This is a genomic window from Verruconatronum alginivorum (assembly GCF_056590205.1).
On sequence record NZ_JBWPVQ010000001.1, the window covers coordinates 5,135,172 to 5,365,857 of the forward strand.

General features: G+C 59.3%; 161 protein-coding genes and 2 pseudogenes (2 of these 163 only partly in view). 107 read left to right on the top strand and 56 right to left on the bottom strand.

Features of this window, described 5'->3' with window-relative positions; translation table 11 throughout:
* Positions 1-60, top strand: the final stretch of a protein-coding gene (locus tag ACWUI2_RS18805; protein WP_486984382.1) for a M24 family metallopeptidase. Its footprint begins 1,083 nt before the window's first position; only the last 60 of its 1,143 coding nucleotides appear in the window; its start codon lies beyond the left edge, outside the window; its stop codon occupies positions 58-60.
* Positions 61-86: 26 nt separating this feature from the next.
* Here the strand turns inward: ACWUI2_RS18805 and ACWUI2_RS18810 are convergent, their stop codons facing one another.
* The 3 genes from ACWUI2_RS18810 to ACWUI2_RS18820 all read right to left on the bottom strand — a co-directional run bounded on the left by ACWUI2_RS18810 (position 87) and on the right by ACWUI2_RS18820 (position 1,624).
* Positions 87-740, bottom strand: coding sequence for a cytochrome P450 (locus ACWUI2_RS18810; RefSeq protein WP_486984383.1), 654 nt, complete (start codon positions 738-740; stop codon positions 87-89).
* 104 nt (positions 741-844) lie between these two features.
* A complete protein-coding gene (locus ACWUI2_RS18815; RefSeq protein ID WP_486984384.1) occupies positions 845-1,267 on the bottom strand; it encodes a hypothetical protein in 423 nt (140 codons plus the stop codon).
* A gap of 42 nt (positions 1,268-1,309) precedes the next feature.
* Positions 1,310-1,624 carry a 2Fe-2S iron-sulfur cluster-binding protein gene (locus tag ACWUI2_RS18820; RefSeq protein ID WP_486984385.1) on the bottom strand — a complete coding sequence of 105 codons (315 nt, stop codon included), beginning with the start codon at positions 1,622-1,624 and terminating at the stop codon, positions 1,310-1,312.
* A 166-nt stretch (positions 1,625-1,790) separates the two neighbouring features.
* On the opposite strand from ACWUI2_RS18820, the gene ACWUI2_RS18825 reads away from it, so the two are divergent.
* The 9 genes from ACWUI2_RS18825 (at position 1,791) to ACWUI2_RS18865 (ending at position 11,104) form a co-directional block, all read left to right on the top strand.
* A complete protein-coding gene (locus ACWUI2_RS18825; RefSeq protein WP_486984386.1) occupies positions 1,791-2,675 on the top strand; it encodes an AraC family transcriptional regulator in 885 nt (294 codons plus the stop codon).
* A gap of 61 nt (positions 2,676-2,736) precedes the next feature.
* A complete protein-coding gene (leuC, locus tag ACWUI2_RS18830) occupies positions 2,737-4,161 on the top strand; it encodes a 3-isopropylmalate dehydratase large subunit (RefSeq protein WP_486984387.1) in 1,425 nt (474 codons plus the stop codon).
* An 18-nt stretch (positions 4,162-4,179) separates the two neighbouring features.
* Positions 4,180-4,776: a 3-isopropylmalate dehydratase small subunit gene (leuD, locus tag ACWUI2_RS18835; RefSeq protein WP_486984388.1), complete on the top strand. Its 597-nt coding sequence runs from the start codon at positions 4,180-4,182 to the stop codon at positions 4,774-4,776.
* 88 nt (positions 4,777-4,864) lie between these two features.
* Positions 4,865-5,422, top strand: coding sequence for a MotA/TolQ/ExbB proton channel family protein (locus ACWUI2_RS18840; protein ID WP_486984389.1), 558 nt, complete (start codon positions 4,865-4,867; stop codon positions 5,420-5,422).
* Positions 5,419-5,814, top strand: coding sequence for an ExbD/TolR family protein (locus ACWUI2_RS18845; protein WP_486984390.1), 396 nt, complete (start codon positions 5,419-5,421; stop codon positions 5,812-5,814). Before ACWUI2_RS18840 ends, ACWUI2_RS18845 begins: the two co-directional genes overlap by 4 nt.
* A complete protein-coding gene (locus ACWUI2_RS18850; RefSeq protein WP_486984391.1) occupies positions 5,814-7,124 on the top strand; it encodes a DEAD/DEAH box helicase in 1,311 nt (436 codons plus the stop codon). Before ACWUI2_RS18845 ends, ACWUI2_RS18850 begins: the two co-directional genes overlap by 1 nt.
* A gap of 194 nt (positions 7,125-7,318) precedes the next feature.
* Positions 7,319-8,077 carry a hypothetical protein gene (locus ACWUI2_RS18855; protein ID WP_486984392.1) on the top strand — a complete coding sequence of 253 codons (759 nt, stop codon included), beginning with the start codon at positions 7,319-7,321 and terminating at the stop codon, positions 8,075-8,077.
* A gap of 19 nt (positions 8,078-8,096) precedes the next feature.
* Entirely contained in the window at positions 8,097-9,260 is a 1,164-nt protein-coding gene (locus ACWUI2_RS18860; RefSeq protein ID WP_486984393.1) for a cytochrome c biogenesis ResB family protein, read from the top strand.
* Positions 9,257-11,104: a cytochrome c biogenesis protein gene (locus ACWUI2_RS18865; RefSeq protein ID WP_486984394.1), complete on the top strand. Its 1,848-nt coding sequence runs from the start codon at positions 9,257-9,259 to the stop codon at positions 11,102-11,104. Before ACWUI2_RS18860 ends, ACWUI2_RS18865 begins: the two co-directional genes overlap by 4 nt.
* A 48-nt stretch (positions 11,105-11,152) precedes the next feature.
* Here ACWUI2_RS18865 and ACWUI2_RS18870 read toward each other — a convergent pair whose 3' ends face one another.
* A complete protein-coding gene (locus ACWUI2_RS18870) occupies positions 11,153-11,983 on the bottom strand; it encodes a polysaccharide lyase (RefSeq protein WP_486984395.1) in 831 nt (276 codons plus the stop codon).
* 329 nt (positions 11,984-12,312) lie between these two features.
* Here ACWUI2_RS18870 and ACWUI2_RS18875 point away from each other — a divergent pair, with 329 nt between their 5' ends.
* Genes ACWUI2_RS18875 through ACWUI2_RS18885 form a run of 3 tightly spaced genes read left to right on the top strand, consistent with a single transcriptional unit; the run spans position 12,313 to position 20,049 of the window.
* Positions 12,313-16,032, top strand: coding sequence for a translocation/assembly module TamB domain-containing protein (locus tag ACWUI2_RS18875; RefSeq protein WP_486984396.1), 3,720 nt, complete (start codon positions 12,313-12,315; stop codon positions 16,030-16,032).
* 20 nt (positions 16,033-16,052) lie between these two features.
* On the top strand, positions 16,053-18,203 hold the full coding sequence (locus ACWUI2_RS18880) for a BamA/OMP85 family outer membrane protein (protein ID WP_486984397.1): 2,151 nt from the start codon (positions 16,053-16,055) through the stop codon (positions 18,201-18,203).
* Positions 18,204-18,216: 13 nt separating this feature from the next.
* Entirely contained in the window at positions 18,217-20,049 is a 1,833-nt protein-coding gene (locus tag ACWUI2_RS18885; RefSeq protein WP_486984398.1) for a DUF2264 domain-containing protein, read from the top strand.
* Positions 20,050-20,076: 27 nt separating this feature from the next.
* Here ACWUI2_RS18885 and ACWUI2_RS18890 read toward each other — a convergent pair whose 3' ends face one another.
* From ACWUI2_RS18890 to ACWUI2_RS18905, 4 genes are all read right to left on the bottom strand, one after another.
* The gene (locus ACWUI2_RS18890) at positions 20,077-22,611 is read right to left on the bottom strand and encodes a hypothetical protein (protein WP_486984399.1); all 2,535 of its coding nucleotides are present in this window, start codon (positions 22,609-22,611) and stop codon (positions 20,077-20,079) included.
* Positions 22,612-22,698: 87 nt separating this feature from the next.
* Positions 22,699-23,823 carry an alanine racemase gene (alr, locus tag ACWUI2_RS18895; protein ID WP_486984400.1) on the bottom strand — a complete coding sequence of 375 codons (1,125 nt, stop codon included), beginning with the start codon at positions 23,821-23,823 and terminating at the stop codon, positions 22,699-22,701.
* A gap of 5 nt (positions 23,824-23,828) precedes the next feature.
* Positions 23,829-24,518: a hypothetical protein gene (locus ACWUI2_RS18900; protein ID WP_486984401.1), complete on the bottom strand. Its 690-nt coding sequence runs from the start codon at positions 24,516-24,518 to the stop codon at positions 23,829-23,831.
* Between the two features lie 8 nt (positions 24,519-24,526).
* A complete protein-coding gene (locus ACWUI2_RS18905) occupies positions 24,527-26,038 on the bottom strand; it encodes a glycoside hydrolase family 10-like protein (RefSeq protein ID WP_486984402.1) in 1,512 nt (503 codons plus the stop codon).
* Between the two features lie 213 nt (positions 26,039-26,251).
* Between ACWUI2_RS18905 and thiH the strand changes: the two genes are divergently transcribed.
* The 8 genes from thiH to ACWUI2_RS18945 all read left to right on the top strand — a co-directional run bounded on the left by thiH (position 26,252) and on the right by ACWUI2_RS18945 (position 37,542).
* On the top strand, positions 26,252-27,397 hold the full coding sequence (thiH, locus tag ACWUI2_RS18910) for a 2-iminoacetate synthase ThiH (protein WP_486984403.1): 1,146 nt from the start codon (positions 26,252-26,254) through the stop codon (positions 27,395-27,397).
* Positions 27,398-27,481: 84 nt separating this feature from the next.
* A complete protein-coding gene (gene thiS, locus ACWUI2_RS18915) occupies positions 27,482-27,700 on the top strand; it encodes a sulfur carrier protein ThiS (protein ID WP_486984404.1) in 219 nt (72 codons plus the stop codon).
* Positions 27,701-27,726: 26 nt separating this feature from the next.
* Entirely contained in the window at positions 27,727-28,113 is a 387-nt protein-coding gene (locus tag ACWUI2_RS18920) for an ApaG domain-containing protein (protein WP_486984405.1), read from the top strand.
* The gene (locus tag ACWUI2_RS18925; RefSeq protein WP_486984406.1) at positions 28,110-29,468 is read left to right on the top strand and encodes an MBL fold metallo-hydrolase; all 1,359 of its coding nucleotides are present in this window, start codon (positions 28,110-28,112) and stop codon (positions 29,466-29,468) included. Before ACWUI2_RS18920 ends, ACWUI2_RS18925 begins: the two co-directional genes overlap by 4 nt.
* 111 nt (positions 29,469-29,579) lie before the next feature.
* Positions 29,580-30,893 (top strand): TolC family protein, encoded by a 1,314-nt coding sequence (locus ACWUI2_RS18930; protein WP_486984407.1) that lies wholly within the window; start codon positions 29,580-29,582, stop codon positions 30,891-30,893.
* A complete protein-coding gene (locus ACWUI2_RS18935) occupies positions 30,868-32,751 on the top strand; it encodes an efflux RND transporter periplasmic adaptor subunit (RefSeq protein WP_486984408.1) in 1,884 nt (627 codons plus the stop codon). Before ACWUI2_RS18930 ends, ACWUI2_RS18935 begins: the two co-directional genes overlap by 26 nt.
* Positions 32,744-36,775, top strand: coding sequence for an efflux RND transporter permease subunit (locus ACWUI2_RS18940; protein WP_486984409.1), 4,032 nt, complete (start codon positions 32,744-32,746; stop codon positions 36,773-36,775). Before ACWUI2_RS18935 ends, ACWUI2_RS18940 begins: the two co-directional genes overlap by 8 nt.
* Before the next feature lie 98 nt (positions 36,776-36,873).
* Positions 36,874-37,542: a hypothetical protein gene (locus tag ACWUI2_RS18945; protein WP_486984410.1), complete on the top strand. Its 669-nt coding sequence runs from the start codon at positions 36,874-36,876 to the stop codon at positions 37,540-37,542.
* Positions 37,543-37,585: 43 nt separating this feature from the next.
* On the opposite strand, the gene ACWUI2_RS18950 is transcribed toward ACWUI2_RS18945, so the two are convergent.
* Genes ACWUI2_RS18950 through ACWUI2_RS18965 form a run of 4 tightly spaced genes read right to left on the bottom strand, consistent with a single transcriptional unit; the run spans position 37,586 to position 40,838 of the window.
* On the bottom strand, positions 37,586-38,464 hold the full coding sequence (locus ACWUI2_RS18950) for a tetratricopeptide repeat protein (RefSeq protein WP_486984411.1): 879 nt from the start codon (positions 38,462-38,464) through the stop codon (positions 37,586-37,588).
* Positions 38,465-39,238 (bottom strand): hypothetical protein, encoded by a 774-nt coding sequence (locus tag ACWUI2_RS18955; RefSeq protein ID WP_486984412.1) that lies wholly within the window; start codon positions 39,236-39,238, stop codon positions 38,465-38,467.
* Between the two features lie 8 nt (positions 39,239-39,246).
* Positions 39,247-40,047: an ABC transporter permease gene (locus ACWUI2_RS18960; protein ID WP_486984413.1), complete on the bottom strand. Its 801-nt coding sequence runs from the start codon at positions 40,045-40,047 to the stop codon at positions 39,247-39,249.
* Entirely contained in the window at positions 40,044-40,838 is a 795-nt protein-coding gene (locus ACWUI2_RS18965) for an ABC transporter ATP-binding protein (protein ID WP_486984414.1), read from the bottom strand. The genes ACWUI2_RS18960 and ACWUI2_RS18965 overlap by 4 nt, the downstream gene beginning before the upstream one ends.
* A gap of 145 nt (positions 40,839-40,983) precedes the next feature.
* Here ACWUI2_RS18965 and tdh point away from each other — a divergent pair, with 145 nt between their 5' ends.
* The 7 genes from tdh (at position 40,984) to ACWUI2_RS19000 (ending at position 52,760) form a co-directional block, all read left to right on the top strand.
* On the top strand, positions 40,984-42,018 hold the full coding sequence (gene tdh / locus ACWUI2_RS18970; RefSeq protein WP_486984415.1) for an L-threonine 3-dehydrogenase: 1,035 nt from the start codon (positions 40,984-40,986) through the stop codon (positions 42,016-42,018).
* A gap of 7 nt (positions 42,019-42,025) precedes the next feature.
* Positions 42,026-43,213 carry a glycine C-acetyltransferase gene (locus ACWUI2_RS18975; protein ID WP_486984416.1) on the top strand — a complete coding sequence of 396 codons (1,188 nt, stop codon included), beginning with the start codon at positions 42,026-42,028 and terminating at the stop codon, positions 43,211-43,213.
* A 109-nt stretch (positions 43,214-43,322) separates the two neighbouring features.
* Positions 43,323-43,934, top strand: coding sequence for a riboflavin synthase (locus ACWUI2_RS18980; RefSeq protein WP_486984417.1), 612 nt, complete (start codon positions 43,323-43,325; stop codon positions 43,932-43,934).
* Positions 43,931-44,866, top strand: a complete 936-nt coding sequence (locus ACWUI2_RS18985) for a uracil-DNA glycosylase (RefSeq protein ID WP_486984418.1) — start codon at positions 43,931-43,933, stop codon at positions 44,864-44,866. Before ACWUI2_RS18980 ends, ACWUI2_RS18985 begins: the two co-directional genes overlap by 4 nt.
* A gap of 311 nt (positions 44,867-45,177) precedes the next feature.
* Entirely contained in the window at positions 45,178-45,870 is a 693-nt protein-coding gene (locus ACWUI2_RS18990) for a prepilin-type N-terminal cleavage/methylation domain-containing protein (RefSeq protein ID WP_486984419.1), read from the top strand.
* A 45-nt stretch (positions 45,871-45,915) separates the two neighbouring features.
* On the top strand, positions 45,916-47,487 hold the full coding sequence (locus ACWUI2_RS18995; RefSeq protein WP_486984420.1) for a hypothetical protein: 1,572 nt from the start codon (positions 45,916-45,918) through the stop codon (positions 47,485-47,487).
* A 119-nt stretch (positions 47,488-47,606) separates the two neighbouring features.
* Entirely contained in the window at positions 47,607-52,760 is a 5,154-nt protein-coding gene (locus tag ACWUI2_RS19000) for an alginate lyase family protein (RefSeq protein WP_486984421.1), read from the top strand.
* A 20-nt stretch (positions 52,761-52,780) separates the two neighbouring features.
* Here ACWUI2_RS19000 and ACWUI2_RS19005 read toward each other — a convergent pair whose 3' ends face one another.
* From ACWUI2_RS19005 to ACWUI2_RS19075, 15 genes are all read right to left on the bottom strand, one after another.
* Positions 52,781-53,662, bottom strand: a complete 882-nt coding sequence (locus ACWUI2_RS19005) for a DUF72 domain-containing protein (protein WP_486984422.1) — start codon at positions 53,660-53,662, stop codon at positions 52,781-52,783.
* 63 nt (positions 53,663-53,725) lie between these two features.
* The gene (locus ACWUI2_RS19010) at positions 53,726-55,213 is read right to left on the bottom strand and encodes an NADH-quinone oxidoreductase subunit N (RefSeq protein WP_486984423.1); all 1,488 of its coding nucleotides are present in this window, start codon (positions 55,211-55,213) and stop codon (positions 53,726-53,728) included.
* Entirely contained in the window at positions 55,210-56,688 is a 1,479-nt protein-coding gene (locus ACWUI2_RS19015) for a complex I subunit 4 family protein (RefSeq protein ID WP_486984424.1), read from the bottom strand. The genes ACWUI2_RS19010 and ACWUI2_RS19015 overlap by 4 nt, the downstream gene beginning before the upstream one ends.
* Positions 56,685-58,229: a complex I subunit 4 family protein gene (locus ACWUI2_RS19020; RefSeq protein WP_486984425.1), complete on the bottom strand. Its 1,545-nt coding sequence runs from the start codon at positions 58,227-58,229 to the stop codon at positions 56,685-56,687. Before ACWUI2_RS19020 ends, ACWUI2_RS19015 begins: the two co-directional genes overlap by 4 nt.
* Entirely contained in the window at positions 58,229-60,271 is a 2,043-nt protein-coding gene (nuoL, locus tag ACWUI2_RS19025; RefSeq protein ID WP_486984426.1) for an NADH-quinone oxidoreductase subunit L, read from the bottom strand. The genes ACWUI2_RS19020 and nuoL overlap by 1 nt, the downstream gene beginning before the upstream one ends.
* A complete protein-coding gene (gene nuoK, locus ACWUI2_RS19030) occupies positions 60,264-60,575 on the bottom strand; it encodes an NADH-quinone oxidoreductase subunit NuoK (RefSeq protein ID WP_486984427.1) in 312 nt (103 codons plus the stop codon). Before nuoK ends, nuoL begins: the two co-directional genes overlap by 8 nt.
* Positions 60,572-61,090 carry an NADH-quinone oxidoreductase subunit J family protein gene (locus ACWUI2_RS19035; protein ID WP_486984428.1) on the bottom strand — a complete coding sequence of 173 codons (519 nt, stop codon included), beginning with the start codon at positions 61,088-61,090 and terminating at the stop codon, positions 60,572-60,574. Before ACWUI2_RS19035 ends, nuoK begins: the two co-directional genes overlap by 4 nt.
* Positions 61,087-62,433 (bottom strand): NADH-quinone oxidoreductase subunit NuoH, encoded by a 1,347-nt coding sequence (gene nuoH, locus ACWUI2_RS19040; RefSeq protein WP_486984429.1) that lies wholly within the window; start codon positions 62,431-62,433, stop codon positions 61,087-61,089. Before nuoH ends, ACWUI2_RS19035 begins: the two co-directional genes overlap by 4 nt.
* On the bottom strand, positions 62,430-63,020 hold the full coding sequence (locus ACWUI2_RS19045; RefSeq protein WP_486984430.1) for a 4Fe-4S binding protein: 591 nt from the start codon (positions 63,018-63,020) through the stop codon (positions 62,430-62,432). The genes nuoH and ACWUI2_RS19045 overlap by 4 nt, the downstream gene beginning before the upstream one ends.
* On the bottom strand, positions 63,017-64,147 hold the full coding sequence (locus ACWUI2_RS19050; RefSeq protein ID WP_486984431.1) for an NADH-quinone oxidoreductase subunit D: 1,131 nt from the start codon (positions 64,145-64,147) through the stop codon (positions 63,017-63,019). Before ACWUI2_RS19050 ends, ACWUI2_RS19045 begins: the two co-directional genes overlap by 4 nt.
* Positions 64,148-64,264: 117 nt before the next feature.
* The gene (locus tag ACWUI2_RS19055) at positions 64,265-64,876 is read right to left on the bottom strand and encodes an NADH-quinone oxidoreductase subunit C (protein ID WP_486984432.1); all 612 of its coding nucleotides are present in this window, start codon (positions 64,874-64,876) and stop codon (positions 64,265-64,267) included.
* The gene (locus tag ACWUI2_RS19060; RefSeq protein WP_486984433.1) at positions 64,873-65,562 is read right to left on the bottom strand and encodes an NADH-quinone oxidoreductase subunit B; all 690 of its coding nucleotides are present in this window, start codon (positions 65,560-65,562) and stop codon (positions 64,873-64,875) included. Before ACWUI2_RS19060 ends, ACWUI2_RS19055 begins: the two co-directional genes overlap by 4 nt.
* On the bottom strand, positions 65,553-65,927 hold the full coding sequence (locus tag ACWUI2_RS19065; RefSeq protein WP_486984434.1) for an NADH-quinone oxidoreductase subunit A: 375 nt from the start codon (positions 65,925-65,927) through the stop codon (positions 65,553-65,555). Before ACWUI2_RS19065 ends, ACWUI2_RS19060 begins: the two co-directional genes overlap by 10 nt.
* 201 nt (positions 65,928-66,128) lie before the next feature.
* Positions 66,129-67,508 carry a radical SAM protein gene (locus ACWUI2_RS19070; protein WP_486984435.1) on the bottom strand — a complete coding sequence of 460 codons (1,380 nt, stop codon included), beginning with the start codon at positions 67,506-67,508 and terminating at the stop codon, positions 66,129-66,131.
* 287 nt (positions 67,509-67,795) lie between these two features.
* Positions 67,796-68,884: a hypothetical protein gene (locus ACWUI2_RS19075; RefSeq protein ID WP_486984436.1), complete on the bottom strand. Its 1,089-nt coding sequence runs from the start codon at positions 68,882-68,884 to the stop codon at positions 67,796-67,798.
* Between the two features lie 171 nt (positions 68,885-69,055).
* Here ACWUI2_RS19075 and ACWUI2_RS19080 point away from each other — a divergent pair, with 171 nt between their 5' ends.
* From ACWUI2_RS19080 to ACWUI2_RS19110, 7 genes are all read left to right on the top strand, one after another.
* Positions 69,056-70,075: an adenosine kinase gene (locus tag ACWUI2_RS19080; RefSeq protein WP_486984437.1), complete on the top strand. Its 1,020-nt coding sequence runs from the start codon at positions 69,056-69,058 to the stop codon at positions 70,073-70,075.
* Positions 70,076-70,137: 62 nt separating this feature from the next.
* Positions 70,138-70,797 carry a hypothetical protein gene (locus ACWUI2_RS19085; protein WP_486984438.1) on the top strand — a complete coding sequence of 220 codons (660 nt, stop codon included), beginning with the start codon at positions 70,138-70,140 and terminating at the stop codon, positions 70,795-70,797.
* A gap of 265 nt (positions 70,798-71,062) precedes the next feature.
* Positions 71,063-71,719: a nucleotide exchange factor GrpE gene (grpE, locus tag ACWUI2_RS19090; protein WP_486984439.1), complete on the top strand. Its 657-nt coding sequence runs from the start codon at positions 71,063-71,065 to the stop codon at positions 71,717-71,719.
* 17 nt (positions 71,720-71,736) lie between these two features.
* Complete coding sequence (gene dnaJ, locus ACWUI2_RS19095; RefSeq protein WP_486984440.1) at positions 71,737-72,885, top strand: molecular chaperone DnaJ; 1,149 nt, start codon at positions 71,737-71,739, stop codon at positions 72,883-72,885.
* Positions 72,886-72,940: 55 nt separating this feature from the next.
* Positions 72,941-73,525, top strand: coding sequence for a phosphoribosylglycinamide formyltransferase (gene purN, locus ACWUI2_RS19100; protein ID WP_486984441.1), 585 nt, complete (start codon positions 72,941-72,943; stop codon positions 73,523-73,525).
* An 18-nt stretch (positions 73,526-73,543) separates the two neighbouring features.
* The gene (locus ACWUI2_RS19105) at positions 73,544-74,425 is read left to right on the top strand and encodes a 50S ribosomal protein L11 methyltransferase (protein ID WP_486984442.1); all 882 of its coding nucleotides are present in this window, start codon (positions 73,544-73,546) and stop codon (positions 74,423-74,425) included.
* A 159-nt stretch (positions 74,426-74,584) separates the two neighbouring features.
* Positions 74,585-74,791 (top strand): reverse transcriptase domain-containing protein, encoded by a 207-nt coding sequence (locus ACWUI2_RS19110; protein ID WP_486985080.1) that lies wholly within the window; start codon positions 74,585-74,587, stop codon positions 74,789-74,791.
* A gap of 84 nt (positions 74,792-74,875) precedes the next feature.
* Here the strand turns inward: ACWUI2_RS19110 and ACWUI2_RS19115 are convergent, their stop codons facing one another.
* The 8 genes and pseudogenes from ACWUI2_RS19115 to ACWUI2_RS19150 all read right to left on the bottom strand — a co-directional run bounded on the left by ACWUI2_RS19115 (position 74,876) and on the right by ACWUI2_RS19150 (position 80,128).
* On the bottom strand, positions 74,876-75,130 hold the full coding sequence (locus tag ACWUI2_RS19115) for a Txe/YoeB family addiction module toxin (RefSeq protein WP_486984443.1): 255 nt from the start codon (positions 75,128-75,130) through the stop codon (positions 74,876-74,878).
* Positions 75,127-75,378 carry a type II toxin-antitoxin system prevent-host-death family antitoxin gene (locus tag ACWUI2_RS19120; RefSeq protein WP_486984444.1) on the bottom strand — a complete coding sequence of 84 codons (252 nt, stop codon included), beginning with the start codon at positions 75,376-75,378 and terminating at the stop codon, positions 75,127-75,129. Before ACWUI2_RS19120 ends, ACWUI2_RS19115 begins: the two co-directional genes overlap by 4 nt.
* An 845-nt stretch (positions 75,379-76,223) precedes the next feature.
* The gene (locus ACWUI2_RS19125; protein ID WP_486984445.1) at positions 76,224-76,424 is read right to left on the bottom strand and encodes a DUF2283 domain-containing protein; all 201 of its coding nucleotides are present in this window, start codon (positions 76,422-76,424) and stop codon (positions 76,224-76,226) included.
* Between the two features lie 8 nt (positions 76,425-76,432).
* Positions 76,433-76,643: pseudogene (locus ACWUI2_RS19130) on the bottom strand (hypothetical protein).
* A gap of 854 nt (positions 76,644-77,497) precedes the next feature.
* Positions 77,498-77,833: a hypothetical protein gene (locus ACWUI2_RS19135; RefSeq protein ID WP_486984446.1), complete on the bottom strand. Its 336-nt coding sequence runs from the start codon at positions 77,831-77,833 to the stop codon at positions 77,498-77,500.
* A gap of 76 nt (positions 77,834-77,909) precedes the next feature.
* Positions 77,910-78,173 carry a type II toxin-antitoxin system RelE family toxin gene (locus ACWUI2_RS19140; RefSeq protein WP_486984447.1) on the bottom strand — a complete coding sequence of 88 codons (264 nt, stop codon included), beginning with the start codon at positions 78,171-78,173 and terminating at the stop codon, positions 77,910-77,912.
* Positions 78,154-78,348, bottom strand: a complete 195-nt coding sequence (locus ACWUI2_RS19145; protein WP_486984448.1) for a hypothetical protein — start codon at positions 78,346-78,348, stop codon at positions 78,154-78,156. Before ACWUI2_RS19145 ends, ACWUI2_RS19140 begins: the two co-directional genes overlap by 20 nt.
* Before the next feature lie 841 nt (positions 78,349-79,189).
* Positions 79,190-80,128 (bottom strand): toll/interleukin-1 receptor domain-containing protein, encoded by a 939-nt coding sequence (locus tag ACWUI2_RS19150; RefSeq protein ID WP_486984449.1) that lies wholly within the window; start codon positions 80,126-80,128, stop codon positions 79,190-79,192.
* Between the two features lie 498 nt (positions 80,129-80,626).
* On the opposite strand from ACWUI2_RS19150, the gene ltrA (ACWUI2_RS19155) reads away from it, so the two are divergent.
* The gene (ltrA, locus tag ACWUI2_RS19155) at positions 80,627-82,078 is read left to right on the top strand and encodes a group II intron reverse transcriptase/maturase (RefSeq protein WP_486984450.1); all 1,452 of its coding nucleotides are present in this window, start codon (positions 80,627-80,629) and stop codon (positions 82,076-82,078) included.
* A gap of 385 nt (positions 82,079-82,463) precedes the next feature.
* Here the strand turns inward: ltrA (ACWUI2_RS19155) and ACWUI2_RS19160 are convergent, their stop codons facing one another.
* Positions 82,464-83,006 (bottom strand): restriction endonuclease, encoded by a 543-nt coding sequence (locus ACWUI2_RS19160; RefSeq protein ID WP_486984451.1) that lies wholly within the window; start codon positions 83,004-83,006, stop codon positions 82,464-82,466.
* 15 nt (positions 83,007-83,021) lie between these two features.
* The gene (locus ACWUI2_RS19165) at positions 83,022-83,282 is read right to left on the bottom strand and encodes a sigma factor-like helix-turn-helix DNA-binding protein (protein WP_486984452.1); all 261 of its coding nucleotides are present in this window, start codon (positions 83,280-83,282) and stop codon (positions 83,022-83,024) included.
* Positions 83,283-83,330: 48 nt separating this feature from the next.
* Between ACWUI2_RS19165 and ACWUI2_RS19170 the strand changes: the two genes are divergently transcribed.
* Together ACWUI2_RS19170 and ltrA (ACWUI2_RS19175) are read left to right on the top strand one after the other, a co-directional pair.
* Entirely contained in the window at positions 83,331-83,786 is a 456-nt protein-coding gene (locus tag ACWUI2_RS19170) for a hypothetical protein (protein WP_486984453.1), read from the top strand.
* Positions 83,787-84,248: 462 nt separating this feature from the next.
* Entirely contained in the window at positions 84,249-85,565 is a 1,317-nt protein-coding gene (gene ltrA / locus ACWUI2_RS19175) for a group II intron reverse transcriptase/maturase (protein WP_486984454.1), read from the top strand.
* Between the two features lie 106 nt (positions 85,566-85,671).
* On the opposite strand, the gene ACWUI2_RS19180 is transcribed toward ltrA (ACWUI2_RS19175), so the two are convergent.
* Together ACWUI2_RS19180 and ACWUI2_RS19185 are read right to left on the bottom strand one after the other, a co-directional pair.
* The gene (locus ACWUI2_RS19180; RefSeq protein WP_486984455.1) at positions 85,672-86,364 is read right to left on the bottom strand and encodes a hypothetical protein; all 693 of its coding nucleotides are present in this window, start codon (positions 86,362-86,364) and stop codon (positions 85,672-85,674) included.
* A gap of 81 nt (positions 86,365-86,445) precedes the next feature.
* Complete coding sequence (locus tag ACWUI2_RS19185; protein ID WP_486985081.1) at positions 86,446-86,787, bottom strand: Imm27 family immunity protein; 342 nt, start codon at positions 86,785-86,787, stop codon at positions 86,446-86,448.
* A 471-nt stretch (positions 86,788-87,258) separates the two neighbouring features.
* Between ACWUI2_RS19185 and ltrA (ACWUI2_RS19190) the strand changes: the two genes are divergently transcribed.
* Positions 87,259-88,653 (top strand): group II intron reverse transcriptase/maturase, encoded by a 1,395-nt coding sequence (ltrA, locus tag ACWUI2_RS19190; protein WP_486984456.1) that lies wholly within the window; start codon positions 87,259-87,261, stop codon positions 88,651-88,653.
* A gap of 103 nt (positions 88,654-88,756) precedes the next feature.
* On the opposite strand, the gene ACWUI2_RS19195 is transcribed toward ltrA (ACWUI2_RS19190), so the two are convergent.
* The 3 genes and pseudogenes from ACWUI2_RS19195 to ACWUI2_RS19205 form a co-directional block, all read right to left on the bottom strand.
* Positions 88,757-89,299 (bottom strand): rhomboid family intramembrane serine protease, encoded by a 543-nt coding sequence (locus tag ACWUI2_RS19195; RefSeq protein WP_486985082.1) that lies wholly within the window; start codon positions 89,297-89,299, stop codon positions 88,757-88,759.
* An 87-nt stretch (positions 89,300-89,386) separates the two neighbouring features.
* Positions 89,387-89,461, bottom strand: a pseudogene (locus tag ACWUI2_RS19200) (zinc ribbon domain-containing protein); the annotation flags it as partial.
* A gap of 236 nt (positions 89,462-89,697) precedes the next feature.
* Positions 89,698-90,792, bottom strand: a complete 1,095-nt coding sequence (locus tag ACWUI2_RS19205; RefSeq protein WP_486984457.1) for a transposase — start codon at positions 90,790-90,792, stop codon at positions 89,698-89,700.
* Between the two features lie 42 nt (positions 90,793-90,834).
* On the opposite strand from ACWUI2_RS19205, the gene ACWUI2_RS19210 reads away from it, so the two are divergent.
* Both ACWUI2_RS19210 and ACWUI2_RS19215 read left to right on the top strand, forming a co-directional pair.
* Positions 90,835-91,053, top strand: coding sequence for a GIY-YIG nuclease family protein (locus tag ACWUI2_RS19210; RefSeq protein WP_486985083.1), 219 nt, complete (start codon positions 90,835-90,837; stop codon positions 91,051-91,053).
* A complete protein-coding gene (locus ACWUI2_RS19215) occupies positions 91,002-91,583 on the top strand; it encodes a tyrosine-type recombinase/integrase (RefSeq protein ID WP_486984458.1) in 582 nt (193 codons plus the stop codon). The genes ACWUI2_RS19210 and ACWUI2_RS19215 overlap by 52 nt, the downstream gene beginning before the upstream one ends.
* A gap of 368 nt (positions 91,584-91,951) precedes the next feature.
* Here ACWUI2_RS19215 and ACWUI2_RS19220 read toward each other — a convergent pair whose 3' ends face one another.
* The 3 genes from ACWUI2_RS19220 to ACWUI2_RS19230 form a co-directional block, all read right to left on the bottom strand.
* On the bottom strand, positions 91,952-95,203 hold the full coding sequence (locus ACWUI2_RS19220) for an RCC1 domain-containing protein (RefSeq protein WP_486984459.1): 3,252 nt from the start codon (positions 95,201-95,203) through the stop codon (positions 91,952-91,954).
* Positions 95,204-95,417: 214 nt separating this feature from the next.
* The gene (locus ACWUI2_RS19225; RefSeq protein ID WP_486984460.1) at positions 95,418-95,873 is read right to left on the bottom strand and encodes an acetolactate synthase; all 456 of its coding nucleotides are present in this window, start codon (positions 95,871-95,873) and stop codon (positions 95,418-95,420) included.
* A 166-nt stretch (positions 95,874-96,039) separates the two neighbouring features.
* The gene (locus tag ACWUI2_RS19230; RefSeq protein ID WP_486984461.1) at positions 96,040-97,452 is read right to left on the bottom strand and encodes an IS4 family transposase; all 1,413 of its coding nucleotides are present in this window, start codon (positions 97,450-97,452) and stop codon (positions 96,040-96,042) included.
* Between the two features lie 424 nt (positions 97,453-97,876).
* Between ACWUI2_RS19230 and ACWUI2_RS19235 the strand changes: the two genes are divergently transcribed.
* From ACWUI2_RS19235 to ACWUI2_RS19310, 16 genes are all read left to right on the top strand, one after another.
* Entirely contained in the window at positions 97,877-99,979 is a 2,103-nt protein-coding gene (locus tag ACWUI2_RS19235; RefSeq protein WP_486984462.1) for an FG-GAP repeat domain-containing protein, read from the top strand.
* Between the two features lie 14 nt (positions 99,980-99,993).
* Positions 99,994-102,138, top strand: a complete 2,145-nt coding sequence (locus tag ACWUI2_RS19240) for an FG-GAP repeat domain-containing protein (protein WP_486984463.1) — start codon at positions 99,994-99,996, stop codon at positions 102,136-102,138.
* A 4-nt stretch (positions 102,139-102,142) separates the two neighbouring features.
* Positions 102,143-104,173, top strand: a complete 2,031-nt coding sequence (locus ACWUI2_RS19245; protein ID WP_486984464.1) for a hypothetical protein — start codon at positions 102,143-102,145, stop codon at positions 104,171-104,173.
* The gene (locus ACWUI2_RS19250; RefSeq protein ID WP_486984465.1) at positions 104,161-106,926 is read left to right on the top strand and encodes a hypothetical protein; all 2,766 of its coding nucleotides are present in this window, start codon (positions 104,161-104,163) and stop codon (positions 106,924-106,926) included. The genes ACWUI2_RS19245 and ACWUI2_RS19250 overlap by 13 nt, the downstream gene beginning before the upstream one ends.
* A gap of 625 nt (positions 106,927-107,551) precedes the next feature.
* Positions 107,552-110,695 (top strand): hypothetical protein, encoded by a 3,144-nt coding sequence (locus ACWUI2_RS19255; protein WP_486984466.1) that lies wholly within the window; start codon positions 107,552-107,554, stop codon positions 110,693-110,695.
* Between the two features lie 286 nt (positions 110,696-110,981).
* On the top strand, positions 110,982-112,535 hold the full coding sequence (locus tag ACWUI2_RS19260; RefSeq protein ID WP_486984467.1) for a sodium:solute symporter family transporter: 1,554 nt from the start codon (positions 110,982-110,984) through the stop codon (positions 112,533-112,535).
* A gap of 421 nt (positions 112,536-112,956) precedes the next feature.
* Positions 112,957-115,509: a hypothetical protein gene (locus tag ACWUI2_RS19265; RefSeq protein WP_486984468.1), complete on the top strand. Its 2,553-nt coding sequence runs from the start codon at positions 112,957-112,959 to the stop codon at positions 115,507-115,509.
* Between the two features lie 26 nt (positions 115,510-115,535).
* Positions 115,536-116,165: a type II secretion system protein gene (locus ACWUI2_RS19270; protein ID WP_486984469.1), complete on the top strand. Its 630-nt coding sequence runs from the start codon at positions 115,536-115,538 to the stop codon at positions 116,163-116,165.
* An 83-nt stretch (positions 116,166-116,248) separates the two neighbouring features.
* On the top strand, positions 116,249-117,856 hold the full coding sequence (locus tag ACWUI2_RS19275) for an FAD-dependent oxidoreductase (RefSeq protein ID WP_486984470.1): 1,608 nt from the start codon (positions 116,249-116,251) through the stop codon (positions 117,854-117,856).
* Positions 117,857-118,092: 236 nt separating this feature from the next.
* Positions 118,093-119,577: an exo-alpha-sialidase gene (locus tag ACWUI2_RS19280; protein ID WP_486984471.1), complete on the top strand. Its 1,485-nt coding sequence runs from the start codon at positions 118,093-118,095 to the stop codon at positions 119,575-119,577.
* Positions 119,578-119,677: 100 nt separating this feature from the next.
* Positions 119,678-120,772 carry a LacI family DNA-binding transcriptional regulator gene (locus ACWUI2_RS19285; protein ID WP_486984472.1) on the top strand — a complete coding sequence of 365 codons (1,095 nt, stop codon included), beginning with the start codon at positions 119,678-119,680 and terminating at the stop codon, positions 120,770-120,772.
* A gap of 376 nt (positions 120,773-121,148) precedes the next feature.
* On the top strand, positions 121,149-121,904 hold the full coding sequence (locus ACWUI2_RS19290; protein ID WP_486984473.1) for a prepilin-type N-terminal cleavage/methylation domain-containing protein: 756 nt from the start codon (positions 121,149-121,151) through the stop codon (positions 121,902-121,904).
* 60 nt (positions 121,905-121,964) lie between these two features.
* On the top strand, positions 121,965-124,016 hold the full coding sequence (locus ACWUI2_RS19295; protein WP_486984474.1) for a hypothetical protein: 2,052 nt from the start codon (positions 121,965-121,967) through the stop codon (positions 124,014-124,016).
* Positions 124,017-124,099: 83 nt separating this feature from the next.
* Complete coding sequence (locus tag ACWUI2_RS19300) at positions 124,100-126,193, top strand: VCBS repeat-containing protein (RefSeq protein WP_486984475.1); 2,094 nt, start codon at positions 124,100-124,102, stop codon at positions 126,191-126,193.
* A 49-nt stretch (positions 126,194-126,242) separates the two neighbouring features.
* On the top strand, positions 126,243-128,192 hold the full coding sequence (locus ACWUI2_RS19305; RefSeq protein ID WP_486984476.1) for a hypothetical protein: 1,950 nt from the start codon (positions 126,243-126,245) through the stop codon (positions 128,190-128,192).
* Between the two features lie 36 nt (positions 128,193-128,228).
* The gene (locus tag ACWUI2_RS19310) at positions 128,229-130,229 is read left to right on the top strand and encodes a hypothetical protein (RefSeq protein WP_486984477.1); all 2,001 of its coding nucleotides are present in this window, start codon (positions 128,229-128,231) and stop codon (positions 130,227-130,229) included.
* A gap of 561 nt (positions 130,230-130,790) precedes the next feature.
* Here the strand turns inward: ACWUI2_RS19310 and glpQ are convergent.
* The gene (gene glpQ / locus ACWUI2_RS19315) at positions 130,791-131,792 is read right to left on the bottom strand and encodes a glycerophosphodiester phosphodiesterase (RefSeq protein WP_486984478.1); all 1,002 of its coding nucleotides are present in this window, start codon (positions 131,790-131,792) and stop codon (positions 130,791-130,793) included.
* Positions 131,793-131,997: 205 nt separating this feature from the next.
* On the opposite strand from glpQ, the gene ACWUI2_RS19320 reads away from it, so the two are divergent.
* The 24 genes from ACWUI2_RS19320 to ACWUI2_RS19435 all read left to right on the top strand — a co-directional run bounded on the left by ACWUI2_RS19320 (position 131,998) and on the right by ACWUI2_RS19435 (position 178,347).
* A complete protein-coding gene (locus tag ACWUI2_RS19320; RefSeq protein ID WP_486984479.1) occupies positions 131,998-133,986 on the top strand; it encodes an FG-GAP repeat domain-containing protein in 1,989 nt (662 codons plus the stop codon).
* Between the two features lie 194 nt (positions 133,987-134,180).
* Positions 134,181-138,977 (top strand): LamG-like jellyroll fold domain-containing protein, encoded by a 4,797-nt coding sequence (locus ACWUI2_RS19325; RefSeq protein ID WP_486984480.1) that lies wholly within the window; start codon positions 134,181-134,183, stop codon positions 138,975-138,977.
* A 19-nt stretch (positions 138,978-138,996) separates the two neighbouring features.
* The gene (locus ACWUI2_RS19330) at positions 138,997-139,734 is read left to right on the top strand and encodes a prepilin-type N-terminal cleavage/methylation domain-containing protein (RefSeq protein WP_486984481.1); all 738 of its coding nucleotides are present in this window, start codon (positions 138,997-138,999) and stop codon (positions 139,732-139,734) included.
* Positions 139,735-139,830: 96 nt separating this feature from the next.
* Positions 139,831-142,197: an FG-GAP repeat domain-containing protein gene (locus ACWUI2_RS19335; RefSeq protein ID WP_486984482.1), complete on the top strand. Its 2,367-nt coding sequence runs from the start codon at positions 139,831-139,833 to the stop codon at positions 142,195-142,197.
* 29 nt (positions 142,198-142,226) lie between these two features.
* Positions 142,227-143,669, top strand: a complete 1,443-nt coding sequence (locus ACWUI2_RS19340; RefSeq protein ID WP_486984483.1) for an alkaline phosphatase family protein — start codon at positions 142,227-142,229, stop codon at positions 143,667-143,669.
* A gap of 23 nt (positions 143,670-143,692) precedes the next feature.
* The gene (locus tag ACWUI2_RS19345) at positions 143,693-147,910 is read left to right on the top strand and encodes a LamG-like jellyroll fold domain-containing protein (RefSeq protein WP_486984484.1); all 4,218 of its coding nucleotides are present in this window, start codon (positions 143,693-143,695) and stop codon (positions 147,908-147,910) included.
* Entirely contained in the window at positions 147,907-149,946 is a 2,040-nt protein-coding gene (locus ACWUI2_RS19350) for an FG-GAP repeat domain-containing protein (RefSeq protein WP_486984485.1), read from the top strand. The genes ACWUI2_RS19345 and ACWUI2_RS19350 overlap by 4 nt, the downstream gene beginning before the upstream one ends.
* A gap of 17 nt (positions 149,947-149,963) precedes the next feature.
* The gene (locus ACWUI2_RS19355; RefSeq protein ID WP_486984486.1) at positions 149,964-151,403 is read left to right on the top strand and encodes a YidR family protein; all 1,440 of its coding nucleotides are present in this window, start codon (positions 149,964-149,966) and stop codon (positions 151,401-151,403) included.
* A gap of 253 nt (positions 151,404-151,656) precedes the next feature.
* Positions 151,657-152,376 (top strand): DUF1559 family PulG-like putative transporter, encoded by a 720-nt coding sequence (locus tag ACWUI2_RS19360; protein WP_486984487.1) that lies wholly within the window; start codon positions 151,657-151,659, stop codon positions 152,374-152,376.
* Between the two features lie 74 nt (positions 152,377-152,450).
* A complete protein-coding gene (locus tag ACWUI2_RS19365) occupies positions 152,451-153,680 on the top strand; it encodes a sialidase family protein (protein ID WP_486984488.1) in 1,230 nt (409 codons plus the stop codon).
* Positions 153,681-153,774: 94 nt separating this feature from the next.
* Positions 153,775-156,450, top strand: a complete 2,676-nt coding sequence (locus tag ACWUI2_RS19370) for a LamG-like jellyroll fold domain-containing protein (protein WP_486984489.1) — start codon at positions 153,775-153,777, stop codon at positions 156,448-156,450.
* Positions 156,451-156,558: 108 nt separating this feature from the next.
* Complete coding sequence (locus ACWUI2_RS19375; protein WP_486984490.1) at positions 156,559-157,614, top strand: LacI family DNA-binding transcriptional regulator; 1,056 nt, start codon at positions 156,559-156,561, stop codon at positions 157,612-157,614.
* A gap of 194 nt (positions 157,615-157,808) precedes the next feature.
* The gene (locus ACWUI2_RS19380; RefSeq protein ID WP_486984491.1) at positions 157,809-159,362 is read left to right on the top strand and encodes a sodium:solute symporter family protein; all 1,554 of its coding nucleotides are present in this window, start codon (positions 157,809-157,811) and stop codon (positions 159,360-159,362) included.
* Positions 159,359-160,312, top strand: coding sequence for a dihydrodipicolinate synthase family protein (locus ACWUI2_RS19385; RefSeq protein ID WP_486984492.1), 954 nt, complete (start codon positions 159,359-159,361; stop codon positions 160,310-160,312). Before ACWUI2_RS19380 ends, ACWUI2_RS19385 begins: the two co-directional genes overlap by 4 nt.
* Before the next feature lie 62 nt (positions 160,313-160,374).
* Positions 160,375-162,084: an FGGY-family carbohydrate kinase gene (locus tag ACWUI2_RS19390; RefSeq protein ID WP_486984493.1), complete on the top strand. Its 1,710-nt coding sequence runs from the start codon at positions 160,375-160,377 to the stop codon at positions 162,082-162,084.
* A gap of 225 nt (positions 162,085-162,309) precedes the next feature.
* Complete coding sequence (locus tag ACWUI2_RS19395) at positions 162,310-163,989, top strand: sialidase family protein (protein ID WP_486984494.1); 1,680 nt, start codon at positions 162,310-162,312, stop codon at positions 163,987-163,989.
* 409 nt (positions 163,990-164,398) lie between these two features.
* On the top strand, positions 164,399-165,769 hold the full coding sequence (locus ACWUI2_RS19400) for a YidR family protein (protein WP_486985084.1): 1,371 nt from the start codon (positions 164,399-164,401) through the stop codon (positions 165,767-165,769).
* Positions 165,770-165,876: 107 nt separating this feature from the next.
* Positions 165,877-167,052, top strand: coding sequence for an exo-alpha-sialidase (locus tag ACWUI2_RS19405; protein WP_486984495.1), 1,176 nt, complete (start codon positions 165,877-165,879; stop codon positions 167,050-167,052).
* A 60-nt stretch (positions 167,053-167,112) separates the two neighbouring features.
* Positions 167,113-169,146: a hypothetical protein gene (locus ACWUI2_RS19410; protein ID WP_486984496.1), complete on the top strand. Its 2,034-nt coding sequence runs from the start codon at positions 167,113-167,115 to the stop codon at positions 169,144-169,146.
* 22 nt (positions 169,147-169,168) lie between these two features.
* Complete coding sequence (locus ACWUI2_RS19415) at positions 169,169-170,083, top strand: PEP-CTERM sorting domain-containing protein (RefSeq protein ID WP_486984497.1); 915 nt, start codon at positions 169,169-169,171, stop codon at positions 170,081-170,083.
* 4 nt (positions 170,084-170,087) lie between these two features.
* On the top strand, positions 170,088-170,765 hold the full coding sequence (locus ACWUI2_RS19420) for a DUF1559 family PulG-like putative transporter (RefSeq protein WP_486984498.1): 678 nt from the start codon (positions 170,088-170,090) through the stop codon (positions 170,763-170,765).
* On the top strand, positions 170,749-172,599 hold the full coding sequence (locus ACWUI2_RS19425) for a sialidase family protein (protein ID WP_486984499.1): 1,851 nt from the start codon (positions 170,749-170,751) through the stop codon (positions 172,597-172,599). Before ACWUI2_RS19420 ends, ACWUI2_RS19425 begins: the two co-directional genes overlap by 17 nt.
* Positions 172,596-175,841, top strand: coding sequence for an SUMF1/EgtB/PvdO family nonheme iron enzyme (locus ACWUI2_RS19430; protein ID WP_486984500.1), 3,246 nt, complete (start codon positions 172,596-172,598; stop codon positions 175,839-175,841). The genes ACWUI2_RS19425 and ACWUI2_RS19430 overlap by 4 nt, the downstream gene beginning before the upstream one ends.
* A gap of 202 nt (positions 175,842-176,043) precedes the next feature.
* Positions 176,044-178,347: a phosphodiester glycosidase family protein gene (locus ACWUI2_RS19435; protein WP_486984501.1), complete on the top strand. Its 2,304-nt coding sequence runs from the start codon at positions 176,044-176,046 to the stop codon at positions 178,345-178,347.
* A 4-nt stretch (positions 178,348-178,351) separates the two neighbouring features.
* Here the strand turns inward: ACWUI2_RS19435 and ACWUI2_RS19440 are convergent, their stop codons facing one another.
* Complete coding sequence (locus tag ACWUI2_RS19440) at positions 178,352-179,851, bottom strand: extracellular solute-binding protein (protein ID WP_486984502.1); 1,500 nt, start codon at positions 179,849-179,851, stop codon at positions 178,352-178,354.
* A gap of 226 nt (positions 179,852-180,077) precedes the next feature.
* Here ACWUI2_RS19440 and ACWUI2_RS19445 point away from each other — a divergent pair, with 226 nt between their 5' ends.
* From ACWUI2_RS19445 to ACWUI2_RS19480, 8 genes are read left to right on the top strand one after another with little or no spacing between them, the layout of a single operon-like run.
* Entirely contained in the window at positions 180,078-182,102 is a 2,025-nt protein-coding gene (locus ACWUI2_RS19445) for a hypothetical protein (RefSeq protein ID WP_486984503.1), read from the top strand.
* Positions 182,103-182,142: 40 nt separating this feature from the next.
* Positions 182,143-182,925, top strand: a complete 783-nt coding sequence (locus tag ACWUI2_RS19450) for an amidohydrolase family protein (protein ID WP_486984504.1) — start codon at positions 182,143-182,145, stop codon at positions 182,923-182,925.
* Positions 182,915-183,682: an amidohydrolase family protein gene (locus tag ACWUI2_RS19455; protein WP_486984505.1), complete on the top strand. Its 768-nt coding sequence runs from the start codon at positions 182,915-182,917 to the stop codon at positions 183,680-183,682. The genes ACWUI2_RS19450 and ACWUI2_RS19455 overlap by 11 nt, the downstream gene beginning before the upstream one ends.
* A 26-nt stretch (positions 183,683-183,708) precedes the next feature.
* A complete protein-coding gene (locus ACWUI2_RS19460) occupies positions 183,709-184,386 on the top strand; it encodes a type II secretion system protein (RefSeq protein WP_486984506.1) in 678 nt (225 codons plus the stop codon).
* Positions 184,383-186,347, top strand: a complete 1,965-nt coding sequence (locus ACWUI2_RS19465) for a hypothetical protein (RefSeq protein ID WP_486984507.1) — start codon at positions 184,383-184,385, stop codon at positions 186,345-186,347. The genes ACWUI2_RS19460 and ACWUI2_RS19465 overlap by 4 nt, the downstream gene beginning before the upstream one ends.
* A 4-nt stretch (positions 186,348-186,351) precedes the next feature.
* A complete protein-coding gene (locus ACWUI2_RS19470; RefSeq protein WP_486984508.1) occupies positions 186,352-190,224 on the top strand; it encodes a hypothetical protein in 3,873 nt (1,290 codons plus the stop codon).
* Positions 190,221-191,249 carry a dienelactone hydrolase family protein gene (locus ACWUI2_RS19475; RefSeq protein WP_486984509.1) on the top strand — a complete coding sequence of 343 codons (1,029 nt, stop codon included), beginning with the start codon at positions 190,221-190,223 and terminating at the stop codon, positions 191,247-191,249. The genes ACWUI2_RS19470 and ACWUI2_RS19475 overlap by 4 nt, the downstream gene beginning before the upstream one ends.
* A gap of 25 nt (positions 191,250-191,274) precedes the next feature.
* Positions 191,275-192,534 (top strand): DegT/DnrJ/EryC1/StrS family aminotransferase, encoded by a 1,260-nt coding sequence (locus ACWUI2_RS19480; RefSeq protein WP_486984510.1) that lies wholly within the window; start codon positions 191,275-191,277, stop codon positions 192,532-192,534.
* Here the strand turns inward: ACWUI2_RS19480 and ACWUI2_RS19485 are convergent.
* Positions 192,518-195,193: an MGH1-like glycoside hydrolase domain-containing protein gene (locus tag ACWUI2_RS19485; protein ID WP_486984511.1), complete on the bottom strand. Its 2,676-nt coding sequence runs from the start codon at positions 195,191-195,193 to the stop codon at positions 192,518-192,520. The genes ACWUI2_RS19480 and ACWUI2_RS19485 overlap by 17 nt on opposite strands.
* A 122-nt stretch (positions 195,194-195,315) precedes the next feature.
* Here ACWUI2_RS19485 and ACWUI2_RS19490 point away from each other — a divergent pair, with 122 nt between their 5' ends.
* The 8 genes from ACWUI2_RS19490 (at position 195,316) to ACWUI2_RS19525 (ending at position 207,353) form a co-directional block, all read left to right on the top strand.
* Positions 195,316-196,236, top strand: a complete 921-nt coding sequence (locus ACWUI2_RS19490; protein WP_486984512.1) for an amidohydrolase family protein — start codon at positions 195,316-195,318, stop codon at positions 196,234-196,236.
* 246 nt (positions 196,237-196,482) lie between these two features.
* On the top strand, positions 196,483-198,417 hold the full coding sequence (locus tag ACWUI2_RS19495; RefSeq protein ID WP_486984513.1) for a hypothetical protein: 1,935 nt from the start codon (positions 196,483-196,485) through the stop codon (positions 198,415-198,417).
* A 45-nt stretch (positions 198,418-198,462) separates the two neighbouring features.
* Positions 198,463-199,137 (top strand): type II secretion system protein, encoded by a 675-nt coding sequence (locus ACWUI2_RS19500; RefSeq protein ID WP_486984514.1) that lies wholly within the window; start codon positions 198,463-198,465, stop codon positions 199,135-199,137.
* Positions 199,121-200,245, top strand: a complete 1,125-nt coding sequence (locus tag ACWUI2_RS19505; RefSeq protein ID WP_486984515.1) for a sialidase family protein — start codon at positions 199,121-199,123, stop codon at positions 200,243-200,245. The genes ACWUI2_RS19500 and ACWUI2_RS19505 overlap by 17 nt, the downstream gene beginning before the upstream one ends.
* 28 nt (positions 200,246-200,273) lie before the next feature.
* Positions 200,274-203,795, top strand: a complete 3,522-nt coding sequence (locus ACWUI2_RS19510; RefSeq protein ID WP_486984516.1) for a sialidase family protein — start codon at positions 200,274-200,276, stop codon at positions 203,793-203,795.
* Positions 203,796-203,919: 124 nt separating this feature from the next.
* On the top strand, positions 203,920-205,035 hold the full coding sequence (locus ACWUI2_RS19515) for a sialidase family protein (protein WP_486984517.1): 1,116 nt from the start codon (positions 203,920-203,922) through the stop codon (positions 205,033-205,035).
* Between the two features lie 5 nt (positions 205,036-205,040).
* Positions 205,041-206,351, top strand: a complete 1,311-nt coding sequence (locus ACWUI2_RS19520) for a sialidase family protein (protein ID WP_486984518.1) — start codon at positions 205,041-205,043, stop codon at positions 206,349-206,351.
* A 105-nt stretch (positions 206,352-206,456) separates the two neighbouring features.
* Positions 206,457-207,353 carry a LamG domain-containing protein gene (locus ACWUI2_RS19525; protein ID WP_486984519.1) on the top strand — a complete coding sequence of 299 codons (897 nt, stop codon included), beginning with the start codon at positions 206,457-206,459 and terminating at the stop codon, positions 207,351-207,353.
* Positions 207,354-207,432: 79 nt separating this feature from the next.
* On the opposite strand, the gene ACWUI2_RS19530 is transcribed toward ACWUI2_RS19525, so the two are convergent.
* Both ACWUI2_RS19530 and ACWUI2_RS19535 read right to left on the bottom strand, forming a co-directional pair.
* Positions 207,433-208,554 (bottom strand): dienelactone hydrolase family protein, encoded by a 1,122-nt coding sequence (locus tag ACWUI2_RS19530; RefSeq protein WP_486984520.1) that lies wholly within the window; start codon positions 208,552-208,554, stop codon positions 207,433-207,435.
* Positions 208,555-208,619: 65 nt separating this feature from the next.
* Positions 208,620-209,678 (bottom strand): LacI family DNA-binding transcriptional regulator, encoded by a 1,059-nt coding sequence (locus tag ACWUI2_RS19535; protein WP_486984521.1) that lies wholly within the window; start codon positions 209,676-209,678, stop codon positions 208,620-208,622.
* A 163-nt stretch (positions 209,679-209,841) separates the two neighbouring features.
* On the opposite strand from ACWUI2_RS19535, the gene ACWUI2_RS19540 reads away from it, so the two are divergent.
* The 7 genes from ACWUI2_RS19540 to ACWUI2_RS19570 all read left to right on the top strand — a co-directional run bounded on the left by ACWUI2_RS19540 (position 209,842) and on the right by ACWUI2_RS19570 (position 220,162).
* Complete coding sequence (locus ACWUI2_RS19540) at positions 209,842-210,594, top strand: prepilin-type N-terminal cleavage/methylation domain-containing protein (RefSeq protein WP_486984522.1); 753 nt, start codon at positions 209,842-209,844, stop codon at positions 210,592-210,594.
* A gap of 55 nt (positions 210,595-210,649) precedes the next feature.
* On the top strand, positions 210,650-214,084 hold the full coding sequence (locus ACWUI2_RS19545) for a LamG domain-containing protein (RefSeq protein WP_486984523.1): 3,435 nt from the start codon (positions 210,650-210,652) through the stop codon (positions 214,082-214,084).
* Between the two features lie 21 nt (positions 214,085-214,105).
* Complete coding sequence (locus tag ACWUI2_RS19550) at positions 214,106-215,686, top strand: N-acyl-D-amino-acid deacylase family protein (protein WP_486984524.1); 1,581 nt, start codon at positions 214,106-214,108, stop codon at positions 215,684-215,686.
* 96 nt (positions 215,687-215,782) lie between these two features.
* Positions 215,783-216,610 carry a polysaccharide lyase gene (locus tag ACWUI2_RS19555; protein WP_486984525.1) on the top strand — a complete coding sequence of 276 codons (828 nt, stop codon included), beginning with the start codon at positions 215,783-215,785 and terminating at the stop codon, positions 216,608-216,610.
* Positions 216,611-216,865: 255 nt separating this feature from the next.
* Complete coding sequence (locus tag ACWUI2_RS19560; protein ID WP_486984526.1) at positions 216,866-218,503, top strand: Ig-like domain-containing protein; 1,638 nt, start codon at positions 216,866-216,868, stop codon at positions 218,501-218,503.
* Positions 218,504-219,619, top strand: coding sequence for an ADP-ribosylglycohydrolase family protein (locus ACWUI2_RS19565; RefSeq protein WP_486984527.1), 1,116 nt, complete (start codon positions 218,504-218,506; stop codon positions 219,617-219,619).
* Positions 219,620-219,700: 81 nt separating this feature from the next.
* On the top strand, positions 219,701-220,162 hold the full coding sequence (locus tag ACWUI2_RS19570; RefSeq protein ID WP_486984528.1) for a CBS domain-containing protein: 462 nt from the start codon (positions 219,701-219,703) through the stop codon (positions 220,160-220,162).
* An 80-nt stretch (positions 220,163-220,242) separates the two neighbouring features.
* On the opposite strand, the gene ACWUI2_RS19575 is transcribed toward ACWUI2_RS19570, so the two are convergent.
* The 3 genes from ACWUI2_RS19575 to ACWUI2_RS19585 are packed head-to-tail and all read right to left on the bottom strand — an operon-like array spanning position 220,243 to position 222,646.
* Positions 220,243-220,995, bottom strand: a complete 753-nt coding sequence (locus tag ACWUI2_RS19575) for a zinc metalloprotease (RefSeq protein WP_486984529.1) — start codon at positions 220,993-220,995, stop codon at positions 220,243-220,245.
* Between the two features lie 44 nt (positions 220,996-221,039).
* Complete coding sequence (locus ACWUI2_RS19580; RefSeq protein ID WP_486984530.1) at positions 221,040-221,966, bottom strand: alpha/beta fold hydrolase; 927 nt, start codon at positions 221,964-221,966, stop codon at positions 221,040-221,042.
* A 2-nt stretch (positions 221,967-221,968) separates the two neighbouring features.
* Positions 221,969-222,646, bottom strand: a complete 678-nt coding sequence (locus ACWUI2_RS19585) for a hypothetical protein (RefSeq protein ID WP_486984531.1) — start codon at positions 222,644-222,646, stop codon at positions 221,969-221,971.
* A gap of 156 nt (positions 222,647-222,802) precedes the next feature.
* Here ACWUI2_RS19585 and ACWUI2_RS19590 point away from each other — a divergent pair, with 156 nt between their 5' ends.
* The gene (locus tag ACWUI2_RS19590) at positions 222,803-224,914 is read left to right on the top strand and encodes a M3 family metallopeptidase (RefSeq protein WP_486984532.1); all 2,112 of its coding nucleotides are present in this window, start codon (positions 222,803-222,805) and stop codon (positions 224,912-224,914) included.
* A gap of 388 nt (positions 224,915-225,302) precedes the next feature.
* Here the strand turns inward: ACWUI2_RS19590 and proB are convergent, their stop codons facing one another.
* From proB to pyrH, 3 genes are read right to left on the bottom strand one after another with little or no spacing between them, the layout of a single operon-like run.
* Positions 225,303-226,421, bottom strand: coding sequence for a glutamate 5-kinase (gene proB / locus ACWUI2_RS19595; protein WP_486984533.1), 1,119 nt, complete (start codon positions 226,419-226,421; stop codon positions 225,303-225,305).
* Positions 226,422-226,451: 30 nt separating this feature from the next.
* On the bottom strand, positions 226,452-227,012 hold the full coding sequence (gene frr, locus ACWUI2_RS19600; RefSeq protein ID WP_486984534.1) for a ribosome recycling factor: 561 nt from the start codon (positions 227,010-227,012) through the stop codon (positions 226,452-226,454).
* A gap of 54 nt (positions 227,013-227,066) precedes the next feature.
* Positions 227,067-227,816 carry a UMP kinase gene (gene pyrH / locus ACWUI2_RS19605; protein ID WP_486984535.1) on the bottom strand — a complete coding sequence of 250 codons (750 nt, stop codon included), beginning with the start codon at positions 227,814-227,816 and terminating at the stop codon, positions 227,067-227,069.
* Between the two features lie 185 nt (positions 227,817-228,001).
* On the opposite strand from pyrH, the gene ACWUI2_RS19610 reads away from it, so the two are divergent.
* Entirely contained in the window at positions 228,002-230,422 is a 2,421-nt protein-coding gene (locus ACWUI2_RS19610; RefSeq protein ID WP_486984536.1) for a hybrid sensor histidine kinase/response regulator, read from the top strand.
* Between the two features lie 112 nt (positions 230,423-230,534).
* On the top strand, positions 230,535-230,686 hold the 5' end (the start) of the coding sequence (locus tag ACWUI2_RS19615) for an AAA family ATPase (RefSeq protein ID WP_486984537.1). Its footprint extends 820 nt past the window's final position; the window shows 152 of its 972 coding nt (coding positions 1-152); the start codon lies at positions 230,535-230,537; its stop codon lies beyond the right edge, outside the window.

A 230,686-nucleotide genomic window follows, 5' to 3' on the forward strand; every position in this document is an offset into this window, starting at 1 on the left:
TGGGTGAAAGGCGGCGGGGGCGAGACCTTGTCGAACTACCATTACCGCTGGCAGTTGTGAGAAACGGGCGCTCCCCGTCGTATTATTCAAGCATCGGCGGGAGTGGAAGTAACTCGGATAGGCTCAACTGACACCACCAATTTATTGAAACCAATTTGGCGGGTATAGTTTTTTTCCACTTCCATGCAAGGGACTGCCTCAATGACCTTTAAACTGGAGACCAGCTGGGGGAATTGCTTCAAGAAACCGCGTATGATGGCCCGGGCGTGATGCGCTCCCAGGCAGTTGTGGTGACCAAAGCCAAAGGCGACGTGGGGATTGGGTTTGCGTTCAAGATCGACTTCGTTCGGATTCTCGAAAACTTCCGGGTCCCGGTTGGCTGCCGCCCAGGTGAGTGAGATCCGTCCCCCTGGCTCGACCTGATGGCCATGAACATCGGTTTTCATGGGACAGACGCGACCAATATGGGTTAGAGGGATGGCCAACCGAAAGAATTCCTCCGCTGCCGTGTTGATCGCTTCGGGATAGGCCCGCAGGTGGGCCATCGCCTCCGGGTTTTTGGCGAAATACGCGATAATTCCGGTCATGGTATGGATGATCGTATCGCGGCCACCGGCAAAGGCGAGGTTGGCGAAACCTTCCTTTTCCTCGTCGGTGAGCGGTCGTCCATCGATCTCAGCGGCATTCAGAGCGCTGTAGAAATCGTCGCCCGGATGCTCCTTGGCTTTTTGAAACATCATTCGGTTGTAGGCGTCCATTTGGGAGCCCTTGGCCTTGCCGTCACCTGATCGAATGACGTGCACCCCCCATGAGATCCATTGGTCCCCCTCCGATTCCGGGACGTTCAGCAGGTGGCTAACGCATAAGACTGGATAGGAATTGCCAAATCGTGGACCGCATCGAATGTGCCTCGCTCGACCATTCTTTGCAGTATGCGGCCGATCAATCCGTCAATCCTCGCTTTGACCTCCGGTTGCTTGGGGCGGAGGAAGAAAGGTTCGACGAGTTTGCGGTAGTCGCCGTGTTTCGGGGGATCGAGTTCGATCGGGTATTGACGCACGTCCCGTAGCGCTTCTTCGGAGGGAATTGGAACCCGGCGGGGGGCGTCCGAGCTAAAAGTCTGCCAGTCTTTGGCTGCCTTGCGGACCTCTTTCAACTGCAGCAGCATGGGGATTTTTTCCCCGTGTTGAAATTCGCCCAGCATCATCGGGCAACGCGTCCGGGCTTCCTCAAACGGATCGCCGGTGATGTAAGTGTTCGTCGGCATATGAGATTTTTGGAACTTTAATGAAAATCGGGGGGCGGCGATTTACTCCTTTGGCGGGATTGTAACTTCCAGGCCGTCCAACTCATCGGTCAGCACGATCTGACAACTCAACCGGCTGTTCTCCTTGGTCCGGTCGTCGAACTCGAGGGTATCGGCTTCCATCGTCCCGGCAGGCTCGATTTTGCCCTGCCAGTCCTTTGCGACGTAGACGTGACAGGTGGAGCAGGAGCAAACCCCTCCGCAATCGCCATCGATACCTTCGATTTCGTGGAATTGGGCGATTTCCATCAGGCTGCCCTCCACATTTTCAAGGGTCACAATTTTTCCGGAAGGGGTGATGAAGGTTACTGTCGGCATAAAGAGGTGCACGAGGTCTGTAAATGGGTCAAAGAGTGAAAATTAAATCGTTGTTCAGGTCCCATTTGTGATCAGCAGCGTAACAAATCAGACCGATTTTGACTTCTCGGTTTGTTTCATTTCACTATATTTTTCGCTCGTTTTTTGCCAGAACCACGCCTCATTTATGCAAGTTAGTTACGAATCGGTCCCCTATCGTCCCGGCGAATCCATTGCCTGTTTCGAATTCAACGGCCCCCGGATTCTCTGCCCGTATCACCAACATCCTGAGTTTGAAATCGCGTGGATCGTCCGCAGTGAGGGGCGGGTGCTTGCCGGCGATTCCCTTACCCGGTTTCAAGCGGGGGATCTCTTTTTGTTGGGAGCCCATCTTCCCCATGCTTTTTGGAACGACGACGATTCCGGGAATGCGCGAACCGTAGTGGTGCAGTTCAAGCGTGATGCCTTCGGTGAAAAGCTTTTTGCCGTCCCGGAAACGCTGGAAATCGCCCGGCTCCTGGTTGCATCGGAGCGCGGCCTGCGCTGGAACATCGCGGGGCATCCGCGTTTGGCCCGCGTGCTTCACGGCCTTGGCGCCCGGCGGGAGACCGGCCGAATCATTCAGTTTTTGGAAGTGCTGCGGCAGCTTGCCCAGATGGCTCCGGCAGCGGAGCTTTCATCGATCGCCTGCGGACAGGCCTTGAAAGGGCGTGATTCTTCCCGGATGGAGACCGTGACCCAATATGTGCGCGGACATCTTACGGAAACCATCAGCCAAACCGAGGCGGCTCGTCTGACAGGGATGTCGGTGTCGAGTTTTCGGAGGTTTTTCCAACGCACGGCTCGCCGGACATTTCCTTGTTTCGTCAACGAACTGCGGATCAGCGAAGCTTGCCGATTGCTTCTGACGACCGATTTGACCGTCACTGAAATTCTCTATCGGTGCGGTTATAGCAACCCGGCCAATTTTTACCGTCGCTTTCGCCAAGTCCTGGGGACCACTCCGAAAGGCTACCGGCGGCGCGAACGTGCGACCGCGTGGAGAGTCCCCTCCGGGGCGGCGGCGACTTGATGTTTCATGTTGCAGTGAGGGGAGAGGCTGGCATATTGCCCTCTTCACTGAAAAAATCGTTATGGGAAAAAGCTTGTTTGAAAAGGTGTGGGACGCGCATGCGGTGCGGGAGCTGTCGAACGGACAGACCCAACTGTTTATCGGCACCCACCTGATCCACGAAGTCACGAGTCCGCAGGCGTTTGGGATGTTGCGGGATCTCGGCTTGAAAGTCGCTTATCCGAACCGCACGTTTGCGACGGTCGATCACATCGTGCCGACCGATCAGCGCGAGGAACCGTTCGCCGACGCCCTGGCCGACGCCATGATCAAGGAACTGCGCCGCAATTGCGAGGAGTTCGGGGTCACTTATTTCGACATCGCTTCCGGGAAACAGGGGATCGTCCACGTCGTCGGACCGGAGCAGGGGATCACCCAACCGGGCACCACCATCGCCTGCGGCGATTCGCACACCTCCACCCACGGGGCGTTCGGCGCGATCGCGTTCGGGATCGGCACCAGCCAGGTGCGCGATTTGCTCGCCACCCAGACCATGGCCCTCGGCAAGCTGAAGGTCCGGCGGATCAACGTCAACGGCGAGCTCCGTCCGGGGGTTTACGCCAAGGATGTCATTTTGCACATCATCCGGACCCTCGGGGTGAACGGCGGCACCGGTTTCGCCTACGAATACGGCGGCGACGTTTTCGACCGTTTCTCCATGGAAGAGCGGATGACGGTTTGCAACATGTCGATCGAGGGCGGCGCCCGCGTCGGTTATGTGAATCCCGACGAAACCACCTTCGCTTACTTGAAGGGACGTCCCTACGCCCCGAAGGCGGAGGAGTGGGAGAAGGCCGTGGCCCGCTGGAAGGCCGTGGCCTCCGATCCGGATTGCGAATACGACGATGTCGTCGACATCCGGGCCGAGGACATTCCTCCGACCGTCACCTGGGGGATCAACCCCGGGCAGGCGATCGCCATCGACGAGGATGTGCCGTCGCCGGAGAGCGTGTCGGCCGCCGAAAAGGAGTCGGTGGAAGAGGCGCTCGCCTATATGAAATTGACTCCCGGAGCCCCGATCAAGGGGACTCCGGTGGATGTCGCCTTTTTCGGCAGCTGCACCAACGGCCGTCTCTCCGACTTCGTCGAGGCCGCCCGTTATCTCAAGGGAAAGACGGTCAATCCGTCGGTGAAGGCGATCGCGGTGCCCGGTTCGCAGGCGGTCGGCCTGTTGTGCGAAGAGATGGGAGTCGCCCAGACCTTCCGCGACGCCGGTTTCGAATGGCGCGGGGCCGGGTGTTCGATGTGTCTGGCGATGAATCCCGACAAGCTGGTCGGCGACCAACTCTGCGCCAGCAGCAGCAACCGCAACTTTAAAGGCCGCCAAGGGAGTCCGACCGGCCGGACCATTTTGATGAGTCCGGTGATGGTGGCGGCGGCGGCGGTCACCGGTCGGATCAGCGACGCCCGCGAGGTTTTCGGGGTGAAGGAATTGGTGGAAGCATAATCGGGAGGTAGAATCGATATGGCACTGGATAAGATTACTGAAGTGAAAGGGCGCGGCGTTTACGTGCCGGGCGACGACATCGACACCGACCGGATCATTCCGGCCCGTTTCATGAAGTGCATCACCTTCGACGGATTGGGGGAGTTTCTCTTCTATGACGTCCGCAAGGACGAAAACGGTCAGGACCGGAAGCATCCGCTCAACGATCCGAAACACGCCGGGGCGACGATTCTGTTGTCCGGCTCGAATTTCGGTTGCGGCAGTTCCCGCGAACACGCTCCCCAAGCGCTTTACCGCTACGGATTCCGGGCGGTGATCGCGGAGAATTTCGCGGAAATTTTCTTTGGCAACTCGACCACCCTCGGTATGCCGTGCGTCAGTCTGGCCGGGGCCGACATCCGGGAAATCGCGGCGGCGATCCAGGCGAATCCGGAGTTGGAGATTTCGATCGACGTGGCGAACTCGAAAGTGACCGCCGGTGACAAGGTTTACCAGGCGTCGCTGCGGGAGAGCGCCCGCCATGCGCTGATCGGTGGCCATTGGGATCCGATCGCGGAGTTGCTCGAAGGAAAGCCCGAAATCGAAAAGGTGGCCGAGCGCCTGTCCTACGTCTGATTTTGTCCGGGATGGGCGGGACCGGATTTGACCGGACCGCCCGTCCCGGCACCCGTTGCCTGTTCCTCTTTCTCTCTCGTCGTCCGTTATGCAGGAAATCATTACCGGAGCGGGGATCTTCATTTACCCGCTGGCCCTGTGTTCCCTGGTCGGGGTCTTCGTGATCATCGAACGGGCGATCGCCTTGCGCCGCGGCCGGATCCTGCCGCGCGGCGAGCTGGCCTCGGTCGAGGCCGGGAAGTTGCCGGTCGGCGATTCGGTGTTGGCGCGGTTGGCCCGGATTGCCGGGAGTTCTCCGGCGGACGACGAAAACCTGCATGCGGTGGCCCGGTTGGAGGTCAACCGGATGGAGCGCGGCTTCGTTTTCCTGGAAATCATCATCAGCGCGGCTCCCTTGCTCGGGTTGCTCGGCACGGTGACAGGGTTGATCCAGGTCTTTTCCAGCATTACTCCTGAAACCGGTCTGCCTGAGCCGGCGGCCTTCGTGCAAGGGGTCGCCTTGGCGCTCACCACCACGGTGGTCGGATTGGCGATCGCCATTCCCTGTCTGGTGGCCAACAGCTATTTTCAGCGGAAGGTGGAAACCTTCACCGTGCAGCTCGGGGCGGTGGTCGAGCAAATTCAAGGACAACGGCGACGCCCATGAGCTGGATCGTGCGCAAGCGGCGGCGGCCGGAGATCAACATCATCCCGCTGATCGACGTCCTGACCATTCTCATTTTCTTCTTTCTGTTGACCATGCAATACCGGGAGGTTGTCACCTTGAACCTGGTGTTGCCGAAGATCGAAACGGCCGGAAGGAGCGAAATAAGCCGGTCGTTGACGATCGGGATCGATTCGGGCGGAAACTTTTCGCTCGACGGCAAAGCAATAAAACGCGAAGAACTTAGCGGGTTGCTTCAGCCTCTCAGGCCTTGGGGCCGTGATATTTCCGTATTGATCATGGCGGACGAGGAGACTCCATTGAAGGATGTCACCTTCGCGATGGATCAATGTCGGCAGAGCGGCCTCGAACGAATCCGTCTTCAATCGCGGTGATGATTGAGCAGCAAAACATGGAAAGCTTCAGCGAGTTAAAATTACACGAGAGACTGCAATACGCGGTCAAGGAACTCGGTTTCTCGACCCCGACGCCGATTCAGGCGCAGGCCATCCCCGAAATCATGGCCGGCAAAGACGTGATCGGCCTGGCCAAGACCGGCACCGGCAAAACCGCCGCCTTCACGCTTCCGACGCTGGAACGGTTTCTGGAAAACCGTTACGACGAGGAATACGAAGGACCGAGCGTTTTGATTCTCAGTCCGACCCGCGAACTCGCCTTCCAGGTGGAGCGAAACGTCCGGGAACTCGCCCGATATCTCGACATCAACGTCTGTCTCCTCCTCGGCGGGATGCCCTACAACAAGCAGATCCGTGACTTGGAAAACTGGCCCGACATCGTCGTCGCCACGCCGGGCCGACTCCTCGACCACCTTCAGCAGCGGCGACTGACCCTGCGGACGGTCGAAACCTTCATCCTCGACGAAGCCGACCGGATGCTCGACATGGGTTTTCTTCCGGACATCCGCCGTCTGATCGGATTCCTCGGCGACCGCGAACGGCAAACTCTGATGTTTTCCGCCACGTTCCCGGACGCCATCGAACGTTTGGCGGCCCGCCTGATGAAGGACCCGGTCCGGGTCGACGTCACCACGGCTATTCGCACGCCGGAGAACATCGTCCTCGCCGCGTATTACGTGGAGAAAGTCCGCAAGCCGCGTTTGCTGCGGGAGTTGTTGGCCCAGCCGGAAATGACTTCGGTGATGGTCTTCTGCGGAATGAAGATCGAGGCCGATTTCATTTACGAAGTGTTGAAGGAAGATGGCCGGAGCGTCGGGGTGCTTCACAGCGACCGCGACCAGAAAGAGCGGACCCGGGCCCTGGAGGATTTCCGGGTGGGGAACGTTGCGATCCTGGTGGCGACCGATATCGCGGCCCGCGGGCTCGACATCAAGGACGTGACCCACGTCATCAACTACGACCTGCCGAACAATTTCGAGGACTACGTCCATCGCGTCGGGCGGACTGCCCGGGCGGAAGCGCACGGCGAGGCGATCAGTTTCGTGACCCCCGGGGACCGTCTCACGTTTTCTCAAATCGAGCGGAAGCTCGGTCGGGCGATCGACCGACGTTCGTTCTCGGATTTGACCATCGATGGTGAATGGTTGACCGAGAAGCCGAATTTCAGTCTTCCGGCTGCCGGAGAACCTTCGGCGCAAGGACTTGATGCCGAAGCGGGCGGCGAAACCGAAGGGGGAGCGACTCCTGTCGAGGCGAAGCCGCCGGTGCGCCGCCGTCGGCGCCAATAAGGGGGCGGTAGAGGTTTAACGCCTCGGACCGTCATGGTTCATGGAGGAGCGGTGCGCTTCAGCCGCCGTGGTGGACATGCGGGTTCGTCGAGCCGAGACTCCATTGGCCGACTGTCTTCGGCTAAAGCACGAAGCTCCTAGCGGGTTGGGGCTTGCCCCGGCGGAGGCGCTCTGGTAAACCCTTTGCCTCTCCGATGAAGAAGTTTTTCCGTGCTATTTCCGTCGCGCTGGTCGCGACTGTTTTTTTGTCGACCGGCTGTCAGCGTGACGAAGTGGTCGAATATACCGTGCCGAAGGAGGCTCTTCCCGAGGAGTCGAGCATTCGGCGGCAACTGCGGGAGGCGAGGGCCGAAATGGGATTTCCCCATTCTCACGACCATGCTGGACATGACCATGGGCATCATCACGCCGGACACGACCACGCCGGTCACGACCATGGGCATCATCACCATCATCACCATCATCACCATGAGCCTGCGCCGCAACCGGCGAGTCGGGGGATCGTTTACCAAGCTCCGGCCGAATGGCGGGAACAGCCTCTAGGGGCGATGCGGCGGGCCAGTTTTCTAGTGGCCGACGAAGAGGGGCATTTCGTCGATATTTCGGTGACCAGTTTTCCGGGCGACACCGGGGGACTCCATGCCAACCTGAACCGGTGGCGGGAACAACTCGCATTGGCGCCGTTGTCGCCGGAGGAACTCGACGCCGGTATCGGCGAGCATCTGGCGGGGGATAACCGCTTTTTGATGGTCGACATCGGGGGCGAAAGGGCCGGTCCGGATGGGCGGCGCCAACGGATCCTCGGGGCGATCCATTCCCGGGAGGGACAAACTTGGTTCTTCAAGTTGATGGGAGACGACGAGTTGACGGCCGCCCAACAGGAGCCGTTGATCGCTTTTTTGAATACGGTTCAATTCGAAGCCCAGGAAGCGGCCCCGGTGACCGGTTATTAACCCCGTTTGTTCAAATCGTATGAAGCGTAATATTCCGCCGATCTTTCGTGCGCTCGGTTCCTTGCGGCTGACGGTCGTTTTGTTGTCCCTTTCGATGATGCTGGTCTTTTTGTCGACCATGGCGCAGACCCGCATCGGGATTTGGGAGGTGATGAGTACCTACATCCGGACCTTCTGGGTCTGGATCGAACTGCCGGGGTCGGGAAGGCACTTGCCGATCTTTCCGGGGGGTTGGTTGCTCGGGGCGTTGTTGTTGGTCAACTTGGCGGCGGCTCATATCGTTCGGTTCAGTTTTTCGGCCAGCAAGATTCCGATGATGTTGATCCATGGCGGAATCGCGCTTCTCTTGATCAGCGAATTGGTGACCGGCTTGTTCGCCCGGGAGAGCGACATGGTTCTCGATGTCGGGAGTTCGCGGACCTATACGGAAGCGCCGCGGCTGGCGGAATTGGTGGTGGTCGACGCCTCCGATCCGGACCATGACCGGGTGTGGAGCGTTTCGGAAAGTATCATGGCGTCCGGAGAGCCGATCGGGGCGGAGAACCTGCCGGTGCGGATCGAAGTGCTGCAATTTTATCAGAACTCGCGGATCTTCGTGCGCGGGCCGTTCGCGCCGCGCGATCCCGATATGGCGACGGAGGGCATCGGGATGGAGTTGTCGGTGGCGGAGGAGCCGAGAGTGGTCACCACCGACGGCCGAAATTCGGTCACGGCCTTGGTTCAGGTCGTCGGCGAGGAAGGTCCGCTCGGACGCTGGTTGCTCTCCACCGTGATCGACGAACCGCAGTTTTTCGAGTATGACGGCCGGGAATATTGGATGGCGATCCGGCCGAAGCGCTTCAACAAGCCGTATCGGATTCATTTGCTCGAATTCGTCCATGACCGATATCCGGGGACGGAGATTCCCCGGGCGTTCGCGAGTCGTATCCGCTTGTTGGATATGGACAGCAATGAAGACCGGGAAATTTTGATCTCGATGAACAGTCCGCTCCGCTACCGGGGCGAAACCTTTTATCAGGCGAGTTACGCCAACGACGACCAGACTTCGATCCTGCAAGTCGTGCGTAATCCCGGTTGGCTGTTGCCGTATATCGGGTGCGTCGTAGTGTCGGGCGGATTGATCTGGCAGTTCGTCCTGGGCATTCTCCGGGCGGGGAAGCGTAGAGCGGGAGGAATGGTATGATGCAAGGAAGCGGTAAAAATTGGCTCCGGGAGAACATTCTCCCGATGGTGGCGGTGGCGATCGCTTTCGCTTGGATCATGACCGGCTTTTTGCCGTCGTCGGCCGGTGAGGACGAGTGGGACTTTGACGCGTTTGGCCGCCTGCCGGCGTTGTCGGAAGGTCGAGTGAAAAACATCGATTCGCTCGCCCGCGATTCGTTGTTGGCCCTCCAGGGACGCTCGACGGTCCGGTTGCCGGACGGCGGGCGGATGGGGGCGACGGAGTGGCTCTTGCACTTGATCGCCCGTCCTGATGTGACGGATACATTGCCGGTTTTTCTGGTGCATCACCCGGATTTGCTGGCGATGCTCGGAAAGGAAGGGGAGTCGCGTTATGTGTTCACTTTCAATGAAATCCGTCCCCATGGCGGAGAGTTGCAACGCCAGGCGGAGATGGCCCGGGAGTTACGCCGGGAGGAACGGAGCATTTACCAGGAAGCCTTGTTGAAACTCGATTACACCCTGGCGCTCTATTGGCGACTGCGTCACAGCCTGCACTTCGGGGATCCGGATACGTTGGGGACGACGTTGACCCGGCACGGCGAAGTGCTGGGGCCGATTTTGGTGCGGATGCGGGAACAGCCGACCGGGAGTTTGTCGGACTCCGATATCGCCGAGGTGCAGCAGGCGGTGTTCCTGTATTCGTCGTTCGCGGACCTGGCCCAATTCTTTCCGATCGCCTATCCGCATCCGGAGAAACCGCGGGGCGAGTGGATCTCGATCGGCGAGAGCATGGCCCGGGCGTTGGACGACGTGACGGTGCCGCCGCATGTGGTCGGCTACAAGAACATCATTGAAAGTTTCGCCCGGGGGGAGGCGGCGGAGTTCAACGCCCATGTTTACGCGCTCCTTGGTTGGATGCGTAACCATTTTCCGGATGCGACCAACCGGGCCCGCCACGAGTCGATCTTCAATCAGTTGGATTTGTTTTTGAAAAGTTCGGTGCTTTATCTGGCGGCCTTTTTATTGCTCACCGGGGCGTGGACGGGAAGTCGGTTGCCCTTTGCCCGGACCTCGGCGGCGTTGATCCTGGTGGCGTTGGCAGCCCATACGGCGGGCCTGCTTTTCCGGATGTATCTGCAGGAGCGTCCGCCGGTGACCAATCTCTATGCGTCGGCGATCTTCGTCGGCTGGGGGGCGGTGATTCTGGCGATGATTCAGGAGCGGATTTACCGCAATACTATGGGGTCGGCGGTGGCGGCGGTGCTCGGATTTTTGACCCTGGTGGTGGCGCACAACCTCGGCAACGACGGGGACACGGTGGAAGTGATGCGGGCGGTTTTGAACTCGAATTTCTGGCTGGCGACCCATGTGGTGGTGATCACCATCGGGTATTCGGCGACCTTCGTCGGGGCCGGCGTGGGGGCGTTCGCGATTTTGCGGAATCTTTTCGGGGGCGGTATGAGCCCGGCCCAATGGAAAACGGCGGCGGGCATGATCTATGGGATCGTTTGTTTCGGGCTGCTGTTCAGTTTCGCGGGCACGGTGCTCGGGGGGATCTGGGCGGACCAGTCGTGGGGACGTTTCTGGGGATGGGATCCGAAGGAAAACGGGGCGTTGTTGATCGTGTTATGGCTGGCGATCATCCTGCATCTGCGCTGGGGCGGCATGATCGGTCCGCGGGGGATGGCGGTCAGTGCGGTTTTCGCCGGAGTCATCGTCAGTTTCGCATGGTTCGGGGTCAACATGCTGGGCGTCGGGCTGCATTCCTACGGATTCATGGACGGAGCTCCGTTCTGGCTCGGCAGTTTCATGGTGAGCCAGTTCCTGATCATGGGAGCGGCGTTTTTGGGACGTAAACCGTAGCCCGTTTTCGGGCATACGGTTTTTCGCCAGACGCCGGTTGGGAGATGGCTACTCGGAATCCTGCCAACAGGCTCCCGGTTCCTGGCGGATGTTTTTCCCGCGATAGACGACGAAATTGTCGAACCATGCGTAATGGGTGGCGTATTCGCCGTCGGGCGTTTTGGGCGCCCAGTCCGGACTGGACCCTCCGTGGAACGTGGAAAAAAGGAATTGGCTGATTAAGGACTTCGGGTCGTCAGTCGCCCGGAATTGGATATTGGTGTGTTCCACCGCGAGTTCGCCGTTCAGGTAGATGTTGGCAAAACCGTTCGATTCGTCGGGATCGTTCAATTTCACGTGCAACGAAACGGCTTGGTAGCCGTTGACGGTGAACTTGTGGTCCGGGGAGGGGAACCCTTGGCCGTAACGCCTTGGGTGGTTTTGGACGTAATGGTAGGTCCGGATTTCGCCCTCCCTCCCGAAATTGACCCGTGCGCTCCAGCCTTCGGGAGTCAGTGGGTTGCCGCCGGTGACGGGTGCCACCGGGCCGACGCCGTGTAATTTGCCGCCCCGGACGAAGTCGAAACCGTCGTCGAAACGGACGTCGTAGGAGAGGGTGACCTCGTTCGCTTGTTCGGAAAGGGGCACACGGACCACGATGCGGTGGCTGCCTCGTTCGTAACCCTCGTAAGTCGCCTTCAAGGCGTTTCCGCCGTTCACGCCTTCACCCTCGGCGATTTGCAGGAGGTTATGGGAGACTAAGGCGGAGTAGAGTCCGCCTCTTTTCTCCGTTTCGAAATCCTCTTTCAAAAGGGGTGTGCCGGCCACGGCGAAGTTGGCGAGGAGGAAGGTTGCGGCTGCCGAAAGGCGGGCCCATGGCGAGAGGTTGAATGTGATCATTGCGGCAGGTTGCCATTTTCGAGCGGACTTGGCAACCCGTGGGGTCAGCCGGGGGGCGGGGAAGGGGTGTAATCAGAAGTCGTGGGCTCACCATCGTTTCATTGCGAGGAGGCTCCGCCGACGAAGCCATCCACGAAACAGCGACTCGCGCCCCCTTTCCCGGAAGGTGGATTGCCGCGTCAGTCGTTCCTCCTTCCTCGCAATGACAGATGGTTGTCTGTTTTCCCCACCATTTTCAATGGCGTGGCGCGAGGAAGGAATCGGAAGAGAGGCGATTCTCTCGCAGAACAGGGGTTGCGAATCCGTATAAGTGTTGCTTCTTTAGACCGGTGGTATGGGCAAAAAGATTCGGGCTCGCCCTGGTGGGCCTTCTCCTCCTCTTTCTCCTGGTCCTGGCCGCGTTGCCGCTTTGGCTGCCGTGGGTGTTGGATCCGGTGTTGAGTCGGTTCGATGTCGAACATGAACGCTACGAGCGCGTCGGTTACGACCGGTTCGTGCTGCATGACGTGAGTTATGTCCGGGAGGGAGTCGCGGCGCATGCGGACCGGGTCGAGGGGTATCTCCCGGCGGGGTGGCTCTGGAGCCGGTGGCGGGGAATTCATGAACTCGACTATGCGGCGGTCGAAGGCTGGCGGGTGGTTATTCAGGCGGTTGACGCTGAAACGGCGCCGGTCGAAGAGGAGCCGACGCGGGAAGAGACGATTTCCGTTTATGACATTTTCGGCCATATTGAAGAGATTTTGCCGGTGGTCACCCGGTGGGTGCCTCGGGCCTCCCTCGGCGAGGGTGAGGTGGAGGTCGCGGACCGGACCATTGAGGTGCGCGGCGCAACGTGGTTGGATGGGGAGTTGACTGCCGAGGTTTTCGATCCGGCGTTCGAGCAAGTGGTCGTCTTTTATGGCGATCTGGGTGCCGGACTGCCGTTGACGCTTCGCGGGAATCTCGATCCATTTCCGTTCGCCGTGGAAGTGTTCGTCGCCCGGGTCGCAGACCGGATCGATATCCGCAGCGAAGCCACGTTGGCCGGAAATCTGTTGCGGGCGGACGCCGAGTTTCCGCGTCACGGTTATTTGCCCGAAACCGCCCGGTTCCATTCGACCGACTTCCGGTTGCCGCAGGAATTTTTGGAATTGGAAGGATATGGGGAGGTGCGTGGATCGCTGGAAATCGAATGGCGGGAAGGACGTTTTCAGGCGGATCTGAGCGGTCAGGCGGAACCGGAGCGGGATTGGGAAGGACGATTCCCTCCCTTGCGGGTGGAGGCGGGGGCCCGGGGGGATTTGGAGGCTTTTTCGGTTGAGCGATTGGACGTTCGGTCGCCTTGGTTGCAGGCGACATTATCGGACCCGGTGACGATGGATTATACCGGAGAGTTGTTGAGCGGACGTTCTCTGTTCGAGGTGGCGGCGGATTTGTCGGCCCAGCCCTTCGTCGATTTGGCCGGAAGCGTTCGCGGAGCGGTCCGGATCGCGCCCGGGGAGGAGAGGTTTCCGGAGGTTGATTTCCGATTGGTGGGCAACGACTTGGCTGGATTCGACGTCGAGTTGGAGCAAGTGGAAATAAACGGCGACTTGAAATGGCCGATCCTGGGAATCACCTCGTTGCGGATTTTAGCGGAGGAGGCGTCCACCCTCGTGGCGGAGGCCAGTCTTGATCTGGATGCGATGCGTTTCGAGCGTGGCAAGATCCAGGGGAGTTTCGGAGCGGGACCGGCGCGTAACTGGTTGCCGGAGGAGATTGGCTTTTCGCGGGTGGAATTGGAGGGCGATTTCGAGGGACCCGTGGCGGATCTGGTCCATCGCGGGACCTTGCAGGTCAGCGGGTTCGTCGCGCCGAAAGTCCATCCGGGTGACGGGCGGCTGGAGTGGTCCGGAAAGATGGCCGATTTGGCGGAGTTTGTCTTGGCTTGGACGGCAGGGGATGGGTCGTTGCGACTCGATGGCTCGACCCGGCTCGGGGAAGGGGAGGCGGGGATTGATCTTCGGGAGTTCCATTTGAGCCGGGGAGAGGAGACGTTGTTGCGGTCGACCGGGCCAAGCCGACTGCGGGCCGATTGGAGCGGAGAGCGGGTGGCAGTCGAATTGGATCGATTGGAGTGGCTGGGGGACGGACGGGAAGTGCGGGCGTCAGCGAACGTGGCTTGGCCGGAACGGGGACGGTTTTCCGTCGGCGCAGCGGAATTGGATACCGGGATGCTGAAAGATTTTGTCGACATGGATGAGGCGCCGGTCCGGTTGATCGCCGGAAAAATCACCGGGGACTGGGAGAACGGGCCCATTCGGTTCGAGGCGCTTGCCGACGTGCGGGTGGACGTCGCGGAAGACCAGTTGTTCTTCTCGCTGGCGGTCCGGGGAGCCGATGAAGAATTGGAAATTGAGCGGTTGGAAGCGGGGAGTGTGGATGAAGTGCTCGCGCTCTTGGAAGGAACCTTGCCCGTGTCGCTCTGGCCGGGACGGGATGAGTTGGTGGCGATCCGGGAAGACGGTCGAATCGAAATCCGGGCGATCACGCATCCCCAAGCCGAATTTTGGGAGCAATTGGGGGAATTAACCGGAGTTCGTTTGGAGAACCCCCGTTTGATGGCGGAAGTCTCCGGCACACCCTCCTCGCCGGTTGGTTATATTCGGGCGAGTTCTGGAAGGATCTTTTTCGGAGCGCCCGCTGAGCCGGGGGCGCAACCACCGCCGGAATTGCGCAATCTCCGGATTGATACCCGTTTCGACCTGGAGGCGGTGCGGTTGGAAGAGTTGAGTCTGGAGGTGGAACGGCAACGGGTGGAGGCGCGGGCGGAATTGCCGATGGGGGAAGAAGCCTGGGCCGCGTTGTTCGGCGATCGCCAAATCCCGGAGTGGGAATCCGCGACCGGACGGATTCGGATCCCGGAAGCCCGGGTCTCGGCTTTCACCCGCTTCGCGCCCGGGATTCTGAGTCCGCAGGGGGTGTTGCGCGCCGATATCGAAATCCTTCCCGGGGGCATGTTGGCCGGACATCTGACGGTCGACGACGTGGCGACCCGTCCAATCATGCCGCTCGGGGCGATCCGGGACGGGACGGTGCGAGTGGCCTTTCGGGAGCGCCAGGCGGTGATCGATGAAATCAGCGCCGTGATCGGCGGCGAACGTTTGCGGATCAGCGGGACGGTCGACGTTCCGTTCGAGCAACCGTTGGGTTTTGATCTGGCAGTGGGAGGTCGCAACATTCCCTTGGTGCGGCAGCCCGGGGTGGTGATCCGGGGCGATTTGAATTTGGCCATAAAGAGCCGGGCGGGGGCGACGCCGCTCATTTCGGGCCGGGTCGACTTGCGGGACAGCTTTTACCTGGCGCATTTGCGTTTGATGCCGACCGGCGGAGCGGTGGCCACCCCGGATCGGAGACCCCCGTTTTTCAGCGTGGAGCAACAGCCGTTCGCCGACTGGCGACTCGACGTCGATTTGCGGGGACCTGGATTCCTGAACGTCCGGGGACCGATCTTCCAGGGAGAGATCTCGGCGAACTTCAACCTGTCGGGGACCTTGGAGGAACCGCGGGCGATTGGAGCGGCGACGATCGACACCGGGCGAGTCCGTTTTCCCTTTGCGGGGATGTCGATTCAGCAGGGGGAGATCGCCCTTCGCCGAGAGGACCCGTTCACTCCGCAATTGTTTATCGTTGCGGGCGGAATGGCGTTTGGATACGATCTGACCATGGAAGTCACGGGAACGGCGGAAACGCCTGTCATCGAGTTTGTTGCCAATCCTCCGCTCACCTCCGAGCAGGCCTTGCTGATGGTCACCACCGGAGAATTGCCGCGGGAGGAAATCCGGTTCACGACCCAGCAGCGGGCGAGCCGGTTCGCCATTTATTTTGGGCAGAATCTTCTGTATGAAATCACGGGAGACGACGCGGCCGGCGACCGGTTGACCATTCGGACCGGGGAACAAGTCTCGGAAGGGGGGCGCGAGACGATGGCGATCGAGTTTCGCTTAACCGACCGGTGGTCGGTGACGGGGGAATACGATCGGTTCGATGAATACAACGCCGGATTGAAGTGGAATATTTATTCGCGGTGAATCGAAAGCCAGGAAGAAAAATGCCGCGGATTTTTTGGGTCGTCCTTTTATTGATGCTTTTCGGACTCGGCGCGGTGGGGGCCGCGGAGGAGACCGGGGCCGCGGAAGAGACCGGGGAGCCCGCGATGACCGCAGAGGAGGAGATCGAGGGGGACGAAGCCCGGATGCGGGTGCGTGGCTACGGCTTTCTCGGCAATCGCTCGCTGATGCGGACCCTGGAAATGATCCGTGATCCGGATGCGCCGCCGGCTTACTTTTCGGCAACCCAGATCGAAGACGCCGCTTTGCTTCTCCTGGCACAATTGCAGCAGGACGGATATTTGCAGCCTGAGGTGGAGGCGCGGATCAGTTTGGCTGACCAGGATCGGCAAAGTTTTCTTTGGGATGAACGGCAGTTGACGGAACTCCCCCGGCCGATGCGGGCGACGGCGGTCGATTTTCGGGTGCGTCCCGGGGTGTTGTATTTTTATGAATCGGTTGAGTTCGAAGGATTGGACGCGATCGAGGAGGAGGAAGCCCGGGGATTTTTCGTCTCGACCGGCTTCTTGTTCCAAACTAGGCAAACCCGGGTTTTTACCCAGTCGAGACTGGAAGCGGGTTTAAACAATTTGCGGGAGATCCTCGTGCGGCGGGGTTACGAACGGGCGCGGGTGGTGGTCCGTTCGCTCGAACGGAACGACGAAACCGGTGCGGTAAACGTCGTGGTGGGGGTGACCGAGGGGATTAGGTCGGTGATTCGAAGCGCGCGGGTGGTGGTTTCGGTCGACGGAGAAATTGAGGAAAGTCCGCTGGAAGTGCGTGCGAACCAGCCGTATTCACGAATTTGGATACAAGATCGAGCCCAGGATTTCCGGCGGGAGTTTTACGAACTCGGTTATCCTGATACCGAAGTGACGAGTCAGGCCGAGGCGCGGGAAACGGTGGATGGCCGGGTGTTGGTCGATATGTTGTTTCGAGTCGAGACCGGACCGTATGTCGAAGTCGGCGAGTTGCGGTTTGAAGGAAACGAGCGGACCAGGGAGGCGATCATGAGGAGACGGGTTGATCTGATCCCGGGGGAACCGTTGAACCGGGTCCGGGTGGACCGAGGGCGGTTTCGGCTGGCCCGGCTGGGGGCGTTCAATTGGGTCGACGCGGAAATCGTCGAAGTGGACGAAAACACCCGGGATGTCGTGTTTACCGTGGAAGAAGGAAAGGAGATCGACGTGAATCTTCTGTTTGGATACGGCAGCTATGAAATGCTGCGGCTTGGGTTGGAGGTGGAGCAATTCAACCTCTGGGGACGGGCTCATCGGTCGAGGTTGTTGCTGGCCCAGTCGTTGCGGGCGTCGAGTGTCAATTACCGTTACATGGTCCCGGAGTTGTTCGGGGAGGACGTGCACGGATTTGGCTCGGTCTTCGGATTGCGCCGGGAAGAAGTCGACTTCGACCGGCGGGAGTTCGGGACGACGGTCGGTTTGCAGACCCTTTTCTATCGCCTCGATTTGGACGCAGGGTTGCGCTACAGCTTCCAATTGTTGGAAAGCCGGGCGGGAATCTCGAGCGGACCGGACGGCTTGGCGCGGGCGGTGGTGGGGGCGGTCGATCTGACGCTCCAGCGGGACTTGCGAGACAACCCGATTTATCCGGAGCGGGGTCACAACGTGGTCAGCAACTTCGAAGTCGCGTCGAACGTGTTTGGCGGCGAAGTCGATTATCAACGGATGGAAATCAGTGGGTCGTATCACCGCGGATTGGGACGCGGGCTTTTTATTCACGCGGCCTTGCATCATGGAATTCTGCATACGGGCGGGCGGGTGGAGGATGAAATCCCGATTAACAAACGTTTTCTGATGGGGGGGGAGCGAACCGTCCGGGGATATCTGGAAGGGGAGGCTTCACCGCGAAATGAGGCGAACGAATTGGTCGGGTCGGAAACGTATCTGTTGTTGAATCTGGAGTTGGAGCAAGCGCTGACCGAGCGGTGGTCGGTGGTTGCTTTTTCGGATTCGATCGGCTTCGCGCGACGGTTCGGGGACTATCCCTTCGACGAGGAATTGTTTTCGGTCGGACTGGGGATCCGATATAAAACGTTTATCGGTCCGATTCGGTTGGAGTATGGCCATAACTTGAACCCGCGACCCGGGGATCCGGCGGGAGCGTTGCACCTCTCGATCGGATTTCCATTCTGACCTTACCGCTGCCATGGTTTCGTCCAAACTGGCCAATAATCCGCTGCGAAATCGCGACGAGCTAGCCCGGGCGCTCGTCGATCTTTGGTCGCCGGTCGCCCGTCGCCTCGAGGTCGGTGGCGCCGCGGTAACCCTCGGGGCCAACCAGGCCTCTTTCGGACAACCAGCAAGTTCTATTGAAAGCCTGGCCCGACCGCTTTGGGGGCTCGCGCCACTGGCGGCCGGCGGATCCGACTTCGATGGATGGGCGCTTTTGCGGGACGCGTTGCGGGAGGGAGTCGATCCGAGCCATCCCCATTATTGGGGAGACGCTTCTGACAAATCGCAGTTTTTCGTGGAAATGGCGCCGGTCGCGGTCGCCTTGATTCTCGCCGGAGACCATCTTTGGAAACCTTTGGAGAAGAGAGACCGGGCAAATCTTCTGGCATGGATGTCGGTTGTTAACCGGAAGGCGGTTCCGGACAACAATTGGCTGTTTTTCCGGGTGTTGGTGAACCTGGCGTTTGAGCGGCTGGGCGGGCCGTTTGATTCGGACCGGATGGAAGCCGATCTTGACCGGATGGAGCAGTTTTATCTCCGCGACGGCTGGTATGGCGACGGACCCGGAGGGAACCGGGATTATTACGTGGCCACCGGGTTTCACTTTCCCGGCCTTCTTTACGCGAAGATCCGTGGCGAGACGGATCCGGAGCGAGCTGCCCGCTTCCGGAAGCGGGCAGCTGAGTTCGCGCCGCAATATGCCGCCTGGTTTGCGCCCGACGGCCCGGCGCTGCCGTTCGGTCGCAGTCTGACTTACCGGTTTGTGCAGGCGGCCTTCTGGGGCGCTTGCGCCTACGCGGATTTGCCGGTCCTTCCCTGGTCGAAAATGAAAGGGATTTACCTTCGTCATTTGCGCCATTGGTTCGCCCAGCCGATTTTCACGGAAACGGGGCTTCTCACCATCGGCTACGGATATCCGAATTTGATCGCGGCCGAGGCTTACAATTCACCAGGATCCCCCTATTGGGCGTTCAAGGCGTTTCTTCCGTTGGCTTTGCCGACCGATCATCCTTTTTGGCAGGCGCCGGAGGAGGAATGGGAAGGCCCGCCGGTTTCGGTCCAGAAAGCGATTCCGTCACTGGTCGCGCGGGATGCATCACGCGAGCATGTATTCGCTCTGTCAGGACATGATTTGCCGTCCGGGAAACTTCGTTTCGCGGCTGAGAAATACGCGAAGTTCGCCTACTCCGCAGCATTCGGGTTCGGCGTGCCGGTCGGAGGAACTTCCCCGGAGGCCGGGGGGGCTGACAGCATGCTGCTTTTGACCGACGACGAAAGGGATTGGCGGGGACGCGGCGCATTGGAAGCCCGGGAGTTGAACGGGGGAATTCTTTATCTCTGGTGGCGTCCCTGGCCTGATGTTGAAGTTGAAACCTGGCTGGCGGTATCGTTGCCCGGACATGTCCGAATTCACCGGATACGAACGGCGCGTCCACTAAAATCCTTCGAAGGAGGCTTCGCTTTGAAGCGGGTGTGGAAGGATGTGGAGGAGCGTTCGATGGAAGGAGGAATGGCGTGGATAGCCACCGGCCACGGATTCTCCGGACTGCGGGATCTGTCGTCCGGAAGGCGAGGGGAAATGATCGTTCCGCAGCCGAACACCAACTTGCGGTGGCCGCTGGTTTCGCTGCCCGGGCTGACTGGAGAACATGTTTCCGGTGAACATTGGCTGGTTTGTTCCGTCGCCGGATTGCCTGGAGAAAAGCAGGAAGGTGTGGGACGGGAATGCCTGGACGATTTTTCCTGGGAAGGGGGCCAGCTCTATCGGGACGGCCAGGTGCTGATTGATTGCCGCGAAGGCCGATGATCCTCGCCGAGCGAGGGCGAAGCGGAATCAAGGCGCGGTTGCCTGCCGACGAACTGCCCGCACCCGGACAAAGCGGTGGTTTTCATGGTCCGGCCAGTCGATGACCTGTCGCTCGACGCCATCGTTTTCTGAGACCACTTGACGCAGGAAGACCGCATCCGTCACGTCGGTCCAGTCGCGCAGATTATGGGAGGCTTCAATGCGGAACGAAATGTCGTTGGCGGCCGAGGCGGCCGGGAAAGAGAAGGAAACGCCGCCCGTCTCCTGCCGGTCCAGGCGCAATGGATTGGAAGCCGTCTGGCGAGGATCGAGGGCGAAGGCATATTCGCGAAGCGTAAGAAGATCGGTAATCGTGTCGACCGAATGGCCTTCTTCTTCGAGTAGTTCCTCCGCTGCCCGGCGCCATTGTTCGTAGGGGGTAACCGGATTGTCGCCGATCAGGAACTCCGTTTCCATGACGAAGTGGTTCGAGCCGCGAAGAATGAAGCGGCAATGGCCGTCCTGGAGCCGCCCGAGGCGGAAGAGATGATATTGCAGGGCGAGGTTCCCGGCCGTTTCGTCGATTTCGACCGGGGCCACGAAGGCGTTGCCGTGGAGTCGGAGATCGCCCCAGCGAACGATTTCCCATCCGGAGCCGTTCGGGTCGACGAAGACGTGAGCGAAGTAAACGCCTTCTTCTTCCTCGATTTCAAGCGTGAGAATCGGTTCGCCGGGTCGCGGCTCATGGTCCCGGATAAGGACTCGGAAGCCGCCGATGCCCCCTCCCGGCAGGTAATGCCCCGCCTGGTCCCGGATGGAATGGTGTGGGACGATCACCGAGTAATGACCGTTGAAGCGGGAGTGCCAGCCGCCGACGGGCGCTTCGACGGCATAGACCGCTATGGTGAGGTCCCGGGCGTGCTCCGCGTCAACGTAACGTTGGACGCTCAGCGGGCGGGCCGGTTTGGAAAAATGTTCCGGACCGGTCACGCGCAGGATGGTTTCGCGGATCGAGTCGAGGTCCATCGGATGTTCGGAATGGAAGAGGACGCGGAACAGATGGGGGTGAGGACTCGGCTCGACGATCGGATCGCTGCGCACCCGCGCCGATGGAAGGTCGCTTCCCTCGATCGAAAAGTGCACGGATCCCATGTATCTTTCGCGTGAATACAGTGAAAACGCATAGTCTCCCGGGGGGAGCGTACCAAGGTGATAGGAATGAGATTTTTCGGTGATGACCGGAAGTCCGACTTCGCCGTCCCAGACGGCTTGCACGTCTACCCGAAAATGCCGTCCCTCGCGCAAGATCGAACCCCAGTCCGAGACTTGGACGTTACTGGCAGGGAAGGCGACGGTGAGGGTTCCGGAATAGGTGTTTTCCAAAACGAGACTATTGTCTGTTTCTTTGGAGGGGACGAAGGAGACGAGTTTCGGCAGCGGGTGATGGTGGCCTGGTTCGATGTTCACATCAAAGGTGCCGAGATGTTGGCCGGGAAGGTAGTCACCGTCCACGGTTCGGATCGAGTTGGGACGGAGGGCGACGCGGTAGGTTCCGTTGTCCCGGGCCGTCCAGATTCGGCCCGGCGGATGTGCTCGGTACCGGACCGCGATCAGGCCATGCGATGTCGGGTGCCAATCGACGAACTCCGGGTGTGTGTCGTATCCACCCGGGCCGACGATGCGGAGATTGGCGTCGGCGAAGGAGTCGGGGTCGATTAGATGGGCGTTATCCGATTGAATCAGCAGGCGCAGGGGATGGAATGGCCGGTTCTCGGTCAGCGGATCCACCTGGAGTGTGACTTGGGGCAAGGAGGGGGCAGGAACGGTAAAGGAGGTCCGGGCCAGCGGATCGTGGTTCACGAAAAAGGCCAGATGATGACGCCCCGAATGAATGACGCCGAGGTGGTAGCGGTGGCGTTCCTCCCGGAGTGTGTAGGAGTCTTGTTGACCGTCGTTCCAATGGCGGCGTTCGGCTTGGGCGTGAATCGTCCACTCGTTTCCGTGGCGGGCCGGTTCGCCCCAGTCGGTGATTCGCCATCCCCTTTCCCGGAACCGGACGGTTGCCTCGACATAGACGCCGTCATCATCGAGGTGGACTGCCAGCCGGGCGTGGCCGGGGAAAGGATCGTCTACCGGCTCCCGCACCTCGAATGATTCATGGGCGAGTAGTCGCCCGCGCGACCATACGTCGAAAACGTATTTGCCCGGTGAGGGCTGTCCCAGATCATAAACGTGCGAGATTGGCGTGATGACCGGTCGAACGACTTCGTCCGCGGTTCGCTCCGCTTCGACCGTGACGGAGAATACGGCCCCATGACGGGAAACTTCTCCCCATTCGGTTACTTCATAACCGCTGTTGGGGAAAAACAAGGTCACTCGTGCGCGAGTCTGGCCATCATTGCCGGTTTTGACGGCGACACGGGTTTCGAGGGGAAAGACAGCCGATCCGGAATCGGTGGCGGGCCGTTCCACCTCCTGCTGGTCTTCATTCCCGGCGAGGGCGGTGAGACAGGTTGCGAGAAACAGGAGGGGGGCGACGAGGGAAAGAAAGGGGATTGAATGAAAGCGATGGGCAGTTTTCATGGCATTCAAGAATAATACGCCTCCCCGCTGATTAAAGAAAAATCGCGAGGTGCTTAGGATGTCTTTTGGGAGGCGGGAGGCCCGTGTTCAGGCGTAGACTCGGACGAGCCGTTTGCCGAGAGCGCAGAGATTTTCCCACGGGATGGTGCGGGACCATGCACTGTATTCGTTGAGCGTGATCTGGGATTCGCCCTGGCTTCCGAAAAAGGTGGCGAGGTCTCCGGGGGCGACCTCGGGGAGGGAGGTCACGTCGATCACGATTTCATCCATGGTGACGTTACCGAGGATCGGGCAGCGGTGGCCGCGGACCAAAACCTGGCCACGGTTGCTGCAGGCGCGGAAAATACCGTCGGCGTAACCGGCGGTGACCACCGCGATGCGCGAATCGCGTCGCAGCGTGTGGGTGCGGCTGTAACTGATGGTGGCGCCGGCGGGCATATCCTTGACGACACTGACCCGGGCATGAAGACCGACCGCGGGCGTGACATTGTATTCGGCCAGCGGCGAGTCAGGCGTGGGGAAATAACCGAATTGAAGCAAGCCGACCCGAACCGCATTGAAAGGATCGGAGGGAGGGACGGAGGCCAGCCCGGCGCTGTTTGAAATGTGAATGAGCAAATCGGTCGAGGGGCGGGAGAGGTTCTTTAAGATGAAGAGGAACCGGTCGTGTTGGAGCCGGGTGAAGTCATCGTCCTCTCCGGCGGCGGCGAGGTGGGAGTAGAGGCCCTCGACCCGGAGGCCCGGGGCGGCGAACGCGGCTTCGAGCAGTCCACCCGCCGCATCATGCCAGGTGCCGAGACGGCCCATGCCGGTGTCGAATTTCAGATGGACCGGCAGAACCCGTCCGTGCCGATCCGAAACCGCTTGGACGCGTCGGACCTCGTCGGCGGTGGAGAGCGTGGGAATCAGGTTGTATTCGGAAAGGTAATCCTCTTCCCCGGGGAGCGTTGCGCTGAGCAGGAGAATCGGGATTTTCGGATCCAACGCCCGCAGTTCGGCTCCTTCCGCGATGTTGGCCACGGCGAAGATATCGACTCCCGCTTCTTTAAGGGGAGGAAGGATTCGGGCTGCTCCGAGACCGTAACCGTCGGCTTTGATTACGGAAATGTAGCGGGTTCTTTTCGGAAGGCGGCGCCGGATCGACTTCGCGTTGGCGGCGATCGTTGCTAAATTGATTTCGGCCCAGCACCGGAAAGGGAATGGATTCGACATGGGATTCAGCGGTGGCGTTCGGCGTTCCATTTTTTGTAATCAGGCGCCTCGAGCGTCAGCGGGTCGGCGTTTTCGACTGAGCGAAGAAGGCCTGGAACCAAAAATAGCTCCGCCTGACTTTCCAGGGAGTAAGGGAGGATCGGAGCGGACGCGCCTGGAGGGTGGGCGCGAATGGTCTCTTCCATTCGGAAAAAAGCTCCGGGGAGTTCGGCGAGTTCGGGCGACGCGATCCGGCGGACGGGTTCCGGGGCGCCGGACGAAGCGATGGAGGTTACGTTCCAGCTGTCGCGCCGGGCGTCGGAAATGATGTGGAACGGCGGTTCGGTCCGTTCGGCCAGCAAGGAAAAGGCAAGCAAATCGTGGGAGCGGTAGGAGAAAACGGGCAACGGCCGGGAGAGAAGCGATTGCCAACCGCGGAGGGCCATGGCGGCGATCCGGATCCCGAGCATCGATCCCGGCCCTTCACAAAAGAAGAACCCGCCCAGATCGCCGATCGCGAGGGATTCCGTTTGAAGAAGGGCTTCGACTCCGCGGAAGAGTCCCCGTCCTGCCTCTTCGTTCGACCGTGACCAATGTATCCATTTACCTTGGTGCCAAAGGGCGGTCTGGACGGAGGGGGAAGCGGCGTCGACAAGGAGCGCCGGTGCGCCGAGACCGGACGGATCAAGGGAAGGTTGTCGGGTCTTCGTATTCAAAAGTTGGATTATGGGCGGGTGCGCAGAAGACTGCGGTCGCTTTCATTGCCCAGTCGATCGACGGCGGAGACGGCGACATCGGTGATGTTTTCCTCGGCCGGAAGTCGGAGGTTCGCGGAGTGGATCCGGTGGGCGGGTACGGTCCGCATCCGCCATTCGCTTGAGCCGGAGCGGGTGTAGATGGCCCAGAGCCGCAAATCCTCGTCGGCCGGAGATTCCCAGCTGATCAGCAGGTCACCGCCGGAGAGGCCGCGGACGGAAGCGCGGGGCCGGGTCGGTTGACGATTGCCGAGCCATGGGGAAGCGGGCACAAGAGCGGGTTGGGAGTAGACCCCGCGTTGGAGGATGGCGCTGATGTTTCTCCGGTTTTCGAGCAGCGGAATCATGCTGAAATGAATGTTGCCGGTGGCGCCGGGACGGGAGCGGGTGATGTTGATTTGATTGACGATCTCCTCCGGTCGCCAGGAGTCGTCGGCGGTGGTGATTTTGCTGGTGAAATTGCCCGGCCAGATGTGGCGGTTATGGTGGTTTTCGCCGATCCACCAATCGAGGAGCCGCGGGTAGGATTGCCGTTGTTGGTCGATCGGCCAGTAGAGTTGGGGGGCGAAATAATCGATCCACCCCTGGTTGAGCCAGAGGCGGGCGTCGGCGTAAAGGACGGCGTATTGGTCGAGGCCGTCGATGCCCTCCGGGTGGCCGGGGCGCCAGATGCCGAAGGGACTGACCCCGACTTTGACCCGCGGGTTCTCTTTCTTGACCGTCGTGTAAAGTCGGCGGACGAAGTCGTTGACATGGGCGCGGCGCCAATCGGCCCGGGAAAGGTTGCCTCCCCGGCGCTGGTATTCGGCCCAATTGGCGTGGTCGGGAAAGTCGGCTCCCTGGGCGTAGGAAGGGTAGGGGTAAAAGTAGTCGTCGTAATGGATGCCATCGACATCGTAGCGGCGGATGATGTCGAGGATGACGTTCAGGGTATGGGTTTTGGTCCGTTCGTCGGTCGGGTCGAGCCAACGGTAGTTTCCGTATTGGCGGGTGATTCCCGGTTGGGTGCGGGAAATATGGTTGCTGGAAACCTTGCCGCGCAGATCGGGATGGGAAGCGCGGTAGGGGTTGATCCAGGCGTGGAGTTCGAGGCCGCGCTTATGAGATTCCTCGATGGCGAAGGCGAGCGGATCGTAGAAAGGACGGGGCGGTTTCCCCATCTCGCCGGTGAGGAACTCCGACCACGGCTCGTAGTTCGACGCATACAAGGCGTCGGCCATCGGGCGGACCTGGAAAATTACGGCGTTGAGGTTGAGCGCGACCGCCCGGTCCAGGATGGCGATCAATTCGGCCTTCTGTTCGCGGGTGCTGAGGTTGCGATTGGAAGGCCAATCGATGTTGGCGACCGTGGCGATCCAGACGGCGCGAAACTCGCGGGTCGGTTCGATCCCGGCTTGGGCTTCGGCCGAGGGACGGGTGCAGGAGAGTGCGATCACGCAGATCATCGCCCAGAGGGCGCAGGTTAAGATTTTCTTGAGCATGAAGTTCCGACTTGCGGGTCGATGGACACCCGGGAAATGGCTTTTGCCGGCCGCGTCGCGGTCGGGTTCGCCAAGCCGGGGGGGATTCTTGGCGGCTGGGTCGGGGACTCAAGGAAAAAGGAAGGGAGTCGGAAGGGAAGACCGAGCCGACCGATGCTTTTCGGATTTTTCCCGTTGCGGACGTTTCGTTGCCGGGTAAGTTTGGGCGTTCTCATGACTACTTTTTCGGACGTATTTCGCACTCTTCCCTTGGAGGCGCTGCGGCAACAGTCCCTCGACACCACGGACCGGACCTTGCTTCCGGTGCTTCAGCGGGGGCGGGCTCATTCGTTGGCCGACTTTGCCGCGTTGATCTCGCCGGCGGCCCAGCCACACCTGGAAACCCTCGGTGTCCTTTCGCAAGGACTCACCCGGAAGCACTTCGGGAAAACGATTCGTTTGTTCGCGCCGATCTATTTGTCGAACGAATGCGTGAATATCTGCAAATACTGCGGGTTTTCCCGGAATAACGAAATCCCGCGAATCACCTTGCCGGTCTCCCGAGTGGTTCAGGAAGTCAAATTGCTCGCCTCCCATGGTTTCCGCTCCATTTTGCTGGTCGCCGGGGAACATCCGAAGTTTGTTTCCAACGGCTATGTCGAGGAAGTGATCCGGGCGCTTTTACCTATCACGCCGAGTCTGTTGCTGGAGCTCGGACCGCTGGAAACGGAACCGTATAAACCGTTCGTCGCCGCCGGTTGCGAAGGTTTGGTGGTGTATCAGGAAACCTATCACCAGCCGACCTACCAGGATCTCCACACCGCCGGACCGAAGAAAAAATTCTTTTGGCGGATGGACACGCCCGACCGGGCTTATGCGGCGGGATTCCGCCGCCTGGGGATCGGCGCCCTCTTCGGGTTGCACGATTGGCGGTTCGAAGCGTTGGCGGTGGCGGCGCACGCCCTGTATTTGACCCGGCGGTGTTGGAAGGCGCAAATTTCGATCAGCCTGCCCCGGATGCGGCCGGCGACCGGCGACTTCAAACAGAACCACTTCATGCTCGACCGGGAGTTCGTGCAGACCCTTTGCGCATTCCGGCTGTTGTTGCCGCATGCTTCGATCGTTTTGTCGACTCGGGAATCGCCGAAGTTGCGGGATGGTCTTATTTCGCTCGGGGTGACCAATATGTCCGCCGGATCCTGCACCGAACCGGGCGGGTACAGCAGTTACGACCAAACGAGCTGGAGCCCGACCGGCGAGCAGAAGGGGGAGCAGTTTCACATTTCCGACGAACGCCCGCCCGAGGTGGTCGCCGAGGTCATCCGCTCCCGGGGTTACGAACCGGTTTGGAAGGATTTCGACGAAGCGCTGGTCCGTTGAGGGTGAAAAAAGTTTCAAACCGTCGTTTCTTGAAGTAACGAATTGCGAATCATTTGTTTTTACCCAACTTATTGAAGTTTTGTTATGACCGAATCCAATAAGATCCATGTCGTCGCCAATGGCGCCAGTTTCGAAGTACCGTCGGAGCAGTCTCTCGACCGTTTTCTGGTCGATCGTGGTTTCGCGCCGGAATTGGTGGTGGTCGAGCATAACCTGAAGGCGGTGAGCCCGAGCGAACGGAGTGCGATCCGGTTGCGCGACGGCGACAAGCTGGAGGTCGTCCGGATCGTCGCCGGCGGATGAGGCCCGGGAGGCGGAGAACCGAGACGATGGCGATCGAGTCCCACGAACTTCCGGGGTTGGAAGTGCATCTCGACGACCTCGTGTATCAGGCGGCGCCCCACATGCCGCCGGGTTCCCAACATGCCTTCGTCTATTATCTGACCATCAAGAACGGGTCGGACCGTGAAGTCACCTTTCTCGCTCGAAAATGGTTGATCGAAAAGTCCAACGGAGAAAAACTCGTGATCGAGGGAGACGGAATCGTCGGCGAGCGCCCGAGGTTGCGTCCCGGAGAGAGTTTTTCCTACAATAGTTTTCATTTGACGGACGCGGATTCCGTCGCCAGAGGGAGTTTTCACGGCGTCGATGCCGAGCAAAAGCCCGTCTTTGTCCGTATTCCCCGAATCACAATGAACCTGCCCGCCACACAATGAAGTTAACTGATTTGAATACCGATGGAGGAATCGGGGCCAACTGCCTCTTCTTCCAGATCGGCTCCTACAATATTTTGGTCGACGCCGGGATGAATCCCAAGAAGACCGGCTTGGATTCCCTGCCCGACTTTTCGAAGTTGCGCGATTTGGAGATCGATTTCGTTCTTCTCACGCATTGCCACCTCGACCATCTCGGGGGCTTGCCGATCGTCTTGCGCGAGCATCCGGAGGCCCAGGTTCTGATGTCGGTCCCGAGTCTCAGCTTGGCGGAACGGATGTTGCGCAACTCCTGCAATGTGATGAAGCGGCAACGGGAAGAACTCGACTTGCCGGAGTTGCCGTTGTTCACCCATCGGGAGATCGACAAAATCGTCACCCAGTTTTTTCCGATGACCTACGGGCGGACGAGCATCTTCGACAAGGAGGATGAGGAGTTGCAAATCACCTTCTTCCCCGCAGGGCACGTCGCGGGGGCGGGCGGCGTGGAGATCATCCACGGCGGCAAGAAGATGTTCCTCACCGGCGACGTCCTGTTCACGCCGCAGAAAATCTTGCCGGGCGCGAAATTCCCCGGTCGGCGCGTCGACACCTTGGTGATCGAAACCACCCGGGGAGCCAAGGAACGGGAGGAGGGGGTCGATCGTTCGACCGAGGTCCAACGTCTGTTGGAAAAAATCAGCACCGTTCTGCAGCGGGGCGGGTCTTGTTTGATTCCGGTTTTCGCGCTCGGGAGAATGCAGGAGGTCCTGACGATTATCCACGAGGCGCAGGAGAAGGGAGCGATTCCCAAACGGCCGATTTTTTGCGCGGGACTGGGGATGGACCTGGCCAATTATTTCGACGAGATTTCCCGCAAGACCGGTTTGCTCGATTTCCGCCGCCAGATCTTGAAGGATCTCAACGTCCAGCCGTTGCCGCGGAATTTGCAACCGGGCCGTGATTTGCAGCAGAACGCCATCTATGTCCTGAGCAGCGGGATGTTGGTGGAAAACACTCCATCCTATCGGGTCGCGGCCAGTTTGCTCGGTCATGCCCGGAATTCGATTTGTTACGTCGGTTATTGCGATCCGGATACGCCGGGCGGGAAGATGTTGGAAAGTGAAGTCGGAGAGGCGTTCATTTTTGAAGCCTTCGATTTCAAAACCCATGTCCATGCCGACGTGGACCAGTTCGAATTAAGTGGTCACGCCGACCGGTCGGAGATTGTGGAGTTCGCACTGGCGGTGGATCCCCGGGTGATTGTACTCACCCACGGCGATCCGGAGGCCCGCACCTGGTTCAAAGAAGAACTGGGTCGCCTTGCCCCGGAAATTCGCGTCATCGATCCCGAGCCACTCAAGGAAGAAGTCCTGTAGGGGTCGGTTGAATGCCGCCGAATGTTTCCGCGCCGGAACTTCGCTGAAGCGGACTGCTGGTCTAAAGTTTCTTGAGGGTTTCGGGCGAAACCGTGGTTAAACCGGGTAATTGTGAATGACTTGTTTCGACCATGGCGGCGTCAAACCGCATTTGTGATCTTCTGGGCGGTCGTCCTTTTCGCGACCACCGGTCATACCGGGGAGCGGGCGGAAGTTTCGCTTTCCGAACGCAGCGGGTTGGATGACCTGTTGCGCTTTGCGGCGGAGAACAGTCCGGAAATGCGGGCCGCTTACGAGGAGTGGCGGGCGACAGTCGAACGGGAACCCCAGGCGCGCGGCTTGCCCGATCCGGAACTCAACTACGGCTATTTCGTCCAACGGATGGAGACGCGTCATTCCGTTTCCTTGCGGCAGATGCTTCCGGGATTCGGGAAACGGGGCTTGCGGTCGGAGATCGCCAACCGGGAGGCGGACGCGGCGGAAGCCCGTTTTCACGCGGCCCGGCTCGCCGTCTTCGAACGGGTCGGCCAAGCGTATGCGGATTATGCTTACATTGAAGCGGCGGTGGAAGTTCTCCGGGAGGTCGACGCCTTGGCCCGCGATCTTCATGAGGTGGCGATGGCGCGGTTTCGAACCGGCGAGGTCGGCAGCGCCGACGTATTGCGGGCGGAGATGGAGGTGGAGGAAATTGCCGAGGAATTGCGTTCGATGTCGGAGATGCGCGAACCGGCCGCTGCCACCTTGAACGCCGCCCTCGGCCGCCGACCAACCCAACCGCTTCCCCGGCCGGATCTGGACGAGCTTGCTGCCATCGACGAACGGCAACTGGCGGATCTGGAATTCTGGCGGGAACGAAGCCCCGCCTTGAGGGCGGAACAACATGAAGTCGCCCGGGCGGAACGCGAGGTCGATCTGGCCCGTCGCGAAGGACAGCCGGATTGGATGGTCGGGGTAGAATACATGAACAACGCTGGAATGGTCCGCGACGAAGTGATGGTCATGGTCGGAGTAACCTTACCGATATGGCGCGAACGTTACGCCGCCGGACGTCGGGAGGCGCGGGCGGAGCGCAATGCGGCGGTCGCCCGGCGCGAGGCGATGGAAAACGAACTGGAGGCGGAAATCCGGATGGCCCTTTTCCGGGTCCGGGACGCCGACCGGCAGATGCGTTTGCACGGTGACCGGTTGAAACCGCTGGCCCGCCAATCATACGACTCCCTCGCCGCCGGTTATCGCGCGGGAAATGTCGATTTCCTCGATTTGATCGATGCCCAACGAATGTTGCTCGACCACAACCTCCTCCACCTCCGGGCGATCTCCGAACGGTTCAAAAGTTTGGCCGAACTCGACAGGTTGACCGGTGGCGGCCTCGGATACTCTTCGTCCTCTCCTTCGATCCATGACCACGAAATCCGCCAATTCTAAAATCGCCGTCACCGTTGGAGTGGTCGCGCTCCTTATTCTGATTTTCTTTCTCGGGCGATGGACCGCCGGATCGGACAATGGTCATCGGCATACCCATGACCATGCCGCGGCGGAAGTGACCGATGCGGGTCCGCCAGCGTCCGAGACGATTTGGACTTGCTCGATGCATCCGCAGGTGCGCCAACCGGGGCCGGGGCAATGTCCGTTGTGTGGAATGGATCTGATTCCGGCGGCGGCCGACGACGATGCGGAGGATGACGCGGAATTGCCCCGATTGCGGGTCAGCGAGCGGGCGGCGGCGTTGATGAGCGTCCAGACCTGGCCGGTGGAGCGCCGGGAAGTCGAACGCGAGATCCGGTTGCTCGGGCGGGTGAATCCGGATCCGGCGCGGCAACGGACGATCACCGCCTGGCTGCCGGGACGAATCGACCGGTTATTGGTCGACATAGAAGGGGCGAGCATTCAGCGCGGCGATCCGATCGCGGAAGTTTACAGTCCAGCGTTGATCAGCGCCCAGGAGGAGTTGTTGCAGGCGTTGCGGACCGCCCGGGCCCGGAACGCCGAGGATGGTCCGATGGTGCAAGCCGCCCGGGATCGTCTCCGTCTGTTGGGGATGACCGGCGAACAGATTGGTCAAATCGAAGAGCGGGGTCGGGTCGAGGACCATGTGACGATCCATTCTCCCCTCGATGGAGTCATCATCGAGCGGGTCGCGGTGGAAGGAAGTTACGTTGAAGCCGGGGACCGGATCGCCGCGCTGGCGGCGTTCGATTCGGTTTACCTTGATTTGGAAGCTTATGAACGTGACTTGATTTGGCTGCGCCAAGGACAGGAAGCCGGCTTCGAGATCCCGGCTTTTCCGGGAGAAACGTTCTCCGGTCAGATCGAGCGGGTCGATCCATTCATCGACGAAACCGGCCGAACCGCCCGGGTGCGGGTTCGGGTCGAGAATCCCGAAGGACGGCTGAAACCCGGGATGTTCGCGCGGGCGACGGTGAAATCACGACTCGGGGAGCCGGGCGGAATGCAGCCTTGGGCCGACGAACCGCCGTTGGTAATCCCGGCCACCGCCGCGTTGATCACCGGGCGCCGGGCGGTGGTGTATGTGAAAATCCCCGACACCGATCGACCGACCTTTGAGTTGCGGGATATCGAACTCGGACCGCGGGCCGGGGCGCATTACGTCGTCCGCGACGGTTTGCGGGAAGGGGAAATGGTGGTGACCCATGGCAACTTCAAGATCGACAGCGAACTCCAGTTGCGGGGGCGGCCGAGCATGATGGCCCCGCGAGGGGAGGGAGCGCCGGGGCATGATCACGGCGAGCACGACACGGCACCCGGCGAAGGCGATCCGCGGGAGGCCCCGGAGCGGCTTGGTTTCGCCGACGAGGTCGATGCCGATTTCAACGAGGAGATCGTGGAGTTGGTGCGGGGATATTTGCGTTTCAGCGAAGGGGCTGCGGCGGATGACAAGGCGGCCGCTCGGTCCGGAGTGGAACGGATGCGGGAGCGGTTGACGGAGATCGGCGAACACCGGCTTTCGGGCGAAGCCCATGTGTCATGGATGGAGCACTACGCCGCGCTCGATGCCGTCCTGGAAGCAATGGAGGCGGAGACCGACCTGGCCGGATGGCGGGAGCATCTCCAGGAATTGACCCGGGTGACGGAACGGATCTACGTCAATTTCGGCGGCGGGGCGATGCCGGAGTTGCAGCGGGCGTATTGTCCGATGGTATTCGGCGACCAGATCGGAACCTGGCTGCAAACCGAAACGAATGTTTACAATCCGTATTACGGGGCGATGATGCTCCGTTGCGGAGAGATCATTTCGTGGAACGACACCGCCGGACATGAGTGAGCAACCCCTTCCAACCACCGCGGGGCGGTCCGGTCCGTTGGACGGGATGCTCCGGTTCTTCCTTGAGCAAAAACTGGTCGTCGCGCTCCTGACCGCCGCCCTGGTGCTATGGGGCCTGGCGGTGGCGCCGTTCGATTGGGAAATCGATTGGTTGCCGCGCGATCCGGTGGCGGTCGATGCGATTCCGGACCTCGGCGAGAACCAGCAAATCGTCTTCACCGAGTGGCCGGGCCGGTCGCCCCGCGATGTTGAGGATCAAGTGACCTATCCGTTGACCGTGGCGTTGATGGGGGTTCCCGGAGTGCGCGAGGTCCGGAGCATCTCGATGTCCGGATTCTCGATGGTGTTCGTGATCTTCCACGACGATATCGAATTTTACTGGTCGCGGGCCCGGATCATCGAACGACTGAATTCGCTCCCCGCCGGGACGATGCCGGCCGGGACCAGTCCCGCGCTCGGGCCGGACGCGACCGGGTTGGGTCAGGTTTATTGGTACACTCTCGAAGGGCGGGATCCCGACGGACGACCGGTGGGCGGTTGGGATTTGCACGAGTTGCGGAGTATCCAGGATTGGTATGTCCGCAACGGCCTGCTCGCGGCGGAAGGGATCAGCGAAGTCGCGTCGATCGGAGGCTTTGTTAAAGAATACCAGATCGACGTCGACCCGGCGGCGCTGCGGGCGCACGACGTCACGTTGAGCCAGGTCACCGACGCGATCCGGATGAGCAACCTCGACATCGGGGCGCGGACCACCGAGATCAACAGCGTCGAATACATCGTGCGCGGAGTCGGGTTCGTCAAAACCGTCGACGACCTCGAAAGCGCGGTGGTTCGTCCGGGGCCGGGGAACATTCCGATCCGTATCCGGGATGTGGCGACAGTGACGCTTGGTCCGGCGGAACGGCGCGGGGCCTTGACCATCTCCGGCGCGGAAGCGGTCGGCGGCGTGGTGGTGGTGCGGGAAGGTTACAATCCGTTGGCGGCGATCAACAACGTGAAAGCCCAGATCGCGGAGATCTCCCCCGGATTGCCGACGAAGGCGTTGATCGATTGGGAGCGGGTTTCGTTGGCCGAAGCGAAGCGATTCGCGGAGGCGGCGGGATTCGCGGCGCTGGCGGATTCGGGGGCGGAGTTGAATCAGGAAGCCTGGCAGGCCTGGTTGAGGAGCAATCCCCGGGCGGAGTGGCCGGAGTGGATCACCCTCAGCCGGTTGTCCATCGAAGCTTTCTACGACCGGAGCGGTTTGATCCATGAAACGTTGGGGACGCTCAACGACGCCCTGTTCCAGCAAGTGTTGGTGACGGTGATCGTGGTGCTGGTCATGGTGCTGCATCTCCGGACCGCGTTGGTGATCAGTGCGATGCTGCCGTTGGCGGTGTTGTTTGCCTTTGTCGCGATGAAAGTCGCGGGAGTCGACGCCAACGTGGTCGCGCTTGCCGGGATCGCGATCGCCATTGGAACGATCGTCGACATGGGGGTGATCGTGGTGGAGAACCTGTTGAAACATCTCCGAGAGGCGAGGCCGGAGGAACCGCGGATCGAAGTCGTGTTCCGGGCGACCCGGGAAGTCGGGTCGGCGATCTTGACCGCGATCAGCACCACCATCATCAGTTTCCTGCCGGTCTTCACCATGACCGGGGCCGAAGGGAAGATGTTCGTTCCCTTGGCCTTCACTAAAACCTTCGTGCTGGTCGGGGCGATTTTCGTGGCGTTGGTGATCGTGCCTGCCGCCGCCCACTGGTTCATCGCGGGGCGGATCGATTCGCGTGGTGGGCGACGGGCCCTCTGGTTCGGGCTGGGAACGGCCGGTGTATTGGTAGGCGTTTTGGGGATTCTCCAAGGCTGGCCGGCGGTGATCGTCGCGGGTGCGGTTCTGCTGGTGGTGGCGGTCTATCATCTGGCGGCGGGCGATCTGCCGCGATGGTCGGCGGCGCTCCGGCCGGGGTCGGAGGAAAAGGTGCGGCGGACGCTCGGGCGGCTTGACCGGGCCGGCCGCGTACTTGGAAGTCTGGTGGCGGTCGGGTTGGTCGCGTGGGTGTTGACCATCTATTGGGAGCCGCTCGGACCGGAACGGGGAGGGGTGCGTAACTTCCTTTTTGTCGCGATCCTGATCGGGGGATTGCTGGGGGTCTTCGGATTGTTCGCGATGGTTTATCGGTCGGTGTTGGTCTGGAGTCTCCGGTTCAAGGCGGTTTTCCTGGCCGTTCCGCTCTTGGTGACGGTCTGGGGGGCGACAGTTTGGCTCGGTTTCGAGCGGGTTTTCGGTTTCATTCCGGCCACGGCGGAGCGGGTCGGGTTGGACGGAGATAATATCCGGATGAGTGATTCGTGGGTCTGGATGCATCATGAATTCCCGGGACTCGGCCGGGAGTTCATGCCGTCGTTGGACGAAGGGTCGTTCTTGTGGATGCCGACCACCATGCCGCACGCCTCGATGGGCGAAGCGTTGGAAGTCTTGCGTTACCAGGACATGGCGATCGCCTCGGTCCAGGAAGTGGAGACGGTGGCCGGGAAAATCGGCCGGGCGGAAACGGCGCTCGATCCGGCGCCGATCTCGATGATCGAGACGGTGATCAATTATAAAAGTGAATACAAAAACGACGACGCCGGAAGACGGATCCATTTTCGTTACGACCGGGAGGCCGGGGAGTTCGTCCGTGACGAAAACGGCGAACTGGTCCCCGACCGGCGGGGGCGTCCCTACCGGCAATGGCGCGACCACATCCGGAGTCCCGCCGACATTTGGGATGAAATCGTCCGCGCGGCGGAATTGCCCGGAACCACCTCGGCGCCGCGCCTTCAACCGATTGAAACCCGTCTGGTGATGTTGCAAACCGGCATGCGGGCACCGATGGGATTGAAAGTCCGCGCGCCCGACCTGGAGACTCTCGACCGGATGGCGGTCGCGTTGGAAGGAATCCTTCGCGAAGTCCCGCAGATCAATTCGTCGACGGTGAACGCCGATCGGGTGGTGGGAAAACCGTATTTGGAAATCCACATCGACCGGGAGGCGATAGGACGCTTCGGCCTGAACATCGAAGACGTCCAGGAGGTGATCATGGTCGCCATCGGGGGGGAGACTCTGACGACGACGGTCGAGGGCCGCGAGCGTTATCCGGTGCGGGTGCGGTATCCCCGGGAGTTGCGCGAAGGGATCGATGAAATCGAGAACGTTTTGGTTCCATCGATGAACGGGGCGCAAGTTCCGCTTGGAGACGTGGCCAAAATCCGTTACATCCGCGGGCCGCAGATGATCCAAAGTGAAGATACGTTTCTGGTCGCTTACGTCACCTTCGGCGGGGCGCCCGGGATCGCGGAAGTCGACGTGGTCGAGGCGGCCCAGGCGTATTTGAACCACAAACTGGATACGGGCGAACTTTCGGTACCTCCGGGAGTCAGCTGGCGGTTTGCCGGGACCTACGAAAATCAGCTCCGGGCGGCGGCGACTCTCCGGGTTGTTCTGCCGGTGGCGCTGGCGATCATTTTTCTGATCCTCTATTTCCAATTCAAGGCGGTCAGCACGACGTTGATGGTGTTCAGTGGAATCGCGGTGGCGTGGGCCGGGGGATTCATCATGATCTGGTTGTATGGACAATCCTGGTTCGGGAATTTCTCACTGTTTGGGGTGAACATGCGGGAGTTGTTCCAATTGGGACCGATCAATCTGAGCATCGCGGTCTGGGTCGGATTCTTGGCGTTGTTCGGGATCGCCGTCGACAACGGGGTCGTGGTGGCGACCTATCTCCGGCAAGTCTTCTCGGAACGGCCGATCGCGACCCGGGAGGAAATCCGGGCGGCGGCGCTCGAAGCGGGCCTCCGGCGTCTGCGACCCTGTCTGATGACGACCGCCACAACGATTCTGGCGCTGCTGCCGGTTCTGACGGCCACCGGCCGGGGGGCCGACATCATGATCCCGATGGCGATCCCGAGCGTCGGCGGCATGTTCTTCGTTTTGCTCACCCTGATCGCGGTGCCCGTCCTATACGCCTGGAAGGAGGAACGGCGGATCCTGCGGAGCGGGTAAGGGGGGCACACCGGTTTCGGATCCGTGGGTGAGTTTTGGATTGCCACGACAGGGCACGCATACGGAGGATAGAGAAGATACGGAAAGTGCTCTCCTCCATGAAATTTCGCAATTGGATGCTTCAGCTCCCGGATGGAACGGAAACAGGCCCGTTCGACTTTCATGAAATCAGGGATCTTCTGCCGAAGGAGTCGGATTTACTTGCCCGGACCTGTATCCGGTCGACGCGGGAAAGGGCGTGGTCGTCGCTCGCCCGTCATCCGCAATGTGGCCTCTTCCTCACCGATGAACAACAAGCCGCGACCCTGCAGCATATCCTGCCACCGGATCCGCCGCCGGCGCTTCTGAAGCGGTCGCGAAAAGGACCTGTTCCGCAGGCAACCAACCAAGGTCCTTCGCGGAGAGAGCGGATTCGTCGACAGGACCTGAGTTTTGCCTCGGTCCAGGAAATGCTCGATTTCAACGCGGTTTGCGCGGGGCAGGAACTTGTCCGTGACCGGATTCGGCACCGTCCTCGAAAATATCGTCCTCGTTCGCGGGTCCTGGAGTTTGTTTCCGGGGTTTGTCTCTACAACGCCCTCCTCTTCGTTCTTTGTTACGCGATCACCGTGTTGATCGCCTGGATGGGATTCCTGGAAGCGGACGGGACGCTGCCGGTCCTGGCACTGCATGTGTTGCTCAACAACCCGATCTCCGTGGTGAGTCTTGTTGCCGGCGCGAGCTTCATCACCATGAGCCTTTTCTGGTTGATATTCGTCATGCGGTAACGAATACGATCCCCGCGTAACGGGAGCCGCCGTCAGCGTTTTTTCAACGGTTGCCGGTAATCAACCGCTCCAAAATGCGGCTGGTGGGAACGTCTTCGGGGTTGATCCGATAGGCGTCAAGGGCGGCGTGCAGAGCTTCGTCGCGACGGTCGAGTTCCAGCAGGAAAAGCGCGCGGTAACGGAGGAGGAAAAAGAAGTCCTCTTCGGCGAGCTCGGACCAGATCCACCGGCCACTGATGCGGGTTCCGATGGCGCCGTCGTCGGGTCGAATCTGTTTGGCCCACGCGAGGCCCGACTCGACCGCTTCGAGGCCCGCTTCGAATTCCCGCATCCGCGAATAAATGGAGGCACGGCTCAAATAGAGATGGAAAAGGAGAGGATGTCCCGGGTTTTTCTCGATTCCTTCGGCGACCATTTCCAACGCCCGGTCGTATTCCTCGACCGTTCCGAGGAAATAGGCGCCGGTGATGAAACTGTTGAGGTTGGATGGGTCGACGACGGTCATCAGTCGATACCACGGGAGGAGTTCGACTTCGGAGGCCGGGGGCGGGCGCGTGCCCGGAGGCGTGTACGGTTTGACCTGACGTTCGAGGTAACCGATGAGGCCCCGGAAATCCGTTTCCCTGGAACGGATGACCGGAGTTCCATCCTCGGTCGTTTCGGTCCCGCGGGCGGGCCGGGTGTGGACGATCCCGTTGAAGTGGTAGGTGGAGCTCTTGGTATAAAGGAAATCCGCTGTCGTGGCGCGAATCTCTCCGAGGATTCCGGCGAAGGCGTTGTTGGATCGCGCCTCGAGGGTCTCCTGGTAGGTCAGGCCTCTGACGGGCAATTCCCGGCGCACGGTTTCGCGGACACCGTAAAGGGCGGCGGCGGCCAAGGCGACAAGCAAACAGGCGAAGAGGGTCTTGATGGTGGTGGGCATTTACAGGACCTTTCGTTGAAAAAGCCAAATGCCTCCCCCCAGCCAGGTGACGGAAAACAGGCCGGTGTAGAGACAGATTCCGATGAGGGCGGGGATGGCGAGAGGGGGTTCTCCTCCGACGAAGAACTCGACCGCGTCGAAAAGGCCGAAATCGGGCACGAGCAGAACCACCGGAAGCATCGCAAACCACGGGAGGGCTTCGCCGAGATTCTGCAAAAGGAGACCTCCGAGGAAAATTCCGCCGAAGGCGATTAATGCCGCTCCCATCGCCGGGAACACAAGGGTGAGCACCACGGCGAGAATGGCGAGGATGAGAATCGAACACGCTCGCATGAAAAGCATTTGGAGACCGAGTGCGTAGGAGAGTTCAGGGACGGAGGGTGCGGCGACGAAGACGATCCCGGCGAAAATGATCATGGCGGCCACCCCGAAGGCCGCCGTCGCCAAGGTTCGCACGATCAAGGTGGTGGCCCGTTCGATCGGGCGGGCGAGGATCAGATGCAAGGTTCGGTTTTCGATCTCGGGCGCGATCTGGCGCACCCCGATTGTCCAAGTCACGAGAAGCGCCGCCCAATAGCTCGCTTGGAGGTTGAAGCTGAGGACGAAACGCGCTCCCTCTACGTCCTCTCCGCCGAAGAACCGGCCGACCACGGAGAACAGGACCAGGATTCCGACGAAGATTCCGGCGAGCATCAAACCTTTGCTGCGAATGAAATCCAACGCGACCAGGCGGCCGAGGCACAGCAGACGCCGGATCGAGTCGGTGGTTGTCATGCTCGGGTTCATACGGCGCTTCTCCTGAACAGCAGGTAGGTGATCCCGAAAAAGAGGGCGATGTAGAAGCCGGAGTAGACGGTCAGAATCGCCATGGGCAGGAAGGGTAAAGGCGGCCAGACCTCATGGACGACTTTTGCTGACAGGTCGAGCAGCGTCAGCTGAGGAATCGCGTAATGCAGGACCAACAGGAAAAACTGCTGGAGCGTCCCGACATGGTCGTAAAGGAAGCTCATCAGGTTGAGGAAAACTTGTGACAGGAGGAAAAGCAGGGCGGCAACGGCGACGGTGGCCGGCAATGAAAGCACCATCGAAAGACAGAGCGACAGACTGGCCAGAATCGCCAGGCTGAGGAACTGGAGGTAAACGGCCTGGGCGAAGAGGAGGTAATTGAGTTGCACACCAAGCGCCCAGTGGCCGAGAAGAAACACCACCATGAAAAGCACGTAGCAGAAGATCCCGGCCAGGATAACACCGAGCAACTTCCCGGCCAGGAAACCGGATCGGCTCAACGGTTTGGCCAAGAGGACGTGTAGCGTGCGCCATTCGAATTCCCGGGGCAATTGACGTGCCGCGAGGTAGATCACCAGGAGGGAACTGGCTGTATTCATCACCTGCAGCGCCACTTCCCGGTAGAATTTGCCCAACCCCTGGAGGTCGACCGCTCCCATCCACCGCGCCAGAATCATGAGCGCGATGGCTACCGCGAAGACTGCATAGACCTCTCCTCTCCGGATCGCTTCCAGGCCGATCGTCTTCGCGATCAGCCAAGTGGATCGCCAGGCGCGTGGCTGCGCTACGGTATTCATGGCTTAGATACAGCTTGTCGGGCGCTTGCTTCGTCCCGGATCTGGGCGACGAAAAAGCTTTCGAGATCCCCGGCGATCGGGGCGCGCTCTTTTAGAGAATCGACCGTGCCTTCGGCCACGATCCGACCGTTGTGGATCATCACGACCCGATCGCACAAGGCTTCCACTTCGTGGAGTTCGTGGGAAGAGAAGAAGATGGTCACTCCGGAGCGTTTCAGGTCGAGGAGAATGTTGCGCAAGTCGTAGCGACCGACCGGATCGAGCCCGGAGTTGAGTTCGTCGAAAATCAATAATTCCGGTTCGGCGATCAACGCCTGCGCGATCCCGAGGCGTTGTTGCATCCCTTTGGAAAAGGTGCGCAACAACGCCTCCCCTTTGCCGGTCAAACCGACCCGGTCGAGGAGGGCGGGAATGCGATCCCGCAGGGTCTTGGACGATAAGCCGGAAAGGCCCCCGTAAAGTTCGAGAAGTTCGCGGCCTTTCAAAAAAGGATAATAGAGGGCGACTTCGGGGAGATATCCGACCCGGCGACGACTGTCGACTGATCCGGCCGGATGTCCGAGGACGGAAACGTGGCCTGCGGTAGGAAACTGGAAGCCCATCAGCGTCTTGATGGTCGAGGATTTTCCGGCTCCATTCGGCCCGATGAATCCGAGGCATTCACCCCGGCGGACGACGAACGAGAGATTGTTGACCGCCGTGAAACGTTCCTTCCGGGAGAGGGCATACTCCACCACCAGGTCTTTGACCTCGATCATCGGAGGGGCGGAGTCCGCGGCATTTTTCTTCATGGATGGAGGTTGTATATCTCCCATCGGCTTCGCCAAGCAAAAACGGGGGTTTCGAGGCGATTTTCGACGGCTTGGCCGGAGGTTGGGGCCGAGGGTAAAAACAGCGTTTCCGTTGTGTGAAAAATTTGTCATAATCGGGACGATCATGAAGGCGCTGGCGAAATCGAAGGGAGAACGGGGATTGTGGTTGGTGGATGTTCCGGAACCGGAGTGCGGGATCAACGACGTCTTGATTCGGGTCGATCGAACCGGAATTTGCGGGACGGATCTCCATATTTACACGTGGGACGATTGGGCCCGGCGGACAATTCCCGTTCCGATGGTGGTGGGACATGAATTCGTCGGAGAAGTCGTCGAGGTCGGTTCGAACGTAAGCGATTTTTTCCCGGGCGAAATCGTCAGCGGGGAAGGGCATGTCGTTTGCGGACGTTGTCGGAACTGTCTGGCCGGACGCCGGCACCTTTGCGCCCATACCGAAGGAATCGGTGTCACCCGGCCGGGAGCGTTCGCCGAATATTTGACCTTGCCGATGTCGAACGTCTGGCATCACCGTCCGGGGATCGATCTGGATGTGGCGTCGGTGTTCGATCCGTTGGGAAACGCGGTCCACACCGCGCTCTCGTTCGATGTGCTGGGGGAGGACGTCTTGATCACCGGTGCCGGGCCGATCGGTTTGATGGCGGCGGCGGTCGTGCGGCACGCCGGAGCCCGTTATGTGGTGATCACCGATTTAAACGAACACCGGCTTGGATTGGCCCGGACCCTCGGGGTCGACATGGCTTGGAATCCGCAGCAGGGACCTTTGCACGATGTGCAAAAACAGCTTGGGATGCAGGAAGGTTTCGATGTCGGCTTGGAGATGTCCGGAAGTCCGGCGGCATTTCGGGAAATGATCGGGGAAATGTGTCACGGCGGGAAAATCGCCCTGCTCGGGATTCCGTCGAAACCGATGGAGATCGATTGGGAAAAAGTGATTTTTAACATGCTCACCATCAAAGGTATCTACGGACGGGAGATGTATGAGACCTGGTATAAGATGACGACCATGTTGCAAAGCGGGCTGGAGATTGGTCCGGTGATCACCCATCATTTCGGAGCCGACGAATTCGAGCGGGGGTTCGCAGTGATGGAAGAAGGGGATTGCGGCAAAGTGATTCTGGATTGGACCGTTTTTCGATGAGGGGAGTATGAGCTTTTCAACTACGTGGAAGACCGTTCTGGAACGGGAAATGGAAGCGGTTCGATCGGCCGGATTGGAGAAGCGGGAACGGGTGATCGATTCCCCGCAATCGGGACGGATCCGGCTGCGGTCGGGCGAGGAGGTGCTCAATTTCTGCGCCAACAATTATCTGGGGTTGGCCGACCATCCGGCGCTGATTGAAGCGGCCCGGAAGGCGATCGACGAGTGGGGTTACGGGATGGCGTCGGTGCGGTTCATCTGTGGCACCCAGACGCCCCACCGACGGTTGGAAGAGCGGTTAAGCCGGTTCCTCCAAACCGAAGAGACGATCCTCTACGGCTCCTGTTTCGATGCCAATGGAGGTCTCTTCGAGGTTCTGCTCGGGCCGGAGGATGCGGTGTTGTCGGACGAATTGAACCATGCCAGCATCATCGACGGAGTGCGTTTGTGCAAGGCGCGGCGATTCCGCTATCGGAACAGCGATTTGGTGGATTTGGAGGCGAAATTGAAGGAAGCCTCGGATGCCCGGTTGCGGATGATCGTGACCGATGGAGTTTTTTCGATGGACGGATTCATCGCCGATCTGGCGGGGATCTGCGATTTGGCGGAAAAGTACGACGCGTTGGTGGTGGTCGATGATTCCCATGCGGTTGGTGTTCTGGGCGAAGGAGGACGCGGAACTCCGGAATACCGGGGTGTCATGGATCGAGTGGACCTGGTCACCGGGACGCTTGGAAAGGCGCTCGGGGGTGCCAGTGGAGGTTATACCAGCGGACGGAAGGCCGTCATTGATCTGTTGCGGCAGCGATCGCGCCCGTATTTGTTTTCGAATACATTGGCCCCGATAATCGCGGCGGTCTCGTTGACGGCGCTCGATTTGGTGGGGAAATCCCCCGAGTTGCGGGAGAGGTTGCATGCGAACGCCCGGTGGTTCCGGGGGGCGATGAGTGAAGGCGGGTTTGATATTTTGCCCGGGGAGCACCCGATCGTGCCCGTGATGATCGGGGACGCGGGGCTGGCGGCGCGGTTCGCCGACGCGATGCTGAAGCGCGGCATTTATGTGGTCGGTTTCAGCTTTCCGGTGGTACCCAAGGATCGGGCGAGGATCCGGGTCCAGCTGTCGGCCGCCCACCGGCGGGAGGATTTGGAGCGGGCGGTCGCTGCGTTTGGCGAAGTCCGGACCGAATTGGGTTAGCGGGATCGACCGTCGACGCGGGGGGCGGGAGAAGCGGGGCGATTTTTTGGCATTGCGGGTTTGCCTCGACCGGCGGGGCGTCCCAGACTGCCGGTTATTGGTCGCCGATATGTTTACCGGAATTGTTCAGGAAAAAGGGAAGGTGGTCGACTTCAAGGAAGGCGACCGGAGTTGGCGTCTCACGGTGGAGGCCCGGGAGGTGTTGAAGGATGTTGCTGAGGGAGACAGCATTGCGGTCAACGGATGTTGTCTGACAGCCACCGATTTCGGCGAAAGCCGGGTCTCGTTCGACCTCTTGGGCGAAACCGTCCGGGTGACCTCCTTTTCCTCCCTGCGCCCGGGCGATCGGGTGAATCTGGAGAGCAGCCTTCGCTTCAACGGGAAGGTCGGCGGCCATTTTGTGACCGGTCACATCGACGGAGTCGGCGAGGTGGTGGTGTTCGAAGCGCGGGGAAGCGACTATTACCTCCGGGTGCGAACTCCGGCCGCCAGTGGCCGGTATTTGATTTACAAAGGAAGCATCGCGATCGACGGGGTCTCATTGACGGTGACGGAGGTCTTCGACGACGGCTTTGCGGTTTGGTTGATCCCCCACACTTTAGACGTGACCAACCTCGGGGATTTGCAGCCCGGGGATGCGGTGAATCTTGAGTTCGACATGTTGGGAAAATACGTGGAATCCCTGTTGGCCGCCGGATCGGTGCCGCCTGTCCGGTCATGAAACGGCGGTTGAATATCCTTTTGGAGGAGCTCCGTCGGTTGAAAGAGGAGGGAGTCGCGGTCGTCGCCGTGTCGGACGACGCGTTGGGGCGGTTGCGGGAGCGGGTGGGGGCCTTGGCGCCGGCGACGACGGGTGGCCGGGAGGATCAGGACGTGCGATCGGCGGAAATCCTTTCCCGATTCGAGCCGGCCGGGGCGGGCCGATTGCCCGATTTCAATCCGGATTCCGGACCGGTGGCGAAAGTCAAAGTGAGCCGGACGCCGGCCGGACCCAAGTTGCCCGCTCCCCCGGCGGTGGTGTTGCCCGCCGGCGACAAGCAGAGCCGCTGGGAAGCGTTGCGCAAACAGGTGTTGGAGTGTCCGACCTGCAACGAACAAGTGCCGGCGGGGGGCAAAGTGGTCTTCGGGGTCGGAAACCTTGACGCCGACATTTTTTTCATTGGGGAAGCTCCCGGGACGGAAGAAGAGGCGGCCGGGGAACCGTTTGTCGGGGCGCCGGGTGAGACGCTGACGAAGATGGTCGGAGCGATGGGGTTGAAGCGCGAGCAGGTCTACATCACCAATGTGATGAATTGGCGTCCCGAACCGCCCAGTGGAATCGGGAGTCGGCAGCCGCGTCCGGACGAAATGGAATTTTGTCTGCCTTATTTGTTGGCGCAAATCGAAATTGTGCGACCGAAAGTGTTGGTCGCTTTGGGAAATACCGTGGTGAACGGCCTTTTCGGGGCTGATCCGAAGAGGAAGTTGAAAGACGTTCGTGGTCAATGGCGGGATTTTCGCGGCACCCCGACGATCATTACCTATCACCCGGCTTATTTGGTCCGAAGCGCTTCGATGGCGGTCAAACGGACCGTCTGGGAAGATCTCCTCGAAGTCATGGAACGGGTCGGATTGGAAATCACTGAGAAGCAACGGAATTATTTCCGGAAATAGGGGGAGAAGCGCCCCCCCGGCCACGAGGTTATTCATCGTTATAGCACCTGAGAATGTCATTGGGTGGAACTGAAGGGGGATGACGGGGTCTCAGGGGGTCGTTTTGGGGAGATGCGCCACGGTATGGGAGGAAATTCGGAGCATTGTTGGGAAAAAAGAATTGACGAAGGCCAAAAACGGAGGCAAATTCCTTTTCATAATCAATGTTAAAACGATTAAGCACCGACGGAAGTCACCCTGTTTTTGGGAATTTCTTGTTTGAAGCACGGCTCTCGTAATCCGAATTTCACCGAATCCACCTCTTTGCACTTATGAAAACCCACTCAATCGATACTCCGGCTCGCAAGGCCTTTACCCTGATCGAGTTGCTGACTGTGATCGCCATCATCGGCATTCTCGCGGCCATTTTGATTCCGGTCGTGGGAAAAGTCCGGGAAGGCGGTCGCGCGGCCGTTTGCCGGTCGAATCTGCGCGAAATGAACCGGGCCGCCTATTTGTATTCCCAGGATCATGGGCAGCAATTTCCGCATTGGGAAACGTGGTATAACCGGTCGCCTGAGGGTTTCAGGGAGTATATTTTCGAGGGGAGCCTTCAGCATACGGACGGAGTTAGCACCATCGCCACTTGTCCGACCCTTCAGAATATGGCTCCTTCCTGGAGCGTGGTCACCAACACCTATGCAATGAACTACCGGGCGGGGACGCGACCTGGCAGTACGATACCCCTTCCTTCCTGGGACGCGATTCGCGAACCCAGCCTCATGATGCATTTCATGGACGGTAATTTCCGCCTATTGGGCAATGGGCTGAATTGGTATACCTCGTTTGTTTACCACTCCTCAGGGGCCGGGCATATTCTTGACACCAGTTTTCCGCACGGGGAGAAGGCCAACGTCGTTTACTTCGACGGCCACGTGGGCACCCTTTCGCGGGAAGAAGCCGACATCGTCCGCCGATCCAATCGGGATGAATACCATGGCTTCTGGCTGGGAAATTCGCGGTGAGCCTTTGACATCCGATCTATGAACCACAATTGAAACCCAAGTGACATGATGCGAAAAAAAATCCTTCTTTCAGCGGCCCTGTTCTTTTTCGGCGCCGCCTTTTCCCAAGCGGAAACCTTCACCTACGATGCCGATTTTTCCGGCCCTGATGGGACATTGCCGGAAAAGTGGCATCCTCTTTTTCCTGCTGCGGGTGGAATCCATCTCGATAATGGAGAATTGATTATCCGGCGCGGCCCGGAGTTCTCGGAGGCCGAGGCGGGCGCCCGCCGGACCGTGTTGTATGTCGACGAAGAGGCGCACCTCTGGGAGGATTATGCCGTCGAAGTTTGGTTCAAGGACAGTCGTCAAGGCGATGTTCTGAACCAAACCCAAGGGATCGTAGCACGATGGCAATTGCCTCCTGTGTCGGTTGCCCAAGGGGCGGGATACTTCGCCTATCGTTTGGGTGATCAATTGCACATTTCGCGGAATTTTCATATCTCCAATGTGGATGTTCCTCTCGCCTCCGCAAATTTGTCGCAATCGCTGCAAGAAGGAGAATATTACCGGTTAACATTTGTTCTGGAAGGACCGAACCTCGAGGCGGAACTCTTCGATAGTAACGGGGCTTCGCTTGGGATCGTCTCCACGGTGGATTCCACCTATACGCGGGGAGCTCCGGGCTTGCGTGCCAATCATACTTTTTATGAGCGTCAAACCCGGTTTCGCGATTTCATTGTAAGTGGGCCCAGGACTATCCCGGAAAATCTGCTCTTGGCATCAAGCTTTGTCGGAATGAACGGAGAGATACCGGAGTTGTGGGACGCGATCCCTTCGGTGGATGTGATGGGCATCCATGAAAACGCCTTCCGGATGCGCCGCGATCAATCCACCACCGATTCGGATTCGGGATGGCGACGGACGATCGGATATATGGGGGCTGGTTCCGAAAACTGGAGCGACTATACCGCCGAGGTATATTTCCGGCATACACATCAGCACGATACTCAGGACATGCAAGGCGTGATCATTCGCTGGCAAGGAAACGTGCCGGACTTGGGATCGAATGGACAAGGATATGTCGCGCAGCATCGAGGACAGAGCGGTGGATCGGGCTCCCTGCAGATTTTGCGGGACTTCGTGCGGGCCGACGGCGATACGCCGCCATTGGCGGTTGTCAATCTCGACGAAAGTCTAGTCGCCAACGCTTGGTACCGGTTGCGCTTCACTGGTGAAGGGCCAAACTTGACGGCGGAACTTTTCCGGGCCGACGGCGTACGTATCGGGCATGCGACGGCGTGGGATGACACTTACGCAACAGGATCGGTTGGGGTGAGGGCTGCGATTGGCTTTCGGAGCCGGGAAACGCGCTTTAGCGGTTTAGTGGTGACCGGCAGCGTGCTCGATGAAGTCGCCCCGTTGCGGGTGGAAATTCTGCCGCGGACGGCTCAGGGATATTTCCGGATGAACGTTCTCGGTGAGCCATTGCAACCGATCGTGATCGACGCTTCCTTCGATCTGGTCAATTGGACGGACGTGCAAACGCAATACACAGACGGCGATGGAATTTACGAATTCGTGGATTCAGACTCCCTGAATCACGACCGCCGTTTCTACCGGGCACGTCCGGAGTAACCGGGCGACTTGAGTCGTCTCCGGGACCTGGGGATGATCAATCGCGACCATCTTTATTTGGTAATTGTCGGCCCCGTATTGGATCAACCGGTGCGGGGCTTTCGCTGAGTGTGACCTGTATGAAGGCTTTCATTTTCCATTTCGGGTTGGCGATCTTGGCCGGGCTGTTGATCGGTTTCCCGAAAACGGCTGCCGAGGAAATCTTTGCGACTTCGTTTCTCGACAACCCCGGGCACGGGTGGCGCGAAGGCATGGACGGCCCTTCGAACGGACGTCTCGCTCGCGAGATTGTGACCTCGGAGCCTCGTCCGGGAATTGTATACTCCGGGGTCAATACGACCGGGAACGGATGGAAGACCACGTTTCGACATTTCGGGGGCGCACAATTGGGATCGGTCACTTTGGCGCCGGGCGAACGGTTGATGATTGATTTTGACTGGACGAGTCAGGATGCGATCAGCTCAGCCACCTTTGGGCAAATTGCCGTCTTCCGTTCCGGAAATGTGACACCCGTGGGATCGGATCCGCCCAAGGTAAACGCCTACGCGGGGCATTTCCGGATGATTACTTCCGAGCCATTTCAAGCGGGGGTATCGGTTTCCGAAGGACCGTGGGATGCTTTTCACACGTATCCGGTCATAGACGCACCGGATGGTTGGGGGCGGAATGTGACTCGGCGGTTACGCTTCACCCTCCACCGAATTGGTCCATCCGAGGTGGAATTGCTGCTTTCCGATACTACCGTCGGCGAGCAGGTTTTGATGATGAAGGAAATCGCCGGAGATGTGATCGACAATCTGGATACCGTAATGGTAGCCGTGCGCCGGACCTTCAGCGCGAACATCTCCCGGTTGGATCGATTTGATAATTTTGAGGTTCAGTTAATCGAGGAGTTGCCCTTGGCGGTCACCGACGCCTCCGTCCTGCCCACGGGCGCGGTGGAATTGCGGTGGCGGATGCCGAGGCATTACTCGGGAGGGGAGGTTTTCGATATTTTTCGTTCGGAGGACCCCGATGACTTTGCCATCCATGCCATCAAGGTGGGCCAAACAAACCATTCGTTTTTCGTGGACCGAACGACGGCCGCCGGCGTCACCTATTTTTACCAGGTGGTTCCCGTGGGTGCGGACGGCAGCTCGCGCACACCTTCAGAAGTCGTTGGATTGACGATTGGGGAGGTCGTGGCGCCGCTGCCGCTCTTGAGTGCGAACGCGTATTGGGAAGAAAGTTTTCTGCGATTGTCGTGGATCCCCGGCCATGCCAGCCGGGGAGAAATTCTTCACGTTTACCGCTGGGAAATTGGTTCAAACGGAATGATCGCCATTCCCGTGGGTCAATTTGCGTTGGGGGACGGGGAAGCGATGATTCCGGCCGACGGCAAGGATACCTTGTACGCGTTTTCCATTGTAGATCCTGAAGGGCGGGAGTCCGCCAAGACCACGGTTTCGGTCAGCGGCTTCGTGCCGGAGAACGAACATTTGGGGCAACCGCGCAGTCATCCGTTTGTGTTGTTAAATCAGGACGAAATCGATTGGATTAAAGACCGGATCGAGACTCATCCCCACTACCGGCATGCTTACGAAAACGGATTGTTGGTCGACGCCGAGGAATCGTATGCCCGTTCGGGACCGGCGAATCTTTCGATTCCTGCCACCCGCAGTTCGCTCCATCAGGATATCGCCCTGGATACGCAACGGATGGCGCTCGGCTATGTTTTCAGTGGATACGTGAAATTCGCGAATGCCGCCGCCGATATCCTTTTGTATTACGGGGATAATTACACAAACTATCCAGTCGACCGGGAGTGGGTGGATGGGCGCCTGACCAGTCAGACATTGAACGAGGCGATGTTGTTGATCTATCTCGCCTGGGCTTACGATCTGCTGCATCACCGCTTTACGGCCGGCGAGCGGAGCCGGATTGAGGATGGCTTGTTGCGGGAAGGGGTCGAAGTGGTGAACATGCGCGATCGGGGAAACTCCAATTGGCAGAGTTGGCACAACGCCGCGACCGGCATCATTGGATTTCTGCTGGACGACGAAGCGATGATTCATCGGGCGATCTGGGCGGCGAACGGTTTCCGCGATCATTTGGTGAACGCCCTGTTGCCGGATGGGATTTGGTATGAACAGTCGATCGATTACCATTACTACACCATGCATTCGCTGACCTACCTGGCGGAGGCAGCGTATCGATATGGGTATGACTTGTATCGCCTTCGGATGGGGGAACAGGTGTTGAAACTGGCCTACGACGGCCCGCTTTACCATGCGTTCAGCAATCTCGGTCAACCGATATTTGGCAATTCCGCCACGGGGCGCCGCTTGATCGCTCCGGATGTGGCCTGGAATTACGCCATCGCCTTTGCCCGTTATGGTGATCCGAATTTCCGGTGGTTTTGGGATAAAGAGTACATGTTCAGCGCCCGTTTGACCGGCGACAGTCGACGCCCCATTTTGTTGTGTTTGCCTCTTTTGGAGCGACCGATTCCCTCGGCGCCCGAGGTGTCCGTTGATTATTCCGAGAATTTCACCGGGGCAAATGGAACAATGCCGGAGGGATGGTTGAACATCATTGAAGGGGATGGGATGAGCATCCAGCAGAACCGATTCGTCTTCCGGCGGCACAACTCCGATTCTTCGGGCTTCCGGCGGACGGCGATTTATTACGGTCCGGGATCGGAGGATTGGAAAGATTATACGGCGGAAGTTTGGTTCATGGACACCCGGCAACACGACACCGCCCAACCGCATGGGATCGTCGCCCGGGTCCAACCCGGCGAGGTAAATCAATTCCCGGCCCCCGGCGGATACTTCGCGTATCATGAAGGCGGGACGCTGCGGATCGAACGCGACCTCCCGCGCGCCGCACCGGGTCAGGTGTTGGCATCGGCTGGATTGCTCGAGCCGTTGGAACAGAATCAGTATTACCGGCTTCAGTTTATTCTCTCCGGAAGTGATCTGGAAGCGAGACTCTTCCATGGAGACGGACGATTGATCGGTTTGGTTCGGGCGACCGATGAGGCATACGTCGCCGGCCCGGCGGGTTTGCGGGCATATCACACGTTCCACGGAAGGGAGACCCGTTTCGATGATTTTTCCGTCACTGGCTCCGCCTTTTCGCCGGGAGCGCTTCCGCCCCGGTTCTCGATCGGCAGCGGTCATGTCGGCACGGCGATTCGTAACTCCTGGGGCAGCAGTCTTCTCTCGGGGGTCGGGATGGGGGTGTTGCGGGGAACTCCGGGCCAACGGACCCCGGAGGTCGCTTTTATCTGGAAGCCGTATGGAACCCGGGCGGGACATCAGCACCCGAACAATCTCGCGATTCATTGGCAGACCGCCAATCATCGCTGGCTGTCTGGCAGCGGTAAATGGGCGGGTTACAGCGAACCGGTCCATCTCGAATGGGTGAAGACGACTCTAAGCGACAACACCGTGGTGGTCGATCGGACCAGCCAGTATCCCGCTTATGATGGAGCCCCTTCACATGTCAGCGACAATCCGGTCAAACCGTCGGCGGGTTGGTTAAACGCATTTGTCGGCGGGCCCGTCTTTCAATACGTCGATGGCGCGACCGATAAGGTCTATCAGGATGTTACTTTGCGACGCCGGGTGTTCCACACGGAAGACTACACCCTCGATGTTTTCCGGGGCGAGGCGTTGCGTCCCCGGCTCTTCGATTGGGTGGTCCATCCGGATGGCCAATTGGCGTCGAGCAATGTCTCTCTCGCGTCCTCCGATCCGCTCGCCACGGGAAACGGGTATCAATACTTGCAGAACCTCCAGTCGGGCGAAACCTCCGGGAACTGGGAAACGCGGTGGACCAACGGCGCCCGTCAACTCCGCCTGGTTACCTTGGGAACCCCCGGGACGAAGGTGGTGAGCGGCCGGGGGCCATGGAGTGGCGGCACCCGGGGCGTGGCACTGGTGAGCCGCAGCGGGTCGTCCGCCAACTTTGTCACGTTGATTCAGGATGCCCAGGGAATCGCGGATCGAACGGTCGAATGGATCGGTAGCGAGAGTATCGCTACGCATCCCTCCGCCGGTGCGGTCAGGGTGACGGGCCCGGATGCCATCGACGAACTCCATTGGAATCCTGAGGGTCTTATGTATTCAAGTAATGAATATACCCTGACGGCGCGGGCGGGGATGGTCCGGATGCAGAATGATACGATTACGGCGGTGACCTTAGTCCGAGGCATGGGGTTCGCGGCGGATGGAGTGGAAGTCGAAGCGGAAATCCCCGCCAGTTTTGCGGTGGTCCGGCATGGTACCAGCCGATGGACGTTAAATTATGAAGAACCGTTTGAGCAGTTGGTTTCCCTGCGCTTGGACGGAGAGGAGTGGCAGGTTTTCCAATTGGATGGGCGGGGCGAGGTCGCGGGCGCAGTCGGGTTTCAGGAAGACGGGGGCTGGATCCGATGGCAGGCGGATCCGTTCAGTTCGTATCTTTTAACCCAAGGTGGGACGGGGGCTCCGCGGCATTTGAAGAATTTCCCGGAACACGGTCGGGACGCCCACTCCGCCGTGGGAATGCCCATGGCTGGAGAAGCGGCATTCTCTCACTCGCAATTTTTGTATGGGGGGGGGCACGATTGGCTATACTTTTATGTCGATCTGGCCGAAGGAATTGGGGCGGTAGAGTTTCGGTTGGATGATCTTTCGATCGCGACCGACATGTTCGTCCGGCATGGGTTCAAGCCGACCGAAAGTCTGTTCGACGCTCGAAGCCCCCTTCCGCGAACCGGCGATCAGGTGGTCCGAGTTGTTCAACCCCAGGCGGGTCGCTGGTGGATCGGAGTTCGGGCGGTCCAGTCCGGCCAGCTCGATTTTTTGATTCAATCCCGCGAGTTTCATCCGTTTGAATCATGGTCCACCTGGCGGACGTATTTTTATGAAGGATACGAAGAGGATGACGCGGTGTCCGGTCCGATGGCTGACCCCGGGGGGCGTGGGGTTCCCAATCTTCTGCGGTATGCTTTTGGCATGGATGGAACGGCGGGACGCGAGGCATTGCCATGGACGGAATTTGTGGAGTCGGAGACCGAAGAGTATCTCTCGTTGGTTTTTTACCGTTTGAAGGAGGCGAGCGACGTGGTTTACCAGGTGGAGGGATCGCCGGACCTTGCGGACTGGCAGGAAGCCACGGCGATTCCGGAGGTGCTGTGGGAAGAGGGAGAGGTGGAAGTGGTGCGGGTCCGTGATTCCGTTCCGGTGGGCTCGGTTCCCGCGCGTTTTTTGCGGGTCCGGGTCGACCTCGACACCACCGAATAAATCCGTTCGGAAGTTACGGGTTAACGTCCCGGCGCGAGGCGTTCGATCAATCGGCGGGCGTCGTGGGGAGCTTTGACCTTGGCGTCGTTGTCGAAGTAGAGGAATACGTCGCGCTTTTTCCGGGTGGGAGGCTTGAGGGAGCAGACCTTCCGGGCGTTGTCCGGTTCGCCACCGGCATGCCATTGTTGGATCTTCGCGGCCCAACTGTCGAGGGAATCGCCGGTATAGCCGCTGACGTATCGTTCTTCCGCTCCATGAAGGCGGAGGTAGGCGAAATCGGCGGTAACGTCCTCGGCATACGGCCAATCGCCGGCTGCGTCGGAGAACACCAAGGCGACCCGGTGTTTGCGAAGCAACCGGATGAAAGATTCCTGCAAGAACGAATCGTGGCGGATCTCGATGGCGTGGCGGAGAGGACGTTTCTCGTCGGTTTCGAGCGCGACACGATCGCCGGAGATCCGATCGTCGTGGTCCGATCCAACCTTCATGGCAGCATCGGTGTCACGGGGCAGAAGGGAAAGAAACCGGTCGAACAATTTCTCGTCGAACCGGAAATTCGGGGGAAATTGCCATAGGAACGGGCCCAGTTTTTTGCCGAGGAGCAATAGGCCAGAGGCGAAGAAGTTGGCCATTGGCTTTTCGATTTCCCGCAAGCGTCGGGTATGGGTGATGTAGCGGCTCCCTTTGACGGAAAAAACGAAGTCGTCGGGCGTTGCCTCAAACCAGTTCCGATAGCTGGAGGGACGTTGCAGGGAATAAAACGAACCATTGATTTCAATGGTGGGAAGATGACGACTGGCATATTCCAATTCGCGGGATTGGGCTAAGCCGTCCGGGTAGAAGTTCTTCCTCCAGCCCGCATATCTCCACCCGGAAATGCCGATTCGAATTGTCGCCCCCATAGTAACTCCCTTCAAAGGCCACTCTACCCGCGAAGGGCGTCGGATTCAATGGGTGGAAGGCAGTTACAGGGTCATCTCTACCGCGTGACGGATGGGGCCGAGCAGGACTTCGGGAAAACAGCCGAGGGCTACGGTGACCAGCGCGAGAAGTGCGCAGGTCCAGGTAGCGGTCGAAGAAGAGATTGCGGGATGGACCGGTTCGGGAACCGGCGCGAAGTAGATCTGTTTTACGACCAGCAGGTAGTAATACAACGAAACGGCGCTCATAAAGAGGGCGAGCAGGACCAACCAAAGAGTTCCGGGCGTCGCGCCGGTTTCGGCGGGTGCGCCCAGCGCCGCGGTGAAGAGGTAGAACTTGCCGAAGAAGCCGGCGAGCGGGGGGAGTCCGGCCAGGGAAACGAGGAAAATCAGCATCGAGAGCGACAGCAACGGCGCCTGGCGGCTCAGTCCGGCGAAATCGGTCAGGCGATCGCCGCCCCGGCTTTTCAAGACCGCCGCGACCACGCCGAAAGCGCCCAACGTGGCGAGTCCGTAGATGACGACGTAAAAGAGCACCGCGTTCATGGCAGCGGGAGTGGCGGCCATCAGGGCGATCAGGATAAAACCGGCGTGTCCGATTCCCGAATACGCGAGAAGCCGGCGGACGCTGCTTTGGGAAAGGGCGGCGAGGTTGCCGACGACCATCGAAAGGGCGGCCATTAAACCGACCAATGGCACCCAGCCGGGTTGGAAATCCCCCCAGCCGGCGCTTCCTTCCGTTCCGGCGAAACCGAGCAGCAGCAGTTTCGCCAGGATGAAGAATCCGGCTACTTTGGAGCCTGAGGCGACCAAGGCGGCGGCCGGTGGCGGAGCTCCCTGGTAAACGTCGGGTGCCCAGAGATGAAATGGCACCGCGGCCACTTTGAAGCCGAATCCGGCCAAGGTCATTGCCAGCCCGGCGCCGAGCAACGGATCCATGCCTTCGGCTTGAATCGCGAGGGCGATCTCGCTCAGAGCGGTGCTGCCGGAGAAGCCGTAGATCAAACTCAACCCGAACAGCATCACCGCCGCGGATACGCTGCCGAATAGGAAATACTTCAACGCGGCCTCGACCGACCGGATGTCCGATTTATTGAAACCGACCAGAATGTAAAGGGAGAGACTGGTTAACTCCAGGGCGAGGAAGATCACCAGAAGTTCTTCGGTTCCAACCACCAGCAACATTCCGATTACCGCGAAAAGGAGCAGTCCGAAACTTTCCCCGTGGTGACGTTCCGCCGGGGTTTCGAGTAGGAGGACGGCCCCGGCCAGGCCCATGACGAGCAGGATGAGTTTGAATAAATTCGTCAGAGGATCCCGCACCAGCATTCCGCCGAAGTGGCTTCCTTCGATGGGGAAAATCAGGAGAATACCGGCCGCCACCACGATTCCGGCGACGGTGACGCCCGCCAGCAGAGGTCCGGGGTTACCGGTCTTGCCGAGTCGGGAGCAGCCGATTCCGATCACCAGGAGGGCGGTGATCAGGAGGGTGATCTCCGGCAGGAGAAGAAGGGTGAATTCGAGATAGTTCATCGAAGAAGTGAGCTCGTCAATGGGCCGTCCAGGCTGGAGAGGATCAGGTCAAGGAATGGCCCCGGGTAGAGGCCGACGCCGACGGTGACCGCCATCAGGAGAATCGCGCCGATCCGTTCGGGCATTGTGATCGGAGGAAGCGGCTGGGGACTCGGAGAGGCGGTCCCTTCGGCAGCAAAGAAGGAGGCTTGCAGGGCTTTCAAGGTAAAGGCGACCGTAATGAGAATTCCAGGACCGACGATCAGAAGCAGCAGCGGATCCGAACTCCAGGTGCCGAGGAGCACCGTGACTTCCGCGATGAATCCGCTGAAACCCGGAAGGCCCATCGAGGCGGCGGATGCGACCACGAACGTCACTGCCGCGAACGGCAAGGCCCGGCCCAGGCCGAAACGGCCGAGAGCGGCCAGGTCGCGGGTATGCGTCCGGTCGTAGACCATGCGTCCGACCACGCCGAAAAGGAGGGCGGCGATGATTCCGTGGGAGAACATCTGCAACACGCCACCCGCGATTCCGATCGCGGTCGCGGTGGTCAGTCCGAGGAGAACGAACCCCATGTGGCTGATGCTCGAATACCCGATGACGAACTTCAGGTCTTTTTGGGCGAGCGCCACCAGTGCGCCATAAAGTATGCCGATCGCCGCCAGCGAAGCGAAAACCAGGCGCCATTGTTCGAATCCATCCGGGAAGAGCGGCATCGCCACCCGGAGGGCGCCATAGGAGCCGAGTTTCATCACCACCCCGGCCAGCAGCATCGAGGCGGCGGTCGGAGCGGCGACGTGACCGGTGGGAGCCCAGGTGTGAAAAGGCCAGATGCCGGCGAGAATCGCGAAACCGAGGAACATCAACGGGAAGGCCCAAGCCTGGAACGCGGGTGAATAGGAGGCTGCGGCCAGGTCGAAGAGATTGAAGCTCGTGGCTCCGGCCGCGACGTAGGCCGCCATGACCGCCGCCAGCACCAGGGCGCTTCCAAAAATTGAATACATCGTCAGCTTCATCGCCCCGTAGGCCCGGTTGGTGGAACCCCATCCGGCGATCAGGAAGTATTTCGGGAGAATGACGATTTCGTAAAAGACGAGCAGGAGAAAGAGGTCGAAACTGAGGAAGACCCCGTAGGCGCCGCCGATGATCGTGAGAAGCAAGGCGAAGAATTGCTTCGGTTCCCGTTCGACGTTCCAGGAAAAGAGGATTCCGGCGATGGCGATGATCCCGGTCAACAGGATCATGACCAGGCTGATGCCGTCGGCTCCGAGGTGAAATTGGATTCCCAATGCCGGAATCCACTCCCGTTCGATCACGAACTGAAACGGCTCGGCTCCCTCGGTTCGGTCGAAGGTCGCCCAGGCGAGGCACGCTACTCCGAGGCCGGCCCCGGCCGCGATCAGGGCGACGACGCGCGCCAATGCTTTGTTCCCGGCCGGGAGAAGCAAGAGGAGAAAGGCTCCCGCGAATGCTGAGAGGAAGGTCCAGGCGATCATGGCAGGAATTGGAGCGTCACCAGGACGGTCTCATTGAAGATGTTCAGGAAAGGAGCGGGAAAGATCCCGATGAGAAACATCAACGCGATTGCCGGGGCGACCAGCAACCGTTCGCGGAGGGAAAGATCCGGGAAGGTTTTCCAATTGGCGGGAAGCGGCCCAGTGAAGACCATGCGCAGAATCCGAAGCAGGAAAATCGCGGTGATCAGCAGTCCCGGCAGGGCGAGGACCGCGGCCCATCCGGCCAATGGGAACGAACCTTTGAAAATCAGGAACTCGCCGACGAAGCCATTGAGGCCGGGAAGACCGAGCGAGGAGAAAAGGCTGATTCCCATCAATCCGCACAAGACCGGGGCGACTTTTCGCAGTCCGCCGAAATCGGAAAGGTCCCGCAGTCCGCCGCTCCGGGCTTCGATCAGGCCGATGAAACAGAAGAGGGCGGCGGCGGTCAGTCCGTGGTTGAAGGTTTGCAGGAAAACGCCGCTCAACGCCGCCTCCCGGCTGATCGCGAGTTCGGCGCCGGGCTCGACCACCGCCATGACCGCGAAGATCCCGAGAAGGCAATAGCCGAGGTGGTTGATCGATGAATACGCCAGGATTCGTTTGAGATCGGTCTGGGCGAGGGCGGCCAGGGCGGAAAACACGATGGTGGCGACCGCCAGGGCGAGCAGGAGCGTTTGGGCGGCGTGGATTTGGTCCGGGAAGATCGGCAGAAGAATCCGGAGGAACCCGTAGACTCCCATCTTCGAGAGAAGGCCGGTCAACATCATCGAGACGCCGGTTGGCGCCTGGGTGTAGGCCTCCGGGAGCCAGGTGTGGAACGGAAACATCGGCACTTTCACCGCGAGTCCCAGGAGCACACAGCCGAAAACCACCAGGAGAATCCGGTCGGGGGTCATCCCGAAGCGATCGCCCAGTGCCTCGGCCAATCCGCCGTTGCGGGCTACTTCGGCCAGGGCGACGAAGTCGAAGAGTCCGGTCGCCAGGTAAAGCGCGAGGAAGCCGAGGAGCATCGCGATGCTTCCGACCATGGTGTAAACGAAAAACTGATACGCCGCCGCGGTCCGCATCGGGCCGCCCCACATTTTGATCAAAAGGAAGGCGGGGATCAGGCTCAGTTCCCAGAAGAGGAACCATTGGATGAAGTTGAGGGCGAGGAAAACGCCGAAGACCATCGCCTGAAGGGTCAGGATGAGGGCGAAATAAAGGTTGAGGTTGGCCTGACTTCGTACCGGGGCGGCGAGGGCGAACGGAGTGACGATCGTGGTCAGGATCACCAGCAGCAGGCTGAGACCGTCGAGTCCGAGAAAATGTTCGGCGTTCAAGGCCGGAATCCACGCGAAACGCTCGACGAACTGGAGTTCGCCGGAGCCGCTGTCGAACCGGAGCCAGAGGAACAGGGCCAGCAGCAGGGAGGCGAAGGAGAAGCCGAGGGCGACTCCGCGGGCCAGTTGAAACCGGTGCGCCGGTATCCATGCGGTGGCGACCGCCCCGGCCAGCGGAATAAGGATGAGGAGAGAGAGGAGAGGCAAGCCGTTCATCAGATCCATGCGATAAGGATGATCAGGAGAATCGTTCCGGCGCCGATGTAGCCGAGATAATGCTGGATGTTACCGTTCTGCCTCGTCGAGATTCGGTTGCCGGATTCGCGGAGGGAATCGCACCCGGCGTCGAATCCCCGGTTGAAGACCCACCGGTCGGCGCCGAAGCTGAGGGAGGCCAGCAGGCGGGAGAGGGCGCCGGTCGCCATCACCGCGCCATTCCAGACAAAGCGGTCGAAGAAATCGGCGAGTTGCCCCGCGAACCGCTGGAAACGAACGACCGTAGCTTCGTAAAACTCGTCGACGTAAAGCCGGTTTTCCAGGGCGCCGTAGATTCGGGGACGCTTCTGTTCCAGCGAATCTTTCGCCCCGGGGCGAAGGGGGTGGCGTCCGTAAAGTCTCCATCCCGCGAATACACCGGCCCCGACCAGGAGGATCGAGAGGACCATTAGTCCGAGCGTTCCGGGGGAGAAAAGGTAGGCCGGACGGAAGGGGGCGCCGCCGCCTTCGACAAAGTGTTGGAACCACGGCCAGGCGGGGGTGGCGACCAGACCGAGAAGGACGGCGCCCCCGGCCAGGAGGATCAAGGGGACGGTCATCACCCGGGGACTCTCATGCGGTTTTCGAGCCGACTCCCCGCGTCCGTTCCCGAAGAAGACGTAGAACATCTGGCGGGTCATGTAGAAGGCGGTCAGGAACGTGCCGGCGAGGGCCATGTAGAAAGGAACGGGCGATCCGGCCCAGCCGTGGGCGAGATGGAGGATCCACTCCTTGCTCCAGAAACCGGAGAAGAAAAACGGGAACCCGGCCAGGGCCATCATTCCGACCGCGTAAGTGGCGAACGTCACCGGCATGAAGTGACGCAGCCCGCCCATTTTGCGGATGTCCTGTTCGTCGTGGCAACCGTGGATCACTGAACCGGCGCCGAGGAAGAGGAGGGCTTTGAAGAAGGCGTGGGCGATCAGGTGGAACATCGCGGCGGCGACTCCGCCGACCCCGAGGGCGATCATCATGAAGCCGAGTTGGGAGACGGTGGAGAAGGCGAGGATCCGTTTGATGTCGGTTTGGGCAACGGCGATGCAGGCGGCGAACAAGGCGGTGAACGCCCCGATCCAGGTGACGGCGATCAAGGCGGTGGAAACGCCATCGGGCCCGGCGGTGGCGGCGAAGAGCGGGAAGACCCGGGCGACCAGGAAGACCCCGGCGGCGACCATCGTCGCGGCGTGGATCAAGGCGCTGACCGGGGTCGGACCTTCCATCGCGTCGGGCAGCCAGACATGGAGCGGGAACTGGCCCGACTTGCCGGCGGCCCCGCAGAAGAGCAGGAGGGCGATGGCGGTGGAGACCGCCATGCCGCCGACGGTGGTGGCGGTGGCGAGACTGACCAGCGTCGATTGTTCCAGCAAGCCGTGGCCGCCGTCGTAGAACAACAAGGTGCCGGTTTCGCCGTAGAGCCAGATCATTCCGAGAAAGAAGCCGAGGTCGCCGATCCGGGTGGTGATGAACGCCTTTTGGGCCGCCTTGGCCGCGCTCGGTTTCTGGAACCAAAAACCGATCAGGAGGAATGAGGCGAGTCCGACCAGTTCCCAGCAGATGAAGAGCAGGAGGAGGCTGTTGGAAACGACCAGGCCGAGCATCGCTGCGGAAAAGAGCGACAGGAAGCCGAAGAAACGGGTGAAATTCGGATCGTGGCTCATGTATCCGATGCTGAAGATACAGATCAGCATGCCGACGAACGTCACCATCGCCAGCATCGCGGCGTTGAGCGGATCGAGCAGCAGGCCGAGCCGGAGGGCGGTCGATCCGAATTCGAACCAGGTGAAGTTGAACACCTGCCGCGCGACCTCCTCCTGGCCCGACCCGCGGATCACGGTGAGCAGAAGAATCGCGGCGAAAACGAACGAAACCGCCTGGGCGCCGACGGTGAGACCGGCCGCGAGCCGTTTGCGGGAGTTTTTGGATACGGCGATGACCGCGGCGGCGGCGAGCGGCAGAACCGGGATCAGCCAGAGGAGGTGAATGAACCAGGGAATGTCAGCCATTGAGGAGGTTGAAGTTGCGCGGATCGGTCGACTTGTAGTGACGGTAGATGAGAATGATCAAGGCCAGTCCGACGGCGGCTTCGGCGGCGGCGGCCGCGATCGCGAAGAGGACGAAAAGGACGCCGGTGAGCGCCTCCGGATCGGGACCGAACCGCCAGAAGGCGATGAAGTTGAGATTCGCGGCGCTGATCATCAGCTCGATGCCGATCAGGATCATGATCGCGTTCTTCCGGGTGAGGGCCGCCCCGAGACCGAGGGAAAAAAGAATGGCCGAAACGATGAGGCAGGATTGAAGCGTGATCATCGGGATTCATCCTCCTTCAACGCGAACAAGACGCCGCCGATCAAGGCCGCGGTGAGAAGCACGGCGGTGATTTGAAGAGGTAACAAGTGACTGGATACAAGCAGGATTCCGACCGTCTCGATGGAGACCGCCGCCTCGGGGGCGGCTTCCGCCGTCGCGGCCGGACTGCGGCTGATGACGAAAACCAGGGCGGCGAGGACGCCCCCGGCGATGAGGAGACCCGGAAGAATCGGCAGAATCTGCCGGAATGAAAAATCCGGGGGGCGTAGCTGGGGCCGGGTGAGCAGGATCACAAACATGATCAGCACCGCGACCGCGCCGACGTAAACCAGGATTTGGATGAAGCCGATAAATTCGGCGCCGAGCAGAATGTAGAACCCGGCGATTCCGACGAAGGCCAGCGCGAGACTCAGGCCGCAGTGGACTATGTCGCGGAAACCGATGGCCCCCAGGGCGGCGGTGGCGGTGACGAGCGTCAATATCAGGAAGGCGAACGATTCGGCGGTGGAGGTCATCCTTCGGAGAAACGGTAGGTCCGCCGGGAGGCGGAATAAGTGGCGGCGGAGACCTGTCCCAGCACCAGATACGGAGCGACCACGATCGGGGTGGTCACGATCCAGGCCAGCAACCCGCCTCCGGCGAAATGCCAGACGGCGGCGGCGACGATCACGAAGAAGCCCATCGGGATCATGAACTTCCAGGCGAACATCATCAGGTGGTCGCTGCGGACCCGTGGCACGGTGCCGCGGATCCAGATGGAGAGCAGGACGAGGAGAGAGAGTTTGGCGAAGAACCAGAGGTAGCCGGGAATGAATTCGAGGAAGGAAAACGGCGCGTGCCAGCCGCCGAGGAAGAGGACCACCGCGAGACCGCTGATCGCGAAGAGCCCGATGTATTCCGCCATGAAAAAGACGGCGTATTTGAACCCCGAATACTCGGTGAGATGTCCGGCGACCAGTTCCGATTCACCCTCGGGGAGGTCGAACGGACTCCGGTTGGATTCGGCCTGGCAGGCGATGAAGAAAAGGATGAAGCCGGCGATGCCCCATGGGGTGAGGATGAACCAGTTGGGCAGGATGCCGAGGGAATGTCCGGCCTGGGCTTCGACGATGACGGAAGGCGACAGGCTGCCGGCGAGCATCACTACCGCGAGGGCCGCGAGGATCAGTGGGATTTCATAACTGATCATCTGGGCGATGGCCCGCATCGCTCCGAGGAGCGAGTATTTGTTGTTGCTCCCCCAACCGGCCATGAAAACCGCGACCTCCGCGGTGGCGCCGAGGGCGAAAAAGAAAAGGATGCCGACGGTCAACTCGACCGGGACCAGGCCCGGACCGTAGGGGAGAATCGCCAGGACCAGCAAGGCGGGAACCAGCATCACCACCGGGGCGAGCAGGTGCAGGGTTTTGTCGGCGCCGCGCGGGACGATGTCCTCTTTGATCAACATCTTGATCCCGTCGGCGACCGGTTGGAAGAGACCCCAAGGTCCGGCGCGGTTGGGGCCGTAACGATTCTGGATCCGGGCGAGGACCTTCCGCTCGACCAGGGAAGCGAGGGCGAACAAGGCGGCGAAAATCCCGAGCAACGTCGCGATGGTGATCTGGATCGAGGTCAACTGAAGCATGAACGGGGAGAACGACCAACCCTCGGCGAGGTAGGTGAGGATTCCCTCTTTGAGCAGGATGGGGGCTTCCTCCGGGTTACGGAGGGCGCTCCACAGGGCGCCGGTCAGAATGCCGGGAGCTTTCAAGTTGAGGAGGGCCAACGCGGCGGCGAACAGCACGAAGAGGCCCGCGACTCCGGCGGCGATCGGGAGGTAAGGGATCCGGGCGGGAGGTTGGGCGACGGAAAGGTTCATGATTCCTTCTTTTGCCGAGCGGCTTCGGCGGCGGCCTCCCGTTTCAGGCGGGCCTCCTCTTTTTTCCGGCGCTCCTCTTCGAGCCGGGCGTCGACCTCGGTGGCTTCGGTCGGTTTGATCCGGTGGTAATATTCGTTCGATTTGGCCAAGTCGCTCTTTTGCAGAATCAGGGATTCAAACCGGTCGAAGGCGGAATGGTGGAAATCGTTGTCCATCTTGATCGCGTCGAACGGGCAGACCTCCACGCAAATCTGGCAGCCCATGCAGACGGAGATGTCGATTTCGAAACTCTTGGGATGTTTGGCCGGTTTTCCCCGGTCGTCGACATCGCCGACGATCGAGATCGCCTGGGGCGGACACTCTTTCTGACACGTGAGGCAGGCGGTGCAGCGGAGACCGGCTTCGGGGTCTTCGCCGTCGAAGACGAGGAACGGGACGGTGCGGCTGTTTTCCGGCAGGGGGAGGGATTCCTCGGGGTATTGGACGGTGACCAGGCGTTTGGGATCGAAGTAACTGCCGATCCAGTTTTTCGCGGTGACCGCCATCCCTTTGGCAATGCCACTGCCGGGCAGGTTGAGTTTTTTCATCGGTCGACTTCTCCCATGACGATGTCAATGCTGCCAAGGATGACCATGACGTCGGCGACCTTTTGGCCGACGCACATCTCCTCCAGGAGCGTGAGGTTGATGAGACTGGGCGGACGAACCCGATAGCGGTATGGGCTGGCGGATTTGTCGCTGATGATGTAGAAACCGAGTTCGCCCTTGGGGGCTTCGACCCGGCCGTAGGCTTCGCCCTCGGGGGGGCGGACGTTGCGGATCTTCGCCTTCGGATCGGTGATCGGGCCGTCAGGAATATCGGCGAGGGCGGTCCGGAGAATTTTGAGCGATTCCCGCATTTCGAGGAACCTGATCATCAGGCGGTCGTAGGTGTCGCCGTGATCGCCAAGCGGGATGCGGAAAGAAAAGCGGTCGTAAATGCCGTAGCGGTCGACCTTGCGGATGTCGTAATCGACCCCGCAGGCGCGGAGGACCGGACCGCTGAGACCGGCGTTGACGGCGGCCTCGGGGGAGACTTTGCCGACGCCCTGGGTGCGGGCGACCAGGATTTCGTTGGCGACGAGGAGCTGTTCCATTTCGTCGAGGAAAGCTGGATACTCGTCGACCACCCGGCGGGCCTGCGCGACCCAGCCGGTTGGGAAATCGCAACGGACGCCGCCGAAGCGCATGTAGTTGCACATCATCCGGGCGCCGGTGAGGGATTCGAAAAGGTCGAGGACCTCGTCGCGCTGGCGGAAGCCATACATCAGGACGCTTCCCCAGCCGCCCATGTCGCCGAGGAGGAAGCCGAGAAAGGCGGTGTGGTTTTGGAGACGGGTCAGTTCGGCGACGATGACCCGGATGTATTCGGCCCGTTCCGGGACTGGGAGGCCGAGCAGTTTTTCGACGGTGAGGACGTAGGCCCAGTTGTTGCTGAGCGAGGAAAAGTAGTCGAGGCGGTCGGTGTAGGGGATGGCGGCGAGGTAGGAGACGTTTTCGGCGATTTTTTCGTGGTTGCGGTGAAGGTATCCAAAAACCGGTTTCAAAGTGACCACCGTTTCGCCGTCGAGGACCGCGTTCATCCGGAAGACCCCGTGGGTGGAGGGATGCTGGGGTCCCATGGAAAGCTCCAGCAGTCGCTCGGCGCCGTCGGAGTCGATGTTTTTCGCGATCATAGTAAGCTAACCACGAATGGACACGAATGAACACGAATCCAAACCAGCTGATGGGGAGTTCCTTTCATGCTGTTTTTCCCAGTTCTTCATTCGTGTGCATTCGTGTCCATTAGTGGTTTAATTTTCTTTTTCTTTTCGTTGGACCGGGGCGAAAGGTTCGCGTTCTTCTTCGTCGTGGGGCGGGATGAAATCTTTGCGCATCGGGTGGCCTTCGAAGGTGTCCCACATCAGGATGCGGCGGAGGTCGGGGTGGTTGGTGAAACGGATGCCGTAGAGGTCGAAGATCTCCCGTTCCTGGAATTCGGCGCTGCGCCAGACGGGGGTCAGGGAAGGGAGTTCGACCCGGTCGTCGCGGTTTTCGGTGCGGAGGCGGAGAATGACCGGACCGTGTTTGAGTGAAACGGAATACAAGTGGTAAACCGCTTCGAGGTGGCCGGGGATGACTCGCTCGACCTGCTTTTCGACCTCTTGCTCGGTGCCGTCGACGATTTCGCGGACGGTGGTTTTCTCGCGGATGGTTTGGTCCAGCCAGTCGATGCCGGTGACGTTGGAGCAGTAGTCGAGGCGGAGTTCCGGGTCGTCGCGGAGGAAGCGGGCGACGGCGGGGGCGGATGCCGGGGAAAGGAGCAGCGAATGTTCGGCGGCGGGGCCGGGGTTGTGGACGATCTCGGCGGTGGCGTCCGGTACGGCGGCGAGAATTTTTTCGCGAATCTGTTCGAGTGGTATCACCGGGAATCGGAAGGCTGGGAATCGGAGGTGGTGTCGTCGGGATTGGAGGGTTGCGATTTGAGGTGTCCGGGCGGCGGCTTCCAGACGCTGCGCTGGCACGGCGGGATGAGTTCGTTTTTGCCGTAGACCGGGACCTGGTATTCCCCCGGGGCGTCGGGATCGGCGTGGCGGGGGCGGTCGGAGCCGGTCAGTTTCTGGCCGCGGATCTTCTCCTGGAGTTTCATGATGCCGTCGAGGAGGGCTTCCGGCCGGGGGGGGCAACCGGGGATGAAAACGTCGACCGGGATGTAGCGGTCGATTCCTTTGAGGACATTGTAGCCGTCGCGGAATGGCCCGCCGGAGATGGCGCAGGCGCCCATGGCGATGACGTATTTCGGCTCGGGCATCTGGTTGTAGAGCCGGACGACCATCGGGGCCATCTTTTTGGTGACGGTGCCGGCGACAATCATCAAGTCGGCCTGGCGGGGGGAAGGGCGGAAGACCTCGGCGCCGAAGCGGGCGAGGTCGTGGCGGGCCATGGTGGTGGCGATCATCTCGATGGCGCAGCAGGCGAGGCCGAACTGGAGCGGCCACATCGAGTTGCTGCGGCCCCAGTTGTAGAGCTTTTCGAGGGAAGTGATGTGGACCCCCTGTTTGCTGAGCTCGCTTTGCAGGCTCGGTTCGATTTCTTCAGGGGTCAATCCCATGCAAGACCTCCGTTTACCCAAGCCCAGGCGAGACCCTCGACCAGGAGCAGCATGAAAACGAACGTGGCGATAACCGCCCCGAGGGGGAGGCCGAGGAAGGCGACGGCGATCGGAATCAGGAAGACCGCTTCGACGTCGAAAATCAGGAAGATAATGCCGTAAAGGTAATATTGGGATTTGAATTGAACGTGGGCGATGCCGCTTGATTGGACGCCGCATTCGTAGATGGCATTCTTTTCCATGCCCGGTTTGCCGGGAGTGAATTTCCAGCTCCAGGCGCGGGCGAGGGCGATGGGGATGAGGGGGAAAATAATGGCGATGCCGAGGAAGACCGTCAGAAAAAGATAAGGGGAGGACTCGATCATAGCCGGACGATCCAACGAATTGTTATCAGATGGTGGTTCACGTTATTCGCGATTTCCGCCTCCGCTTCGGTGAGAGTAGGCCTGCGGTTCCCATACAGGATTTTAGAATAGCGGGTTAACTTTTCTTTTGTCAACGATTCCGAAAAAGCGGAAGACGCGACTGTCCGCGAGGTCTGGTCGGGGTAGGTGGGTTGTTTTATTTTAATAGACGAAGGGTTCGATGCGGTAGGGCACGGGTTGGAGTCCGAGGGAGCGGATTTGCTCGGCCAGTTTCAGCCGTTGATTGAGAAGTTCTTGTTGAGTCAGGGGAGTGAGACCGGCTTGCCGGACTTCGGCGGCGTAGTGGGCGTCGCCATGGGCGATGATTTCCGAGAGGAAAACCCGATCGCCTTTCGTCATCGCGCTGGTCCGGAGGAATTCAATGGAGGCGTTCAGGTGCTCGCGGGCATGTTCCTTGCCGCCGACCCCAACCAAAAGGATGACGTCGGCGGCGACCCTTCCCGCTTTGACGAGGCTGATGGTTTGGCGCATTTCGTCCGGAGTCGCCGGTTTTCTCAGCCACCGGAGGATCCCGGAAGACCCGCTTTCGACGCCGAGATAGACTCGGGTGATGCCGAGTTCGCGCAATTCGGCGTAGTCAGCGGCGGTTTTGTTGAGGCCGGTGAAACCATCGAGGAAGGAACCGATTCCGGTGAAACGTCGCGGATGACCGTGGGCCCAGGCGGGCCGGGCGGGAGCTTCGTGCGGGGAAGGAAGTTCAACGTATTCGCGGAGGGTCTGCAGCAGAGCGACCAAACGTGCCTGGGGGATTGCGAGGGCGTTCGCCTGACCGAGGAAAATCTGGGTGAACCGCCGTAGACCTTCGCCATGGAAAGCGAGGGCGTCCCGGAGGTGGCGGGAAAACTCCTCCACCGACCGGACTCGAAAGGGAATGCCTCGATAGAGGGTGCAAAAGGTGCAGGTGTTGAAGGAACATCCCTCGGTCGCCTGCACGACCAGCGAAGCGTAGTGGTCGGGCGGCAGGATCGGGACTGGCTGGTAGATCCGGGCGAACCGTTCCGCTTCGGCGGCGATCCGATCGGGGGAAAACGACTCGATCCGTTCGAGAATTGGGCCGAGCGTTTCGCGGACGGTTTCGAAATCGGGGAAGGTCCAGCGGGGGCGTGCTCCGGACGCGAGGGCGCGGCGTGCGGCCGTTCCGGCGCGCCAGGCGTCGCGGCAGGATTCGTCCAGGGATTTTGGGTCGAGTCGTTCCCGGGCCATCCCTTCCCCGCCGCTGCCCCGCGGACGTTTGCGGACCACCGACCCTTGATGGGAGACGCCGCGAAACCGGTATTCGTTCGGCGTGCTGAAGCGGATCGGACGGCCTTCGAGATCGAAGATGTATTGGTGGTCGTCGCCGGTGAAAATTTCGAGGCCGTCCCGGCGCAGGCCGAGGAAGAGCGGTCCGAGTTCCTTGGTCGAAAGTTGGACCGAGACGGCGAAACCAGGACAATGGCTAAGGGGACGATTTTGTTGGTATTTCAAAATCGCCGATGAGTCGGGTTCTGTGGCGGGAATATCCGTCCCGGCTTGTGACATCGGGGTATTATTGGGGATTTCCGGCGGCTCGCTTCGCGCCGGTTGCCCGGCACCACGCAAAAATTGGGATTCGGCCCGGCAGCATGCGGGCCTTCGGGGGATGTTTTCGTGCCGGAAGTTTCGGCGTTTTGGACGCGAGTTCGGGGGGGCGCCGTCGCGGGAATCGCAGCCGGTTCGTCATCGATGCGGGAAACCCTGTTGCGCCGTTCTCAAGCACTGTTGTCGGGCGGCGGAGCCAACCTGACTACGAAGGGACAGACAGGAATGTCTGTGTCACGGGAGCGGAGTCAGAACTCCGGCATGGCGAAGGGCATGCGGCGGACAGCGGGGTTGCTGAGACGGCGGCGGACGGTTTCGAGGCTCTCGCGGACGAGGGCGCCCATCGATTGGCAACGGAGGAAGGCGTCGTTGTGGTAATGCTCGGCCAGTTCCTCGGCGAGCTGGCGGGTGTTCTCCTCCGGGGCGATCGGGTCGGCGGCCATCACTTTGAGGAGCCAGTCGAGGCGGTCGGCGATGATCTGGGTGCGCCGGATGATCAAGGCGTCCTCTTCCCATTGATACTGCAACGCGGTGTCGATGTTAAGATGCTTGATGCAAAAGAGGGCCAACTCCCGGTTTTCGGGGAAAAACTGGGGCAGGTAAAAGTTCTTCCGTCCATGATAGGATTGTTGGTCGAAATCCATGGAACGGATACGGAGTTGCACCCCTTCGAAGTCGGGGGTGACGTCGACCACGAAGTTGTAGGAACGCATGTCGCCGAGGAGGCGGACGAAGCAGCGTTCGTTGAATTTGACCAGTTCCTTGGCCACCCGGATCGGTTTCAGCCGTTGGCTGGCGAGCCATTCGTGGATGAAGGTGTCGCCGGGGATGCCGACGACGTGTTCCTCGATCAACGTCTCGCCGCAGGTGAGATAATGCATCCGGTTCGGGGATAGAAGGTGCTCCAGCTCCAAGCCATAGACCCGGGAGGCGTCGGCTTTTTTGACGTAGTAATAATCCTGGTTGTCGTTGTAGGCGTTGACGATCCGGATGCGGAACGGCTGGGAGTTGCCGAAGGAGCAGAAGTCGACGCGGTCGACATAGAGATGTTTGGCGGCGGTCATGTCGCCGGCGGCTTTCAAGAGGCAGTAGATCCGGGTCAACGCCTGGTTGATGCGACGCATTTCCTCGCCCCGGTAGGTGACAGTCTCCCAAAGGGTGTCGTGGCCTTGGCTGTCGTGGAGCGGGATGCTCTCGTCGTAGGCGAGAAGATCGTCGTAGGCGAGCGGGAGGTCGAGCTCGCGGGTGTAACGGGAGAGATAGCCTCGCAAGGCATCGGTCACCGGGAAGGAAGGTTTTCGCTTGAGAACCAGGATGCTGAGCGGGTCGACCGTCATGCTCCCAAGTAGAGCCGGTTTTCGGTTGAAAGCAACGCAAAGCGGGGAGATTCCGGTCGCGCGGAGGAATTCGCTAATCTCCCGAAGGGGAGCAGGTTGCCGCCCATCCGGCCGGGTGTCGGGCAAATTCTTTCTCGAAAGCCCGCTGGAGTGATGTAAGGTGGTCCGCTTATGAGTAAAAAGTTCAAACTCATCGGGGTCGGTTCGCCGGTCGTCGATTCGCTCGCCCATGTCAGTGAAGAATTTCTCACCACCGTCTCCGGGGAAAAAGGAGGCATGGAATTGGTGGACAGCCATGCCCTGGCCCGGATGTTGGCGGTGATTACGGAGAACGGTTCGGTGGTGGAGGCCCCCGGGGGATCCGCCGGGAACACCGCGATGGGGTTGGCCGAACTTGGCTTGTCGGTGACCTTCCTCGGGAAGCTCGGCAACGAAACAGTGGCCGAATTCTACCGCGAACGCTTCCGCCTCATCGGCGGCGACACCAGCCGGTTTAAGATCGGCGACCGGCCAAACGCCCGGTGTCTCTCCTTGGTCACCCCCGATAGTCAGCGCACGATGCGGACCGATCTAGGCGCGGCGGCGACGTTGAGTCCGGAGGAAGTCAGCACGGAAGACTTCGAAGGATGCGAGCACGCCCATATCGAGGGGTATCTCCTCTTTAACCGGGCGTTGATGGACCAGGTGTTGAAAAGCGCCAAGGGGGCGGGATGCACGGTTTCGCTGGACCTCGCGTCGTTTGAAGTGGTGAAGGCGGCGGGCCGGGATCTGGCGGTTTTATTGGAGGAACACGTGGACGTGGTGTTCGCCAACGAAGACGAAGCGAAAGCCTTTTTTGGCGACGCCGTGACCGACTACGCCGAGATGGCCCGGGAACTGGGGCGTTTTTGCCGGACGGCGGTGGTGAAGATGGGGGCTGACGGCGCCTGGATCTGCCATGATGGGATTTGCGAACGGGTGCACGCCGAACGGGTGGAGCAGGTGGTCGACACCACCGGGGCGGGCGATCTCTGGGCGGCCGGTTTCCTCTACGGGTGGCTGCAAGGGAAGAACCCGGCTTATTGCGGAAAACTCGGGTCGAAGGTCGGCGCGGAGGTGGTCCAGATCAACGGCGCGGCTATTCCGGCGGCCCGGTGGGATCTCATCCGCGAGTTTGCCGAAGCGCTCGAAACCGAAGACGTGGTTTCGTAAAAGTCGGCCGTCAGCGTGGCGTCGGCGGCGGCTTTCGGGCCATCGATCCGAATGGACGGACCTTGCCAGAACGACGGTTTGGTGCAAGGGTGCGGGCGATGTTTTCCATGGAGGAGATGATTTTGAAGCGGGTCAGCCGCAAGAGCGGGTTCCCGGTGAAGGCTGGTTTTTTCAAAGGGAGCCCGTTCGCCGGGACGCTCCATGCGAAGGACTTGGAAATCGTGAATCCCGATTCGTATCCGTTGCGCGAGTTTGTTTCGTTGGCGGAAGTGAACGCCCGGTTTTCTCCCGGTTCGTTGCTGAGCCGCCGGATCCGAGTAAAGGAGGTCGAGGTGCATCTTCGTCGCCTGACGGGGGTTCGCTCCGCGACCGGGGCCGTGAATATCGAGGAGTTTCGGCAGGCGTTGGAAGCGCGGGAGACCGGAACGCGCGGCGGCGAGGGACATCGGCAGATTTCAATCGACCGGCTGGCGGTGAGAATCGATCACATTTCCACCGTCGATTTTTCGAACGGAGAAGAGGAGAGGCGGGAATACCCGGTGGCGCTCGAGCGTGAATTCGTCGACGTCACGGATTGGCTGATGGTCGGTCCCGCGATGTTGGCGATCCTGGCGGAGTTCGATTTGAGCCGGGCGACGGACGCGATTTTCGCGACCCTGTTGCCCGAGGTGCTGTGGGAACGGATCGCGCAGCTCGCTCCGGGCGAAGCAATCGGAAGTTGAGGATCACTGTCTTTTTTCAGTGATTGGGACCGCGCCGCACCGAAGGCGGGCCGCAGGGCTATTTCATCTGGCCGCCTTGTCGTGAAACAGGCATTCCTGCCTGTTTTTTCACAGACAGGAATGTCCGTGCCACGGTGGTTGTGTGCCCGCGTTCCTGCGGTTCCCACCTCCTCGGCCAGATGAAATAGCCCTGGACGGGCCGATCGAAAATCACATTCCTTCTCGCCAAAAACGCGGCGAGTGGTACTTTCTTTCCTTTTATCGTATGACGAAGAAGAACAAACCTATTTCCGAAGAGAACAACGAGACCGAGCCGGTTCGCGACGCGAACGACGAGTCTCGCGTGGAGACTGCTCCCGAAGAAACAGGAAACGCTTCTTCCGGGGAGCCGGAAGCTTCCGGTCAGTTGGAGGAGCATCCCGAGGATCTGGAGCCAAAATCGTTGGAAGAGGCGTTGAATGCCGCCCGGGACGAGAGTCGGCAGAACCACGAGCGTTACCTGCGGACCGTTGCGGATTGGGAAAATTACCGGCGCCGGGTCACCCGCGAGAAAGAAGAACTCCGCCAGTATTCCCTTTCCGGGCTGGTTGAAGAGTTTTTGCCGGTCCTCGACAACCTCGACCTCGGCTTGCAATCGGCTGCCAATCATCCAGAGGCGGCCAACGTGGCGAAGGGATTCCAAATGGTCGCCGATCAGATCCGGGCCATTTTGGAACGGAACGGCGTGAAAGAGCTCAATCCGGTCGGGGAAGCCTTCGATCCGCACCACCATGAGGCGGTCAGCAATCAGCCGCACGACGAAATCGGCGAAGGCGACGTGGTCCATGTCGTCCGAAAGGGGTATATGTTGAACACCCGGCTGCTGCGGCCCGCCACCGTCGTGGTTTCCAGCGGAGCTCCGGCGACTCAAAACGAAGCCTGAGGAGGCGAGACAACGGAATGGCGAAAGAAGATTATTACGAATTGTTGGGGGTTAATCGCGACGTCTCTCCCGAAGAGCTGAAAAAGGCCTACCGGAAAATGGCCGTCAAATATCATCCGGACAAGAATCCGGGCGATAAGACGGCTGAGGAAACCTTCAAAAAGGTATCTGAAGCTTACGAGGTGTTGAAGGATCCGGACAAGCGGGCGGCTTACGATCGATACGGTCACGCCGCTTTCCAGGGTGCCGGAGCCGGTGGTCCCCGCGGCGGCGGGTTTCACGATCCGTTCGACATTTTCCGGGAAGTATTCGGCGGCGGTGGCGGCGGCGGCGGCAGTATTTTCGAGGAATTTTTCGGCGGGGGTGGCGGCGGAGGAGGTGCCGGCGGCGCCCAGCGCGGTTCCGATCTCCGCTACGATCTGGAAGTTACGTTGCAGGAAGCGGCGACCGGGGTCGAGCGCGAGATTTCCTATCGGCGCCCCCAGGCCTGCGACCATTGCCACGGGGAAGGGGCGGAGCCGGGGTCGCAAAAATCCCGCTGTCCGACTTGCGGCGGCGTGGGACAAGTCACCTCGGCCCGCGGCTTTTTCAGCATCCGCCAGACGTGCCCGACCTGTCGCGGACTCGGGGTCAAGATCGATTCCCCGTGCAAAAAGTGCCGGGGCGAGGGGCGGGTGCAGGAGACCAGCAAGGTGAAGATCCGGATCCCAGCCGGGGTCGACACCGGATCGAAACTGCGGTCCGGCGGGAACGGCGAAGCCGGTTACATGGGCGGTCCCGCGGGCGATCTTTACGTGGTGATCCACGTGAAAGAACACAAGACTTTCGAGCGGCACGGGGATGATCTCTTTTGCGAGATTCCGATCAAGTTTACTTTGGCGGCTCTGGGCGGCAGCATCGAAGTACCGACTTTGACGGGCAAAGCTACCCTGAAAATTCCTGCCGGAACCCAGTCCGGGACGACGTTCCGCCTTCGAGGGAAAGGAATGCCCAATCTGCGGGGCGGCGGTTACGGGGATCAATTGGTCCGGACCCACGTCGAGGTGCCAACCTCGCTGACCAGTGAGCAGCGCAAGAAACTGGAGGACTTCGCGGTCGCCTGCGGCGACGACAAGGAGACCCCCGGTAAAGGTTTGTTCGAAAAAGCGAAACGGATTTTCGAGTGAGTCGGTTGATCTTCGCGATTGTCAGCGGGGTCGAGTCCGGTCATCAAGGATGCCGATGAAGGTGGTCATATTGGGGTCCGGGCGCGGAAGCAACGCCGAGGCGATCTTGCGGGCGGAAAAGGCCGGAGAGTTGGGCGACGCCCGGGTGACGGCGGTTTTCAGCGATCGTCCGCAGGCCCGCATTTTGCGGTTGGGCGAGGAATACGGCGTGGAGTCGCGGTTCCTCGATCCGGCTCCGTTCAAGACGAAACTCGCGGGCGACGCCGAACAACGCTACATCGAAGCGATCTCGGCGAAAGAACCGGACCTGATCGTCCTGGCCGGATTCATGCGGATCATCAAGCCGCCTTTTATCCAGGCGTTCCCGGAAAAAATCATTAACTTGCACCCGAGCCTGCTGCCCGCGTTCAAAGGGTTGGATGGAATCGGACAGGCGTTTCGTTACGGTGTGAAATACGCCGGTTGCTCGGTGCATTATGTGACCGAGGAAGTCGATGGCGGCCCGATCATCGACCAGGCCGTCTTTCGTATCGAGGAAGATGATACTTTGGAGACGGTCGAGGAAAAGATGCATCTTGCCGAACACCGTCTTCTCCCGGCCGTGATCGCCCGCCTATCCATCGGCAAAACTACCATTTAAGCAAAGCGATATCGTCCAATGTGGGAAGTGAAAGCGGAAATCAATCCGGACCACGTCGAGCTCCTCGACGAATGGTTGACGGAAAACGCGGTCGAAGGCTGGCACGTCTATTCGGAAGCGCATGTCCGGTCGGCGCACTTGAGCGGGTATTTCGAGACGGAGGAAACGGCCCGGGCCGCCTGGGATCTATTGTCCGGGGATTTGCCAGCGGAGATCCGGCCCTCCGGTGCCCCGGTCTTTCGTCCAGTCGATGAGAATTGGAAAGAAGCTTATAAAGAGCATTTCCACGCCTGGCATTTTGGCCAATTTCATTGGGTGCCGGTTTGGGAGAAGGAAACGTTCTCGGCGCCTGCCGGCGAGGAAGTGGTTTGGCTCGATCCGGGGATGGCGTTCGGCACCGGGAATCACGAGACCACCCGCTTATGCATGGAGCGAATGATCCAATGCGCCCGGGAGTGGCAGGGCAGGGGGGAGGATCTTTCCAACCTCCGGGTTTTGGACGCGGGATGCGGCTCGGGGATTCTGGCCGTATCGGCGGTGAAGCTCGGGTTCGGCTCCGTGGCTGGATTCGATAACGATCCGGTGGCGGTCGAGGTGAGCCAGGAGAACGCGGAATTGAATGCTGTTTCCGGTCGCATAGAGTTTTACCTTGGCGATTTGATCACCGGACTCGAAGGCCGCAAGGCCGACCTGGTGCTGGCGAATATTCAAGCCGATGTCCTTTGCCGGTTCGCGGAAGAGTTGATCCGCTCCGTCGCCGTGGGCGGACGTCTGATTCTCAGCGGCATCCTGTCGGAAGAATTGGAAACGGTCAGGCAGGTGTTCGCGCAAGCTCGCCCCGAGGCAAAGATCTCAAGTCACGAGTTAGGGGAGTGGGCGGATTTGTTGATCGCCCCTTGATCCGAAGCATCGAGCTCCGCTCGAATAGACCGGAAACCGCAGATGGCCGCAGATGGCCACAGATAAAAGGGGGGAGCGACTGCCTTCCCGTAGTCGGATTGGCTTTGCCGCCCGAACAGCGCGTCCTCGCCCTGATCGGCAAAATACCTGCGCGCAGGTATCCGGCACGACGACGGCAGCACGGAGAAAACACTTAAAGGCGTCCCGCAAGGCGGTCGGCTTTCTCCTTTGCGCGCCGGCATTATGCTCGACCCGCTCGATCGGAAAATCGAGGCGATGCGCCTGCCGTTTGCCCGCTACGCGGATGACTTCCTTATCCTCGCCCGCACCCAGACCGAGGCGCTTAGACTAGTCTCTGGTCCCTGATTCTTCGGAACCGCCGTGATACGGACCCGTATGTCCGGTGGTGTGGGGGCCGGGAGAGTTAATGCTCCCGGCTACCCGATTGGCCTAATAGTGGTATTTCAGCTGCGCGATCAGAATGGAATCTTCAGTGTACCGGTAGACCATCCGATGCTCGTCCGTAATTCTCCGTGACCAGTAACCTTTGAGCGCATGTTTCAGCGGTTCGGGCTTTCCGATTCCTGCGGTGGGGGTTTGTTTCGTATCTCTGATCAATTCGTTAATCCTCTTGAGGATTCTCTTATCGGTCTTCTGCCATTCCAAATACTCCAACCAAGCATTCTCCGAGAAAATAAGCTTCACTCGATAATCTCCCGCTCAGTCCCCCTGCCTTCATCAAGTTCGTTGATCGAATCCAAGAGCCGCCGGGCGTTCTTGGGGCTACGAAGCAGGTGAGCCGTTTCCTGAAGCGCCTCGTATTCTTGCAACGACATCATTACCACCGACATATCGTTCTTTTTTGTGATGATTACCGGATCTCGGTCGGAGACTACTTTCTCGATCGTCCTAGCCAAATTCTCTCTTGCCGTTGTGTAGGTAATTGCATTCATATGTCCAGGAAAATGTACGTGTCCGAACTTTTGTCAATTTATTTTCGGCCAACGTCGAGGCCAGGCATGGAGTGAGGCGCCAGCCTTACGGAATTGTCTGCGCCGATTTGTGTGTGCTCGGCATGGGCGCGTTGTGATGGGGGTAACGTACTCTGTTTGCTTCGTCATCTGCGTGTCACTCCGTCATGAACTCAACTAGAATATCGCAACTGCGGAGTCGCGAGGCTTCGTGGGGAGGAAGCCTATGTCAAAGATGTGAGCCCACGGACAGTTCCGAGGCCGAAGGCCGACAAAACCGGGCGCGAAGTGAGCCGGACCAATGGACCGGAGACCTCAGGAGCGGTGAAGGACCGAACTTAACGTGCGGGACCAACCGTGAGAGTCTGCGAGTCATCGTGCGACTTCTTGCGAGGAGAACCGTGTTCCGTGGGACGATTCGCTTCGGCGGATCGTCTGGTTAGGAACCGCGCCATACGGACCCGTATGTCCGGTGGTGTGGGGGCCGGGAGAGTTAATGCTCCCGGCTACCCGATCCCCAATAACATTTCGGAGGCCCAGGGCGTTGGTGTTGTTCCGTCGGGTCCCCAGTTTTCAATTCTCTTCCGGGACTTTGGTTTTGTTTCAAGGTCGCTCGGGATCAAATCAATATCCTTTCTGGATTTGTTCATTTCGCCCGAAAGGGTAGGTTAAGGCCGCCATCGTCCTCCCCTCAGGGGAGATTCAATTCAATTTCTGGTTTCATCGGGAGGGCACTTCGTGAAGAAAATCCAATCTCATCTTTCCGGGGAACGTCGAGGACACTCGCAGAATGGGCGCCAGCCCATTCTGTTGAGTGCTCCGATTTGCTAGGCGCTCCGGATCTCCTCGACGTCGACTTGGGGTAGGCTCGCCCGCTCTTTTGCGTGCTCAACGGTCATGCTCACCAGGTTGCCGTCCTGGTCCAAATCGACATAAATATCCTCGCTGACTTCACGCGTCTCGGCAATTGCCCTGTCGGAGAATTCCATCAAAGCCGTGTCTGTATCACTGAAATACTTGATTTTCATTATCTTCCCTATCGTTTAAAGCTTCGGTCGAAAAAGGCATTGTGGACGGTCTCTTTATCTTCCAGCAATATCACTCTCAAGAACCTACCCTCTTCCTCAACCGTCCGACTGCGATTGCTCCGCAACCGGATCAGTGATCGCCGCCAAAATCCATTCGTCCTTAATTCGGGTTCGATCAGGTCGACTCCGGGTATACTGGAAATAGGCGGTGAATTTCATTCCTATATTTTCTGTCGCCAAGCGTCGAGCTCACTCGCAGAATGGGCGCCAGCCCATTCTGTTGAGTGCAGCGATTTGTGTGTGCCCGGCATGGGCACGTTGTGATGGGGTTAAAGTCCCCTGTTTGCTTCGCCATCTCCGTTGCACTCCGTCATGAACTCAACTCAACAAATGAAACTAGATTATGGCAACTGCGGAGTCGCGAGGCTCCGTGGGGAGGAAGCCTATGTCAATGATGTGAGCCCACGGACAGTTCCGAGGTCGAAGGCCGACAAGACCGGGCGCGAAGCGAGCCGGAACAACGCGGTACAAGGCCGACGGCACGGGTAAGCTGGCACAACACAGCGAAGCCCTGAGTTCACTGCCGGAGGTAAACCGCGGGGTTGTGCATCGGAACAACGTGCTCTTACCCGGGGAGGCCTCGATGGGGCGCAATGCCGGTTTCAATCTACCGTCAAGGCATTGCCGCCGGTCCAGCAATGGGCCGGTTGTCCATCGAGGAGTCAGCCGAGGTCGTAGTAGCCGCATCGAACGAGCCGGGAGTAGCTGCCGACGGGTAACCCGTCCAGTGTTCCGAGGCCGAAGGCCGACAAGACCGGACGCGAGGCGAGCCGGACCAATGGACCGGAGGCCTCAGGAGTGGTGAAGGACCGAACTTAACGTGCGGGACCAACCGTGAGAGTCTGCGAGTCATCGTGCGACTTCTTGCGAGGAGAACCGTGCTCCGTGGGACGATTCGCTTCGGCGGATCGTCTGGTTAGGAACCGCCGTGATACGGACCCGTATGTCCGGTGGTGTGGGGGCCGGGAGAGTTAATGCTCCCGGCTACCCGATTGGGCTCCCAGTTTCCATCGTTAGAAATCAAGATCAACGGTCCGCGATCGAATTAATCGGCCGTGTTCGTATTCATCATCCTGTCGGTTGCCGTAACCGAGCCACTGTCGTTTCGGGCCGTGAAGAACGCGATTTCCCTCACCGTCATAATAATACCGGTAACCCAAAACGATCATCCCTGATTCATCTCTTTCGATATGTCGATACAGCGTACGGTCATCCCGCAGGGTCGTCTCCGCGTCGCGATCAGTTGAATCGGACCCATACCGATCGAAGTGAACCGATGCGCTTCGTTCTGGAGAAGGAGTAGCGCAACCAAGCAAAGCAATCGGAATAAAAAGAATCAAAATTCTCATCTTTCTTTTGCCCAACGTCGAAGTAACTCGCAGAATGGGCGCCAGCCCATCCTGTTGAGTCCACTGACTGGTTGGGCTATTTTCGGTAAACGTCCCGTCGATGTCCGACCTTCACCACCTCGACGACAAGAACTTCGTCAAAGACCTCGTAAAGCACGCGGTAATCTCCGATCCTAATTCTGTAAGCGGAAACACTTCCGCTCAGCTTCTGGCATCCGGGAGGGTAGGGATTCCTCGCGAGTTCCTCCACCGCCGAGATGATTCGCCTTACCGTCTCGTGGTCTATCCGTCGCAAATCCTTCTTCGTGGCTCGCCGCCACTCAATCCGATAGGATGCCATCCTTCTTCAGCTCCGTGAGGAACTCTTCATGGGACACAGTCGGCTCCTTGCGCCTGTCTGCGATCGCCGCTAAATCGGAAAGATCCTCCATAAGCCGTTCATAATCAGCGATAGGCATCAGAACGGCCTTCTTCTGGCCATCTTCGTCGGTCACGTACTGAACGGAGGGAGTCATGTTCGAAATCTACTGGTTCTCATGAATTTGTCCATCTCTTCCTGCCCAACGTCGAGGTGACTCGCGAGATGGGCGCCAGCCCATCTCGTTGAGTCCACCGATTTTGTGTGTGCCCGGCATGGGCGCGTTGTAATGGGGTTAAAGTCCCCTGTTTTATGAACTCAATTCAATTAATAAAACTAGATTATGGCAACTGCGGAGTCGCGAGGCTCCGTGGGGAGGAAGCCTATGTCAAAGATGTGAGCCCACGGACAGTTCCGTGGCCGAAGGCCGACAAGACCGGGCGCGAAGCGAGCCGGAACAACGCGGTACAAGGCCGACGGCACGGGTAAGCTGGCACAACACAGCGAAGCCCTGAGTTCACTGCCGGAGGTAAACCGCGGGGTTGTGCATCGGAACAACGTGCTCTTACCCGGGGAGGCCTCGTCTCCATGCCGCGCCGGTTTCAATCTACCGTCAAGGCGTGGCGGCGCGGCCAGCAATGGCCGCGTTGGAAGGCGAGGAGTCAGCCGAGGTCGAAGTAGCCGCATCGAACGAGCCGGGAGTAGCATGCCGACGGGTAACCCGTCCAGTGTTCCGAGGCCGAAGGCCGACAAGACGGGCGCGAAGCGAGCCGGACCAATGGACCGGAGGTCTCAGGAGCGGTGAAGGACCGAACTTAACGTGCGGGACCAACCGTGAGAGTCTGCGAGTCATCGTGCGACTTCTTGCGAGGAGAACCGTGTTCCGTGGGACGATTCGCTTCGGCGGATCGTCTGGTTAGGAACCGCCGTGATACGGACCCGTATGTCCGGTGGTGTGGGGGCCGGGAGAGTTAATGCTCCCGGCTACCCGATTGGGCTCATGTGGCTTCGGCGAATGAGAGGTTTCTGTTTGCGGCAATGGCATACGAAAAAGTGATTTCATCCCGGGTGGACCCATGGCTTCGACTCATCAGCTTTTCCACCTTCGTAGCGAGATAGTATCCAGCGGTGTTCAGCCACACGACAATCTCTCCCAAGTGAGGCGTCCGAACTCTTGATGATGAGTCGTATTGAGAGGCATCACAAATGTCTTTAATCTCCTTCACGTCGAGAGCTAGAGCTACGGATCGGATGCTCGGAGGATCACTGTATGCATGGATAGCCGAATTGCTGCCTCCAGACCAAGCTGTCTCAAATGCCATGTCTCCCGCTCCCAATACATAGCGACCGTTATTATTCGAGTAGTCGAAAGTCACCACGCCAAACAGGGCAGGAGAAACGTATCGTGCTGGCCCAAAACTGACCAAAGGGGGCGAAGAGACCGGCAGTGAGGTAAACGGATTTGAGCCGAGCGCTGGCCTTGGTTTCACCTTCTGCCCGTGGATGTCGTGAAGCAGCTCCGCATATCTAATCTCGTATGCCAAATCATCGCGGAAATCGATATATACTCGTGAGGATAGGAAAGTAGGAACTGGCGGATTATGCGCATTCGCGCGTATCACTGGAATGATCCTGTCGGTGGTCACATTCTGCATCAACTGCGCGGTAAGGATCATCTTCTCATATCCAACTCCACCTATCCCATCATTGGCTTTCTTCACATACGGCGCCGTGCAAACCGCAAGGACACGCTCTGCCTTGGTGAGGCCTGCTTCCATGAACCGAGGGAGGTCGCTTCCAAGAGTAAGGTCCCACTGATCCAGAATTACGTCGACGCCGTTTGCGACGAGACGAGTGGCAAGCGTCAGTACCCAGTTCTTATGCGCTTCGTCGTCGTGAGAATAGGAGAAGAAAGCCTTCGGTGCGTTCGTGCTCATAAATGGATCGCGCAATTATGCCCAACGTGAAGACCTGGGACGGCGGCCTGTGACTACCGCTCTTCGCGGCGCGGCTTCCCGCCGTTCGCAGCGTCGCCTTGTGTGCGCCCAGCATGGGCGCGTTGTAAACGGGGTGCAAGTCCCCTGTAGGAAAACCAAACATGAAAACTCATCATGACGAGACTACTACCTGAGGCCAAGGCGGAAAGGGCAACCGATCCGCTGGAGGAAGGCTAATTGGGAAACCTGCGAGCTTATGGACAAGAACCGCATAGAAGGCCGACACAGGGCGACGAGCTGGCACAACGCAGCGAAGTCGTTTGGTTTGCCCGTGGAGGTAAATGCGGAGGTTGTGCAGGGAAGCAACGCGCTCTTACCTGGGGAGATCCCGCTGCCCAAAAGGCGGCGGGAAGTCAGCAGAGGTCGTAGTAGTGAGCGAACAAGCCGGGGGCTGGAATACGCCCGTTTAAACTTGGAAACCGGAAGTCTTGATCGATCATGAAGGGCCGAACCGAAGAGGAATCTCCTGACCCCGCGAAGGACGTGGCAGACGCTCAAGCCGGACGGTCCGCGTCGCACGAGTGCCTTCGCGGCGGGAAGCATGAGGAGGTTCAAGATCGATCCTTGATGGAGCAAGTTCTCGATCGGGAAAACCTGAATACGGCCTGGAAACGGGTCAAAGCGAATAAAGGAGCCCCCGGTCTCGACGAGATGTCGATCGAGGAGTTTCCCGCGTTCCTTCGGGCCAACTGGACGAGGCTTCGCTTCATGCTGGTGAAAGGAACCTATCGCCCGGCGCCTGTGCGCCGGGTGTTTATTGCGAAACCGGACGGGTCTGAACGCCCGCTCGGAATACCGACGGTGCTGGATCGTTGGATTCAACAGGCGTTGGCGCAAGTGCTGGGGCCGCTCTTCGAGTGCGACTTCAGCGATAGCAGCTACGGTTTCCGTCCCAACCGATCCGCTCATCAGGCGGTGAGGCAGATGGAAGCCTGTTGGAAGGAAGGACGCGTCCATGCGGTGGACTGCGACCTCAAATCCTTCTTCGATACCGTCAACCACGACCGGCTTATGGAGCAACTGCGAGAAAAGGTCCGGGACCCTCTGGTCCTTGGCTTGATTCGCCGCTACCTGCAAGCCGGCGTCGTGCTGCCCGAGGGAATCCGCGAGGCCACGCCTTGCGGCGTACCGCAGGGAGGGCCACTGTCGCCCCTGCTGGCCAATATCGTGCTCGACCCGCTCGACAAGGAGTTGGAGCGGCGCGGACATCGTTTTGTCCGCTACGCTGATGACTTCCTCGTCCTGGTCAAGAGCGTGAAAGCGGCCGAAAGGGTGAAAGAGAGCCTGACGCGATTCATCGAAGGAAAACTGAAACTGGTGATCAACCAAACCAAAAGCAAAGCCGCTCCCCTGCGCCAATGCTCCTTCCTCGGCTTCTGCCTTGGAAAGCGCGGCCAGATCATGTGGACGGACAAGGCACTCGCCCGCTTCAAGCTGCGGATCAAGGACGTAGCGGAGCGGAGATGGAGCGCCGGCAGGCGGCCCGAAGGGTGGCGAAGCCATCAAATTACCTCCCGAAACCGCGGTCGCCGGGTCGAGGACGTCATCCTTGAGCTTCGCCGGTATGTCACCGGCTGGCTCAATTACTTCGGGATAAGTCATACCTGCAAAACGGTATTTGCACTCGATAAATGGATACGTCGGCGGGTGAGGTTGTATTATTGGAAACAGTGGAAGCAGCCGCGGACGCGCCCTCGTCGCCTGATCGCCCTGGGTATACCGCCCGAGGAAACCAAACGGGCGACGCGCAGCCGGAAAGGCTACTGGAGAATGAGCAGCAACAGCATTCTCCAACGCGCTCTGACCAACGACTACCTGACAAAACAAGGGGTTCCCGATCTACGCAAACAATGGATCGTTCTTCACTACGGGCCAAAAGCCCGGGTCTAGTCGGAACCGCCCGGTGCGGACCCGCATGCCGGGTGGTGTGGGACCTGCTGCTGATTGACTTATCCGTCAGTCAGCGGTGGGGACCCGATTAGGCATCCTTCTGCACATCAAGGTTTCGCTTTTCCTGCCAGCCCAACCATGTTTCTTGCAGGTGTGTCAGGTGATTTCTCTTCTTCCAGGATTCGCAATTCTGGCAAAGACGAGCGCTGGGAGGTAGCCGCTCGACCTTCGTCTTCTTTTTAAAGTCCCATGGTCCAAGGTGAGCGCCACAGTGAGCGATCATGGATTCTGAACTCCAGAACCGAGCTTTGTGAAATATTCCGCTAGGGGACTGCTGGAAATACATATTATTCTTTCTGCCTAACGCCGAGTGCATACGCGGAGGCTATCGCGGAGCGATGGCCGGAGTTGTGTGGCGCGACTTGTTAGCCTCTGTTTTTCTGTTTGGTTTGGGCAGCCAAAGTCCGCCATTCAGAGGCTCATAATCCTCCAACCATCTCAATACGTCTTCTTTTTGCTTCACATGCACTCCCTTTCTTTCGACTTCTGATCTGTCTGTATACTTCTCGAAGTTGCTGACACCTCCGGGAGCTACCAACATACCAACGGTCCATCCGTGCTTATCACGTTCGCCGACCATCGCACCCAGAATCTCGTCGATGATTCTAATGCCGGCTTTCTTCTGCCACTGCTTAACCTCGATAAAGTACCGCAACTTAGTACCAATCTTTGGAACGACAAAGAACGCTGAAATATCTGCCGAAGTACTGCTATCTCGACCAACCAGAGAAACGTCTGTGAAACCTGACGACGCCAAGAACTCAGCAACGAGATGCTCGAAAACATCCCACCTTATGCTTCGAATATCTTCGGTGTGGCTTTTAAGGTGTTGAACTAGGTCAACTGTCAGATTTCGAGCTTTGGCCACGCCTTCCTGTATAAACTATATCTTCTCTTTGGTGACGTTTGATGCGAGTCTCTCGGATATCGATTCGGAAGCTGCCTTCTCTATTCTCTCGATAGTTTCAAGAGGAACAGCGAATTGCTTCGCTATCTGCTCTACCGTTCTGGGGCCGTCAAGTATAAGGCCAAAGCGTAGAGATAGGACTCGCCGTTCTCTTTCGGTAAGGCCCGACAGGGTATCGTGCAATGCCTCCTTATCGAGGGATTGTAGATATGATATCACTTGTTGTTCCTTTTTCATTGCCTAACGTCGAGTCCACTCATGCGAACCCGAACCGAAAGGAGTCCAATGACCCAAGCGAATAACCGAAACCGCCCCCTCGCATTGAGTGCGACGGCTGGTTCTGCTCTGGCACACGCGATAGGGCGGATCAACTACCTGGCCAATCCAGACACCCTAAATGCCCTGCTCGACGGGTTTCAGGCGATGGGAATGCCGATGGGTTCCGACCGATGGGCGGAATACTGCTTGGCCCGCCTCCGCGAACTCCACGAAAAGGAGCGGACGCTCAATAAGATGATCCACGCCAAGCACGAGATGGATCAAGCGATCAAATACTGTGGCGGCGAAATCTACCGTGAGCAGCGGAACAAGATGACAAAAGAGTTTCAGGAGCGTAAGCGCCGCGAAGAAAAGGAAGCCGAACTTTCGGAGCAGAACGTCGAAGCCATGCGCCGTGAGAGGCGTCAGCCTCTCGCGGTTGCATGCGCCGATTTGTGTGTGCCCGGCATGGGCACGTTGTGATGGGGTTAAAGTCCCCTGTTTCATGAACTCAACTCAACAAATGAAACTAGATTATGGCAACTGCGGAGTCGCGAGGCTCCGTGGGGAGGAAGCCTATGTCAAAGATGTGAGCCCACGTACAGAAACGCGGTACAAGGCCGACGGCACGGGTAAGCTGGCACAACACAGCGAAGCCCTGAGTTCACTGCCGGAGGTAAACCGCGGGGTTGTGCATCGGAACAACGTGCTCTTACCCGGGGAGGCCTCGTCTTCATGCCGCGCCGGTTTCAATCTACCGTCAAGGCGTGGCGGCGCGGCCAGCAATGGTCGCGTTGGAAGGCGAGGAGTCAGCCGAGGTCGTAGTAGCCGCATCGAACGAGCCGGGAGTAGCTGCCGACGGGTGACCCGTCCAGTGAAATGGACCGGAGGCCTCAGGTGTGGTGAAGGACCGAACCGAAGAAGTGGAAACAACCGGAGGTGCCTGTGAGTGATCATGCGGCATCTTCCGTGGAGAACCAAGTTCCACAGGAAAACCTGCTGGAGCGGATTCTGGATCAATCCAATGTTGAAACGGCGTGGAAACGCGTTCGCTCGAACAAAGGGGCGCCGGGGATCGACAACATGTCGGTCGCCGAGTTCCCGGCGTTTGCGCGGGCTCACCTGCCGAGGATACTGGAGCAGATCCGGGAAGGGCGGTATGCCCCCGCTGCGGTAAAACGAGTCTGGATTCCCAAACCGGACGGAAGCGAACGCCCTCTGGGCATACCGACCGTTCTGGACCGGGTGATCCAGCAAGCCATAGCCCAAATCCTCAATCCCATCTTTGATGTGGAATTCAGCGAAGGCAGTTATGGCTTCAGATACGGGCGTCAGGCTCACGCCGCCGTCGAGCGGCTGAGCCAGGCGAGTCAAGATGGATACCGTTGGGGAGTGGACTGCGATTTGAAGTCTTACTTCGACATGGTAAACCACGACCTGTTGATGCACCAGTTGGGCAGACGAATTCGGGACAAGCGCGTCCTCGCCCTGATCGGCAAATACCTGCGTGCAGGTATCCGGCACGACGACGGCAGCACGGAGAAAACACTTAAAGGCGTCCCGCAAGGCGGCCCGCTTTCTCCTTTGCTCGCCAACGTTATGCTCGACCCGCTCGATCGGGAAATCGAGGCGATGCACCTGCCGTTTGCCCGCTACGCGGATGACTTCCTTATCCTCGCCCGCACCCAGACCGAGGCGCTTAGCGTCATGAGCGAAGTTCGGGAATATGTGGAAGGGAAACTGAAGCTGCTGGTGAACAACGACAAGAGCCGGGTCGCTCCTTTGAAGGAGTGCGCCTTCCTGGGGTTCAGTATCCACGGGAAGAAAATCCAGCGGACCGATAAGGCCGCCCGGAGATTCAAACTTCGGATACAGGAGATCACCGCCCGCAGTCGAGGTATCTCGATGAGGCAGCGCCTCCTTGAGCTTCGGCGCTACTGCGTGGGTTGGTTTCATTACTTCAAGCTAGGCCTCTCATACAAGGAGGTCTTGCAGTGGGACCAGTGGATCCGCAGGCGAGTGCGTCTGTGCTACTGGAAAGACTGGAAGCGGCCGCGCACGCGGCGGAGAATGCTCATTAGACTCGGTGTACCCAAAGACCGGGTAAAGCTCGCCTCGCGCTCCCGCAAGGGATATTGGCGAATGTCGCGCAACAGTCTGGTGAACCTGGCACTCAACGACCGCTATCTGGAAAAGCAAGGGGTTCAATACCTGAGAAAATTATGGGTGACCTTCAAATATGGAGACAAGGCCAAGGTCTAGTCTCTGGTCCCTGATTCTTCGGAACCGCCGTGATACGGACCCGTATGTCCGGTGGTGTGGGGGCCGGGAGAGTTAATGCTCCCGGCTACCCGATTAGCCCCTTCCATCATGGCCCATCGAAGTCCATTCGCTCATAGTATTCATCGCGAATCAAATCTCTGAAATCCTCGCCACGGCAGACCTCTATCGAAGTGTCATCCGAGATATCTATGTACTCAAGAGGTATGAAGTCCCACTTTTTATATACGCCCCCGGAATACGATATCTCGCCGTGGTCATTCTCACAATCAATAGAGACCTCCCATAGCTCCTCAACAAATTCCTCGACGTCAGGAATGACTAGGATTGCATCTTCAGTCTGGAAATTGAATCGGTCAGTTTCAATACGCCACTCCCGCTGCCAAGTGTAATCAACTCCATCTGACAAGTCGAAATCCACGTGTCTCCATCTTGCTTGTTCGTGCAAATCTCGGAGTTTGTCTCTGGGCTGATATATTACCGGGAGCCCGCCTGAATCAAAGACGTACTTCTTCTTGAACCCAATTCCCCAGAGGCTAAGTCGCCTATAATTATGTGAATCCAAAATACCATCTTCATTTACGACGTCTGCAAGAGGGGCTTCGGTAAGGCATACTGTCTGAGTAATGGAAGGTGAGTAAATGGCGCCGCGTATATAACCGCAGCGAAGAATCGATCGCAATGTGTCAGCCGGAACTGAATCACGATTAACGAAGTGAAAAAGGTATGAGCTAATGTCGCGTCGGACCTTCGCCAGCTTGCTTGGGAGAGGACTTTTCATTCTGTGGCTAACGGTAAGCGTAGGCGCGAGGGCCGGCGGTTGATGTTGCACTCGCTGGTGCTCTCAAAATTCCCCAAATCGTTAATCCGCGCCGTGATGGCCCTCGTTGCCTACCGCGCCTGGTTGGGCTGTTCCGTTCAAGTCGGCTCGATACTTCACCTTCGCGACCTCCGGTGAAAGGGTCTCTAAGCGTGGAGGTCCGGCTCCATGAAGGTGTGATTGGGGAAATGTGCGCTCCCATAATCGCCCGTCATCCGGATCTCGATACAAGGTCGACCATCCTTCATCGGCAGAGCCTAAGAAGAGCAAATGGTCGGATATCAATCTTTCAATTCGTTTCGAGGTCGCATCGCCGACTACCGAGCCATCCTTCTCAATCCATCTTCCTTCAAGGAGTGATTCCTCCGGGCTAATATTATTCATTATTCTTCTGCCCAACGTCGAGGAGAGTCATAGGTGTGGAGCGGAGCGGAACACCTATTGACTCCTCCGGTTTGTGTGCGCCCAGCATGGGCGCGTTGTAAACGGGGTGCAAGTCCCCTGTAGGAAAACCAAACATGAAAACTCATCATGACGAGACTACTACCTGAGGCCAAGGCGGAAAGGGCAACCGATCCGCTGGAGGAAGGCTAATTGGGAAACCTGCGAGCTTATGGACAAGAACCGCATAGAAGGCCGACACAGGGCGACGAGCTGGCACAACGCAGCGAAGTCGTTTGGTTTGCCCGTGGAGGTAAATGCGGAGGTTGTGCAGGGAAGCAACGCGCTCTTACCTGGGGAGATCCCGCTGCCCAAAAGGCGGCGGGAAGTCAGCAGAGGTCGTAGTAGTGAGCGAACAAGCCGGGGGCTGGAATACGCCCGTTTAAACTTGGAAACCGGAAGTCTTGATCGATCATGAAGGGCCGAACCGAAGAGGAATCTCCTGACCCCGCGAAGGACGTGGCAGACGCTCAAGCCGGACGGTCCGCGTCGCACGAGTGCCTTCGCGGCGGGAAGCATGAGGAGGTTCAAGATCGATCCTTGATGGAGCAAGTTCTCGATCGGGAAAACCTGAATACGGCCTGGAAACGGGTCAAAGCGAATAAAGGAGCCCCCGGTCTCGACGAGATGTCGATCGAGGAGTTTCCCGCGTTCCTTCGGGCCAACTGGACGAGGCTTCGCTTCATGCTGGTGAAAGGAACCTATCGCCCGGCGCCTGTGCGCCGGGTGTTTATTGCGAAACCGGACGGGTCTGAACGCCCGCTCGGAATACCGACGGTGCTGGATCGTTGGATTCAACAGGCGTTGGCGCAAGTGCTGGGGCCGCTCTTCGAGTGCGACTTCAGCGATAGCAGCTACGGTTTCCGTCCCAACCGATCCGCTCATCAGGCGGTGAGACAGATGGAAGCCTGTTGGAAGGAAGGACGCGTCCATGCGGTGGATTGCGACCTCAAATCCTTCTTTGATACCGTCAACCACGACCGGCTTATGGAGCAACTGCGAGAAAAGGTCCGGGACCCTCTGGTCCTTGGCTTGATTCGCCGCTACCTGCAAGCCGGCGTCGTGCTGCCCGAGGGAATCCGCGAGGCCACGCCTTGCGGCGTACCGCAGGGAGGGCCACTGTCGCCCCTGCTGGCCAATATCGTGCTCGACCCGCTCGACAAGGAGTTGGAGCGGCGCGGACATCGTTTTGTCCGCTACGCCGACGACTTTCTCGTCATGGTCAAAAGTGCAAAAGCGGCCGAAAGGGTGAAAGAGAGCCTGACGCGATTCATCGAAGGAAAACTGAAACTGGTGATCAACCAAACCAAAAGCAAAGCCGCTCCCCTGCGCCAATGCTCCTTCCTCGGCTTCTGCCTTGGAAAGCGCGGCCAGATCATGTGGACGGACAAGGCACTCGCCCGCTTCAAGCTGCGGATCAAGGAGATTACCTCCCGAAACCGCGGTCGCCGGGTCGAGGACGTCATCCTTGAGCTTCGCCGGTATGTCACCGGCTGGCTCAATTACTTCGGGATAAGTCATACCTGCAAAACGGTATTTGCACTCGATAAATGGATACGTCGGCGAGTGAGGTTGTATTATTGGAAACAGTGGAAGCAGCCGCGGACGCGCCGTCGTCGCCTGATCGCCCTGGGTATACCGCCCGAGGAAACCAAACGAGCGACGCGCAGCCGGAAAGGCTACTGGAGAATGAGCAACAACAGCATTCTTCAACGCGCTCTGACCAACGACTACCTGACAAAACAAGGGGTTCCCGATCTACGCAAACAATGGATCGTTCTTCACTACGGGCCAAAAGCCCGGGTCTAGTCGGAACCGCCCGGTGCGGACCCGCATGCCGGGTGGTGTGGGACCTGCTGCTGATTGACTTATCCGTCAGTCAGCGGTGGGGACCCGATTAGCTGATTCTTTCTTAGGGTGGACCGCCATCGGCAGCTTTGAATGATGGGCTGAGTCCCCGTGCAATTCCGTAACCGACAGGAATGCCCATCGCGGACGTCCAAGTGGTCCATGGTGAGAAGATCGCGCTAATGACTCCCAGTGCGGACCAAACTACAAGGATCCCAATTAAAATCCGATCTGGTAAAGGAAGCTTCGACCAATGCTGATGCCAGAGGGCTAATAAACCACCAACCAGGGCATAGAAAACTCCGGACGATCCGGTGATCAAGGCGTTGCCCTCGCCAAAAGCCATCCAGAATACTCCTGGAACAAGAATCCCTCCAAGAATGATGAGCAACGTCGTTCGGCTGCCGGTCCGGGGCTCAAGAATGAGCCCAGCAAGAAAGAGGGAAATGATCCTCCAGAACAGAAAAGAGGGATATGAATGAACGAAGGCGTAGGTAAAGAGGGAAACCGGCAGGGCACTCTGGGCATCACTCCCGAATGGCGCCAAGGCTAAAAGCACAACGAGGGAATGAAAGAACCAAACAAATACGGAAATGAAGATTGCCACGAGGCAGAACCCTCCAACTGACCGCATAGTCCTCATGCGAGCAAAAAATGGCCGCCGCAAGCGAGCAAGATTCTTCGTCCAAAAAGGATGTCCGCAGTGTGGGCAGGTCACCGCCGTGGTCGAAACCTTCCCGTCGCACGCTGGGCAATTTGTTAGCGACATATCAATCGTTCTTCTCTAGCTAGGTAGACTCCATCCGAAAAGGGTTTTTACGAGCGGCGATTGTTTGATTGAAGATGGATGTTTGGTGGATGAGTGGAATCCGGCACCCCCAAAGGCAGTAACCAAACAGTGAATACGGTCCGAATCGTCGTTTTGGAACCAAATTGAGCAGGATCGGTACAGGACCGATCCTCCGTCTTCGACGTTCTTTGTTTGGAATGACGGGGGGACCTCGCTCAAGCGACTTGGCACCGTCGTTTTCGCTTTCGCAGCAGGATCGTCCGACACGCATTGTAGGCCAGGCACTTCTCCAAAAATTCCTCGCGGGCTGCCGCAATGCCTGTCCGGCTGAGTTGGCCGAAGTCGAAGCCATACTTCAGGCAAAACATTAAAGACTCCACGGCCGAACGGCCGGCCCGGGCCAGGCGATACTCCTCCCCGTCCCAGTCCTCGCCAAGGAGCTTCTTTCCCTTCGATCCACTGATGCTGACGATCTCCACTCCCAACTCCCTGACCCGATCATGGCCCTCCCGCGAAGAATAGCCGTCGTCCACGCTGGTCAGGTGCGGTATGACTCCAGTGTTGGCGATCGCTCTTTCCACCATCGGCACCAGGTTGGAGGAATCGGAGGTGTTGCCTGAATCGACCTTCAGCGCGACGACATATCCATTGGCGCTTCGGGCCAATTGCGGCTTGTAGCCGATGACCGGCTGGCGACCTCCCTTTTGGATGTAAGCCGCCGAGCGGTCGTGAACGCTCAAGACGCGCTCGGTCGAAGGAAAGGTTTTTTCTTCGAAAATGCGTTGGCGCATTTGTTCGAGCGACTTCGTGGCGAGGTGCAGACTCTCGACAAACAGATCGACACGCGCTTTGGCCTGTTGGCGCAAGCTGGGCAGGATCCGCCCGTTGTCGAGTCGTTCGTTCCAGCTTGCCTCCACGCGCTTGAACTCGTTATCCGCATGGCAAAGAAGTTTGGCCGCCAACTCAATGAACTCCCGGCAAAACTTCTGGAACTTCTTCTTTTTCTTAGCGTTAAGATTGATTTGAAAAGGCTTTTTCGAGAGCTCTTCGAGGTAGCTCTCCATGCGTCCCGGGCGGATATTTGCCAAACCGAAAAGCTCGAACTTGCGGCCGATCTCATAAAGGCGCCGGGCCAGGACGAAGATGGTCTTGGCATCGGTCGGCCAGCACGAATTGGCCTTGGTCGCGGTACTATCGATCAGGACCTGATCGAAGCTGTCGAGCTCTTCCCGGCTGGCCCGGTTTAACTGGGCGGAAAGGATCGCCTCACGCGTTTCAAGGCTGAGTTCACCCCGTGAGATATGAGGCACATGGAAAAACACTACGTTTATGTTTTAAGGTCGCTGAACGACATGGAGTTTTATGTGGGCTTGACCAACAATTTGCCCGCGAGGCTCAAGCAGCATAACACCGGGAAGGTTTTGTCCACGCGGCGCCGCACGCCTTTGGAATTGGTTTATTGGGAAGGATGCCTTGATCGTCATGATGCGGCCCGCCGGGAGAAATATTTAAAAACCGCATGGGGAAAACGATATCTGAAGACCCGAATCAGCGACTATCTCACGGGGTAAAGGATCTCGATTTCGACCGTGGTCAGATCATGGTGCGGCAGGGCAAGGGCGGGAAGGATCGGGTGGTACCGTTGCCGGAGGTGCTGGCCCCCGCGTTGCGCGCCCAAGTCGAGTTTGCCCGGAGTCTCCATGATGGGGACCGGCGAAGAAAATTGCCCGGCGTTTCTTTGCCGAACGCGTTGGAAAGAAAGTTGGGCAACGCCGGGGAAAAATTCCCTTGGTTTTGGTTGTGGCCGGCCCGGAAATTGTCGAGGGACCCCCGATCGGGAATCGTGCGTCGTCATCATCGATTGCCGAAGCCGTATCAGCGGGTGGTGAGCGCGACGGCCGACCGGGTGGGAATCACCAAGCGGGTGACCAGTCATGTGTTGCGGCACTGTTTCGCGACTCATTTGCTAGAGAACGGGACGGATATCCGAACCGTTCAAGAACTGCTGGGACACGCCAGCATCGAAACGACCCAAATCTACCTCCATGTGTTGGAAAAACCGGGAAGGACCCTTCCCTCCCCTTTGCGGTTGATCGCCTGAGCTTTCAGGTCCGGGCGAGCCCGTTCTCCGGGAAGGCTTCGCCCCGTCACTTCCCCGGGGAAAGGAGAATGATGAATGATGAGGGATGAATGATGAAGGATTCCCGGGGGAGTCGGTGTTCCGGTGGGATCCTGTTGTTTCCGGAATTACTTATCCCACGGGTTGGGGGTGGTGGAAAGTCGAAAGTTTGGGTTTTGGGGGTTGGGGGAGAGGTTGGGGAGGTAGGGGGACAGGCAGGGGAGGCTCGATGAAGGCGTGGCTTCATCGCTACGGGAACAGGTTCGATGAAGGCGTGGCTTCATCGCTACGGGGAGCAGGCTCGATGAAGGCGTGGCTTCATCGCTACGGGGAGGAGGCACTGCTACTTATTAGTCGATGCGGACTTCGACGGTTTCGCTGACGATGATTCCGGCGGGGTTGGAGATGATTACCGAGTAGTATCCGGAATCTTCGGCGCGGGCGTTCGCGATGCTCAGGCGGGGGTCAGTGGAATCGGGAAGGGTGTTCCCGTCTTTGACCCATTGGAAGTGGAGCGGACGGCTCCCATCAGCTTCGACGTCGAGGGTAACCCGGTCGCCGGCCGAGACCCGAACCGCTTCCGGTTGGGCGGCAATGCTCGGGGAAACTGCAACGGTGGCGGGTTGACTGACGGCCCGGCCGACGTCGTTGGTGACCACGACCGAATAACGGCCGGTGTCGCCTCCTTCGATGTTTTCAAGGGTCAATTCCGGGCCTTCCTCCCCGGGAAGGGCTCTGTCGTCCTTGAGCCATTGGAATTCGAAAGGCCGTCCGCCCTGGGCGCGGACCGAGAGTTCGACGGTTTCGCCGGCGCGGACGGTTTGGGATTGCGGGTGGGTGGTGATGGCGGGCGGGAGCATCAGTGCGACGCGGTCGCTTTCGACGCGGCCGGCGGGATTGCGGACCACCACATGGTATTCTCCCGCATCGGTGGCCCGGACCCCTTCGATGACGAAGCGGGGGTCTTCGGTTTCCGCCAGCGGACGGTTATCTTTATACCAGTGGTAGGCCAAAGGGGGCGTCCCGGTTGCCCGGACTTCGAAGACGGCGGTGCCGCCGAACGCGGAGAAGACCTGGGATTCTGGTTGCAGGACGATGTGGGGAACGATCTGCAGGAGGGTTTCCTCGCTGAAGACGCGTCCGGCGGGGTTGGAAACGGCAGCCGAGTAGGTCCCGCCGGCTTCGACCCGGACGTTTTCGAGGACGAGGTTCGGTCCGGTGGCGCCTTGGATCGGTTGGTTTTCGTAAAACCATTGGATTTCGAGGGGCGGGGAGCCGCTCACGTCGAGTTGGAGGGTGGTTCGTTCGCCGATGCGGGCGGCCACGGTTTCGGCCGGTTGTCCGAGAATGGCGGGTTCGATGAGGAAATGGACCGGTTCGCTCATGGTTTGGCCGGAGGCGCTGGCCACTTCCACGGAGTAGGCTCCGGTGTGGTTTTCTTCGACGCTTTCGAGGACGAGGGTATCTTCGGTGGCCCCCGCAATCGGTTCGCCGTCTTTGTGCCATTGGAAGGTGAACGGACCGGTGCCGCGGGCGCGGGCGGTGAAGCGGGCGCTGTCGCCGAGGACGGCGACCCGGGGGTTGGCGGCGACGCGGACGGCGGGATCCTCCACTTCGATGGAGAAGGAACGGCTGCTGATGTTGCCGACGGGATTCGCCACGATGAGGGAATAGGTGCCGCTGTCGGGGCCGCTGACATTGGTCAGGGAGAGGGCCGGCCCCTCGGCGCCGGAGATCGGGCGACCATCTTTCATCCATTGGTAACGGAAGGGAGGGGTGCCGGTGATCAACGGCATCACGAAGACGTCTTCGCCGGCCGGGACGATCCGGGAGGGGAGGCGGCTGACCAGTCGGGGCGGTTCGGCGGCACCGATAATGGCGACGGTCCGGCCTCCTCCAGCGGCGATGGCGATGATATCGCGGAGGTCTTCGGGAATGGAGGCCTGGCCGTAATGGTCGCCGCCCCAGCCGACGGCGGTCCGGTTTTCGCGCAAGGCGACGCTGTGGCTGCGGCTGGCGTCGATGGCGATCGCGTCGGAAAGACCGCCGGGGATGTCGGTTTGGCCGAAAATGTTGCTGCCCCAGGCCGCCATGGTGCCGTTTCGCCGCAGGCCGACGTTATGGTAGGTTCCGGAGGCGATCGCCCGGACGTTGTTCAAGTTGGCCGGGATTTCCCGTTGCCGGTAAAAGTTGTTGCCCCAGCCGAAGACGAGTCCCCCCTGGTTGAGGGCGAGGCTATGTTCTCGGCCGGCCGCGATATCGACAACCCGGTTCAAACCCCGGGGGACATTGGTTTGGCCGAGGAAGTTGTTGCCCCAGGCGACGACGGATCCGTCTCCCCGAAGGGCAAGGCTGTGGAATTCTCCGGCGGCGATGCGGACGACGTCTTGCAAATCTTCCGGCGGGCCGGCTTGGCCGTAGAGGTTGTCGCCCCAGCCGGTGACGGTGCCGTCGCTGCGCAGGGCGATGCCGTGGGCGCGTCCGGCCGCGACGGCGACGACATTTCGAAGTTGGTCGGGATCGGGATCGAATTCGGGACTCCAGTTGGTTCCCCACCAGAAGATGGAGCCGTCGCGGCGGAGAGCGATGGTGTGTTCCTCCCAGGCGGAGACCGCGACGACCTCTTGGAAAAGCTCGGGGTATAGTGCCTGCCCGGCGTTGTTGTTTCCCCAGGCCCGGACGCGTCCGTTGTCGAGGAGGGCGATGTTGTGGTGGTTGCCGGCGGCGATCCGGCGGACCCCCCGTAATCCGGAAGGCCGGTTGGTTTGCCCGTAATGGTTGCGGCCCCAGGCGAAGACCCGGCCATCCTCCAGCAAAGCGAGACTGTGGTCTTCGCCGGCGGAGATGCGCGAGACGTTTTGCAAGCCGTTGGGGTCGGAACTTTGGCCGAAATCGTTGTTGCCCCAGGCCACCAAGGTGCCGTCCCGACGCAATGCGAGACTATGGTAGCCTCCGGCCGCGACGGCCACGACGTCAGTGAGATCCTCCGGGACGGAACTTTGGCCGTCGTCGTTCAAGCCCCAGGCGACGACGGTGCCGTCGCGCCGCAAGGCCAAGGTGTGGAAAAGGCCGACCGAGATAGCGGCCACCTCGTTCAATCCGTCCGGGACGTCCTTTTGGTTCTGGCGGTTGCTTCCCCAGGCGCTCACCCGGCCGTCGCGGTGGAGGGCGACGCTATGGGCGTGACCGGCTCCGATCGCCCGGACCTCCCGCAGCCAATCGGGCGGGGTGGCTTGGCCGTGGCGGTTGTCGCCCCAGCCGGCGACGGTTCCATTTTGGCGCAAAGCCAAGGCGTGGGCCGAACCGGCGGCGATCGCGGCGACCTCATTGAGACCTTCGGGGACGGTCGATTCGCGGTGGTTGTTGGAACCCCAGGCGGTGACGGTGCCGTCGGCCCGGAGCGCGAGGCTGAAACGTTGTCCGGCGGCGACGTCCATCAAGGAGCTCATCTCCTCGGGCGGGGGGAGGACCTGGCGTCCCCAGCTGACGGCTGAATTGGAGGCCGCCGGGGCCGGATGGGCGGTTGCGATCAAGAGAAGGGCCGTGAGCCAGGCGAAGACGGCCGGGAGGTGAAACCTCGAAGTTAACTTTGTCAGTGGCATGGTCGCGGTAAACATTGGGCGAGATTCCTTCTGCATTAATATAACCGATTATAGCGATTATCACCTAAATGTGATCGCAGTTTAATCCCGTTCGGAGGGAACGGAAAGCAGAAAGCCGCTGCCATACAGGCGGTGGGAGCAAGCCCGGGGAATCCTCCATCGGGTTGGCCGGGGTTTTTCGGAGAGGACGAAACGGCGGTTTCCCGCAGGGAGCTTAGCGGGAAATATCGTTTTGGAAGAGCACCTTGAATTGATGGTTTTGGAGGGATTGGGCGGCGACGTCGCCATCTTCCAAGCTGATGACCAGGGCGCACTTGTCGCGGGGGCGGGAGACGCAGGAGTAAAGGTAGTGGATGTTCACCTCGGCTTCGAGGAGGGCGGCGAGGACCCGCTTGAGGTCGGTTTCCCCGGAAATTTCGACGACGAGAACGACGCATTCGGTGAAGGCGAAGTCGTGTTCGTAAAGGAGGGCGCGGGTCTTGTCGGGGTCGTCGACAATGATCCGGATGATGGCGCTGTCGGTGGTGTCGAGGATGGTGATGGCCATGACATGGACGTCGTGCGAATTCAGCAGGCGGATCACTTCCGCGAGACTCCCCACCTGATTGCGGGCGAAAATGGAAAATTGCCGAACGGGATCGCAGCGCCGCTTTTCGGATGTCCTGGTCATAACCGATAACGTTTTCCGATTTTCGCACCCGGCGCAACCCCGTTTGCAAACCTTTGGAAAAGCGAAATTCGGACGGACGCGCGAGGCGGGAAAGCCGGGATGGCCTTGCCCGAAGTTCCCGGTGATTCGTGGGAGTTCCGGCTTCAGCCTAATGCCATTGCCTAAATCAGGTTTTGGTTTGGTCGGCCAGTGTTATGACTGGGTTGGGCTTCGATTCGGTTCGTTTGAGGAGTTTCTTCCAGTGGGTCTGTTTTCGTCTCACCTTTCTGGGGCAGCGTCTTTGCCGCCTGGGTTTGAGGATGCGTTCACGCAAGGCGTTGAACTCGTTGGAGATTATTTCGTCGATTTGACTTTCGGAGAGGATTTCCTGTCCGACGGATATCAGCCAGATTGCGTTCTCCACAGCCTGGTGCGTCTTTGAAAAACTGATAGAAACGACATCGGTCGGCTCCGGGCCCTCTTTGGCGGCCTGGGCCCTTGCGTCAGCCAGGATCGAACTCGCCCACAACAGGGCCGTGATTTCGACGGCCGCGGTTTCCGGCAATTGGCTTTCGAGGTATTTGTGGCGGAGCATCCCCTTGGCTTCGCCGTAATAGATCTCGTGTTCCCAGCGGCGCGTGAGCAGCGTGGCCAACTCCAACGCGGGATAGATTTCGGGATCGAGCAGGTTGGTCCACAACCGGCAACTCTTGCGTGTCGTTTTCCCGTTTTCGTCGGTCGATTCGACGGTGTAAGTGATCTCGCGCACGATGATTTCTTCGACGATGTCTTCGGCACGCTTGCGGCTGCGGATCTTCACTTTGACCAACCGGGAGCCGTCGCCGAGTTCGCGCACAGGGACGCTCGTCTGTGAGGGAAGCACCCGGATGGCAAACGCCGCTCCCTCCCCTTGGCAATGATGGTGGAGGGGCTGGAGAAACGCTCCGCACCCGAAGAGGGAATCGGCCAGCAACAGCATCCCCCGCCTTATATTCGGGATCAACCGGTAGGCCAGCGTCAGTTCCCCTTCCCGGTCCAGGCCGATTTCGGCGGCCAACGGAGCGTGCGTCCCCAATTCCACCAGAGCGCAGGCGTTGATCTTGGAAAACCCGTATTCGCCGCCCCGGGAAGCTCCGGCTTGCCCGGTTGGCTTCTTGGGTTTATTGCTTCCCTTGGGGAATGCCTGGAGGATCTTTTCGCAGTTCTGCAGCGTGAAGGTCGTCCCGTCGAGTCCGGCCAACCTCCAGCCTTTGTAAAAACTCTCCGGGTGGCTTTCCGGATTGGCCTTCGGCTGCAGCACCACCTCATTGATCTGTTTTAACATGGCTTGGTCCACCCGTCGGAGTCTGCGCGAGATGCAACTCCCGGCAAGCTCGCGCCCCGTCGCGGCGACATGGCAATCGGCCACGCTTCCGAAGCGTTTCATCATCCGCAGGGTCTGCGCGCACAGCAGATTCGCCAACGGGTTCAAAGCCGGACGCCCGCGCCTGCGCTCGGAAGCCTTCGACTCCAGCACGCTGCGCAAACCATTGCCCAGCGCCGAAAGCCCGGCGAGATGGTCCGATGAAAATAGAAATGAGAACGGAAATGACTGTGCCATTTCCATTCAAAAGCAAAAGTGTACAATCTTGTACAACTTTTTCTTCAAACTTTGAGAAAAAAGTTTCTCCGTATTTAGGCAATGGCATTAGGCTTCAGCCGGTTTTATCCGGACGTTAGGACCGTATGAACCTAAACTCCGCAGTTGAATAGCCGCGAAAAGCGCAAAATTCGCAAAAAGCATGAAATAGCTCATGTGAGGGCGATTCTAACGAGTCACCTGTTGGGTGAATTAACCCCTTCGCTTAAGTTTCTATGTTTGCGTATATTGTGCCTTCTTGCGGCTAAATACTGCTGTTACAAGGAATGAATCAGGATGAATGCGGAATCGAAAGGTTGACCGCTTTCGTGCGGGATGGGAGGGTCGGATCGGTTTCCGGGATTTTCCGATTGACGGGCTATAACGTTGGTGCAATATGGGGGCGATGCTGAATTCTTTCACGACTCGACTGCTTGCCGGGATCGTTCCGGTTTTGGTTTGGGCCGGAGTTACAGGGCCTGCGCGGGCGGACGAACCGCCGGTCCGTGACGGTCTGGTCGGTTGGTTTGACGCCTCCAGCGCGGCGGTCCGGGAGGGGTTCTCGCCGGCCGCGCCGGTTTCGCACTGGTGGTGGGAGCTCTGGGGTGGGGAGAACCCGTTCCTGTCGGCGGTCGACGGGGAGGGACACGGCCCTCTTTCGCTTCCCGGGGTCGCCTCCCAGCCGCGCGGTTTCGGATTTGTGACGGGAGGGGAGGAGCCGGATTTGTTTGTGCGGGCGGTCGGATTTCCCGGGGCCGGACTTTATTTGTTGCCGTTTCTCGGACGAACCGCCGAGGGAATCCCGTTTTTCGGGGCCGCGCGCCCGGTCAATCACGCCGTTACTCATCCGTTGCTCGGCAGCGGGACGATTTTTCCCGGCGACGAGGGATCGGTCCGGGCGGTTTGGATCGAAGGCGGAACCGTGGCATTCGGTGTGTTCGATGAACCGACGTTTTCGTTCGTCGTGACCGAACGGGTATCGCTCGAAGGCCTCCCCCGGACTCCGGTGCGGGTGGCGGCCCGTCCGGGCGCCGATGGATCGATCGATTTGCTGTTTGAGATCGGCGATGGCGTGCGTCTTTTGCCGGACGGACCTTCGCCGGACGCGGAGAATTTTTATCCGTTCGACGGGGCCGGAATCTGGAGGGGCGGCTCGCCGTTTCGCGAAATCTGGGCGGCGACCGTGCCGGGATTCGGGGAAGGGCCGGTTCAGAATTTGCGGCGAGTGAACGGGGAGAGTGGAATCCGGGTGCGAATCGGGATGAATCAGATGGCGGCGGTCGATTTTGGCGCCGATCGGGGATTCATCGCCGGATCGCATTATGGTCCGATTTATTTCGTGCGCGACGGGGAAGCGGGAGGCGATGTTTTGCGAGAGTTGGCTGGAACGGACGGGCGTCCGCTGCGTCATTTGACGACCGGTCCCGCTCCGGTGGTGTATTCAACCCCCGGGGACAATCGCCCCGATCTGGTGGTCGGGGGCGAAGGGGGGCTGTATTGGTATCGATTCATCGGCGACTTCACCGGCGATGGGCGGCCGATCTATCAAGATCCGGTGGCAGTCCGGCAGGTGGGTGCCGATCTAATCGCCGGAACGTATCCGGTCATCTCGGCGGTCGATTGGAATGGGAACAGCCGGTTGGATTTGATCGCGGGGAATTCGGAAGGCCGGATCCTTTTTTTTGAAAACGTCGGGACCAATGCTCGTCCCCGCTATCGACCGGGCGTTCCCCTTGGCGCGGAGGGAGAGCGAATCCGGATCCGAGCGGGTTATGGCGGAAGCATCCGGGGGGTGGCGGATGCGAGCAAAGGATATGTTTGCCCGACGGCCTTCGATTGGTCGGGGAACGGGGCGCCGGACATTCTTTTGGGGGACGCCACCGGCGGCTATTGGATTTTCCTGAACGAAGGCACCCCGGCGCAGGCGGTGCTGCGCCAACGGCAGCCGATTTACGCGGAGGGGCTGGAGTTGCAGGGGAAATGGCGGGTCCAACCGGCGGTGGGCAGTTTTGGGGGACGACGGGCGATGGTGATCGTCGATACGGAAGATCACCTGCATTGGTATTGGCAGATTGATTCGTTCAATGTGGAAAGCGGCGGCAAGCTCCGGCGCCAGGATGGATCTCCGATCTCCGTCAGTGGCGGTTACGCCCGCAATACCGGCAGGGTGAACCTGAGTTTCGCCGATTGGGACAACGACGGCAAGCTCGACCTGATCGTAGGGGCCTCGGAGGTCGCCGCGATTCCCGACCGGGAAACCGGATTGCCGCTGCACGGCACGTTCCGCCCGGGGGCGGCGGTTTTGGTGATGAGAAACATCGGCACGCTGGAGGAGCCGCGATTCGCCGATCCGGTGCCGGTCCGATTGGGCGATGAAGTTTTACATCCGGGCGGCGGCCACGTGACCGCCGTCGTCACCGCCCTGGGGGGCGGGAGCGGTCCGAACCTGTTGATCGGGAATCAGACCGGTCGGTTGATCCTCCTTCCCCGAGAGCTTTTATCCGAATAGAAAACAAGAAAACGATGATGACACCCTTCCTCACCCGATCCGCCGCGGTCGCAGCCGCCTCCGCGCTCATTCTTTTCCCGCCGATCCCGTCGGCGGACGCCTCCGGCTTGGAGCGTCTCCGCTACAACCATCCGGGACTCGAGGTCGATCTCGGCGTCGGCCTTTGGGGCATCCCGTTTCCGGTCGATTTCAACGGCGATGGACGGCATGAACTATTGGTCGGCTCCGGCGGCCGTCCCTACAACGGCATTTTTCGGTTTCAAGGGGCGACCGAGGATAAGGGCCCGATGTTGTTTCGTCCGGGTGAGCGTTTGTCGGCCGCCCGGACCAACATGCAGGTTTCCCATCTCGACGATGGCAGGTGGGTGATCACGCAGCCCGGGATCGCGTATACGGATTTCAAGAACACGTTTCTCGAGAATGGAGAGCGGATCCCCTTCCGGCCGGATTTCTACATTGGGCGGACCAACCAGTGGCGGTTCTTTGACTACAACGGAAACGGAGTGCGCGATCTGATCATCGGGGCCAGTGATTGGCGTGAATACGGATGGGACGACGCCTACAACGAGCAGGGAGAGTGGACCAACGGTCCCTTGCGCGCCCACGTTTACTGGGTGGAAAACCTCGGGACGAACGAGGAGCCGGTGTATGGCGAGGCCCGGATGATCATGGCGGGCGACGAACCGCTCGAAGTCTACGGCATGCCCTCGCCCAACTTCGCCGATTTCAATGGCAGCGGTTTGCCCGACATCATTTGCGGCGAATTCCTCGACCGGCTCACGTTTTTCGAAAACATCGGCACCCGCACCGAACCGCGCTACGCGCCTGGCCGGTTTCTCGAACATGAGGGCGAAGTGATCCGGATGGATCTGCAAATGATCCAACCGGTGGCGATCGATTGGGATGGCGACGGACATGTCGATCTGGTGGTCGGAGAGGAGGATGGCCGGGTCGCTTTTATGAAGAACACCGGGGAGGTCGTCGACGGCATGCCGCAATTTCTTCCGCCGGTTTTCTTCCGTCAGGAAGCCGACGAAGTGAAAGTCGGCGCGCTGGTGACGCCTTTCGCCTACGACTGGAATGGCAACGGACGGCTCGACCTGATCACCGGCAACACGGCGGGTTACATCGCCGTCGTGGAGAACCTCGGGGGTTATCCGCCCCGATGGGCGGCCCCGCGTTACCTGGAGGCGGACGGCGAAGTGATCCGAATTCTGGCGGGTGAAAACGGTTCGATTCAAGGTCCGGCGGAAGCGAAGTGGGGGTATACCGTTTTGTCGGTCGCTGATTGGAACAACAACGGATTGCCCGACCTCATCGTGAATTCGATTTGGGGTAAAGTCATTTGGTTCGAGAATATCGGAACCCGGGAGGAACCGAAACTGGCGGCGGCCCGACCAATTGAAGTCGAGTGGGAAGGTGAGGCGCCGAAGCCGGCTTGGAATTGGTGGAATCCCGAAGGCAAAGCGCTCGCCACCCAGTGGCGGAGCAGTGTGCAAGCGGTCGACTTGAACGGAAACGGCTTGAAGGATCTGGTCGCGCTCGATCAGGACGGTTTTCTCTCGTTTTACGAACGGCGCGAGGTTGACGGAGAATTGAAGCTCCTCCCGCCGCGCCGGATTTTCCGGGTCGAAGAGGGGGCTCCGTCGGTTTTTGATCACAGTCATGTCCCGGTTGAGTTTCCCGATGACGATGGAAAGAACCAACTCGCCCACCTCGACGAGGAAGGACGGCTCGCCTTCTATGGTTGGGTCACCATCGACGGGCGGCGTCAATACGGGATCGTTCAGCGGGTCGCCCCACATTCCGCCACCCCGGAGGAAGAAGAGGATGCGATCGGGCAGCCGTTGCGCCTGACCGGCGGATGGGCCGGACGGAGCGGACGGCGGAAGTTTATTCTGGTCGATTGGAATGGCAACGGCCGACTCGACCTGTTGGTCAATAGCGTGAATACCACCTGGATGGAAAATATCGCGGACGAGCCGGGGCAATTCGTATTCCGGGATCGCGGACCGATCGACGACACGATTTTGGCCGGTCACACCACCAATCCCGCCATAGTCGACTGGAACGGGGACGGCGTTCCCGATGTCGTAATCGGGGCCGAAGACGGCTTTTTCTACTATATGCGCAACCCTCACGGCCGTAACGGCCAATAGAACGATGGATCGGAAAAAATACAGAACGGCGCGACCCGTCCGGGTGGCGGCAGGCTTGGCTTTGCTCGCGGGAGTCGTATTTGGTATTGGGATACCTGGGGTCTACGCCGGGGCGGAGCTTGTCAGTGGCGAGCGGATACCGGTCGGCGGAGATGGGCGGGGGCCATTGTCGGCGGGCCTCTCGAATCATCCGGTCGGAGCGGTTCATGTGTATGGCTCGTCTCAGGCGGATCTTTTTCTCTCAGCCAGCCGGTTCAGCAAGGAGCCGGGACTTTTTCTCTACCGGTGGATCGAAAATGATTCGAACGGCATTCCGGTATTCGGCGACCGGGTTCAGATCGCCCATCCCGGCGGTGCGGGGGTCCCACCGGAAGGAGCGATCTTCGAAACAGCGGACGGTTCGATTTACGGTTTCTGGCTGATCGACGACGCGCTGGTCCGGAGCCGGTTGGATAAGGAAACTCGCGAGTTTGTCCGGTTGCCGGTCGATCCGATTCGATTGGCGGATATCGGGGATGTCCAACGGTTGGCGGTTCGGGAGGATTCGGCTGGGGAATTTGACCTGGTGTTTTCGGTCGGCGATGGCGTGCCCCTGCGTCCGTCCGAACTTCCGGGATGGCGGACGCCGGAGTATCATTCATTCGACGGGGCCGGCATCTGGCGGGGGAATTGGCCGTATGTTTTCCTGTATGGCGCCCGGTTGGAAGCGATCGAATCCACGGGCCTTTCGGACGTCCGTTTGATTTCTCCGACGCGGCGGGAGGCCCGGATTTCCCATGGAAACGTGGCGCTATTCGGAGGGGACGGGATCGAAGGAGTGGTGACCGGTTCCTGGTATGGGAATTTCGGATACTATTCCGCGGTCGCGAACGACGGGACCGCGTTTGCCCTGGAGGAGCAGATCCTGATTCCGGGAAAAGATGGAATCGCCCTCCGGCATCCGTCGATCCGTCCGACCCCGGTCCTTTACCCGTTTCCGGGAGAAGAGTTCGGCAACTTGATCGCGGGAGGGGAAGGGTCGTTGTATTTCTATCGATTCAGCGGACGCGATGACCGGGGAGCTCCGGTGTATCATGATCCGGTGCCTCTACCCGAGGAAAACGCCGATCTATTTCCGGGGACGTTGCCCGTTTTGACCGTGATCGATTGGGATGGGGATGGCATCAAGGACATTATCTCCGGAAATTCCCAGGGTGAAATCCTCTTTTTTCGAAACGCGGGGACGAATCGGTCTCCCTCGTTTGCGCCGGGCGTGCTTCTCGAAGCCGCCGGGGAACCGGTCATCGTTCAGCAAGGTTATTGGGGAATTCAAGGTCCGCAGGAAGCCCGGTGGGGATACAGTTGTCCGACCGTGATCGACTGGACCGGAAACGGGTTGCCCGACATCCTGTTGAGCGACGCCACCGCCCGGCATACTGTTTTGCGGAACATTGGCTCGCCGACAGAACCGCAATTGGAGCGGGCGCGCCCCTTGTTCCTGGAGGGGATCGATTTACATGGAACCTGGCGGGTTCAGCCGGGAGTCGGTCAACTCGGCGACCGGATGGCGTATATCGCCCTCGATGAAGATGATCAGTTCAGGTTGTATTGGAAAATCGATGACTTCAACGTGAAGGACGGGGGGAAGTTGAAGTTGGAGGACGGATCTCCGATCGGGGCCAATTTCCTCTCGGCCGGCGGCACGGGACGGTTGAAAATCGTTCTCACCGATTGGGATGGAGACGGAGTGAAAGACTTGTTGGTGGGAACGCCTCGTCACGCCTCCGTGCCGAACCCGGAGACCGGTTTGCCGCAATCCAAGGGCCTGCCCGGCGCCGCGGTGCTCCTGTTGCGGAACGTCGGCACTAACGAGGAACCGGTGTTCGAGTGGCCGTCGATTCTGCATGTTCGCGGGGAACCGGTTTATTTCGGCCAGCACGCGTGCAGTCCCGCGGTGGCGGACATTGGCCCGGAAGGCGGGCCCCACCTGTTGGTGGGCGATCAGGAAGGGAGAATCTACTTCTTCAATCGGGAGGATATCACATGGGAACGATAATCAAAAACATTCGGTCGACGACCGCGATCGTCGTGGCGGCGGGTTTGTCCTGGGGGGCGATGGGTCCCGCGCTCGAAGCGGACGCACCGCCCGTGACCGAAGGGCTGGTTTTACACTTGGAGGGGGGAAACTGGAGCACGGGTGGTCCGAGTATCGTGACCTGGCGCGATTCATCGGGGCGTGGCAATAATGCGGCCGGTGGAGCATCCCCGCTGGCGATTGGGCAGGCGACTCCTTCCGGGCATGCGGCGGCTCGTTTTTCTGGGCAGCAGTATTTGGAAGTTGGACCCCGGCCGGAGGATTTCGATGGAGAGGCCAGGACCTGGTACGTGGTTTTTCGTCCAGATGCATTCGACAACGGCCGGGTGATAAATACCGCCTACAGCGACATATCGGGCAATTCCTCTCAGCCGGCGGTCAATTATGCAACCTGGGGATCGATGCCCGGAACTGGTGGACGATATCGGATGCATGGCCGGACGACAACCGGCCAGTTTCGAGATTCAGAAGTATTGAATGCGACGGCTTCCACGGCGTTTGTGGTTGGAGGAGCGGTGTGGAACAGCTCAACCGGTTTTCTCCAATCCACGGTGGTGGATGCTGATGGTGTCCGACGGATGGGAAGTTCCGACGGGGCGATTGCCCAGCCCACCGGTCACTTGGGCACCCGGATCGGGGCGGGATCGGCGGTTGGGAATGCGAATGTAAATGTGCCATTTCGTGGGGATATCGCCGCGGTATTGGTGTACAATCGTCAGTTGAGCGAAAGCGAGCAGACGATGGTCGAACTGCATTTGCGGGAAGCTTATTTGTTGGGCGATAATCCAGGAATTCCCCCTGCCGGGGAGGATTTGAAACCGTTGCCTTCCGGGGCCGTTAACGGTCGTGGGCCCCTGGCACTGAAAAACCTGCGGCATGTACCTGTTGGGCATGCCCACGTGTATGGCTCGGAACAACCCGATCTCTTTGTGAGCGGGTTTGGGGGGGCGCAAAGATTGCATCTGTTTCCGTGGGTCGCGACTGGCGAGAATGGGGAACCGGTCTTCGGTCTCCCCATGGTGGTGCAGACCCCATTTTCGCAACGTGGGACCATTTTTGAAACCGAGGACGGAGCGATTCACGGGTTATGGTTGAGCGGGCGGGACGTGGTGCATACGAAGTTTAATAATTCCTCGCGGACCTTTTCCGAGGTTGGTCGAGTCCGGGTGGAAGGTTTACCGAGGAATCCGGTCAGCTTGGCCGCTTTTCCCCGCCCGGACGGAAGTCTGGAGTTGGTGTTCGAGATGCCGGATGGCGTATCGCTTGGTACTGAGGCCCGATGGACAGAAGAGTGGCAACCCTTCGATGGGGCGGGAATCTGGACGGGGAATCTGCCGTATCGGTTTTTGTATGCCGCGGTGCTGCCGGGTTTGTTGGAAGGCCCTGCGACGGCGGTGCGCCAGGTATCACCGAGCCAGCGGGAAGTCTTCATGTCGATGTATCAGACGACCCGGGTTAACCTGGGCGCTGGCAGGGAAAACGATTTGATTGCTGGAGCCCGACTCGGGAGTTTTGTTTATTACGAAAATTCCGGTTCCGGGAATCTGGAGTTGTCATCGCGCCGGTTAATCGCGGGACCGGATGGAAACGCGCTCCGGCATCCGGACTCGTCGGCAGGGGTGATCGCGTATCCGAATCAAGTGACGGGCCTTTCTGATCTCATTGGAGGAGGGGAAGGGGCGCTCTACTTTTATCGTTTTACCGAGGAATTCACCGGTGCCGGGGCTCCGGTCTTCGAGAAGCCGGTTCCGGTGTTGCAGGAGGGCGCCGACCTTTACGCGGGATCGTTGCCAGTAGTTTCGGTCGTCGACTGGAATGGAGATGGATTGCTCGACATCATCGCGGGTAATTCGGATGGAAAGGTGCTCTTCTTTGAAAACATCGGGACAAACGAGGAACCGGTGTTTTTGCCGGGAACACCGATCCTTGCCGGGGGCCGGGAAATTCATATTCAGGCCGGCTACAAAGGCAGCATCCAAGGGGTTCAGGAGGCGCGATGGGGATACGCTTGTCCGACCGTGGTTGACTGGAATGGAAACGGACTCCCCGATATTGTGATGGGAGACATCACCGGATCCTATACGATCTACATCAACCGGGGAACTCCGACGGAACCGTTGCTCGACCCAGCCCGCCCGATTTACTGGGATGGACTTGAGCTGCACGGAAAGTGGCGGGTCCAACCCGCGGTCGGACGGGTGGGGGACCGGACGGCGATGGTGATCGTCGATGGGGAGGACCATTTTCATCTCTTCTGGCGGATCGACGATTACAACGTGGAAAGCGGGGGAAAACTCCGTTTGAACGACGGTTCGCTGATCGGCACCAGCCACGAACCTGGCGGCGGAACCGGGAGGGCCAAACTGACCTTTTACGATTGGACCGGCAACGGCGCGCTCGATCTTGTCATTGGCACCTCGCGGCGAAACGCCATTCCCAACAAAGAAACCGGTTATCCGCAGCCGGCGCTTGGCGCCACTCCTCCGGCGACGGTTCTCTTCATGGAAAATGTCGGAACTTTCGAGGAACCGGTCTTCAAACATCCGATCCCATTTGTCCATCGCGCCTGGGGAATCGTTCAACCCGGCGGGGCCCACGCCTGCACCGTTTCCGGGACGACCTTGGGGGGCGGAGCCGGACCGAATCTCCTGGTCGGAAATGAGACGGGACGCTTTTTCCTCCTCCGGGGCGAGCATTTGAGCAACCTGGAATGAAACTTTCTTGTCACTGGGAGGGATGGCATCCTGCCGTCCGCCTTCGGCGTCGGTCTCGGACGCAGGTCGGCTGGAAGCAACCCTCCGATTAACGTCGCCCTGCAATCCGCATGAAGAGTGAAATCAAAGAAACCAAGATCCCGCGCTGCTGGTTTTCGAGGCGAAGCCTCTTTGGAGTGCTCCGCGTCCTCGCGGAGCTTTCGTGCGCGCGGACGAGTTCCGGCCGTCGAATGGCTCTCGGGTGTGCGACTGTCGTTGGCCGTTCGAAAGCGGTGCGGGGACGCACCGCACTCCAAAGCGCTTCGCGCAAAAACGAAGACGCACCCTGGTTTTCGAGGCGGAGCCTCTTTGGAGTGCTCCGCGTCCTCGCGGAGCTTTCGTGCGCGCGGACGAGTTCCGGCCGTCGAATGGCTGTCGGGTGTGCGACTGTCGTTGGCCGTTCGAAAGCGGTGCGGGGACGCACCGCACTCCAAAGCGCTTCGCGCAAAAACGAAGACGCACCCTGGTTTTCGAGGCGCTCCGCGTCCTCGCGGAGCTTTCGTGCGCGCGGAAGAGTTCCGACCGTGGAAATAACAAGCGCTTCGCGCGAAAACCGGACCGCCGTGTAACCCGTATGAACACAATTATGAAAACCGAAACCATTCGATCGGAAAGCTCTCTTGAATACCGTCAACTTCGCCGGAGGCCTTTGGTGATTCTGGTGGGGCTCCTTTCGTTGTTTGTCGTCTCGACCGCCGCGGCGCAAAGCCACAGTCATTTCCCGGGTGTGATCATCAACGAGATTCCTGCTCCTTCCCGGATCGGCAGTTTTGTGCTCAGTCCGGTTTATGTGTCGGACCCGTGTATTCTTGTGTTGTCGAACGGAGATTACATCGCTTCGCATGCGCAGTTCGGTTCCGCCTCCGGGTCCAGTAGTAGTGGGCGGACGCAGATTTTTCGTTCGCAGGATAAAGGGGCGACCTGGGTGAAGGTGAACGGCGGCAACGATCTGACCGGTATCCTGCGGGGTGGCCTTTTTGAACACGGCGGAGGAATTTACATCCTCGGGGCGAGTCATGACACTTCGGGGAACAACGCCGTAATGGCCCGCTCGTTCGATAACGGCGACAGCTGGGAGACGGTCACTTTCTCGCGGGGCGGTCAGGCGACACCGGACAACGTAATTGAATTTCAAGGACGCAACTGGATCGGGTGGACCCGAAGCAATTATTCAGCGCCGGTCGGCAGCAATCCATTTATGGAAAGTTCGTGGAGCACGGGCACGGGTTTCCCACCCGCGCAGGACAACTGGTTGCCCGGGACCGGTTTCAATGCCTCGGACAACTTCATTGGAGAAGGGCAAATCGCGGCCTCTCCGCAGGAGGGAGTCGTGCTCCTGTCCAAGGTCCGGCTTTTGCCTTATATGACGCTGGCGCGAGTCCATCCCAGCAATGGTCGGGTGGCGTTTGATCCCGATCATGATTTTGTTCGAATGGAAGGAGGCGAGAAGAAATTCGGGATCCGTTTTGATCCCGTTTCAGGCAAATTCTATATGCTCTCCAATCCGATTCTTCCCGCTCATTACGGATCAAGTCTCGCGATCGATCTCATCCGCAATACCGCTACCGTCTCCACCTCGACCGACCTGCGCAACTGGACGACGGAGCAGATTTTTATCTATTCCCCGCATATCAGTTACGAAGGATTTCAATACCTGAACTTCGAGTTCGATGGGGACGATATCGTGATCGCCTCCAGGACCGCGTTTGACGTCGGGGGCAACAGACCTCCGCGGGGGCATGACTCGAACCTGTTGACCTTTCATCGGATTGAGAATTTCCGCGAATTAGAACCGGAACATGTTCTCCGTCTGGAGGGGGGACAGGTTCGACGTTTCGAGAAGACTCAGCATGCGGATGCTCCCCTGGGGGCATTTGCTTTGGGCAATTCCTTTGCGGGCGCACCCTTATCCAATCCGGTGGCGTTCGGCGAAATCGACGGCGATGTTTACATCCAGGAAAGTGGCGGCCGGATCCTTCGCTTCGACCGCATGGGTAATTTTCTGGAGACAGTTCCCACATCGCCGGAGCCATTGGGGAGTGGCGAACAATCGATTTCCCAGCCCCCCGCCGGGGAGCGAACCTGGATTGGGAGCGGTTCGGGAGATTGGGACAATCCCCGCAATTGGTATTATTGGAATCGTCCGCAGTCAGCGGCCGAGACCGCGATCTTCGGCGATGCGCCGACTGGATCATCCGTCACGGTCTCCCTGACCACCTCCACCCGGTCATGGGATTTTGAAAACGATGGCGACTTTGAAGGCTGGGGAACGACGAATGTCAACGGCGCTCAGGTGAGCGGTGGAAGCCTGCGGGGAACGGCGGCGAATCACGAGCCGATTTTGGAGCGGCTCAACCAGAACTTTTCGGGCAGCGACGCCGACGAGGTTCGGGTGCGGATGCGCGTGAATCAGTTTGGCAACGTTCCCGTCTATTTTTATTGGGGGACGTGGTCCGCTAATAGTTTCACCACTGGGCGTCGTGTCGAGGCGACTTACAGCGGTAATGGCGAGTTTCAGGATGTGGTCTTTCCGATGGCGGGGAGAGCGAGCTGGGCGGGCCAGCAAATTACCCGGATTCGTCTCGACCCGGTGAAAGGTGCCGCCTATGCCGGGGTGGAGTTCGAGATCGACTCGATCTCGATTCCCTTGCGTGGTGACGGGATGTCGTTGGGGGGGCTTCGGTTTCAAAGCAACTCCGCTTATACCGTGGCCGGAGCGGGGGAGTTGATCATGGAAACGGACGGTGGTCCCGCCCGAATAGAGGCGATCAGGGGAGATCACCAGATGCAGGTTCCGCTTCTCCTCAACGCCGATGCCGACCTGACATCCACCGTAAACGCGAGTCTTACATTCGATCCCGCGCCTCGCCTCAATGGCCACGAACTTCACGTGCAAGGGGAAGGCAAAGTTACCGCAACGAGTTGGACCCTGGACCATAATGACAAGTTGAATGTGGCCGGTCCGGTGGAGGTAAACGGAAAACTTCAGCTGAATTCCGGATCCAGCCTTCAGGTAAGTCACGCTACGCTCGAAGCCACGGAAATCCAGTTTTCGGAGACCGGTGGCGTTCAAGTCGCCCTGATGGGTGGAAGCGGCGTCCCCGCCCTGGTCGCGGCGGGAGACTTGAACCTTGGCGATGGAAATATGCTCGCCCTGGCTTTACCGGCAGACTTCGCGGGCGAAAGGGACATTAGGTATCCACTTATCTCCTACGGAGGTCAATTAACCGGAACACTGGATGGTTTGGCGGAGGGCGCAGAAGTCGAAATCGACGGCCATCTGTTCGTGTTGGATAAAAGCTTACCCGGCGAACTCAGCCTGATTTACCTGGGCATGACCTACGAGCGTTGGGTTGACTCGTTTGACCTGCCAGAAGGCGAGACCGTTCCTCAGGCGATGCCTGCCGGGGATGGTGTCACTAATCTCGTCAAATACGTTCGCGGCATATCGCCGCTGCAACCGGTCGCTTCGGGACAACTCTTTCAGACCCGGACTGAAACCGACGGCGACGTGGCCATGCTGATCCTGGAAATGGAACGAAATCCGTTGGCGCCTCAGCACAGTATCGACGTTCAGCGCTCGGACGATCTTGTCAATTGGACGGCCGTCTCTTACGACGACTTCACTTTGTGGCTCGACGAACCGGCATTGTTCCGGGCTGGATTCGATTTCGGCTCGGCCGCACGGTCCTTCTTTCGTTTCCAGGTTCGGCTGGAAGCGAATCCGTGAGCCGTCTTCTGAGGTTCCCCCAACTGCACGCCACGGTCGCGGCTTAGAGGTTTGTTCAGGTTCCGCCCCTCCCTTTGTTGGCGCGTCCTGCGAAACGATGGGCCAGTTAATTCCGGCGGCCTCAGACCGTGCGTCGATCCGCCATCCATGCGAAAGAGCAAGAAAACTCTTGAGGTGAGAATAGAAAGGGGCATTATGCATGAATAGGATCTGAATAATAACTATTGCGCCATTGCCTCAGCCTCATCTCCTGTGGATGGATCGACCGTAGAAAAAGAACATTAGGATGGAGTTTTCGATTCGGATATTGGACGTCGCGGTGATCGCGATTTACCTGATCGCGATGGTCGCGGTGGGGTATTATTGTGCCCGAAAGCGGACGGCTACCACGGAAGCGTATTTTCTTGGTGATCGCTCGTTCGGGGGCTGGTCAATTGGTTTGTCGATGTTGGGGACAAGTGCCAGTTCGGCGACATTTCTGGCCTTGCCGGCGGCGGCCTACATCCTGGACTGGCGGCAGTTGAACGTGAATTTGGTCCTGCCGTTGGTGGCCGTCCTGGCGATTGTAGTATTCATCCCGTTCTTTCGTCGCGCTCAAATTATTTCCGCTTTCGAATATCTCGGGCTCCGTTTCGGGGAAATCCCGCGGCTGTATGGAACGTTGAGTTTTGTCATCCTGCAACTGATACGAATGGCTCAGGTGTTGTTCCTGGTCGCGTTGCCGATTCAGTTTCTGACCGGCCTTCCTATGGAATGGGTGGTTCTGGGGACGGGGCTGTTTATCGGGTGTTACACCATTGCGGGCGGGATCACGGCGGTGGTTTGGAGTGACGTGGCGCAGTCCATCATCCTGCTGGTGGGAGGGATTGGTTGTGCCGTGTTGATCATCTTCGACCTGCCGGGGGGATTCGGGCAGGTCATCGAGGTCGGAAGGGAGCATAACAAGTTCAGTCTGGGGAGCTTCGATTGGGACCTGGCGGAGCGGACGTTCTGGACGGTCGCCATTCTGGGCGTGATCAACTGGTTGCAAATCTACAGCAGCAGCCAGCCGATCGTCCAACGATACGTGGCGGCCAAGTCGCTGTATGAAGCCCGGAAAGGGACGATAATTTTTTCTTTGGTGGCGTTACCCTTGTGGACGCTCTTCTTTTTTCTTGGGACAGCGGTCTTTGTGTATTATACCAACGCTCCCGATGAGCTGGTCGCCGGATTCGAGGCGGACCAGGTATTGCCCTATTTCATTCTGACGCAGGTGCCGGCGGGGGTGGCGGGCGTCATTATCGCGGCGATCATCGCCGCAGCGATGAGCACCATTGATTCCGGAATCAATTCCATCTCAACGGTAACGGTCGTCGATGTGGTCAAGCCCCATATCGCACGGAATCGAAGTGACCTCTTTTATCTGCGAGGCGCGAGAATCATATCGGGGGTGGTCACATCCCTGGTGATCGCGGGCGCGTTCGTATTCAGCCGGATGGAGAAGGAAAGCATGAACGACGTCAGCCTGATCGTGACCAGTGTATTTGGGGGGTGTTTGATGGCTCTCTTCATGATGGGCTTTTTCACCCGCAGGGTGGATGGCAAGTCGGCGACGGTCGCCATGTTTTTGGCCATCGGTTTCAACATCTACCTTGGATTCGGGCTTTTGGGGTGGCTGCCGGCGTCGTTGACGATGAACGTCCACAGTTACTGGGTCGGGGCCTTGGTAAACGGCGCGTTTATCGTGCTCGCATATGCCATCAGTCTTATCCGCCGGGTACCGTCCGACGACCTAACGGGATTGACGGTCTGGACAATGGGGGGGAACCTCAAAAAAAAGAAAAAAAGAGCTTGCGCATAAAGTCTGAATAATTCATAAATAAAATACTGATTAAATTCACCATAGAGTTTGCCGCGAGGGTGGTTTAATTCCCCCCCTTTTTTTGAGGCTGTCTGGAGCGGCAGGTCTTAGGAAGAGGGCCACGGAGTCAAAAAACCGCAGAAGCTCGTGGAGACCCGGGACACATTTTGTTTTTCTGAATCGCGCGATGAAATATTCAGAGTCAACCTGAGTGACTTATTGAAGACTTTCGCTGCCGCCAAACCCAGTTCATTTCAACCCGACCAAAACCCATACCAAAGCTAACATGATAAGAAAAAGTGCTGATCTATTCCTTTCTCGCGAATATCCCTCGTCGTTCAGGCGCGCTTTTGCGAAACTCTTTATGTTTGCGTTTGCCCTGAATTTATTCCTGTCCACGGCAGTCATCGAAGCTGGTGCCATGGTCAGTAAACCTCAAGTTGTACCCGGCGCAACCGTTTCGGGTTTGCCGACGGTCGCCTTTGATGGGGGAGGGGGATTTCTGCAAATCGATAGTAAGCCGCTCGATTTTGACGGACGTCCTCCGGGGAAAACGACCCTGATCGTCTTTCGCCCCGATGTTGCCGGAATTGGACGATTGGTGACATCGGCCTACGGCACTCTGGATGCCGAGGGACATCCTGGAGCTCATTATGTAGTCAATTCCGCCTACCTGCAAGCGAGCGGTCAGTTTCGAGTCCAGCATCGGTCGGCGACGGGTGGGAGTCACGGTGTCAACGTCAGCGCCGCCGGAGTATTGAGCACGGAGACGTTCTCAATCGGGACCAACCTTTGGTTGCCGAACTCGGAGGGTGAATTTGTCAGCACCGTGCGCGACAGCAATTTTAACCGGTATGTTGTCACCGGGTCGGGAGCCACGGCGAATCCGCAAGATCACCTGTATACGCGAATTGGAATGGCCTCCTCGGTAGGAAACCCCGACGAATTTGAAGGCGGGTTTGCCGGCCAGATCGCCGCGGTTCTGATCTATGATCGAGCGATTGCTCCAAATGAACTGGAGCAGATGGAGCAGTATCTCTACGACGTTTATCTGACCCAGGCGGGGGGGGATCCGAATAATCCTCCTGTTACCGACGGCCTTGTTGTCCATCTAAACGGCAGCAATCTGGTCACCAACAATAATGACGTTGATCAGATGACCGATATTTCCGGCAGGCACAATCATGCCGATGTGGTGATGCCAGCGGAACTTCCGCCTCAAACAATTGTTTGGAATAATCCGGGTGAAGCATCGTGGTTCAACTTGAGCAATTGGAACCCGACCATTCGTCCCAGGTTTGTGGATACCGTGAAGATCGATAATGGCGGAACTGCTGTCATTGGTGATGGAGTGCATGCGGAAGCCGACCTCCTGGGGCCCGGCTATGAGTCGAATACGTCTGGAACTTTGCGCCTCGAAGCGGGTGGTTCACTCCGGGTAAGTCGCGGTTTCAATGTCGGGCGCGGTGGCACAGGTGTCATGGTCCAGGAAGGAGGCACGGTTGACCTGTCGGGAAGTGTCTTATGGGTGGGACGAACGAGTACTGCCAACGGTACTTATACGCTCCTGGACGGCGAGATTATCAATACGGGTGAGATCCGAGTCGGCGAAGGGACGACCACCGAGGGCGTATTTACCATCGAAGGAGGAGAGGTCACTCATGACGGCGTTTTCTGGTTGGCCCGCAATGGCGGCGCGAAAGGAACGCTGAATATCACTGGCGGCACGCTCAACATGAATGGGCCGTTGATGGTGATTAGCGATTCGACGAACTCGGTGGGAATCCTCAACCTGAGCGCGGGCGTGTTAAGTGCCAACGGGATCGCGGTATCGCGTCCGGGGAGCGCGACCTTTACCATGAGTGGGGGAGAGTTGCACCTCGGTGCGCGCGACCTGGAGTCGGGCACCAATGGTATCTTCAACTGGAGCGGAGGAATTCTCCGTCCGCGCGCCGGTATTGATCTGGTGCTGAGGGATGCTCCACTCCCCCTCAATCTCCAGGCCGGTGGAACCGGTGCGATCATCAGTTCGACAGACGCCGATGGGGTCGGGCGGACAGTGACCGTGGAGAATTTTTTTGAAGGAGAGGGTGGAATCACTATAGCAGGCGAAGGTGTGGTTTTGTTCAACAGCATCAACACCTACACGGGGCCAACCCTCGTGGAAGCCAACGCGACTCTTGGCGGGATCGGGACGGTATCGGGACCGGCAACGGTGCTGGGGAATCTCGCGCCCGGCAACAGCGTCGGGACCCTGACGTTTGGCAACGACCTCGATCTGTCGGGAATTGCCTCCGGCTCTCTTCGCTTCGATCTGGCGGAACCTGAAGAGAGTGACCAGGTGGTGGTGGAAGGGACGTTGAACCTCGGCGCCCTCCATTTTGATGATTTCGCGTTCCAGGCGTTGGCCGGTTTCGGGCAAGGGGAGTATGTGCTTTTCGAGGCCAATTCTCTGGCGGGTGAAATTGGCGCTGCGTCAGGTTCGATCGCCGGAGCCGCCGCCGGGTTGTCAGTTGTTGGAAATACGGTGGTGCTGACGGTCGGCGAGGCCCCGTCGATGATAACTTTCGCCATGTGGCAGCAAGAAAACTTCCCGGATGAGCTCGAAGATGAAACCGTGAGTGGTCCGGCCGCCGATCCAGCCGGCGATGGGATTGCCAACTTGATCAAGTTCGCTCTCGGGCTTCCCCCGAAGATCCCCTCGCGCACGGGGTTGCCGGTTGAGTCGATCCAGTCTGTGAATGGTGTCGATTACCTGACTCTAACTTTCACGGTGGTAAATTCGGCGGCGGTGAGTTGGGGAGTTGAAGCATCGGCAGACCTCACGGACTGGTCGGACGAAGCCGTTGAGATTGAGGAGGCCAGGGTGGCGGATACCGAGGCCGGGACCACCACATTCAGTTATCGGGACTCCGAACCACTCGAAGGATCCGCGCGGCGTTTCCTTCGTTTAGTGATCGAGGCTGATCAGTGATAACCCATTCCAACTGGAGAAACGTCATGCATCCACGGAAGGTATCAGACAAAACATCAGACGCGTTCACCTTGATCGAACTGCTCACGGTCATTGCGATCATTGGGATCCTGGCTGCAATTCTCATCCCAGTGGTGGGAGCGGTCCGGGAGTCCGCTCGCTCGGCCCAATGCCTTTCGAATCTCCGCCAGATCGGCCAGGCGTCGTTGATGTATGCGACCGACCACAACGATCGTCTGCCACCGCGCGTGGGTGGGGGGCAATCTGCTCCCCGAACACTGGCGGAAGTTCAGCTCCAGCCGTATACTGATCATGCCGTCCTGCGAGGGGAAGGTGACAACACGCGATTGGACTTGATCTGGCGTTGTCCAAACGGGCCGGACGAATGGCAGTTCACTTATGCGCCAAACGAATATTATTGGGGCGAGTCGATAACGGCGCTTCACACTCCAAGTCGATTCGTTCTGGTGCGGGATCGCGGCAACAGTGCCGCAAGCTCCTCAATCAATTCCAATAACCCGGGTCCGCCGTGGCATGGCGTATCCTATAACGCGGTTCACGCCGATGGTCATGCGGAAGCCCTCCCGCTGGAGGAATTGCGGGTGAGGTTGAGGAGTCAGACGGCCGACCCTGGTGGGGCGGGTGGTTATTTTTAGTAGTTAGTCAATCCTGACGGCCGCCACTAACGTGTTTGTGCGTTCGGGAGGAACAGGAATATCGGCCTGCGGGCGGCAAATAAATGATGAGGGAAGAAAAGAAAGAATTCGAATTGGTAGTGGTCGGAGCGACACCCGGGGGTATCGCGGCGGCGGTTGCCGCAGCTCGTATGGGGACCTCGGTAGCGTTGTTGGAGCGACATTCGCATGTCGGGGGCATGACCGCCAGCGGGCTCGGCAAGAGTGATGTGGAACACCAGGAGTTGATCGGCGGAATCTTCAAAGAATTCGTCGAGCGCGTTCGCGTTCACTACGCCGAAGTTCATGGCCTCGAGTCGGAGAACTACGCGATGTGCCGAAACGGTTATTACGCGGAGGCGTCGGTGGCGGAATCCGTGTTTCGCGGGATGCTCGCCGAGTGTGGGACGATTGAGGTATTCTTGTCCCATGAAGTTTGTCACGCTGAGGTTTCAGGAGATCGATTGCAGGCAATCGAAGTGGCATCCCTGACGTCGGGGAAAGTTTTCTCTCTCTTTGCGCCGGTTTTTATTGATGCGACCTACGAAGGTGACCTCGTGGGATTGTCCGGGGCGGACTACCGGTTGGGACGGGAAGGGCGGGACGAGTTCGGGGAACCCCATGCGGGAATGGTTTATTACGATTATGAGCGGGGTGTTCGTCTTCCGCGGAGCACGGGTGAAGGGGACGACCGGCTCCCGGCTTATACCTATCGATTTTGTCTCTCCCGCGATCCCGCCAACAGCCGAGTCCTGGAAACGCCGCCGGATGATTACGACCGTGGTATCTACATGCTTTACCACGATGACCTCCAGGAAGGAAGGCTGAGCCGACCGGCGGTTTTCAAGGAAGGCCGCGGCTATTATCCGGAACATTTCGACACCCTGGTGCGGGCGCTGTCGGTGACAGACCTCCCCAATGGGAAGGTGGATGCGAACATCAATCCGCGTCCATTGGCCTTTCCTTTTGCCGAGGAAAATATCGGCTACGTGGAAGGCGACTGGAAGATCCGGGAGCGAATTTCGCGGCGTCACCGGAATCTCTGTCTGGGGCTCCTCTGGTTTTTGCAGAACGACAAGAGCGTTCCGTCGAAGGACCGGGCGGAAGCGTGTAAGTATCATCTTCCACTCGATGAGTTTACTGACAACGGCAATTTTTCATGGCAGTTGTATGTCCGCGAGGGGCGTCGTTTGGAAGGCCGTTACATGCTGACCGAACACGACATCACAGTCACTCCTGAATCGCCCAGCACACCTGAGTTCGATGACGTGGTGGCTATGGGGGAGTTTCCGATCGACAGTTTCCCGGTTCGCAAGCGGCAACCGGGTGACACGATTGTCCTGGAAGGCTATCTGGGAATGATGGACGAGATCACCCAACCGTATAACATACCGTATCGGGCGATGATTCCGCGGCGGTTACAAGGCCTGATCGTTCCTGTGCCTGTTTCAGCGACACACGTGGCTTTCTCATCGGTTCGCATGGAACCGACCTGGATGGCGCTGGGACACGCGGCAGGATGCGCAGCCTGGCTTTGCGTCCGTGACGGCGTCCTGCCCCATGAACTATCTGTTGGACCCCTGCAGAAGTTGTTGATCGAGCAGGGGCAGGTTCTTCCTGCCGCCGTGGCAGACGACTTTGAGTTTTCGTCAGTCGCCGCTCGCGGAAAATGACCTGGAGGAGTGTGACAAGGCTCGGGAGGCCGTTGTCGCTTGTTGGTGAATAATTCAAACCTGAAAAACAAGAAATATTGATGAAGTGGAACAAACAATTTCTCCCCCTTTATGTTCTCGTGGGAGGTACACTGGCGGCATCGCCGGCGCCAGCCGGGTATCCGGATCCTAAGGACAATCCAGAGTCGCCGGTTATGCTCGTTGGGGACTGGTTCGATCATTCGCACCAGATTGATGTGAACAAGCTGCCTCAGGTTCCGAGGGAGCATATTGTCGTCAATGACGTGACCTCTCGAAATGGCGTGAATCAGCACAATTACCTGATTCACCATGACGGACGCTTCTGGGCGATGTGGAGCGATGGACCACGGATCGAAGATCGGGTGGGGCAAGTAGTGAAATACGCGACCAGCGAGGATGGCGTGAATTGGAGTGAGGCCCGCTTTTTGACCGATTATCCAGCCGGCTCCGGGCCTGATTCGCCTCACTATAATACGCGTTCCCCGGAAGGGTTTCGTTACATTGCTCGCGGTTTTTGGGTGCGGGAAGAAGGGGAACTGCTGGCGTTGCTATCCAGAGACGAAGCAGCGGGTTTTTTTGGGCCGAGCCTCAAACTTCTTGCTTATCGCTGGGATCAAGATGAGGGGAAGTGGAAGAAACACGGACTTGTTTATGACAACGCCATCAACAACTTCTCTCCGAAGCGCCTTCCGACAGGCGAATGGATGATGTCACGGCGGCCCTACGACTACAGCAGCTCCGGAGTTGATTTCCTGATCGGTGGCGTGGAGGCTTTCAATGAGTGGGAAAAATTCCGGGTTCCACAAGGACCTCTGACAGCGGAGGAACCATACTGGTGGGAGTTGCCTGACGGTAATCTGATGGCTCTTTTTCGCGACAACCGCCGCAGTGGATACGTTTTTCGGTCGTTTTCCACCGACAACGGACGCACGTGGAGCACTCCAGTTCAGACCGATTTTCCTGACGCGCGGTCGAAATTTCATGGGCTGCGCATGAGTGATGGGAGGTATGTGCTGGTGTCAAATTCGCATCCGAACAGCCGCGACTATCTGACGTTGGCGATCAGTGACGATGGGATGATTTTTGATCGACTCTATCATTTGGTGACCGGTGACCGAAACGGAGTGGATTACCCAATGATGATGGAGCATGACGGGTATCTTTATATCGCTCATTCCGGCGGGCACGGCAGGCGGAAGCAGTCGGTGGAAATCCAGCGGGTTCGTATCAGTGACCTGGATGAATTGGAGATGGTCGATGCGAGAATTCCCCCGCCATACAAGCCAGGGGAGGATGATATCATCGTTGATCACAGAGATGAGGCTCATGTCGAGGTTCGCGGGGATTGGGAATCCAGCGACAGATCGGAAGACCGTCACGGAGAAGATTATTTGTTCCTGGCCCCGGGAGGCGTAGGGTCGGTAAGTTTCACGCCGGAATTGCCGAGGGCCGGTTCATACGAAGTGTATGCGCTGTGGAACTCCCTTGGTCGGCGTTCCCCTGCAGTCTCCTACATCGTAAAACACGCCGGAGGAACGGAAAACGTGAGGGTTGATCAACGAAACCAGGGAGGAGATTGGGTTAGCCTCGGGCATTTTGATTTCGGAGAGAACGGGGCATCGGTCACGATCGAGAGCGATCGGGACAGAGGGTACGTAATTGCCGACGCGGTGCTGTTTCGTCCGCGCGCCCAGGAGTGAGGGGGACTCGCCGGAAGGGCGCGTGGATCGGGAGTTTACGTGTTTTTGCGGAGGCGCGGCGAAGTGATCGTTACGCCGGGGGAATGGGTTTGAATAAATCGTGAATAAAACATTGACCTTCGGGGTAAACCGTGGTTTTGATTTCATGATGTCTTCTCCCGTGACAACAACTAAACTTGCTGAAATTGCGGGTGTTTCCCAACCGACCGTCTCGCGTGTTTTAAACGGCGGCAAAGGAGTCGCGCCGGAGAAAATCCAAGCGGTTCGGGAAGCGATCGAGGCGACCGGTTACAAGCCATCCCGATCGGGGCGGGGACGCCCCGGAGGCATGGGGCAGAACGGTATGGGAAAGCAAGTTGGCGTTACGATAGCCCTGATTATCGTCGACAAATTTTACCTGCGGCATCCGGTTCTGGCTTTGGCGAAGATGCGAGGTGTTCAGCGTGCGGCCAATGAGGCGGGACTGAATCTGCTGGTGGCGGAAGTGGGCGAAGGCGATCCATTGCCCCCGCTTTTGGCTCAGGGGAAAGTCGACGGGGTCTTGTTGTGGGGGAACAGCACGCCTCAAAACTTACTCGATTCCATGTGCGGGCCGATCGTGTGGTTATCGAGTCACGCCAGTGACCCGGGGGACGGGGTTTTGCCGGGAAATGAATTTATTGGGCGGCTCGCAGCCGATTATTTGTTGAATGAAGGTCACCGCGATGTTGCTTTCTTTTCCCTTTCAGACATTCACCCCGGAGTCGAGGCTCGCAGTGAAGCTTTTGCCTATGCCATCCATCGAGGAGGGGGCCGTGCTCAGATGGTCATTGAAGAGTCGGATGCGATTGGGCCCGAACCGGACTCCTACAAGAATTTTGAATCGCGGGTGGGTAAACTGATGGCGAGGCTTCTGAGCTTAAAACCGCGGCCCACAGGTATTTTCGTGGCCGATGATCACGTTACTGCCATGGTTTATAGGCAGTTGATGGATGCAAAAATTCGGCCGGAGAAGGACATGAAAATTATCTCCTGCAACAACGAGGAACCCTACTTAATCGGTTTACGGCCGCGGCCGGCGACGATTGACCTGGCACCGGAAATCACCGGGAGACGCGCTGTGGAGCAGTTGCTCTGGCGTATCCGCCACCCGCAGGAAGAGCGACGGATTCAGGTGATGGTCGAACCGATCCTGATTCCCGGCGAGACAGTGTAGGTGTTCGCCGAGGGCGAATGATACCGAATCGTTCTGCCGGAGGATTTTGATGGAGAGCCAACGCTATCGGGTGCACGGGTGGACATCGGTTGACGCGCTCGATCACTCCGCTGACGGTTCGTTTCCTGGAAAATGCCGGAACTAATCTTTAAACATCCGGTCCCATTTTTCCATTGAGCTTGGGGAATCGTTTAACGGGCGGGGCCCACGCCTGCGCGGTTCAGGGGGGCACCCCTGACGCTGTCACTGCGCCGGAGAACCGACATTGCTCCCACCCGGGAAGGGCAAAAATGTGCAGGGTGGGCATTTTTCTACAAAAAAAGCTTGCCAGGTGATTTGCATAGCGCCAACGTTGTAGCAAATGGACTTGAACCCTATGAAAAACACCCTTCCTAAACGCCGCCGGGTGACCGGTTTCACTCTCATCGAGTTGCTCACAGTTATCGCGATCATCGGCATTCTCGCCGCCATCCTCATTCCGGTCGTTGGCCGGGTGCGGGATTCGGCCCGGACTTCTCAGTGCATCAGCAATCTCCGTCAGATCGGGCAAGCCGTTCTCCTTTTCGAAGCGGAGAACGGTCATATTCCGTATGGCGTCCATCCGACCTACGAAGCCAGCCGGGCAATGTGGCCGATCACTCTCCAGCCCTACATGGGCGCCAACATGGAGCATGAGGACCGTCGCTACAACCAGGAGGAGTGGGATGAATACCCGCCTTCGGAGATCGTGGCTTGTCCGCAGGCCTTGCAAGGGGAGGTTTCCCCGATGCCGAATTTCTCCGCCAACCGGTGGGTTATGGTCCATGGCCGTGAGGTGGCGCCGGTCCGGTTGAACCAGATCGAACGTCCTTCGCAAGTCATGGTGATGTCCGATGCCACCCAGCGGGAGCAGACTTATGGCGGCAAAGTCGGTTATCCTTCGTGGTCCCTGTTGCCGGCCAGTCTCCTTTACGGCAACGGACTTCCGGGGCGGGCGGACGTGCCGGTTACGACCGCCAACGATGCCGACCTGGCGGGCGGAGCGATTCGTTACCGTCATGGCGGCCGGGCTAACATTCTGTTTGTCGACGGTCACGTCGAGTCAGTCCAAAAAGGGCAGGTTCGGGAACGCAATCTCAGCGTCGCTTATTGATTCGGACCCGGTTTCCGGCTCATTCCTTCTCCAACTACTTCACCCATCACACCCAACCAAATGAATATTAAAAACTGGTTCTCCCTCGCGGCAGTCAGTTCGCTGCTCGCCATCGGCCTTCATGCCACGCCCGTGGAAAGCGGGCTCGTCTTGAGGCTCGACGCCTCCACCGTTCAATCCTTCGTGGAGCCGCCGACCGAGCCTCTTCCACTCGTCACTTCCTGGCCGGACCGGTCGGGGCACAACCATCATGCGCTGCCGGTCGAGTCCGTCGACGTTCCCCGGTTCACCGCTTCGGCGACGCCGGCCGGGAGCGGCGTGGTCACCTTCGACGGCAGTGTTCCGCAGTTCTTTGAAGTAGGGGCGAGCGCCACCTTTGACGGCGGCCAATACACGGTGTATTCGGTTTTCCGCACAACCGCGATGAACCAGGGGCGCATTCTGAACTCGGCCTATCTCGACGGAATTCCGCAAACGGAAGGAAACCAGTCCAACTACGCGATGTGGGGGATGATGCCCGGTCCGTCGAGCATGAATAACTTCCGGTTTCAAACCCGGGGAATCAATGCCAACGCCAACGGGTTCACGTTCGTCGTGGGAGAGACGCCCAACCAGTCGGTCACGGCGAATCAGTTTTATATCGGCGGCGGCCATTGGGATGCGACCACGGGCGAAGTGCTCGCGGTCCGGGTCAATAGCTCCGGGGAACGGGTAACCGGGACGGGTACTGGGGCGAACGCGATGCCGTCCGGCCACGTGTTCACCCGGATCGGGGCGGGGTCCAGTACCGGCAACGCGAATACGGCCGTCCCGTTTTCCGGTGACATCGCCGAATTGCTGGTCTTCAACCGCGTGCTGAACGCCAGCGAGCGCCAGGCGGTGGAAGACTATCTCTACGCCCGGCATTTCACCGGCGTCGGCTCCCCGGAATTGAGCGTCACCGACGATCTGATTCTTTGGCTCGACGCCGCCGAGACCGATCTGGAATATCCCGAGCCGGAAGGACCGAAAACCAGGGTGACTGAGTGGACCGATCTTTCGGGGAATTCCCATCACGCCCAAGAGTCGCCGATGAACCACCAGTTCCCCACATTGCTCGAAGGGGTGACTCCGATGGGAGGAGACGCGGTCTCGTTCGACGGAACTTCCGAGTTCCTGGAAATCTGGGGACATCCAGATTTCGATGGGACGGAGCGGAGCTGGTACGCGGTGTTTCGCGCCACGAGTCTCGGGAATAACGGGCGTTTGATCAACGGAGCCTACAGTGACATCATTCCTGGCGGAGATGTCCTCACCAATTACGCGACCTGGGGCATTTTCCCGGGATCCAACAACACCTTCCGGGTGCAAGCCCGTCGGGCCGCGGCCACCGATAATTTCGTCGCGGCCAACGCCGGTTCCTTGTCGGCGGGAGAATTCTTCATCGGCGGCGGCATGTGGGATTCCAATTCGACGGTGGTGACCTCGATTCTCGTCGACGGCGCCGGACAACGGGCGGTGGCGACCGCGGACGAGGCGAACGCCGTTCCGGAGTATAATATTTTTCTCCGGGTCGGGGCTGGTGCGGGGACGACCAGCGCCAATCCGACCGCCTACTTCCACGGGGAGATTGCGGAAATCCTCGTTTACAACCGCCTGCTCACCGAAGAGGAACAATTGGCGGTGGAAAACTACCTGCGGGAGAAACATTTCGGCGAGTTGCCGACCTCCGGTTATGCCGGTTGGGTGCAGAGCAATTTCGATCCGGAAGATTGGGAGAACGAAGAACTCACCGCTCCGGATGCCAACCCGTCCGGCGACGGCATCTCGAATTACCTGAAATACGCGATGGCCCTGTCGCCTTGGGAAAACGAGCGGGCCAATCTCCCTTCGGCTTTGATCCTGGAGGATGCATTGCTTCTCACCTATCGGCGGTCGAAAGAAGCCACCGATGTGACGTTCATCGTGGAAGTCTCTCCTGATTTGGTCGAGTGGAGTTCCGGTCCCGATCACGTCGAGGAAATCGACGCGGAGGATCACGGTGATTACGAACTGGTGACCGCGATGGCTCTCCATTATCCGGGGGAACATTCCCGAGGTTTCATGCGTCTCCGTATTGAGGCGCAGGAATAATCGGTCCTTTCGCGCGAGCGACAAAAATGGCGGAGCCATTCCGGCTCCGCTTTTTTGGGTTAGGCCGAACCGCTCAGGGTAGAATGATGAAAATCAAATCGATTTCGGCTTTGTTGCCGCTGGCCATGGCGACGTGGGCCGCGGCCGAAGCGGTCCCGGTGCGGGACGGCCTGGTGACCTGGTTCGATGCTGCCAGCGTGCGAACCGCGGTGGAGTTTCAACCGGCGCCAAGTTCCTCGGGTTGGTGGTGGGATCAATGGGAGGGACGGGATCCCGTGCTGAAGTCGCACGCGCCCGACCGTCGGGGACCGTTGGCGTTGCCCGGGATCTGGAATCATCCGCGGGGAACGGCGTTCGTCACCGGAGGGGTGGAGCCCGACTTATTCGTCCGGGCCACCGCGTTTCCGGGACTCGGGATCTATTTGTATCCGTATTCCGGCCGGACTGACGACGGCGTCCCTGTTTTCGGCACTCCGTTGCCGCTGATGATCGATCCCGCCCATCCGATCGGGGAGAATGGGTCGATTTACCAGGCCGCCGACGGCGAGATTCGGGCGGTTTGGATGCAAGGCAGACGGATGTTTTTCGGCCGGTTTTCCAGCTCGGGCCGCACGTTTGCTGAGATCGGATCGGTCGAGATCGCCGGATTGCCCCGCAACCCGGCCCGGGTGGCGGTGCGGGAGATGGCCGACGGAACCGTCCGGGCGTTCTTCGAGATCTCCGACGGTGTTTCCGGCTCCCCGCCTGGCGCGGGCCGTTGGGAGGAAGATTATCGTCCCTACGACGGGGCGGGGATTTGGCGGGGTGGTTTTCCCTATCGCCAGCTATTCGGAGCGACGCTCCCCGGGGTTGCCCAGGGACCGGCCACCGACGTGCGGCGCATCAGTGCAAGCGACCGGGAAGTGCGGAGCAACTTGAGCCATTTGGCCCTGATTGTTTTGGGGCCGGGACGTGCCGGGGTGATGACCGGATCGCATTTCGGAAATATCTACTTTTTCGAAGGAGATTTCGATGCGGCCGGATTGGCTCCGCGAAAAGCGATCGCGGGACCGGACGGGCATTTGCTCCGTCACCCGACGATCGGTCCGGCGGTGATCGCTTATCCGAATCCGCAAGGCGGTCCCGATCTGATTGTCGGCGGGGAAGGGGCCCTTTATTTTTACCGGTTCACCGGGGAAACGACCGCGGACGGCCGACCCGTTTACGAGAACCCGCAACCGGTCCTGCAGGAAAACGCCGACCTTTACGCCGGCTCCCTGCCGGTGGTTTCGGTGATCGATTGGAACAGCAACGGCATTCTCGACCTGATTTCGGGCAACTCCGAAGGGCGCGTGCTCTTTTTTGAAAACGTCGGAACCAATACGCATCCGCGTTTCCTCCCGGGCATTCCCGTGTCCGCGGGCGGGCAGGAGATCCATATCCAGGGAGGGTATCGGGGAAGCGTGCAAGGCGTCGGCGAGGCCCGCTGGGGTTATACCGCGCCAACCGCGTTCGACTGGACCGGCAACGGTTTGCCCGACTTATTGCTGGGAGACATCACCGGAAGTTTCACCGTCTACATCAACCGCGGAACCCCCGGGGCGCCGATGCTCGACCTGGGACGGCCGTTGTTCGTCGATGGGATGAATTTGCATGGCAAATGGCGGGTGCAACCGGCGGTCGGACGGCTCGGCGATCGAAACGCCCTGGTGGTCGCCGACGGGGAGGACCACTTCCATTTGTATTGGCAAATCGACGACTACAACCTGGAAAGCGGGGGAAAACTTCGGCTCTCCAATGGCAGTTTGATTTCGATGAGTGGCGGGTTTTCCGGGCACACCGGTCGGGGGAAATTGACTTTCGCCGATTGGGACGGAGACGGTCGCCTCGACTTGGTGATGGGAACCGCCAGCCCCAACGCGATTCCCAACAAGACCACCGGCTACCCGACTCCGGCCCTGCCTCGGCGCGCTGGAGCGGTCCTTGTGATGCGTAACGTCGGGAGCAACGAGAACCCGGTGTTCGAGCATCCCCAGCCGGTCCGCTATAAAGGCGAAATTCTCTATCCGGGCGGCGGCCACGCGGTGACCGCGGCGGCCACCACGCTCGGAGGGGGCGGGGCCTTGAATCTTCTTGTCGGCAATCAATCCGGCCGCTTCATTCTTTTGCGGCGGGAGTATTTGTCCACGTCGCCGTAAGATGCGATTCGTTTTCTCCAGCTGTCGGTTCGGCGTATTTCTACTCGCGATGGTCGCGGTGGGGCTTGGGCCGATTGGTGTTCTGTCCGGCGAAAAGCCGGTCACCGTGTGGCCCGACCGGTCGCTTCATGGCAACCATGCCACGCATGGCGGCGGCGGTCCCATCCCAGTAGTGGCCCCCGGAGTGACCCCGGCGGGCGGAAACGCGGTGCGGTTTAATGGAACGTTGGGGCAACATCTGGCGATCCCTGCGTCCGAGAGCCTGGAGTCGCCCCGCTTTTCCTGGTATTTTGTCTTCCGGCCGGGCGCGTTGGACCAAGGTCGGATTCTCAACTCGGCCTACGCCGATTTCAACCCCAACCCGGCGCAAACCGCGGGGAGTTACGCGGGGTGGGGGAGCATGCCGGCCGCCAACGGACGTTTGCGGGCCCAGGTCCGCAAAGCCAACGCCGATTTCGAGGCGGCCGAAGTGAGCGGACTGATCCGCACCGACGACTTTTTCATCGGTTCCGCCCGTTGGGATCCGCTGGCCGGAACCGGGCAAATCGAGGCGGTCGCCATCAGCCGGTCGGGCGAGCGGCGTCGCTCCGTGGTCAATGGTGCGAACGGCATCGCCCAAGGGCATCTTTTTACCTGGATTGGCAGTGGTGCCGGCCACGGATCCGGCAATCCCGCCTCCCCTTACACCGGCGACATCGCCGAGATTCTCGTTTTCAACCGCAAGCTGACCGACGCCGAACAAGCGGAGATGGAAGCTTACCTCGCCGACCGACATTTCGCCGGGGAGGACGCGAGTCTCCCGATCAGCCACGGGTTAGTTCTCTGGCTCGACGCGGCCGATCTCGTCACATCCACCGTCGTTCCCCCGGACCCGGTGGCGCGAACCATCCGCTGGAGCGACCGCTCCGGGCAGGCGAACCATGCGCTGCCTCCGCCTGTCGAGCACCAACTCCCGCGGCTGGCCCGGGGGGTGACTGCCACCGGCGGCGACGCCTTGCGGTTCGACGGGGAAGCGGAGTTTTTGGAAATCCCGGGAAATCCGAGCGATTTCGACGGGCCCGGACGGACCTGGTATCTGGTATTTCGTCCCGACGCCCTGGATGGCGGTCGCTTGTTGAACAGTGCCTATCACGATATCGACCCGGGCTCCTCGACGTTCGCTCATTACTCCGCCTGGGGGTCGACGGTTTCCTCCGATCGGATGATTTTGGCTCAGGCCAGCCGATTCAACGACGGAAGTCTCGTGACCATCGGGGAGGGCGATTTGACCGCGGGGGCGTCTGAATTTGTCATCGCCGGAAATCGGTGGGATTCGGCGACCGGGGAATTGAAAACGACCGTGATCGCCCCCGGTGGAAATCGCGAGGTCGCCGCGACGAGCGGGGCGAACGCCGTGCCCGGCGGCCACCTCTTCACCCGGATCGGGGCGGGATCGGCCCAGAACCGGGCGCTGGTGACCGCCCGTTACTCGGGCGACATCGCCGAGATTTTAATCTACAACCGTTTGTTGAGTGAGGCGGAGCAACGAAGCGTCGAGCGGTATCTGCGGGCGAAGCATTTCGGGGAGACGGCTCCGGAAGGATTCGCCGCCTGGCGGATCGATTATTTTGGTCCGGAAGCTGGCGAAGATCCGGCAATCAGCGGGCCGTGGGCCGATCCCTTAGGGGTTGGAATGGTGAACCTCCTCCGTTACGCCTTCGCCGTGGAACCGGGGGATCCCCATCCCAGGGCGAGCCTCCCGGAGATCGATCACGCGGGGGAGGATGGTGTGTTCTTGATTTACCTGAAACGGAAAGAGGCCTTCGATCTCGTTTTTCAACCGGAAGTGAGCGACGACCTCGCGACCTGGGAGTCGGGTCCCGACCACACCGAAATCGTGGAGATCGAAGATCTTGGCGAAGTGGAGCGGGTGACGGTCCGGGCGAAGAACCTACCTGGGGAAAACGGCCGGGGTTTCATGCGCCTCCGGGTGGAACTTACCGAAGACTTGATCGATTGATTGGGTCGTTTGAATTCAAAATCCGAATACGAAATTATGTTTGACTCCAATACACATCGATCGACCCCTGTCATTCGCTTCTCCCGTCCGCTCATTCTCGCCGTCGCGATGATGGCCGGTGCCGGGATCGGAATCGCCGAACCATTCCCGTGGCCGAATGGCGGGCGAGTTCCAGTGGCCGGCCCCGAAAGCAACGGCCCAATCGGCGGTTACCGCGATTTTATTCCGGTTCCGACCGGGGTGGCCAACGTGATGGGAAACGGACCGCATGATCTGATCCTGCGCGCCCGGGTGTTGTATCCATGGGCTGGAACAGGACCGGACGGCGCCCCGACCTATCACGCCCCGGTGACGTTGACGAGCCCCAATGCCAACGGCACGATCATGCCGGAATCCGACGGGCGGACCTTCGGTCTTTTCCGGTCGGGCCGGGAGTTGATTGTGCTCCGGCTGGTCCCGAACGAAATGGCCTTTCGTCGGGTGAATGGTCACGTGATGGACATTTCGGAGAACGTCAGCCGGGCGGCCGGTTACATCTCCGATACCGGCGAGGTGGAGGTTTTCTTTTCCCTTTCGGACGGGCTGGAGTACGATCCGCAGGACTACTGGATCCATGACCACCGCTTTCAACCCTTCGACGGGGCCGGTATCTGGCGGGGAAACATGACCCACGACTATTTGAAATACGCCCGTTTCGGGTCGACCTCGCTCGGTCAACCTCTGGTAGTGCGCCAGGAGTCGCCGGAGAAGAAGGAGTTTCTTTTCGGCAACAGTGGATTGACCATGGTGAACCTCGGACCCGGGCGGGAGCGCGATTTGATCGGCACCAACAAACAAGGCGTTTTCATGTATTACCGGAATGACCCCGCCGGAGGAGCGACTCTGGAGCGGCCGGTTTTTGTGCGGAATCCGCGGGGAATTGTCGCCCGGCATCCGGTGATCAGTCCGACCCCGGTGGCGTTCACTAACCCGGAGACCGGGTTGTCCGACCTGATCGTCGGGGATTCGGGGCGGATTTGGTATTACCGGTTTACCGGCGATTTCATGCCGGACGGCGGACCGATCTACGACGATCCGTTGCCGGTGAAAGCTGATAATCAACATCTGGCCCTGGGAGCCCTTCCGGTGGTTTCTCCTGGGGATTTAACCGGGAACGGGTTGATCGATCTGATCGTTGGCAACGACGCCGGGGAACTCCTCTTCGTGGAAAACGTGGGCACCGCCGAAGTTCCCGCCTTTGCTTCGCCGATCGCGGTGATGGTCGGAGGAGAACCGTTGCGTATTCAAGCCGGATACCGGGGATCGGTCCAAGGCCCGGGGGAAGCCCGCTGGGGTTACACCTGTCCTGCCTTGTTCGATTGGAACGGCAACGGCCATCTCGACGTGGTGTTGAACAGCATTTTGGGCGATTACGTGGTGTTGTTGAGAAAACCCGGGGTTTACCCTCCCGAATTCGAGGCGCCCCGACCTCTCTACGTCGACGGACTCGACCTGCGTCTCACGTGGCGGTCCCAGCCGGCCATCACCGACTGGGGACGTTCCGGGGAGGTTTGGATGGTTGCTTTCGACGAAAAGGATTTGCTGCGGATGTATCGACGGCTCGACGACCAGAATCTGATCGAAGGGGACCTCCTTTACATGGAGGACGGCCGGCCGATCGAAGCCAACGACCGCGGGGCCGGACAACGCGGCCGGACCAAAATTCAGGTGGTGGATTGGACGGGCAACGGCGTTTACGACCTGTTGTTTGGCACTCGTCGGATCCATTCGATCCCTTCGCCCGAGGATGGATTGCCCCAAAGCCTCGGGCCGGCGATCCGCGAAGCGGCGGTCCTGCTGATGAGAAACGTCGGCACCAATGAAAACCCGGTATTCGCATTCCCCGAACTGATGACCTTCCAAGGGGAGACGATCTTTCACGGGATCCATTCCTGTTCTCCGGCCGCGGTCGACCTGGGACGCGGCAGCCTCGATTTGCTGGTGGCGGAGGAAAGGGGAACCCTGTTGTTTTATCAGCGGGAAGACCTGGCACCGTAAGCATCCCAGCGTGCGGCCATCGCGCCGGGGGGACAATGCGCAAGCATGGTGGGGCGTGTCGAGGTGCCGGTTCGCCGAGCGCCCGTAGTCGGGTTGGCTCCGCCGCACGATGGCAGCTGGTCAAGGACGACCGGGCGATGGTCCCGAACCTTCGATCACCGCGGAGAATGGGGCGGCAAAGCCAACCCCACTACTTTGCCTGGACGCCGAGCATGCGGCTATCGCCAGCCAAATGAAACGTTCACTGTGCATGCGGGTTGGAGGCCGATCCGGTTTTCGCGCGAAGCGCTTTGGAGTGCGGTGCGTCCCCGCACCGCTTTCGAATGGTCAGCGATAGCCGCACGCCCGGCCATTCGACTGCCGGAGCTCTTCCGCACGCCCGAAAGCTCCGCGGGGACGCGGAGCACTCCGAAGAGGCTTCGCCTCAAACCCAAGATCCATTCTATGGTGTTTCCCGGGCGCAGCCCGGATGTTGGTTCTTGAGAGGGGGGGACCATGCGAAAGCATGGTGGGTGTGTCGTCGTGCCGGACTTTGCGTGAACGCCCGGAGCCTTTCAGCGTTTATTCGGAGAGACGATTTTTGAGGAATTGGAGGGCCAGGCCGGGATGATCAGCGAAAATCCCGTCGGCGCCCGCTTCGAAAAGGATTCGTTCGAGGAACTCTTCCGGAGTGGATGCGAAGCGGGGCAATTGGTCGGCGCGGAAAGTGTAGGGATGAACGACCAGGCCGCGGGCCTGGGCCTCGCGGACGAGGAAATTGTCGCGGACCGGGCGGCCCGATCCATCGATGATACGGGCGACCGTCGGGCCGATGCCATCGGCGTATTCGGCGATTTGGTCGAGCCCTTCCTCCGTGGTCATCGCGTGGTAGGAACGGGCGGCACCGATCAGTTGGACCAGACGGAGCTTTGTTCCGAGTTCGCGTAGACGGTGGAGGCTTTCGGCTTCGAAGGATTGGATGATGACCGGATCCTCCCGCGAAGTGTATCCATATTCTTCGAGCGTTTCCAACAGGATCCGCTCAAACTCGAAGCCGGCTTCCCGGTGCCATGCGGGGAATTTGAGTTCCGGGTAAATCCCGACCTCTCGTCCGGTGGTTTGATTCAACCCCTGGACCAATTCGATGATTTCGGCCAAGGTCGGAATGCGAAAATGAATCGCTTGATGCCGGTTGCGCCAGCGATCGGGGAAGGTCGGTTCGCCGGTGGCGGGAGCAACGCGCTCCCGGACCCGGAGTTGCTTGATTTCATCCAAGGTGAAATCGATCGGAGGAAACGAACCGTCGGGTCTGCGGCGGGCCGGAAAACGTTCGGCCACGTCGGTGGTCGCCTCCAGCGACTGATCGTGCAGGGCGATCGGAATCCCGTCGCGGGTCAGGACCAAGTCGGGTTCGATGAAATGAGACCCCTGGGCGTAGGCGAAGGCATAGGCTTCGAGGGTGTGCTCCGGCAGATGACCGGAAGCGCCGCGGTGGGCGATGATCGTCTTTTCCGAAGCGACGGCGAACGATCCGAGGGGAAAGAGCAAAGCCAGAAGGACGAAACGGGCGGGTATCGATTTCATGGATCATTTATAGAGAAGTGACCTCATGGCGCAACCATGAAGGATAGGGCTGTTGCATCCAGGCCGACTGGTTGGAGTCCCGCCTTCAGGCGGTCTTTCCAACTGGTCGAAGACCGCATGAATGTGGGACTCAACACGGGACACGCTCTGCAGCCACGGGGCATTTCGGGATTGTCTTTTGCTTCAGGGAATGTCTTCTTCGGGCATGCGAAGAAACAACGTTGTTGCATTGGGGGTTGTTCTCTTGAGTTTTTGGGTCACCCAAATCGGGCCGGGGAAGGCTCCGGCTTGGGTGAGCGGGGAACCGATCCCTTTGGGAACCGCCGATCGACAGGGCGCGGGCGGGGTCGACGATGCCCGGGGTTACGCGTTTGTCCATGGAGGAGTGGAGCCTGATTTGTTCACCGGACGGTATTTGTATCGTTGGATCGAGCGGAACGACTCGGGGCTGCCGGTTTTCGGCGAACCGGAGCGGATTCGGGGAGTCGGTCACGGAACGATCTTCCAGGACGAAACGGGGGTGATCCACGGTTGGTTCCTGGGAGACGATGGTGTGCGGCGAACGGTTTTTAACCGTGAGCGAATGATGTTTGTTCCGTCGGAGCTTGGCGTTCTTCAGTTGGAGGGCCTTCCGGGAGGGCGGGAGCGCGCCCAGACCTTGGCGGTGCTTCCCCGGGAAAACGGCGAGGTGCGGTTGGTGGTTGGAATCAACGATGGGACCGGAACCCGTCCGGTCGATGAGCGGGCCCGCAATTGGCGGAGTCCGCATTACCAACCGTATGACGGGGCCGGAATCTACCGGGGCCGGCTCGGGTGGGCCTACTTGATGGGGAGTTCGCCGTTTCCCGTCGATCATGACGGACCGGTGCGGCTGGAGCAGGTTTCGCCGACCCGGGAGGAGGCCCTGGTGGCGGATTTTATTGGCCGCGCGTTTGGCAATCTGACTCCCGTTCGGTTGAGCCCGGGACGGGAGCTGGATCTCGTGGCCGGCTCCTGGTTTGGGAATTTGCTCTATTATTCCGCGGGAACGGGCGAACGATTGAAAACAAGCCGACTTATCGCGGACCAAAGCGGCGTGGCTCATCGTCATCCCCAGATCAATGCCCGGCCGATCGCCTATCCGAATCCCGAGACCGGTTGGTCGGACCTGATTGTGGCGAGCTCCGGGACGATCTACTTTTATCGGTTCACCGGAGCGTTTTCGAAGAGTGGCGGTCCGATTTACGAAGATCCGGTGCTGGTCCCGTTCCAGAATACCGCGCTTTACGCGGGGTCGCTCCCGGTGCTCAACGCGGTCGATTGGACCGGCGACGGGAGTCTGGACCTGGTGGTTGGCAACGCGGAGGGGAACGTCCTGGTGTTCCGCAACGTCGGGTCGAACGACCGTCCGGCCTTGCTCGACCGGGAGTATGTCCATGCGGCCGGCCGGCCGATCCACATTCAGCCGGGTTACGCCGGCTCGATTCAAGGACCGCAGGAGTCGCGTTGGGGTTACAGTTGTCCCACCATCTACGATTGGAGCGGAAACGGATTGCCCGATATCGTGATGAGCAGCGTGACCGGGCGTCACAAGGTCTTTATGAACAACGGTTTGCCCGGGGATCCCAGGTTTGGGCTGCCCGAAGGGTTATATCGGAACGGTCTCGATCTTCATGGAACCTGGCGGGTCCAGCCGGGGGTGGGGGAGCTGGGCGACCGGGTCGCTTACATCGCGTTGGATGACGACGACGAGTTTCGTCTGTACTGGCGGATCGACCGGCAGAATTTGGAAGATGGTGGAAAACTGACCTTGGAAGACGGCTCAACCATCCGGGCCAATTTCCTCGCCGCCGGGGGCACCGGCCGATCAAAGATCGTGTTGACCGACTGGACCGGGAACGGGGTGAAAGATCTGCTGGTTGGAACGCCCCGCCACGGTTCGATTCCCGATCCGGAGCGGGGATTGCCTCAGTCGGAAGGGCTTCAAGGGGCGGCGGTGGTTTTCCTGGAAAACGTCGGCACCAACGATGAGCCGGTGTTCGCCTTTCCCCGTCTGATGCGATTTCGGGGAGAGCCGATTTATCTCGGTCAACACGCCTGTTCGCCGACGCCGTGGGACAGCGGAGGGTCGTCGGGGCCGGACCTCCTGGTCGGACGGGAAAACGGCGCGGTTTATTTCTTTGCGCGGGAAGACCTTAGCTGGGAGGCGGAATGAGGGCCGTTTTTACGCTTGCCGATCGGATGGACCTGTTTCACTCTCGGCCGTTGTTTAACGATTTAATGGGTGTCTGTGGACCAACCCGATTTATTAGTAATTTCGCTTGCCATCTGAATTCGAAAACTTATAAGATCCGGCTATAACGTTGGTGCATTGACATCACTTTCTCCAAAAATTAATCATAACCACCCATGAATCTCCCTCGTATATTCACGCGCGCGGCGTCTTCCGTCGCAATTGCGACCTGCCTGTTGCATGTCTCAGTATCGGCCGCCATCACCAGCGGCCTCGTCGGGCATTGGACCTTGGACGAATCGGATCCGGAAAACCTTCAGGTCGTCAACAGCGCCCCGCATCCGCAGGCGGAAGACGGAACCCGGACCGCGACCATCGAAGTCGGTCAGCCATCGCCGATGGGGTCGGCCTATTCGTTCGATGGAGTGACGAACAACGATTTCGTCAGTCTCGGCGAGGCGATCGTCGACCGCCTTCGCGCGACCGACGAGTTCACCCTCAGCGGCTGGATCAATCCCGCGTTTCTGCGGGCGGGCAGCGGGACCGCGAGCCGGCAGCTGATCGTCGGGGCTAACAATCAATTTCAGTTCGGCTTGGTAGACGAAGGTGGATTTTTCTACTCGTTTATCGGTGACGGGAGTTTGCGAACTTTCTCATTCACCTCCGGTCCGGGGATTTCGGCCGGGGAATTCGTCCATGTCGTCCTTGTCCACGAACGCGATCCTCAATTCGGTGACAATGTCGTGCGGGTCTATGTGAATGGGACTGAAAAGGGAGAAGACTATTATTATCCGGCGATTTCCAACTTCTCGATCAGTGGAAACATTCTTCATCTAGGCCGTTTCCAAGGAAATACCGAGCAGGATTTCGACGGCTTGATGTCGGATTTCGGTCTGTGGACCGGCCGGGTTCTGACTCCGCAGGAGATCGCGGTGGTCGGCGGCGCGGGCCGGGCCGGAGTCAACCTCGCCTCCTCGGCGGTCGATGACGTGCTGGCACTCTACCAATCCCAGAGCGGCACGGTAACCACCGGTGATTGGGAGTGGTCCTATACCACCAGTTTCGGCACCCCGTCCGATGGCTCGAGCCTCGCTCTCGGGAAACATTATTACGGATCTGACGACCGGATTTATGTGGTCCTGGGGGGCAGTTCCGGAAGCTGGCAAGGAGTGATGGCCGAAGGGGGCGAGCCATTCTCGATGCCGTTGGTAATTGTCCAGCAACCGGCGGACCAGGAAGTTAATCAGGGACAAACCGCGACCTTCGAGGTGGTGGTGAACGGAGACTCCCTGGAGTATCAATGGTTTTTCCGCTCGCCGGGCTTGCCTCCGGTGGCGATCGAAGGGGCCGATTCGTCGGTGTTGGTCATCAATGACGTTCAGTTGGAGGACCGGGGCACTTATTATTGTGTAATCTCCGTTACCGGCAGCGAGATCTCGGGGGTCACGCGCGAGGCGCGTCTGACGATTCTCGATGCGCCGGCTTTGGTCGGTCACTGGAAATTGGACGAGAGCAATCCGCACAGTTTGGTCGTGACGAATTCCGCACCGGGGGTGCTTCGTCACGGGGAACGCTCCGCGACGACGGGAATCAACCGGTTCGGCATTGTCGGCGGGGCTTACGACTTTACCGACGGCACCGCCGGGGTCGACACCAAATACAACGCCTGGGTCCCGGCCACCGGAGATTTCAGTAAATTCGTGTGGGTGAAAACATCCCACTCCCATCCAGCTGCGGCCGGTCAAGGGCACCTGTTTTCCAACAATGATGGCTCCGTTGGTCGAACCAGTTTACACATCCAGGATGGTACTGTCCGTTTCTTCATCGGTGGATCGCCCAATCTTTCGATGAATAACTCAGGCACGAATGTCGCCAATGGCGAATGGCGGCACATCGGTATCACCCGCGTGGGAACGGAGTTCAATATTTGGGTGGACGGGGTGAAGGGGCCTTCCCAGTTCTCCTCGAACGCTGTCGCGCAAAACGCGAATTGGGCGCTCGGTCGACGCGGTCAGGCGGCTGGGGGCTTCCCCTTCAATGGAATGCTCGACGACGCCGGGATCTGGCATCGCGCCCTGACCGCGAAGGAGATCTCGGTGATGGGCGGACTCGGCCGGATCGGAGTTTCTTTGGCGGATGAGGCCGCGGTGGAAGCGATCGTGGCGATCTACGATGCCGGAACGGGCACGGTCCAGACGGGCGATTGGGAATGGAGCCGCACCACCAGCTTCGCGCCGCCGGCCAGCGGCGCATCGATGGTTCTTGGCCGCCATTACTATGGCGACGACGGGAACATTTACGTGGTCCTCGGCGGTAGCGCAGGGTCCTGGCAGGGAGTCGTCGCCTCCGGAGGTGAATTGGCCGACAATCCTCCGATCATTGTGACCAAACAACCGGAGAATCAGTTCACGGTCCAGGGCGGTTCGGCCGAGTTTTCTGTCGAGGTCCAAGCCGATGGTCCGGTGACCTACGAATGGTTCTATCGCTCAGGCGGTGGTGCCGCGGCAGAGCCTGTCCCCGGCGGAGATGGTTCGACTTTGGTGTTGCAGGACCTGCAGTTTGAAGACGCGGGGCGCTATTTTTGCCGAATCAGTCAAGTCAGTGGGAGTTTCTGGGTCGAGAGTGATGAAGCGACGCTGACCTTCCTCGACCGTCCGGTCAACCTGGTGCATCATTGGCTGCTCGATGAACGGGCGCAGGATCTTCCCCGGCTCGACCCGGCTTACACTCCGGCCGAGGAGCGGGAGACCGAAGGGGCGTTGGCGAATCAAGTTGCCGGCGGTCACGATGCGATCTTCGTGAAGGGGGACAGCGTGGAGGACCCGGCGCCGCGTTTCGAGGCGGCCTCGCCTTCTCCCTATTCGTCCGGATCGATCGGACCGAACTCGCGGGAAGCATGGGTGGCTTTGGGACCGATCGCCCCGGAGAACGATGCGTTTTCGATCGCCTTCTGGTTCAAGCACGACAGCTCGGTCAACGCCGACGGATTGAGCACCCAATTGCACGTTTTGCAGAGCAATTCCGGGGGAAGTCAGCCAGGCCGCTGGAACCTTCAGATTCAAAATGTGAACCTCACGAACAAGACGTTCAACTTGAGTTTGTTCCACAATCCGGCTTCGACTCTGACGATCACCACCGGTTTGCCCAGCGATGAGTGGCATCACTTCGCCATGACCCGGGACGATTTGGATAATTTCAAGATCTTTGTCAACGGCGAGGAACGGCACAATGCGGTGAACTCGAATCCGTTCACCAACGCTCCGGGCGGAGTTTTCCTTGGGAACGACCCGCATCGGGCCGATCAGGATTTCGACCGCGCTTTTCCTGGACTGTTCGACGATTTCCGGATGTATGATGGGGCCTTGAGCCAATCTCAGGTTCTCGGGTTGATGGAGTTGGGCGTCTTCGAACTCAACATCGTCGCCCATCCGGAGGATACCTCCGTGAACCTGGGAGAAACCGCCCAGTTCAATGTCACCGTCCAGGCCGACGGTCCGGTGGATTACCAGTGGTTCCTCCAGCGCGCCTCCGGTCTTGCCCCCGAGGAAATCGCCGGGGCGGAGTCGGCGACATTGACGGTTTCCGACGTCACTCTCGCCGACCGCGGAGTCTATTATGTCGTGGTCACGGAACGCGGGGGTGAAACCACCGCCACCAGCCTCACGGGCCGTTTGAACATCGCCGACGAACCGGCCTTGGTCGCGCATTGGAAATTGAACGAAACCGACGATGGAAGTCTGGTGGCGGTCAACTCCGCTCCGGGAGCGGTGGTCCATGGGCAACGGACTCCCGACGCGGTGATCGATGAGCCCGGTATCGTCGATGGCGCGTATCTCTTTGCCGACGGGGCCTTCATCAACACCATGAGCAACGACTGGGTGCCGGCCACCGGTGACTTCAGCATGTTCGCCTGGGTGAAGACGAATTCCAGTCATTCGACCCAAGGCCACGTGCTCTCGAACAATCAGACCGGGCCGGGACGGTCCAGCCTGCACGTCCAGAGCGGCACCGCCCGCTACTTCCTGGGTGGACCTCCAAGTAACCTCTCGTTGACCAGCATCACCAGTGTGACCGATGGACGCTGGCATCACATCGGGGTGACCCGTTCCGGGAACAATTTCACCTTGTGGGTTAACGGGGCTCCCGAAGTGACCGGCACCTCCTCGGTGGCGGTGCAGTATGGCCCGGAATGGGCGATCGCCATGAACTGGCATCAGACAAATGCGTATCCGTTTAATGGATCCGTCGATGATGTCGGCATCTGGCGAAAAGCGCTCAGTCCGCAGGAAGTCGCGGTGATCGGCGGCCTCGGCCGGGTTGGTCTGCCGTTGTCGTCGGAAGCGGAAGTGGCGGCGGTGGTCGCCGTCTTCCAGGCGCAAAGCGGTTCCGCAGTGACGGGCGCCTGGCAGTGGAATTACACGTCGGCCCTCGCTCCGGCGGCGGACGGCGCGGCTTTGCGCGTCGGTCGGCATTACGTCGGGGACGACGATCAGATCTACATCGTTCTGGGGGGCAGTGAAGATGCCTGGGAAGGGGTCGTTGCTTCGAGCGCCGAGCCGGTCGCGGGTTATGAGGATTGGGTTGCCGCCAACTTCCTTCCCGGCGAACGCGAGAATGAGGAAATCAGCGGTCCGCACGCCACTCCGGCCGGCGATGGGGTGCCAAACCTCTTGAAGTATGCGTTCGGCATGGAGGCGAAAGAGCCCGCGCCGCGCGACGAACTTCCTTTCGTCGCCCTGGGCGAAGATGGGTTGACCCTGACTTACACCCGCCTGACAAATGCTACGGACATCGCCTACGTGATTGAAATCTCGACCGATTTGGTCGTATGGGATTCAGGGGCGGAACTGGTCGAGGAGATCGACGTGGAAGACCGCGGCGACACTCAACGGGTCACCGTGAAGGCTACCACATTGCCGGGCGAACACGGCCGCGGATTCATCCGGGTGCAGGTCGTTCTGCTCGGCTCGTGAACGGTTGGAGAACATTGAAATGAATAGAACGAACAAAAGGGGTTTTACCTTAATCGAATTGCTGACGGTGATCGCGATCATCGGAATCCTCGCCGCGATCCTGATCCCGGTGGTCGGAAGCGTGCGTGATTCCGCGAAAGACGCCCAGTGTAAGTCCAACTTGCGTCAACTCGGAATGGCCGCGTTCATTTGGGAGAACGAGAACGGCCACATGATTTGGTCGCAGATGCCGGATAATGTCCCAGGCGGATGGTGGCCGACGGTTCTGGTGCCCTATTTGGATGGAGATGTTCAGAGTTCCCAAGAGGCCCGGGGCACCCGTAGCGAGGTCCACGATTGTCCGGCCAAGACCATACCGCACCGCACTTCGCCCGACTCGGAAGGGCGGGCGGCGGTTCGGGCGGCGATGACCTATTCCGCCAACATCAACGTGATGCCACGCGGGAATGATATCCCGGTCGTCCGGTCCGAGCAAATCTTGCGTCCCACCCAAGTGATGCTGTTCGGCGATGCGACCCAGCGGACCAACGGCGACTCGAATAGCGGCTTCTTCGGCTTCCAGGCGGGAGTTGGGAATCCGCGCAACGAGGATGTTCCGATGGAAGCTCAACCGGCGAATGTCGACGGGATCGAACAATCCCGGCCGCGCTACCGCCACAATGACCGGGCCAATTTCGTTTTCATGGACGGTCACGTCAACTCGTTGTCCCTCAGCGAGGGCGGACTGCTCCAGAAACACTGGTACATCAATTACTGACCCCTCAGTCGGCTCGCCGCGTATCCAAACAATGAGGATGGCGGCGAGCCGTTCTCTCCCGAACCACCCCGAAACCCTGTCCGCCGGGCTGTACGAATGATGAATAAAAAACTCACACTTCTCTCGCTCTTCGGAGCGGTCACTCTGTTTCCGGTGGTCCCGGTCGACGGGCAACAACTCGAACGGTTGAAATACAATGATCCGGATTTGATTGTTGATCTTGGCGTCGGGTTGTGGGCCTGGCCGCTGCCGATGGATTACAATGGCAATGGCTTGACTGATCTTGTGGTGGTCTGCACCGACGTGCCGTCGAGGGGCGTTCATTTCTTCGAGAACAGTGGCGAGATCGATGAGAAGACGGGACTGCCGCTTTTCCTGCCGTCGGTGCGCATCGGCGACGCGGTCGACAACGCCTCGATCTCCTACATCAACGGCGAACCTCTGGTGACGACCCCCAACCGGATGTATCCGGATTTCAAACGCACCGTCTTCCGCAACCCGGTCGAGATCCCGGCTCCTCCCGCCCGGGAGATTCACACTGAAGAGGGGCGGATCCGGGCCAATCAATGGAGCTTTGTCGATTTCAACGGCAACGGGGTGCATGATTTGATCGTCGGCATCGGCTTCTGGGGCGAATACGGTTGGGACGACGCCTACGATGAAAACGGTCAGTGGACCCGCGGTCCGTTGCGGGGTTACACCTATTTGCTCCGCAATCTCGGCACCGATGAGAACCCTGAATACGCGGAACCGGTTCAATTGATGAACTCGTTGGGCGACCCGATCGACGTTTTCGGACGGCCTTCGCCCAATTTCGCCGATTTCACCGGCGACGGAAAACTCGACATCATTTACGGCTCCTTCCTGGATGACTTCACTTTCTTTAAAAACATCGGCGAACGGAACCGTCCGATCTATGCGCCCGGGCGGAAGCTTACTTACAACGACCAGATTATCCGGATGCATCTCTGCATGATCACTCCGGTGGCTTACGACTTCACCGGAAACGGTTTTCCGGACCTGATCGTTGGCGACGAGGATGGGCGCGTCGCGCTGGTGGAACATACCGGCGAAGTGGTCGACGGAATGCCCCGGTTTCTACCTCCCCGTTATTTCCGTCAGCGGGCGAACGAGATTAAATTCGGCGCATTGGCGACTCCGTTCGCATTTGACTGGAACGGCAACGGGCGCGACGACATTCTCGTAGGCAACACCGCCGGCGAGATCGCTCTGGTTGAGAACCTCGGCGGCGATCCGATTCGTTGGACTGCCCCGCAATTGCTGGAAGCGGATGGTGAAGTGATTCGGATTTTGGCCGGCCCAAGTGGTTCGATTCAAGGTCCCGCAGAAGAAAAGTGGGGCTACACCACGCTCACCGTGGCCGATTGGAACGGCAACGGATTGCCCGACCTGATTGTGAATTCGATCTGGGGTAAAATTATTTGGTACGAAAACATCGGAACGCGGACGCAACCGAAACTGGCGGCGGCCAAGCCGATCGAAGTGGAATGGGAGGGAACGGCCCCGAAACCGGCCTGGAATTGGTGGAGTCCGGAAGGAAACGAACTGGTCACCCAGTGGCGGACCACGCCGATAGCGATCGACTGGACCGGCAACGGCTTGACCGATTTGGTGATGCTCGACCATGAAGGGTATCTCGCCTTGTTCCGGCGGGAGCGTGATGGCGATGAAATGCGCCTGCTGCCGGGAGAGCGCGTCTTCCGGATGGAAGGCGAAGAGGGGCCGCTTCGCTTGAATGAAGGCCATGCGGGACGGAGCGGTCGACGCAAATTGACCATCGTCGATTTCGACGGCGATGGCCGTCTCGATATCCTGCTCAACGGTCGAAACGCTTCGCTGGTGCGCAACATTGGGGAAGAGGATGGAATCACGATCTTGCGTGACACCGGGCAGATCGACAACGTCCGTCTCGCCGGACACACCAGCAGCCCGACCCCGATCAACCTGACCGGAGACCGGCTTCCCGGACTATTGATCGGCGCCGAAGACGGGTATTTGTATTATCGCGACAACCCATTTCTGATAAAACCTGATTTGAAAGTGGAGACCGCCTCCTTTATTGTCGAGGGGCGTCATTCCAATCTCACTACGCTCGCCGACGGGGAAGTCGCGTTCGCCAATCGCAACTATGTTTGGAGCGACGTGCCGGAGAACTGGCGGAATTGGAAAATCCTCCAGACCCATGGGGGAGAACGGAGTTTCGTCCGGGTGATCGGACGGGAGAACGGCGAGGTTTTCCTGGCGACCTCCCGCAGCCAAGGCGGCATTGATTTGGGCGGATGGACGGAGGTTCAGCGCGAGGCGTTTTACTACACCACCCGGGAGCCGACGGAAATGATCGTTTACCGCCGGGAGATCGAGCCGGGAGAAATTCTGGACATTCCCCAGGGCAACTGGTCCGGGGGCATCCTGTTGATCGCCCCCGAAAACGGGAAACATTAATCCGCCAAGGAGCCGCGGATCCGTCGGCTATGAATCTTCCGTCATTGCTAACCCTTCTTCTCCTTCCGGTCGCCGTCGCGGCGGCCGGCGGAAAGGAGGCGAGGGTCCTGATCATCGGCATCGACGGTTTGCGCCCCGACGCGTTGGAACTGGCGGAGACGCCTCATTTGGATCGGTTGATCGAAGGTGGGCTCTTCGCGGACGACGCCCTGATTCTCGGGGATTACCGTGAGAACGACACTGTCAGCGGGGCGAGTTGGTCGACGATTCTCACCGGAGTATGGGCCGACAAACACGGGGTCCATGACAACACCTTCCGGGGAGCCGCGTTCGAACAGTTTCCCCATTTCTTCGAGCGAATCCAAGCGGTTCGGTCGGAAGCAAAAACAGTGTCGATGGTTTCCTGGGAGCCGATCGACCGATTCATCGTTTCGGCTGCCGAACTCCGGCACGTCGAACGGTTGCAAGGCGGGGAATTGGTCGATCTGCAAGTCTCGGCGAACACGGTCGGCGTCAATACCCGCGACGGGGAATGGCATCACCTGGCCGGCCGAAAACAAGACGGAATTGTATCCATATTCTTGAACGGACAACTTGTCGGCGAAACAGAAGATGTCGCGGGCGATTTCGCTTTAACGGGTGACTATTATTACGTGGGCCGCGACGCCCGGCTGACGGAAGGAGTTTTTACCGGTGAAACGGAGCGGGTGAGACTGTGGAACCGCGCGCTGGCCGATTCGGAAATCGGTCGGTTGGAAATCGAGCCGGATGGATTGCTGGCCGATTACCGGGGCGCGGTCGACGGGCTGCGGATCCCTTTGACGCCGGAGTTGGCGGCCCTCACCCAAGGCGATTGGACGATCGAGGCGTGGTTTCGGACCACGGATCGAGCGAGGCAGATTCTGATCGGGAATCATATCCGCGGCGCGAACGCCTTGAATTTGGAACTGCAGACCAATAATCGGGTGCGGATTTTCATGAGTCCTCGCTGGAGTCGGATCGATCGGGAATATGAAATGGACACCCGCATGGCCACGGCCGCCGCAAAGATTCTCGGCGAAGACGATCCGGTCGCGATGTTTGTCTATTTCCATCAAACCGATTTGGTCGGGCACAGTCTTGGATTCAGCCCCGAAGTCGCCCGCTACATGGAGGCGGTGGAGAACGTCGATCGTCACGTCGGTCGGGTGATTGACGCCATTCACGCGCGGGAAACCTTTCCGCGGGAGGATTGGATGGTGATCGTCTGCACGGACCACGGTGGCCTCGGCTACCGGCATGGCGGCGGCCATGACGATCCGGAGATCATTCGGGTACCGTTGATCGTCCATGGCGGGGAAGCTTCGGCGGGAAGATCGCAATCCCAGGTTTACCTGGTCGATATCGTACCGACGGCGCTTTCTCATTTGGGAATCCCGCTTGATCCAGCATGGCGGCTCGATGGGAAATCACTCGTTCGATCATCTGAGTGATGATTTGGAGGTGTCATAACTGGATGAATACATTTCGCGCGATTTGCTGCGTGATTCTGATCGCTGTCGGCGGGTTGGTGCACGGCGACGAGCCGACACCGATCGTGGATGGCCTGGTCGGCCATTGGAAATTAAACGAACGGGATCCAAATGATTTCCGCGTCATCAATTGGGCGAATCCTGGCGGAGAGGGAATCCGGACAGCTACGCTCGGAGTGGGGTGGGTCGCTCCGGCGGGAGCCGGTTATCATTTCAACGGAATCGAGAATGATGATTACATCCGGATCGAGGAGCCGCTGCGTGACTATTTAAATCAGACAAACCGGTTGACCCTTGCCGGTTGGATCCGACCGGATTTTCTGCGGACCGGGAGCGGGGCCAGCAGCCGGCAAGCGATTTTTACCGGAGGTGATCTCGATTTCGTCGTGGCGTTGGCCAATCAAGGCCAGATCTATTTTCGCTTTCGGGATGAGACCGGAACGGTGCTGGAACGAGTGACGACGATTATCGATCCGGTCGCGGCCGACGAATTCACTCATTTGGCTCTGGTTCGGAGGGAAGGGGAAGTGGTGGTTTACCTGAATGGCGCGCGTGTCCACACCGAAGTTGTTCCCACGACGGCGAAGTTTTGCATCGGGGCAGAGCCGTTTCAAATCGGACGGCGGGGAATGCGGACCGATCGCGATTTTGACGGAGTGATTTCCGACGTGGGTCTTTGGGCGGGTCGGGCATTGTCGGACCGCGAAATCGCGGTGATGGCGGGAATGGGACGCGCTGGCGTGGACTTGGCGTCGGGCGCCCTCGATGCGGCGCTGAAATTGTTTGATGCCCAAACCGGAACGTTGAAAACCGAACGACTCGCTTGGACCTATTTCCGGGGAACACCCGACGGCGAGGAAACGATTTTCGTAGGATTGACGGAAAACGACGGGGAGTGGGAAGGATTGGTGGCGTATCCATGGGGACCCGTAAAATACACGGAGTGGCGCGGGTCCAGCGCCGGTGGACCGTTCGAGGCGCCGGGGGGCGATGGGGTCTCCAATCTGGCCCGCTATGCGTTTGGTTTGCCGCCGCACGGGCCGGTTCCATCCGGTGTTTTACCACGGGTCGACTATGTCGATGGTGCGTTGGTGGTGATCCATCAACGATCAATGAACGCGATCGACGCGCTGACCACCGTGGAGATCTCCGAGGATCTGAGTCTTTGGCAGACCGGATCGGCAGCGGTCGAGGAAATCATGCGGGAGGAGATCGGCAGCCGAGAGCGGATCACCACTTGGGCCAAAGGTTTGACGGAAGGATCCGATCGTGGATTCGCCCGCATCCGGGTGGAATTCGGCGGGAGACCGGATTCTTTTCCGGGGGTATTGGCGGCGTGGGATTTCGACGGTCTGTCGCTGGCCACCCAAGAGGTGCCGCAACCACCGACGACTTTGGATCCGATTGGAAGTTCATCGGGACTGCGAAGGGGGGCGGGGTTGCAGCCCGAAGGTCCGAACCGGGCTTGGGGCGCCACCGGTTGGGGAAATTCCTCGGGAAACCCGCATTCCACGGCGGCGGCGGCGATCGCGGATGGCAAATACCTTTGGTTTACCGTCGAGCCCGGAACCACGGATGCGATTACGTATTTGGAACTTCATTACCGAGTGCGCCGGACCGCGGCGGCCCCGACCCATTTTGTTTGGCAGTATCGGATCGGGTCCGGACCGTTCGCTGACATCGGAGAACCAGTGGTTTACACCGGCACCGAGACGGGCGGAAGGAATCAACCCCCGCTCGACCTGTCCTCGATTTCCGGCCTTCGGGAAGTGGCTGAGCCGGTGACATTTCGGTTTGTCGCGTGGAACGGCACCGGGACACTTTCATTCGGTCGGGACGAGGGCGATTCGCTCAAATTGGTGGTGGAGCAGGAGGAAGAGAGTGTGCAGCGGATTCTCCGGGACGGTCAGGGGGACTTCGACCCCTGGAATGCCGAGCGGTGGGCGGCGTGGTATTCCGATGGCAAGCTGGTTCGCCCGTTTGAAATCACCACCAACGTTCGCTTCGCGCCCCGGGAGGAACCGTGGGCTCCCGATTTAAGCGCGTTCCAGGGGTCCCGGATCTTTGAAGTTTCGACGCCGGGAGTGGAAATCGATGGAAACGGCCTGACCATCGATGCTCGTCATTCCGCTTATCGAAACCGGACCCTCGACCAGATTTACGGCGGAGGCAATCCGGAGTTGGACGCCACCACGCTGCTGCAAATCGGCTTCTCGTTTTCGGCGCCATTCGATCCCGATTTGCCGGCCACGAAGATCCACCGTCTCACGCTCAAAGGATTCGTCCAAGGGATTCGGACAGTCAGGACAAACACCCATCCTTTGGTCATCGCCCATTGCACCTTCACTCGCAATGCGTTTGGGACCTATTTCAGTTCATCGGGGACGACTGTCCGGGATTGCCATTATTTCGAAAACGGTCGGGGCGGCTTCTATTCGGGTTCCGGCAGTCACGGTAATATTTTTGTGGGCAATCTGTTCCGCGACAACAACTACGTGCTCAATTTGTCCTATGGCGACATGGTCTTTGACACCGCTTATGAAAGCGAGGTGCGCAATAACCGATTTCTTCCGTCGCAAGCCTCGTCGAGTCCGTGGCGGGTCGGCATATCCTTTTTCCGCAACCAAGGGGAGGACGGGCGGTTGCGCGAAGACTATCCGCGGCACAATCTGGTGACCGGGAACGTGTTTTCCGGTTACTTTCTGGCGATCCATGTCGGTACCCGGCATGGGCGGGCCGAGCACGTCCACGACGTGTCGGACGAGGGGCGGGATTACGTTTCCTACAACGTTTTCCGCGACAACCGGATCCGTGATTCCGAGCTTGGGATCAAAATCAACACCTCTGGCAATACCGTGGAAGGCAATCTCTTTGAGAATGTCGTCCATGACATCATCCTTCATTGTGTGGCTTACAATCTGATTGAAACGGTCATCAACGATCAGGCCGATTCCCGCGTTCGTTTTTGGACCACCCGAAGCGATTATTCCCAATACGCGACCTGGTTTCCCTTCCACAACCGGCTGATGAATTCGATTCCGGCGGAGCAAAAACTGATTCATGTCCGTTCCGACTACGGAGCTCCTCAATTGACCCGGCCGGGTCATGCCACTCTGATCGAAGCGCCGACGCTTCTGACTGGTGGCAATCTCCTGGGAACGTATTCATCGGGTGGATTTCCGATCGGTTTCGCAACGGGAAATTTTTACGAGAACCAAACTGGAAGCGAAGTGGCGGTGATTTGGGATGAACCGGTTTCCGCGGTAGGCGATATCGATTATCACACCATCATTTTCTACGACAGCAATGGAATCGAGATCAACCGGGCGGGACGCAGTGTTCATCGGTGGGGAGGAATCGCCGCCGGGAAATTCGGTCCGGGGACGGGGGACCAGGTGGCGGTGTATCCATCGGAAGCGATCAATGGAAGTTACCCGCTGTTTATTTTTCGCCGAGGTTATCGGGAGCCGCTTCAAGTGCTTTGGGAAGACAACCCTTATCCGATTCGGGCGATCGCGGCCGGTCGTTTTCGGGAGGGGGAGGAGTTCGATGGGCTCGCGGTGATTTTTTCCGAAGGGCCCGAAGAAATACAATTTGTCCATCCGGATGATCCGGCCTGGAGTTCCGAGGCCGGTTCGCCGGTCAGGCTCCGCGGCATCGCGGCCGGACGATTTGAAGGGGGCGGGGTTGCCCGCCTGGCCGGGATCGGCGATGCGGCCGATCCAGTGACGGGTGAGTATCCAGTTTATTTCTACCGTCCCGGAGAAGCCGAACCATTTACGATGGCCGGGAATGGAAATGGAGGTCCTTGGACGGCGGTTGCGGGGGGCGATTTCGATGCCACCCGGCCGGGGGACGAAGTGGTGGTCGGTTCCGGAGTATCGGAGTCGGGCATCTACCGCTTGTATTATTTTGCGCCGGGGAGTGTTGAAGCCATTGGAGTCGTTTCCGATCAGGCGCTCGGTGTTCCCGCAGCGGCCCTCGGCTCCGGAACGTTGATGGTTGGAGAGAGCCTCTCGTGGTATGAACGGGTTGAAGGAATCGAGGCCGGAAACCATGTCACGGAGATGGCGGGGTGGGGGGCTCCGGTGGTGGTTCTTCCGTCGGCCGGACAAGAAGGAGCCATTCCGTTCTTTTGGTTGAATTCCAGCGGTGAGGACCCCGACGCAAGTTATCGAAAAGTGACACCCTTGATACGATGAACGGAAGAGGTAAATGCATTCGCGGCCTCCGGCCTTTGGCGGTGTGGAGCGTCTTGGCCATGGTGTTCGGAAGCGTTGCCCCCGGGGCGATGGGGGAACGGGAGGAAGGGTATGCCTTAGTCAGCGGAGAGGCGGTGCCGATTCGGACCACCGATGAGAGAAACCGCGGGCCCCTCTCGGCGGGGTTGTCGAATCATCCGGTGGGAGCGATTCCGGTGTTTGGAGCGAACTACGACCTCTTCGTTGCCGCGGGACGGTTCAGTTCCGATCCCGGTTTGTTTCTGTATCGATGGAGAGATGACACCGCGGACGGGATTCCGGTGTTCGGAGAGCGAATTCGCGTGCCGCATCCGGGAGGAGCCGGCGTGCCGCCGGAAGGGACGATTTTCCGGGCATCCGATGGCACGATTTACGGATACTGGTTGATCGGGAATGAGTTGGTCCGGAGCATCTTTCATCCGCACTTGCACCGGTTCGACGCCCGCGGAGGACGCATTTCGCTGGGGGCGCTCCCCGCCCAGGCGGAGAGGGTGGCGGTCGTGGAGAATTCCGACGGCTCCCATGATGTCGTCTTTTCTGTTTCGGCCGGTGGCAGTTATCGTCCACCGGGTCCCGGGCATCGAGATCCTGAATACCGACCCTTCGATGGGGCGGGCATCTGGCGGGGGACGTTGCCGTATCGTTACCTCGTGGCGGGCCGGTTGGTCACACCGCAGAGCGTGAACTTGGAAAATGTCCGACAGGTTTCCCCGACGACGAGAGAAGTTTTGCTCACCAGCGGGAATGTGACAGCCGTTTCCCTGGGGGAAGATCAGGAGCGGGGAATTGTCATCGGATCGAGGTTTGGGAATCTGTTGTATTATCGAAACGCATCGGATAACGGGTTGGAATTGGAGCCCCGTCGCCTGATTACCGACGAAACGGGCCTGGCCCACCGGCATCCGACCATCCGGCCGACCCCGGTCGCTTATCCGAATCGCCAGACCGGCTTCTCGGACCTGATCGCCGGCGGGGAAGGCGGTCTTTATTATTATCGGTTTTCGCGGTTCGATTCGAGCGGGAGACCGGTCTTCGAGGATCCGGTTCGGGTTTTGGAGGACAACGCTCATTTGTATGCCGGGTCATTGCCGGTGGTGAACATCGTCGACTGGACTGGTGACGGGGTGAATGACCTGGTGGTGGGCAATTCCGAAGGAAAGGTACTTTTTTTCAGAAACCTCGGCACGAACGAGCGGCCGGCGATGATTCCTCCCGAGGAAGTTTGGGCGGACGGACGTCCGATTCATGTCCAGCAAGGATACTCCGGGATCCAAGGGCCGGGAGAGGCTCGCTGGGGATATGTTTGTCCCACCGTCTTCGATTGGACCGGCGACGGGTTGCCGGATATTTTGATGAGCAGTGCGACCCAGCGGCATAAAGTGTATCGAAACATCGGGGAACGACCCGATCCCCGGCTGGACAAAGCCGAACTGATTTACTGGGAGGGACTTGAATTGCATGGAACCTGGCGGGTGCAGCCCGCTGCGGCTCGGATCGGGGCGTGGACCGCGTACGTCGCGCTCGATGCCGACGATCAGTTTCGGTTGTATTGGAAAATAGACGACTTCAATGTCGCCGATGGCGGGAAGCTCCGATTGACCGATGGAAGCGTGATCGGCGCGAACTACCTGTCCGCCGGCGGAACCGGTCGATTGAAGATCGTCCTCGTCGATTGGGATGGGGACGGCCGATTGGATTTGATCGTCGGAACACCGCGCCATGCGTCGGTGCCGGATCGGGAGCGGGGACTTCCTCGAACCCTCGGGCTCCCGGGCGCGGCTGTTCTATGGCTGCGCAATGCTGGTTCCAATACGGAACCGGTTTTCGAGTTTCCTCGACTGATGCATTTCCGCGGCGAGGCGCGTTTCTTCGGTCAACATGCTTGCAGCCCGGCGGTCGGGGATTTCGGAGGACCGGATGGTCCCCATCTGTTGGTGGGGGATGAGGAAGGACGAATCCACTTCTTTGACCGGCGCGATGTCAGCTGGGGAGATTAACGATCAGGAAAAGCGACATGAGGAAACCACACTCAGAATTGAATACAAACTTGTATCGGAACGCGGCGACCTTCGCGGTGGCCGCGCTGACGGTAATTCTCGCGGGATGTTGCGGGGGGCTTCGCAACACTGGATCGTTCGATGGGGGGGAACGTCAAGTCACTGACCGGGGGCAAGGGCACATCTTGACGAACACCGGTGCATGGTCCCCGGACGGCTTGTGGCTGGTTTACGACATTCGGGCCCGGGAGGAGGTGTTTGACGGAAATCGGATTGAGCGAGTTCACGTCGAAACAGGTGAAGTGCAGATTTTGTTTGAAAGCCAAAATGGCGCCTATTGCGGGGTAGTTACTTATAGCCCGGTCGAAGACAAAATCGTTTTCATCCACGGTCCGGAGAATCCGACCGAGGATTGGAGTTATGCGGCTTACCGGCGGCGAGGGGTGGTGGTCGATATCGGGGGAAGGGAGGCGCCGTTCACGCTCGACGCCCGCGATTTGACCGAGCCGTTGACCCCGGGGGCGCTGCGCGGAGGGACCCATGTTCATGTCTTCAGCGGGGATGGGGAATGGATCAGCTTCACTTACGAGGATGCCCTGCTGGCTGAATTCGACGAGGAAACGGAGGAGCAACATATCAATCTGCGCAATGTCGGGATCTCGGTGCCGATGGGACCGGTGAAAGTCAGCCGGGACCATCCGCGCAATCACGACGGACAGTTTTTCAGTGTGATCGTTTCGAGCACCGTGGCGAACGCGGAGCCGGGAAGCGATCAGATCTCCCGGGCGTTCAGCGATGCCTGGGTCGGGACGAACGGTTATCTTCGGCCGGACGGGAGTCGGCAGGCGAGGGCGATCGCTTATCAAGGACTCGTCCGGACGGAATCGGGCGAAGCGATTTCGGAACTCTTTATCGCCGATTTACCCGACGATTTGACTCGGCCGTCGGCGTCCGGGCCGCTGGAAGGAACCATGACCACTCGCCCGAATCCGCCGGAAGGAGTGGTGCAACGGAGGTTGACCCGGACTGAGACGCGAGCCGAGCCGGGGATCCAAGGTGTCCGGCATTGGGTCCGCAGTCACCCGGACGGTTCCCGAATCGCTTTTCTGATGAAGGACGATAGCGGCACGGTGCAAATCTGGACCGTTTCTCCGAACGGCGGTGAACCCCGGCAAGTGACTTCGAATCGATGGGATCCCGCGTCGGCGTTCAGTTGGAGTCCGGACGGGAGGCACATTGCCTATGTGATGGACAACAGCGTTTTTGTGACGGAAGTGGAAACCGGCACGAGCCACCGTCTGACCCCTCGCTCGAGCGATGCTCTTGCCCCGACCCACCACGCCTGTCTCTTTTCCCCGGACGGACGAAAAATCGCCTATACCCGCCCGGTGGTGAGCGAGGAAGGGACGTGGAACCAGATTTTCGTAATCTCCTTCGATCCCGGTGGTCGGATCTGAGGTCCACACCACAGACAGGAATGTCTGTGCCACTGTAATGAAAAGTGAAACAGGCATTCTTGCCTGTCTTCTTGAACGACGTCACGAAGCAGCGGGAAACCGTCCGCGTCGATAAAAAAACGACGAAAAAAGCTTGTCATGAAACCCTCTTGCTATAACGTTGGTTCAATCACACGCGAAGTTGTGGGGTCGCCTCCAGATGGGACGCGGGCCCCTCGATTGTTTAACCAGCAGTTATCCAAGCATTTCCCATATGAAGACACAGAAACGAGGTTTTACGTTGATCGAGTTGTTAACCGTTATTGCGATCATCGGTATTTTGGCGGCGATCCTGATTCCAGTGGTCGGACGGGTGCGGGACTCCGCGCGAAACGCGAAGTGCATCAGCAATCTCCGGCAGTTGGGAACGGCTTCCCAATTGTTCGAGAACGATTTCGGACACTTGCCCTGGGGGATTTTTCCGTCGAGTTTCGATGGGGGAGGCTGGTGGCCGCCTCATTTGATTCCATTCGTCGAAGGCGAGCGGCGGGGCGGTGACCGCGCTTCATGGAGTCCGGTGCACGAGTGTCCTTCCCGGGCGATCGATCCGACCGAACCGGGGGCGCTTTTCACCGTTTCCTATTCGGCCAACCGCGGCATTTTCGTGGTCGGTTCGGAAGATTCCGACCGGATGGATGTCCCGGCGGTGCGGACCGAGCAAATTCTTCGGCCGACCGAGGTTTTTCTCCTCGGTGACGCCACCCAGCGCGCCAACGGAGATGCCAACAGCACTTTTACATCCCTTCCCCGGACGGGCAACCCGCGCAACGGGGATAATCCGCTGGACATCGGTCCCGATTCCGATCCGTCCACTTCCGGCACCTGGCCCCGCTACCGGCATAACGGCCGGGCGAATTTCGTTTTCGTCGACGGCCATGTCGAGTCAATCGAACGCGGACGGCTTTTCGAGCGGAACCTTTTTTGGAATTATTGAAATGAGACTCGTTTGAAATGGAGCCTCCGCGGAAAAACTCTCTTCCGGATTCGGCGCGCAAGTCGGTCCATTCCTTGAAACCGGCTCTCCTGGGGGCGGCCGCCTTGGTCTCGGGACCAGCGATCCTCGCGGCGGAAGCCGATTTTTCAGAGGTGCCGGGCGTGGTCATCGCTCATTCCCCGGCCTCGTCCCGGATCTATCTCGGTTCCCCCGGAATCGTGGTGTTGCCGGACGGAACGTATTTGGCGAAGCATGACGAATTCGGACCGGGGAGTTCTGAGCGGGCCAGCGCGATCACCCACGTTTACCGTTCCGAAGACCGAGGGCGGAGTTGGGAGCATTGGTCGACGGTGGACGGGCTCTTTTGGGCGACAATTTTCGATCACAACGACGCCGTCTATCTGTTGGGCACCACCGCCGGTCACCGGCACGGCCATGCGGTGATCCGGCGTTCGGATGATGGAGGACGGACTTGGACCGAACCGCGGGATGAAAACAGCGGGTTGTTGTTCCCGGACATTTCCTATCACACCGCGCCGATGCCGGTGGTGATCCACGAAGGCCGGATCTGGCGGGCGATGGAGGATGAAAAGGGGGGGACGCGATGGGGTCGGATGTTCCGGGCGTTCATGATGTCCGCGTCGGTCGATGCCGATCTGTTGAAGGCCTCCAGTTGGACCTCCTCGAACGCGTTGGCCCGCGATCCGGAATATCTGGATGGACGGTTCGGCGGGTGGCTGGAAGGGAACGCCGTGGTCGATCCGGCGGGAAACCTGGTGATCATTCCGCGAGTCGATTTCCGGGACGTCCCTGAAAAGGCGGCGATCATCCGGGTTTCCTCCGATGGCACCGAAGCGACCTTCGATCCGGAGAACGATTTCATCACGTTTCCCGGGGGATGTAAGAAGTTCGTGATCCGAAAAGATCCCGGGGGCGACCGCTACTGGACGTTGTCAAATCCAGTTTTGCCGCAACACGTGGGAGGAAACGTCGAGCGTATCCGGAATGCGGTGGCGCTGATGTCCTCCAGCGACTTGCGGGATTGGAAGACCCATACCATTCTCCTCTATCATCCGGAGGTCGAAAGTCACGGGTTTCAATACCTCGATTGGTTGTTCGAAGGCGAGGATCTGATCGTCGTCTCCCGGACCGCATACGCCGACGGACTTGGCGGCGCGGACAATCAACACAACGCCAATTTTCTCACCTTTCACCGGTTCGAACGCTTTCGGGACCTCACCATGGAGGATTCCGTGGTGACCCTCAATCCCTCCGAGGCGGAGGCGCTCGGAATTCGCTGGTAGCATTTTTCCTCCTTACATCTCTCTTCACCAACGTGGCCGCTCTCTGGTGAAAGCGCCAACGTTGGTTTCACCCAAACTAAATCCATAATACACCATGATGCTCTCTCATTCATTCCGATTCCGGCCGGGGCTTTTGGCCGGAGCCTTCCTTCTTCTGGGCGCCTCCCTCCACGGCGCGATCACCAACAACCTGGCCGGACATTGGACCCTCGACGAAACCGACTCGGAGAACCTTGAGGTCATCAATTCCGCCCCGGTCACCGATCCCGAACATGGGGTGCGGACCGCCACCATGCAGATCGGACGTTCGTCGCCGGTTGGTACCGGCTACTTGTTCGACGGCGCCGCCAATAATGATTACGTGGATCTGGGGACCGCCCTGGTGGAGCAGTTGCGGGCCAGCAACTCCCTCTCGATCAGCGGTTGGATCAATCCCACCTTCCTCCGCGCGGGAACCGGAGCCGGAAGTCGGCAAACCATTTTTGCCGCGAACACCCATCTTCAATTTTCTCTCCAGAACGAGGGGAAATTCGCCTATATCTATCGGCGGGAGGGTGCTATCGTGAATAATATTTTCACCGCCGCCCCGTCGATCGAACCGGGGAAGCTGATTCACGTCGCACTGACCCATGCCAACGATCCGGATGGTTTCGGTGACGACGTCCTTTCCCTTTATGTGGACGGCGTGCTTTATGCCGAAACGTATCCGATGCCGTCCCTGCCCAACTTTGAGATCGAAGGGACCGAGGCGGAACCGACACCGCCTGTGCACTTCGGTCGTTATCAGGGAAATTTAAATACGGCCCGTGACTTCGATGGATTCATGTCCGACTTCGGTCTTTGGATCGGCCGGGCGCTCACCCAGCGGGAGGTCGCGGCGATCGGTGGACTCGGCCGGGCCGGATTCGCGCTCGCCTCTTCGGAAGTCGACAGCTTGATCGGTATCCATAATTCGGGGAGCGGGACAGTCACCACGGGCGATTGGGTTTGGACTTACACCACCGGATTCGCCGAACCGACTGACGGATCGACCCTCGCGCTCGGGAAGCATTACTACGGCACGGATGACAACATTTACGTGATTCTCGGGGGGAGCTCCGGTTTCTGGACCGGCGTGAAGGCGGAGGGCGGGGTGCCTTACGGGGCGCCGATCACCGTTCAAACCCAACCGGAGGATCTCCTCCTTGAGCTGGGCGAAACCGGAAACTTCGAGATCGGAGTCCAGAGTGATGATCCAGTGGAGTACCAGTGGTATTTCCGTCCGACCGGTTCGAGCAGCTTCACGCCGGTTGGCGGAAACTCCTCCACATTGACGATTGAAAATGTCGGATTGGAGAACCGTGGCACCTACTATTGCGTGGTCAGCCAGGTTTCGGGCGAGTTTTCGGTGACTTCTCATGAAGCCCGTCTCGCCATTTCCAACCCTCCGGCGGAACTTATCGGACATTGGAGACTCAACGAAACGGATCCGGGGAGCCTCGACGTCGTTAACCATGCCCCCGGCGGGTTCGAACCGGCGATCCGGACCGCGACCATGCAACTCGCCCAACCCGCCCCGACGGGCCTCGGTTACTTCTTCGATGGGGCCGGAAACAACGACGTGATCACCAGCGGACATTGGTTGCCGGAAATTCTCAACACAACCAACCAGATGAGTTATTCGGTTTGGATCAAACCCGAGTTTATCCGTTCGGGAACCGGGGCGAACAGCCGTCAGGCACTGATCGGAATCGGCGATCTCGACTTTGTGATCGTGCTCGCGAACGAAGGACAGGTTTGGTATCGAATGGCGTTCGCGGGAGGCCAGGAGACATCGGCGACGACGTCGGCGGCTGTCCCGGTGCAAGCAGGGGAGTTCGCGCATGTGGTGGTGACCCGATCCCTGGTCGGCGAAGAAGAGACGGCGGTGTCGGTTTACCTCGACGGAGTGCCGGTCCATTCGGCGAGTGGCTTGAGCGGAGCGAATTTCTCCATCGGAAGTGCCGCGGCTCAACTTGGACGCCGCGGAACCCGGGTGGATCGCGATTTCGATGGTGTGATGGCGGATGTCGGACTCTGGGCGGCCCAAGCGTTGACTCCGGCGGAAGTGTCGTTGATCGGCGGCCTCGGTCGGGCCGGTCACTCGCTCGCGTCGACCGACGAGATCGCGGCTTTGCAGGATCTTTTCGCCAGCGCCGGAGGAACCGTCACGACCGGAGCCTGGGAGTGGAGCTACACCACGGAGTTCGCCTCTCCGGAAGGTGGAGCGGCGCTCCAGTTGGGACGGCACTATCTGGGCGAGGATGGCAAAATCTACGTGGTGCTGGGCGGCGAGGAAGACGCCTGGTCGGGTCTCGTCGCGGAAGGGGGCGAAGTCGGGGGTTATCAAGCCTGGGTGCAGGCCTCGTTTGATCCCGCCGATTGGTCGAACCCCGCTGTCACCGGTCCTCTGGCCGATCCGGCGGGCGACGGGGTAACCAACCTGTTGAAATATGCCTTCGGCTTGTCGCCGCTCGAACCGGCTCCCCGCGAGGAATTGCCGTGGGCCGCCTGGGAGGCGGGGGAATTGATCCTGGAGTTCACTCGGGTCAAAGATATTTCCGATGTCACTTATGTCGTGGAGTTCTCAACCGATTTGATCGATTGGGATGAAGCGCCGGAGACGATTTTGGAGGATTCCGTCGACGACCGGGGCGAAACCGAACGGGTCACCTTCAAAGTGGGGGCCGCCGACGGCCTCGATCGCGGCTTTCTGCGGGTGCGCGTCGAGTGGTCGAATGCCGGGGATTGACCGGCGCAAGTCGGTCTGGGGCCCGGGGCGATCCCTCCGTTTTTGTCCCGTTTAGGAAAAAACGTTATTTCGTGCTTTGCATCGAACGAGGAGTCGTTAAGGTAGCAAATGTTGACGGAGAACAATCACAGATCGGTAACAGTTAAAGACATAGCCCGCGCGACCGGGTTATCGGCTTCCACAGTTTCGGCGGTGCTGAACAATCGGCACGTCGAACGCCGGATTTCGGCGGGAAGCGTGCAAAAGGTTCTCAAGTCAGCCCGGGAGATGAGTTACCTCCCGAATTTGGCGGCTCGCCGTCTGCGGGATCACTCCGGCAGCAGCCGCCAGATTTTCCTCAGCATTTTGACTACTTACGAGGCGCCGCTTCTGCTGGTCAGCCAGGCCCTTCGTTCGCTGCAAAGCCTCGTCGACAAGGAAGCCAATTCCGCCATCATCGTCCGGATCGAAATGTTCCGCGCGGGCCGGTTGAAGGACTTGCCCGGCTTGATCGAAGGACGCCGGACCAATGGAGCGATCATCACCAACACCGTCGCCGAGGACGACCATTTCCTCTCGACGGCGACCTTGCCGTTTCCGGTGGTCCTGTTGGGGCGGTCGATTCCCGGATATCCGAGCGTCAGTGAACATCCCGAAGAAGTGGGCCGCCGGGCGGCCGATATCTTGGCCTCCATTGGACGGGAACGATTCGGAATCCTCTGTCCGGAATTCCTGACGCAGGCGACCCAGGGCCGGTTGAACGCCTTCGTCAAGCGGGCGGTCGACCTGACCGGTCACGTGCCGGCGAAAATCACCAGTCCGACCCTGAATGCCGCCGGCGGTTGCAAGGCGATGGCGGCCCATCTGAAGATGGGGGGGAATTGCGACGGGCTCTTCAGCCTGACCGACGCCTTGGTGGTCGGAGCCTACCACGCGATGAAGAAAGCCGGACGGAGAATTCCCGAGGACGTCGCGGTGGTCGGGGTGGGGGACCACGAAGCGGGGCCGTTTTTGGAACCGCCGCTCACCAGTTTCGCGACCGCCCAGGAGGCGCTGAACGACGTGGCCGCCCGGACACTCATGTCGCTGATCAAAGGGGAAAGCACCGAAGATATTCCCAAGGAAGTGCCGGTGACCACGATCCTTCGGGAATCGACCGGGCATTCTTCCGACAAGAACCGCTGAGGTTTTTTCAGGTTTCTTCCCATACAGTCGGTCCGGATGGTGAAGGGAGAACAGGTCGACCGGATCCGATATGGTTCCGCCGGTTTCAGCTTGATTCCTCCAGTCGAAAACTATTTCGCTTTTTTTCTTGTCTCATCCGCACTTTGCTATAACGTTGGTTCAAAATTCAGTATTCAATCGATTTCTGCCGATACATGGAAAGCAATTTATCCCTCTTCGATCTTCTGATTCTCCTCGCCTATTTCCTGGGTGTCATGGGGGTCGGTGTCTATTTTTTCCGGCGTAGCCGCTCCACTTCCCAATTCACCGCCGGGGGCGGGGCGATGCCGGGTTGGGTCTGCGGTTTGTCGATTCTCGCCACCTACTTGAGCAGCATCAGCTTCATCGCGCTGCCGGGACGCGCCTTCGCCGGGAACTGGAATCCGTTCGTTTTCAGTCTTTCCATCCCGATCGCCGCCTGGTTAGCGGTCCGTTTTTTCGTGCCGTTATATCGAAATAATGGACAGGTCTCCGCTTACAGTTATCTGGAAACCCGCTTCGGCCCGTGGGCCCGCACTTACGCCGGGGTCTGCTATCTGCTTCTCCAATTGGCCCGGATCGGGGCGGTGATGTATCTGGTGGCTCTGCCGCTCAGCGTGCTCCTTGGTTGGGATATCAAGACCATCATTTTGATCATCGGGGTTTCGGTGATCATTTACACCGGGATCGGCGGGATTGTCGCGGTCATTTGGACCGACGCCATCCAGGCGATCGTCCTGACCGTCGGGGCGGTGGTTTGCGGATTGGTGATGGTGTTCAGTTTACCGGAAGGGCCCGGTCAGGTTTTTTCCATCGCGGCCGAACATAACAAATTCAGTCTCGGCAGCTTCGGCATGTCCATGGCGGAGGCGACCTTTTGGGTGGTGCTGATCTACGGCCTTTTCATCAACCTGCAAAACTTCGGCGTCGACCAGAGCTACATCCAGCGTTACATCGCTTCGGAGTCGGAGGCAGAGGCTCGGCGAGCGGTTTGGTTGGGCGGTCTCCTTTATGTTCCGATTTCGGCTTTGTTCTTCTTCATCGGGACCGCGTTGTTCGCGTATTACACCGTCAATCCGGCCTTGCTCCCGGAGACGATCAACGCCGCGGAATCGCCCGATATGGTCTTCCCGCATTTCATCGTAACCGCATTGCCGGTCGGACTGAAGGGCTTATTGATCGCCGCGGTCTTCGCGGCGGCGATGAGCACGATTTCGACCAGTCTCAATTCGTCGGCCACGTTGCTGATGACCGATTTCTACAAGCGTTATTTCAAGAAGAACGCGTCGGAATCGCAGCAGATGAAGATGCTTTACGCCGGGACGATCGTCTGGGGCCTCGGGGGAACCGTGATCGCGTTGGCCATGATCGGGGTGAAACACGCCCTCGACGCCTGGTGGGAATTGGCTTCGATTTTCAGCGGCGGCATGCTCGGGTTGTTTCTCCTCGGATATCTCTCCCGCCGGGTGACGAATGTTCCCGCCGCGATCGCGGTGATCCTCGGGGTCCTGGTGATCTCCTGGATGAGTTTGTCGCCCCGATTCACCGGTGCCTTGGAAGCGTTTCGCAGTCCCTTCCACGGATTTCTCACCATCGTGATGGGCACATTGACAATCTTTTTGGTCGGCCTGCTGATCTCGTCCTGGATGGGACGTAAGGGGGATTCAGCCGACAAACATGCAGGCGGGCCGAAGTCGGCCGATGGCCTTTTAGAAAATACAAAAAAATGAACATCGACATTTCGAAAGGGATTCAAGGGATTGTAACTCCTCTGGTGACCCCGCTCGCGGAGCGGGATCGCCTGGATGAGCAGGGTTTGGCGGGGATGATCGAGCATGTGCTCGACGGAGGGGTACACGGGGTGTTCCTGTTGGGAACCTCGGGGGAAGCTCCTTCGCTATCCTACCGGATGCGCTCGGAGATCGTGGAAAAAGGGTGTGAATTTGTCGGGGGAAGGGTGCCGGTCCTGGTCGGTATCACCGATACCTCGGTGGAGGAATCGATCCGCTTGTCGGAGACCGCGGCGGAACATGGGGCATCGGCGCTGGTCGTCGCCCCGCCGTATTATTATTCCTGTGACCAAGGTGAACTGGTGGAGTATTTCGCCAATCTCGCCGACCGGGTTCCGTTGCCATTGTATCTCTACAATATTCCATCATGCACGAAGGTGGAGATTTCGCCGGCGACGGTGAAGAGCGCCGCGGCGATTCCAGGGGTGGTTGGCTTGAAGGACAGTTCCGGCAACATGGGCTATTTCCATCAAGTCCGGCATCTGATGCGGGATTGCGTGGATTTCCAGCTGATGATCGGTCCGGAGGAGTTGTTGGTCGAAGCATTGCTGCTGGGTGCCGCGGGCGGCATCGCCGGCGGAAGCAACTTCTTCCCCCAACTCTACGTCGATCTCTATGACGCGGTCCAAAAGGGAGATCTTGAAAAGGCGGTGCAACTCCATGCGATCGTCATGCGGGTCAGCATGGGTATTTATCAAACGGATACGTATAACGCCTATCTTAAAGGGGTGAAGTGCGCGCTTTCCATCATGGGCTTGTGCCATGAACGCCTGGCCGAACCCTACAGTCCGCTCTCGCCCCGCCGTCGGGAGGGTATCCGGGACGTGTTGGAGGAGCTCGGGTTGTTGGGAACTCCGAACGAGATGCCGACCTCCGCCGTCGCCCGATGAATTACCGGAAAGCCCCCAGAGTTTTCAACTCAAGGGGGGCGATCCGCCGATAGAGAGACTCAATGACCAGACCCGAAATTCACAGGAAGTATTTCGTTGGAATCGACGTCGGCACCGGAAGTGCCCGCGCCGGAATTTTTACCGCGAAAGGACGGCGCCTCGCGTCGGCCTCGCGGGAAATCAAAATGTGGAAGGACGGTGTTTTCGCGGAACAGTCGTCCGACGATATTTGGACGGCTTGTTGCCACTGTGTGCATCGGGTGCTGGAAGAATCAGGGGTTTCTCCGGACGATGTCGCCGGGATCGGGTTCGATGCCACCTGCTCATTGGTTTTGCTTGATGAGAAAGACCGGCCGGTCACGGTCAGTCGTGATGGTGAGGATGAGCGAAATATCATCGTTTGGATGGACCATCGGGCCATTCCCCAGGCGGAGAAGGTCAACCAGGTTTCCCACGCGGTCCTGCGTTATGTTGGCGGGCGCATTTCGCCGGAAATGCAGATTCCGAAGCTGATGTGGCTCAAGGAATATCTGCCGGAGAGCTGGAACCGGACCCGGCGTTTCCTCGATCTGCCCGATTACCTGGTGTATCGGGCGACCGGTGACGATGTGCGCTCCCTCTGCACCACGGTCTGCAAATGGACCTACCTCGGGCATGAAGCCGACGAAGATGGTGGACCGGAAGGGTGGGACGCCCGGTTCTTCGAAGAAGTCGGGCTCGCGGAATTGGAAGCGGACGGGTTTGCCCGCATTGGCACCCGGGTTCGTCCGATGGGCGAGAAGGCCGGGAGTGGTTTGACACTGCAAGCTTCCCGCGACCTCGGGTTGCGTCCGAACACTCCCGTCGGCGTTGCCATCATCGACGCCCATGCGGGAGGTCTTGGTTCGCTTGGGGCGGGAGCCGATAATCTCGACGCCGGCTCATTCGACCGGCGACTGGCGTTGATCGGTGGAACCTCCTCCTGCCACATGGCCGTCTCGGCCGATCCGCGTTTCATCGACGGCGTCTGGGGACCCTATTTCTCGGCGATGGTGCCGGGGTTCTGGTTGACCGAGGGAGGTCAATCCGCCACCGGAGCATTGGTGGACCATATCATTTTCACTCATCCGGCGATCACGGAAGTCCGGAAATTGGCGGATGAGAAGAAGCAGACCGTCTATGAAATACTGAATACGCGTCTGGAAGAGTTGGCCAAGAATGAAGCGTTCCCGGCCGGTTTGACCCGGGAGCTCCACGTTTGTCCCTACTTCCATGGCAACCGTTCTCCCCGGGCCGATTCGACTCTGAAGGGGATGGTTTCGGGACTTTCATTATCGGTTGGCGTGGACGATCTGGCCCTCCTTTATCTGGCGACGATCCAGGCCATCGCCTACGGCACCCGTCACATTATTGAAGAATTGAACCGGGCGGGCTACCAAATCGATACCATTACGGCCTGCGGCGGCGGAACAAAGAACCCGGTCTTTCTTCGCGAGCATGCCGATATCACCGGATGCCGTATTGTCCTTCCGGAAGAACCTGAAGCGGTTCTGCTTGGTGCCGCGATCCTTGGCGCGGTAGCTGGGGAAGCATTCGCGACGATTCCCGAAGCGATGGCATCGATGACCAAATCGGGGGCAACCGTAGAGCCACAGGTAGAAGCCGCAGCGTATCACGATCAGAAATACAAGGTTTTCCATCGTCTTTATGAGGAGCAAATGAAGTATCGCGAGATGATGAAAACCGTGGACTTTACGGGAGCGGGTAACGAACCCGAGGTTGTGAAGAATTGATGTTTTCGCGGAAGCCCGCCAGACGGGCAACCGCGCAAACGGACATTTGGTCGAAACCCGAGCTGGCTTGGGACTTATCCTCCGTACGCTGCCGGATTCGCTGTTGGAGAAAACGATCTTCGATACTGAAAGCGTTAATCCTGTTCGACACGCTATTTTGAACAACCCTTACCCGAGACGTAAAACGTGATTCCAAACACTCCGCATTTTCTCTTTTCACAGGTCATGAAAAATTCGGTCATCCATCTTACCGTCGCGGCGTTGCTCGCCGTATTCGCCTACGCTTCCGGCAACTCCCCCGTCAAATCGCAGGCCTTTGTCGTCGGCGGCAAGCCCGTGGCCGTGCAGGTTATCGGCGAACCTTGGGCCGAGGGGAATGGTTACCTCAAGGGGCAAGGGCGCGGGGACACACTCTATGCGCGATCGCTGCTCGGCCAGGGAGACGCCACCGTGACCGCCACGCTGGCTTTGCCCGAAGCCGGCGGTCAACATGCCGCCTTTATCATCAACGGTCACGACTTCGTCATGTTTCAGAGCAGTGCGGCCAGCATGCAAACCCGGGGGCGCAACGTTGTTTTCTCCGGCGGCCTGCGTCGCATCGCGGAAACATTCGACCACATTCGGCTTGGTGAGCCTTTTGAATTCAAGTTCACCTTACGCGACCACGACGTGCAGATCACCATCAATGGCGAACCGGTCTACGAAGGTCAGAGTAAGCGTAACGAGCTCGGGATGATCGGCTTTCGTGGCGGCCAAGGTCTTCGCGTTATCGAGTTCGCCGCGGAGGGCAACATGCAGCCGTTTGATCTGCCCGCCGAACATGTGAATCTATTCGTCAGCGGCGAGGGCGGCTACCATACCTACCGGATACCCTCGATCATAACCACCCGTGAAGGCACCCTGCTCGCCTTTGCCGAGGGGAGGCGGCACAGCCGCATGGATTACGGCGAGATTCACCTGCTCGTGCGTCGCTCAATCGATGGAGGACGGACCTGGAGCAAGCCGACGGTCGTCTGGCGCGATGGCGAAAGCACATGCGGCAATCCATGCCCCGTCGTGGATCAGCAAACGGGTCGTATCTGGCTTCCGATGATTCATAATCCACCGGGTTACCGGGAGTTTGAACCGGACACATTCAAGCACGGCACCCGCACCGTTTGGTTGACTTACAGCGACGACGATGGCCTGACCTGGGCCGAGCCCCGCGAGATTACTGAAACGACCAAGGAACCCGACTGGCAATGGTTTGCCGTCGGGCCGGGCAACAGCATACAAATCGAGCATGGCACGCATGCCGGTCGCCTGGTGGTCCCCGGCAACTACAGCTTCCCCACCACCGGCGAACACAGCCTGAACTTGCATGACGGCGAATACGGCTTCAACGCGCTCGCGCTTCTGAGCGATGACGGCGGTCAGACCTGGCGCCGTAGCGAACCTATCGAACCGCGCATGAACGAGAATCAGATTGTCGAACTCACCGACGGCCGACTGATGGCCAACATGCGCGCCTACTTCGGTGACAGTCGCCGCTGGATCTCGTACAGCGAAGATGGGGGGGAAACATGGAGCCATCCCGAGCAAGCCGCCGAACTCCCATGCCCGGTAAACCAAGGGGCCTTTCTGCGATACTCCTGGCCAGTCGACGGCGATCCGAGCCGGATTCTGTTCTTAAACAGCGCCAGCGAGACCCTTCGCGAACGGCTGACTTTAAGACTGAGCTATGACGAAGCAAAGACCTGGCCCTTGTCGAAACTTCTTTACCCCGGATTCGCCGCTTACGTTTCGTTGGTGGTCCTTCCCGATGGCGACATCGGATGTTTCTACGAGCGGGACGACTACGAAACCATGACGTTCACCCGCGTGTCACTTGACTGGCTGAGCAACGGAGAGGATCGATCGCGGTAATAACCGCAGGAAGCGAATCCAACAGCGTGCGGAGGATACGTCCGCGAAAACATCAATTTTTCACGGATGCGACGCTTCCTTCAGAACACGCCGTTAAAAAAGAGTTTGAGTATTTTAACCACTTGAACCAACGTTGATGCAGGATGTGAACTGGGCCGATCAAGTTCGGATTCATTCGTCACGTTTTCTTTGTGAAGTCAGAGGTATGATTGGTAAAATCAGTTATCCCGATAACCGGGCCGGACAGGTGCCGCCTGTTGGTGTAGGTTTTTCGATTTTTGGCGATTTTTTCAACGCCCTCGCTGATTTCCGCACCGGGTCTGTCGCCGAGTTTTTCCGGTTGCGAAAATTCAGTTTTGGCGTGACCGGATTGAGAACTTTGGTTCGTGGTGGGTGCGGACTGGCGGTTATGGTGACGCCATTTATTGAATGCCTGGCCGGCAGTTCTTTCGGCAGTGGCCCGGTGGTGGAGCGACAGATCACGCACGCTACCTACGGGCACATGTTGACAAATACTGCTGTTTGGTCTCCTGACGGCCAATGGATAGTATATGACACTCGAATGAGGGACGACCTTTTCAGCGGGGACCGGATTGAGCGGGTCCACGTCGAGACAGGTGAAGTAGAAGTTCTCTATCAGAGTCGAAATGGTGCCAAATGCGGAGCGGCGACCTACAGTCCAGTAGACGAGAAAATCGTATTTATCCAAGGGCCGGAGCATCCGACTGAGGAATGGTCCTACGGTTTCACCCGCCGTTATGGTGTGGTGCTTGATCTCGCGGGGGAGAGGCGATCGTTCAGATTGGACGCTCGTGATCTGACTGAACCCCTTACCCCGGGAGCTTTGAGGGGCGGAAGTCATGTCCATGTTTTTAGCGGGGATGGGGAATGGGTTAGTTTCACCTATGAGGACCATTTGCTGGAAGGATTTGACGAGGAGACCGATGAGCAGGAGGTAAACCTCCGAAGCGTGGGAGTTTCAGTTCCGAATCGGCCCGTCAGGGTCGTTAAGGATCACGCCAGAAATCACGACGGAGAAAATTTCTCGGTGCTCATTTCCACGAAGACTGCAAACCCGAAGGCGGGGAGCGACGAGATAGCGAGGGCCTTTGAAGAGACATGGGTAGGAAAGAATGGTTATCTGCGGGAAGATGGTTCCCGGCAAAAGCGAGCCCTCGCGTTTCAGGGATTGGTTCGGGCACCAAGCGGGGAAATGATATCCGAAGTTTTTATTGCCGACCTCCCCGACGACTTGACCCAGGTTTCTGAAGCGGGACCGCTTGAGGGAACAATCACCTCACGACCACGTCCTCCCAAAGGGGTTGTCCAGCGGCGACTGACTTTTACCGCTGAGCGGTTTCATCCAGGGTTGCAGGGACCTCGCCATTGGCTTCGCAGCTCTCCGGACGGTTCGCAAATCGCATTTCTAATGAAGGACGAAGACGGCACGGTTCAGGTGTGGGTGGTTTCACCGAATGGGGGAGATCCATTACAGGTTACGTCGAATCCGTGGGATATTGCCTCGATGTTCAGTTGGAATCCCGACGGGCGTTTTATTGCTTACGTGGCGGACAACAGTGTGTTTGTAACCGAGGTCCTGACCGGCCAAAGCTATAGGCTGACCGCGAGGACGTCAGATGAAAGTGCGCCGATGCCGCACGCGTGTGTATTCTCTCCAGATGGAAAATCCATTGCCTACCAGCGCCCGGTTATAAGCGCAGAAGGCGTTTTTAATCAGGTCTTTGTCGTTGGATGGGACAGGGTGAAGAGTTGGAAGTGATCTAAGCCTATTGAAGGAAAAGCAGCAGACATTTACCCAAAAGAACCAACGTTAAAGCAAATCAGACGATTCTCCCAGCTACGCTTAGCTTAAGTAATAATAAGAATATGAGTTTAGTACGACCAGCAGTTTTGCCGTTCATTTTTTTCACGTTTTTGTGCTCCGGGGCATTGTCGTCACCGGGCGCGGATGCAGGCGTTGAGCATATACCGGTTTACCAGGAGCCTGGGCGGTTCGGCGGTTGGCCCGCGAATCACGGCATTTGGAATTGGGGAGACGAAATCCTGGTCGGGTTCGGGGCTCCTCATTACGCGGATCGGGGACCGGAACGTCATGCCACGGATTCGGAGAAGCCGGAAGAACATTTGCTCGCCCGCAGTTTTGACGGAGGGCAAACCTGGACGATTGAAAATCCCGCCGAGAAGGGTGCTCTCCTTCCCCGCGGAAGGATGTTGTTCGGCACCCCGCTTCCAGACGTTGCAATGACCGAGATCCGCGAACTGGATACGGCAATCGACTTCTCCCATCCGGATTTGGCCATGACCTTCCGGATGGAGGACCATCGAGGCGGTGGAAGCTCCCGCTTTTATTTTTCCTACGACCGCGGCCATAACTGGCAAGGGCCATTCGCTCTGCCGTTGTTCGACACACCCGGGGTCGCGGCGCGGACGGACTACATCGTGGAAGATCCTGATACGTGCCTGGTCTTTCTCACCGCCGGCAAGTCCAACGGACGGGAAGGGCGCACTTTCGCGGCGAGGACCACCGACGGAGGATTGAGTTGGGAGTTCCTTTCCTGGATCGGTGACGAACCTCCGGGGTTCCGGATCATGCCGTCGACCGTCCGTTTGTCGACTGGGGAACTGTTGACCGCGACCCGCCGTCGGGATGGCCTGCGGCGCGGAATCGATACGTTTTTGTCGAGTGACAACGGAGAAAGTTGGGAGTTCTTGAATGTCGCGGTGGCGGATCTCGGCCGGGGCAATCCCCCGAGTCTGGTCCGGATGGCCGACGACCGACTCGCGCTCACCTATGGTTTCCGGGGAGAACCGTATGGGATGCGTGCTCGGTTGAGCGCCGACCACGGTCGCTCCTGGGGACCGGAAATCATCCTTCGCGACGACGCGGCCGGATGGGATATCGGCTATCCCCAATCGGTCCAGCGCCCGGATGGGAAGATTGTCACCGTTTACTACTATTTCGATGAAGAGACCGGACCGGAACGATACATCGCCGCCACGATCTGGGATCCGAATCAATTCGAGGATAAACCTCGGGAGTAGGGTTCGCTCTTTCTGCGAAAAATCTACCGAAAACAACACGACACACCCGATCAACCACCCATGAAAACACACACCTGCCTCGCCGGAGCTCTCGGCCTGCTACTCACATCCACCGCGGGACTTTTTCCGCAAAGTAACGCCTTGCCTGACGGCTTTCCGGAATTGGAAGGACTCAGCCTTTATCTCGACGCTGAATCCCTTCAGTTGGACGGAAACCATGTAACCCGGATGATCGACCGGTCAGGGCGTGGAAACGACGCGGTTGAACACGTCGAGCCGGTTCCGAGTAAACCGACCTTGTTGTCAGGGGCGACCCCTGCGGGTCTCGACGCGATCGCCTTCGATGGTATGGGGGGATACTTGGAGATTCCCTCGAATTATCCGCTTCTTGATGGGCGGGCCCGGACGACCTTGGTTGTTTTTCGCCCGAATTCGTTTGGCCCGGGCCGGATTGTCAATTCCGCGTTTTCCAGCCTGAATCCGGACAATCCGGATGCCACTCCCCATTATTCCGTCCATTCGATGTTCGCCAACGTCGGCGGAGTTTTGCGTATTCAAAACCGAACCGCCACTGGAGGGGGGCGGGCAATTTCGACGCAAAATGGTTCTGTAACGACCGGCAATTTTTTCGTTGGGGCCAACGTTTGGCTCGACGACGGTGTCTCAGTTGTCTCGGTTCGGAATCAAGCCGATCAACGATGGGTCACCGAAGATGAAAACGGTGGGGCCGACGCGACGCCATCGGGGCATATCTGGACCCGAATCGGCGCCAACGCGGAAACCAGCACTCCCAATCCGATCGATTTCTTCAATGGCGATGTCGCGGCCGTGCTGATGTACGATCGGGCACTGGCACCGGAGGAACTCGACCAGATGGAAAACTACCTGCGCCGGGTCTATCTGACCGGCGAATTGGAACCTTCGAAAGCGAACGAACCGGAGGTGACCGCCGGCCTGGTGGTCCATCTCAACGCTTCCAACGTCCAGGTGTCCGGGAGCACCATCGAGCAAGTCACCGATATTTCTAACAACAACAATCACGCGATCAGTCATGTGATTGAGGTGGCACCGCCGCATCGGGCTCCCATGGTTTCGTCAACCACGACTCCTTCCGGTTTGGGAGCGGTTTACTTCGACGGACAGGATGACTACCTGGAAGTGGCGGGGAATCCGACCGACTTCGACGGTCAAAGTCGCACCACCCTGGTCGTTTTTCGACCGCACACCTTGGGGGTGGGGCGCGTGATCAATTCCGCGTACGCTCAGATCAATCCTTCGAATCCAAATTCTCCGCATTATTCGCTGCAATCGATCTTCGCGCGCACCGGAGGCGATTTGCGTATTCAGAATCGAACCACGACAGGTAGTGGGGTCGCCATGTCGACCAGCAACAATTTGGTGAATACCGAGGAATTCGTCATCGGCGGAAGCATCCTGATTCCGGGTGGCGGCCATGTTGCCTTGGTCCGAAACCTCGCCAACGAGCGTTTCGTGACCGAAGGAAGCGGCGCGACCGCGGTGCCGACTGGTCACATCTGGACCTGGATCGGCGCGAATTCTTCTCCGGGCACCGCCTCGCCTCAGGAGCATTTCCATGGGGAGATTGCCGCCGTAGTGATTTTCAATCGGGCGTTGCCACCGGAGGAGTTGATTGAGGTCGAGGAATTTCTCCACGCCCGTTATCTTCAGGCTCCGGAAGGAGTCTCGTTTCAGGCTTGGATTTCCGGCTTCGATCTCCCCGCGGATCAACAAGCTCCGGGCGACAATCCGGCGGGTGACGGGATTTCCAATCTGATGAAGTTCGCCTTCGATCTCGATCCGATGGTTTCCTCGCGTGACGGCCTTCCGGTCGTCGTCCTGGAAGGAACGGGCGACGAACGACGCCTTGAGATTCTGGTGACAAAGAATCCGCTCGCGACCGGGGTGAATTACGTCGCGGAGGTCAGCTCGAATTTGGCCGATTGGTTCTCTGGCGACGAGCACATCGAAATTCTTGTGGACGATCAATCCATTCTCCACGGGCGCGATCGAACCGCGTTGAGCGAGGAGAACCGGCGCTTTATGCGGGTAAATGTCAGCCTTCAGCAAAATTAAATCTCTCCGCACCCTCTATCCAATGAATATCAAACCAAACAATCTGATCCGCGCCGCCTTCTTAGGCGGAGCCTTCTGCATCGCCACTTCCGCCAATCTTCTTGGGATCGTTCCGGTCACCGATGGATTGATTCTCCATCTTCAGGCCGGTAACGCGGTATTGGACAACGGAACTGTCACCGGGATTACCGATCTGTCGGGGCTCGGAAATCACGCCGCTGGAGCGGGCGGGGCTCCCGCCTTCGTCAGCGGAGCCACTCCTTCCGGTCACGCGGCGCTCAGCTTTGATGGATCGAGCCAATACATGGAAGTCGGTGCTTCAGCCGATTTCGACGGACGGGCGAAAACCACCTTTATTATATTTCGAGCGGATGTCCTGGGAGTCGGAAGGATGATTAATTCGGCCTATTCCACCCTCGATCCGGTTAACTCACCGAATTCCGCCCATTATGCCGTCGGATCGGCGTTCGCCAATTCCGGAGGCGGGGGAGCGTTTCGGATTCAGAATCGAAATTCCACGGGTAATGCAGTTTCACTCTCCACGCCGAATAGCACGGTTGCCGCCGGGGCCTTTTATCTTGGTGTGAATCTCTGGGAAGCCGATGGCAATATCTCGGCCATTGTCGTGAACGAGGAGGGAGTCCGGGCGTCGAACAGCGTGGCAGGCGCGACAGCGAATCCGCAGGGGCACCTCTGGACCCGCATCGGGGCCGGATCGGGCACCGGAAATGCGAATGCCCAAGACTACTTCAACGGCGATATCGCCGCCATCCTGATGTTCAATCGGGCCTTGGATTCCGAGGAACTGGCGGCGATGGAAAATTACTTGTATGAAACCTATTTGATTCCCGAACCTGCCACCGTTGCGCTGATTCTCGGTGGCGTGGTGTTGGGAGGCGCCCTTTGGAGGCGAAAGCTCAGTGTTGAAAGGAGTTAAGAAAATGAATACACAAACAGATCGGCAATCGCGTGGTTTCACGCTGATCGAATTGCTGACGGTGATCGCGATCATCGGCATCCTTGCGGCGATCTTGATCCCGGTGGTCGGCCGGGTCCGAGAATCTGCCCGCAGTTCGAACTGCCAGAGTAACTTGCGCCAACTCGGCCTGGCGATCCACACTTACGCGGTCGAACACAACGACCGAATGCCCGGGCCGACCAACATCCTGTTGCAACCCAACTTGCGTGAACCGTTGCAACGGCGGTTGGCACCTTATTTGTCGGTGATGAACGACACGGATCTCGACCAGACGATCGAAATCTTCATTTGCCCGAGCTACCGGACGACCTGGGAGCAGTTTTCCCAACCAAATCCCTATCGGGCGAACGACAGTCAGCGGGTGGTTACCGGTGCCTATGGAGGGACGTCGCTTCTTTATCCGTTGGGACGTCATTTCCCGAACGCCGATCCGATCGATGTGCGGACCTTATCACAATTGTCGGAACTGCTGCCGCCGAGCCGGATTTGGTTGATCGCGGACATCGATGGCCGCGAGCCGGCTCATCCGGCGGCTTCCCCCCGCGAACCGGTTCATGGGGGGACTCGGAACTATCTCTTCCTGGACGGCAGTGTTCGGGCCCTGAGCGTCGGTGAGCATACTCATGCGACCGGTTGGTGATTCGCGGGTGGCGTCATTCCTGCGACGGACGGCGCTGGTCGCATTCCTGTTCGGAGGGAGCGGACTCGCGGGAGCGGAGTCAGACGGACAGCCCGCCGGAAATTCATTGGTGTGGTTGCGGGCCGACCACGGCGTCACGGAAAACAGCGGACGTGTGTTTCGTTGGGCAAACTTCGCAGACTCGGGCATCGCCGATGCCTCGGCTCCGGAGGGAGTCTATCGGCCCACCCGGGTCGATTCCGCTGCGGGCAGCGTGATTCGCTTCGGCGCCGAAGGTGAGTATTTGCGAATCCCTCATGATCCGCGACTCGACCCGGCGGGAGGTGGTTTCACTATTCTTGTGGTGATGCGCCAGGAACGGGGAGGTGGAATTCTCGGCAAAGGCAACCTCCTTCGTTCGGCCGACCCCGGATTCAATTTGTTCACCGGAACCTCCGGCAATCTCTCCTCGATCCGCGTTCGGGGCGGTCCCGGAGGCACGGGCGGAAGACAGCGAGCCGGACAGCATCGGACCCTTCCCACGGACGGTATCGGGATACTGACCGCGCGACTCACCGGAGGCCACTTGATCGGTTATTGGAACAACTCTCGGGAAGGGTGGGCCGAGGGGGCGGCCGGAGCCGGCGACAATCATTACGACGGGGAAATTCGGACCGAGGAGGATCTTTTAATCGGCAATTACATGGACTTGGCCGGGACCGGACCGATCGACATCGCCGAAATCCTGATTTACGGTCGCGACCTGAGTTTGGCGGAGCGGAGCCGCACCGTCGACTACCTCTCAAGGAGGCACGGAATCGAAGTTTTGGATACGGAGGAGGAATTCCACTCGGACCTGTCGGAACGGGAGCCCTCGGTGATTCGGTCCGGATTCGTGTTTCGGGAAGCCCGGGTCCCATTCGCCCATGCGTCGACCTTGGCGGAGACACCGGAGGGAATCGTCGCGGCTTGGTTCGGAGGAACGCGCGAAGGTCGGACCGATGTCGGCATCTGGACTTCGCGCTTCGATGGGGAATCTTGGACGGCGCCGAAAGTAGTGGCGGATGGAGCGCGGGAAGACGGTCCCCGGCCTTGTTGGAATCCCGTTCTGTTTCAAATGCCCGACGGTCCGTTGCTCTTGTTTTATAAAAGCGGCTTCTTCGGCGAAGGGTGGTGGGGGAAACTGATCGTTTCCCGCGACCATGGGAAAACCTGGTCGGACCCGATTCGATTGCCAAACGGATTTCGCGGTCCGGCGAAGAACAAGCCGGTCTTGTTGGAGAACGGCGATCTCCTGAGTCCCCATCCGCGAATGGAGCGAGCCATCGGGGCCGCTCGAATCGAGGACCCGGCCGAGTGGGAATGGAAACAGCATTTGCCGCTCAACGACGGCCGCAACATACCGGTGATGCAGCCAAGTCTGCTTCTCCACCCGGACGGGCGGTTACAGGTCCTCTGTCGTTCGAGATCCGACGAGCGCCGTATCGTGGAAGCCTGGTCGGAGGACGGGGGGCAGACTTGGTCGGACCGTTCTCCGACCGTGCTTCCGAATAACAATTCGGGGATCGACGCGGTCTTACTGGACGATGGCAGGACGTTGTTGGTTTACAACCCGACTACGGACCACGCTCGTTCCCAGCGGTCTCCGTTGAGCGTCGCGATCGGTCAACCGGATGGCGGTGGTTGGTTCCACGGCTTCGATCTTGAAACCGAGCCGGGCGAATTCTCCTACCCCGCGATTATCCAAACCTCCGATGGCCAAGTGCACATCACATACACCTGGCGAACGGAGCGGATCAAACACGTCATCCTGGACCCCGCTCGCCTGACTTCCGGCCCTCAACTGAACGAATGACCGCCTCTCCTTTCGACCGCCATCCCTTCCTCCGTTTACGACGAAAAAAATATCACCTGTTAGTTTTTTTGTCGTGGTGGATTTTGGCTTTTGGAGGAGAGGGAAGGGCGGTGCCGGTGACGGAAGGGTTGGTGTTGTATCTCCATGGGGAGTCGGCGGACGTCGCCGGGGAGCCGGGGGAGGTGGCGCGGTGGCTGGATCTGTCGGGACGAGGTAACCATGCGGATCGGCCGACGACTGATTCAGGGGGGAGGGCGCCGGAATGGCTGCCGTTCACCACGCCATCCGGACGAGCGGTGGTTCGGTTCAACGGGGTCGATCAATTTCTGGAAGTGGCCGGGAAACCGTCGGATTTCGACGGGCGAGGGAAGACCACCTTGGTGGTTTTCCGTCCTTCGACTCTGGGGTTGGGACGGCTCTTCAACTCCGCCTATTCCAGGCTGAATCCGCAGTCATACACGTCGTCGCCCCATTATGCGGTTCATACTTTGTTTGCACGGAGCGAAGGGGATCTGCGGATTCAGAATCGAACGCTTGCGGGCGGGGGCGTTTCTTTGTCAACCGCCTCTGGGATCGTCGAGCCAGGATCGTTTTTTGTCGGGGTGAATCTCTGGCGGGAGGACGGAAGTCATTCGGCGATTGTCCGAACGGAGGACGAAGGTCGGAGCGTGGGGAACGGTTCCGGAGCGACGGCGGATCCCCGGGGCCACCTTTGGACTCGGATCGGTGCCGCCGGGGGAACCGATTCTCCCACGCCGCGCGATTTTTTCCAGGGTGACATCGCTGCGATCACCGTTTTCAACCGGGCGCTTTCTCCGGAAGAATTGGCGCGAATGGAAACGTATTTAATCGATCAATACATTAAATCCGTCGAGCCTGTCTCGTATCGGGCGTGGATCGAGCAATTCGATCTATCGAGCAATCAAACGTTTCCCCAGGCGGATCCGGCGGGTGATGGAATGACGAATCTGCTCAAATACGCGCTCGATCTTGCTCCCGATTTACCGACCGGGCGGATTGGTCCGGTGGTCGATTTTGAAGAGTCGGAGGGCCAGCTCTTTCTCCGGGCAACGGTGATGAAGAGTCCGGCGGTGACAGGAATCGATTACCGGATCGAGATCAGTTCGGATCTGCATCATTGGCTTTTCGATACCGAAGATGTGGAGGTGGTCGTCGACAACCGTTGGGTGTTGGTCGTGCGTCATCCGTTGCCGGATGGAACGGCCGATCGGCGTTTCGTTCGGTTGAACGTCAAGTTGGAGGGGGACTGGCGGGAATGGGTGGTCACGAATTCTATCGGAATGCAGATGGTTCACGTCGAGCCGGGGCAATTTCGGCGGGGAAGTGCCTGGCGGGCGCATCCGGGCGATTACAACGAGCGCCCGGCTCATCAGGTTGAAATAACCCGGGGCTTTTTCATGAGCACCACGCCGGTCACCAATGCCCAATTTGAAGAATTCGATCCGTCCCATCGGGAGCGCCGGGGGGAACGGGGCGTTTCCACGGAGGACGATGAAGCGGTTTTGTTTGTCAGTTGGCATGAAGCGGTGGCCTTCACGGAATGGCTCAGCGAGCGGGAAGGAAAGCAGTATCGTCTGCCGACCGAGGCGGAATGGGAATACGTCTGCCGGGCGGGAACCACTACCCCTTACTTCACCGGTGAAACACTGCCGGAGGTTTATCACCGCAACCAGGTAGACCGGAATTGGACCAGCGTATCCTTGCGGGTAGGACAGACTCCGCCGAATCCGTGGGGGTTCTTCGATATGCATGGATTGGTCGAAGAATGGTGCCTCGATTGGTACGGACCTTACGTCGCCGGCCATCAGGTCGACCCGGTCGGGGCGGCGGATGGCGAGTTCAAGGTGACCCGCGGAGGAAGTCATAATACCGATGTTCGCTATTTGAGAAGCGCCTCGCGTCAAGGGGAGGTCCCGGAAGGAGAGAATGCCCGGATTGGGTTCCGGGTGGTTCAGGGCGATCCCCCTTCCGCGAATTTCGCGGCTCCGCCGCCGCCTGCCCGATGGGCGGAAAACGTCTCGCAGGAACCGTATGATTGGACGGCGGGACCGGATCCCCAGGTTCCTTATTTCGCCGGGCCGATCCGGTTCGTCCAGATTCCCCCGAATTCGCTGGGGCCCGTCTATTCGGGCCACAATCATCATCCCGCCATCACCGGCATGCCCAACGGAGACCTTTTCGCGGTTTGGTATTCCTGCACGGAGGAGTGGTCGCGGGAGACGAAAAAGGTGGCCGCCCGCCTGAGAGCCGGGGAAGAACAATGGGAGGAGGCGGCGGTCTTCTTCGATCCCCCCGGACGGAATGCCCATGCCTCGGCCTTGTGGTGGGACGAAGCGGGGACGGTCTGGGCCTTTTTCGGGCATAGTTGCGGTGCTGACGGACCGTTCATTCCGACGATGAAAAAGTCGATCGACAGCGGACGGACCTGGACCGCGGCCCGGGTGATGATTCCAGCAACCGCCCCGGGCGAGCCAATCAGAATACAGCGCACCCGGCCGGCCTGGCAAGCCTTTCGGTTGGCCGACGGCGCGTTAACGGTTGTCACCAAATTCCCTGACAACATCGCCTACAGCTACGATGAAGGCGAAAGCTGGACCTATGCCAGCCGCGGGAAACCGGGACCCGTAGCCGCGGCCATCCATGAAGGAGGAACCGGTCATCACCTGCCGGCGATCCATCCGGTGATCCAGGAATTGGGTGACGGCCGGTTGCTCGGGTTCACCAGCCGGGTGGCGGACATCGACGGAAAAATGATCCAAAGCCTTTCGGACGACCGGGGGGAAACCTGGACCTATTCGGCGAGTCCGTTCCGGGCGCTCGGGCCGGGCAACGGACAGCGGGTGGCGCTGATCCGGTTGCGGGAAGGACCGCTGATGTTGGTCTCGTTCACCGACCATACCCGTAATGTTCCGAAAAGTGACTGGAAAGGAATGACGTTTCCCGACGACCACGGCGGTGAGTTTACCGGCTATGGATTGTTCGCCGCGCTCTCGTATGACGACGGGGAGACGTGGCCGGTGCGGAAATTGATCACCCCTGGCGACGGGACTTACGACGGCGGAGCGTGGACGGGAGTGTTTGAAGCCACGGCCACGCATGCGGAACCGAGAGGGTATCTGAACGCCACGCAAACACCCGACGGAGTGATCCATCTGATTTCCAGCGCCCTTCATTACCGGTTCAACCTGGGTTGGCTGGAGACTCCGAACTCCGCTCCGTAAAGGTATCCTCTTTATGAGGCCATCGCGGGAAAATTCCGCTTCGTTTTAACGATTCAGCTTGCGGTTCTCCGACGGTTGATCTTGACCATGGAAACGAAGCGTCCTGTTGATCGATCATTTTCGGGGGGGACGCATCACTCCCCTGGCTTTCTCACGGGGAGGCCGGGTTCAAACCACAACGCATTTGCGGACAATGATTTTTGTGAACCAACTCACTCGGCCGAACCACGGTCTTTTTTCAGTTGTTTTTCTGCTCCTTCTTGGGGTGGTCTTTTCCGGGAACCTGCGGGCGACGTTCGGGGATCCGCGCGGATTTCTCGGAAGCGAGTCGGTCGCCGAGGAGGTGGTGCACCCGGGGGTGAGATATTTCGAGATCGACGGGCAACACGGAGGCCGGCCAATGGTGGCGCACGTGGTGACCATCGATCTGGCAGCCCCGGGGGTCAGGCTCGAATCGTTGTTGGGGGAACGTTTCGTTTCGGTGCCGAGCGACCAGTTCTTCCGGCGGTCGACCGTGTCGCAGATGCAGCGGGACAATGATGCGGTGATGGCGATCAACACGGCCTTCTTCGATATTCGTTCCACCATGACGCCGAACGGCTTGCATGTGAAAGACGGGATGATTCTGCGGGAGCCGAACAACCGGGCTAGCTTGGCCGTGACCCGGGACGGCCGGCCTTTTGTATCCAACTTTTCGTGGACCCGCGAGGTGCGGTCGGCGACCGGGGCGATCCAGAGCTTGGACGGGGTCAACGCCAACACGATCGGTTCGTCCGGTCTCGTTCTTTACCAATATCCGTGGGACCGCAGTCCTGGCCGGGATGCTCCGTTGATCGATGGACGGAGTGTCACCGAAGTGGTGTTTGAGAAGGTGGCTTTCGAGAAATCGGACGCTCCGGGCACCGGGCATATCCTGCGGGGCCGCGTGGTGGAAGTGCGGAATGCCCAGCCGTCGGTTCCGCTCGGTCCGGATCGGTTTGTGTTAACCGCATTAGGGACGCGACGGTCGTTTTTGATCGGGATGGCGGTCGGTAGCGAAGTGGAGATCGAATGGAGACTCTCCGGTCAGCCGTCCGGTTACGATTGGCAAACGATCGACGAGGTGGTGACCGGCGGGAACATGTTGATCGAAGGCGGAGTCTTGCAGGAGAGTCCGGGAACGGGCCATTGGAATGACCGTCATCCCCGGACTTCGTTCGGATTGAACGAGGATGGGACGAAGGCGTTCTTTCTGGTGGTGGAAGGACGGCAAACGGGCCGGGCGGATGGGATGAGTCTGACCAGCCTGAGGGATTTCGCCGCCCACATGGGGGCCTACCAGGCGATGGAATTCGACGGCGGCGGCTCGACCGCGATCGCCGGACGAGTGGGCGGGGTCGACCGGTTGTTGAGCACGCCGTCGGATGGATCGGAGCGGTATGTTCCGATCGGATTGGGAGTCATGGTGGAGGAAATCCCGCCACAAGCTTTCTTTCAAAACATCCGAACCACCACCGGCTTCGATGGAGCGGTCATTAGTTGGGAAACTCCGGAGCCAGCGGTCGGCTACGCCTTGTATGGTCGGAGTGGATACGATACGGAGTCGTCCCGGGATCCGCGGCCCAGTCGGCAGCATGACGTTTTGTTGACCGGTCTCGAGCAGGAGCGTTACTTCGTGCGCTTGATCGCGGACACCGGGGAGGTCGTCCACCAATCTCAAGGCTTGGAAGTGGTTCCGGGAGTGACGGTCGCGTTGGATGACACCGAGGCGACCTACACCGGGACCTGGAACCAAGGCGCTTTCGGGACTCCGTATGGGACCGCTTATCACTGGGCGGATACGACGAGTGGAGCGGCGACTCACACCGCGACCTTCCGTCCCGACCTGCCGGTGGGCGGATACTACGACCTCGATGTCTGGTATGTCCCGGGGGGCAACCGGACCACCGACGCCCGTCACGAAATCCGGCATGCCGACGGAACCCAGAACGTCTCGGTCAACCAGCGAAGCGGGGGGAACGGTTGGATGCCGCTGGCCGCCAACGTGCGTTTCGAAGCCGGAACGGCGGGTTACGTCCGGCTGCACAACAGTTCGTCCGTCAGCGGCGTGGTGATGAGCGACGGCGTCCGCTGGACCCTGCGGGCCCCGGAGCCGCGGGCGGCAGGCACGGCGCCCGGTTGGTGGAAACAGCATTTCTTCGGCGACGATCCCCCGGCCTCGACCGAGGATGTCGACGGCGACGGCTCGAGTCTCTACGAAGAGTTTCTTTGGGGAACGAATCCGACCGTTTCGACCTCCCGGCCGAAATTCGATCTGGTCCGGACCGGATCTGATGCCCTCCGATTGAGCGTTTCTCCCCACCGGCCGGACCGTAGTTATACCTTGGAGACGGCCGCCAATTTGAACGGTGATTGGACGGTCACGGATGCCATCGTCCAAGCGGCGAACGGCGTGGCCATTTTCGAATTGCCGGCGATGTCGGGCGTCCGGCGGCAGTTCTTCCGGGTTCGGGTGGCGCTCCCGTAGGATGTCACGCTTTTCCGGACGAGAGCGATTGGGGCATGGCGTTTTCGAGGAACGTGTTGATTTCGCCCTCGATTTGCCGGCAAAGTTCCTCGGTTCGCGCGAGATTGAACCAGACGAGGTGCACCAACTCCAAGAGTTTCGCCTGGGCCTTGGGGAGGGGAGGGTATTCGACCGGATGGATACGCGGAACCGAATCGAGGAATAGGTCGAGCGTCCGCAACTGTTCCGCCGAGCAACGTTTTTTCCAATTGGAAATAGCCGGAGCGGAAGTTGGGATCTGGCGGCGCTCCTCCAAATAAATCTCCTGCACCTCGGGTGAATGCATGAACTCGAGGAAATCCCAGCAAAGGCCCGGTTCGGGTGTCTTTTTCGCCACGGCGAACGCCCCGAAAACCATCATGGTCCGGTCGGAGGCCGCGCGGGGCGAAGGGGCGATTCCCCAATCCAAGTCGGCGGCGCGCTCGTAATGTCCGAGCGTGTAATAACTCCCGAAATGCATGCTGACCATCTTCCGGCGAAACAGGTTTTCATCCACCGGAAGCTCGGCGGCGAACAGGTTCTTCGACACGCGGTAGTTGTCGATCAGATCGCGGTAATGCTCCAATCCCCGGATTGTTTCCGGACAACCGAAACACGATTTTCCGGACGGGGCATCCCAGAAACGTCCCCCTTCCATGTAAACGAAGAGCGGCCAGCGGCGGAACGAGGCGAGTTCGGCGAGGAAAGGAATGCGGTCGGTCCGTCCGGTCCGTTCGAACAAATCGCGGAGACGGCAGGCGGCGTCGACGAACCGCCGGAACGTCCAGTCGGCAGGCGGAACGGGCACTCCGGCCGCGTCGAAATCGGCTTGGTTGTAGAAAAGGCCCAACGGGGAGAATGTCTGCGGGAAAAAACGTTCGATCCGCGATTCGCCGAACGCTGCCGCCAGCCCCGGCAGGAGCGATTGGCGCACCCGTTGCCAAGCTTCGGGAGAAGCGAGCGAGGACCACGGACGGCTGATTCCGGCGTCTTCGACGGCTCTCATCTGGGCGGGATCGTCGAGCGCGAAGACGTCGATTTCTTCGGCGAAGGCCTCCAGTCGATTCGAAGGAGGGGAGGAGTGATGGTGAATTTCCCAATCGATCTTCGGGTGGCCCGATGCCCAAAGTCGCTGGACCCGGTCGCTTTCCCAAACCTCGTCGAACGGGATGGAAAGGGAAAGCCGCAGACGCGGGCGCCGCGTCACATGGGGGGCGGAAAACGATTCGGCCTGGGGAACGCTCTTCACGAACGACCCCTTTCCCCGGCTCCGCCAGATCACTCCCTCGTCCGCCAACAACTGCAAAGCTTTCCGCACCGTGATCCGGCTCACCCCGAACCGCTCCCCCAGCTCGGGTTCGGTCGGCACTTGGCTTCCGACCGGGTAGCGTCCACCGGTTATCTCGCTTTCGATCCACCGCTTGATCTTGAAATAAAGCGGCGTCGGCAGCCGGTCTTCGTGGTTGTCCTGGTCGGAATTTGGCATGGAAAAGGGAATCCGGCCCGGTTATTTCCCCGGATCCCGGATTTCCCCGAATAAGTATTATTCGTTCTATTGGGTCAAGAAACTTGCCGCGACAAACAGGGGTTGACACCTACCAAAAGGTATGCCAACAATACTTTTCATGGCAACCGTTCCGGGTGAAACATCTCAATCGTTATGCTCTCAATCCACCTGCCATTCCGGAACTAACCCACCAAAACCTATGCGAATGAAAACACCATCTCCCCGCGCGCGCTTCCTTGCGTTGTCGTTTGCCGTCTCCTCTCTCTGTGTGCTGCCGCTCTCGGCGCAGATTTCCTCCTGGGAAGGGAGCTCCGGAAATTACAACGATTCAGCCAATTGGCAAAACGGATTGATCCCCGAGGCCTCCCGCGCGGTTCAGTTCACCACGGTGAACGCCGCCTACACCGTGCAGTTCACCCAGGACGAAACTGTCGGACGGCTGTTCAACCGGGGCGGAAACGTCACGTTCGACCTCGGCGGCAACACCTGGACCATCCTCGCCGAGCTCGACGCCAACTCCGCGAATTTCGACAGCGGGTTTTCCCAAAACACCACCGTTTTCACCGGCGGTGGAAAAGTGGTGAACGCGGGCGCGGCCAATATCGGCGGCAGCGCCACCGGCATGCCGCGCCATGTCGTCCTCGAAGGTCCAGACCTCGAATGGGAAAACACCGGTATCTTCCGGGTCGGAACCAACACTCCGTTTGGAGGCAACACCCTCAGCAATCACAGCCTGACTGTCCGGGACGGCGCCGCGCTCTCCATCGGAGCCGAAGTGCTGATCGCTGCAAACAGCGGGGCCAGCAACAATGTGATCAAGGTGTCCGGAGCCGATTCGAGCTTCACCTCCGGAAACAACGTCATGATCGGTCCCCGGAACACTGGAACGGGAAGTGGCAACGTCTTCAGAGTGGAAGATGGGGGTAGCGCCGACGTGCAGGGCATCCAGATCGGACGCGGCGACAATAACGCCAACCGGGTCGAATTGGCGGACGCGGGTAGCCTGATCCAGGCCGCTTTCGTCCAACTCGGGGCCAATGCTTCGGTCGGAAACATCTACGAGCAGACCGGCGGGACGCTTTCGATCAACGAAGAGCGCGGACTCGGGGTCAGCTATTTCCTTTTAGCCACCGCCTCGAACGAGGCCCGCTTCCTCGGAGGCGACGCGATCATCACCCGGGCCGACGGCACCGCCTACATGCGGGCGGTCGGGGAGAGCTCGATCCTGATCGATGGAGGAAACGTCACCACCGACGACATCCGCCGTTTGGCGAACGACGGTGAAATTCTTTTCCATTCGGGATCGCTGACGCTCGGGTACGCCACCTATGCCAACGCCCCGTCGCCGTTCACGGTCGGTTCGGGCGAAGGATCGGGAGCGACCCTCACTTTGGCCGATGGCATCTTTGAGTTCGGTTCCAACTCCGGTCTGGTGATCGCCTCCGACGGGATCTTGACCGGCAACGGCATCATCGAAGGGAACCTCGCCATCGAAGGGCGCATGGAAACCGACGGAGTGGTGATGGTCTTCGGCGACGCCTCGTTCGCCCCCGGGGGAACTTTGCGGGTCGGCCTCGACACGCTGACGGCCGCGCCGCTGCAGGTATTCGGTCCGGTCGATATCGACGGCGGGCACCTCGATCTGATCGCGGACGAAGCGTGGAATCCGGAACTCGGCGCCTCCTTCGAAGTGATCTCCTGGGGCGACCGCACCGGCGAGTTCGACAACGCCGCCCAAGGCGAGTTGATCGCTCTCGGCGCCGTTCATTTGCGGGCCAACTACGGCAGCACCGGCCTCGTTTTGACGGTGGTCGATCCCGACGCCCCGGCGGGTGAAACGTTTTCCGCCTGGGCCGACCGGATGGGACTCTCCGGCGAGCAGGCCGCTCCGGATCGTGATCCGGCCGGTGACGGGGTCAGCAACCTCGTCAAATACGCTCTCGGTCTCGATCCCCTGCAACCGACTCCGCTCGGATCGGTCCTCGAGATCGCCTGGAGCGAAGAGGAGGGCGACGAATATCTTTCGATCGCGGTCGACCGCGATCCGGACGCGGTGGAAGCGGTCTTCGGGGCCGAAGTCTCGGGCGATCTGAACGAATGGCTGTCGGGCGTCGAGCACGTGCGGGTCGCCGAGGAGACTCCGGAACGAATCGTCTTCACCGACCGCATCAAACGAAGCGAATCCGACCGCCGCTTCATTCGCCTCCGGGTCACACTGGCGAACGAATAAGCGACTCGGGATAAACGATATAACGGGAAAGAAACCGAAGGTGATTGTCGATTGTCATGTGCATCCCGACTGGGATTGGCCGGCGATAGCGGCGGCGGCGAAGCGGCATCGCATCGACCGTCTCTGCCTCTTCTCGATCGCCAGCCAACCGCTGGAAGGGGAGAAGGCCGGGGAGCCGTGGAATCCGCCTCCGAAGCGGGTTTGCCGGGCCAACGATCATGTCGCCCGGCTCTTGGCCGCCAATCCCGGCAACACCTACGGTTTCTGTTTCCTGAATCCCCGGGATCCAGTCTTTTTCCGCGAGGAACTGGTCCGCTGTATCGCGGAGGGACCGTTCATCGGGATCAAATTATGGATCTCCTGCAAAGCCACCGATCCGCGGGTCGGGGAGGTGGCCGAGCTCGCCGGGAAGCACGGGGTGCCGGTGCTGCTCCATTGCTGGAATAAAACCACCGGCAACCTGATCCATGAATCGGACTCCCGCGACATTGCCGCGTTGGCCCGGGAGCATCCGGAAACCCGCCTGATCGCGGCCCACCTGACCGGCATCGGGGAGCGGGGACTCGCGGATCTCGCGCCCCTGCCGAACGTCCTGGTCGATACCTCGGGCGGCGAGCCGGAAACCGGCATTTTGGAGCTCGCCCTGAAGGAACTCGGGGCCGAGCGCATCTTATACGGATCCGACGCGCCGATCCGCGACTTCGGGTCGGCGTTGGGGCGGGTTCTCGACTGCCGGATGACCGCGGAAGAACGGATGGCGATCCTTGGCGGAAACTTTCTGCGGCAGATCGCTCGAAAAACAGAGGTAGCGCATGTGGTTTGATTGCAACACCTTCTTCGGCAACTGGCCCTTTCGCGAGCTCCCGGCCGCGACCGATTTAAAACGTTTTCGCGAGGAGACGTGGCGGAATGGAATCGTCCACTGTTGGGTCTCCCCCATGGAGGCCTTTTTCCACCTCGATCCCGTCGCCGACAACGAGCGTTTGGGAGAGCGACTGGCGGAGATCGACGGCGCGAAGCTCCTGCCGGTGATCCATCCGTTCGTCCGCGGCGACTCTTGGATCGGCCGGCCCGGGGTCGCTCCCGGTTGCCGCTTGGCCCCGGGTTGTCACCGTTTTCGGTTGAACGATCCGGCCCTCGACCGGTGGATCGCAGACCTCGACCCGGCCTGCCGGATCATCGTGGTGACCCTGCGGTTGATCGACCGGCGCAGTCACGCCGGGGCGTTCCTGTCGGACGAGACGCCGATCGAAGATCTTTTTGGGTTGGCGGAGCGGCATCCCGACCGGCGTTTTCTGGCGACCGGCGCGACCACCGGAGAGATAATCCGGGAGCCGGAGCGGTTTCCCAATCTCTTCTACGAAACTTCGTTCATCGATGGTTTGGACGGTGTGGCGAAGGCCTTTGCCGCGACCGGTGGACGAATTGTTTTCGGGTCGGCGTCCCCCCTCTTTTATTCGCTCGCCGCCCGGCGGAAAGTTGAATTCTGCTCGCTCGGAACGGAAGAGATCAACCGGATCGCCGCCGGTTCTCTTATATTCGAGGACACCCCTGAATTTTCATCGGAACATTCCTTGTGACCTGTTAACTCAAATCGATATAGCTCATGACATACTCATCCAATCCATCACCCAACCGAGCTTTCACTCTCATCGAGCTCCTCACCGTCATCGCCATCATCGGAATCCTCGCCGCGATCCTGATTCCGGTCGTGGGGGCGGTCCGGGAATCGGCCCGGAAGTCGGTCTGCGCCTCCAATCTCCGGGAGATCGGCGCGGCCTTGCACTTGCATGCGAACGACCACAACGACCGGTTTCCCGGCTTTTGGCAGGACGACCGGGGGAGTTTCGGTCCGGCAACCAACGGCGGCAGCGGCAACGGGGGCGGACCGCACGAAAAATTGCGGGCCCGGGGTTACGTCGACACCACCGATATCTTCTTTTGTCCGGCGGACATGGTCCGGCGGCCGACCCGCGACGAAAACGGCTGGGCGGCGAATCCGGAGCAGGGGAACACCGCCACCACCCACACCGGTTATTTCCAGGTCTTTGGAACCGGGGCCGACTCGGGCGCGGTGGGACGGTTGATCCCGCGGGCCCGGGCCACCCATGATCCCCGGGCGATCGTCGCGTCCGACCAATGGACCTACGGACCGTTCAGTGCGTTTCACGAAAGCGGAGGCATTAACGTCCTGCGTCTCGGCGGGAGCGTCGAGTGGTACGCGGAGAGTCAGTTGGTCAACCGCAACGCTGGCGTCAGCATGTATCGGGATCTCGAAGAATGAGTTGTCGCGAAATTTCGATCCATCCTTGTTTCAACCGATTGCGGAAAGCCGTCCAAGCCGTCGCACCTATGTTGATCGCTTCCTTGTTTCTTTCATCGGCCAGCCACCTTCCGGGGGAGGTCCTGCAAAACCATGGCCGTCCCGCCGCCATTTCCGAAAGCCGGGGGGTGATCGCCGCGGCCGACGGCCAAGGGGAGCCGTTGATCCTCACGCTGCCGATGGACCGTTTCGCGGGGGAGTTGCGTTCGTCGCTTTTGATCATCGATCCGAAGGACGGGACGAGCGAGCAGTTCTGGTATCCAGATGATGGAGTCGCTTCGGGGCCTCCGTTCCACTTGATGTTCTCCTCGAAGGGGCGGTTTTACACCATGTTCGGCGAGACCTTCCTGGAGTTCGACCTCGACGCCCGGGAATGGCGGTTCGCCGAGGAGAAGATCGGGGGAATGGCGATGTCGCTCGCGGAGGGACCGGACGGCACGATCTACACCGCGATTTTCCCGACATCGACCTTGTTCGCCTACGACCCGGAGAAGAAGAAACTGACCCGGTTGGCCCGTTTGGATGAGCGGGAGCAATATCCCTCGTCGTTGATCGCGACCCGGGATGGCTGGATCTACTCCGGGGTCGGCAACGCCCGGAGCGATGTGGTCGCCTACCGTCTCTCCGACGGAACCATTCGTTCGCTCACCCCGGATGCGGACCGTCGGACCGGTCACGGTCAGGTCCTGCTCGGGAACGATGGGCGGGCTTACGGCAAACTGCATGCGGCCGACTCCCAATGGTATCGGTTTGAAAACGGCGCGGCCCATCCGGTGGATGCGGGGGCGGTCCCGGCGATCCGGGAGACCGGGGCGACCCGTTGGCAGGGAATGCTGCGCGACTTTCCGAACGGCTGGTATCTCTCCAAATTCGATCTGCCGAATCACACCTATGAGGTGATCAAGTCGAACGGACAGCGGATCAACGGAACCTTCGACTACGAATCGGTGGGAGCCGAAATCTCGTCGATCACCATCGGACCGAACGGAAAGCTTTTTGGATCGACCTCCCATCCGATGCGCCTTTGGAACTTCGATTTGGCCGCCGGCAAAGTGTCCGACGTCGGGGCGGTTCGCCCGATCGGGGGAGGGAACATCCCTGATTTCGCCCGCAAAGGAAACCTGTTGGTCGGAGCTTCCTATTCGCAAGGCGATCTGTGGATTTATGACACGGAACGTCCCTTCGATGGACGGGGAATCGCCGAAGCGAACCCTCGGCCCTCCGCCAATTTCCGGCCGCACGTGCAGCGTCCGCGGGTGACCTTTCTCCATCCCGACGGCCGTACCGTTTTCGCCGCCGGGTTCCCGGGGTATGGAAGCACCGGCGGGGGGATGTTGGTTTATGACTTGGAGCGGGATGAGACGGTCGGGCAACTCACCCCTGAGGAGTTGATCCCGGGGCAAAGCACGATCGCATTGCGGGCGCTCTCCAACGGCATCCTCGTCGGCGGCACCAGCATCCTCACTCCCGGTGGAGGACACCAGATGGCCGACCAGGCCGAAGTGTATTGGCTGGATTGGGACAAACGGTCGGTCCTGAGCCGGGTGGTCCCGGTCGACGGAGCCCGCGAAGTCATCAGTCTGGCCGTCATGAACAACGATCGGGTCATCGGCATCACCCGCGAATCGGTCTTGTTCTCCATTGAGGGAGCTTCCCCCGACAAAGGCGTCTCGAACCGGCGCGACTTGCTCGAATACGGGTCACCCGTCCGTCGGGGCGGGGGCACCCTGCTGAAATCCGAAGACCGCACGCGCCTTTGGGTGATGTTGTCCAACGCCTTGGTCGAGATCGATCCCGGCAGTTTGGAAACGATCGCCGTCCGCAAGCTCGAAGTCGCGCCGACCGCCGGAGGGGCGTTGGTGAATGGACGGGTCTATTTCAGCAACAGCTCGGATCTCTGGAGCGTTGCCTTGCCGGAGTGAGAGAATGACCCTCCGCCGGGCATTCCTGGTCGCGCTCTCGGTTGCTCTCACAATCACCGTCGTCACGGGATTGCCGGCGCAGATTTCCTCTTGGGAAAGCAATGCCTCCGGCGACTACCGGGAACCGGCCAATTGGCAGCACGGTTTGGTTCCCGAGGCCTCCCGTGCGGCGCAGTTCACCTTGGTCGATGGCACCTATACGGTCCGTCTGACCCAGGATGAAACGCTCGGACGGTTTTTCAACCGCGGCGGCAATGTCACCTTTGATCTAAACGGCCACACCTGGACCATCCTCGCCGAAATCGACGCCAACTCGGCGAACTTCGACAGCGGATTCTCGCCAAGCACCACGATCTTCACCGGCGGCCGTGTTTGGAACGCGGGGGCGGCCAACATCGGGGGGAGCAACACCGGCATGCCGCGCCACCTCATCCTCGCCGGACCGGACTTGGCATGGGAAAACTCCGGTGTTTTCCGGATCGGGACCAACACGCCGTATGGCGGCAACAGTGTGAGTCATCACAGTTTGACGGTGCGGGACGGCGCCGAACTCTTCGTGAACGGCGCCGAACTGTTGATCGCACCGAACTCCGGGGGCAGCCACAATGTCGTCAAGGTGACCGGCGCGGGTTCCAACCTCACCACCAGCCTGAACGTCATGATCGGACCCCGCACCTCCGGGGCCGGCAGTGGAAACTTGCTCCGGGTGGAGAAGGGCGGAAGTATCCAGATTTTGGGGATGCAGGTCGGCCGGGGTGACAACCACTCCAATCGGTTGGAAATCGCCCACGAAAGCAGCCTTTTCCATGCCGCCTTCATCCAGCTCGGTTCCAACGCCTCCACCCGGAACATCCTCGAACAAACCGGCGGGATGTTGCTCGTCGATGGGAGTCGCGGACTTGGGGTGACCTATCTTCTGCTGGCGACCGATGCGAACGAAGCCCGCTTCCTCGGCGGGGAAACGATCATCACCCGCACCGACGGCACCGCCTACATGCGGGCGGTCGGTGGCAGCGCGATCCTGATCGATGGCGGAAAGGTCACGGTCGACGACATCCGCCGCCTCGCGGGCGATGGGGAAATCCGTTTCGATTCCGGGAGGTTGAGCATCCGGTCGGCCCAATACAGTGCCGCATCCGCTCCGTTTGTCGTGGGGGACGGCGCGGGTTCCCGAGCCATTTTGCATTTGTCCGGGGGAACGTATGAGTTCGGTGCCAACTCCGGGCTGGTGATCGCCTCCGATGGCGAGCTGACCGGCGACGGAGTCATCCAAGGATCGGTGACCGTGGAAGGAACCTTGGGCGGCGACGGGGAGATCGCCGTGAACGGCGACGTAGTGTTCGCCCAAGGGGGAAGCCTGAAAATCGACCTGACATCGCTGGTCGCGAGGCCGCTGCAAGTTTCCGGCGCGCTTCGTCTCGACGGTGGGGAACTTGAACTGGTAGCGAGCCCGGGCTGGATTCCGGAGATCGGACGAACCTTCACGGTGGTTTCATGGAACGGTGGCCGGAGCGGTTCGTTCGCCAATGCGGCCCAAGGTGAACGGATCGAACTCGGCGATGCGCTTTTGCGGGTCGATTATTCCGGTGGAAATCTCACCCTGACCGTGGTCGATCCCGATGCCCGGGGCTCCGAAACGTTTTCCGCCTGGATCGCCCGGATGGGAGTCTCCGGCGACCAATCCGGTCCGCCCGGCGATCCGGCCGGCGACGGGGTGAGCAACCTTTTCAAATACGCGGTCGCACTCGATCCCTTGACCCCCGTTTCGGCGGCCGCGCTTTTTGGAATCGGATGGATCCACGACGAGGGCGACGATTATCTCTCGATCGCCGTGGACCGCGATCCCGCTGCCGTGGAGGCGACTCTGTGGGCGGAAGTCTCCGACAACCTACGTGATTGGCGACGCGGGGAAGAGCACGTGACGGTGGCGGAGGAAACCCCGCGGCGGATCGTTTTCCGCGACCGGGTGAAAAGAAGTGAATCCGAGAGACGGTTCATCCGACTCCGGGCTTCATTGACCCATCTTCTGGAGTATCATGGCCGGCCGACCGCCATCTCCGAAGCCCGCGGTGTGATCGCGACGGCCGACGGTCAGGGCAATCCGTTGATCCTGGCCCTGCCGATGGACCGCTTCGAAGAGGAATTGCGTTCCTCGCTCCTGATCATCGATCCAATCACCGGAGCGAGCGAGCAGTATTGGTATCCCCATGACCAAGTCGCGTCGGGCGCTCCTTTCCATCTGATGGTTTCATCGACCGGACGGTTCTACACCATGTTCGACCAAACCTTTCTCGAGTTTGATATCGACGCCCGCGAGTGGCGATTCGCGCAAGAGAGAATCGGAGGAATGGCGATGTCGTTCGCCGAAGGAACGGACGGACGGATCTTCACCGCGATCTATCCGACTTCGACCCTGTTTGTTTACGACCCGGACGCGAAACGATTGACCCAATTAGCCCGGTTGGACAACCAGGAGCAATATCCCTCCTCGCTGGCGGCGGCGGCGGACGGCTGGGTTTACGCCGGGGTCGGCAATGCCCGGAACAACGTGGTCGCGTATCGACTCTCCAATGGCACACTCCGTTCGCTCGCTCCGGAGGCGGAACGCAGGACCGGGTTCGGGCAGGCCTCTCTCGGGGTCGACGGCCGGGCCTACGGGAAACTGCATGCGGCCGACGACCAGTGGTATCGGTTCGAGAACGGAACGGCCCATGCGGTCCCGGCGAATGAGGTGCCCGCATTCCGCGACACCGGCGCCACTCGATGGCAAGGGATGCTGACCGACTTTCCGAACGGATGGCGTCTCACCAAATTCGACCTTTCGAACCGAATCTATGAGGTCACCACCTCGTCCGGCCAACGGCTGAGCGGCAGCTTCGACTACGAATCGGTTGGCGCGGAAATTTCGTCAATTATCGAAGGCCCCGGGGGCAAGCTATTTGGCTCGACCTCCCATCCGATGCGCTTTTGGAGGTTCGACCTCTTCGGGGGCGACTTGCTGGACATGGGAGCGGTCCAACCGATAGAAGGAGGGAATATTCCGGATTTCGCCCGCAAGGGAGATCTGCTGTTCGGAGCCTCCTATTCGCAAGGGGATCTCTGGATTTATGACGCCAATCGAAGCTTCGATGGACGGGGAACCGTCGGGGCCAACCCGCGCCTGGCCTCCCATCATCGACCCCATGTGCAACGCCCGAGGGTCACTTTCCTCCATCCCGACGGACGGACCATCTTCGTCGGCGGATTTCCCGGCTACGGAAGCACCGGCGGAGGCCTGCTCGTTTTCGATTTGCAGAGAAACGTCACCATCGGGCGGCTCACTCACGAGGAGTTGATTCCATGGCAAAGCACCATCGCCTTGCAGGCCCTTTCCAATGGCGTGCTCGTCGGCGGAACCAGCATTCTGGCCCCCGGTGGAGGCCATCAAATCGCCGACCAGGCGGAGGTGTATTGGTTCGATTGGGACGAGAAGTCCGTATTGAAACGCCTGGTGCCCGTCGAAGGCGCCCGGGAAATCGTCAGTTTGGCGGTCATGGAGGACGACCGGGTCATCGGGATCACCCAAGGATCGGTTTTGTTTGCGATCGACGGAGCGAATCCTGACGGAGGCGTGTTGGTCCGGCGCGAATTCGCCGAGTTCGGTAATCCCGCCCGCCGCGGCGGACGAACCTTGATCCCCTCCGAGGACGGAACCCGGCTTTGGGTGGTGCTGTCGGATGCCTTGCTGGAAGTCGATACCGCAAGCCTTGAACCCGTCGCCGTGCGGGAACTCGAAGTCTCTCCGACCGCCCTCGGGGCTTTGGTGAATGGACGCCTTTATTATGGCAACAGCTCGGATCTCTGGAGCGTCGCCCTGCCGGAACGAACAATAGAATGAACTCGAAAGCAGCCAAACTCTTGATCGGTCCCCACGGAACTCCCATTGAGGAGTCGTCCGGATGGACTGCGAAACGCGAGGAGATTCGAACCCGCGTGACTCCATATCTCGGAACTCCCGAGGAGATCGTGTCCCCGGTTCCCGAGTATCGGATTCTCGACCGTTTCAAAGAGAATGAAATTGAGCATCTAAAGATCGAATACCAGGTGGAAGCCGACGAACCGGTGCGAGCCTATCTTCTCCTGCCACCGGAGGAACGGAGGAAGAACGGCGCCGCCATGCTTTGCCTCCATGGAACATCGCCTGACGGGAAAGAAGGGCAGATCGGTCGAGGAACGAAGCCGCGGCGGGATTACGCCCGCTACCTGGCCGAACGGGGATACATCACGCTGGCTCCCGATCATCTGGCGGCGGGAGAACGGATCGCCGATGGAGAGAAGGCTTTCGATACCGCGCGATTTTATCAAAAACATCCCCGTTGGTCGGCGGTCGGGAAGGCGATCTGGGACGGAAGGCGAGCTCTCGACATTCTCGAACGAATCGAAGGAGTCGACTCGCGGAAGATCGGGGCGGTCGGGCACTCGCTCGGGGGGCATGGCAGCATGTTCCTCGCGGCGTTCGACGAACGGGTCGCCGCGGCGGTTTCCAGTTGCGGTTTGGCGGTCTGGCAAAACAACCCGCAACGGCTGCAATGGGCGCGGGAGGAGTGGTACGTTTACTTTCCGGCCTTGAGGAAGCCGTTCCAGGAAAGCGAAACGCCTCCCTTCGACCTCCATGAATTGGCGGCATTGATCGCGCCGCGTCCGTTTTTGAATCTCTCCGGCCTGGGCGATCCGATGTATGGCAACAACGAAGCTCTCGGTGAAGCCGGCTTCGAACTGCATCAGGTGTATTCGTTGCTCGGACACGGCGAACGGGTCGGCAATTTTCTTTTCGGCGGCGGGCACGAGGTTCCCGAATACGGCCGCGCTCTCACCGCCGCGTGGTTCGACCGCTGGCTGGTCGACGGAGAACTCTCCTCTTAACTCACCCAAATTGAAAACGAAAACTATGAAAACGATCGATCAAGAAAACGAAACGACACTCGCAATCGACGGAGGCAAACCGGCGGTGGGCGCACCCGCTCCGGCGCTCGTCCGTTGGGACGACCAGGAACGACGCCAGTTGTCCGAAATGATCGGACAACCCTCCCTGTTTTATTGGAACGGACCGCAAACCAAGTTGTTGGTCGAGCGGTTCCGGAAACATTATCCCCTGGAGTTTGTGATGCCGTGCTCGTCCGGGACGGCGGCGATCCATATCGCTATCCAAGCGGCGGGAATCGAACCGGGAGATGAAGTGATCACCTCGCCTATCACCGACATGGGGACGGTCACCGGAATTCTTTACCAGCAAGGGGTGCCGGTCTTCGCCGACCTGGAAGCCGCCAGTTCGAATCTCGATCCGGCCGACGTCGCGGCGAAAATCACTCCGAAGACCAAGGCGATTCTGGCGGTTCACCTGGCGGGCAATCCTTGCCGGTTGGACGAACTCCGGGCCCTCTGCGACCAGCACGATTTGGTGTTGATCGAAGACTGCGCCCAGGCGTGGGGAAGTTGCTACCGAGGAAAACCAGTCGGGACCGTAGGGGACATCGGATGTTTTTCGCTCAATGATTTCAAGCATATCGGTTCCGGTGACGGAGGGGTGGTGGCGACGAACTCCCGGAAGTTCGGTGAGCGCCTTCAAATGTATGGAGATAAAGGATACGACCGGGTCAAAGGAACCCGTTCCCCGGCGTTTCTGGCCCCGAACTATCGGATCAGCGAACCGCAGTCCGCGATCGCGGCAGTCCAGATGGAACGGTTGGTGGAGATCACCTCGCGGCGCCGCGAACTCGGCGATCTGCTCACCCGGGAGATTGCCGGGTTGGACGGCTTGCTCCCGCACGGAGTCGATCCCGAGGACGCCTGCAGTTACTGGTTCTATCTCTTCCGCTTCGATCCCGAGCGGTTTCGTTGCGACCGGGATCAATTCTCGAAGGCGCTGGTGGCAGAAGGGGTTCCCGCCACTCCGGGCTACATCCCGACTCCGTTGTACCGTTATCCGGTGTTCCAGAACCACAACTTCTTCGGAGGACGGTGGCCGATCAAGGAACTTGGACTGACTTCGATGGACTACACGAAGGTCCATTTGCCGGAATCGGAAGCCATTCTCCGCACATCGATCAAAATCGGCATCAACCAAGCGATGGACACCGATTATGTCCGGACTTTGGCCGTCGCGATGAAAAAGGTTTGGCGGGCCTACTCCGTCACGACCGGGAAATAACCACGCTTTCGAAGGCTGCCGTGGTTTCAAGCGTGAAACCGAGGCAGCCTTCTTCGTCGGATTGACAACGGAAAGTCTCGCCGCGCCATTGGATCGAATAGGTTCCCGGTTCCCCCATCACGGCGAGGAAACCCGAGGGTCCGGGAGCGTGCGGATTCGCCACCTCGGCTGTGAGGCGCTGGTTGTTCGGATCGTATTCAACCTTTCGGCACAGCGTATCGAATCCGCCGGTGAGGCGTCCGGCTTCGAAGACCGCTTCGTAAAGCGGAATCACGGGGAGGGCCAGCGCGCTGAAGTGCGGCGTTCCGATTCCCCGTTCGGTGGCGATGTGCAACGCCTCGAAGGTTTGGCCCCGGTGGGAGGCAACGGCGTTCTTCCACGCATCGGCAACCGCGCGGGCGAGGCGGAGGGCCAAGTCGAACTCGCCGCAATCGAGAAATGCCTTGAAGAAGAACCATTGATGGGCGATCCAGACCGAGCCGTTCCAATAGCCGCCATTGGAGAAATACGAGGCGCTTTGGTCGACGGTGGAAAGTCCGATCCGGGTCCAGAGTCGGCGTTCGTCCCGGCAATGGCCGAGAAGGGTGTCGCGAATCTTTCCCGGAGGAAGGCCGGCGACCAACGGTGAAACGCCGTCGAGTCCGCAGTTGAAATTGCTTCCGTCGGGCGCCCGGAGGTGTTCTTTGGTTTCGTCGATCACATAACCGAAGTATCCCGAACGGTCGTCCCAACTGAGTTGGAGCAGCGCGTCGAGAAACCGGCTCGCATCCCGTTCGTATTCGGCGACGTCGTCGTCCAAGTCGAGCGCGCTCGCGGCGAGGGCCATGATTTTGGATACGCGGGCGGTGTAGGCGGTGTTGGCGACCGGGCTCATGGTGCGGCCAAGGTCTTCCTCCGCCACATGGGCCTGCGCCGGGTAGTCGTCCCAACCGGCGGAGTTGTAAAAATAGGGCCACGGACAAAGGAGGCCGGTGCCGAACAGGTCCATGAGCGAATCCTCTTTTCCCGCCATGAACCGGTAGTATCTGCGCATTTTTGGATACATCGAGCGAAGGACTTCGACATCGCCAGTGCGTTGGTAGATCTCCCACCAGGCGAACGGTTGCGTCGGCAGAACGCTGCCGTGCAGGACCAGCGGTTTCGGGTCATCGGGGAGCGGCAGGTAGGCGTTGATATTTTCTAGCGACCGTTGCGGATCGTGGGAGACAAGCCCGAGACTTTGAATGCCGGCGTCCCATTGATACAGCGTAGGGAAGAACGCTCCCGGAGTGAAATATTTCACCCGCTCGCTCAGGAAATCCTGCGGATAACAAACGGTGGTGTAGGCGGCGGCGATCACCGCTTGGAGGCTTGGTTGGAACTCGGGACGGGAGGCGTGGAAACTCTTATTTCGGTTTCGAGTGTCGGCGGCTGGAGTGGCGTCGAGTGTTTCGCGAAGTTTGGCCCTGAGTCCCGTCGGCGAATCGGCGAAACCGATGGCGGCGCGGAGGGTGAGGGTGCTTCCGGCGGGGCAAAGGAGGGGACGCAGGTCGCCGACCAGGTGTTCGTTTTCCCGGTCGAAGATCCGGTCGCGGGTCCAATAACGTGAGACCGATCCGAGTCGGCGGTAATGGGCGGCCGGATCTCCGGCGGAAAATTTCCAGACATGGAAGGGGACGTCCGACTGGGGGAGAGTCACGCAAACGCCGTACCATCGGTCCGGGGAAAGAGGGGAACGGAGGGCGAAAAAATCGTCCTCGACGTGACGCTCCAAGTTCGGTTCGAAAGGCCGGACGCGGATCCGTCTGTCGCTCGCGGGATCTCCTTCATTTTGCAGCAGGAAAAATCCGTCGACGAAGAGTTCGCCGTCCGGAGTTCCATCAGGAAGCTCCAAGGCGAACGGATGACTTCCGGCATCGCAGCCGGGGAAAGGAAGTTCGGCGAAACGAAGCGCGCCGGGAGCGAGTGCGGGACCGGTGGGGGCGAGTTGGATCGACAGGGGTTTCCCGCCGAAAAACAACCGGGGGTGGACTGGTTTACTTCCGGTGAAGGCGTAGCGAATCGCGAGTCGACCGGCGGGCATGCCGGACGGGAGGGGCCAATTCCATTCGGCCCGGGCGCCGGGTTGCGCGGTGAAGGCGGGACCGAGGGCGAGGCGTTCTACGAAGAGCCCGGACGGGATGGTTCCTTCGCGGCATTGGTCGACGCCGGTCGAGGGGAGCGATCGGTTGAGCGACGCGTAGCGATGGGCCGGCAGGAACGATTCACCGGGGGCCAGATCGAGCTCCGTGATCGGATCCTCCTTCTGAAACCCGAGGGCGAAGTCGAGACGGAAGGCGATCTCGCGTGGGCCGCCGTTTTGAAAATCGATGGTGGCCAAGCGGCGGTCGGGCCAAACGCCCGTCACGGTGACGTCGGCCTGGCAATCCGGATCCATGAGAAAACGAATCTGGTAGGAACCGAGATCGCGGTCGGCCGCGACCGGTGTCACGTTCCAGGAATCGCGTTTGTCCGGAAAGTGAATTCGCTCCGCGTGAATCCCGGGAATGAAGATGCATTCGAACAGTCGACCCACGGCCGGATCGGCGATATGCGACAAGGCGAACGAGTCCTTGGAATAGGGACCCCATTCCGGCAGGGAAAGGTCCCGGGTTCGCTCCAGGCGAGAATAATCGAGCATCCTTTTACGAAACCAAAATGGAGGGTTTGTGTCGAGAGAGTGGTGACAAAATTTCCGGTTATTCGTTTGCCCCGATCACCCGGTTTCGATAGATCTCGGATTCGTTGAATTTAAGTCGCAGCATGGATTCGAAAACATCGCAAAATCGTCCAAAAAAAATCGTCGACACGCATCAACATGTGTTTTGGCACGGCCGGGACGATCGGGGGTTGATCGCCGACATGGACGCCCATGGCATCGAGTACGCCTGGCTGTTGAGTTGGGAGATCGCGCCGTTCGAGGACGCCGCCCCTTACCATGGCGTGCTCAACCCGGTCCATGTTCGTTCCGACGGCACCCATCCGGGAATTCCGCTGTCGGATTTGATCCTCGCCCGTGACCGGTATCCCGGACGCTTCCTTCTCGGATATTGTCCGCATCCGCTGCTAGGCGACGCTCCGGCGTTGTTGCGTGCGGCGGCGAAGATCCATGGGGTGCGTGTCTGCGGGGAATGGAAGTTCCGGATACCGTTCGACGATCCCCGGTCGTTGGAACTTTTCCGGGCCGCCGGAGAGTTGGAGATGCCGGTCGTCCTGCACCTCGACATCCCGTACCGGAAGACCGCCGAGGGCGGGATCGAGTATCAGAACAATTGGTATGGAGGAACGGTGGAAAACCTCGCCCGAGCCTTGGAGGCCGTTCCGGAGACGAAGTTCGTCGGTCACGCCCCCGGGTTTTGGCGGGAGATCAGCGGCGACGCGGCGGATGACCCCGCCCTTTATCCGAATGGGAAGGTGGTCGAGGGCGGGAAGCTTTACGACCTGTTCGATCGGTATCCAAATCTATATGCTGATCTTTCGGCCGGATCGGCGTTGCAAGCGCTGAAGCGGGATCCCGGTCATGCCGTTCGGTTTCTGACCCGATACCAGGACCGGCTGTTGTTCGGGCGGGATTATTACGAGCGCGATCTGTTTACCTTTCTGGAGGGACTTTCCCTACCGGCCGAGGTGCTGGAAAAAATTTGTTATCGCAACGCTGAAGGCTTGGTTCCGGTTCGAGAGTAAACGACGCGGACCGGGGGCAGAGACCGACGGGCGAGGTAACGCGCATTTGCTATGTTTCTATAACATGTTAAATTCATTGAACATCCGGGTGAGAGGGAGTTTATTCGGGTTCGTTGTAGCACTAACGTTGCAGCAAGCCCGAAAATCACTATGCGCGTCTCATCTCTTTCCCTCCTTGCCCTTGCAAGCGCTTCCTTGACCTTCGCGGGACCTCCCGTACCCGCCGCTGTTCCGGGGGACTTTCCCGTGACTGACGGCTTGGTTTCGTACCTCGACAGCGACTCGATCTATGTGGATGGCGGTCGGGTCTTTCGCATGTTGGATCGGTCCGGTTCCGGGAACGACGCCGTTGAAATCGGATTCCAGCAACCGGTAGCCCCCGTGCTGATATCCGAGGCCACCCCGACCGGATTGGATGCCGTTCGTTTCGATGGGGTCGGTGGCTACATGGATGTTGGACCAAACCCGGAAGATTTCGATGGGAAGGGGATGACGACATTCGTGGTTTTTCGGGCGAACAGATTGAGCATTGGACGGATGATCAACTCAGGTTACGCGACGCTCAATCCGGATGATCCCGAATCCCCGGCGAACTTCAAAGTTCACGGTATGATGGCGCGCGATGTTGATCGGTTGATGGTTCAAAACCGCAGTCTCACCGGTGGTGCGGTCGCGGCCTCCTCACCATCAGTTGTCAAGACCGGTGAGTTTTATCTCGGCGTGAATTACCTGCTCGAAAACGGAGAGATGCTGGCGATCATCCGGGATGTCGCCAATAACCGCTCGGTGGGCGATGGGTCGGGTGCGACCTCTGATCCTCAAGGTCACCAATTGACCCGGATCGGAGCCGGATCCGTCTTGCGGGGACCGACGCCGGAGGAGTTCTTCGACGGTGATATCGCGGCGGTTTTGGTTTACAACCGGACATTGGATCCGTTCGAGTTGCTCGACGTGGAGGAGTTTTTGCAGAATGCGTATCTGGGCAATGGAATTCCCGTTGAACAGCTGGAGAGTCCGCCGGTGACGAGTGGATTGGTCTTGCATCTCCACGCGGGAAATGTGGTGACAGAAGACGAATTCGTGAAGGAGATGCTGGACGTTTCCGGCCGGAGTAATCATGCCGAAGCGTTTGTGGTCGAAGATCTTCCCCGTCCAGCTCCGGTGCTGGTATCGGCGGCGACTCCGAGTGGGCGGGATGCGCTGCAGTTCGATGGGTCAAGTCAGTACCTGCAGATCGAAGGAAATCCGGATGATTTCGATCGACGTGAAATGACTATGTTCGCGATTTTCCGTCCCGAGGCTTTCGGGACCGGGCGCATTCTTACTTCCGGCTATCTCACGACCAATCCGGATGATCCAAGTGTGTTGGCCAATTACCGATTGCACGGGATGTTCAATCAAAATGGCGACAACGGACGGATGCTTCTCCAGAACCGGAACCTGGCGGGCGACGGCCGCAGCGCCTCCTCGGGCAACGGCTCGATCTCTCTCGGGGAATTTTATCTGGGGGTGAATCATTTGGAGGAAAACGGAAACTTCCAGGCGATCGTCCGAAACTCATCGAACCAACGCATCACTGGAAACGGCACGTTGGCCGACGCCAACCCTGTCGATCATCAACTGACCCGGATCGGAGCCGGTTCGCAATTCCGCAATGCCGGGGTGACGGACTACTTTAACGGTTACATCGCAGCTGTCGTGATTTTCAACCGGGCTTTGACCGGAAGCGAGCTCGAGGCGGTGGAGGAGTATTTGTATAATGAATACTTAAAGTCGGCCGATACGGGCGCGGATTTTGATAGTTGGATTGCCGGTTTCGACGTTCCTGTCGAATTGAGGGGACCGGGCGATGATGCCAGCGGGGACGGAATCACCAACTTGCAGAAATACGCATTCGGTCTGGATCCATTGGCGGCTTCCCGCGCGGGTTTGCCGGAAACCTTCTGGGAAGAGGTCGACGGCTTGGAGCGCTTGACGATGGTGGTCACGAAGAACCCGGACGCGGTCGTCGATTTCGGATTTGAAACCAGCGTTGACCTGGTCGATTGGGCTGTCGACGAGGGGGAGATTGAAATTGTGGAGGACTCACCGGAGATGATAAAGATACGCTTGGCGCCTTCTTCCGGGGACGAATCCCGAAAATTCCTTCGGTTGCGTCTCGCCTTGCCGGAGATCGAGTGATCGGTAATGAAGCGTAAATTGTAACCTTTGAAACAGGATAATAATATGACCATGACAAAACGAATGCACGTCTCCAAGGCGTTTACCCTGATCGAATTGTTGACGGTGATTGCGATCATCGCGATCCTTGCGGCAATCTTGATCCCGGTGGTGGGCAAAGTGCGGGAATCGGCGAGGAGCACGGGTTGCCGAAGTAACTTGCGGCAAATTGGAATCGCCATCCATGCTTTCGCTACAGACAACGACGATTATCTGCCCGGACCTTCGACGATCTATATCACGCCCCAATCCGGTGGAGGCCTTGCAGATCCCCTGATGTCGTATTTCGGACTTCCGGAAATGGATAACGATCAGATCATTGATATCCTGATTTGTCCGACCTATGCCACTCGTGTGGATATCGCTAATATCGCTCGCCCCCGCGCTTATCGGACCAATGATAGCCAGCGTGATTTTGTCGGCTTTCGGATCTATCCGTTGGGTCATCAACGCACCGATGGAGCGGATAATATTCCGGTTGGGCGATACAATCAATTGTCGGAAACGATTCCGGCCAGTCGCCTTTGGTTGATCACCGACTCCGATGGGCGACCGACGAACGTGAATTTGGAAGCGATGGTAATGACTCCGATGCACGAAACTTCCCGCAATTACCTTTTTCTCGACGGACATGTGGAATCCAAATCCGCCGCGGAGTATACCTATGACCGAGGGTGGTGATCATCGTAAATCCTCGGGAATCTGTCTTGCCGTTCTCCTGATTGGAACGGTTTCCGTTGGTTGGTCCGCCGTATTCGCCGCTCCGGTCGCGGACCACGTTCCCGTTTACCATGAACCGGGGCGGTTCGCTGGATGGCCCGCCAACCACGGCGCCTGGTCCTGGGGGGATGAGATTTTGGTTGGATTTGTGCGGGGCGATCACCTTGACCGCGGACCGGACCGCCACGCGCTCGATCCAGACCGTCCTCGCCGACACCTGTTGGCGCGAAGTCTCGACGGCGGGGTGACCTGGTCGATCGAAGGTGAGCGAGGATCGCCTCTCTTTCCTTCGTCGCCGCTTCGATCGTTGGAGCAACCGATCGATTTCGGGCATCCCGATCTCGCTTTCACGTTGCGGGGACGAAATCCCGCCCGATTTTATTTTTCATATGATCGGGGAAGAGACTGGGCAGGCCCTCACGCATTGCCTGACTTCGGAGCACCCTGGATTTCGGGGAGGACCGACTATCTGGTGCGCGACGACCGGAGTATTCAACTTTTTTTGACAGCGGGAAAGTCCGATGGCAGGGAAGGAAGAACCTTGTGCGCGGGGACCCGCGATGGTGGTCAGACCTGGGAGCTTCTCTCCTGGATTGGCCCGGAGCCGGAAGGGTTTCAAATCATGACATCGACAGTCGATCTCGACGGAGGGGATCTGCTGACGGCAGTTCGCCGGAGGGAGGGAAGCCATCGCTGGATCGAGACCTATCGATCGAGGAATCAAGGAAAGACCTGGTCCAGCGGCGGAAACGTGACGGGAGAGATTGGCGAAGGAAATCCGCCCAGTCTAATCCGGCTCCGTGACGACCGGCTGCTTCTGACCTACGGTTACCGGGCCGAACCTTTTGGGATGCGTGCGAGATTAAGCGACGATGAGGGCGGAACATGGAGTGCCGAAATCATTCTGCGCGACGATGCCGCGGGGTGGGACATCGGCTATCCTCGATCGGTTCAGCGCGCGGACGGACGGATTGTCACCCTGTATTATTATTTCGATCACGAGACCGGTCCGGAACGATATATCGCTGCCACGATCTGGGACCCTGATTCATTTTCTACCCAAAAATAACCTGATGACTCATCGTGAAACTTGAGAGATGAGGCGGCTTTATTTATTCCTGTCGGTTCTAGCGATCCTGCTTTCTCTTTTCGTTGGCACGGAGCGGGCGGAGGCCCAGGCGAGTTTGCTGGCTTGGAATAACCAGGGGCTGACCGAGTCGCAGCCGGTATTGGCTCCGTCCTCGCAGCATTCGGGAATCTCGGTGTATTCTCTTCTCTCGCTGGGACCGGGGCTTGAGCCGGGTTCGCTCACTAACGCCTGGGGGTCCTCGAATGTATTCGACCGGACCTCCAAGGAGGCGGCGATCGAGGCGGGCCAGTATTTCACGGTTCACTTCGGTCCGTCCCAAGGGGAAACCGTCGTCTCATTGGAACGCATTCGTTTCAACCTGCGGATCACGCAAGCAGCGTATGAGAATCCTGAATACGAGGTGCAGATGATCTGGCAATACAGCTTGAACGGGGTGACGTTTACGGATATCGGATTGCAGCCTTATGCGTTGTCGCCTGAGGCGACCGGTGCCTGGCATACGAGCGGCGTCGCTTTTAATCGGTTTCTTGGGGGAATCCCGATATTTCAGGATTCGGACTTCCATTATGTTTTCCGTCTGGTGGCGTGGTTGCAAAAGAAGGAGGGAGAAGTGCCGGGGGACATCGCGCCGGCCTCCCACCGGTTCGCCCTGAATCTCGGGCGGCGGTCGGGAAACGATCTCGATTTCATCGGGACGGTGACCGCGGCGGGTGCCGAACGTTTGATCGGGTGGAATCCGGATGGCCTAAGCGGGTCTTCTGCATCTTTCGAGCCGACCACGCTCGCCCCGACTGTCGTGGTTCATTCTCCGCTCTCGCTGGGGCCGGGACTCGCCGAAGGCGGTTTGTCGAACGCCTGGGGATCCGGAACCCAATTCAACCAGACCTCCATGGAGGCGGCTGTCGCCCAGGGACAGTACTTCAGTTTTGAAGTTGGGGTGTCGAATGAGAGTGAGGCTTTGCGGCTTCGTCGACTGCACATGAATGTGCGGTTGGTGGAAGAAGTGTATGTGGCAGGATCGGTTCGGTTTGTTTGGCAATACCGGGTGGGCACCGGTGGATATCAGACGATCGGGGTTCCGCAATCGATTTCGCCCGAAACAACGGGCCCATGGGATACCGATGGGGTGACGATGCCGAGCGTTGATCTATTCGGGGAGGTGGTTCCTTTGCAGATTCTGGACAAAATCACCTTTCGCCTGGTGGCCTGGACCGTGGAGCCGGGGAGTTTTTCGTTCAGCATAGGGAGAAAAACGGGAGATGATTTGGCGTTGAGTGGAGTTGTGGTGCCGGCCGTGAGCGGTCCCGAATCGGTTCCCGGCGTCTTGATTTCGCAAGTGCCCACGCCGCCGGATCGAGGGTATGTCGCGTCACCCTCAATTACCATTTTGTCCGACGGGAGTTATATCGCGTCGCATGATTTATTCGGTCCGAATACGCAGGAGGATACCGTCAGAATCTTTCGGTCGGAGGACCGCGGCGAAACGTGGAGCCGTGTATCGACGCTTTACGGACAATTTTGGTCGACGGTTTTTTCTCATGGGGACGATTTGTATATGTATGGGTACACCCAGGGAGCCCAACCGCGTTCGACTACGATTCGCCGGTCGTTGGACCGGGGTATAACCTGGAGTGATGCGGTCATAATCCGGGAGGGGGGAGGTGGCACGCCCAACACCCCTGCAATATTCGCTGGGCGGCTTTGGATTGCCCGGAGCGGAACTCAGGCGATGTCGGCGCCGGTCGACGCCGATTTGTTGAACCCGGCGTCGTGGTCTTTAACCCCGGTGGTTCCGTCGTCGACGAATTGGTTGAATGGTGCGTTCGATTTCTGGAGCGAAGCGCAGATTGTGGCCGCTCCGCATACCGGGGTCGTCGTTTTGCCCAAGGTTCACAATCTTCCCTATACCGGACGTATCCGGGTGACCGGTCCGGTGAGTCCATCGGTCTTCAATCCGGCCACCGATTTCAGCTTTTTCCCGGGAGGGGAGAAGAAGTTTGGCGTTCAATACGATTCCATTTCCGGGCGATTCTTTGCCCTGAGCAATCCGGTTTTGGAGGAGCACGCCAACGATCCGGTTTGGGGGGATTCTCCCGCGATGATCCGGAACGCCGCGGCCATTCTGTCGTCGCCTGATCTGATCGATTGGAAAGTGGAAGAAATTTTTCTCTACTCTCCGAACCTCGATTACGAAGCATTCCAATATTTGAATTTCGCGATCGATGGGGAGGATTTGGCGGTCGTGTCACGAACGGCATTCGATGTGGGAGGAGTGAAACCGACCCGTGGACACGATTCGAATTTGATCACTTTTCATCGGATTGAGAATTTCCGTGATTTCGTCCGTGGCGACGTTCAGATACCGAAACATTTTCCCGTGATGGCCGGATTGGTCGCCTATTTGGATAGTGATACGGTCGAGGTTGAGGACGGGCGGGTGATTCGCATGATCGATCAGTCGGGGTTCGGGAATCATGCGAACGAAAAGCAGGGATCCGGTCCGATTTCGGTGGCTGGCGCGACGCCGAGCGGTCGGCCTGTCTTGGAATTCGACGGGTTAGGAACCTTTCTGGAGATCGGGGAAAACAGGGCGGATTTCGATCGATCCGGGATGACGATGCTAACGGTGTTCCGGGCGCGGTCGTATGGGGTGGGGAGGATTTTAAACTCAGGTTACCTTACCACCGATCCGGAGAATCCGTCCGGGCCGGTGAACTACCGTCTTCATGGCATGTTCACTCCGAACGGCGAGGGAGGGAGGCTGGTTCTTCAGAACCGGGATCGTTCGGGGAGTCCCCGCGGAGCCACCTCCGGTCCCGGTAGCGTGGAGTTGGAGGAGTTTTACGTCGGAGTGAATCATTTGAGGGACGATGGTCAGGTGGAGGCGGTTGTCCTGGATTCCGCAAAGGTTCGTTTCGCCGGGAGCGGAACCGGGGCGAATGCGGTTCCGCGCCAACATCAATTTACCCGGGTAGGTGCCGGATCGGAGTTGCACGGTCCGGGGGTGGTCGATCACTTCCACGGAGATGTCGCGGCGGTGGTCATATTCAATCGGGCTCTGGAAACCGATGAATTGGAGGAAGTGGAAATGTATTTGTGGAATAAATACATGATTCTGGATTCGGCGGTGGTGAGTTTCGAAGAATGGATTGCGGGATTCGATCTCCCCCAGGAACTACGAGGACCCGGCGCGGATGCGAGCGGAGACGGAGTCACCAATCTCCATAAATACGCGTTTGGCCTGGATCCGTCGCAATCTTCCCGTGATGGTTTGCCTACGGTATCCTGGGAAGGGGAGGGAGAAGGGCGTTCATTGAAGCTCAGGATTCCGAAGAACCCGGTGGCCGCGGTTGATATTGTGGTGGAAACCAGCCGGGATTTGGTCGAATGGAGTTTCGACGAGACCGAATTTGAAGTCGTTGAGGAATCCGCGGACGAGTTGGTCGTCCGCCTCTTTCCGGTTCCGGGGACTTCCGGGCGTGGCTTTGTGCGGGTGAGGATTCTCTCGCGTGATCTGGAAAATTTCTAAACCAATGATGATGACAAATCGAATACAAATAAACTTTAGGAAATGGATTGCCTGCGCATCGCTTGCCGGTGTTGTCGCGGGGAGTGGGGCAACGCTCTGCGCCGACGAATTCGATGATCCGGCGATGAGTCCTCCGGCGGTGATTATGGATCCGTTCGTCAGTCAGTATGGCGATGGAGTGCGGCAGTTCCAGGGAATCCCTGGAATCGAGCGCGCTGCCAACGGGCGGCTCTGGGCGACGTGGTACGCGAACAACATTGAGCCGGATGAAGGGCCCGACAACTACGTTGTGCTGGCGACCAGCGGTGACGACGGCGAAAGTTGGTCGCGGGCGACTTTGGTGGTCGACGGTGAAGGTCCGGTTCGGCCGTTTGATCCGGTTTTGTGGATCGATCCTGCGGGGAAGATGTGGCTCTTTTGGACGCAAGCCCACACCTTTTGGGACGGACGCGGGGGTGTCTGGGCGATCACCACGGAGAATCCGGAAGACGAGCGTCCGACCTGGACACCGGCCCGGCGACTTTTCAACGGGGTGATGATGAACAAACCGACGGTGTTGTCGAATGGGGATTGGCTGGCGCCAGCCGCGGTCTGGACGATCCGGGTTTCGACGACTGGGCGGCGGGCGATTTCCGACGAGCGCGCGATCTCTCTCACTCCGGATGAGATGTTTTCCAACGCGATTCGGTCCCGCGACGGTGGAGAGACGTGGGAGCTCATCGGACAGGCGGATGTACCGGAAAGAACGTATGATGAGCAGATGTTTGTCGAGCGTGAAGATGGATCTATTTGGCAATTGGTACGGACGCGATATGGTATTGGGGAGAGTTTTTCCACGGATGGCGGCGTGACGTGGACGCCGGGAGAACCGTCGGCGATTGATCACGTCAGCGCCCGTTTTTTCATACGTCGCCTCAACTCCGGAAATCTTCTTTTGATCAAGCACAGTCCGCCTGAGGACGATCGCCGCCGGTCGCATTTGACCGCGTATGTATCGGAGGATGATGGAGAAACCTGGACCGGAGGACTTCTTCTCGATGAACGATTTGGTGTCTCTTACCCGGACGCCGTTGAGACCGGCGAAGGATTGATCTACGCGATCTATGATTTCGATCGCAAAGAAGAGATGAAGATATTGATGGCGGTTTTCACCGAGGAAGACGTTGTTGCTGGGGAATCGGTCTCTGCGGCCGCCCGTTTGAGAGTCTTGGTGAACCAGGCAGGTGTAACTATTAAATGAATACAATGATGAGAATCACATTTAAGAAAGTCCTGGCCCTTGCGCTGTCTTTGGGGATGGTCGCGACTTCGACCCTTGCCTCTGGATCGGCGGGACAAACCGCGCTGCGACCGGTCGGACCTTTGGCCCAGGAACACGTCGTTGTGGCGACCGCACCGAACCTGCGGGAGGCGCCTTACGCCTACAATCCCGGTTTGACCCGGTTGCCGAATGGACGGCTGGTGGCCACCTACAGTCTGGGGCGGGGCTTTATTTCGATTTCCGACGACGGGGGCCAGTCCTGGGAGGCCCGCGGCAATTTTCCCTTCCGCCACGCCAGGCCATTCGTCGCGGGAGAATCGGTTTACATTCTCGGGCATTCCGGCGATTTGATGGTGATCCGGAGCGACGATTGGGGAGAGACCTGGTCCGCTCCGGTGAAGTTGACGGAAGGGGACGATTGGCATCAAGCCCCGTGCAATGTCCATTACGCCAATGGGAACGTGTATTTGGTGATGGAGCGGCGAGACATTCCTGAAGGATTTCGCGGATGGCCGGTGAAGCATATTGCCCCGGTTTTGATGCGGGCGAATGTGAACGCCGATCTGACGAAACGGGAGTCCTGGACTTTCGCCTCCGAACTGTATTTTCGCGACGCGGTGGACCCGGAGAAACTCGACTACTTCGGCGTGCCGTTTTATCCCCATGAGCCGGAACGGTCAGTGGTGATCCATGGAGTGCGCCGAATGAATCCACCGGGTTGGCTGGAGGCGAACGTGGTGCAGATCGTCGATCCGAATCACTTTTGGTATGACCCGGACGGAAGAACCTTTCATCTCTACATGCGGGCCAACACCGGAATGACGAATATCGGTGCGATCGCAAAGGTGGTCGAGCAGGCGGATGGGACGATGACCACAATGTTGGAGAGAGCGCCGTCGGGGAGGTCGTTGGTCTTTTTGCCTCTGCCAGGCGGACAGATGAAGTTCCATATTCTCTGGGATCAAGAAACGGAACTTTACTGGCTTCTGAGCACCCAATCGGTCGACAGCATGACCCGTCCGGAACGTTTGGGCCCCGACCGATTCTCTTTGGCGGACAACGAACGGCAGCGCCTTCAACTTCATTTTTCGCGGAACGCAGTCGACTGGTCCTTCGCCGGCATCGTGGCGGAAGGGGAAACGCCGAAGGAAGCCCGTCATTACGCCAGTATGGTGATCGATGGAGGTAACCTCCACATATTGAGCCGCTCCGGCGATTCGGACGCCCGGTCGGCTCACAATACCAATTTGATCACGTTTCATACGGTCCGGGATTTCCGGACCTTGGTTTATTGAGTCTTGAAAAGATTTTTGTTGCCAGGAGTCGACGCGCCTGTTGGAAATAACGTTGCAGCATGAACCAACGTTGGTGCAATTCACTCTGACCATTACTCACCCATTATGAAAAAACTATCCTTCATTCTCGTCGCCTCCGTGGCTTTGGCGCCGTTCGCAATTGAAAGGGCCGAAGCCGCCAATCTTCTCCATCATTGGTTGTTGAACGATAATCTCACGACCCTGTCGCCTGATTATGAGCCCGAAGAGGATCGGGCCGTGGCGGTCTCCCTGGTGAACCAGGTTTCGACCGGAAGTCAGGCGGGACAGTTCGTGAAGGGAACGACGGTCAGCGACCCCGCTCCTTTATCGGCTCCGGCTCCTACGGGAGCGGCGGCCAATGGATCGACCGGGGCGGTTGGAACCGCCTTCAAGGATTCCCATATCGAGTTGGGGGCGATCGCGCCGGGTACCGATCCCTTTACCATCTCTCTTTGGTTCAATCGGGATGGATCCGCCTCCACCGAAGGGTTGCACAATCAATTCCACATTATCGGGGCAAACCAGGGCCAGGCGAATCGATGGAGTCTTCATGCTCAAAACCTGAATGCCTCCACCGGTCAGTTCGCCCTCAGTTTTTTTCATCACGGGGGATGGAACAATGGCAGTAACTCGGCGACCTTAGGCCAACTCCAAAGCGATACCTGGTATCATGTCGCGATGACGCGGGGGGCGGATGACTCCTTCGTCATTTATCTCGACGGCGTAGCGGTGGTCACCGGGACCAATCCCAATTCATTTACTCAAGGGGATAATGGCGTGGTTGTCGGCCGGGATGCTGTATTGAGAGAGACCACCAACTGGAGCTTCCTCGGGTTGTTCGATGACATTCGGTTTTATGACGATGCACTCACCGCGGAACAAGTCGCATCTCTGGTGATTCCCGAACCATCGACTTACGCCGCAATTCTTAGCGGGTTCGCCCTCTTCGGAGCCCTTTTGCTCCGCCGGCGGCGGAGCTGAAGCCATATGTTTGGCAAGCCTCCGGTCGTCGGAACAACGGCGCGGAGGTTTTGCTTTTCGGGGCGAGACGAGGCGACGATCATGAAGCGGGCGGGTGAGGCTGGTCGATCCCGCGATGCAGCAGGAAATATTCGAAGAATTCCACGATTTGGCGGCATGATTTCGCGTCGGGGCTGTGACACGGACGGTTGGCCATGCCGACTCGGCCGGAGTAGCCCAGAAGTTTGTTCACGGCGATGGAGTGATTGAGCGCTTTCCAGCGGGTGGGAGGATCCTCCGACCCAGCCGAAACAAAGAAAGGGCGTGGGGCCATCAAGGCATGGAGTTCGTGCAGGTCCCGGTGGTGGGCGAGGAGTTCCAGGTAAAGGCCATAGGCCGGGTTCTCCGCGGTGATCAAACCACGTCGCCGCCAAGGTGGAGGATGATAGCCGAGGTACCACGGTTCCCAGTAATTCACTGCTCCGCGGTTGTCGAAGACGATTCCGGGATCCGACCAGGCCGCGCACGCGAACTGGTCGAAAAGACAGGACGCGAACATCGCCCATTTTCCCCCGAAAGAATGGCCGGTGATGCCGATGCGACTGGCGTCGACCTCCGGACGTGCCGCGAGAGCGCGCCAGGCGTTAGCCGCGGCGTATCCGAGCATTGACAGGGGCTGGATTTCCGCCTTTTCGAGGCTGGGATGGTATAGGGCGAAGGTCTTTGCTTTTGTGGCTTCCGAGGTTCCCAGGGAAAGGGTGACGAAACCGCGTTTGGCCAGCCGGTAGGCGTAATCCCGGTATGGGCGGTTGAGGCCGATGGCCGATTCGGGTTCGTAGTAAACGACGACGACCGCGGCGTGGGGCCCGTCTCCATCGGGTATCAAGAGGTATCCTTCGGTGGACTCGCCGGGAGTCCACTGGAAGCGGACGCGTTTTTGGCTGAAGTTTTCCCGGCGTTCTTCGGCGACTATGGTCAACTCCTGATCTTCGATCAACGGCGGCCATTCTCCCATCCAAGTTTGCCATAGCCGCCGCAATTCCTCCTGTCGTTTCGCCCAGTCGCGCGCCGTTTTTACCGGACTTCCGTTTTCAAAGGTGGTGAGGGATCGGAAATCGCCAAAATCCCTCGCGAATTCCGCGGGAGGCGCGAATAGCGGCGCGATCTTCCTCCAGGCGGATTCCTTGGATTCGTTTCCCATGGTCTGATCAACGAGGCTCATTGAGTATTGGTTGCATAAATTGATGGGTCATTGGGTGAGACGGGTCGATGTATTAGGATTTTGGATTAACATTGAATTTTTCTTGGGTCGGTTCGGACCGTGGCCCCTTCGATCCAGTTGCCTTCGACCAGAACGACCTTGGGGGAAACGGGGATGCCGCGCATATTGTGATAGAGTTGTTCCGCCAGGAGTTCGACCGCGGCTTCGCCCATCAGCTCCGGGTTCTGGTCGACTCCTGTCGTATAGTGGTCGATTCGGTCCTTATTCACGCTGATGAAACCGATATCCTTCGGGACATCCATGCCGAGTTGGGTCAACCAGCCGAGAACTTGGCCCCGGGTTTTTGTGGTGGCGGTAAAAATCACATCGGGATGATGTCGTTGAATCCATTGGCGGAACTGGGCAAAGTCGAGAGTGTCCGGCATCAACATCGGTAGGCGGGGACGGTTGCCGGATTGGTTCTGAAAACCGAGGTAGGCCATTTCCCAATTGTAATCGACCCGTTCGTTATGGGCTCGCTCGATCACCAGCCCCATGCGTCGGTAGCCGAGAGCGGCCGCTCGTTCCATGGCGTTTCGCAGTGAATGAATGTGATGATTGGTGACCCGATGGAGTTGGGGAGACGTCACGCTATAGCCGATGGCGACCGACGCGAATTTCTCCCACTCCAGCGCGAGTTGATAGCCGGGCTTCGGAGCGGGTGCGATGATGATTCCCTGGACGTTACGCGTCCAGAGCATCTTGCTCATTCTCGCGGCGGACATCCTGGGTTGGCCGAGGCAAAATTCCCGCAAGGCGAAGCCGAGTTCCTTCGCCCGTTGCTCCGCCCCTTGAAACATTCGCTGAAAAAGCGGAATATCGCGCCATTCCTTGGGATTGGCGTGGGTGGTGAGAAAAGCGATTTCCACGGTTTCGGGACGTCGCTTGGTGTTGCGCAAGTTGGCCATGAGAGCGGAGACGAGCGGGTTGGCCTTGTAACCCATTTCCTCCGCGATCCGTGCCACCCGCTCCCGGGTGGCATTGGCGATCGCGGGATGATTCCGGAGAACTCGCGAGACCGTCATCCGTGAGACGCCGGCTCGATCCGCAATATCCTGCATACTGGCTCGTCGAAATGCTTGCATGATCGTGTTTCGTGCAACCATAGGCACAGCCGATGTTGTTTAGCAATTCCCTGTTACGTGTAACAGGATCGCATGTTTGCGCATTGGTTTTGATCACGGAAGACTGGATTGAAAGATCACGGTCCTTTCTTAAACCCGCCATCCTTATCAAAAATCAAAATCCATGAACGCCAATGAATCCAAAAGTTTAAGCGCGCGCCGATTGGTGCCTTCGGCTTTCACATTGATCGAATTGCTTACGGTGATCGCCATCATCGGGATCCTCGCGGCGATCTTGATTCCCGTCGTAAGCTCGGTGCGCGACAGCGCCCGCGCGGCGAAATGCACGAGCAATGTGCGCCAGACCGGCTTGCTGAAGCTGGCCATGGCCGAAGACAATAACTGGAATCTGGTCTCCCAGGTCGAGGGCACCGGAAGCCGGATGTGGCCTCAGCTGCTTTCCACCGGGGGGTATCAGTCCTTCGGCGAACGGGAGATCCTCTATTGTCCTTCGGTGCCGGCTCCTCCCAGTGCCTTCAGCGGGCAAGGCGCCTGGCATTGGCAGACATATGGCATGTTCATGATTCCGAATTTTCCTGCCTCGGGAATCGGCGCCTATACCACGGTCAGTGGAGGTTTCGGTCAACCGGGCATCCCGATGTTTGTTTTGAACGCGAACAGCGTCAGCGATCCTTCCTTGCAACCGGTCCTGTCTGATTCCATCCGTCTCTCGGACCGTTCCCAAGTCTTCCGAATCCGGGACCGGGATGGCAACAACAACGAAGGAGTTCGGCTGACCCATGGCAATCGCGCCAACATCTTTTTTCTCGATGGCCATGTCGAGGGCGCTGACAAGGCGCGACTCGCGCAACTGGGCATGAGGGCCGCCTACACGGCTGAGGGGCAAAGGGTGACGTTCGATGCCACCACTCCTTGATCCACCCGGTGAACCCTTCCTCCATAACTCCAACCTATCACCCATCTTTCTCTCTATGATGACAACCACCTCTATTCTTACCTCGTTCCCCACCAGGGTTTCGTTTCTGCGTCCGCTCGTTCGTCTTTTCGGAGTCTCCCTCCTGGCGGCCGGGACTCTTTCGCCTTCCCTTGCCGCGGAAGAAAACGGCGAGGAGCCATTAGATCCGCCGGTCGTGGATTTGCATTGGACAGGCGCGGCGGACTCGAATTTCGGGAACCCTGCCAACTGGGATCTCGGCGAAGCGCCGGGCCCTTATCATCGAGCGGTTTTCACCTTTGGAACGACCGCGACCATTCCTGCCGGCAGTGGCATTCAAATCGGCGGTCTGCTCTTCGATTCGCCCGATCCCGTCCGGATCGATGGTATCACTCAGCAAAATCGCCTCGGGATCAATTTCCGGAAAGATGTCACGGTGGCGCAGGGCCACCATGTCATCTTCGGAGCGAAGGTCGATAATAGCAATGGTGGCCTTCGGCTGATCGGCGCCCGCGACCGGCATTTTGATATCGCCAATGGAGGCTCGCTGACCCTCGACGTCAGGATCCGGCACAATACGGCCGATTTGACGGGCGACATCGAATCTGGGGCCGGCTCGGTCGCGCGGGAATTCTTTCTCCGGGGCGGCGGTTCGCTTACCCTGACCTCCGACAACGGGGGCAGCAATTCCTGGAACTTCAGCGAAGGGCTCTTCACTGTGGAGGAGGGGACCCTGGTCTTGGCGCACCCGCGCGCCACCGGGCAGGGTTCGAACAGTTTCACCGTGAGCGATGGGGCTACGTTGGAGAGTCAAAACGGCATTCAACTGGCCAGTGGAATTGTCAGTCTCAGCGGTCACGGGGTGAATCAAGCCGGTGCCTTGCGCCACACCGGCACGGACGGAACGATCAACTCGCACGCCACCGGGACGATTCGTCTTGTCGGAGACGCAAGCATCGGAGTGGACGATGGATTATTGGTCATCAACCGGGCGATCGTTGATGCCGGACAGGGGCGCCTATTCAAGGTCGGCACTGGAGGGCTGGTTCTGGATCCCACACCAGCCAGCACGTATGGCGGTGGCACCGTTATTGAAGATGGGATCGTCGTCGCCGCCAACGAACGTGCTCTCGGCTCGGGCTCGGTTATCGTGAAGGGTGGATTGCTTCGCTTGGAGGAGAACCTCGACCTCACCGGTGCGGGCAACGACGATTTCTACAGTCTCGTCTGGTATCCATCGGAGGGAAACGCCACTTCCTCCTCGTTACGGATACATCAAGGATTCGACGGTCCCGAGCTCGCCCCCTCGGTGGATTGGAAGGGACTCTTCCCCGACTACGAGAGCGAAGGTCAAAATGGTTTGGGGAATACCTACCGGCTGGAGGCGAGCGGAATTTATGATGAGGCTGGTGCCTTGACACTGACTTTTACCCTGACCGATGGCCAGGGTGGTGAGGGAACCATCTCTGCTGTCATCGAAGATCCAATACATGGAGACTTTTTTGGATTCGGGGGAATGCTCGATACCCAAGGGCTTCAAGGGACCTATAATCGCGAGTTCGACTTTCAAAATTTTGCCGTGAAGCTCGACGAGGAGCAGGTGACTGTGCTCGACTTCGACTTCGGGTCGGGCCCTTCGCAGGAAGACGGGGGAAATCTTTGGATCGAGCGTCCGGAGGATTTCGAACTCCAGACCGACGCCCTCCGCTATCGTGCCACCGCCAGCACTTTGAGCCCTGCCAGCGCGCGGGCCCAAGTGACAAACTACCAGCCTGGACAAGATTTTTTCCTGGAAGCGGATATGACATTGGTGAAGCTCGATTGGCCGGGGGAAAGCCGTGTCGGATTCACCGTTCTCGGCAACCCCTTGGGCTTGGGCCCCAAAAAGATTTATCTCGCGGGCGGTGCCTTGGAATTGGCTGAAGGCCTTGATTTTGCCGATGTCGTATCGGTGAGCGATATGGGTCACGGAACCACCGCCGAACTCCTGGATGGAACCGCACCGGCGGACGACACGCTCCTTTACGCCGAATGGTCGGCCGGGTCAGGGGAGTTCTTTTCAGATATCCTTCATCTTGCGATCGACGTTCCCGTGAACGAACTCACGAAACCGTCCGCACCGGTTTCCGGTTGGCTGTATGACAATGATGACTACACCGATTCGTTCGGTTCAAATCATGGGGCGAAATTCGGACCTGGATCGTCGGTGGCCGATGTTCCACCCAATTTTCCGGGGACATCCCTGGACCTGGTCGCTGGAACGTACGTTCAATACGGCGCTCCGGAATCACTCCAAATGCGGGAAAGTCTCACTGCGGCCGTTTGGGTGAAGACGACCCAAAACGCCGCCCTTCGTTACATCACCGGGCGGTGGGACACCACCGGCGACAACCGCGTTTGGGCGCTGATGGCCGATAACGGCCAATTGCGGGTGACAATATCGGAAGACGGAGCGTTTACCACCGGAAGCAGTCTGCTTTATCTTTCCAGTTTCACGATCAACGACGGTCAGTGGCGTCATCTCGCCTTCACTTGGGACGCCGGAGAGTTGAAGCTTTACGTCGATGGCCGGGAATTGACGGGCGTCGATCTCATCGTCGAGCGCGATGCCAATTTCACCGCCATGGCGGACCGACCGAACGCGAACCTGGTCGTCGGCCGGCGCAATGACGGAAGCGTCGCGGGCAGTCAGTTTCTCGGTCTTATGGCCGAAGCCGGCATGTGGAATACCGCCCTCACTGCCGACGAAATCGCCTGGCTCGCCCAAAATTCCATCGCCGGGCTTTCCTCGGCTCCATTGGCAGTCACCTCGGAAAACAATCACCCGCCCTTCGTCCTTTCCATGGAATACGCCTCCGCGACCACGCCCGAGCAGTTGGAAGATTTGACCATTTTCTACCGAGGCGACGGCGAATCCAACTTCGGGCCGATCGGGACTCAACTCGTCGGCTCGGACACGCCTTGGGCTGATGTCTACGCGACGCCCGGCCAATATGGAATCGATCCCGCCACCCGCACGATTTGGGTGGTCACCGACCATTACCACGGATCGTTCGCAATCAAGTCGACCACCGGCGCCACCCTCGGCCAGAGTTATGGTGAATGGGCGGATGCCGAGGGAATTCCCGCGGGGGAGCGGGATCCGTCGCTGGACCGGTTCGGCCGAGGCATTCCGAATCTAATCTCCTACGTCACCGGGATCTCCTCCTCGAATCCGGAAGGCGTCGGGATCCTGCAGTTCCTGGAGGGTGATGTCATGCGTTTCCAACTACCGTTGCGTGACGATATTCTGAATGCCGGTTTCTTCGTTTCCGTTTCCCGCGATCTCGTGGAGTGGGAGGCCGCGACCGGCTTGGAATGGAGTTCATCCGAACTTGACGCCGGTAGACTCCTGATGGACGGCAGCCTTCCGGTTGACGTTGAAGAAGAGGACCGCCTCTTTTTCCGCCTCGAGTTCTGGTTGGATGATTGATCCCGGAATCTGATAGTTTCAATGATCCATTATTTCACTGTGTGTATTTCCGCATTCGCTCTCACGGCAAGCTCTCCTCTCACCATTGCCGCCGCAACCGACCACTACGACCTCTTGATTCTGAACGGGCGGGTCCTCGACGGTTCGGGGAATCCGTGGATACGAGCCGATGTGGCTGTCACCGCTGATCGGATCGCGGCTATCGGTGATTTGTCCAGGGCTTCGGCGGAGCGAATCATCGATGCCGCCGGGCTTTATGTCTCGCCTGGTTTTATCGATACCCATTCACACGCCGCCGTGGGCTTGGGTGACGCTGGACGATCGCCCGCGCGGGCGCTGGTGGCACAGGGCATCACGAGCGTATTCGTCAATCCCGACGGGGCGGGCCCGGTCGATTTGGAAGACCAGGCGGCGAAATTCCTGGAACATGGGATCGGGGTCAACGTCGCTCAAATGGTGCCGCACGGTTCCGTTCGGGCCAGGGTGCTTGGACATCAGGACCGGCATGCGACCGATGAGGAACTCGATGAGATGCGCGCCCTTGTTCGTCGGGGAATGGAAGCGGGGGCATTCGCTCTGTCCTCCGGTCCTTTTTACACGCCCGGAAGTTTTGCTCCGACCAGTGAATTGATTGAACTCGCGAAAGTCGCGGCCGAATTCGGGGGGGCATACCAGAGTCATATCCGGGATGAATCCGACTATACCGTTGGCGTTGTCGCGGCGGTCGACGAAGTGATCGAGATCGCTGAAGTCGCAGGGCTTCCCGGCGTTGTGACGCACATCAAAGTGCTTGGCCCCCGGGTGTGGGGTTATTCGAACGCTATCGTGCATCGGATTGACCGGGCACGGGAACGGGGTATCGAGGTTTTCGCCGATCAATATCCCTACACGGCGTCGGCCACCTCGATGACCGCGGGCCTTATTTCCAGTTGGGCCCGGGAAGGGGGGAGGACCGGTCTTCTGAATCGAATGGAAGACCCGGACATCCGGGAGCAAATCCGAGTCGACATGTTGGACAACCTTGACCGGAGGGGAGGCGGAGAGCGCATTCGTATCTCCGCGTTTCAGGAGAAGCCGGAGTTGACCGGTCGCTTTCTTTCGGAGATCGCCGAAGGAAACGGCCGGTCCGAGGTCGACACGGCGTTGGAGCTGCTGGAAACCGGTAGCCCGGGGATGGTTTCCTTCAACATGCACGACAATGACGTCGAACTCTTCATGCAGCAACCTTGGACGATGACCGCGTCGGATGGTGGTCTGCCGGAGTTTGGTTCAGGCATGCCGCACCCCCGGAGTTACGGTGCTTTCCCTCGAAAGATCCGAAAGTATGTCAAGGAGAGGGAGGTGATCGATTTGGCCATGGCTATTCGGAGCATGACTCATCTTCCGGCGAGTGTTTACCGGGTCAAAGATCGGGGTCGTATCCGGGCGGGAGCGTTCGCCGATATTGTCGTATTCGATTTGGAAGCGATCAACGATCCCGCCGATTTTTCCAATCCGCACCAATACGCGGAAGGTATGGTTTATGTGTTGGTCAACGGAAACTTTGCTGTCGATGCCGGCGAATTCACCGATGGTCTCCACGGCCGCATGCTCCGGCGCTGACCTTCGCTTTCGCTTGCGGTGTTTCCCGAAAAGGATCTACTGTCACCGCCATCGGTGACGAGAATGAAAATGAACAACCCGAAACCACCGACTCGAATGAATCGATTTCCTATTCTCCGTGGACTTTCAACCCTGTCCGCCTTTTTTGCTTCGACCGTTCTCTCCGTCGCTTCCGAAGCGAGTCCCGTACTCTGGGAAAATTTCGGCGATTCCGGCCAAGGAGGACTCAGGGAGGCGTTGGAGCAACACCCTCTGTTGGACATCGTGGAAGGGGAGGGAGTCGACGGCGGTCCCGCGCTGCGAGCGACTTATCGAGGGTATGATCAAGGAAGCCGCCGTATTGTTGTGACGCATCCGATCGGCGTTTCGAGCAAGGAATTCACGTTGAGTTACGATGTCCGATTCGAAGAGGGTTTTCAGTTCACCGATGGGGGGAAGATGCATGGATTGGGGCCGGTGAGACGGGCGACCGGCGGCGCCGCGCCCGGACCGAAAGAATGGAGCGCGAGGATTAATTTTGCCCGGGACGGGGCAGTTCGAACCTATCTGTATCACCAGCGTCTTCCCGGGCGGTATGGACAAGGCCTCGGGGGCGGCGATTTTCGTTTCCAACCGGCGACTTACCATGCGGTAAGCTTGCACGTGAAGTTGAACGATCCGGTTGAAGAAAATAACGGTTTTGCTCGGATCTACATCGACGGGGAGTTGCGGGTTGACCACGACGAAATCCAGTTTCGGTCGGTTGACGATCCCGATTCGCTGATCAGTCATTTGCTCTTCTCCACGTTCCATGGCGGAAGCACGCCCCGCTGGGCTCCGCGAGACGAAGATGGAAACTACACCACCGTCTATGCCTGGTTCGACAACTTCGCCGTTTATTCCGGGGAAAAAATACGTTTCGCTCCGGGCGCCTGTTGGGAGTGATGGGAACCGCCCCGTTATCAATCGTTTGATCCAATGAACGTTTCCTTCGTGCCATTCCACTTCATACGACTCCTTTCGGTTTCGGGAGTCGCAATGGTATCCCTGTTCGCCGCATTTTCCTTGTGCCTTCCAGCCAGTGGGCAAGCTCCCGGAAACGCCTCATCCGGAATCGTTCCGAGTGAAGCCTCAGAGCTGGACCCGTATTTACGAAAATCCCTGACCCGCCATTTTCCATCGTTGGACACGGACGTGCCGGTGAGGATCTATTCAAAGGATCCGGCGGCGGGAAGTGGTGAAGGGGAGGGGCCATCTCAAATTATTTATGTGAAGAATCATGGTTACCCCAGGATCGGCCGAGAACCTGATCACACGATCCTGGCCGATTTTATCGCGGAAGGTTATCTGGTGGTCACCGTCGATTTCGAGGGAAATCCGGCGGCGGTCTCGCCTCGGTTCGATGGCGATCTTCTCGGGTTGTTCCAGGCGCTTCACGGGCATGAAACGGGTTCGTTGTTGGAGGGCACCGACCTTGAATTAAACCATGAACGACATTGGTTCGTTCCCGCTGGCAGTCGACTGGTTCGGGACATCGCTTACTTTGATCTCGCGAAACATGGCTCGCCAGGAACCAAGGAGCATGTATTGAAAGTTTGGAACACAAACGAGAACCTCAAGCGTTTCAGGCTACCGGAATTGGAGGACCCCGCCGATATGCGGAATCCGGATGGCTCGCCTCTCGATTGGGAGTTGCGGATGGATATCGTTTATCCCTCCGAACCGGATCGCGCTTTGCCGTTGATCGTTTTCGCCTCCTCGAATTCGACCCGGAGGTTTGCGCGGCTCACCCGCTTTCGGCCGCATATGATCGGATTCAAGATGCGCGGTTACGCTTTCGCCCACATTGATCATCCCTACAATCCCCTGGCTCGCCATTGGGCGTATGGCCATTTCGAAGACTTTTCGAATGGATATTCGTTGGCGCCGTGGAATGGAATGAAAGCCGATACCGCCGCGATTCGTTTCCTGCGCGAACACGCTGAGGAGTATGGGATCGATGGGACTCATATCGGAGTTTGGTCGGTCTCGAAATCGACCTACACGGTCGATATTCTAGCTAATCCCGACCATGTGACGATCGGCGAACGCCGGAGTTTTGAAGGTTTTTCCGGCGAATCATTGGAACCGCAACCTTGGCCGGGCCATTCCAGTGAAGTCAGTGCGGTGGCCTTGTTGAGTTCGCCCCGCCTGGAGGGAGTGGCGTCCAGTTACGTACCCACCCTCATCGGAGTGGGGCGGGCGGATCGATTCAATCATTGGCGGAGGTGGGTTCCGATTGTGGAAAAATACCGGGAGCACGACGTGAACCACCTGGCGCTATGGATGGAAGATGCCGGACACGATTTGCCGATGGGTTACAGTCCCTCGCTCAATGTTGACTTTTATGAGATTTCGCTGACGTTTTTTGATCAGTATTTGAAACCAGAGCAGCCGCCCGAGGTATTGTATGTGCTCCCGAAAGATGGCAGGCAGGAAGTCACGTTGGAAGGTCTTAGTCAAGCTCTCCCGGACAAAGATTTGCTTCCCGCGAACGCGCTCAACCGCGTCCCGTTCCTGGAACCGATCACCGTGCATTTCGGGCAACGAATGGATCCAGAAAGTATCCGCAACGGGGGAATTCGGATCATTCGAGACGCCGATGGTACACCCGTCCCGGGAACCTGGACCGCCCGGCGAGGCGACACTTTTTTTCAATTTAAGCCGGAGGGAGACCTCGCGCCCGCCACGCGATACCGCTTGGTTGTCACGGAGAAGGCTGTCAACCAACAGGGGCGGGGGGTCTCAAAAAAAACCAGCACCGTCTTCACGACGACGGCCGCGACGGATGCGGAATAAATGAAATCTGACCAGGAGCCATTGGACGGAGATTCGTCTCGTAATGACTTAAGCGACCGTGCGGCAGGTGCGGTGATGGGGGCGTTGATCGGCGACGCCTTGGGTTTAGGACCGCATTGGTATTATGACCTGGAGGAAATGCGGCGGGATTATGGTCACTGGATCAGCGGATACACTGATCCACGGCCCGATCGTTATCATGCGGGTTTGAAAGCCGGTCAACTCTCGCAGGCGGGGATCATCACCACGATGCTGTTGCGCTCCACGGTGGAGCATGACGGTTACAACGAGAAGGACTTTTGCCGGCGTCTCGACGAAGAATTGTTTCCTCAATTGGACGGCACCCCGATGGGTGGACCTGGCGGTTACACCAGCCAGTCGATCCGGGAAGCCTGGCGGCGTCGGGTGGAGCAGAAGAAATCCTGGAAGGAAACGGGTGGTCACGCCGATACGACTGAAGGCGCCGAGCGCGCCCTGGTGTTGGGCGCCAGGTATGCCGCCACCCCCGCCAAAGTGGCGGCGACGACGAGTGCGAATTGTATCCTGACGCAGGCCGATGAAGCCGTGGTGGCGATGACCACCGCCTATTGTTGCGTGCTGGCCATGTTGGTGCGTGGGGAGAAACTGGATACGACCATTTCGGACAAGCTGATGGATCTGGTGAAGAAAGGGGAACTCCCGTTTCATGCGGTCACCAGTGATAAGTTAGGCCCGCCGAAATCGGGAGATCCCGATCCGCCGCGAGCCGGCCGTTTCTCGTCGCCGGACGCGTTGTTGACCCCCTCTTATATCGCCGAAGCCGCCCTCGATCCTCAAATCCGGATCGAACCCTCCTGGAAGGTCTCGATTGTGTACGGGATGCCGTGCGCGATCTACCACCAGCTTCCGGCCGCGTATTACTTGGCCGCCCGATTCGGCGACGATTTTGAGTCAGCCGTGTTGCACGCGCTCAATGGCGGCGGTCAAAACCAGGCTCGGTGTATTCTGACGGGCGCATTGGTTGGCGCCCAGGTCGGCCTTTCCGGGATCCCGCAAAGGTTCCTTGACGGACTCGATCAATCCGCGGAACTGATCGCTCTCGCCCGCGAACTCGGGAAACAGGCCGCCCGCCGATAGAGTGTTCACCAACTCCTTCATTGATTTCTTCGGTTCGGGGGATTGACAGGATCGGGTCAGGTCGGCATACTGTTCATTATTATGCAACTACCTCTTTCAGTTATCCTTGAAGGAAAAGATCGGGGCGAATTGTTCTCGGTAAAACCCGATGCGACCGTCTTGGAAGCGGTTCAATTGATGAACCGGGAACGGATCGGATCGGTTTTGGTTTGTAAAGGCGGATGTGATGGCGGAGGCGCGGTCGGCATTTTCACTGAACGCGACGTTTTGGTGCGCGTGGTGGCCGCCGGTCGTGATCCGGCCACCACCGGTGTCTCTGAAGTTATGACCCGGCCGTTTGTCGCGGTGCGGATTTCAACCACGATCGAAGAAGCGATGCGGGTCATCACCCAAAAGCGGTGCCGTCATATTCCCGTGCAAGACGAGAACGACGAGATCGTCGGATTGATTTCGATCGGGGATTTGACCCGCTGGATCGTTCGGGACCAGGAGAACCGTATCGAAGGGCTGTTCGATTACATTTCCGGGGCTTATCCGGTTTAATCGACCGGGTCTCCTTCCTTCAACCGGGCGAGCGCTCCGATTGGTCGGTGCGCTCGGATGTTTTTTTTGTCCCTGAGCGGTCAGTTTTCCGGGGAAGGTCGAATTGTTGGTTTGGCCAGAGCGGTTGCATGGAGAAGGAGTCCCCCAAGGACGAGCAAGAGAATACCCGCCGCCGGCGCACCGGTGGCCAGAAGGAGGATGCCGCCGACGATGAGGAGGCCTGTCACGATTTTTGCTGAGACGAGGGCGATTCGGGTCGCGCGGGTCCACCCCTTTTTCCCCGCCAGGGCGGCGCGGAGGAAGCGGCCTCCGTCCAACGGATAACCGGGGAGCAGATAAAAGACCAGGATGCCGAAATGCCCGAATGCGAGCAGGAAGGCCGGTGAGATGAAGTGAAGGGTCGGGCGCTCGCCGAATCCGGCGGCGAAGAGCGAAAGGGTGAGAATACCGAGGAGAAGGGTCGCCGTGAGATGGACCACGGCGAGAATCGTTTCGGCGCCCCGACGGGCGCCTTCAATCCGGGTGATGAGGATGGGGCCGAAGAGAAAGAGGGCGTAGGCCTCGATCGGGACTCGCATCACCCGGGCGCAAAGTGCCAGGAGCGCGCCCCGCAGCGAGGCGGAGAGGATCAGGCCGAAGACGGCGAGCAAGCTCATCAGCCAGTAGGACGTTCCCGGGAGTTCCGGAGCCAAAATGGGAAACAATACCAGGGCCAGAACGGCGACCAGAGGGAGAAGCAGGATCGCTGAAATCAAGTCGATCCGCACGGTGGGGAAACGCGGCAGTCCGATGGAGAGGCGGGAGACGATCGGTTTTTGGGAAGGATCCTTCATGTTGACTGACGCGGTTCTACGCTGCGAATGCGCTGGCTAAAATTTCACCGGAGGTGCCGCTCGACTTCCCGAAGGAAAGGGAGGGTGACTTCGGCGAGTTCCGGGCCGGAGGTGAACACGAGGGTGTGGGAAACGTCGGGAATGACGATGAGATGGCCGTCCGGCAGGAGACGGGTCACTTGTTCCGCCCACTCCTGGTTGCAGATCGGGTCGAGGCTGCCGCGGATGACGAGAGTCGGGGCCGCGATGTGCGGGAGTTTGTCCTCGATCTGATCCTGCAAGGAAAAATGGAACGTCCGGATGGCGCGGACATAGCCGGTCTTATCGTAATCGCTGCCGGCGACGTCGCCCATTTCGGGGGGATTGTAGGGCGAGTTCTGTTGCCAACGGACGAATTGCCAGAACCAGGAGCGTTCGTTGGGCGGGGTGGTCGGGCCTTGAAGGATCGTGCCGGCCACTCGATCCGGGTAACGCATCGCGAAGTCGGCGATGATTTGGCAACCGAAGGAGTTTCCCATCAAAAAGGCGCGGTCGACTTCGGCGACTTCCATCCAATCGGCCAGCGCGTCCGCGAGACCGGGGACGTCGAGGACATGGTCCGGTTTGTCGCTGTCGCCAAAACCGGGGAAATCCGGGACCAGCACCCGGTGGGTTTGGGCGAGTTCTTCCGCCGTCGGGATCATGTAGCGGCCGGAGAGGGCGAGTCCGTGGACGAGGACGACCGGGATCGTTGACTCCGGTTCGACGGTGGAGGCGAGGGAGTGGATGGTCAATCCGTCGACTTGGTGGATGCGGCGTTCGAGGACCTCGCTACCCTCGGCGGTCATGACTTGGTCTTCGTCATCGGCTCGTGCCTGGTGGCGGAGAAAAAGAAGGGTGCCGGCGACGAGGATGGCGAGGAGACCGCTCCAGGCGAAAAACCGGGGGCGGGGAAATCGCGGCGGCCGGGTGTTGGTGGGTCGGTGGTTCATGGTCAGCGGTGGTGGATCGGATGCCGAAAGGATGCCCGGGCGGTTCGGTCGGGGTGGGCGTCTTTGCCTTCGAGGCGGAAATTGGACAGGATGGTGACTCCCCGGACTTCGCAGCCGAGCTCTCGAAGCCAGGCGGCGGTCTGGTGGTTGGAGTTGCGGAAAAGGTGATAGGTGGAGTCTTCGCGGACGAAGGTGAGGTCGGTCCAATCGGCGTGGATTTCGGTGTCGATGTTCTGGAGGTAGCGGGCGTCGAGGTCGGCCAGCAGGTCGTCGACCAACTCTTGCTCGACTTGGATCCGAGCCGCTCGTTCGGCCCCGGCGGTTTGGGTGAAGGCGGTCTCGTTGTCGACAAAAGGAAGGATCCGGCGGCCGAAGGCGGGATCGGTGGGGGTGGTGAGGGCGACGATGCCCCGCCAGAGGGAGTTATCGCCGACTCCGTAGTAGCGCCAGTCGCCGAAGGAGTATTCGATGACGCGCTCGTCGTCCATTTGCATGGCGAGCCGGGAGTGGCGTCCGTAGTCGGTGATGAAGACGGTGCGGGGATGCCGGGGGTCGGGGGGCGGTTTGACCGACCAGGCGCACCCGGTGACGAGGGCAAGCAGGCCGATGAGCAAGGCGAACGGCGCCGCGATGCGAAGAATGGAGCGGCGGTTGCCGCGCTGGCGGTTCCGGTTGGCCATAGGTTGACATTATCCGAAAATGGTCGAAGGCGCAACGGGGCGGGCGCAGCGCGCATAGACGATAGCAGCGAAGACGCATAGACGATAGCTGAAAGACGATTGGGGGAAAGATCGGCGATTGCGTCGGGGGCGGGGAGGGGTTAGGTTTTTTCGCTTATGAAGTCATCCTTTCTCAATCCAGATTTTCACGTTCGTTGGTCGGAGTTGACGGCGGACCGGGTGGTGCCGGATATCGAAGCGGCGCTGGAACAGGCGCAGCGGGAGATCGACGCGTTGGCGGCGCTGGATCCGGGGGAGGCGACCTTCGAGAACACGGTGTTGGCGTTGGAGAAAGCGACGGAAGACTTGTCAGTGGCCTGGGGGAAGGTCGGGCATCTGAACTCGGTCAATGATTCGAAGGAATTGCGGGAGGCTTTCAACGCGATGTTGCCGAAAGTCTCCGAGTTTTTCGCGAAGATTCCGTTGAATGAGAAGATTTGGGCGGTATTGAAAGCCTATGAGGGATCGGAGGAGGCGGCGGGTTTGACCGGGGCGAGGAAGCGGTTCCTTGACGAAACGGTCAAGGACTTCCGGCAATACGGAGCAGATCTCCCGCCGGAGAAAAAGGAGCGGTTGGAGAAGATTCAGAGTGAGCTGGCCCGGGTGACGCAGAAATATTCGGAAAACGTGCTCGATTCAACCAACGCCTGGGAGTTGGTGGTCGAAGAGGAGGGCCGATTGGCCGGTCTGCCTAAGAATGCCAAGGAAGCGGCCCGGCGGAGCGCGCTGGGGAAAAAACTCGGGAGCGAGGAGGAGCCGAAGTGGAGGTTCACGTTGCATATGCCGTCGCAGGAGCCGTTCATGACCTACTTGGAAGACGATGAATTGCGGCGGAAGATGTGGGAGGGGGCGACCACCATCGGGGCCCGGGGAGACTGGGACAATTCGGAGTTGATCCGGCAGATTCTCGATCTCCGCCATGAGAAGGCGAGGTTGCTCGGGAAAAGTAATTTCGCCGATTTGGTGTTGGAGCGGAGAATGGCGAAAAGCGGTCGGAAGGCGCTTGATTTCGTGGAGGATTTGTTCGCCCGGACCAAACCGTTTTTCGATGACGAAACCCATCAGTTGGAAGTATTCAAATCGACCCAGGACCATCAAGAGTTCGGTCCGTTGGAACCGTGGGAAATGGGTTATTGGGGGGAGAAACAACGGAAAGCGTTGTATGATTTTGACGAAGAGGAAGTGCGGGCCTATTTCCCGATCGGCGGCGTCATCGACGGGATGTTCGAGATCGTCCAGCGGGTCTTCGGCATCCGGATCCGGCAGCGGGAAACCGTATTCATCGAACCGGGACAAACCGGTGGAGACAGCTCCGGCGACGCCGTGGAAGTCTGGCATCCGGAAGTCGGTTTTTACGAGATTTTCGACCAAGGCGATCGTCATCTCGGGTCCTTTTACACCGATTGGCATCCCCGGGAGTCGAAGCGAGGTGGCGCGTGGATGAACTACCTGATCACCGGCGAACCGGCCCGAGCCCGCGGCGGCGACCGAGGGCCGCATCTCGGATTGATTTGCGGAAACCTGACCCCGCCTGTCGGTGACAAACCGGCTTTGCTGACGCACCGCGAAGTGGAGACGGTTTTCCATGAGTTCGGCCATCTGTTGCACCACCTCTTGGGGGAAGTCGAAATCAAGTCGCTCAACGGGGTGAATGTGCCGTGGGATTTTGTGGAATTGCCGTCGCAGATCATGGAGAACTGGTGTTGGGAGCGGGAGAGCCTCGATCTGTTCGCCCGGCATCATGAGACCGGCGAGACGATTCCGGAGCCGCTGTTCCGGAAGATGCTGGCGGCGCGGAATTATCGGTCGGCGAGCGCGATGATGCGTCAGTTGTCCTTTGGCAAACTCGACTTGGAGTTGCACCTTTTCCATGAGCGCTTCGTGCAAAAGGATATCGAAGAAGAGGTCCGGCGGGTGATCGCGCCGTATATGCCGCGGATGAAGACGCGGTCGCCGACGATCGTCCGGCGGTTTACCCATTTGTTCGGGAGTTCCACCGGATACGCCGCCGGGTATTATTCCTATAAATGGGCGGAAGTCTTGGACGCCGACGCCTTCACCCGGTTCCAGACGGAAGGGATTTTCAACCCTGAGGTTGGCCGTGAGTTTGTGGAGAAAATATTGAGCCGCGGGAACGCCGAAGAGCCGGTGGTTCTGTACCGCGACTTCATGGGGCGCGACCCGGATCTGAACGCGTTGCTGATCCGGAGCGGGTTGGTGAAGGAGTAGCGGCGCGATCCAGAGGTCGTTGGTTGGGATCGGCCGCCCTGTATTGTGGGGGCACCGGTTTTCGAGGCGGAGCCTCTTTGGAGTGCTCCGCGTCCTCGCGGAGCTTTCGAGCGTATTGGAAGAGCTACGGCTGTCGAATGGTTGCCGGGCGTGCGGCCATCGTCGGCCATCCGAAAAGCGGTGCGGGGACGCACCGCACTCCAAAGCGCTTCGCGCGAAAATCGAATCAACCTCCAGGTCGCAGGATGGAATGAAACTGGTTGGGGCGGCGCGGGAAGAGCTACGGCCGTTGATTCGGCCATCCAAAAAGCGGTGCGGGGACGCACCCGCACTCCAAGCGCTTCGCGCGAAAACCAGATCGACCTTGAGGCGGCATCAACGGGGGTCTTCAGCTCTCGTCGTGGTCTTCGACGACCATGCTGCTGCGGTGGATCACTTCGTGGCGTTTGCGGTCGGGGAAGAGGGAGCGGATTTCGGAGATGTCTTTTTGCCGGATGTCGGCGATCTCCGTGGAGGAGAATTGGGCGATGCCGCGGGCGATGATGTTGTTTTCGGGCGTGGCGACGCCGATCAGTTCGCCGACGCGGAAGTCGCCGTCGACTGCGGTGATGCCTTTGGCCAGCAGGCTGCTTCCCTTTTCCAAAAGGGCTTGGCGGGCGCCGGGGTCGATCCGGACGATTCCGCGCGGTTCCTGGAAGAAGGCGAGCCATCGCTTCTTCGACTCGAGCGGGAAGCCGGAAGGCACGAAGAAGGTGCCGGGATTATTGCCGGAGAAAATCTTCGGTATGACGTCGGGTTCGGCGCCGCTGGCGATAAAAACCCCGCATCCGGAGCGGTTGGCGATACGGGCGGCGTCGAGTTTGGTGACCATCCCGCCGACGGCGGTCACACTGGTGGTGCCGGTGGCGAGTTTTCGAATGTCCGCGGTGAGCTTCTCCACCACCGGAATGATTTTGCCGTCGCCCTCCATGTCGATGAGGCCGGGAGCGGTCGAGAGGATCAGCAGGTAGTCGGCTTGGATCAGGCTGGCGACCATGGCCGAAAGGACGTCGTTGTCGCCGAATTTAATCTCCTCGGCGCTGACTGAGTCGTTCTCGTTGACCACCGGGACGGTGTTGCTTTCCAGCAGGCGTTCCAGGGTGTTGCGGGCGGCGAGGTGGCGGCGACGGGCGCGGAGGTCGTCGCGGGTCAACAGCAATTGGGCGACGGTGAGTCCGTGCGGGTCGAAATGCTTTTGCCAGGTTTGGATCAGGATGCTTTGTCCGACCGCGGCGCAGGCCTGGAGACGGGCGAGGTCGGTGGGGCGGGAGCGGAGGCCGAGTTTGCCCATGCCGAGGCCGACGGCTCCAGAGCTGACGACGACCACTTGCACGTCATCTTTGCGCAGGAGGTCGATCTGTCGGCAAATGCCGGCGAGGCGCTCCGTATTGAGTTGTCCGATACCGGAAGTGAGGATTCCGGTGCCGAGTTTGACGACCACCCGGCGGGTTTTGCAAGGAAGGTTCAATCGGGAAGGAAGGAGTTGGATGGCTTGCCGTCAGACGGCGAGAAGCTCTTTTTCCTTGTGCTGGAGATGTTGGTCGATCTCCTGGGTGGTGTCGTTGGTGATCTGTTGGATCTCCTTTTCGAAACGCTTGAAATCGTCTTCGGTGACGTCGCCTTCCTTTTGGGCTTTCTTGAGGACGTCGAGCGCTTCGCGGCGGGCGTGGCGGAGGGAGACGCGTCCGTCTTCGGCCATGCGTTGGCAGACCTTGGTCATTTCCTGGCGGCGTTCGCGGCTCAGCTCGGGGATTGGGAGACGGATGAGGTTGCCGTCGATCGATGGATTGATGCCGAGGTTGGCTTGCTGCAGGGCTTTTTCGATCGGTTTAACGGCGGCTTTGTCCCACGGTTGCACCTGGATGAGGCGGGAGTCGGGGGTGGTGATGGCGGCAACGTCGCGCAGGCGCATGGCGCTGCCGTAGACCTCGACCATGACGTTTTCGACCATCCCCGGGGAGGCTTTCCCGGTGTGCAGCGTGCTGAATTCGTGGAGAGTATGTTCCACGGCTTTGGCCATTTTCTGTTTCATCTCCTGGATGGCGGGATGTGTATTCATAGATCGAGGATATTGATTAGGCTGCTCGTTGTTGGCAAGATACGCGGGGCGGGATCAGCTGTCGGAGGGATTGCGGACGAGGGTGCCGATTTTTTCGCCCATGATCGCTTTGCGGACCCCGTGGGGTTCCTGAAGGTTGAAGACGAGGATTGGAATGTGGTTGTCCATGCAGAGCGAGAAGGCGGTGGAATCCATCACTGAGAGGCGTTGTTTCAGGGCGTCGATGAAGGAGAGTTCTTCGTATTTGACGGCGTCGGGGTAGCGGTGGGGGTCTTTGTTGTAAACGCCGTCGACTTTGGTGGCCTTCATGATCACCTGGGCGTTGATTTCGCTGGCGCGCAAGGCGGCGGTGGTGTCGGTCGAGAAGTAGGGGTTGCCGGTGCCGGCGACGAAGATGACGACGCGGCCCTTTTCGAGGTGTCGCACGGCGCGGCGGAGGATGAACGGTTCGGCGACCTGGTTCATCGGGATGGAGCTTAGGACGCGGGTGACCACTCCCATCTTTTCGAGACGATCCATCAAACCGAGACCGTTGATGACGGTGGCGAGCATTCCCATGTAATCGCCGGTGGTGCGATCTACGCCGCGGCGTTGGCCGGAGAGGCCGCGGAAGATGTTGCCGCCGCCGATGACCAGTCCGACCTGGACTCCCAGATCGTAGATTTCCTTCACTTGCATGCAGACATTTTCAAGAATGTCGGGATCGAGGGCGTCGCCGGTGTCGGGATTGCGTAACACTTCGCCACTCAGTTTCAGGACGACTCGCCGGTATCGTATGGCGGGCTGATCATTGGAAGATTCCATCAAGCTTAGTATCTACGCGTTATCGACTGTCGGCGTCAACCTGAGAAGTGGATTTTTAGGGAAGGCCGAGGTTGGGCGGCGGTTGCTCCGTAGGGGCGTTCGAGGGAAGTGGCGATGGGCGGAAGAAAAGAGTTTGCAATGCGTCGCCGGTTGCGCCGGAGTTGAACCTTGTCAACTGCCTGGTCATGGAAGAGGAGACAACCGAATCGACGATCACCGAACTTTATCCGCGTTTCCTCAAGAAACTCTTGATGCGCGCCGATTCCCTGGTTTGGCGGGCGACGGTGGAGGCGACCTCTTCCGGGATTGCGATCGACGACCTGGACGCTGTGACGGGTGACGAATGGGCGGATTTTTATCAATGGGAGTTCGAATACCTTCCGTCGATCGAAGAGATTTGCGGGGCGCTCGGGTTGGACCCGGTGCCGAAGTCGAAGGCGGCGAGTCCGTGGTGGGATCATCTGCTGCCGGGGTACCGGGATAAAATGCGGGTCTGTTCGGGGCGGGCTTTGTGGCGGGGGGATGCCGGTTACGAGCAGGAGTTTGCTTTTCGCGATACTACGGGGGAAATCCGTTGGCTCTACGAGACGGTCGAAATTCAGCCGTCGGGCCCCGGGAAATGGGAGTTAATTTGCCTCTCGCGCGATATCACCCGTCGCAAGCGGGCGGAACGGTCGCTGGTCCAATCGGAAGCCAAGTTTCGGTCGGTTTGGGAGGATTCCCATGATCCGATGCGGTTGACCGACCGGGATGGAGTGATCGTCGCGGTCAACTCCTCGTTTTGCGCCTTGGTCGGCCAGCGGGAATCGGAATTGGTCGGGCGGCCATGGACGGTGGTCCTTCATCCCGACGAGGATCACGAGGCGGCGTTGGCCACGTCTCTTGGTTTCTTCCGGGCTTTTCCGCGGCAGAAACGGTTCGAGGAGCATTGGCGGTTGCAGGACGGACAGATTCTCCATCTGGAGATTTCGCAAAGCCTCATTAAAGGAAACGATGGCGATCGACTCTGTCTGGCGATCGCGCGGGACAGCACGGAGCGGATTCAGGCGGCGGAAGCGGTGCGGCGATCGGAGGCGTTTTTTCGCTCAATTTGGGAGAATTCCCATGAGGGAATGCGGTTGACCGATTGGGAGGGACGGATCGTGGCGGTCAACGACGCGTTTTGCCGGATGGTTGGCCTTCCCGCGGAGGAAGTGGTGGGACGGTCGATGACCGAGGCCTACACGATGGACATCCCGCCGGAGGAGGTGATCCGGCGCTACCGGAAACGTTGCCAGCGGGAGGAACTAGGGAAACCGTTTCAAGCTTCGGTCACGCTCCGGTCGGGAGAACCGCGCCATTTCGAGGTGTCGATTTCACAAATCGAGGAAGAAGCGGCGACCTTTTTGACGATCTTCCGGGATGTCACGGAGGCCCGTCAAGCGGATGAACGGCGGAGCAAGCTGGAGCGCAAGATGGTCGACGCCCAGCGCCTCGAGAGCCTCGGCATTCTGGCCGGAGGAATCGCCCACGATTTCAACAATCTTCTCACCGCCATTCTTGGAAACGCCAACATCGCCTTGATGCAGATGCCCCCCTCGTCGACGTTGCGTCCCTTTTTGGAAGGAATTGAAAAGACCTCGCTCCAGGCGGCGGATCTCTGCAAGCAAATGCTCGCCTATTCCGGGCAGGGGAGGATGGCCTTTCGCTGTATTTCGATCAACCACCTCGTGGAGGAGATGAATCACTTGTTGGAGGTTTCCGTCCACAAGCAGATCATTCTTCGTTATCGGTTGGCGGCCTCATTGCCCAACGTTCAGGCGGAGCCGTCGGAACTTCAGCAGGTCGTGATGAACCTTGTGATCAACGCTTCGGAAGCGATCGGCGAGCGGAGCGGAGTGATCACGATATCGACCGGATTGGTCCGGGCGGACCGGGCTTTCCTGGAGGAAACGTTCCTGGCTCCGGAACTCCCGGAAGGGGATTACGTGTCGCTGGAGGTGGCGGACAGCGGCTGCGGGATGACTCCCGAGACCCGCGAGCGGATTTTCGACCCGTTTTTTACCACCAAGTTCACCGGACGCGGACTCGGTTTGGCAGCGGTTTTGGGAATTCTCCAGCGTCATAAAGGGACCTTCAAGGTCTACAGCGAGGTAAACCACGGCACCACTTTCAAGATTCTTCTGCCTGCCGTCGACCGGGAGGTGGAAGCGGCGGAGCAGGTGGCCCATGCGCCCGGGTGGCGGGCCACCGGATCAATCCTGGTGGTGGACGACGAGCCATCGGTCCGCGCGGTGGCCGCCCGGATGTTGGAGAAGTGCGGTCTGACGGTGTTGCTCGCGACCCACGGAGGGGAGGCGGTGGAGATTTTCCGGCGTCACAAGGATGAACTCGACCTGGTCTTGCTCGACATGACGATGCCGGTGATGGGCGGGGAGGAAGCATTCCGGCAAATCCGGCGGATCCGGCCCGACGCCAAGGTCTTGTTAATGAGTGGTTACACCGAGGCGGACACCACCGATCGATTCGCGGGAAAAGGGCTGGCGGGATTCATTCAGAAGCCGTTCAAATGGGAGCAATTGGAAGCCAAGCTCCGAACGATTCTTCCCGGCGAGCAAACCCCTTGAGCGGCAAGGCTGGAAGCCAGTTTTCCCCTGCGGAAAGAACGTCGGATCGGACGTTCGGCATGGACTTGTTCTTGCAATCCCCCCCGATTCCACGCAGTTTGAGAGAAAATTAATGAAGGAGTTAACAGAACAAGATCAGGCTGCGCGGGCGCAGGAGGCGTTGCGGAAGCTGAAGACGAACATCAGCCTGGTTCTAAAAGGGAAAGACGAGATCATCGACGAAGTCTTGGTTTGTCTGGTTTCGGCCGGGCATTTGTTGATCGA

What these genes read in the sequence shown, in the direction of transcription:
- ACWUI2_RS18890 (WP_486984399.1), bottom strand. Translation starts at nt 22,611, where the DNA reads ATGAAAACTGCCCATCGCTTTCATTCAATCCCCTTTCTTTCCCTCGTC.
- ACWUI2_RS18920 (WP_486984405.1), top strand. Translation starts at nt 27,727, where the DNA reads ATGGCGATCGAGTCCCACGAACTTCCGGGGTTGGAAGTGCATCTCGAC.
- ACWUI2_RS19265 (WP_486984468.1), top strand. Translation starts at nt 112,957, where the DNA reads ATGGTCAGTAAACCTCAAGTTGTACCCGGCGCAACCGTTTCGGGTTTG.
- ACWUI2_RS18820 (WP_486984385.1), bottom strand. Translation starts at nt 1,624, where the DNA reads ATGCCGACAGTAACCTTCATCACCCCTTCCGGAAAAATTGTGACCCTT.
- ACWUI2_RS19310 (WP_486984477.1), top strand. Translation starts at nt 128,229, where the DNA reads ATGTTTGACTCCAATACACATCGATCGACCCCTGTCATTCGCTTCTCC.
- ACWUI2_RS18845 (WP_486984390.1), top strand. Translation starts at nt 5,419, where the DNA reads ATGAGCTGGATCGTGCGCAAGCGGCGGCGGCCGGAGATCAACATCATC.
- ACWUI2_RS19305 (WP_486984476.1), top strand. Translation starts at nt 126,243, where the DNA reads ATGGTCGCGGTGGGGCTTGGGCCGATTGGTGTTCTGTCCGGCGAAAAG.
- ACWUI2_RS18975 (WP_486984416.1), top strand. Translation starts at nt 42,026, where the DNA reads ATGAGCTTTTCAACTACGTGGAAGACCGTTCTGGAACGGGAAATGGAA.
- ACWUI2_RS19395 (WP_486984494.1), top strand. Translation starts at nt 162,310, where the DNA reads ATGAAAAATTCGGTCATCCATCTTACCGTCGCGGCGTTGCTCGCCGTA.
- ACWUI2_RS19180 (WP_486984455.1), bottom strand. Translation starts at nt 86,364, where the DNA reads ATGAAAAGTCCTCTCCCAAGCAAGCTGGCGAAGGTCCGACGCGACATT.
- ACWUI2_RS19565 (WP_486984527.1), top strand. Translation starts at nt 218,504, where the DNA reads ATGAAATCTGACCAGGAGCCATTGGACGGAGATTCGTCTCGTAATGAC.
- ACWUI2_RS18935 (WP_486984408.1), top strand. Translation starts at nt 30,868, where the DNA reads ATGACCACGAAATCCGCCAATTCTAAAATCGCCGTCACCGTTGGAGTG.
- tdh (WP_486984415.1), top strand. Translation starts at nt 40,984, where the DNA reads ATGAAGGCGCTGGCGAAATCGAAGGGAGAACGGGGATTGTGGTTGGTG.
- ACWUI2_RS18850 (WP_486984391.1), top strand. Translation starts at nt 5,814, where the DNA reads ATGATTGAGCAGCAAAACATGGAAAGCTTCAGCGAGTTAAAATTACAC.
- ACWUI2_RS19165 (WP_486984452.1), bottom strand. Translation starts at nt 83,282, where the DNA reads ATGAAAAAGGAACAACAAGTGATATCATATCTACAATCCCTCGATAAG.
- ACWUI2_RS19120 (WP_486984444.1), bottom strand. Translation starts at nt 75,378, where the DNA reads ATGAATGCAATTACCTACACAACGGCAAGAGAGAATTTGGCTAGGACG.
- ACWUI2_RS19590 (WP_486984532.1), top strand. Translation starts at nt 222,803, where the DNA reads ATGAAGTCATCCTTTCTCAATCCAGATTTTCACGTTCGTTGGTCGGAG.
- pyrH (WP_486984535.1), bottom strand. Translation starts at nt 227,816, where the DNA reads ATGGAATCTTCCAATGATCAGCCCGCCATACGATACCGGCGAGTCGTC.
- ACWUI2_RS19005 (WP_486984422.1), bottom strand. Translation starts at nt 53,662, where the DNA reads ATGGGGGCGACAATTCGAATCGGCATTTCCGGGTGGAGATATGCGGGC.
- ACWUI2_RS19420 (WP_486984498.1), top strand. Translation starts at nt 170,088, where the DNA reads ATGAATACACAAACAGATCGGCAATCGCGTGGTTTCACGCTGATCGAA.
- ACWUI2_RS19300 (WP_486984475.1), top strand. Translation starts at nt 124,100, where the DNA reads ATGATGAAAATCAAATCGATTTCGGCTTTGTTGCCGCTGGCCATGGCG.
- ACWUI2_RS18825 (WP_486984386.1), top strand. Translation starts at nt 1,791, where the DNA reads ATGCAAGTTAGTTACGAATCGGTCCCCTATCGTCCCGGCGAATCCATT.
- ACWUI2_RS19575 (WP_486984529.1), bottom strand. Translation starts at nt 220,995, where the DNA reads ATGAAGGATCCTTCCCAAAAACCGATCGTCTCCCGCCTCTCCATCGGA.
- ACWUI2_RS19370 (WP_486984489.1), top strand. Translation starts at nt 153,775, where the DNA reads ATGATGCTCTCTCATTCATTCCGATTCCGGCCGGGGCTTTTGGCCGGA.
- frr (WP_486984534.1), bottom strand. Translation starts at nt 227,012, where the DNA reads ATGAATACACATCCCGCCATCCAGGAGATGAAACAGAAAATGGCCAAA.
- ACWUI2_RS19390 (WP_486984493.1), top strand. Translation starts at nt 160,375, where the DNA reads ATGACCAGACCCGAAATTCACAGGAAGTATTTCGTTGGAATCGACGTC.
- ACWUI2_RS19555 (WP_486984525.1), top strand. Translation starts at nt 215,783, where the DNA reads ATGAATCGATTTCCTATTCTCCGTGGACTTTCAACCCTGTCCGCCTTT.
- ACWUI2_RS19320 (WP_486984479.1), top strand. Translation starts at nt 131,998, where the DNA reads ATGCGAAGAAACAACGTTGTTGCATTGGGGGTTGTTCTCTTGAGTTTT.
- nuoK (WP_486984427.1), bottom strand. Translation starts at nt 60,575, where the DNA reads ATGATCACGCTTCAATCCTGCCTCATCGTTTCGGCCATTCTTTTTTCC.
- ACWUI2_RS18925 (WP_486984406.1), top strand. Translation starts at nt 28,110, where the DNA reads ATGAAGTTAACTGATTTGAATACCGATGGAGGAATCGGGGCCAACTGC.
- ACWUI2_RS19360 (WP_486984487.1), top strand. Translation starts at nt 151,657, where the DNA reads ATGAAGACACAGAAACGAGGTTTTACGTTGATCGAGTTGTTAACCGTT.
- ACWUI2_RS18855 (WP_486984392.1), top strand. Translation starts at nt 7,319, where the DNA reads ATGAAGAAGTTTTTCCGTGCTATTTCCGTCGCGCTGGTCGCGACTGTT.
- ACWUI2_RS19185 (WP_486985081.1), bottom strand. Translation starts at nt 86,787, where the DNA reads ATGAATAATATTAGCCCGGAGGAATCACTCCTTGAAGGAAGATGGATT.
- ltrA (WP_486984450.1), top strand. Translation starts at nt 80,627, where the DNA reads ATGAAGGGCCGAACCGAAGAGGAATCTCCTGACCCCGCGAAGGACGTG.
- ACWUI2_RS19585 (WP_486984531.1), bottom strand. Translation starts at nt 222,646, where the DNA reads ATGGCCAACCGGAACCGCCAGCGCGGCAACCGCCGCTCCATTCTTCGC.
- dnaJ (WP_486984440.1), top strand. Translation starts at nt 71,737, where the DNA reads ATGGCGAAAGAAGATTATTACGAATTGTTGGGGGTTAATCGCGACGTC.
- ACWUI2_RS19525 (WP_486984519.1), top strand. Translation starts at nt 206,457, where the DNA reads ATGAAAAAACTATCCTTCATTCTCGTCGCCTCCGTGGCTTTGGCGCCG.
- ACWUI2_RS19325 (WP_486984480.1), top strand. Translation starts at nt 134,181, where the DNA reads ATGAATCTCCCTCGTATATTCACGCGCGCGGCGTCTTCCGTCGCAATT.
- ACWUI2_RS19425 (WP_486984499.1), top strand. Translation starts at nt 170,749, where the DNA reads ATGCGACCGGTTGGTGATTCGCGGGTGGCGTCATTCCTGCGACGGACG.
- ACWUI2_RS19170 (WP_486984453.1), top strand. Translation starts at nt 83,331, where the DNA reads ATGACCCAAGCGAATAACCGAAACCGCCCCCTCGCATTGAGTGCGACG.
- ACWUI2_RS19465 (WP_486984507.1), top strand. Translation starts at nt 184,383, where the DNA reads ATGAGTTGTCGCGAAATTTCGATCCATCCTTGTTTCAACCGATTGCGG.
- ACWUI2_RS19050 (WP_486984431.1), bottom strand. Translation starts at nt 64,147, where the DNA reads ATGATCGCGAAAAACATCGACTCCGACGGCGCCGAGCGACTGCTGGAG.
- ACWUI2_RS19350 (WP_486984485.1), top strand. Translation starts at nt 147,907, where the DNA reads ATGAACGGAAGAGGTAAATGCATTCGCGGCCTCCGGCCTTTGGCGGTG.
- ACWUI2_RS19580 (WP_486984530.1), bottom strand. Translation starts at nt 221,966, where the DNA reads ATGAACCACCGACCCACCAACACCCGGCCGCCGCGATTTCCCCGCCCC.
- purN (WP_486984441.1), top strand. Translation starts at nt 72,941, where the DNA reads ATGAAGGTGGTCATATTGGGGTCCGGGCGCGGAAGCAACGCCGAGGCG.
- ACWUI2_RS19610 (WP_486984536.1), top strand. Translation starts at nt 228,002, where the DNA reads ATGGAAGAGGAGACAACCGAATCGACGATCACCGAACTTTATCCGCGT.
- ACWUI2_RS19480 (WP_486984510.1), top strand. Translation starts at nt 191,275, where the DNA reads ATGAAAACGATCGATCAAGAAAACGAAACGACACTCGCAATCGACGGA.
- ACWUI2_RS18905 (WP_486984402.1), bottom strand. Translation starts at nt 26,038, where the DNA reads ATGCTCAAGAAAATCTTAACCTGCGCCCTCTGGGCGATGATCTGCGTG.
- ACWUI2_RS18980 (WP_486984417.1), top strand. Translation starts at nt 43,323, where the DNA reads ATGTTTACCGGAATTGTTCAGGAAAAAGGGAAGGTGGTCGACTTCAAG.
- ACWUI2_RS18880 (WP_486984397.1), top strand. Translation starts at nt 16,053, where the DNA reads ATGCCGCGGATTTTTTGGGTCGTCCTTTTATTGATGCTTTTCGGACTC.
- ACWUI2_RS18950 (WP_486984411.1), bottom strand. Translation starts at nt 38,464, where the DNA reads ATGCCCACCACCATCAAGACCCTCTTCGCCTGTTTGCTTGTCGCCTTG.
- ACWUI2_RS19400 (WP_486985084.1), top strand. Translation starts at nt 164,399, where the DNA reads ATGGTGACGCCATTTATTGAATGCCTGGCCGGCAGTTCTTTCGGCAGT.
- ACWUI2_RS19000 (WP_486984421.1), top strand. Translation starts at nt 47,607, where the DNA reads ATGAAGGCTTTCATTTTCCATTTCGGGTTGGCGATCTTGGCCGGGCTG.
- ACWUI2_RS19080 (WP_486984437.1), top strand. Translation starts at nt 69,056, where the DNA reads ATGAGTAAAAAGTTCAAACTCATCGGGGTCGGTTCGCCGGTCGTCGAT.
- ACWUI2_RS19345 (WP_486984484.1), top strand. Translation starts at nt 143,693, where the DNA reads ATGAATACATTTCGCGCGATTTGCTGCGTGATTCTGATCGCTGTCGGC.
- ACWUI2_RS19010 (WP_486984423.1), bottom strand. Translation starts at nt 55,213, where the DNA reads ATGAACTATCTCGAATTCACCCTTCTTCTCCTGCCGGAGATCACCCTC.
- ACWUI2_RS19035 (WP_486984428.1), bottom strand. Translation starts at nt 61,090, where the DNA reads ATGACCTCCACCGCCGAATCGTTCGCCTTCCTGATATTGACGCTCGTC.
- ltrA (WP_486984456.1), top strand. Translation starts at nt 87,259, where the DNA reads ATGAAGGGCCGAACCGAAGAGGAATCTCCTGACCCCGCGAAGGACGTG.
- ACWUI2_RS19135 (WP_486984446.1), bottom strand. Translation starts at nt 77,833, where the DNA reads ATGAGAATTTTGATTCTTTTTATTCCGATTGCTTTGCTTGGTTGCGCT.
- ACWUI2_RS18870 (WP_486984395.1), bottom strand. Translation starts at nt 11,983, where the DNA reads ATGATCACATTCAACCTCTCGCCATGGGCCCGCCTTTCGGCAGCCGCA.
- ACWUI2_RS19410 (WP_486984496.1), top strand. Translation starts at nt 167,113, where the DNA reads ATGAAAACACACACCTGCCTCGCCGGAGCTCTCGGCCTGCTACTCACA.
- ACWUI2_RS18955 (WP_486984412.1), bottom strand. Translation starts at nt 39,238, where the DNA reads ATGACAACCACCGACTCGATCCGGCGTCTGCTGTGCCTCGGCCGCCTG.
- ACWUI2_RS19440 (WP_486984502.1), bottom strand. Translation starts at nt 179,851, where the DNA reads ATGCCAAATTCCGACCAGGACAACCACGAAGACCGGCTGCCGACGCCG.
- ACWUI2_RS19270 (WP_486984469.1), top strand. Translation starts at nt 115,536, where the DNA reads ATGCATCCACGGAAGGTATCAGACAAAACATCAGACGCGTTCACCTTG.
- ACWUI2_RS18990 (WP_486984419.1), top strand. Translation starts at nt 45,178, where the DNA reads ATGAAAACCCACTCAATCGATACTCCGGCTCGCAAGGCCTTTACCCTG.
- ACWUI2_RS19520 (WP_486984518.1), top strand. Translation starts at nt 205,041, where the DNA reads ATGATGAGAATCACATTTAAGAAAGTCCTGGCCCTTGCGCTGTCTTTG.
- ACWUI2_RS19545 (WP_486984523.1), top strand. Translation starts at nt 210,650, where the DNA reads ATGATGACAACCACCTCTATTCTTACCTCGTTCCCCACCAGGGTTTCG.
- leuC (WP_486984387.1), top strand. Translation starts at nt 2,737, where the DNA reads ATGGGAAAAAGCTTGTTTGAAAAGGTGTGGGACGCGCATGCGGTGCGG.
- ACWUI2_RS18815 (WP_486984384.1), bottom strand. Translation starts at nt 1,267, where the DNA reads ATGCCGACGAACACTTACATCACCGGCGATCCGTTTGAGGAAGCCCGG.
- ACWUI2_RS18860 (WP_486984393.1), top strand. Translation starts at nt 8,097, where the DNA reads ATGAAGCGTAATATTCCGCCGATCTTTCGTGCGCTCGGTTCCTTGCGG.
- ACWUI2_RS19235 (WP_486984462.1), top strand. Translation starts at nt 97,877, where the DNA reads ATGCTGAATTCTTTCACGACTCGACTGCTTGCCGGGATCGTTCCGGTT.
- ACWUI2_RS19215 (WP_486984458.1), top strand. Translation starts at nt 91,002, where the DNA reads ATGGGGAAAACGATATCTGAAGACCCGAATCAGCGACTATCTCACGGG.
- ACWUI2_RS19290 (WP_486984473.1), top strand. Translation starts at nt 121,149, where the DNA reads ATGAAAAACACCCTTCCTAAACGCCGCCGGGTGACCGGTTTCACTCTC.
- ACWUI2_RS19230 (WP_486984461.1), bottom strand. Translation starts at nt 97,452, where the DNA reads ATGGCACAGTCATTTCCGTTCTCATTTCTATTTTCATCGGACCATCTC.
- ACWUI2_RS18810 (WP_486984383.1), bottom strand. Translation starts at nt 740, where the DNA reads ATGATGTTTCAAAAAGCCAAGGAGCATCCGGGCGACGATTTCTACAGC.
- ACWUI2_RS19535 (WP_486984521.1), bottom strand. Translation starts at nt 209,678, where the DNA reads ATGCAAGCATTTCGACGAGCCAGTATGCAGGATATTGCGGATCGAGCC.
- ACWUI2_RS19015 (WP_486984424.1), bottom strand. Translation starts at nt 56,688, where the DNA reads ATGATCGCCTGGACCTTCCTCTCAGCATTCGCGGGAGCCTTTCTCCTC.
- ACWUI2_RS19105 (WP_486984442.1), top strand. Translation starts at nt 73,544, where the DNA reads ATGTGGGAAGTGAAAGCGGAAATCAATCCGGACCACGTCGAGCTCCTC.
- ACWUI2_RS19220 (WP_486984459.1), bottom strand. Translation starts at nt 95,203, where the DNA reads ATGCCACTGACAAAGTTAACTTCGAGGTTTCACCTCCCGGCCGTCTTC.
- alr (WP_486984400.1), bottom strand. Translation starts at nt 23,823, where the DNA reads ATGTCGAATCCATTCCCTTTCCGGTGCTGGGCCGAAATCAATTTAGCA.
- ACWUI2_RS19210 (WP_486985083.1), top strand. Translation starts at nt 90,835, where the DNA reads ATGGAGTTTTATGTGGGCTTGACCAACAATTTGCCCGCGAGGCTCAAG.
- ACWUI2_RS19455 (WP_486984505.1), top strand. Translation starts at nt 182,915, where the DNA reads ATGTGGTTTGATTGCAACACCTTCTTCGGCAACTGGCCCTTTCGCGAG.
- ACWUI2_RS19485 (WP_486984511.1), bottom strand. Translation starts at nt 195,193, where the DNA reads ATGCTCGATTATTCTCGCCTGGAGCGAACCCGGGACCTTTCCCTGCCG.
- ACWUI2_RS19065 (WP_486984434.1), bottom strand. Translation starts at nt 65,927, where the DNA reads ATGATCGAGTCCTCCCCTTATCTTTTTCTGACGGTCTTCCTCGGCATC.
- ACWUI2_RS19355 (WP_486984486.1), top strand. Translation starts at nt 149,964, where the DNA reads ATGAGGAAACCACACTCAGAATTGAATACAAACTTGTATCGGAACGCG.
- ACWUI2_RS19145 (WP_486984448.1), bottom strand. Translation starts at nt 78,348, where the DNA reads ATGACTCCCTCCGTTCAGTACGTGACCGACGAAGATGGCCAGAAGAAG.
- ACWUI2_RS19380 (WP_486984491.1), top strand. Translation starts at nt 157,809, where the DNA reads ATGGAAAGCAATTTATCCCTCTTCGATCTTCTGATTCTCCTCGCCTAT.
- ACWUI2_RS19245 (WP_486984464.1), top strand. Translation starts at nt 102,143, where the DNA reads ATGGATCGGAAAAAATACAGAACGGCGCGACCCGTCCGGGTGGCGGCA.
- ACWUI2_RS19375 (WP_486984490.1), top strand. Translation starts at nt 156,559, where the DNA reads ATGTTGACGGAGAACAATCACAGATCGGTAACAGTTAAAGACATAGCC.
- ACWUI2_RS19140 (WP_486984447.1), bottom strand. Translation starts at nt 78,173, where the DNA reads ATGGCATCCTATCGGATTGAGTGGCGGCGAGCCACGAAGAAGGATTTG.
- ACWUI2_RS19460 (WP_486984506.1), top strand. Translation starts at nt 183,709, where the DNA reads ATGACATACTCATCCAATCCATCACCCAACCGAGCTTTCACTCTCATC.
- ACWUI2_RS19570 (WP_486984528.1), top strand. Translation starts at nt 219,701, where the DNA reads ATGCAACTACCTCTTTCAGTTATCCTTGAAGGAAAAGATCGGGGCGAA.
- ACWUI2_RS19490 (WP_486984512.1), top strand. Translation starts at nt 195,316, where the DNA reads ATGGATTCGAAAACATCGCAAAATCGTCCAAAAAAAATCGTCGACACG.
- ACWUI2_RS19330 (WP_486984481.1), top strand. Translation starts at nt 138,997, where the DNA reads ATGAATAGAACGAACAAAAGGGGTTTTACCTTAATCGAATTGCTGACG.
- ACWUI2_RS18865 (WP_486984394.1), top strand. Translation starts at nt 9,257, where the DNA reads ATGATGCAAGGAAGCGGTAAAAATTGGCTCCGGGAGAACATTCTCCCG.
- ACWUI2_RS19445 (WP_486984503.1), top strand. Translation starts at nt 180,078, where the DNA reads ATGAAAACACCATCTCCCCGCGCGCGCTTCCTTGCGTTGTCGTTTGCC.
- ACWUI2_RS19430 (WP_486984500.1), top strand. Translation starts at nt 172,596, where the DNA reads ATGACCGCCTCTCCTTTCGACCGCCATCCCTTCCTCCGTTTACGACGA.
- nuoL (WP_486984426.1), bottom strand. Translation starts at nt 60,271, where the DNA reads ATGGCTGACATTCCCTGGTTCATTCACCTCCTCTGGCTGATCCCGGTT.
- ACWUI2_RS19260 (WP_486984467.1), top strand. Translation starts at nt 110,982, where the DNA reads ATGGAGTTTTCGATTCGGATATTGGACGTCGCGGTGATCGCGATTTAC.
- ACWUI2_RS19250 (WP_486984465.1), top strand. Translation starts at nt 104,161, where the DNA reads ATGGGAACGATAATCAAAAACATTCGGTCGACGACCGCGATCGTCGTG.
- ACWUI2_RS19125 (WP_486984445.1), bottom strand. Translation starts at nt 76,424, where the DNA reads ATGAAAATCAAGTATTTCAGTGATACAGACACGGCTTTGATGGAATTC.
- grpE (WP_486984439.1), top strand. Translation starts at nt 71,063, where the DNA reads ATGACGAAGAAGAACAAACCTATTTCCGAAGAGAACAACGAGACCGAG.
- ACWUI2_RS18945 (WP_486984410.1), top strand. Translation starts at nt 36,874, where the DNA reads ATGAAATTTCGCAATTGGATGCTTCAGCTCCCGGATGGAACGGAAACA.
- ACWUI2_RS18965 (WP_486984414.1), bottom strand. Translation starts at nt 40,838, where the DNA reads ATGAAGAAAAATGCCGCGGACTCCGCCCCTCCGATGATCGAGGTCAAA.
- ACWUI2_RS19530 (WP_486984520.1), bottom strand. Translation starts at nt 208,554, where the DNA reads ATGAGCCTCGTTGATCAGACCATGGGAAACGAATCCAAGGAATCCGCC.
- ACWUI2_RS19150 (WP_486984449.1), bottom strand. Translation starts at nt 80,128, where the DNA reads ATGAGCACGAACGCACCGAAGGCTTTCTTCTCCTATTCTCACGACGAC.
- nuoH (WP_486984429.1), bottom strand. Translation starts at nt 62,433, where the DNA reads ATGAACCTTTCCGTCGCCCAACCTCCCGCCCGGATCCCTTACCTCCCG.
- ACWUI2_RS19295 (WP_486984474.1), top strand. Translation starts at nt 121,965, where the DNA reads ATGAATATTAAAAACTGGTTCTCCCTCGCGGCAGTCAGTTCGCTGCTC.
- ACWUI2_RS19060 (WP_486984433.1), bottom strand. Translation starts at nt 65,562, where the DNA reads ATGGGATTGACCCCTGAAGAAATCGAACCGAGCCTGCAAAGCGAGCTC.
- glpQ (WP_486984478.1), bottom strand. Translation starts at nt 131,792, where the DNA reads ATGAAATCGATACCCGCCCGTTTCGTCCTTCTGGCTTTGCTCTTTCCC.
- ACWUI2_RS18985 (WP_486984418.1), top strand. Translation starts at nt 43,931, where the DNA reads ATGAAACGGCGGTTGAATATCCTTTTGGAGGAGCTCCGTCGGTTGAAA.
- ACWUI2_RS19540 (WP_486984522.1), top strand. Translation starts at nt 209,842, where the DNA reads ATGAACGCCAATGAATCCAAAAGTTTAAGCGCGCGCCGATTGGTGCCT.
- ACWUI2_RS19045 (WP_486984430.1), bottom strand. Translation starts at nt 63,020, where the DNA reads ATGAAAAAACTCAACCTGCCCGGCAGTGGCATTGCCAAAGGGATGGCG.
- thiH (WP_486984403.1), top strand. Translation starts at nt 26,252, where the DNA reads ATGACTACTTTTTCGGACGTATTTCGCACTCTTCCCTTGGAGGCGCTG.
- ACWUI2_RS19550 (WP_486984524.1), top strand. Translation starts at nt 214,106, where the DNA reads ATGATCCATTATTTCACTGTGTGTATTTCCGCATTCGCTCTCACGGCA.
- ACWUI2_RS19335 (WP_486984482.1), top strand. Translation starts at nt 139,831, where the DNA reads ATGATGAATAAAAAACTCACACTTCTCTCGCTCTTCGGAGCGGTCACT.
- ACWUI2_RS18885 (WP_486984398.1), top strand. Translation starts at nt 18,217, where the DNA reads ATGGTTTCGTCCAAACTGGCCAATAATCCGCTGCGAAATCGCGACGAG.
- leuD (WP_486984388.1), top strand. Translation starts at nt 4,180, where the DNA reads ATGGCACTGGATAAGATTACTGAAGTGAAAGGGCGCGGCGTTTACGTG.
- ACWUI2_RS19255 (WP_486984466.1), top strand. Translation starts at nt 107,552, where the DNA reads ATGAAAACCGAAACCATTCGATCGGAAAGCTCTCTTGAATACCGTCAA.
- ACWUI2_RS19415 (WP_486984497.1), top strand. Translation starts at nt 169,169, where the DNA reads ATGAATATCAAACCAAACAATCTGATCCGCGCCGCCTTCTTAGGCGGA.
- ACWUI2_RS19385 (WP_486984492.1), top strand. Translation starts at nt 159,359, where the DNA reads ATGAACATCGACATTTCGAAAGGGATTCAAGGGATTGTAACTCCTCTG.
- thiS (WP_486984404.1), top strand. Translation starts at nt 27,482, where the DNA reads ATGACCGAATCCAATAAGATCCATGTCGTCGCCAATGGCGCCAGTTTC.
- ACWUI2_RS19240 (WP_486984463.1), top strand. Translation starts at nt 99,994, where the DNA reads ATGATGACACCCTTCCTCACCCGATCCGCCGCGGTCGCAGCCGCCTCC.
- ACWUI2_RS19500 (WP_486984514.1), top strand. Translation starts at nt 198,463, where the DNA reads ATGACCATGACAAAACGAATGCACGTCTCCAAGGCGTTTACCCTGATC.
- ACWUI2_RS19510 (WP_486984516.1), top strand. Translation starts at nt 200,274, where the DNA reads ATGAGGCGGCTTTATTTATTCCTGTCGGTTCTAGCGATCCTGCTTTCT.
- ACWUI2_RS19515 (WP_486984517.1), top strand. Translation starts at nt 203,920, where the DNA reads ATGAGTCCTCCGGCGGTGATTATGGATCCGTTCGTCAGTCAGTATGGC.
- ACWUI2_RS19405 (WP_486984495.1), top strand. Translation starts at nt 165,877, where the DNA reads ATGAGTTTAGTACGACCAGCAGTTTTGCCGTTCATTTTTTTCACGTTT.
- ACWUI2_RS19475 (WP_486984509.1), top strand. Translation starts at nt 190,221, where the DNA reads ATGAACTCGAAAGCAGCCAAACTCTTGATCGGTCCCCACGGAACTCCC.
- ACWUI2_RS19505 (WP_486984515.1), top strand. Translation starts at nt 199,121, where the DNA reads ATGACCGAGGGTGGTGATCATCGTAAATCCTCGGGAATCTGTCTTGCC.
- ACWUI2_RS18940 (WP_486984409.1), top strand. Translation starts at nt 32,744, where the DNA reads ATGAGTGAGCAACCCCTTCCAACCACCGCGGGGCGGTCCGGTCCGTTG.
- ACWUI2_RS18960 (WP_486984413.1), bottom strand. Translation starts at nt 40,047, where the DNA reads ATGAATACCGTAGCGCAGCCACGCGCCTGGCGATCCACTTGGCTGATC.
- ACWUI2_RS18995 (WP_486984420.1), top strand. Translation starts at nt 45,916, where the DNA reads ATGATGCGAAAAAAAATCCTTCTTTCAGCGGCCCTGTTCTTTTTCGGC.
- ACWUI2_RS19225 (WP_486984460.1), bottom strand. Translation starts at nt 95,873, where the DNA reads ATGACCAGGACATCCGAAAAGCGGCGCTGCGATCCCGTTCGGCAATTT.
- ACWUI2_RS19020 (WP_486984425.1), bottom strand. Translation starts at nt 58,229, where the DNA reads ATGAACGGCTTGCCTCTCCTCTCTCTCCTCATCCTTATTCCGCTGGCC.
- ACWUI2_RS19470 (WP_486984508.1), top strand. Translation starts at nt 186,352, where the DNA reads ATGACCCTCCGCCGGGCATTCCTGGTCGCGCTCTCGGTTGCTCTCACA.
- ACWUI2_RS19075 (WP_486984436.1), bottom strand. Translation starts at nt 68,884, where the DNA reads ATGACGGTCGACCCGCTCAGCATCCTGGTTCTCAAGCGAAAACCTTCC.
- ACWUI2_RS18840 (WP_486984389.1), top strand. Translation starts at nt 4,865, where the DNA reads ATGCAGGAAATCATTACCGGAGCGGGGATCTTCATTTACCCGCTGGCC.
- ACWUI2_RS19070 (WP_486984435.1), bottom strand. Translation starts at nt 67,508, where the DNA reads ATGTCACAAGCCGGGACGGATATTCCCGCCACAGAACCCGACTCATCG.
- ACWUI2_RS19340 (WP_486984483.1), top strand. Translation starts at nt 142,227, where the DNA reads ATGAATCTTCCGTCATTGCTAACCCTTCTTCTCCTTCCGGTCGCCGTC.
- ACWUI2_RS19275 (WP_486984470.1), top strand. Translation starts at nt 116,249, where the DNA reads ATGATGAGGGAAGAAAAGAAAGAATTCGAATTGGTAGTGGTCGGAGCG.